Origin of the sequence: Allobosea sp. 2RAB26, from assembly GCF_052115465.1 — a bacterium.
Lineage (GTDB): Bacteria > Pseudomonadota > Alphaproteobacteria > Rhizobiales > Beijerinckiaceae > Allobosea.
Window position 1 is genome coordinate 226,956 of sequence record NZ_JBFRGS010000006.1, and the last position, 225,671, is coordinate 452,626.

Annotated in this window: 216 protein-coding genes, 1 tRNA gene, 1 pseudogene and 1 riboswitch (2 of these 219 cut by a window edge); of the genes and pseudogenes, 102 read left to right on the top strand and 116 right to left on the bottom strand. The window is 65.5% G+C overall.

The window, feature by feature from the left end; all coding sequences use genetic code 11:
- The 3 genes from AB4118_RS13575 to AB4118_RS13585 form a co-directional block, all read left to right on the top strand.
- Positions 1-743 carry the end of a [protein-PII] uridylyltransferase gene (locus AB4118_RS13575; protein WP_441490221.1) on the top strand. Its footprint begins 2,077 nt before the window's first position, so the window shows 743 of its 2,820 coding nt (coding positions 2,078-2,820); its start codon lies off the left edge, out of view; its stop codon occupies positions 741-743.
- Between the two features lie 88 nt (positions 744-831).
- A complete protein-coding gene (gene grpE, locus AB4118_RS13580) occupies positions 832-1,452 on the top strand; it encodes a nucleotide exchange factor GrpE (RefSeq protein ID WP_441490222.1) in 621 nt (206 codons plus the stop codon).
- Between the two features lie 3 nt (positions 1,453-1,455).
- A complete protein-coding gene (locus AB4118_RS13585) occupies positions 1,456-2,076 on the top strand; it encodes a trimeric intracellular cation channel family protein (RefSeq protein WP_441490223.1) in 621 nt (206 codons plus the stop codon).
- A gap of 60 nt (positions 2,077-2,136) precedes the next feature.
- Here the strand turns inward: AB4118_RS13585 and AB4118_RS13590 are convergent, their stop codons facing one another.
- From AB4118_RS13590 to AB4118_RS13600, 3 genes are all read right to left on the bottom strand, one after another.
- Positions 2,137-2,760, bottom strand: a complete 624-nt coding sequence (locus AB4118_RS13590; protein WP_441490224.1) for an alpha-ketoglutarate-dependent dioxygenase AlkB family protein — start codon at positions 2,758-2,760, stop codon at positions 2,137-2,139.
- Between the two features lie 10 nt (positions 2,761-2,770).
- A complete protein-coding gene (dapB, locus tag AB4118_RS13595; protein ID WP_441490496.1) occupies positions 2,771-3,577 on the bottom strand; it encodes a 4-hydroxy-tetrahydrodipicolinate reductase in 807 nt (268 codons plus the stop codon).
- A gap of 218 nt (positions 3,578-3,795) precedes the next feature.
- Positions 3,796-4,788, bottom strand: coding sequence for a Tim44 domain-containing protein (locus AB4118_RS13600; RefSeq protein WP_441490225.1), 993 nt, complete (start codon positions 4,786-4,788; stop codon positions 3,796-3,798).
- A gap of 188 nt (positions 4,789-4,976) precedes the next feature.
- Between AB4118_RS13600 and AB4118_RS13605 the strand changes: the two genes are divergently transcribed.
- A complete protein-coding gene (locus tag AB4118_RS13605; protein ID WP_441490226.1) occupies positions 4,977-5,285 on the top strand; it encodes a hypothetical protein in 309 nt (102 codons plus the stop codon).
- 332 nt (positions 5,286-5,617) lie between these two features.
- On the opposite strand, the gene AB4118_RS13610 is transcribed toward AB4118_RS13605, so the two are convergent.
- Complete coding sequence (locus tag AB4118_RS13610; protein WP_441490227.1) at positions 5,618-6,862, bottom strand: amidase; 1,245 nt, start codon at positions 6,860-6,862, stop codon at positions 5,618-5,620.
- Positions 6,863-7,238: 376 nt separating this feature from the next.
- On the opposite strand from AB4118_RS13610, the gene AB4118_RS13615 reads away from it, so the two are divergent.
- A complete protein-coding gene (locus AB4118_RS13615) occupies positions 7,239-8,369 on the top strand; it encodes an extensin-like domain-containing protein (RefSeq protein WP_441490228.1) in 1,131 nt (376 codons plus the stop codon).
- A gap of 8 nt (positions 8,370-8,377) precedes the next feature.
- On the opposite strand, the gene mepA is transcribed toward AB4118_RS13615, so the two are convergent.
- Positions 8,378-9,325 (bottom strand): penicillin-insensitive murein endopeptidase, encoded by a 948-nt coding sequence (gene mepA, locus AB4118_RS13620; protein ID WP_441490229.1) that lies wholly within the window; start codon positions 9,323-9,325, stop codon positions 8,378-8,380.
- Positions 9,326-9,485: 160 nt separating this feature from the next.
- Here mepA and AB4118_RS13625 point away from each other — a divergent pair, with 160 nt between their 5' ends.
- Together AB4118_RS13625 and AB4118_RS13630 are read left to right on the top strand one after the other, a co-directional pair.
- The gene (locus AB4118_RS13625) at positions 9,486-10,472 is read left to right on the top strand and encodes a Bug family tripartite tricarboxylate transporter substrate binding protein (protein ID WP_441490230.1); all 987 of its coding nucleotides are present in this window, start codon (positions 9,486-9,488) and stop codon (positions 10,470-10,472) included.
- A 114-nt stretch (positions 10,473-10,586) separates the two neighbouring features.
- A complete protein-coding gene (locus tag AB4118_RS13630; RefSeq protein WP_441490231.1) occupies positions 10,587-10,760 on the top strand; it encodes a DUF3309 family protein in 174 nt (57 codons plus the stop codon).
- A 6-nt stretch (positions 10,761-10,766) separates the two neighbouring features.
- Here the strand turns inward: AB4118_RS13630 and lhpI are convergent, their stop codons facing one another.
- The 7 genes and pseudogenes from lhpI to AB4118_RS13665 form a co-directional block, all read right to left on the bottom strand.
- On the bottom strand, positions 10,767-11,717 hold the full coding sequence (gene lhpI / locus AB4118_RS13635) for a bifunctional Delta(1)-pyrroline-2-carboxylate/Delta(1)-piperideine-2-carboxylate reductase (RefSeq protein ID WP_441490232.1): 951 nt from the start codon (positions 11,715-11,717) through the stop codon (positions 10,767-10,769).
- Positions 11,718-11,731: 14 nt separating this feature from the next.
- Positions 11,732-12,070: a LapA family protein gene (locus AB4118_RS13640; protein ID WP_441490233.1), complete on the bottom strand. Its 339-nt coding sequence runs from the start codon at positions 12,068-12,070 to the stop codon at positions 11,732-11,734.
- A gap of 49 nt (positions 12,071-12,119) precedes the next feature.
- Positions 12,120-12,404 (bottom strand): integration host factor subunit beta, encoded by a 285-nt coding sequence (gene ihfB / locus AB4118_RS13645; protein ID WP_043231503.1) that lies wholly within the window; start codon positions 12,402-12,404, stop codon positions 12,120-12,122.
- 28 nt (positions 12,405-12,432) lie between these two features.
- Complete coding sequence (sppA, locus tag AB4118_RS13650; protein WP_441490234.1) at positions 12,433-13,401, bottom strand: signal peptide peptidase SppA; 969 nt, start codon at positions 13,399-13,401, stop codon at positions 12,433-12,435.
- 85 nt (positions 13,402-13,486) lie between these two features.
- Positions 13,487-14,776, bottom strand: coding sequence for an Hsp70 family protein (locus tag AB4118_RS13655; protein ID WP_441490235.1), 1,290 nt, complete (start codon positions 14,774-14,776; stop codon positions 13,487-13,489).
- Positions 14,777-14,864: 88 nt separating this feature from the next.
- Positions 14,865-16,577 (bottom strand): annotated as a pseudogene (gene rpsA / locus AB4118_RS13660) (30S ribosomal protein S1); the annotation flags it as partial.
- 271 nt (positions 16,578-16,848) lie between these two features.
- Positions 16,849-17,379 (bottom strand): GNAT family N-acetyltransferase, encoded by a 531-nt coding sequence (locus AB4118_RS13665; RefSeq protein ID WP_441490236.1) that lies wholly within the window; start codon positions 17,377-17,379, stop codon positions 16,849-16,851.
- A 143-nt stretch (positions 17,380-17,522) separates the two neighbouring features.
- Here AB4118_RS13665 and AB4118_RS13670 point away from each other — a divergent pair, with 143 nt between their 5' ends.
- From AB4118_RS13670 to AB4118_RS13680, 3 genes are all read left to right on the top strand, one after another.
- A complete protein-coding gene (locus tag AB4118_RS13670) occupies positions 17,523-17,945 on the top strand; it encodes a GFA family protein (protein ID WP_441490237.1) in 423 nt (140 codons plus the stop codon).
- Positions 17,946-18,036: 91 nt separating this feature from the next.
- Complete coding sequence (locus AB4118_RS13675) at positions 18,037-18,594, top strand: LemA family protein (protein WP_069882216.1); 558 nt, start codon at positions 18,037-18,039, stop codon at positions 18,592-18,594.
- Between the two features lie 30 nt (positions 18,595-18,624).
- On the top strand, positions 18,625-19,677 hold the full coding sequence (locus tag AB4118_RS13680; protein ID WP_441490238.1) for a M48 family metallopeptidase: 1,053 nt from the start codon (positions 18,625-18,627) through the stop codon (positions 19,675-19,677).
- 120 nt (positions 19,678-19,797) lie between these two features.
- On the opposite strand, the gene AB4118_RS13685 is transcribed toward AB4118_RS13680, so the two are convergent.
- Positions 19,798-20,406 (bottom strand): 2-hydroxychromene-2-carboxylate isomerase, encoded by a 609-nt coding sequence (locus tag AB4118_RS13685; RefSeq protein ID WP_441490239.1) that lies wholly within the window; start codon positions 20,404-20,406, stop codon positions 19,798-19,800.
- Between the two features lie 263 nt (positions 20,407-20,669).
- Between AB4118_RS13685 and AB4118_RS13690 the strand changes: the two genes are divergently transcribed.
- Positions 20,670-21,902 carry an argininosuccinate synthase gene (locus tag AB4118_RS13690; protein WP_069877759.1) on the top strand — a complete coding sequence of 411 codons (1,233 nt, stop codon included), beginning with the start codon at positions 20,670-20,672 and terminating at the stop codon, positions 21,900-21,902.
- A 195-nt stretch (positions 21,903-22,097) separates the two neighbouring features.
- Here the strand turns inward: AB4118_RS13690 and AB4118_RS13695 are convergent, their stop codons facing one another.
- The 7 genes from AB4118_RS13695 to AB4118_RS13725 form a co-directional block, all read right to left on the bottom strand.
- The gene (locus AB4118_RS13695; protein WP_441490240.1) at positions 22,098-23,183 is read right to left on the bottom strand and encodes a Rieske 2Fe-2S domain-containing protein; all 1,086 of its coding nucleotides are present in this window, start codon (positions 23,181-23,183) and stop codon (positions 22,098-22,100) included.
- 290 nt (positions 23,184-23,473) lie between these two features.
- On the bottom strand, positions 23,474-23,719 hold the full coding sequence (locus tag AB4118_RS13700; protein WP_069877761.1) for a DUF2188 domain-containing protein: 246 nt from the start codon (positions 23,717-23,719) through the stop codon (positions 23,474-23,476).
- Between the two features lie 107 nt (positions 23,720-23,826).
- Entirely contained in the window at positions 23,827-24,660 is an 834-nt protein-coding gene (gene fabI, locus AB4118_RS13705; RefSeq protein ID WP_069877762.1) for an enoyl-ACP reductase FabI, read from the bottom strand.
- An 81-nt stretch (positions 24,661-24,741) separates the two neighbouring features.
- Positions 24,742-25,014 carry a DUF3303 domain-containing protein gene (locus AB4118_RS13710; protein ID WP_069877763.1) on the bottom strand — a complete coding sequence of 91 codons (273 nt, stop codon included), beginning with the start codon at positions 25,012-25,014 and terminating at the stop codon, positions 24,742-24,744.
- A gap of 6 nt (positions 25,015-25,020) precedes the next feature.
- Positions 25,021-26,247, bottom strand: coding sequence for a beta-ketoacyl-ACP synthase I (gene fabB / locus AB4118_RS13715; RefSeq protein ID WP_441490241.1), 1,227 nt, complete (start codon positions 26,245-26,247; stop codon positions 25,021-25,023).
- 118 nt (positions 26,248-26,365) lie between these two features.
- On the bottom strand, positions 26,366-26,878 hold the full coding sequence (fabA, locus tag AB4118_RS13720) for a 3-hydroxyacyl-[acyl-carrier-protein] dehydratase FabA (protein ID WP_043231524.1): 513 nt from the start codon (positions 26,876-26,878) through the stop codon (positions 26,366-26,368).
- A 141-nt stretch (positions 26,879-27,019) separates the two neighbouring features.
- Complete coding sequence (locus AB4118_RS13725) at positions 27,020-27,655, bottom strand: LysE family translocator (RefSeq protein ID WP_441490242.1); 636 nt, start codon at positions 27,653-27,655, stop codon at positions 27,020-27,022.
- 171 nt (positions 27,656-27,826) lie between these two features.
- On the opposite strand from AB4118_RS13725, the gene irrA reads away from it, so the two are divergent.
- Together irrA and AB4118_RS13735 are read left to right on the top strand one after the other, a co-directional pair.
- Entirely contained in the window at positions 27,827-28,291 is a 465-nt protein-coding gene (gene irrA / locus AB4118_RS13730) for an iron response transcriptional regulator IrrA (RefSeq protein WP_069877765.1), read from the top strand.
- An 84-nt stretch (positions 28,292-28,375) separates the two neighbouring features.
- On the top strand, positions 28,376-29,155 hold the full coding sequence (locus AB4118_RS13735) for a YbaY family lipoprotein (RefSeq protein ID WP_441490243.1): 780 nt from the start codon (positions 28,376-28,378) through the stop codon (positions 29,153-29,155).
- Between the two features lie 13 nt (positions 29,156-29,168).
- On the opposite strand, the gene AB4118_RS13740 is transcribed toward AB4118_RS13735, so the two are convergent.
- Complete coding sequence (locus AB4118_RS13740) at positions 29,169-29,714, bottom strand: SH3 domain-containing protein (RefSeq protein ID WP_441479940.1); 546 nt, start codon at positions 29,712-29,714, stop codon at positions 29,169-29,171.
- A gap of 191 nt (positions 29,715-29,905) precedes the next feature.
- Here AB4118_RS13740 and AB4118_RS13745 point away from each other — a divergent pair, with 191 nt between their 5' ends.
- The gene (locus AB4118_RS13745; protein ID WP_113517994.1) at positions 29,906-30,901 is read left to right on the top strand and encodes a 2-hydroxyacid dehydrogenase; all 996 of its coding nucleotides are present in this window, start codon (positions 29,906-29,908) and stop codon (positions 30,899-30,901) included.
- Positions 30,902-30,967: 66 nt separating this feature from the next.
- On the opposite strand, the gene AB4118_RS13750 is transcribed toward AB4118_RS13745, so the two are convergent.
- Entirely contained in the window at positions 30,968-31,354 is a 387-nt protein-coding gene (locus AB4118_RS13750; protein WP_441490244.1) for a winged helix-turn-helix transcriptional regulator, read from the bottom strand.
- A 100-nt stretch (positions 31,355-31,454) separates the two neighbouring features.
- Between AB4118_RS13750 and AB4118_RS13755 the strand changes: the two genes are divergently transcribed.
- Positions 31,455-32,444 (top strand): quinone oxidoreductase family protein, encoded by a 990-nt coding sequence (locus AB4118_RS13755; protein ID WP_441490245.1) that lies wholly within the window; start codon positions 31,455-31,457, stop codon positions 32,442-32,444.
- 123 nt (positions 32,445-32,567) lie between these two features.
- Here AB4118_RS13755 and AB4118_RS13760 read toward each other — a convergent pair whose 3' ends face one another.
- Positions 32,568-33,572, bottom strand: coding sequence for a complex I NDUFA9 subunit family protein (locus AB4118_RS13760; RefSeq protein ID WP_441490246.1), 1,005 nt, complete (start codon positions 33,570-33,572; stop codon positions 32,568-32,570).
- A gap of 143 nt (positions 33,573-33,715) precedes the next feature.
- On the opposite strand from AB4118_RS13760, the gene AB4118_RS13765 reads away from it, so the two are divergent.
- Positions 33,716-33,802, top strand: a tRNA-Leu gene (locus tag AB4118_RS13765).
- A 466-nt stretch (positions 33,803-34,268) separates the two neighbouring features.
- Positions 34,269-35,273, top strand: coding sequence for a SphA family protein (locus AB4118_RS13770; protein WP_441490247.1), 1,005 nt, complete (start codon positions 34,269-34,271; stop codon positions 35,271-35,273).
- 135 nt (positions 35,274-35,408) lie between these two features.
- Here AB4118_RS13770 and AB4118_RS13775 read toward each other — a convergent pair whose 3' ends face one another.
- From AB4118_RS13775 to AB4118_RS13820, 10 genes are all read right to left on the bottom strand, one after another.
- Complete coding sequence (locus tag AB4118_RS13775) at positions 35,409-36,506, bottom strand: linear amide C-N hydrolase (RefSeq protein WP_441490248.1); 1,098 nt, start codon at positions 36,504-36,506, stop codon at positions 35,409-35,411.
- Between the two features lie 175 nt (positions 36,507-36,681).
- The gene (locus AB4118_RS13780; protein ID WP_441490249.1) at positions 36,682-38,406 is read right to left on the bottom strand and encodes a coiled-coil domain-containing protein; all 1,725 of its coding nucleotides are present in this window, start codon (positions 38,404-38,406) and stop codon (positions 36,682-36,684) included.
- Between the two features lie 29 nt (positions 38,407-38,435).
- Complete coding sequence (locus tag AB4118_RS13785; RefSeq protein ID WP_441490250.1) at positions 38,436-39,542, bottom strand: protein-glutamate methylesterase/protein-glutamine glutaminase; 1,107 nt, start codon at positions 39,540-39,542, stop codon at positions 38,436-38,438.
- Entirely contained in the window at positions 39,539-40,411 is an 873-nt protein-coding gene (locus tag AB4118_RS13790; RefSeq protein WP_441490251.1) for a CheR family methyltransferase, read from the bottom strand. The genes AB4118_RS13785 and AB4118_RS13790 overlap by 4 nt, the downstream gene beginning before the upstream one ends.
- A gap of 17 nt (positions 40,412-40,428) precedes the next feature.
- Positions 40,429-40,908, bottom strand: coding sequence for a chemotaxis protein CheW (locus AB4118_RS13795; protein WP_441490252.1), 480 nt, complete (start codon positions 40,906-40,908; stop codon positions 40,429-40,431).
- A gap of 85 nt (positions 40,909-40,993) precedes the next feature.
- Positions 40,994-43,198 (bottom strand): HAMP domain-containing methyl-accepting chemotaxis protein, encoded by a 2,205-nt coding sequence (locus AB4118_RS13800; protein WP_441490253.1) that lies wholly within the window; start codon positions 43,196-43,198, stop codon positions 40,994-40,996.
- Positions 43,199-43,252: 54 nt separating this feature from the next.
- Positions 43,253-43,735, bottom strand: a complete 483-nt coding sequence (locus AB4118_RS13805; protein WP_441490254.1) for a chemotaxis protein CheW — start codon at positions 43,733-43,735, stop codon at positions 43,253-43,255.
- Entirely contained in the window at positions 43,735-45,789 is a 2,055-nt protein-coding gene (locus tag AB4118_RS13810; RefSeq protein WP_441490255.1) for a chemotaxis protein CheA, read from the bottom strand. The genes AB4118_RS13805 and AB4118_RS13810 overlap by 1 nt, the downstream gene beginning before the upstream one ends.
- A complete protein-coding gene (locus tag AB4118_RS13815; protein WP_069877780.1) occupies positions 45,786-46,151 on the bottom strand; it encodes a response regulator in 366 nt (121 codons plus the stop codon). Before AB4118_RS13815 ends, AB4118_RS13810 begins: the two co-directional genes overlap by 4 nt.
- Positions 46,152-46,156: 5 nt before the next feature.
- A complete protein-coding gene (locus tag AB4118_RS13820) occupies positions 46,157-46,447 on the bottom strand; it encodes an STAS domain-containing protein (protein WP_441490256.1) in 291 nt (96 codons plus the stop codon).
- Between the two features lie 420 nt (positions 46,448-46,867).
- On the opposite strand from AB4118_RS13820, the gene AB4118_RS13825 reads away from it, so the two are divergent.
- A complete protein-coding gene (locus AB4118_RS13825) occupies positions 46,868-47,893 on the top strand; it encodes a helix-turn-helix transcriptional regulator (protein WP_441490257.1) in 1,026 nt (341 codons plus the stop codon).
- An 83-nt stretch (positions 47,894-47,976) separates the two neighbouring features.
- Here the strand turns inward: AB4118_RS13825 and AB4118_RS13830 are convergent, their stop codons facing one another.
- The 10 genes from AB4118_RS13830 to AB4118_RS13875 form a co-directional block, all read right to left on the bottom strand.
- Positions 47,977-49,110 carry an AGE family epimerase/isomerase gene (locus tag AB4118_RS13830; RefSeq protein ID WP_441490258.1) on the bottom strand — a complete coding sequence of 378 codons (1,134 nt, stop codon included), beginning with the start codon at positions 49,108-49,110 and terminating at the stop codon, positions 47,977-47,979.
- Positions 49,111-49,141: 31 nt separating this feature from the next.
- A complete protein-coding gene (locus AB4118_RS13835; protein ID WP_441490259.1) occupies positions 49,142-50,302 on the bottom strand; it encodes a dihydrodipicolinate synthase family protein in 1,161 nt (386 codons plus the stop codon).
- 17 nt (positions 50,303-50,319) lie between these two features.
- On the bottom strand, positions 50,320-51,075 hold the full coding sequence (locus AB4118_RS13840; RefSeq protein WP_441490260.1) for a 3-ketoacyl-ACP reductase: 756 nt from the start codon (positions 51,073-51,075) through the stop codon (positions 50,320-50,322).
- Positions 51,076-51,078: 3 nt separating this feature from the next.
- The gene (locus tag AB4118_RS13845) at positions 51,079-51,852 is read right to left on the bottom strand and encodes an enoyl-CoA hydratase/isomerase family protein (RefSeq protein ID WP_441490261.1); all 774 of its coding nucleotides are present in this window, start codon (positions 51,850-51,852) and stop codon (positions 51,079-51,081) included.
- A complete protein-coding gene (locus AB4118_RS13850; protein ID WP_441490262.1) occupies positions 51,849-53,441 on the bottom strand; it encodes an acyl CoA:acetate/3-ketoacid CoA transferase in 1,593 nt (530 codons plus the stop codon). Before AB4118_RS13850 ends, AB4118_RS13845 begins: the two co-directional genes overlap by 4 nt.
- A complete protein-coding gene (locus tag AB4118_RS13855; RefSeq protein WP_441490263.1) occupies positions 53,434-54,456 on the bottom strand; it encodes a LacI family DNA-binding transcriptional regulator in 1,023 nt (340 codons plus the stop codon). The genes AB4118_RS13850 and AB4118_RS13855 overlap by 8 nt, the downstream gene beginning before the upstream one ends.
- A 2-nt stretch (positions 54,457-54,458) precedes the next feature.
- The gene (locus AB4118_RS13860; protein WP_441490264.1) at positions 54,459-55,187 is read right to left on the bottom strand and encodes an amino acid ABC transporter ATP-binding protein; all 729 of its coding nucleotides are present in this window, start codon (positions 55,185-55,187) and stop codon (positions 54,459-54,461) included.
- Positions 55,168-55,824: an amino acid ABC transporter permease gene (locus AB4118_RS13865; RefSeq protein ID WP_441490265.1), complete on the bottom strand. Its 657-nt coding sequence runs from the start codon at positions 55,822-55,824 to the stop codon at positions 55,168-55,170. Before AB4118_RS13865 ends, AB4118_RS13860 begins: the two co-directional genes overlap by 20 nt.
- Positions 55,821-56,501: an amino acid ABC transporter permease gene (locus AB4118_RS13870; RefSeq protein ID WP_441490266.1), complete on the bottom strand. Its 681-nt coding sequence runs from the start codon at positions 56,499-56,501 to the stop codon at positions 55,821-55,823. The genes AB4118_RS13865 and AB4118_RS13870 overlap by 4 nt, the downstream gene beginning before the upstream one ends.
- A gap of 68 nt (positions 56,502-56,569) precedes the next feature.
- On the bottom strand, positions 56,570-57,388 hold the full coding sequence (locus tag AB4118_RS13875; protein WP_441490497.1) for a transporter substrate-binding domain-containing protein: 819 nt from the start codon (positions 57,386-57,388) through the stop codon (positions 56,570-56,572).
- A gap of 445 nt (positions 57,389-57,833) precedes the next feature.
- Between AB4118_RS13875 and AB4118_RS13880 the strand changes: the two genes are divergently transcribed.
- Positions 57,834-58,151: a hypothetical protein gene (locus AB4118_RS13880; RefSeq protein ID WP_441490267.1), complete on the top strand. Its 318-nt coding sequence runs from the start codon at positions 57,834-57,836 to the stop codon at positions 58,149-58,151.
- Between the two features lie 278 nt (positions 58,152-58,429).
- Here the strand turns inward: AB4118_RS13880 and AB4118_RS13885 are convergent, their stop codons facing one another.
- The 4 genes from AB4118_RS13885 to AB4118_RS13900 form a co-directional block, all read right to left on the bottom strand.
- Positions 58,430-59,119, bottom strand: a complete 690-nt coding sequence (locus tag AB4118_RS13885; RefSeq protein WP_441490268.1) for an ankyrin repeat domain-containing protein — start codon at positions 59,117-59,119, stop codon at positions 58,430-58,432.
- 69 nt (positions 59,120-59,188) lie between these two features.
- The gene (locus AB4118_RS13890) at positions 59,189-59,677 is read right to left on the bottom strand and encodes a GlcG/HbpS family heme-binding protein (protein WP_441490269.1); all 489 of its coding nucleotides are present in this window, start codon (positions 59,675-59,677) and stop codon (positions 59,189-59,191) included.
- A gap of 134 nt (positions 59,678-59,811) precedes the next feature.
- Positions 59,812-60,411 (bottom strand): response regulator transcription factor, encoded by a 600-nt coding sequence (locus AB4118_RS13895; protein WP_441490270.1) that lies wholly within the window; start codon positions 60,409-60,411, stop codon positions 59,812-59,814.
- Positions 60,408-61,961: a sensor histidine kinase gene (locus AB4118_RS13900; RefSeq protein WP_441490271.1), complete on the bottom strand. Its 1,554-nt coding sequence runs from the start codon at positions 61,959-61,961 to the stop codon at positions 60,408-60,410. Before AB4118_RS13900 ends, AB4118_RS13895 begins: the two co-directional genes overlap by 4 nt.
- A gap of 124 nt (positions 61,962-62,085) precedes the next feature.
- Between AB4118_RS13900 and AB4118_RS13905 the strand changes: the two genes are divergently transcribed.
- The 4 genes from AB4118_RS13905 (at position 62,086) to AB4118_RS13920 (ending at position 66,054) form a co-directional block, all read left to right on the top strand.
- Positions 62,086-62,730: a hypothetical protein gene (locus AB4118_RS13905; protein WP_441490272.1), complete on the top strand. Its 645-nt coding sequence runs from the start codon at positions 62,086-62,088 to the stop codon at positions 62,728-62,730.
- Between the two features lie 531 nt (positions 62,731-63,261).
- Positions 63,262-63,954: a PepSY domain-containing protein gene (locus AB4118_RS13910; RefSeq protein WP_441490273.1), complete on the top strand. Its 693-nt coding sequence runs from the start codon at positions 63,262-63,264 to the stop codon at positions 63,952-63,954.
- Complete coding sequence (locus tag AB4118_RS13915) at positions 63,954-64,610, top strand: response regulator transcription factor (protein ID WP_441490274.1); 657 nt, start codon at positions 63,954-63,956, stop codon at positions 64,608-64,610. The genes AB4118_RS13910 and AB4118_RS13915 overlap by 1 nt, the downstream gene beginning before the upstream one ends.
- A 4-nt stretch (positions 64,611-64,614) precedes the next feature.
- Positions 64,615-66,054: an ATP-binding protein gene (locus AB4118_RS13920; protein ID WP_441490275.1), complete on the top strand. Its 1,440-nt coding sequence runs from the start codon at positions 64,615-64,617 to the stop codon at positions 66,052-66,054.
- A 36-nt stretch (positions 66,055-66,090) separates the two neighbouring features.
- Here AB4118_RS13920 and lpdA read toward each other — a convergent pair whose 3' ends face one another.
- The 5 genes from lpdA to AB4118_RS13945 are packed head-to-tail and all read right to left on the bottom strand — an operon-like array spanning position 66,091 to position 71,382.
- Positions 66,091-67,488, bottom strand: coding sequence for a dihydrolipoyl dehydrogenase (lpdA, locus tag AB4118_RS13925; protein ID WP_441490276.1), 1,398 nt, complete (start codon positions 67,486-67,488; stop codon positions 66,091-66,093).
- A 4-nt stretch (positions 67,489-67,492) separates the two neighbouring features.
- Positions 67,493-68,806, bottom strand: a complete 1,314-nt coding sequence (locus AB4118_RS13930) for a dihydrolipoamide acetyltransferase family protein (protein WP_441490277.1) — start codon at positions 68,804-68,806, stop codon at positions 67,493-67,495.
- Positions 68,806-69,822, bottom strand: coding sequence for an alpha-ketoacid dehydrogenase subunit beta (locus AB4118_RS13935; protein ID WP_441490278.1), 1,017 nt, complete (start codon positions 69,820-69,822; stop codon positions 68,806-68,808). Before AB4118_RS13935 ends, AB4118_RS13930 begins: the two co-directional genes overlap by 1 nt.
- Positions 69,823-69,826: 4 nt before the next feature.
- Positions 69,827-71,056, bottom strand: a complete 1,230-nt coding sequence (locus AB4118_RS13940) for a 3-methyl-2-oxobutanoate dehydrogenase (2-methylpropanoyl-transferring) subunit alpha (protein WP_441490279.1) — start codon at positions 71,054-71,056, stop codon at positions 69,827-69,829.
- Entirely contained in the window at positions 71,053-71,382 is a 330-nt protein-coding gene (locus tag AB4118_RS13945) for a hypothetical protein (RefSeq protein WP_441490280.1), read from the bottom strand. Before AB4118_RS13945 ends, AB4118_RS13940 begins: the two co-directional genes overlap by 4 nt.
- A 129-nt stretch (positions 71,383-71,511) precedes the next feature.
- Between AB4118_RS13945 and AB4118_RS13950 the strand changes: the two genes are divergently transcribed.
- The gene (locus tag AB4118_RS13950; RefSeq protein WP_441490281.1) at positions 71,512-72,006 is read left to right on the top strand and encodes an Lrp/AsnC family transcriptional regulator; all 495 of its coding nucleotides are present in this window, start codon (positions 71,512-71,514) and stop codon (positions 72,004-72,006) included.
- A gap of 20 nt (positions 72,007-72,026) precedes the next feature.
- Here AB4118_RS13950 and AB4118_RS13955 read toward each other — a convergent pair whose 3' ends face one another.
- The gene (locus AB4118_RS13955; RefSeq protein ID WP_441490282.1) at positions 72,027-75,206 is read right to left on the bottom strand and encodes a cyclic nucleotide-binding domain-containing protein; all 3,180 of its coding nucleotides are present in this window, start codon (positions 75,204-75,206) and stop codon (positions 72,027-72,029) included.
- 90 nt (positions 75,207-75,296) lie between these two features.
- Positions 75,297-75,602 (bottom strand): hypothetical protein, encoded by a 306-nt coding sequence (locus tag AB4118_RS13960; RefSeq protein ID WP_441490283.1) that lies wholly within the window; start codon positions 75,600-75,602, stop codon positions 75,297-75,299.
- 160 nt (positions 75,603-75,762) lie between these two features.
- Between AB4118_RS13960 and AB4118_RS13965 the strand changes: the two genes are divergently transcribed.
- The 4 genes from AB4118_RS13965 to AB4118_RS13980 all read left to right on the top strand — a co-directional run bounded on the left by AB4118_RS13965 (position 75,763) and on the right by AB4118_RS13980 (position 79,833).
- The gene (locus tag AB4118_RS13965) at positions 75,763-76,446 is read left to right on the top strand and encodes a Crp/Fnr family transcriptional regulator (RefSeq protein WP_441490284.1); all 684 of its coding nucleotides are present in this window, start codon (positions 75,763-75,765) and stop codon (positions 76,444-76,446) included.
- A gap of 23 nt (positions 76,447-76,469) precedes the next feature.
- The gene (locus tag AB4118_RS13970) at positions 76,470-76,979 is read left to right on the top strand and encodes a FecR domain-containing protein (RefSeq protein WP_441490285.1); all 510 of its coding nucleotides are present in this window, start codon (positions 76,470-76,472) and stop codon (positions 76,977-76,979) included.
- A complete protein-coding gene (locus AB4118_RS13975; RefSeq protein ID WP_441490286.1) occupies positions 76,976-78,814 on the top strand; it encodes a CHASE2 domain-containing protein in 1,839 nt (612 codons plus the stop codon). Before AB4118_RS13970 ends, AB4118_RS13975 begins: the two co-directional genes overlap by 4 nt.
- An 80-nt stretch (positions 78,815-78,894) precedes the next feature.
- A complete protein-coding gene (locus tag AB4118_RS13980) occupies positions 78,895-79,833 on the top strand; it encodes a homocysteine S-methyltransferase family protein (RefSeq protein ID WP_441490287.1) in 939 nt (312 codons plus the stop codon).
- A gap of 46 nt (positions 79,834-79,879) precedes the next feature.
- Here the strand turns inward: AB4118_RS13980 and AB4118_RS13985 are convergent, their stop codons facing one another.
- The gene (locus AB4118_RS13985; RefSeq protein ID WP_441490288.1) at positions 79,880-83,050 is read right to left on the bottom strand and encodes an ATP-binding protein; all 3,171 of its coding nucleotides are present in this window, start codon (positions 83,048-83,050) and stop codon (positions 79,880-79,882) included.
- Between the two features lie 177 nt (positions 83,051-83,227).
- A complete protein-coding gene (locus tag AB4118_RS13990) occupies positions 83,228-83,746 on the bottom strand; it encodes a hypothetical protein (protein WP_441490289.1) in 519 nt (172 codons plus the stop codon).
- A 135-nt stretch (positions 83,747-83,881) separates the two neighbouring features.
- On the opposite strand from AB4118_RS13990, the gene AB4118_RS13995 reads away from it, so the two are divergent.
- Positions 83,882-84,871: a radical SAM protein gene (locus AB4118_RS13995; RefSeq protein WP_441490290.1), complete on the top strand. Its 990-nt coding sequence runs from the start codon at positions 83,882-83,884 to the stop codon at positions 84,869-84,871.
- A gap of 15 nt (positions 84,872-84,886) precedes the next feature.
- Here AB4118_RS13995 and AB4118_RS14000 read toward each other — a convergent pair whose 3' ends face one another.
- From AB4118_RS14000 to AB4118_RS14020, 5 genes are all read right to left on the bottom strand, one after another.
- Complete coding sequence (locus AB4118_RS14000) at positions 84,887-85,234, bottom strand: hypothetical protein (protein WP_441490291.1); 348 nt, start codon at positions 85,232-85,234, stop codon at positions 84,887-84,889.
- 16 nt (positions 85,235-85,250) lie between these two features.
- On the bottom strand, positions 85,251-86,522 hold the full coding sequence (locus AB4118_RS14005) for an esterase/lipase family protein (protein WP_441490292.1): 1,272 nt from the start codon (positions 86,520-86,522) through the stop codon (positions 85,251-85,253).
- Between the two features lie 348 nt (positions 86,523-86,870).
- Positions 86,871-89,288 carry a heavy metal translocating P-type ATPase gene (locus tag AB4118_RS14010; RefSeq protein WP_441490293.1) on the bottom strand — a complete coding sequence of 806 codons (2,418 nt, stop codon included), beginning with the start codon at positions 89,286-89,288 and terminating at the stop codon, positions 86,871-86,873.
- A gap of 78 nt (positions 89,289-89,366) precedes the next feature.
- On the bottom strand, positions 89,367-90,074 hold the full coding sequence (locus tag AB4118_RS14015) for an HAD-IA family hydrolase (RefSeq protein WP_441490294.1): 708 nt from the start codon (positions 90,072-90,074) through the stop codon (positions 89,367-89,369).
- 82 nt (positions 90,075-90,156) lie between these two features.
- On the bottom strand, positions 90,157-90,900 hold the full coding sequence (locus tag AB4118_RS14020) for a helix-turn-helix transcriptional regulator (protein ID WP_441490295.1): 744 nt from the start codon (positions 90,898-90,900) through the stop codon (positions 90,157-90,159).
- Positions 90,901-91,145: 245 nt separating this feature from the next.
- On the opposite strand from AB4118_RS14020, the gene AB4118_RS14025 reads away from it, so the two are divergent.
- Positions 91,146-92,033, top strand: a complete 888-nt coding sequence (locus tag AB4118_RS14025) for a LysR substrate-binding domain-containing protein (protein WP_441490296.1) — start codon at positions 91,146-91,148, stop codon at positions 92,031-92,033.
- Between the two features lie 206 nt (positions 92,034-92,239).
- Entirely contained in the window at positions 92,240-93,475 is a 1,236-nt protein-coding gene (locus AB4118_RS14030; RefSeq protein WP_441490297.1) for an MFS transporter, read from the top strand.
- 85 nt (positions 93,476-93,560) lie between these two features.
- Here the strand turns inward: AB4118_RS14030 and ggt are convergent, their stop codons facing one another.
- Genes ggt through AB4118_RS14045 form a run of 3 tightly spaced genes read right to left on the bottom strand, consistent with a single transcriptional unit; the run spans position 93,561 to position 97,162 of the window.
- Complete coding sequence (gene ggt, locus AB4118_RS14035) at positions 93,561-95,153, bottom strand: gamma-glutamyltransferase (RefSeq protein WP_441490298.1); 1,593 nt, start codon at positions 95,151-95,153, stop codon at positions 93,561-93,563.
- 21 nt (positions 95,154-95,174) lie between these two features.
- The gene (locus tag AB4118_RS14040; protein ID WP_441490299.1) at positions 95,175-95,924 is read right to left on the bottom strand and encodes a glucosamine-6-phosphate deaminase; all 750 of its coding nucleotides are present in this window, start codon (positions 95,922-95,924) and stop codon (positions 95,175-95,177) included.
- Complete coding sequence (locus tag AB4118_RS14045; RefSeq protein ID WP_441490498.1) at positions 95,921-97,162, bottom strand: ROK family transcriptional regulator; 1,242 nt, start codon at positions 97,160-97,162, stop codon at positions 95,921-95,923. The genes AB4118_RS14040 and AB4118_RS14045 overlap by 4 nt, the downstream gene beginning before the upstream one ends.
- A gap of 199 nt (positions 97,163-97,361) precedes the next feature.
- Between AB4118_RS14045 and AB4118_RS14050 the strand changes: the two genes are divergently transcribed.
- The 4 genes from AB4118_RS14050 to AB4118_RS14065 are packed head-to-tail and all read left to right on the top strand — an operon-like array spanning position 97,362 to position 101,979.
- Positions 97,362-98,882, top strand: coding sequence for an ABC transporter substrate-binding protein (locus tag AB4118_RS14050; protein WP_441490300.1), 1,521 nt, complete (start codon positions 97,362-97,364; stop codon positions 98,880-98,882).
- Between the two features lie 31 nt (positions 98,883-98,913).
- Complete coding sequence (locus AB4118_RS14055) at positions 98,914-99,855, top strand: ABC transporter permease (protein WP_441490301.1); 942 nt, start codon at positions 98,914-98,916, stop codon at positions 99,853-99,855.
- A complete protein-coding gene (locus tag AB4118_RS14060) occupies positions 99,852-100,718 on the top strand; it encodes an ABC transporter permease (protein WP_441490302.1) in 867 nt (288 codons plus the stop codon). The genes AB4118_RS14055 and AB4118_RS14060 overlap by 4 nt, the downstream gene beginning before the upstream one ends.
- Positions 100,719-100,731: 13 nt before the next feature.
- Positions 100,732-101,979, top strand: a complete 1,248-nt coding sequence (locus tag AB4118_RS14065) for a Gfo/Idh/MocA family protein (RefSeq protein ID WP_441490303.1) — start codon at positions 100,732-100,734, stop codon at positions 101,977-101,979.
- Between the two features lie 58 nt (positions 101,980-102,037).
- On the opposite strand, the gene AB4118_RS14070 is transcribed toward AB4118_RS14065, so the two are convergent.
- Positions 102,038-103,327, bottom strand: coding sequence for an extracellular solute-binding protein (locus AB4118_RS14070; RefSeq protein WP_441490304.1), 1,290 nt, complete (start codon positions 103,325-103,327; stop codon positions 102,038-102,040).
- 86 nt (positions 103,328-103,413) lie between these two features.
- Here AB4118_RS14070 and AB4118_RS14075 point away from each other — a divergent pair, with 86 nt between their 5' ends.
- Positions 103,414-104,280 (top strand): MBL fold metallo-hydrolase, encoded by an 867-nt coding sequence (locus AB4118_RS14075; RefSeq protein WP_441490305.1) that lies wholly within the window; start codon positions 103,414-103,416, stop codon positions 104,278-104,280.
- Between the two features lie 46 nt (positions 104,281-104,326).
- Here the strand turns inward: AB4118_RS14075 and AB4118_RS14080 are convergent, their stop codons facing one another.
- Positions 104,327-105,586 (bottom strand): ROK family transcriptional regulator, encoded by a 1,260-nt coding sequence (locus tag AB4118_RS14080; RefSeq protein WP_441490306.1) that lies wholly within the window; start codon positions 105,584-105,586, stop codon positions 104,327-104,329.
- Positions 105,587-105,735: 149 nt separating this feature from the next.
- Here AB4118_RS14080 and AB4118_RS14085 point away from each other — a divergent pair, with 149 nt between their 5' ends.
- The 4 genes from AB4118_RS14085 to AB4118_RS14100 are packed head-to-tail and all read left to right on the top strand — an operon-like array spanning position 105,736 to position 110,146.
- Complete coding sequence (locus tag AB4118_RS14085; RefSeq protein ID WP_441490307.1) at positions 105,736-106,632, top strand: carbohydrate ABC transporter permease; 897 nt, start codon at positions 105,736-105,738, stop codon at positions 106,630-106,632.
- A complete protein-coding gene (locus AB4118_RS14090) occupies positions 106,629-107,495 on the top strand; it encodes a carbohydrate ABC transporter permease (RefSeq protein WP_441490308.1) in 867 nt (288 codons plus the stop codon). The genes AB4118_RS14085 and AB4118_RS14090 overlap by 4 nt, the downstream gene beginning before the upstream one ends.
- Before the next feature lie 7 nt (positions 107,496-107,502).
- The gene (gene argH / locus AB4118_RS14095; RefSeq protein ID WP_441490309.1) at positions 107,503-109,032 is read left to right on the top strand and encodes an argininosuccinate lyase; all 1,530 of its coding nucleotides are present in this window, start codon (positions 107,503-107,505) and stop codon (positions 109,030-109,032) included.
- 4 nt (positions 109,033-109,036) lie between these two features.
- On the top strand, positions 109,037-110,146 hold the full coding sequence (locus tag AB4118_RS14100; RefSeq protein ID WP_441490310.1) for an ABC transporter ATP-binding protein: 1,110 nt from the start codon (positions 109,037-109,039) through the stop codon (positions 110,144-110,146).
- A 105-nt stretch (positions 110,147-110,251) separates the two neighbouring features.
- Here the strand turns inward: AB4118_RS14100 and AB4118_RS14105 are convergent, their stop codons facing one another.
- A complete protein-coding gene (locus tag AB4118_RS14105) occupies positions 110,252-110,827 on the bottom strand; it encodes a hypothetical protein (RefSeq protein WP_441490311.1) in 576 nt (191 codons plus the stop codon).
- A gap of 42 nt (positions 110,828-110,869) precedes the next feature.
- On the opposite strand from AB4118_RS14105, the gene AB4118_RS14110 reads away from it, so the two are divergent.
- Entirely contained in the window at positions 110,870-111,367 is a 498-nt protein-coding gene (locus AB4118_RS14110; protein WP_441490312.1) for a hypothetical protein, read from the top strand.
- On the opposite strand, the gene AB4118_RS14115 is transcribed toward AB4118_RS14110, so the two are convergent.
- Entirely contained in the window at positions 111,352-112,065 is a 714-nt protein-coding gene (locus AB4118_RS14115; RefSeq protein ID WP_441490313.1) for a transposase, read from the bottom strand. The genes AB4118_RS14110 and AB4118_RS14115 overlap by 16 nt on opposite strands.
- A gap of 600 nt (positions 112,066-112,665) precedes the next feature.
- On the opposite strand from AB4118_RS14115, the gene AB4118_RS14120 reads away from it, so the two are divergent.
- The 4 genes from AB4118_RS14120 to AB4118_RS14135 all read left to right on the top strand — a co-directional run bounded on the left by AB4118_RS14120 (position 112,666) and on the right by AB4118_RS14135 (position 119,081).
- The gene (locus AB4118_RS14120) at positions 112,666-113,442 is read left to right on the top strand and encodes a hypothetical protein (protein WP_441490314.1); all 777 of its coding nucleotides are present in this window, start codon (positions 112,666-112,668) and stop codon (positions 113,440-113,442) included.
- A gap of 149 nt (positions 113,443-113,591) precedes the next feature.
- Positions 113,592-115,577: a hypothetical protein gene (locus AB4118_RS14125; protein WP_441490315.1), complete on the top strand. Its 1,986-nt coding sequence runs from the start codon at positions 113,592-113,594 to the stop codon at positions 115,575-115,577.
- Between the two features lie 25 nt (positions 115,578-115,602).
- Positions 115,603-117,672, top strand: a complete 2,070-nt coding sequence (locus AB4118_RS14130; protein WP_441490316.1) for a type I secretion system permease/ATPase — start codon at positions 115,603-115,605, stop codon at positions 117,670-117,672.
- A gap of 68 nt (positions 117,673-117,740) precedes the next feature.
- Positions 117,741-119,081, top strand: a complete 1,341-nt coding sequence (locus tag AB4118_RS14135; RefSeq protein WP_441490317.1) for an HlyD family type I secretion periplasmic adaptor subunit — start codon at positions 117,741-117,743, stop codon at positions 119,079-119,081.
- Between the two features lie 48 nt (positions 119,082-119,129).
- Here AB4118_RS14135 and cueR read toward each other — a convergent pair whose 3' ends face one another.
- Entirely contained in the window at positions 119,130-119,576 is a 447-nt protein-coding gene (gene cueR, locus AB4118_RS14140) for a Cu(I)-responsive transcriptional regulator (RefSeq protein ID WP_069877841.1), read from the bottom strand.
- 22 nt (positions 119,577-119,598) lie between these two features.
- Complete coding sequence (locus tag AB4118_RS14145) at positions 119,599-122,124, bottom strand: heavy metal translocating P-type ATPase (RefSeq protein ID WP_441490499.1); 2,526 nt, start codon at positions 122,122-122,124, stop codon at positions 119,599-119,601.
- A gap of 200 nt (positions 122,125-122,324) precedes the next feature.
- On the opposite strand from AB4118_RS14145, the gene AB4118_RS14150 reads away from it, so the two are divergent.
- Positions 122,325-122,597 (top strand): heavy-metal-associated domain-containing protein, encoded by a 273-nt coding sequence (locus AB4118_RS14150; protein WP_441490318.1) that lies wholly within the window; start codon positions 122,325-122,327, stop codon positions 122,595-122,597.
- Between the two features lie 19 nt (positions 122,598-122,616).
- Here the strand turns inward: AB4118_RS14150 and AB4118_RS14155 are convergent, their stop codons facing one another.
- On the bottom strand, positions 122,617-123,402 hold the full coding sequence (locus AB4118_RS14155) for an IclR family transcriptional regulator (RefSeq protein ID WP_441490319.1): 786 nt from the start codon (positions 123,400-123,402) through the stop codon (positions 122,617-122,619).
- A 153-nt stretch (positions 123,403-123,555) separates the two neighbouring features.
- Here AB4118_RS14155 and AB4118_RS14160 point away from each other — a divergent pair, with 153 nt between their 5' ends.
- The 5 genes from AB4118_RS14160 to AB4118_RS14180 all read left to right on the top strand — a co-directional run bounded on the left by AB4118_RS14160 (position 123,556) and on the right by AB4118_RS14180 (position 127,560).
- Positions 123,556-124,218 carry an amino acid ABC transporter permease gene (locus AB4118_RS14160; RefSeq protein ID WP_441490320.1) on the top strand — a complete coding sequence of 221 codons (663 nt, stop codon included), beginning with the start codon at positions 123,556-123,558 and terminating at the stop codon, positions 124,216-124,218.
- Positions 124,215-124,865: an amino acid ABC transporter permease gene (locus AB4118_RS14165; RefSeq protein WP_069877846.1), complete on the top strand. Its 651-nt coding sequence runs from the start codon at positions 124,215-124,217 to the stop codon at positions 124,863-124,865. The genes AB4118_RS14160 and AB4118_RS14165 overlap by 4 nt, the downstream gene beginning before the upstream one ends.
- A complete protein-coding gene (locus AB4118_RS14170; RefSeq protein ID WP_113519325.1) occupies positions 124,852-125,583 on the top strand; it encodes an amino acid ABC transporter ATP-binding protein in 732 nt (243 codons plus the stop codon). The genes AB4118_RS14165 and AB4118_RS14170 overlap by 14 nt, the downstream gene beginning before the upstream one ends.
- A 43-nt stretch (positions 125,584-125,626) precedes the next feature.
- Positions 125,627-126,409, top strand: a complete 783-nt coding sequence (locus AB4118_RS14175; protein ID WP_441490321.1) for a transporter substrate-binding domain-containing protein — start codon at positions 125,627-125,629, stop codon at positions 126,407-126,409.
- Between the two features lie 110 nt (positions 126,410-126,519).
- Entirely contained in the window at positions 126,520-127,560 is a 1,041-nt protein-coding gene (locus AB4118_RS14180) for a succinylglutamate desuccinylase/aspartoacylase family protein (RefSeq protein WP_441490322.1), read from the top strand.
- 9 nt (positions 127,561-127,569) lie between these two features.
- Here the strand turns inward: AB4118_RS14180 and AB4118_RS14185 are convergent, their stop codons facing one another.
- The 10 genes from AB4118_RS14185 to AB4118_RS14230 all read right to left on the bottom strand — a co-directional run bounded on the left by AB4118_RS14185 (position 127,570) and on the right by AB4118_RS14230 (position 137,532).
- A complete protein-coding gene (locus AB4118_RS14185; protein ID WP_441490323.1) occupies positions 127,570-128,034 on the bottom strand; it encodes an NUDIX hydrolase in 465 nt (154 codons plus the stop codon).
- Positions 128,035-128,418, bottom strand: coding sequence for a nuclear transport factor 2 family protein (locus AB4118_RS14190; protein WP_441490324.1), 384 nt, complete (start codon positions 128,416-128,418; stop codon positions 128,035-128,037).
- 81 nt (positions 128,419-128,499) lie between these two features.
- A complete protein-coding gene (gene argE / locus AB4118_RS14195) occupies positions 128,500-129,648 on the bottom strand; it encodes an acetylornithine deacetylase (protein ID WP_441490325.1) in 1,149 nt (382 codons plus the stop codon).
- A 225-nt stretch (positions 129,649-129,873) separates the two neighbouring features.
- Positions 129,874-131,457, bottom strand: coding sequence for an ABC transporter substrate-binding protein (locus tag AB4118_RS14200; protein ID WP_441490326.1), 1,584 nt, complete (start codon positions 131,455-131,457; stop codon positions 129,874-129,876).
- Positions 131,454-132,986 carry a serine hydrolase domain-containing protein gene (locus AB4118_RS14205; RefSeq protein WP_441490327.1) on the bottom strand — a complete coding sequence of 511 codons (1,533 nt, stop codon included), beginning with the start codon at positions 132,984-132,986 and terminating at the stop codon, positions 131,454-131,456. Before AB4118_RS14205 ends, AB4118_RS14200 begins: the two co-directional genes overlap by 4 nt.
- 130 nt (positions 132,987-133,116) lie before the next feature.
- Complete coding sequence (locus tag AB4118_RS14210; RefSeq protein ID WP_441490328.1) at positions 133,117-133,869, bottom strand: amino acid ABC transporter ATP-binding protein; 753 nt, start codon at positions 133,867-133,869, stop codon at positions 133,117-133,119.
- 3 nt (positions 133,870-133,872) lie between these two features.
- Positions 133,873-134,727, bottom strand: a complete 855-nt coding sequence (locus AB4118_RS14215; RefSeq protein ID WP_441490329.1) for an amino acid ABC transporter permease — start codon at positions 134,725-134,727, stop codon at positions 133,873-133,875.
- A complete protein-coding gene (locus AB4118_RS14220) occupies positions 134,724-135,464 on the bottom strand; it encodes an amino acid ABC transporter permease (protein WP_441490330.1) in 741 nt (246 codons plus the stop codon). The genes AB4118_RS14215 and AB4118_RS14220 overlap by 4 nt, the downstream gene beginning before the upstream one ends.
- Positions 135,465-135,633: 169 nt before the next feature.
- On the bottom strand, positions 135,634-136,455 hold the full coding sequence (locus tag AB4118_RS14225) for a transporter substrate-binding domain-containing protein (RefSeq protein ID WP_441490331.1): 822 nt from the start codon (positions 136,453-136,455) through the stop codon (positions 135,634-135,636).
- A gap of 93 nt (positions 136,456-136,548) precedes the next feature.
- Positions 136,549-137,532 carry a GlxA family transcriptional regulator gene (locus AB4118_RS14230; RefSeq protein WP_441490332.1) on the bottom strand — a complete coding sequence of 328 codons (984 nt, stop codon included), beginning with the start codon at positions 137,530-137,532 and terminating at the stop codon, positions 136,549-136,551.
- Positions 137,533-137,635: 103 nt separating this feature from the next.
- Here AB4118_RS14230 and AB4118_RS14235 point away from each other — a divergent pair, with 103 nt between their 5' ends.
- The 6 genes from AB4118_RS14235 (at position 137,636) to AB4118_RS14260 (ending at position 144,428) form a co-directional block, all read left to right on the top strand.
- On the top strand, positions 137,636-138,886 hold the full coding sequence (locus tag AB4118_RS14235; protein ID WP_441490333.1) for a sarcosine oxidase subunit beta family protein: 1,251 nt from the start codon (positions 137,636-137,638) through the stop codon (positions 138,884-138,886).
- Positions 138,887-138,908: 22 nt separating this feature from the next.
- Positions 138,909-139,184 (top strand): sarcosine oxidase subunit delta, encoded by a 276-nt coding sequence (locus AB4118_RS14240; protein WP_441490334.1) that lies wholly within the window; start codon positions 138,909-138,911, stop codon positions 139,182-139,184.
- On the top strand, positions 139,181-142,168 hold the full coding sequence (locus AB4118_RS14245; RefSeq protein WP_441490335.1) for a sarcosine oxidase subunit alpha family protein: 2,988 nt from the start codon (positions 139,181-139,183) through the stop codon (positions 142,166-142,168). The genes AB4118_RS14240 and AB4118_RS14245 overlap by 4 nt, the downstream gene beginning before the upstream one ends.
- Positions 142,161-142,793 (top strand): sarcosine oxidase subunit gamma, encoded by a 633-nt coding sequence (locus AB4118_RS14250; RefSeq protein ID WP_441490336.1) that lies wholly within the window; start codon positions 142,161-142,163, stop codon positions 142,791-142,793. The genes AB4118_RS14245 and AB4118_RS14250 overlap by 8 nt, the downstream gene beginning before the upstream one ends.
- An 83-nt stretch (positions 142,794-142,876) precedes the next feature.
- Positions 142,877-143,740 (top strand): formyltetrahydrofolate deformylase, encoded by an 864-nt coding sequence (gene purU / locus AB4118_RS14255; RefSeq protein WP_441490337.1) that lies wholly within the window; start codon positions 142,877-142,879, stop codon positions 143,738-143,740.
- A gap of 169 nt (positions 143,741-143,909) precedes the next feature.
- Positions 143,910-144,428 carry a hypothetical protein gene (locus AB4118_RS14260; protein ID WP_441490338.1) on the top strand — a complete coding sequence of 173 codons (519 nt, stop codon included), beginning with the start codon at positions 143,910-143,912 and terminating at the stop codon, positions 144,426-144,428.
- A gap of 10 nt (positions 144,429-144,438) precedes the next feature.
- Here the strand turns inward: AB4118_RS14260 and AB4118_RS14265 are convergent, their stop codons facing one another.
- Positions 144,439-145,662, bottom strand: a complete 1,224-nt coding sequence (locus AB4118_RS14265) for an MFS transporter (RefSeq protein ID WP_441490339.1) — start codon at positions 145,660-145,662, stop codon at positions 144,439-144,441.
- Positions 145,663-146,038: 376 nt separating this feature from the next.
- Between AB4118_RS14265 and exbB the strand changes: the two genes are divergently transcribed.
- The 4 genes from exbB (at position 146,039) to AB4118_RS14285 (ending at position 150,343) form a co-directional block, all read left to right on the top strand.
- Positions 146,039-147,082, top strand: coding sequence for a tonB-system energizer ExbB (gene exbB / locus AB4118_RS14270; RefSeq protein WP_441490340.1), 1,044 nt, complete (start codon positions 146,039-146,041; stop codon positions 147,080-147,082).
- Between the two features lie 3 nt (positions 147,083-147,085).
- On the top strand, positions 147,086-147,541 hold the full coding sequence (gene exbD / locus AB4118_RS14275) for a TonB system transport protein ExbD (RefSeq protein WP_441490341.1): 456 nt from the start codon (positions 147,086-147,088) through the stop codon (positions 147,539-147,541).
- Positions 147,538-148,422 carry an energy transducer TonB gene (locus AB4118_RS14280; protein ID WP_441490342.1) on the top strand — a complete coding sequence of 295 codons (885 nt, stop codon included), beginning with the start codon at positions 147,538-147,540 and terminating at the stop codon, positions 148,420-148,422. Before exbD ends, AB4118_RS14280 begins: the two co-directional genes overlap by 4 nt.
- A 217-nt stretch (positions 148,423-148,639) precedes the next feature.
- Complete coding sequence (locus tag AB4118_RS14285) at positions 148,640-150,343, top strand: ABC transporter ATP-binding protein (protein WP_441490343.1); 1,704 nt, start codon at positions 148,640-148,642, stop codon at positions 150,341-150,343.
- Positions 150,344-150,435: 92 nt separating this feature from the next.
- On the opposite strand, the gene AB4118_RS14290 is transcribed toward AB4118_RS14285, so the two are convergent.
- Positions 150,436-151,407 (bottom strand): D-2-hydroxyacid dehydrogenase, encoded by a 972-nt coding sequence (locus AB4118_RS14290; protein WP_441490344.1) that lies wholly within the window; start codon positions 151,405-151,407, stop codon positions 150,436-150,438.
- A 75-nt stretch (positions 151,408-151,482) separates the two neighbouring features.
- The gene (cobD, locus tag AB4118_RS14295) at positions 151,483-152,499 is read right to left on the bottom strand and encodes a threonine-phosphate decarboxylase CobD (RefSeq protein WP_441490345.1); all 1,017 of its coding nucleotides are present in this window, start codon (positions 152,497-152,499) and stop codon (positions 151,483-151,485) included.
- Positions 152,500-152,510: 11 nt separating this feature from the next.
- On the opposite strand from cobD, the gene cbiB reads away from it, so the two are divergent.
- Positions 152,511-153,491 carry an adenosylcobinamide-phosphate synthase CbiB gene (gene cbiB, locus AB4118_RS14300; RefSeq protein WP_441490346.1) on the top strand — a complete coding sequence of 327 codons (981 nt, stop codon included), beginning with the start codon at positions 152,511-152,513 and terminating at the stop codon, positions 153,489-153,491.
- A 103-nt stretch (positions 153,492-153,594) separates the two neighbouring features.
- Here cbiB and cobO read toward each other — a convergent pair whose 3' ends face one another.
- On the bottom strand, positions 153,595-154,206 hold the full coding sequence (gene cobO / locus AB4118_RS14305) for a cob(I)yrinic acid a,c-diamide adenosyltransferase (protein ID WP_441490347.1): 612 nt from the start codon (positions 154,204-154,206) through the stop codon (positions 153,595-153,597).
- 13 nt (positions 154,207-154,219) lie between these two features.
- On the bottom strand, positions 154,220-154,744 hold the full coding sequence (gene cobU, locus AB4118_RS14310) for a bifunctional adenosylcobinamide kinase/adenosylcobinamide-phosphate guanylyltransferase (protein ID WP_441490348.1): 525 nt from the start codon (positions 154,742-154,744) through the stop codon (positions 154,220-154,222).
- Positions 154,745-154,884: 140 nt separating this feature from the next.
- A riboswitch (cobalamin riboswitch) is annotated at positions 154,885-155,067 on the top strand.
- 38 nt (positions 155,068-155,105) lie between these two features.
- On the opposite strand from cobU, the gene AB4118_RS14315 reads away from it, so the two are divergent.
- From AB4118_RS14315 to cobJ, 9 genes are read left to right on the top strand one after another with little or no spacing between them, the layout of a single operon-like run.
- Positions 155,106-155,285: a CbtB domain-containing protein gene (locus AB4118_RS14315; RefSeq protein ID WP_069882234.1), complete on the top strand. Its 180-nt coding sequence runs from the start codon at positions 155,106-155,108 to the stop codon at positions 155,283-155,285.
- A 12-nt stretch (positions 155,286-155,297) separates the two neighbouring features.
- Complete coding sequence (locus AB4118_RS14320; protein ID WP_441490349.1) at positions 155,298-156,038, top strand: CbtA family protein; 741 nt, start codon at positions 155,298-155,300, stop codon at positions 156,036-156,038.
- Between the two features lie 49 nt (positions 156,039-156,087).
- Entirely contained in the window at positions 156,088-156,477 is a 390-nt protein-coding gene (locus AB4118_RS14325) for a DUF1636 family protein (RefSeq protein WP_441490350.1), read from the top strand.
- A gap of 4 nt (positions 156,478-156,481) precedes the next feature.
- The gene (cobW, locus tag AB4118_RS14330; protein ID WP_441490351.1) at positions 156,482-157,531 is read left to right on the top strand and encodes a cobalamin biosynthesis protein CobW; all 1,050 of its coding nucleotides are present in this window, start codon (positions 156,482-156,484) and stop codon (positions 157,529-157,531) included.
- Between the two features lie 3 nt (positions 157,532-157,534).
- Entirely contained in the window at positions 157,535-160,897 is a 3,363-nt protein-coding gene (gene cobN / locus AB4118_RS14335) for a cobaltochelatase subunit CobN (protein WP_441490352.1), read from the top strand.
- On the top strand, positions 160,894-162,192 hold the full coding sequence (gene cobG / locus AB4118_RS14340; RefSeq protein ID WP_441490353.1) for a precorrin-3B synthase: 1,299 nt from the start codon (positions 160,894-160,896) through the stop codon (positions 162,190-162,192). The genes cobN and cobG overlap by 4 nt, the downstream gene beginning before the upstream one ends.
- Positions 162,189-162,821, top strand: coding sequence for a precorrin-8X methylmutase (locus tag AB4118_RS14345; RefSeq protein ID WP_441490354.1), 633 nt, complete (start codon positions 162,189-162,191; stop codon positions 162,819-162,821). Before cobG ends, AB4118_RS14345 begins: the two co-directional genes overlap by 4 nt.
- Before the next feature lie 10 nt (positions 162,822-162,831).
- Entirely contained in the window at positions 162,832-163,584 is a 753-nt protein-coding gene (locus AB4118_RS14350) for a precorrin-2 C(20)-methyltransferase (RefSeq protein WP_441490500.1), read from the top strand.
- Complete coding sequence (cobJ, locus tag AB4118_RS14355) at positions 163,581-164,372, top strand: precorrin-3B C(17)-methyltransferase (RefSeq protein WP_441490355.1); 792 nt, start codon at positions 163,581-163,583, stop codon at positions 164,370-164,372. Before AB4118_RS14350 ends, cobJ begins: the two co-directional genes overlap by 4 nt.
- On the opposite strand, the gene AB4118_RS14360 is transcribed toward cobJ, so the two are convergent.
- A complete protein-coding gene (locus tag AB4118_RS14360) occupies positions 164,315-165,079 on the bottom strand; it encodes a cobalt-precorrin-6A reductase (RefSeq protein WP_441490356.1) in 765 nt (254 codons plus the stop codon). The genes cobJ and AB4118_RS14360 overlap by 58 nt on opposite strands.
- On the opposite strand from AB4118_RS14360, the gene cbiE reads away from it, so the two are divergent.
- From cbiE to cobM, 3 genes are read left to right on the top strand one after another with little or no spacing between them, the layout of a single operon-like run.
- Positions 165,078-166,337, top strand: coding sequence for a precorrin-6y C5,15-methyltransferase (decarboxylating) subunit CbiE (cbiE, locus tag AB4118_RS14365; protein WP_441490357.1), 1,260 nt, complete (start codon positions 165,078-165,080; stop codon positions 166,335-166,337). The genes AB4118_RS14360 and cbiE overlap by 2 nt on opposite strands.
- Complete coding sequence (locus AB4118_RS14370; protein ID WP_441490358.1) at positions 166,316-166,714, top strand: cobalamin biosynthesis protein; 399 nt, start codon at positions 166,316-166,318, stop codon at positions 166,712-166,714. Before cbiE ends, AB4118_RS14370 begins: the two co-directional genes overlap by 22 nt.
- Positions 166,711-167,478: a precorrin-4 C(11)-methyltransferase gene (gene cobM, locus AB4118_RS14375; RefSeq protein ID WP_441490359.1), complete on the top strand. Its 768-nt coding sequence runs from the start codon at positions 166,711-166,713 to the stop codon at positions 167,476-167,478. Before AB4118_RS14370 ends, cobM begins: the two co-directional genes overlap by 4 nt.
- Positions 167,479-167,489: 11 nt before the next feature.
- Here cobM and AB4118_RS14380 read toward each other — a convergent pair whose 3' ends face one another.
- Positions 167,490-168,593 (bottom strand): cobalt-precorrin-5B (C(1))-methyltransferase, encoded by a 1,104-nt coding sequence (locus AB4118_RS14380; RefSeq protein WP_441490360.1) that lies wholly within the window; start codon positions 168,591-168,593, stop codon positions 167,490-167,492.
- 56 nt (positions 168,594-168,649) lie between these two features.
- On the opposite strand from AB4118_RS14380, the gene AB4118_RS14385 reads away from it, so the two are divergent.
- Positions 168,650-169,978, top strand: a complete 1,329-nt coding sequence (locus AB4118_RS14385; RefSeq protein WP_441490361.1) for a cobyrinate a,c-diamide synthase — start codon at positions 168,650-168,652, stop codon at positions 169,976-169,978.
- Positions 169,975-170,598, top strand: a complete 624-nt coding sequence (bluB, locus tag AB4118_RS14390) for a 5,6-dimethylbenzimidazole synthase (RefSeq protein ID WP_441490362.1) — start codon at positions 169,975-169,977, stop codon at positions 170,596-170,598. Before AB4118_RS14385 ends, bluB begins: the two co-directional genes overlap by 4 nt.
- A 123-nt stretch (positions 170,599-170,721) precedes the next feature.
- Here bluB and AB4118_RS14395 read toward each other — a convergent pair whose 3' ends face one another.
- From AB4118_RS14395 to AB4118_RS14415, 5 genes are all read right to left on the bottom strand, one after another.
- Positions 170,722-171,378, bottom strand: coding sequence for a 3-oxoacid CoA-transferase subunit B (locus AB4118_RS14395; protein WP_441490363.1), 657 nt, complete (start codon positions 171,376-171,378; stop codon positions 170,722-170,724).
- A gap of 13 nt (positions 171,379-171,391) precedes the next feature.
- Entirely contained in the window at positions 171,392-172,099 is a 708-nt protein-coding gene (locus tag AB4118_RS14400) for a CoA transferase subunit A (protein WP_441490364.1), read from the bottom strand.
- A 147-nt stretch (positions 172,100-172,246) separates the two neighbouring features.
- Positions 172,247-172,870: an Isoquinoline 1-oxidoreductase subunit gene (locus AB4118_RS14405; protein ID WP_441490365.1), complete on the bottom strand. Its 624-nt coding sequence runs from the start codon at positions 172,868-172,870 to the stop codon at positions 172,247-172,249.
- On the bottom strand, positions 172,870-175,047 hold the full coding sequence (locus tag AB4118_RS14410) for a xanthine dehydrogenase family protein molybdopterin-binding subunit (RefSeq protein ID WP_441490366.1): 2,178 nt from the start codon (positions 175,045-175,047) through the stop codon (positions 172,870-172,872). The genes AB4118_RS14405 and AB4118_RS14410 overlap by 1 nt, the downstream gene beginning before the upstream one ends.
- 3 nt (positions 175,048-175,050) lie before the next feature.
- Positions 175,051-175,509 carry a (2Fe-2S)-binding protein gene (locus AB4118_RS14415; RefSeq protein WP_441490367.1) on the bottom strand — a complete coding sequence of 153 codons (459 nt, stop codon included), beginning with the start codon at positions 175,507-175,509 and terminating at the stop codon, positions 175,051-175,053.
- A 195-nt stretch (positions 175,510-175,704) separates the two neighbouring features.
- On the opposite strand from AB4118_RS14415, the gene AB4118_RS14420 reads away from it, so the two are divergent.
- The 6 genes from AB4118_RS14420 to AB4118_RS14445 all read left to right on the top strand — a co-directional run bounded on the left by AB4118_RS14420 (position 175,705) and on the right by AB4118_RS14445 (position 181,353).
- Positions 175,705-176,328, top strand: coding sequence for a TetR/AcrR family transcriptional regulator (locus tag AB4118_RS14420; protein WP_441490368.1), 624 nt, complete (start codon positions 175,705-175,707; stop codon positions 176,326-176,328).
- Between the two features lie 179 nt (positions 176,329-176,507).
- Positions 176,508-177,272, top strand: coding sequence for an ABC transporter ATP-binding protein (locus AB4118_RS14425; RefSeq protein WP_441490369.1), 765 nt, complete (start codon positions 176,508-176,510; stop codon positions 177,270-177,272).
- Positions 177,262-178,005, top strand: a complete 744-nt coding sequence (locus AB4118_RS14430; protein WP_441490370.1) for an ABC transporter ATP-binding protein — start codon at positions 177,262-177,264, stop codon at positions 178,003-178,005. Before AB4118_RS14425 ends, AB4118_RS14430 begins: the two co-directional genes overlap by 11 nt.
- 41 nt (positions 178,006-178,046) lie before the next feature.
- Entirely contained in the window at positions 178,047-179,252 is a 1,206-nt protein-coding gene (locus tag AB4118_RS14435; protein ID WP_441490371.1) for an ABC transporter substrate-binding protein, read from the top strand.
- A 186-nt stretch (positions 179,253-179,438) separates the two neighbouring features.
- Complete coding sequence (locus tag AB4118_RS14440; RefSeq protein ID WP_113518014.1) at positions 179,439-180,326, top strand: branched-chain amino acid ABC transporter permease; 888 nt, start codon at positions 179,439-179,441, stop codon at positions 180,324-180,326.
- 34 nt (positions 180,327-180,360) lie between these two features.
- The gene (locus AB4118_RS14445) at positions 180,361-181,353 is read left to right on the top strand and encodes a branched-chain amino acid ABC transporter permease (protein ID WP_441490372.1); all 993 of its coding nucleotides are present in this window, start codon (positions 180,361-180,363) and stop codon (positions 181,351-181,353) included.
- Between the two features lie 2 nt (positions 181,354-181,355).
- On the opposite strand, the gene AB4118_RS14450 is transcribed toward AB4118_RS14445, so the two are convergent.
- From AB4118_RS14450 to AB4118_RS14470, 5 genes are all read right to left on the bottom strand, one after another.
- Positions 181,356-181,736: a c-type cytochrome gene (locus AB4118_RS14450; RefSeq protein ID WP_441490373.1), complete on the bottom strand. Its 381-nt coding sequence runs from the start codon at positions 181,734-181,736 to the stop codon at positions 181,356-181,358.
- Positions 181,733-182,737, bottom strand: a complete 1,005-nt coding sequence (locus AB4118_RS14455; protein ID WP_441490374.1) for a Vgb family protein — start codon at positions 182,735-182,737, stop codon at positions 181,733-181,735. Before AB4118_RS14455 ends, AB4118_RS14450 begins: the two co-directional genes overlap by 4 nt.
- Before the next feature lie 97 nt (positions 182,738-182,834).
- Positions 182,835-183,470, bottom strand: coding sequence for a 2-hydroxychromene-2-carboxylate isomerase (locus tag AB4118_RS14460; RefSeq protein WP_441490375.1), 636 nt, complete (start codon positions 183,468-183,470; stop codon positions 182,835-182,837).
- 8 nt (positions 183,471-183,478) lie between these two features.
- Positions 183,479-184,009, bottom strand: a complete 531-nt coding sequence (locus AB4118_RS14465) for an isochorismatase family protein (protein ID WP_441490376.1) — start codon at positions 184,007-184,009, stop codon at positions 183,479-183,481.
- Positions 184,006-184,644 carry a TetR/AcrR family transcriptional regulator gene (locus AB4118_RS14470; protein ID WP_441490377.1) on the bottom strand — a complete coding sequence of 213 codons (639 nt, stop codon included), beginning with the start codon at positions 184,642-184,644 and terminating at the stop codon, positions 184,006-184,008. The genes AB4118_RS14465 and AB4118_RS14470 overlap by 4 nt, the downstream gene beginning before the upstream one ends.
- 93 nt (positions 184,645-184,737) lie before the next feature.
- Between AB4118_RS14470 and AB4118_RS14475 the strand changes: the two genes are divergently transcribed.
- Positions 184,738-186,276 carry a 4-hydroxyphenylacetate 3-hydroxylase family protein gene (locus tag AB4118_RS14475; protein ID WP_441490378.1) on the top strand — a complete coding sequence of 513 codons (1,539 nt, stop codon included), beginning with the start codon at positions 184,738-184,740 and terminating at the stop codon, positions 186,274-186,276.
- Between the two features lie 83 nt (positions 186,277-186,359).
- Positions 186,360-188,012, top strand: a complete 1,653-nt coding sequence (locus AB4118_RS14480; RefSeq protein WP_441490379.1) for an acyl-CoA dehydrogenase family protein — start codon at positions 186,360-186,362, stop codon at positions 188,010-188,012.
- A 149-nt stretch (positions 188,013-188,161) separates the two neighbouring features.
- Here AB4118_RS14480 and AB4118_RS14485 read toward each other — a convergent pair whose 3' ends face one another.
- Entirely contained in the window at positions 188,162-188,893 is a 732-nt protein-coding gene (locus AB4118_RS14485; RefSeq protein WP_441490380.1) for a DUF899 domain-containing protein, read from the bottom strand.
- A gap of 62 nt (positions 188,894-188,955) precedes the next feature.
- On the opposite strand from AB4118_RS14485, the gene AB4118_RS14490 reads away from it, so the two are divergent.
- Both AB4118_RS14490 and AB4118_RS14495 read left to right on the top strand, forming a co-directional pair.
- Complete coding sequence (locus tag AB4118_RS14490) at positions 188,956-189,426, top strand: MarR family winged helix-turn-helix transcriptional regulator (protein WP_441490381.1); 471 nt, start codon at positions 188,956-188,958, stop codon at positions 189,424-189,426.
- A 65-nt stretch (positions 189,427-189,491) separates the two neighbouring features.
- The gene (locus tag AB4118_RS14495; protein WP_441490382.1) at positions 189,492-189,899 is read left to right on the top strand and encodes a VOC family protein; all 408 of its coding nucleotides are present in this window, start codon (positions 189,492-189,494) and stop codon (positions 189,897-189,899) included.
- Between the two features lie 556 nt (positions 189,900-190,455).
- Here the strand turns inward: AB4118_RS14495 and AB4118_RS14500 are convergent.
- The 3 genes from AB4118_RS14500 to AB4118_RS14510 form a co-directional block, all read right to left on the bottom strand.
- Entirely contained in the window at positions 190,456-190,929 is a 474-nt protein-coding gene (locus AB4118_RS14500) for a cysteine hydrolase family protein (protein ID WP_441490383.1), read from the bottom strand.
- A gap of 188 nt (positions 190,930-191,117) precedes the next feature.
- Positions 191,118-193,883, bottom strand: a complete 2,766-nt coding sequence (locus tag AB4118_RS14505) for an autotransporter outer membrane beta-barrel domain-containing protein (protein ID WP_441490384.1) — start codon at positions 193,881-193,883, stop codon at positions 191,118-191,120.
- A 1,008-nt stretch (positions 193,884-194,891) separates the two neighbouring features.
- The gene (locus AB4118_RS14510) at positions 194,892-196,322 is read right to left on the bottom strand and encodes an aldehyde dehydrogenase family protein (RefSeq protein WP_441490385.1); all 1,431 of its coding nucleotides are present in this window, start codon (positions 196,320-196,322) and stop codon (positions 194,892-194,894) included.
- Positions 196,323-196,896: 574 nt separating this feature from the next.
- On the opposite strand from AB4118_RS14510, the gene AB4118_RS14515 reads away from it, so the two are divergent.
- Together AB4118_RS14515 and AB4118_RS14520 are read left to right on the top strand one after the other, a co-directional pair.
- Complete coding sequence (locus AB4118_RS14515; RefSeq protein WP_441490386.1) at positions 196,897-198,387, top strand: MDR family MFS transporter; 1,491 nt, start codon at positions 196,897-196,899, stop codon at positions 198,385-198,387.
- A gap of 144 nt (positions 198,388-198,531) precedes the next feature.
- Entirely contained in the window at positions 198,532-199,095 is a 564-nt protein-coding gene (locus AB4118_RS14520) for a DUF1269 domain-containing protein (protein ID WP_441490387.1), read from the top strand.
- A gap of 114 nt (positions 199,096-199,209) precedes the next feature.
- On the opposite strand, the gene dapD is transcribed toward AB4118_RS14520, so the two are convergent.
- The gene (gene dapD, locus AB4118_RS14525; RefSeq protein WP_043242272.1) at positions 199,210-200,052 is read right to left on the bottom strand and encodes a 2,3,4,5-tetrahydropyridine-2,6-dicarboxylate N-succinyltransferase; all 843 of its coding nucleotides are present in this window, start codon (positions 200,050-200,052) and stop codon (positions 199,210-199,212) included.
- Positions 200,053-200,270: 218 nt separating this feature from the next.
- Between dapD and AB4118_RS14530 the strand changes: the two genes are divergently transcribed.
- Positions 200,271-200,627, top strand: coding sequence for a hypothetical protein (locus tag AB4118_RS14530; protein WP_441490388.1), 357 nt, complete (start codon positions 200,271-200,273; stop codon positions 200,625-200,627).
- A gap of 112 nt (positions 200,628-200,739) precedes the next feature.
- A complete protein-coding gene (locus AB4118_RS14535; protein ID WP_441490389.1) occupies positions 200,740-202,074 on the top strand; it encodes an 8-oxoguanine deaminase in 1,335 nt (444 codons plus the stop codon).
- A gap of 116 nt (positions 202,075-202,190) precedes the next feature.
- On the opposite strand, the gene tam is transcribed toward AB4118_RS14535, so the two are convergent.
- From tam to AB4118_RS14565, 6 genes are all read right to left on the bottom strand, one after another.
- On the bottom strand, positions 202,191-202,961 hold the full coding sequence (gene tam / locus AB4118_RS14540; RefSeq protein ID WP_441490390.1) for a trans-aconitate 2-methyltransferase: 771 nt from the start codon (positions 202,959-202,961) through the stop codon (positions 202,191-202,193).
- A gap of 111 nt (positions 202,962-203,072) precedes the next feature.
- The gene (gene rfbD, locus AB4118_RS14545) at positions 203,073-203,966 is read right to left on the bottom strand and encodes a dTDP-4-dehydrorhamnose reductase (protein WP_441490391.1); all 894 of its coding nucleotides are present in this window, start codon (positions 203,964-203,966) and stop codon (positions 203,073-203,075) included.
- The gene (gene rfbB / locus AB4118_RS14550; protein WP_441490392.1) at positions 203,963-205,018 is read right to left on the bottom strand and encodes a dTDP-glucose 4,6-dehydratase; all 1,056 of its coding nucleotides are present in this window, start codon (positions 205,016-205,018) and stop codon (positions 203,963-203,965) included. The genes rfbD and rfbB overlap by 4 nt, the downstream gene beginning before the upstream one ends.
- Positions 205,019-205,594: a dTDP-4-dehydrorhamnose 3,5-epimerase gene (rfbC, locus tag AB4118_RS14555; RefSeq protein ID WP_441490393.1), complete on the bottom strand. Its 576-nt coding sequence runs from the start codon at positions 205,592-205,594 to the stop codon at positions 205,019-205,021. It lies immediately after the preceding gene.
- 45 nt (positions 205,595-205,639) lie between these two features.
- Complete coding sequence (locus tag AB4118_RS14560; RefSeq protein ID WP_441490394.1) at positions 205,640-206,170, bottom strand: MarR family winged helix-turn-helix transcriptional regulator; 531 nt, start codon at positions 206,168-206,170, stop codon at positions 205,640-205,642.
- Positions 206,171-206,247: 77 nt separating this feature from the next.
- The gene (locus AB4118_RS14565; protein ID WP_441490395.1) at positions 206,248-206,736 is read right to left on the bottom strand and encodes an Lrp/AsnC family transcriptional regulator; all 489 of its coding nucleotides are present in this window, start codon (positions 206,734-206,736) and stop codon (positions 206,248-206,250) included.
- Between the two features lie 105 nt (positions 206,737-206,841).
- On the opposite strand from AB4118_RS14565, the gene AB4118_RS14570 reads away from it, so the two are divergent.
- The 11 genes from AB4118_RS14570 (at position 206,842) to AB4118_RS14620 (ending at position 216,847) form a co-directional block, all read left to right on the top strand.
- A complete protein-coding gene (locus tag AB4118_RS14570) occupies positions 206,842-208,026 on the top strand; it encodes a diaminopropionate ammonia-lyase (protein WP_441490396.1) in 1,185 nt (394 codons plus the stop codon).
- Between the two features lie 7 nt (positions 208,027-208,033).
- A complete protein-coding gene (locus tag AB4118_RS14575) occupies positions 208,034-209,188 on the top strand; it encodes an MFS transporter (protein WP_441490397.1) in 1,155 nt (384 codons plus the stop codon).
- Between the two features lie 133 nt (positions 209,189-209,321).
- The gene (locus AB4118_RS14580; RefSeq protein ID WP_441490501.1) at positions 209,322-209,939 is read left to right on the top strand and encodes a glutathione S-transferase family protein; all 618 of its coding nucleotides are present in this window, start codon (positions 209,322-209,324) and stop codon (positions 209,937-209,939) included.
- A 57-nt stretch (positions 209,940-209,996) separates the two neighbouring features.
- Positions 209,997-211,157: a M20 aminoacylase family protein gene (locus tag AB4118_RS14585; protein ID WP_441490398.1), complete on the top strand. Its 1,161-nt coding sequence runs from the start codon at positions 209,997-209,999 to the stop codon at positions 211,155-211,157.
- Between the two features lie 44 nt (positions 211,158-211,201).
- Positions 211,202-212,002 carry an aldolase gene (locus AB4118_RS14590; RefSeq protein ID WP_441490399.1) on the top strand — a complete coding sequence of 267 codons (801 nt, stop codon included), beginning with the start codon at positions 211,202-211,204 and terminating at the stop codon, positions 212,000-212,002.
- 174 nt (positions 212,003-212,176) lie between these two features.
- Entirely contained in the window at positions 212,177-212,365 is a 189-nt protein-coding gene (napE, locus tag AB4118_RS14595) for a periplasmic nitrate reductase, NapE protein (protein WP_113519161.1), read from the top strand.
- A gap of 10 nt (positions 212,366-212,375) precedes the next feature.
- Positions 212,376-212,885 (top strand): ferredoxin-type protein NapF, encoded by a 510-nt coding sequence (gene napF / locus AB4118_RS14600; protein ID WP_441490400.1) that lies wholly within the window; start codon positions 212,376-212,378, stop codon positions 212,883-212,885.
- Complete coding sequence (locus tag AB4118_RS14605; protein WP_441490401.1) at positions 212,878-213,156, top strand: chaperone NapD; 279 nt, start codon at positions 212,878-212,880, stop codon at positions 213,154-213,156. Before napF ends, AB4118_RS14605 begins: the two co-directional genes overlap by 8 nt.
- Positions 213,153-215,648, top strand: coding sequence for a periplasmic nitrate reductase subunit alpha (gene napA / locus AB4118_RS14610; protein ID WP_441490402.1), 2,496 nt, complete (start codon positions 213,153-213,155; stop codon positions 215,646-215,648). Before AB4118_RS14605 ends, napA begins: the two co-directional genes overlap by 4 nt.
- Positions 215,621-216,121: a nitrate reductase cytochrome c-type subunit gene (locus AB4118_RS14615; protein WP_441490403.1), complete on the top strand. Its 501-nt coding sequence runs from the start codon at positions 215,621-215,623 to the stop codon at positions 216,119-216,121. The genes napA and AB4118_RS14615 overlap by 28 nt, the downstream gene beginning before the upstream one ends.
- Before the next feature lie 12 nt (positions 216,122-216,133).
- Positions 216,134-216,847 (top strand): cytochrome c3 family protein, encoded by a 714-nt coding sequence (locus AB4118_RS14620; RefSeq protein WP_441490404.1) that lies wholly within the window; start codon positions 216,134-216,136, stop codon positions 216,845-216,847.
- Positions 216,848-216,943: 96 nt separating this feature from the next.
- Here AB4118_RS14620 and AB4118_RS14625 read toward each other — a convergent pair whose 3' ends face one another.
- The 4 genes from AB4118_RS14625 to AB4118_RS14640 all read right to left on the bottom strand — a co-directional run bounded on the left by AB4118_RS14625 (position 216,944) and on the right by AB4118_RS14640 (position 221,437).
- Positions 216,944-218,023 carry a M48 family metallopeptidase gene (locus AB4118_RS14625; RefSeq protein ID WP_441490405.1) on the bottom strand — a complete coding sequence of 360 codons (1,080 nt, stop codon included), beginning with the start codon at positions 218,021-218,023 and terminating at the stop codon, positions 216,944-216,946.
- A 23-nt stretch (positions 218,024-218,046) separates the two neighbouring features.
- Positions 218,047-219,198, bottom strand: coding sequence for a YjgN family protein (locus tag AB4118_RS14630; protein ID WP_441490406.1), 1,152 nt, complete (start codon positions 219,196-219,198; stop codon positions 218,047-218,049).
- A 248-nt stretch (positions 219,199-219,446) separates the two neighbouring features.
- On the bottom strand, positions 219,447-220,388 hold the full coding sequence (gene ctlX, locus AB4118_RS14635; protein ID WP_441490407.1) for a citrulline utilization hydrolase CtlX: 942 nt from the start codon (positions 220,386-220,388) through the stop codon (positions 219,447-219,449).
- Positions 220,388-221,437 (bottom strand): ornithine cyclodeaminase, encoded by a 1,050-nt coding sequence (locus tag AB4118_RS14640; RefSeq protein ID WP_441490408.1) that lies wholly within the window; start codon positions 221,435-221,437, stop codon positions 220,388-220,390. The genes ctlX and AB4118_RS14640 overlap by 1 nt, the downstream gene beginning before the upstream one ends.
- Before the next feature lie 133 nt (positions 221,438-221,570).
- Here AB4118_RS14640 and AB4118_RS14645 point away from each other — a divergent pair, with 133 nt between their 5' ends.
- The gene (locus AB4118_RS14645) at positions 221,571-221,996 is read left to right on the top strand and encodes an Lrp/AsnC family transcriptional regulator (protein WP_043242225.1); all 426 of its coding nucleotides are present in this window, start codon (positions 221,571-221,573) and stop codon (positions 221,994-221,996) included.
- A gap of 194 nt (positions 221,997-222,190) precedes the next feature.
- Here the strand turns inward: AB4118_RS14645 and AB4118_RS14650 are convergent, their stop codons facing one another.
- The 3 genes from AB4118_RS14650 to AB4118_RS14660 all read right to left on the bottom strand — a co-directional run.
- Positions 222,191-223,540: a patatin-like phospholipase family protein gene (locus AB4118_RS14650; RefSeq protein ID WP_441490409.1), complete on the bottom strand. Its 1,350-nt coding sequence runs from the start codon at positions 223,538-223,540 to the stop codon at positions 222,191-222,193.
- Positions 223,541-223,691: 151 nt separating this feature from the next.
- The gene (locus AB4118_RS14655; protein WP_441490410.1) at positions 223,692-225,086 is read right to left on the bottom strand and encodes a sensor histidine kinase; all 1,395 of its coding nucleotides are present in this window, start codon (positions 225,084-225,086) and stop codon (positions 223,692-223,694) included.
- Positions 225,083-225,671: the 3' portion of a response regulator gene (locus tag AB4118_RS14660; RefSeq protein WP_441490411.1), read on the bottom strand. Its footprint extends 86 nt past the window's final position; 589 of the gene's 675 nt are visible here — the last part of the coding sequence; the start codon falls outside the window, past its right edge; it ends in the stop codon at positions 225,083-225,085. The genes AB4118_RS14655 and AB4118_RS14660 overlap by 4 nt, the downstream gene beginning before the upstream one ends.

Below are 225,671 nucleotides of genomic sequence, written 5' to 3' on the forward strand. Positions count from 1 at the left end.
ATCTCGCGCGCCATTACCCGCCCTACTGGATCAAGGTCGACCTGCCGCGTCAGGAGAAGCAGGCGCGCTTCCTGCGCGGGGCCGAGGCGGAAGGGCGCACCACGGCAACTCTGGTCGAGACAGACCAGTTCCGCGGCATCACGGAGCTGACCATTCTGGCGCCCGACCATCCGCGCCTGCTCGCCATCGTCACCGGCGCCTGCGCCGCGGCCGGCGGCAACATCGTCGATGCCCAGATCTTCACGACCACCGACGGCCTCGTGCTCGATACCATCTTCATCTCGCGTGCGTTCGAGCGCGATGACGACGAGCTACGCCGGGCCGGCCGCATCGCCGCCGCGATCGAGCGGGCGCTGAAGGGCGAGATCAAGATCGCCGATCTGGTGGCGCAGCGCCGCGCGCCGCCGCCGCGTGGCGCCACTTTCCAGGTCGCGCCGGAGGTGATCATCGACAACGTGCTCTCGACCCGGCACACTGTCCTCGAGGTTTCCGGCCTTGACCGCCCGGGCCTGCTCTACGATCTCACCACCGCGATCGGAAAGCTCAACCTCAATATTGCCTCGGCCCACATCGCCACGTTCGGCGAGAAGGCCGTCGACGTTTTCTACGTGACCGACCTGACCAACGCCAAGATCACCGGCACGGCGCGGCAGCTCAGCATCCGCAAGGCACTGCTGGAGGTTTTCGCTTTTGACCACGAGAAGGCGCAGGGCGGAAAGACGCGCGTGCCCGCCCGTGCTTGATTTCGCGGACCACAAGGCCGATATCGGCCTCGAACGCTGTCGCGCTCCCGAGTGACGACCAGCCCCATGATTTGAATTGGATGAGGCGATGACGCGGAACCCTGCGACCGACGAACCGAAGCCGGACATGGCCGCCCAGATGGCCGCCCAAGAGGCAAACGAGCCGGCCCCGCTCGAGTCCGGGCTCGAAGCCCAGCTCGGGCAGGTCGAAGCCGAGCGCAACGACCTCAAGGACAAGCTGCTGCGCACCCTGGCCGACATGGAGAACCTGCGTCGGCGCACCGAGCGAGAGATTGCCGACGCCAAGGCCTATGCTGTGACGAGCTTTGCGCGAGACCTGCTCGGTTCGGCCGACAATCTGCGCCGCGCGCTTGAGAGCCTGCCGGAGACCGCTCGCACCGAGGGAGAAGCGGCCCTGAAGGCGTTGGTCGAAGGTGTCGAGCTCACCGAACGCGAACTGCTGAAGACCCTGGAACGCCATGGCGTGCGCCGCATCGACCCCCATGGCGAGAAGTTCGACCCACATCTGCACCAGGCAATGTTCGAGGCGCCCGACGCCGGCATCGCCAAGGGCCTTGTCTCGAAGGTCGTGCAGACCGGCTACAAGATCGGCGAGCGCGTGTTGCGGCCGGCCTTGGTCGGCGTCTCCGCCGGCGCTCCGAAGGCGCCTTCGGCCGAGGCCGGCGGCGACACCAATACAGGCCACTGAACCGTGCTGGAGGTTGCCGGCGTTGCCGTCTTCGCATTGACGGGAGCGCTGGTCGCGGTCCGCAAGGGGATGGATCCGTTCGGGTTCATCCTGCTTGCGACCGTCACTGGCGTCGGCGGCGGCACCTTGCGCGATCTCGTGCTCGACCGCGGCGTCGGCTGGGTGCAGGCGCCGTCGGACGTGATCGTCTGCACGATCGTCGCGCTTGCGGCCTGGGCAACGGCCTATTTTCGCCCCGGCACGCTTGATGGCTGGATGGGCAAGCGCATGCTCGTCTGGGCCGATGCCGCGGGGCTTGCGCTTTTCGCGGTCGTCGGCACGCAGAAGGCGCTGATGGCCGGCGTCCCGGTCCTCTCGGCGGTGGCGCTGGGAGCGGTGACCGCCTCCTTCGGCGGCATCCTGCGCGACATCCTCGCCGGCGACAGGCCAATGGTGCTGTGGAGCCGGGATTTCTACGTTACGGCGGCGGCGACCGGTGCAACCATGACGGCGTTCCTGTCCGGTCTCGGCGTCAGCCCGCTCCTGGTAATGCTCGGCGGCATAGCAGCCGGATTTGGCTTGCGCGCCGGCTCGATCCTGCTCGGCTGGTCGTTTCCGAATCTGCCTGGCTCAGGTTCTGCCTGATCAGCCTCACCCTGATCAGCCTCACCCCGATCAGCCTCACCCCGATCAGCCTCACCCCGATCAGCCTCCTGGCTTCGTCACGCGCCGCAAGGTCAGATTGATCCGCCCCCCCTGCGGCAGCAGGGCTGACGAGCCCGCCAGTATCCTGTCGATCCCGTGATAGGCGAGGCGCGCCTCGCCACCGAAAAGCAATGCATCGCCCGAGGCAAGTTTCAGCGAGAGGGTCTTGCCGCCGCGTTCCGTGCCGCCGATCCTGAAGACCGCCGCGTCGCCGAGCGACAGCGACAGGACCGGCGCGTCGAACTCCAGCTCGTCACGATCCTGGTGCAGGCCCATCTTCGCGCTCGCCTCGTAGAAATTGACCAGGCAGGCCTCGGGAGGATGCGGGTAGCCGGCAAGCGCACGCCAGGCATCGAGCAGCACGGCCGGCATCGGCGGCCAGGGCGCGCCGGTCTCGGGATGCTGGGCCTGGTAACGATAGCCGGCCAGATCCGACACCCATCCCAGCGAGCCGCAATTGGTCATTCGCACGGAGAACGGCTTGCCGGTCTTCGGCATCCGCGGTGAGAAGAATGGCGCCTGCCGGGCAACCTCGCGCAGTTCGGCCAGCAGCGCCGACTGCATCTGGGGTGAAAGATAGCCCGGCCAATGAAATACGCCGGGAGCGACGGCAAGCCTGGTCACGGGCGCGCCGTCACAGGGTATCGAGGCCGAGGACGTCAGCCATCGAGTAGAGGCCGGGCTTGCGCCCCCTGCCCCAGAGCGCCGCCTTGACCGCGCCTTGCGCAAACAGGCCACGGTCCTCGGCCACATGCGCCAGTTCCAGCCGCTCGCCCGCACCAGCGAAGATGACCTTGTGATCGCCAACGACGGTGCCGCCGCGCAGCGCCGCAAACCCGATCGCGCCGGGCGGGCGGACGCCGGTATGGCCATCGCGCGAGGCGACGCGGGTCTCAGCGAGCGAGACATCCCGCCCCTGTGCCGCGGCCTCGCCGAGCAGCACCGCCGTGCCCGATGGCGCATCGACCTTCATCCGGTGATGCATCTCGACGATCTCGATATCCCAGTCCGTACCCAGCGTGGCAGAAACCTTGCGGACCAGGGCGGCCAGCAGGTTCACGCCCAGGCTCATATTGCCGGAGCGGATGATCGCAGCATGGCGCGCAGCCGCCTCGAGCTTGGCGAGATGGACCGACTCCATACCCGTGGTCCCGACGACGTGGACGATGCGGGCCTGCGCGGCGAGGGCCGCAAAGGCGACCGTGGCCTCAGGCGCCGTGAAATCCAGCACGCCCTCAGCTTCAACGAAGGCCGGCAGCGCATCGTCGGTCACCGGCACGCCCAATGCAGGCAAGCCCGCCAGAATGCCGGCATCCTGCCCCAGCGCAGCGGAGCCCGAACGCTCGATCGCGGCCGAAACGGTGCAGCCCTCGGCCTCCGTAATCGCCTTGATCAGCATTCGCCCCATGCGCCCGGCGGCGCCGACAACGACGAGACGCATGTCGCTCATGAGGGGAAGCTCCTGACCAGTCGGGGATGGTGACGCAGCGGCTATAGAGCATCACCGCATTACGCGAAACCACTCTGCCTTCGTCCCCGGGCAGAGGCGCTCCCCAGGCAGATGCTCGAACAAGGCAACAGACCGGCCCGCACAGCGCCGAAACGAAAACGGCCGAGGAAGCTCCCCGGCCGTCGATCCTTGCTATGATGCCTGTCGCGTCAGGCAGCCTGCTGGATGCCCGAGAGCTTCCAGTCACCGCCGCGCGAGCGCACGAAGGTCCAGTGTTCCGTGACCTCCTGCGGGACGGTCGCGTTGCCCTCGACGATGCGACCGGTGGCGCGCTCGGTCAGCGCGTTGATCAGGCTGAAGCGCATCGCAACGGTTGCGAACTCGAAATCGTCCTCGCGCCAGGCTTCCGAGAGATCGCCCTGCAGCAGCTTGACGTCGGAGACCCGGTCAACCAGCCCCTTGGCGGCGTTCTCGGCAATGTCATCAGCGAAATAGCCGGCCATTTCGGGCGTCAGCTTCTCGCGGAGAACCTGCTGGTTCTCGTTCGAATAGGCCGTGTTCACTTCGCCGAGCAGCCGCTCGAAGCTGCTGAAATCCTCGCCCGCGAGCGTGATCTCGACCGGCTTGGACGCCGCGCGCGGCGCGCCGCCACCGAGGCCGCCCATCGCAGACATGCGCGGATTCGGCTGAGGCTGGGCGGCCTCACGCGACATCGGTCCGCCAGCGGTGGCGAGCTGCGGCTCGGACCGGCGCCGGAAGAAGCGCATCGCGAGGAAGATCAGGCCGCCGATCAGCGCGATCTGCAACAGGAAGCCGAAGATGCCGGCCAGCGAAGCCAGGCCGCTGAAGAAACCCGAGCCCGAAAGCATGCCGAACAGGCCAGCGCCGAGCAGGCCGGCGCCGACGCCCATCATCAGGTTACGTGCCATGGACGGACGCGCCGCCTGTGCGGCAGCACCCGCCGCGCCAGCGGCCGGACCCGCCATCGACGGAGACGGCGTCGGAGCAGCGCTACGCTGGAAAGGCTGTGCGCCCGTCGGCGCTGTATTCGTCGGGGCCGGAGCCGAATTGGTACGCGTGCCGCGGCTGCCGAAACCCTTGCCGCCACCAGGACGAGCCTCGGCCAGCACGGGAACGAGCAAAAGCGCACCAGCGACCACGGCGACGACCCGGCCACGCCGAGCAAGTGAAATCAGTGACATGGTTCCTCCCGGAGCCCCCGTTGGGCCCGCTGCCGCGAAATATGGCGCGCGCCCTGCCCTTGCGCAAGGTCGGGGCGGCGAAGCGCGTGAGCCAAAATAATAATCAATGTTTCATGCGGGGCCCGGAGCCGTGCTAAACTGGCTCATTCGCCCAATCGCCCGTGCGCGGGCCGGCGAAGGAGTGTGCCATGATCCGGATGTCACGGAGGCCGCGCCAGAAAGCATCGCACGCGCTGCGCTGCCTCGCCCTTGCCACGCTGCTCACACTTGCCCCGTTCACTGCACCGAGAGCGGGTGAACCGGCTGTCGCCCTCGATCCACCGCGGCTCGCGCAGGCGCCCGAGCCGCTCTGCTTCTGCTGGAGCGACGGACGGAAGATTGCGGAAGGACTGACCGCCTGCATCAAGACGACGCAGGGGCGGCGGCTCGCCGAATGCGGCCGGGTCATCAACATGATGTCCTGGCAGATCACGGAGAATCCCTGCCCGGAAAGCTGATCGACCCATTCCGGCATAAGAAAAACGCCGCCGAACCCGTGTTCGGCGGCGTCTTTTTTCAAACGCTCTTGCGGTCCATTCGACTTAAGACTGACGGCAGTCAGAACGCCCCCAACACGATGGCGATCATGAACACAAAGGCCGCGCCCATCGCCAACCGGTCGAGACTCAGCGTGAGGCTCATCGCATCCTCCTTTGTCATTGACCTGTCACCGAAGCTAGCAGAACTGACGATGGCCGCAAGGGGGCTGCCTCATGACGGCGGCGTGGCAGAGCCTATTGTATCCCTAACACTTCATTAAATCATTGATTTGATTTGTGGACAAAGAAGATCATCTCCTTGAGACGACAAGTCTTTCCAAAGCCTTCGCCACAGCGATGACGCGCTCATCCGCTCCGAAACGACCGATGATCTGAACCCCAACCGGCAATCCGCGAGGCCCCGTCGTCACTGGAATCGTCAGGCATGGCGTGCCGAGCAAAGTCCACAATCGGTTGAAGCGGGAATCGCCGGTCGAGCCCAGCGTATCCGGCGCTTCGCCTGGCGCGGCATAGCTGACGACGACGTCGACCCCGGCGAAGAGGTCACGGCAGGCATCGCGCCCGCGGCGCGATAGCGCACGCGCGTCGTCATACTGCGTCGGCGAAACGGCTCCCGCCGCATCGAGATAGGCCGAGAGCTTGGGCGGGATCACGCTGCGATGGTTGCGATACTCCCAGGAGAGCGCCTGTGCGGCCTCGAAATCCTGCAACGGGCCATGGGCGTGGAAGGCTTCAACCAGGGCCTTCGGCGTCGCGAGCTCGACCACGGTCGCTCCCGCCTTCGCGACAAGAGCGAGAGCCGCGGCCAGCGCGGCTTCGGAACCCGCCTCCGGCTCCCCGGCAAAGGGCTGGCGCGTCACGCCGATCCGCAAGCCTTCCAACCTCGCCGCGTCAGCGTCCAATTCAGGCCGTCCCGTCAGGGCCGCCAGTGCAAAGCCCAGATCGTCGGCGCTCGCTGCCATCAGCCCGGCGGTGTCGAGCGACCAGGAGAAGGGCTTGATGCCGACGGTCGGCAGCAACGCATAGGAGGGCTTGATGCCCGCGACACCGCAATAGGACGAGGGGCGAATGACCGAGCCACCGGTCTGCGTGCCGATCGCCAAGGGGATCATACCGGCTGCGACCGCCGCCGCCGAACCTGCCGACGACCCTCCCGGGCTCGCGGTAAGATCATGCGGATTGCGCGTCGGCGCCGGATCGAGGAAGGCAAAGGCGGTGGTGTGGGTCTTGCCCGCGATTGTCGCCCCAGCGGCCTTGAGCGCCATCACGATCGGCGCGTCGGCGCGCGGTTGCCAGCCATCATAGATCGGGGAGCCCATGCCGGTCGGCAGGTCGGCGGTGTCGATGATGTCCTTGACGCCGCATGCGACCCCCGCGAGCGGGCCGGAGCCGGGCTCCAGCCGTTCGGGCCGACTGGCGAAGGCGCGAATGTCCGGCTCCCTCGCAGCGATGCGGGTGGCGCAATCGGCCAGCGCGGACGACGCGCTCACGGCGCCGCTGGAAACCTGATGGGCAATGGCGCGAACGGACAGCATGCGAGATCCTCGAAGGGCTGGATTTGGTTGGATCGTCGGATCGATGATCCAGCCACCTGTGTCTGCATCGGCTTTCCCGAAAACCGCATTCCACTTTTAGGGGCCGATGCTTTCTGCGTTTGCATCGGCTTTCCCAAAAACCGCGTTCCACTTTTAGGGGCCGATGCTGAGCAGATGCTGGCATGATTTCAGCGCGCTGCGATACCGCCGGACATCCCCCTTGGCGCATGGCGTCGATGCGCCGGATCGCCTTAGGTCAGGCAGGACTGGCCCGCTAACCACTCGTTAACCGCCGCTCCAAAGTTAATCCGCCTGTGGCGTACGGGGCTCACTGGGTTGAGAAACCGTTCACCAAACGGGTCGCATTTGATCGGTCATGCGACGCGTTCATCTCGCCCTCTTCGCGCTCGGCGTCATCGGCGCCACTGGTCTTGCCGGCTGCGGCAAGTTCCAGAAAGCACAGCGTGCCGCCTGGCGCGACCAGGCGGAAGCCGCCTGCATGGCCTCCCGTCAGGTCCCGCTCTCGTCCTATGTCAGCCTGCGCGAGAAGCCGATCGACGGGCCGGGCACCTGCGGCATGACCAGGCCGCTCCGTGTCTCCGCCTTCTCGGGTGGCTCGGTTCACCTCACCAGCAATGCCACGCTCGGTTGCCCCATCGTCGCCACTACCGACAAGTGGCTGGCCGAAGTGGTGCAACCAGCGGCGCAAAACGTACTCGGCGCCCAAGTGATCGAGCTCAGGGCAGGCTCCTATTCCTGCCGGGCCATGAACAACGGCACCGGCACCAGCCGCACATCCGAGCATGCCTTCGGCAATGCCGTCGACGTGTTCTCCTTCCGGCTGAATGACGGGCGCAACATCACCGTCAAGGACGGCTGGCACGGCTCGCCTGAAGAGCAGGCCTTCCTGCGCGAGGTTTTCGTTGGAGCCTGCCAGCAGTTTTCGACCGTGCTCGGGCCGGGTGCGGACATGTTCCACTACGATCACTTCCACATCGATCTGGCGCGCCACGCCAAGGGCCGGCAGATCTGCAAGCCGGTGATCAAATACACCCCGAACTACAACTTGCCGCCGCCGGACCCGGCACGCACCTATTCGACCGCGCAGAAGTCCATGCGCGACAACCTCCCACCCATGGTGGCAGGCGCCTCAGGCAGCATGCTGCGGCAGCCCAGCGACGGCTTGCGCCCCCCCGGCGCGGTCAATGGCGGCTATCCCGTCGCAAACCATCAGGGCGGCCAGAGCCTCGATGCACAGCGGCGCTATCTCGACGAGCAGCCGCTCAACCCGCCGCGCTACCGACCGGAGACGCCACCGAGCGCTGCCCAAGGCCCGCTGAGGCTGCCGGGCTCCGTCCCGCCGACCGAAGAGCTGATCGTCGGCGATGATGAGGGCAATGGCGTCATGGACATGCAGGGCGAGGAGCAGGCACAGCCGCAGATCTCGCCAGGCAACGACCCCTTCGCTTACGGCCGGGCGCAAACCGGCGGCGGCCGGCGCTATTGAGGGCAGCGTCAGCGCGAGACCAGCACCTGCCGACATTCCGCCGGCAATGCATCGACGGATATCGGCGGCTGCGGTTTGGGCTTCGGTCCCGGGCGCGGCTTGGGCGGATTGAAGATCGCCTTGTATTGCCGCTCGACCCAGCCGGTCAGTTCCGCGCCGCAGCCGTCGCCAAAGTTCGGCGGCTCCTGGCCGGAGCACCCCTCCATTCCCGCCGGACAGCTCAGCCGGATATGGAAATGGTAGTTATGGCCCCACATCGGCCTGACCTTCTCGAGCCATGAGCGATCCGCACCAGCCTCGCGGCACAATGCAACCTTGAGCGCGGGATTGACGAAGATGCGCTCGACACGCGCTTCGGCAGCCACGGACTTGATCAGCCTGGTATGGGCGGGCGTCCAGTTCTTCGGGTCGACATCGCGCCAGTCGGCTCGCGCCATGTTCACCGCCGACATATTCTCGCGCGCGTCACTGTCGAGGCGCTGCTTCGGCATCGGCGTGAGCCAGACATCGGCATCGAGGCCGATCTGGTGCGAAGCATGGCCGGTCAGCATCGGGCCGCCGCGCGGCTGGGAGATGTCGCCAACCAGCAGGCCGGGCCAGCCGTTGATCCTGGGGACGTTGCGGGCGAGCGTCTCCAGATAGGAGATCAGCGCGGGATGGCCCCAATTGCGGTTCCGGGCCAGCCGCATCACCTGCCAGCTTTCGCCGTCGACCGGCATCGCCGTCGCACCGGCGAGACACCCCCTCGCATAGGAGCCGATGGCACGTGCCTGCATGCTGGCCGGCGTCGTCTTCTGCCCGAACAGGGCGCGCGCCGCCTCCGGAAAGGCCGCGATATTGGCCGTCCGGCGCTTCGCTTCCTCCTCCGCAGTCGACTGCGCATGCACGACCGGCGCCGTCAGCGCGGCCAGGAGCAAGGCGGACAGGGCCAGGAGCGGGCGATTCGTGCTCTGCATCGCCCGAGAACGCCGGGTTTTGGAGATCAGGTCAAGCACGAGAAACGTCACACGTATCAGGCATGGACAACGCCTACGCAGGGTTGCAGCCTTGGCTACGCAGCGATCGGGCGCCTTCGCCCAGAAGAAGATCGCGCGCCCATGGGAGGAGATAACGCTGATGACGGACACCAGGATCGACCGCCGCGCGCTGCTTGGAGGGCTTGGTGCAAGCCTGGCCTTGCCCGGCACGGCGAGCTTTGCGCAGGGCTCCTGGCCGCAGGGCCGGACGCTGAAACTCGTCGTGCCCTTCCCGCCAGCGGGAGCGACGGACGTGCTTGGGCGCCTCGTCGCCGACAAGCTCGGCCAGGCATGGGGCACAAACATCGTCGTCGAGAACCGGCCCGGTGCCGGTGGCAATATCGGCACCGATGTCGTCGCCAAGGCGGAGCCCAATGGCGACACCTTCCTGATCGTCTCCGTCGGCATGGCGACGAACCAGTATCTCTACGCCAAGCTGAACTACGACCCGGCCAAGGATCTTGCCCCCATCACCATGGTTGCGCTGGTGCCGAACCTGCTGGTCGTCAACAAGGATCTCCCGGTCAAGGACACGGCTGAGCTCGTCGCCTATGCCAAGGCCAATCCCGGCAAGTTGACCTATGCCTCATCCGGCGTCGGGACCTCGGTCCATCTCTCCGGCGAATTGTTCCAGAAGCTGACCGGCACCAAGATGGTCCACGTGCCCTATCGCGGAACCGCGCAGGCAACGCAGGACCTGATCGGCGGGCGGGTCGACCTGATCTTCGACAACATCACCCAGGCGCTGCCCCATGTCCGCTCGGGTTCGATCCGCGGCCTCGGCATCACCACGGCGAGGCGCTCGGCGACCGCTCCGGATTTCGCGCCGATTGCCGACGTCGTTCCGGGCTTCGATGTCTCCTCCTGGTTCGCGCTCTTCGCTCCGGCAAAGACCCCGCAGGCCGTCATCGACAGGATCCATGCCGACACCAAGGCCGGGCTCGCCGATCCAGCGCTTCGGGCCAAGATGGACCTTCTGGCGGCCGAACCCGTCGGCAACACACCGGCAGAGCTCGGTGCTTTCCTTCAGGTCGAGATGAGGAAATGGGGCGACCTGATCCGAGAAGTCGGCGTCAAGGTCGAGTAAATCCTGAGCGGACCAAGCATCACCGCTTCGGAACCCTGAGCCAGGCAACGACGTTCTCCCTTCACGTTCGGCGCGCCCCTGGCGGCGCGCTTCACATGAGAAAGGGAGCGCGTCATGTCCACACTCATCATCATATTGCTGGTGATCCTGCTGCTCGGCGGCGGCGGGTATTATGGCCATCGCAGCTACGGCAATGCCGGCCTCGGCGGTGTCGTCGGCGTCGTTCTGATGGTCGTTCTGGTGCTTTGGCTGCTAGGTGCAATCGGGGGCGTGCCCGTCCGTGTCTGACGGGCTTCAGCTAGGATTGGCGAGGTGCCAGACCAGCATGGCCGCGGCGAGATCCTCGATCGCGGTACCGACCGACTTGAACAGCGTGATCTCGCCGTCCTCATTGGCCCCGGCGACTTCGCCGCGGCACAGTTGAGCCAGCGTGCCGGCGACCTTGTCCGCCTCATAAGCACCAGCCTTGATCGCGACCGCCACATCCCCGCCCTCCACCAGGGCGGCTTCAGTGTCGATGAAGACGCGCGCACGGTGCAGAGCCTCGTCATCGGCCTCGCGCATCGACAGATTGAAGGCGCCCACGAGGTCGAGATGGGCGTCGCGCTTCAGCCAGCGGCCCATGACAATGGGCTCTCGCGACAAAGTCGCGCAGGAAATCAGGTCGGCCTGCCGTGCGTCGCCCTCGAGGTCGTCGCTGACGCGCACGGTAATACCCTCCGCGGCCAGGGCTTCCACCACCGCCTCGCTTCCCTCGCGCCGGCGGCCCCAGATGGCGATATCCTCGAAATCGCGCACGGCACCGTGCGCCTTGATCAGGAAAGGCGCCAGCGCGCCCGAGCCGACCATCAGCATGCGCTTGCCATGGGGATGCCCGAGCTTGCGTGCGGCGAGCGCGGAGGCTGCGGCCGTCCGCCAGGCCGTGAGGCGCGCGCCATCAAGCGCGGCGAGCGGCGCGCCCGTCGAACCGTTCATGAGTAAGTATGTGCCCATCACGCTCGGCAGGCTCAGCGAGCCGTTCGACGGATAGACCGTGACGACCTTGGTGCCGAGGAAAGCCTCCGGCGCGGTCGGCCCGGTCCAGGCCGGCATCAGCAGAAGCGTGGCATGATCGGCCGGCCGTTCGATCTCGTGGTGATGGCGCACAGGCGTGACGATGTCGCCGCGAAAGGCTCCATCCAGCGCATCGATCAAGGCGGGGAAAGTGAGAAGGCGGTCGATCTCCGCCGCGGGGATAACGCGCATCTGTCTTTCGTCAATCAGTTGTTGCGGCTGGTCAGAGCCGGCAGGGCGGAATCGGGCACAGCGGCCCGCAATGACTGCGCCTCGCTGCGCAGAGCCTCGGCCTCGCGACGATTGCGTCGCGCCGCCTTGCGATGCTTGCCCTGCGCGATCCATGAGGCGAGGCCGCCGATCAGGACCCCCGCAGCAATCGCGGCCAGAACCACGGCGAAGAGCGGAAGATCGAAGGCCAGCGTCGGCGCGTCGCGGCTGAACGGATCGAGCGAGACCCGCACCGGGCCCCGGTTCGCGATCGAGAAGAGGACGATCGCCAAGGCGACCGGCACGAGGATCAGCGCCTTGAAGAAAGCTTTCATGGATTTTTCCTCGCGTGCCGCACGAGCGAGCCTGACATCCGGCCGGATGTCAGTGCTTGCCGTTCAGCCTCTGGCGAAGCTCCTTGCCGGTCTTGAAGACCGGCACGAACTTCTCTTCGACCTCGACCGCATCGCCGGTGCGAGGGTTGCGGCCGACCCTTGCGGCGCGGGCCTTGCGGGAGAATGCACCAAAGCCGCGCAGTTCGACACGGTCACCACGCCCCAGCGCCTTGACGACCTCGTCGAGGATAGCCGTGACGATGTTCTCGATATCGCGCTGGTAGAGGTGAGTGTTGCGCTCGGCGATGCGTTGAACGAGTTCAGATTTTATCATGTGTCCAATATAACCGATTGTATCAACATCACTTTTCGGCGACAGGCTGCCAGAGCGCCAAGGGCGCGTCAAGCCGCAGGCCAACCGGCTGATCGGCAGCCCGCGCAAGGATCACGGCCAGCGATTCCAGACCGGCTGCGCGGGCCATCGCCTCGCCAGCGCTCCACAGACCAAAGGCGGAGGCCTCGTTGCGACGGCGCCAGTCACGCACCGGCAAATCCTTCGCGACATTCTTCTCGCGCTCGAGCCAGGCGATCGCCTCCGGCTCGCCGCCGATCTCGTCGACCAGCTTAAGGCCGACGGCCTGCCGGCCGGAATAGACGCGGCCGTCCGATACGACGGCAATCTCGGTCTCTCCGAGCTTGCGGCGATCCCCGACGAGGCGCTTGAACCAATCGTAATTATCCTCGACCACGCGTTGCAGCGCGGCGCGCGCCTCATGCGAGGTCGGCTCAAAGCCGTTCGGCGCCGCCTTCAGCGGGCTCGATTTGATCTCCTCGACCTTGACCCCGACGGTGTCGAGCAGGCGGCCGACATTGGGAATCTGGAAGAGCACGCCGATCGAGCCGACGAGCGAGGTCTGGCGCGCCACGATGCGGTCCGCGCCCATGGCCGCGATATAGCCGCCCGAGGCGGCGAGCCCGTCAACGACCGCCACCATCGGCTTCTTGGCCGCCAGACTGCGCAGCGCGATGTGCAAGGCCTCGGAACCGCTGGTGGTGCCGCCGGGACTGTCGATCCGAACCACGACGGCGGACGCCCGACTGTCCTCGAGCGACTTGATGAGATCGAGCGTGCGCCTGTCCCCTGAGATGAAACCCGAAATGGTGACCCGGGCAATATGCGCGCGGGAGGTCGAACCGGGCGCGTTGCCGCTCCAGGCCAGCCCCGCGACGACAGCCGCCGCGATGACGCCAAGAACGGCGAGCAGGCGCCAGAGCGTCAGCTTGCGCCGCAGGTTGCGGCGGTCGGCGAGCAGGTCTGCATCGGACGACATGGGGTAAACGCTCCTGTGGTCACGGACGCTGGCTGGGCCCGTGATGTAGCCTCGCCGCAGCGACGGGGCAAGGCGACGCTCGGCCTCAGGCGTCGAGCGTCGCTCTTTGCCGATCGAGCGCCAACAGCGCAAGGCCACTTGCGACAGACCGGAAGGCGTCACCGATGTGAACACGTTCCGAGCCGAAGCGACGATCGAACAGGGCGCGCACGGCCGGGACATGCGATGTTCCGCCGGTCATGAAGACGGCCTCGATCGCACCGGATTCGACCTTGGCTTCGACGAGGGCGCGATCGAGCGCCGCCTCGATCGACGCGACGTCCTCGGCGATCCAGCTTTCGAAATCCGTCCGGCGGATCGTCCCCTCGATGCTGACATCCATCTGGCGGAAGTCCAGCACGGTCTCGTCCTGCGACGACAGCGCAACCTTGGCCGCCGAGACGGCGCGATAGAGTTCATAGCCAAGATCGTATTCGATCACGGTCAGCAGATCCTCGAGCTTGCCAGGCTCGACCGCGTCGCGGATCAGCGCCTTGAGCTCGGCCATGGTCTCGCGGCTCTTCATCAGCGAGAGCCTGTGCCACTGCGCGAAGGCCGCGTGGTAATGGGCGGGAATCGGCAGCAGCTTCTCGAAGGAACGATACTGCGAGCCCTTGCCGAGCCGCGGCGAAACGGCGTGTTCGATGATGCGATAGTCAAAGGTGTCACCGGCGACGCCGACACCGGCATGCGAGAGCGGGATCGCTTCCAGCCGCCCTGCCCCGCCAGGCTCGAAGCGCATCACGGAGAAGTCGCTCGTGCCGCCGCCGAAATCGGCGACCAGCATGGTCTGGGGCGTCTTCAGGTCGCGCGCATACCAGTAGGCCGCGCCGAGCGGTTCATAGGCGAAATCGACCTTGGGCATGCCAGCCTTCGCATAGGAGGCCGAGAGGCGCTTCACCGCCAGTTCCTCGTCCGGGCGCTCGCCGGCGAAGACGACCGGGCGGCCCGAGATCAGTGGCGTCTCCGAGAGATCGTCGAGCCCGGCACTGAGATCGGCGAGGAAGACGCCGATCAGGTCCTCGAGCCGATACAGCTTTCCAAACAGGCGCGTCTCCTGGAAGGCGCGGCTGGACAGATGCGTCTTCAGCGATTGCAGAAAGCGATGCTCGGTCGTCATGCCCAGCGCCATGTCGAGCGCATCAGGTCCGCTGACATGCACGACACGGGCCTGCGGCGGCCGGCCCTCGCGCCAGAACATCAGCGCCGAGCGGTAGGCGTCGACGGCGCCCTGCTTCGTCGCAAAGCTGCGGGTCGAGACCGAACCATCCGGCCGTGCCAGGGCGACCACGCTGTTGGTGGTGCCGAAATCGATGCCGATCGCGATGTCGTTCATGCCGCTTCCTTTCGCCGAAACAAAAGCCCGCGCGGATTTCTCCGCGCGGGCTGATGGATGTGTCAGGCCGCGAGACGCGGCCCGAAGATCACTTCTTCTCGGTGCTGGCCTTCTTGAGGGCCGCGCCGAGGATGTCGCCAAGCGAGGCGCCGGAGTCGGACGAGCCGAACTGAGCGATCGCTTCCTTCTCTTCGGCCATTTCCAGCGCCTTGATCGACACCTGGATCTTGCGAGCCTTCTTGTCGAACAGGATGACGCGGGCATCGACCTTCTCGCCAGCCGCGAAGCGCTCGGGGCGCTGCTCGGAGCGCTCGCGTGCGATTTCGGCGCGCTTGATGAAGGTGGTCATGTCGGTGCCGGTGATCTTGACGTCGAGACCGGCTTCCTTGACCTCGATCACCTCACAGGTGACGACCTGGCCCTTCTTGAACTCGCCGGCATCCACGAAGGGATCGCCGCCAAGCTGCTTCAGGCCGAGCGAGATACGCTCCTTCTCGACGTCCACATCGAGAACGACAGCCTGAAGCATGTCGCCCTTCTTGTATTCCTCGATGACCTGCTCGCCCGGACGGTTCCAGTCGAGATCGGAGAGATGGATCATGCCGTCGATGTCGCCTTCGAGACCCAGGAAGAGACCGAACTCGGTCTTGTTCTTGACCTCGCCCTCGACCACCGAACCCGACGGGTGGGTCTCGGCGAAGACCTCCCACGGATTGCGCAGGGTCTGCTTGAGACCGAGCGAGATGCGGCGCTTGACCTGATCGACCTCGAGGATCGCGACGTCGACTTCCTGCGAGGTCGAGACGATCTTGCCGGGGTGGACGTTCTTCTTGGTCCAGGACATCTCGGAGACGTGGATGAGGCCTTCGATGCCCGGCTCCACTTCGACGAACGCGCCGTAGTCCGTGATGTTGGTGACGCGGCCCTTGAGGCGCGCACCGACCGGATAACGGGCGGCGATGCCATCCCACGGATCGGCCAGCAGCTGCTTGATGCCAAGCGAGATGCGGTGCGTCTCCTGGTTGATCTTGATGATCTTGACCTTGACCGTCTGACCGATGGTTACGACCTCGGACGGATGGTTGACGCGGCGCCAGGCCATGTCGGTCACGTGCAGCAGGCCGTCGATGCCGCCGAGGTCAACGAACGCACCGTATTCGGTGATGTTCTTGACGACGCCGTCGATGACCTGCCCCTCTTCGAGGCTGGCGACCAGCTCGGAACGGGCCTCGGCGCGGGTCTCTTCGAGAACCGTGCGGCGCGAAACGACGATGTTGCCGCGACGACGATCCATCTTGAGGATCTCGAACGGCTGCGGCTGGCCCATCAGCGGGCCGACGTCGCGGATCGGACGGATGTCGACCTGCGAACGCGGCAGGAAGGCGACGGCGCCGTCGAGGTCAACGGTGTAGCCACCCTTGACCGTGTTGAAGATCATGCCGGTGACCTTCTCGCGAGCCTCATAGGCCTTCTCGAGCTTGACCCAGCTTTCTTCGCGGCGAGCCTTGTCGCGCGAGATCACGGCTTCGCCGAGGGCGTTCTCGACGCGGTCGAGATAGACCTCGACCTCGTCGCCAACCTTGATGTCCTGGTCACGGCCGGGGCCGGTGAATTCCTTGAGGGCGACGCGGCCTTCAGTCTTCAGGCCGACATCGATGATCGCCATATCTTTCTCGATGGCGACGACGATGCCCTTGATAACGGAACCTTCAAGCGCGTCGTTACGGGCGAAGGATTCCTCGAGCAGGGCGGCGAAGTCCTCGCGACCCGCGTGATAGCTTTCTACGGCTGACATGCATTCTCCTGACGCCGGTCGCGTATCCCGCGATAGCCGGCAAGCGCCGTTTGGGTTGGTGCTGCGGTCCGGACCGTCTCCGACGGCGCCTCATGGAGGCTGCCTCGCAGGGAGGCTGGCGGCGCTGAGCCGTCGAACATGATCCGTATCCGACGAGCTCGCTTCCAACACCAAACGGGAGCCAGCCTCAAAGGCCGCCCCCGGCTGTGATCGATCACGGCCCTTCGGACGAGGCGGATGTAGTCGATCAAGCGACGCACGGCAAGAGTTTTGCCCGTCAGCTGCTCGCAATCAGGTCGAAGCGCATGGCGCAGCGGCGCGCGATGGGAAGCCCGTGTATCCCTTCGCGCTCCAGAATGGCGCGGAGCCTTCCCTCGATCGCGCCGTCCTCGAGCGTCACGAAGCCGAGCCGGACATAGAAGCGTTCATTCCAGGCAAGAGCTCGGAAGGTGGTGAGTGTGAGGGCCCGCAGCCCACTTGCCCTGGCATGGCCGATGGCTGCGCCAACCAGGTGAGTGCCGATGCCCCTGCCCTGGCGGTCTGCACGGACCGCCAGCTCCCAGACATGCAATTCGGTGTCGATCCGCTCGGCACTGAGGAAGCCGACGACCTCGCCTGTCGCGTCAAGAGCAACCCAACTCGTGCCGGCGACGATGCTGGCGAGATGGGCCTCGGCCGACATCACGGCATCGTCCGCGATCCAGGCCAGGTCTGCTACCGTTCGGAAGATCTGGCCGGCGGAACGCTCGACCTCCGGAAGGCGGCCGGCATCCTGCGGCACGGCGAGGCGGATCGTGATTTCGGCCATGTCACATCCAGTCATTCATCGCTCCGCGGCACTCGGCAACCGCGTTGGACATACTCCGATGACCGATGGGGGTTCCAGTCCACGCGGCGACGGGATAGGGCGAACCGGCGGTGAGAACACCGAGAGAGTTGGGGCAGTGAATCATGACGACCGGGCGAACGGCCAGGCCGACGCACTATACCGGCGGATGCCTTTGCGGCTCGATCCGCTTCGTGGCCAAGGGCCCGGCCGAGAAGCCGCACACCTGCTCCTGCACCCTATGCCAGCGCCATACCGGAGCACTGACTGTCGCCTGGGTCGAGTTCGCCAGGGACGCAATCGCCTGGACCGGCCCCGGCGGGGCACCGTCGCTCTTCCGTTCGTCGGACTATTCGAGCCGGGCCTTCTGCCCGACCTGCGGCAGCAGCGTCGGCGCAGTCGATGACGATCCCGTCATGGCGCTGCTCCTCGGCAGTTTCGACAAGCCGCTCTCGGCGGAGCTGATGCCGACCTCTCACAGCTATCGCGACGGGCGGCCCGGATGGTGGCATGTGGAGGAAACAAAACGGGACGTCGGCGCTCCCTAGGTCCTTACAACTCGGCGCCCGGCCCCGCTTCCCCAGAGTTGCTCTTCATGCCACCTTGCGCGCCGCGCTGTCCGGCGCTGAGGAGAAATTCATGGGCTGGATCGTTCTCGGGCTCCTTGCGGCCGCTGCCATCTATCTTGTCATGACCTATAACGGGCTCGTTGCGATGCGGCAGCGGGTCAACCAGGCCTTCGCCGATATCGACGTCCAGCTGAAGCAGCGCCACGATCTGATCCCGAACCTTGTCGAGACCGTGAAGGGTTACGCCTCGCATGAGCGCGAGACCTTCGACGCGGTCGTCAAGGCACGCAACGCGGCCCTGTCGGCCCAAGGCCCGCAAGCCCAGGCAGCCGCGGAACAGCAGCTCTCCGGCGCGCTGGGCCGCCTGCTCGCTCTTTCCGAGGCCTATCCCGACCTCAAGGCAAGCGCCAATTTCCAGCAGCTCCAGAGCGAACTCAGCAATGTCGAGGACAAGCTCGCGGCGGCGCGGCGCTTCTTCAATAACGCCGTCGGCGAGTTCAACGCTGCGATCCAGGCTTTTCCGGCCGTGTTCTTCGCGCCGCAGATGGGTTTCACCCCGCGGGAGTTCTTCGATGTCGGCGAGCAGGCACGCGCGCAGCTCGATGTCGCCCCCACTGTGAAGTTCTGACCGGCTCAAGAACGGCAACGGAGCGGCGCCATGCCGGGTCAGGCCTTCGGGCTCTATACCCATATGCGCAACAACCGGATCCGGTCGGGTTTCCTGATCGCCGGGCTGTTCCTGCTGGTCTATCTGACAAGCTACGGCCTGATCCTGATTGCCTATGGCTATGGTGGGGTCGCGCGCGGACAGAGCGTCTATTCAGCGACGATCCACCTGTTCTGGTCCTGGTTTCCGTTCATCACGCTCGCGGCCACCGCCTGGGTCTTCATCGGCTTCAAGATCAATGTCGGACTGATCGGCGCGGTCACCGGCGCCAAAGACGTGACGCGGGAACAGAACCCCAAGCTCTACCGGATGCTGGAAAACCTCTGCATCTCGCGGGGGCTCACCGTGCCCAAGCTCTCGATCGTTGAAAGCGAAGCCCTCAATGCCTTCGCCAGCGGCGTCAACGACAAGCAGTTCACCGTCACGGTCACGACCGGCCTGATCCGGACCCTCACGGATGATGAGATCGAGGCCGTTCTTGCGCATGAGCTGACCCATATCCGCAATGGCGACGTCCGAATGATGATCATCGCGGTGGTGATCGCAGGCGTGATCTCGCTCATCGGCGAGATCATCTTCCGCAGCGTCGGGCGCGTGCGGGTTTCCTCCAACGATGACAAGAAGGGCAGCGGCGTCGCCATCCTGCTCGGCGTCGCCATCATCGCGATCTCCTGGCTGCTCGCCGTGGTGATCCGCCTGTCTCTGTCGCGTTCGCGCGAGTATCTGGCCGATGCCGGGGCGGTCGAACTGACCAAGAATCCGGACGCGATGATCTCCGCGCTGCTCAAGATCGCCGGGCGCGCCGATATCGACGGAGTGCCGTCGGGCGTCATGGACATGTGCTTCGAGAACGACCCCGACGATTTCGCCGACCTGTTCTCGACACATCCCTCGATCACCAAACGCGTGCAGGCACTCGTCGAGACGGCAGGCGGCCGGATGCCGGCGATGCCGCCGCATCCGCCCAGGATGTCAGAGCGTCAGGATCTGCCGACCATGGTCGGGACGGCGCGCGGTCCGTGGGGCGCCAGGCCGCAGGACTGACCCGCGGCAGCCTCGTGCTCAAGGCATCGGTCCGAAGAGTGGATTGCAGTCCTTTGGGAAAGCCGGTGCACACACAGAAGGTTGGTTCACCGGACCGGATACAGGATCCGGCCCCATGATCTAACACCCATCCCGGGCCCAGCGGAGGGCCTCCCCCAGCCGATCATCTCCCCAGAACAATTCGCCATCGCCAGTGACGAAGGCCGGAGCGCCGAAGATCCCGAGCGATTTCGCGAGTTCGGTCTCGGCCTTCAGCCTGCCCTTGACCTCCTCACTGCGCGAGGCCGAGAACGCGGAGCCGGGATCCGCGCCAGCCTCCTTCAGGGCCGCGACCAGTACGGCTTCCTCGGCAATGTTTCGTCCCTCGCAGAACGCAGCCCTGAACAGCGCCTTCGAGAAGGCGGGCATCCAGCCTGCCTCGCGCCCTGCGAGCGCGACGCGCGCCGCGACGAGGGAATTCTGTGGAAACGGGTTGGGCCGGACAAGCTTGATGCCGGCACGGGCGGTCTGGCGCTCGAGATCGCGCCACATATAGCGGCCCTTGTTCGGGAACAGATTGAAAGGCGACGTCGTCCAGCCCTGGCCGGCAAAGATCGGCCCAAGCAGGAAGGGCCGCCAACGCAGCGCCACTCCCGCTTCGTCTGCCACGGCTTCAGCCCGCAAGGCACTCAGAAAGGAATAGGGTGACGCGAACTCGTACCAGAAGTCGAGGACGGGACGATTCGGCATTCAGCCTCCAGGTCGGTCATCGGTTTGAGTCGCGCTCGGGAAGCTTCGACCTGTCGCGGCGCGACTGCAAGCACGCAGGACGCGTGTTGCACAATCGGCATCGTTGATACCGACCCATCACGGGATGACGTTTGATCGATCAGAAGGTTCCGATTGCGTCGTCCCGAGGGCTGCGATAGTGCGCCATTGAGCCGAAAACAGGGCCATCCACAGTCGAAGCGTCCCCGGCATGGAAACATGCCGTCAGAGCAGGAAGATCATCGATGTCCGACAAGCGCGTGAAGAAGGTCGTGCTCGCCTATTCCGGCGGCCTTGACACCTCGATCATCCTGAAATGGCTGCAAACCACCTATGAATGCGAGGTGGTGACCTTCACCGCCGATCTCGGCCAGGGCGAGGAGCTGGAGCCCGCTCGCCAGAAGGCGCTGCTGCTCGGCATCAAGCCCGAGAACATCCATATCGAGGACCTGCGCGAGGAATTCGTCCGCGACTACGTCTTCCCGATGTTCCGGGCCAATGCCGCCTATGAAGGCGTCTACCTGCTCGGCACCTCGATCGCTCGTCCGCTGATCGGCAAGAAGCTGATCGAGATCGCCGAGAGGGTCGGCGCCGATGCCATCTCCCATGGCGCGACCGGCAAGGGCAACGACCAGGTCCGCTTCGAACTCACCGCCTATGCGCTGAAGCCCGATGTCGTGGTGATCGCGCCCTGGCGCGAATGGGATCTGCGTTCGCGCGAGCAGCTCATCGCCTTCGCCGAACAGCACCAGATCCCGATCGCCAAGGACAAGCGCGGCGAAGCGCCCTTCTCGGTCGACGCCAACCTGTTGCACGCCTCCTCGGAAGGAAAGGTGCTGGAGGACCCGGCGCAGGAAGTGCCGGATTACGTCTACTCGCGCACGATCTCGCCCGAGGATGCGCCGGACAAGCCGACCTATATCACCATCGACTTCGCCAAGGGTGATGCGGTCGCCATCGACGGCGTCTCGCTTTCGCCCGCCACGCTCCTGGCGAAATTGAACGATCTCGGCCGCGACAACGGCATCGGCCGCCTCGATCTCGTCGAGAACCGCTTCGTCGGCATGAAGTCGCGCGGCATGTATGAGACGCCCGGCGGCACGATCCTGCACGCGGCGCACCGGGCGATCGAGTCGATCACGCTCGACCGTGGCGCGGCCCATCTCAAGGACGAGATCATGCCGAAATATGCGGAGCTGATCTATAATGGCTTCTGGTTCTCGCCCGAGCGCGAGATGCTGCAGGCGCTGATCGACAAGAGCCAGGAATTCGTCGCCGGCCAGGTTCGCCTGAAGCTGTACAAGGGCGGCGTCCACGTTGTCGGCCGCTCCAGCCCCTATTCGCTCTACGACCAGGATCTGGTGACCTTCGAGGAAGGCGCAGTCGCCTATGATCACCGCGACGCGGCGGGCTTCATCCGCCTGAACGCGCTGCGCCTGCGGACACTCGGCCAGCGCAAGAAGAAGCTCGGTCTCTGATCGGGCTTGTCCCTCACGCGCTGCGGCGTTCACCGCTGCAGCGCGGACCGGACCGCGCGATGAAAGAGAACGGCTCGGTCGCGCGCGAAACCGATCAGGCTGGCTGAGCCCGATCAGAGCGAGGTGCCGATAGTCTTGATCAGTCAGCGGCCGGGCCGAGCGTCCCGGCCCTGATCAACCAGGCTTGCAACAGCGTCAGGTGCGCCAGCGCAAACGCTCGGGTGCCAGCGTGTTCTGAAATGCCACGCCCGTGCGCCGGGCCGCGGCATAGTCACGCTTCAGCCGGAAATACCATTGCGCCAGCCGGTCGGCCTGACCCATCAGCAGCATTGTCGGCTTGCGCTCGAGACCCTGCTGGGCAAGTTCCAGGATATCCTGGTCCTGACGCAGAAAGGCCCGGGCGGCCCAGCGGATCGGCAGGCCCAGTGGCACCAGTTGCGGCAGGTCGGAGAGCAGCACATTCGTCAGCAGCGTCCGCTTCGCATCGATCGGCGTCGCGAAGGTCGCGTTCACGATGGTACGGTTGCCCACGGTGATCCGCTCGATCCGTTGTCCCGGCAACAGGAAATCCACTTCGGTCTGCGGCCGGCCGAGCAACCGATAGCCCCTGGAGTTCGCCGCCGCCGTATGGGCCGTCATCCGGAAGCCAAATGGCAGAGGGGCGAAGTCCTTGGTCTTCTCCCGCGCCGTCGCGGTTGGCCGCCACCACCAGGAATTATGGACGTAGCCGACATGGCCAGGATCGATCAGGCTGAGCACGCATAGATCGTAGGAGGCCTCGACCAGCACGGATACGGCGACGCGGCACCGCGGTACGCGCTGCAGCATCAGCTCGGGAACCGGCGGGGCCTCGGCCGGCTGCGAGCCCAGATAGACCCAGATGATGCCGTCCGCCTCTCGCACCGGAAAGCCCTGGACCCTGACCTGTCCGCGATCCGTCGCATCATCATGAACCAGGGTCGGCATTGCCAGGCACTGTCCGTCCGTGCCGAAGCGCCAGCCATGGAAGGGACATGTGAGAGCCACCCCGTCGAATTGTCCTTGCGATAGCGGCGCGCCCCGATGCGGGCAACGATCACGCAAAGCGAAGACTTCACCGCTGCGCCTGCGACCGATCACAATCTGTTCGCCAAGGATCGTCACGCTCTCGCGGGCGCCGGGAGCAAGTCGTCCCTTGCTCTTGGCGCAGTACCAGGCTTCGCGTGGCGGCTCGCGAAACTCGCTGGCCGCCGGCACCGCCTGCGCCACAGCATCGATCGGCGGGATCACTGAAACAGTCATTCGGGACCTTGGGTATCCTATGCCGCGCCGAAGGCTGGCGGCTCAGGCTCAAGGTCGACCTGGGGATTGCCGGTGCATTGCAGGCTGGTGTCGAAACGCACTGTCGCGCTCGGGGTGCCGGTTCGGATGCTCCCAAGGGCACTCGCGCCGGCGCAGCTAGAGCATCGGCCCAAAAAGTGGATTGCGGTTTTCGGGAAAAGCCGATGCAAGCACAAGAGGCTAGGTCACCGGACCGGATACAATATCCGGTCCGGTGACCTAGGCCGCGCAGATGAAGTGGCCGAGCTTCGTCACGGCTTGTCGACGATCCAGGTATGGGGCCGATCGCTGCCCTGCGCGAGCTCCTCGTGCCAATCACCCCGGGCATCCTGATAGACGATGCCGTCGGTGACGCCTGGTCGCTTCTGGCGGGCAGCGGCCTTGTTGGCCGCCTTGAGCGCGGCGTCATGCGACCGGAAGGTCTCGGATAGCGCACCGCCGACCTTGTAGGCCCAGCCGCCATCGTGCTCGACGATCTCGTACTTCACCATGACCATGGCCGTCCTCCGAGGATCACAAGCGGAACCGCCGGACGCCCCTCGGGTTCCACCGCCTCGAAGATAGTCCGAGCCGGCCCGATGATGAAGACCCAAATCGGCTTCGGCTACTCGCCGTTACCGCTATCAGCCGCGCGCAAACCTTCGAGCACCGGCATCGAGGTGACGTGATAGCCGGCATCGACATGATGAACGTCGCCGGTCACGCCGCCCGACAGATCCGAGAGGTAGTACAACGCCGAGCCACCGATCTCCTCGAGCGTCACCGACTTGCGCAAGGGCGAATTGGCCCGCTGCCATGAATACATGGCGCGCGCATCCGAAATGCCGGCGCCGGCAAGCGTGCGCACCGGCCCGGGCGAGAGTGCGTTGACGCGGATGCCGCGCGGACCGAAATCGGCGGCGAGATAGCGCATGCTCGCCTCGAGCGCCGCTTTGGCCACACCCATCACATTGTAGTTCGGCATCACCCGCGTCGATCCGCCATAGGTCAGCGTGATCATGCTGCCGCCTCTGGGCATGCGCTCGGCGGCGCGCTTGGCGGCTTCCGTGAAGGAGAAGCAGGAGATCACCATGGTGCGCGAGAAATTCTCGCGGCTGGTGTCGGCATAGAGGCCCTTGAGCTCGTTCTTGTCGGAGAAGCCGATGGCGTGAACGATGAAATCGAGCGTGTTGCGCTCGGGATCCCCACCCCAGGCCTCGTCGATCGCAGCGAAGGCGCCATCGACGCTTGCGATATCCTCGACATCGCAAGGCAGGACCAGCTTCGATCCGATGCTCTCCGCCAGCGGCTTCACGCGCTTGCCGAGCGCTTCGCCCTGATAGGTGAAGGCCATCTCGGCGCCATGGGCGTGGAGGGTCCGCGCAATGCCCCAGGCGATGGAATTCTGGTTGGCGACGCCCATGACGAGGCCGCGCTTGTTATGCATCAAGGGGAGCATGGGATGACTCTATTCGGGTCTTGGAAGGGTACTTAAGCAACAGGAAGTAAGACTGGATCAGGCGGGTAGGCTCGGCTCTTGCTACAGATGCTTGGCGATGGCTGCGGCCGTCGCCTTGGATGATGCCAGCGGCACGATCTCGAAGCGCGCGAGATCGCTCCATTCCAGCACCCATTCCTGCAGCACCGCGACATCGTCGCATTCCATCACCTGGAAGCAACGCGCCAGGTCTGCCTGGATCCAGCTGTCCACATAGCGCAGGCCATCGGGCATCATGCGGCCACGCTCGTGGAAGCGACGATAGATGTCCTTCACCCGCGCCTGGTCGAAATGCTCGATGACCATGAACAGCATGGAGGCTCAGACCTCCAGCCGCTTCATCACGATGGTCGCATTCGTTCCGCCGAAGCCGAAGGAATTCGAGAGCACGCAACCAAGGCCGGCATTGTCGATGCGCTTGCGCACGATCGGCATGTCGGCAAAGGCGGGATCGAGCTCCTCGATATGGGCGCTTTCGCAAATGAAATCGTTGTTGAGCATCAGGAGCGAATAGATCGCCTCCTGAACGCCGGTCGCACCCAGCGAATGGCCGGTCAGCGACTTTGTCGCCGAGATCGGCGGGCTCTTCTCGCCGGCGCCGAAGACCTCGCGGATCGCCTCGATCTCCTTGGCATCGCCGACCGGGGTCGAGGTGCCGTGAGGGTTGATGTAGTCGACCTTGGCCTTCACGCCCTGCAGAGCCATCCTCATGCAGCGCACCGCGCCCTCACCGGAGGGGGCCACCATGTCGTAACCGTCCGACGTCGCGCCATAGCCGACGATCTCGCCATAGATGCGTGCGCCGCGCGCCTTGGCGTGTTCCAGTTCCTCAAGCACCACCACGCCGGCCCCGCCGGCGATGACGAAGCCGTCGCGCCTGACGTCATAGGCGCGCGACGCCCGTGACGGCGTCTCGTTGAAATTGGTCGACATGGCGCCCATGGCGTCGAACAGGACGGAGAGCGTCCAGTCCAGTTCCTCGCAGCCACCAGCGAAGATCACATCCTGCTTGCCCCACTGGATCAGCTCATAGGCGTTGCCGATGCAGTGGTTCGACGTCGCGCAGGCCGAGGAGATCGAGTAGTTCACGCCCTTGATCTTGAACCAGGTCGCAAGCGTAGCCGACGCGGTCGAGGACATGCCCTTGGGCACCGCAAACGGGCCGACCTTCTTGGACGATCCGCTTTCGCGGGCCTTGTCATAGGCGTCGATCAGGGCGCGGGTCGAGGGACCGCCCGAGCCCATGACGATGCCGGTCCGCTCATGGCTGATCTCGCCGGCCTCGAGGCCGGCATCCGCAATCGCCTGCTCCATGGCAACATGGTTCCAGGCGGAACCGCCGCCATGGAAGCGCATGGCGCGACGGTCGACCACGCTGGCGGCGTCGAGTGTCGGAGCACCGCCGACGCGGCTGCGGAAACCATGCTCCGCAAATTCTGGCATGAAGGCGATGCCGGATTTGGCCTCGTGCAGCGAGGACAGCACTTCCTGCGTATTGTTGCCGATGGACGAGACAATGCCCATCCCTGTGACCACAACGCGTCTCATGCTCGTTTCTCCGGCTTTCTCGTCACGGACCGGACCTCGCGGAGGTCCGGTCTATCTTCTCAATCACGCGCAGATGGACCGCTCAGACGGCGAGCGCAAGGCCGGTGCGCGGTTTTACTCAGGCGCCTTCAGGCTTGAACAAGCCAACGCGCATATCTGAGACCGTATAGATTCGCTTGCCATCGGCCTCCAGCCAGCCGTCGGCGATGCCGAGCACAAGCTTGGACTTGAAGACCCGCTTGAATTCGACGCCGTAGACGACCTGCTTGACGCTGGGCAGGACCTGGTCCGCGAATTTCACCTCGCCGACGCCAAGTGCCCTGCCCCGGCCCGGCAGCCCGAGCCAGCCGAGGAAGAAGCCGGTGAGCTGCCAGAGCGCATCGAGCCCGAGGCAGCCCGGCATCACCGGGTCGCCCTTGAAATGGCAATCGAAGAACCAAAGATCCGGCCGGACATCGAATTCGGCGCGCACGAAGCCCTTGCCATGAGGACCACCATTCTCGGCGATCTCGGTGATGCGGTCGAACATCAGCATCGGCGGCAGCGGCAACTGCGCATTACCGGGTCCGAAAAGTTCCCCGCGACCGCAGCTGAGGATCTCCTCGTAGCTGAATGACGACTGACGCTCCATACTGCCCCGCTCCGTATCGACCGTTTGGCCAAGCCCTATCCGGCATTGGCGATGGTCATGTGCTCTCGGAGCCGTGCGTAACACGGGCCTGCGCCGAAACGAAAGGGCGCAACCCGGGTCTTCCGCCCGAAAGATCGGCGATCACAGGCTGCGCAAGCCTTGCGAGGCCGTCATGGCGGCCACCAGAACAAGCAACGCACCGACCGCACGACCAACCAGCATGGTTGCCTGGCGGTTGCCCGCAAGCACGGTGCGGCTGCCTGCCGCAGCGAGTGCGAGCGAGCCGTAGACCGCAAACTGCGTCCCGGCGATGATCAGGCTCAGGATCGCGGCCTGCAACCAGATCGCGCCCGCCTCCGGTCTCAGGAACTGCGGGAAGACGGCCAGCATGAAGAGATAGGCCTTCGGATTCAGCAGATTGGTCAAGGCCCCCTGCCGGAACGCTGTCCAGCCATTGCGACGCCGCGTCTCCAGGACCGGCGCGAAGGATGCGCCTCCGCGCAGCAATGCAAGGCCGATCCAGGCGATATAGGCCGAGCCCAGCAGCAGCATGACGTCGAAGGCCATCGGCACGAGCCGAAGCACCGCACTCACGCCCAGGACACCCACCACGACATGGCAGATGCCAGCCGCGATCACTCCCGCCGTCGCATAGAGGCCAGAGCGGCGCCCGCCGGCGAGCGCGTTCGCCAGCACGAAAGCCATATCCATGCCCGGCACGATGACGATACCGAAAACCAGACTGAAGAAGAGCCAGAGATGTGCGGTCTCGGACATGGCAGCCTCCGAACCATCAGCCGCGATCATGCGTGGAGAGGCACCCGAATCCTGTCAGGAGGCTGGCGGAAGCTTGCGAGCGCGAAAGCAAGGCCTTACATCTCATCTAAACTAGGCGCCGCATCATCGCGGCACGCCGATCACTGCAAACCAGAAGGACCAAGCCTGCGCATGAGCGATCTGATCTCCCAGAACCAGGGCTACGGATCGAGCGATCGGCAGGGCTGTCCGTTCCATGACGTACGCCAGCGGCTGCGCCGCGTCGGGCTTCGTCCGACACGGCAGCGCGTTTCGCTTGGTTGGCTGCTGTTCGCCAAGGGCGACCGGCACGTCAACGCCGAGATGCTCTATGAGGAAGCGATGAAGGCGCGCGTGCCGGTGTCGCTTGCGACCGTCTACAATACGCTGCACCAGTTTACCCAGGCCGGCCTGCTGCGCGAGCTCGCGATCGACGGCGCCAAGACCTTTTTCGACACAGACAATAGCGACCACCATCATTTCGTGGTCGATGGCGAGAATACGGTGATCGATATTCCAGCCTCGGCGGTCGACGTCGCGGCACTGCCGGAGCCTCCAACAGGTTACGAAATCGCTCGCGTCGATGTCGTCGTGCGTCTGCGCAAGATCGCCGGCTGACGCAACGCGTCCAGCCTTCACTCACAGGATGCCTATGCTGCGCGCCCTCGGCGCGGGCATTGTCGCGTCGCGAGGAGACCATGCGTGACCAATGAGCCGAGCAAGGCCCTGATCTCCCGCCGCAGTCTGACCGGCCTCGTGGCCCTGGCGCTGGTCACTCCCGCCGGAAGCGCGATCGCCGCGCCGATGGCATTACGCGGGACGGTCATCTTCCGCGAGCGCATCGCACTGCCACGGACGGCAATCGTCGAGGTCCGCCTGCTCGATGTCTCGCTGGCCGACGCGCCCGCCAAGACGATTGCCGAGACACGCCTTCGGGCGCGCCGCAATCCGATCCGTTACACGCTGCGTTTCGACCGCGCGCTGATCGAGCCGCGCCGGACCTATGCCCTGCAGGCGCGCATCACCGACGGCGAGCGCCTGCTGTTCATCAACACGACCCGCCACACCGTCTTCGACGGCGGCCGCAACGACACGACGATCCGGGTCGAACATGTCGCCCGCGACCAGGCGGAAGCGCCGCGACCCGCCACGCCGGTCGGGCGCTGGCTCGCCGAGGATATTCGCAGCGACGGCGTGATGGACCGGCTGCAATCGGTGCTTGAGCTCGCGGCGGACGGCAAGGTGAGTGGCACGGGCGGCTGCAACCGCATGAGCGGCAGCGCGACGATCAGCGGGTCCCAGATCGCCTTCGGCCCGCTCGCCTCCACGCGCATGGCCTGCACGCCGGCTGCGATGAATCAGGAAAGCAAGTTCTTCGCAGCGCTGGAAGCCGCTCGCGGCTGGCGCATCGACCAGCGCCAGGACAAGCTCGTCCTGCTGGATGCGGGCGGCTCGCCGATCATGCGTCTCGCCAGGATGTAGCGCGAAACGGGGATCAGTCGACCTTCTCGTTCGGGTAGACCCCCCAGAGACGCTCCTGCTTGATATAGCCGTTCATCTTGGCGACGCCGACGCGGCACCAGGAATTGGCGCAGTTCACCACATTGACGATCACGCCCGGCTGCAGACGGGCGGTCACGGCCGATCCGGCGTCGGCGTTCGCATGGAGCGTGAAGACCTCGTCCTTGACCTTCGACCAAGGGGCGACAAGGGCCGTGCGCCGCCCCGAGAGCAGGCTGTGCAGCACCCAGCCCTCCGAGCCGTCGGCATCGCGCACGCGGCGCCAGGTCTCGAATTCGGCGGTGATCTCGACGGGCAGACCGGCACGCTGGAACACCCAGCTCGTGCGATGCTCCTTGGAGGGACCTTCGCGCAGATTGACCCGGTCCGACTTCAGACTGACATAGCGCGGGATCGGCAGCCCGGTCACCGAACCGGCCGTCATGTCCTGGGCGAGAACAGCCGAGCCTGAGCCGAGATTTGCGAGCATTGCCGCCGCCAAAACCAGGCTCCGCATCATCAGACCGCTCATCCGCACCATCTCCGCATCACGTTCGCGCTCCGCCATGGTCCGGGTACCCGGCGAAGGGTCATGTTGTCATCCGACGCGCCGCCTTCTAGACACGAACCAGCGCGTGAACACGTCGTTCTCATTCCTGATACGCCTTGGTTAATGGCGGGTTGAGGCGGAACGGCGGCGTTGTCGCAGGGCTGCGGGGAGAGGAGCCGTCAATGACGAAGAAGAAGCCGCTGGTCGTGGTCACACGCAAGCTGCCGGCCGTCGTCGAGACGCGCATGCGCGAGCTGTTCGACGCCCGTCTGAATATCGACGACGCCCCGATGAGCCAGGCTGCGCTGGTCGAGGCGGTCAAGACCGCTGATGTGCTGGTTCCGACCGTGACCGACCGGATCGATGCAGGGATCATCGCCCAGGCTGGCGATCAGTTGCGCCTGATCGCCAATTTCGGCAATGGCGTCGACAATATCGATGTCGCCAGCGCCGTGCAGCGCGGCATCACCGTGACCAACACGCCAGGCGTATTGACCGACGACACGGCCGACATGACGATCGCCCTCATCCTGGCCGTGGCGCGACGGATTTCGGAGGGCGCCCGCATCATCTCGGACGACGAGTGGGGCGGCTGGTCGCCGACCTGGATGCTGGGCCGGCGCATCACCGGCAAGCGTCTCGGCATTGTCGGCATGGGCCGGATCGGCCAGGCGGTGGCGAAGCGGGCCGCGGCCTTCGGCCTCTCGATCCATTATCACAACCGCCGGCGCGTCGATGCGCGCATCGAGGAGGCACTCGACGCGACCTACTGGGATTCGCTCGACCAGATGCTGGCGCGGATGGATATCGTCTCGATCAACTGCCCGCACACACCGGCGACCTATCACCTGCTCTCGGCCCGCCGTCTGAAGCTGATGAAGCCCGACGCCATCCTTGTGAACACGGCGCGCGGCGAAATCGTCGACGAGACGGCGCTTGCGCGCATGCTGGAAGCGGGAGAACTTTCCGGCGCCGGTCTCGACGTGTTCGAGCACGAGCCCGCCGTGAACCCGCGCCTGCTCAAGCTGGCCCGCAGCCACAAGATCGTCGTGCTGCCCCATATGGGTTCGGCAACGCATGAAGGCCGGGCCGATATGGGTGAGAAGGTCATCGTCAACATCAAGACCTTCATGGATGGTCACAAGCCGCCAGACCGCGTGCTGCCGAGCATGCTGTAGGCGACGGCCCGATCGGGCCAGAACAGCTCCCCAGGATCCGCTTGGTCCACCCAATTGAAGGCAAGGTCAGGCTGCAGCAGCTCGCTCAGCCGGAGGAAGCGGGCATTCCGACAGGCTGGCGAGATCATCGAGATCGGCCGCGTGCTTGCGTCCCCAGTCGCACAGGGACCGGATGATCGGCTCCAGGCTGTGCCCGAGTGCGGTCACGGAATAATCGACGCGCGGCGGCACTTGCTGAAGGATCTCGCGATGGACGAGCCCATGCTCTTCCATCTCGCGCAATTGCTGGATCAGGACCTTCTGGCTGATCCGCGGCATCTGCTTCTTCAACTCCGTGAGACGCCTCGGCTGATCGAAGAGCTGGTAGAGGATGATCGCCTTCCAGCGTCCCGCAATCACCTTCAGCGCGCGCTCGACCGGCTGTACCGGCAGCCGCTTCATCGGATCGGCCATGGTTACCTTCCGGTCTGTAAGAGACAAATCGGTGTGTAGTCGTTGGACCGCATCATAGCCCAGAACGCCCGGCAGGATCATTCACTGTCGCGAGGCGCCCATGAAGGCCATCCAGATCAGCCGCTTCGGCGGCCCCGATATGCTCATACCCACCGACGTCGCGAAGCCGCTCCCCCGCCCCGGCGAGGTGCTGATCCGCGTCCGCGCAGCCGGGGTCAACTTCTTCGAGACGCTACAGAGGCAGGATCGCTATGGCGCGACGCCCGTTCTGCCCATGATCCCCGGCGTCGAGATCGCCGGCACGATCGAGACTCTCGGCGAAGGGGCCTCCGGCTTTCAGCGCGGCGATCGGGTCGCCGTCCCGCTCTTCGCGGCCGGCATCTTCTCAGGCGGCTACGCTGAATATGTCGCAGCCGATGCGGCTCACGTCGTTGCGCTCCCCCAGGGCCTTCCGTTTGAGACAGCCGCGGCCCTGATGGTGCAGGGCCTGACAGCCCACCATCTCGTTCGACAGGCACAGCCTGCGGGCAAGACAGTCCTGATCAATGCCGCGGCAGGGGGCGTCGGCAGCCTGCTCGTGCAGATGGCCAAACGTGCGGGAGCGACGCGTGTCATTGCGGCAGCAAGCTCGCAGGACAAGCTCGCCCTCGCCCGGGAGCTCGGGGCCGATGCGGGCGTCGATTACACGCAACCCAATTGGGGTGTTCAGGTCCAGGCCGCGACCGGCGGCGCGGGGCCCGACATCATCTACGAATCAGCGGGCGGAAAGATTGCAGTGACAAGTCTGGAGCTGCTCGCTCCCTCCGGCTGGATCGTCCTCTTCGGAGCGCTGAACACCCGGGATGCTGGACTGGACATGTCCCAGTTGCAGAAGCTCATCTCCAGCAATCAATTGCTTGCCGGTTTCAGTCTGCTGCCGCTACTGACCGCTGAGAACGTCAAAACCGACCTCGCCATGCTATTCGGCCTGGCCGAGCGTGGCGAGCTCACCGTGCTTTCCGGCGGCAGCTTCCCTCTGGAGCAAGCGGCCGCCGCGCATGAAGCATTGGAAAGCCGGCGTTCGGCCGGCAAGATCGTGCTGGTGCCCTGAGCGAGGCTGGCCCAAGAGCATGCTGCGAAAAAGTGGCAACGGTTTTCGCACCAAGCATGCTCTAACTATGAGAGTCGATCACGTTTTCTGCGTTTGGACGATTTCGTCCAAACGCAGCGTGATCTAGCCGACGCGGGCTGTGTCGAACTGGCCCGTCTTGCGGAAACGCCAGAGATAGGACGGCACGATGGCCTCGACCGAGGTCGGGGTGATTCCGATTCCCTCGAAGCAACGCCCCTCCGCCTTCGCCTGCTTCGAGACGACATTATCGATCTCGAGCAGCGTGACCTGATCACGCGTCAGCATCAGCTCGTCCGGCAGCAAGCCGAGCGTCAGGGTGTTGACGATTTCCAGAATGCGCGCCTGAAGCCGCGCCAGCGGGAACGGCAGCGACGCCAACACACGCTTGCGGCCGGTCACCTCGCAAACATAGGTCAGCAGCTCCTTGAAGCTCTTCACCTCAGGCCCGCCAAGTTCGTAGATTCGGCCGCCAGTGATCGTCCCGTCGATGGCGCGCGCCGCAGCCTCGGCGACATCGCCAACGAAGACAGGCTGGAACTTGGTCTCACCGCCGCCGATCAAGGGCAGGACAGGCAGCATCCGGGCGAGCGAAGCGAAGCGGTTGAAGAAGGAATCCTCCGGCCCAAAGACGATCGAAGGGCGCAGGACGATGGCCGAGGGAACCAACGACAGAACGGCAGCCTCGCCTTCTGCCTTGCTGCGGTCGTAGGCGGACCGTGATTCACGCGCGGCGCCAATTGCGGAAACCTGGACCAGACGGGTGATGCCGTGGGCAGCGCAGGCCTGCGCGACGGCACGAGCACCATTGGCCTGAACGGCCGAGAAGCTCTGCCGGCCGCCTTCCTGGAGAATGCCGACGAGGTTGATCACCGCATCCGCGCCACGCACCGCAGCAGCAACCGAATCGGGATAGCGCAGATTCGCCTGCACCGACATGATCTGCCCGACGGTGCCGAGCGGCTGCAGGAAACCGGCGAGATCGGGCCGGCGCACCGCGACGCGCACGCGGTATCCGCGCTTGACCAATGCACGCACAACATGGCGGCCGATGAAGCCGGAGCCGCCGAAAACCGTGATCAGCTGCGAGGACGGGGTCTGGGTGGCCATATTTCTCAAGCTCCGCCGAGGACTTGCCGCTGTCCTAGTGGATCGAACCTGCGCTGTGAAGGCGAACATTCCACAGATAGGCGCATGCCGGCTCGATATCCCCGTTGACAGCCTCCATCCGCCCCCGTAAACGAACCGCCGTTGCCCAGGTGGCGGAATTGGTAGACGCACCAGCTTCAGGTGCTGGCGCTCGCAAGGGCGTGGAGGTTCGAGTCCTCTCCTGGGCACCACTCTTTATCGCTTCGGCGCCGAAGAGTTAGGTTTTGTAAAGACTTGTGGCCGACTGCCTTCAGCAGGCCGCTCTACAAAGGTCGATTGCAAGACCACCTCCCCTCGCTACCAAGAGGGGGTATGACGACATGATGATCCGGGCGCCCGCCGACCTCTTCAAGGTCGCGCGCGGCTGCACCGTGACGCTGCCATCAGCATCCATTTCGAGACCATCGCCAACGCCGCCAACGTCCCGGTGCAACCGCGGATCAGGGGCACAGCGCCGTCCGGCGGCGAGACTGTCATAGCCAGAGCACGCTTCGTCTACGCTCTGCAGCCCCTTCATCTCCTCACGGCGCCGTAAGCGGAGCAAAACCCGTCGAGAGATCGTGCCCCGCATATCCATCACGACGGGAAACGCCCTAACGTCGCGTCATTGATTCGGCTGACGAGCGGCATTGCCGCATGTTGAGGGGCGACGGGACTATGCTTCGAGGGGAAGCCAAGCGCACAGCGCTTGGGTTGAGGACGGCGTGCGCGCTTGTCGCGGCCGGTGTGGCAGCCTGCTGGAGCCTGGCGCCCCATGCGGCACAGGCGGCAGAGAATGGCACCGGTTTCTATCTCCTCGGCGGTCGCGGGCCGATGGCGGGATATCTGCCTCCGCCCGGATTCTATTTCGAAAGCGACACCTATTCCTACGACGCCAAGCTCGATGCGCGGAAATCGCTTCCGACGGGCGGCAGGGTCATCGCGAATGTGCGCAGTCAGGCGCGTGCCGACTTCCTGAATGGCACCTGGGTGACGCCGTGGCAGGCCTTTGGCGGCAATCTGGCGGTGGGCGCCGTCCTGCCCGTCGGGCGTGTCACGGTCTCGGCAGGCGTCGAACTCGATTCGCCGCGCACGAACACGGTCGTCGGACGCTCGCTCCGCGACAAGGCGACCATCGTCGGCGACCCCGTCCTGTCCGCCACATTGGGATGGCATTCCGGCAAGTTCCACTGGAGCACGACGGCGCTCGTCAATGTGCCAGTCGGCGACTATCGCAATGGGCAGCTCGCCAACCTCGCCTTTCATCGCTGGGCGAGCGATCTCTCCGGCGCCCTGACCTGGTTCGATCCGGAAACGGGCATTGACCTCTCCACAGCGGTCGGCGTGACCTTCAACGGCACCAATCACGCGACGGACTACCGGACAGGTACCGAGTTTCACGTCGAATGGGCCGCGTCGAAGGCTATCACCAGCGCGATTTCGGCCGGCATCATCGGCTACCACTATCAGCAGGTCACGGGTGACAGCGGCGCCGGCGCCCAGCTCGGCGCCTACAAGGGACGGACCACGGCCCTGGGTGGAACGATCGCGTATAATTTCGAGATCGGCAAAACGCCGATCTCGGCGCGCATCAAGGTGCTGCGCGAGTTCAGCGTGGAGAACAGGGCGCGCGGGACGGTGGGTCTGCTCACGGTGTCACTCCCCCTCACCGCGTCTCGATAGCCAATAGACGAACGGCCGCGCCGGTCTTGCCAGCGCGGCCGTTCAGAGTTTCAGCTTGCAGGCCTCCCCCTTCGGGCCGCCGGCTTATGCAGCGGGCCGAAGGTCCGAACTTTCCTGCCTGCTCGTTTCCGCCTGCTACTTGGCGAATTCGAGCGCCGGCGGCGTCAGGTTGATCTTGAACGGCGCAACCCGCAGGGCCTTCGCATCCAGATCGAAGCTGTTCAGATCGACCGCGCGCAGGACCTGATCCTTGTAGCCCTTGATGTAGTATTTCTTGGCCCGCAGGTCGGCGACCGAGGTCCACTGGGTGTATTCGAGCTCACCGCCCTTCGCAGCCGAATCGATGAAGCCGATCGGGATGTCGAAATTGTTCATGATGTGCTCGACCAGGCGCACGGTCTGCGGACCATCGGGAAGCTGCTTCGCCGACGCGGCATAGCCGAGCGCACGAATGAAGCGCGAGGGCGGCGTCGGGTCGCCCGGGATGCCGAGCAAGCCGGAGCCCTGACCGAACGGCGCAAACGTCTTCCCACCGATTTTCAATGGGTCGGCCGATACCGGCGACATCTTCACGTAGTTTCGGATGTTGTTGAGGTGCCAGTCGAAGGGCGGCGAATTGGTCAGGACGCCCATCGGGTTGTCATAGACCTTCAGCTTCCCGTCGATCGGCTCGATGACGATCGAGGCGCCGGTCGCATCATGGATCGGGAAATGGAAGGGCAAGGTGAAGTTCACGATCGGCGCAGGCAGATCGATGATCGCAGTCTTGTCGAGCGCCGCCTTCACCTCGGCAACGGTCGAGAAATTCGACAACACCCAGCTCAGGAACTCCCACGGTGCCAGAGCGGTGCGCCCATCGGCCTTCTCAGGCGGCGTATAGCTGGCGAAATCGGGGAAATAGAGCGCGCCGCCGGCGAGCCCCTTCTCGTTCATGCCGTCCGAGACGAAGGGCTGGCCGAAGCTCATGACGCCGACAAAGGCGTAACGCGCAGTCCATTTGATGCCGGGCACATTGCTCGGGCGCGTCCCGACGAACTCGTAGTTGCGCGGCACGACGACGACATCGGACTGGGTCTCGATCGCGTATTCCAGCGTGCGGCCATAGACCGGCGTTCCATCCGCCGCCATCAGAAGTATATTCGTGCAGGCCTGAACCGGCATCACCCCGGCCATCAGGCCAGCCAGCGCGGCCGCGATGCCCCGCTTAACAAATCCCCAACCGCCCAGACGCATGCCACGTTTCTCCAAGGTAATGCGGCTGTCTTGTTAGGCGGGCGGGAGCCCAATAATCGTGAACGGCTCCGGTCAGCGCTCAACTTTTGAGCGAAAAGAACAAAGTCAGTAAACCTGCACTTAATGCCGACGCCCCCCGCCTGAATGGCGCTCAGGGCGGCCGGATCGCACAGGCTCAGAACAGGAATTCATCGACATCCGCTTCTGCAGGCACGGCGACCGGCGCACGCGCCCCGGTCACGAATCCGCAAGCCTCGAGCACGGCGGTATGGATCTGGCGTTCCGCCGCCATGGTGTAGTTCGGCCAGATTTCCTGCTCGATGAAATCCCCGACCCGCGCGAGCAGATGCGCCTCCGGCAGTTGTGCGCCGGCCGCGCGCAGCAGTTCATGCGCCGCCCCCGTGATGAGATCACGCATGGCTCCGGTGCTCGAGAAGGACAATCCGGCCTGCTCGATCACGGCGCCGAACCGTTCTCCCTCCCGCAGCAGCTCGTCCAGGCTCGCACCGAGCCGGTCGCCGCTATGGCGCATGGTTGCGAGCGAGCTGCGCATCGTCAGGTCGCGCGAGGCGAAATAGGCAGCGTCGAGCCTCCCCTCGCATTTGAGCCCCGATGAGGCGGCCTGCATCTGCGTGAAGGCTGGAGTCAGCTTGCGCGAATCGGTCGACACTTGATCGGCCGCGAACTTCAACTCCTGCGCAATCACCACGAGGCTGCGCCCACCGGTGCCGATACGAGCCGCGCGCAGCCCTGCATTCATGCCGATCAGGACGATATTCGCAGCGGTCGCAGCAAGCGCCTCGACCGTGCCCTGGCAGGTGTCGAGAACGCTCGCCACCGCTTCGGTGACGCGATCGACGCCCGCACGGGCGATGTCGCATCGGCCCAGCAGCACTGAGGCCTCGGCGAGGTCAGCCTCCAGCTCCACCAGGAAGGATGCGGCCCCGCCATTGCCGCCGCGATAGAGCGACCTGACGAGATCGATCAGCTGCGTGGTCTCGCGGTCGAGCAGGATCAGCGCGCTGTTGATCTCTTCGACATCGGGACCGAGCGCTCCTGACGCTGCTTCAAGCTGCGCCGACTGAAGCCGGAGCAGCACGTTGACACAGGCGGCGCGTGTCTCGCCGTCCTCGTCGCCGACCGCTCCAGGCGCCTCACCCAGGCGCAGCCCGGAAATGGCATGCTCCAGCCTCTGGCGCATGCTATCACCGGACTGGAGAGCGATGATGGCGCCTCCGGTCGCCAATGTGATGCGGCCCGAGATCGCGGCAGCCTCTTCCGTCAGCGCGACGCTGCGGCGCTGGCGCTCGATGACCTCCGCCAGCGTCTGGCCGAGCTTGCCCGCCAGGGCTGCCAGGGATCTGCCATAGCGTCCTTCGAATTCGCGCTGCGCCGTCAGTGCGGAATCCAGAAGGCTGCAGAGCTGCGCCTGGTCGCGCGCGCAGCGCTCGATCGTGCGTTGGGCCTGCGTGGTCAGCGTGCCGATCTCGCCGGCGAAGTCGCCGAAATCGCTCCCGACCATCGGAATGGAGATCGCCTCGATCCGCGCGCTGCGTGCGAGGATGGTGATGAGCCGCATATGCTCGAGCAGCCGTTCCAGGGCCTGAGAGGCGTTGTGGCTGTGAATCGACAGATCCTGAAGCGCGCTGGTTTCGGCGGAAAGGTCGTCATTCAGCGTGCGTAGCTCGCCGGCGAGACGATGCAGCGCCGTACGGGCCTGTTCGATCTCGCTGCCTGCGAGTTCGCTCGACAAGGCGGCGAGCTGCTCGTTCAGCGCCTGGAACAGTGTCAGGCCCTCGCCAAGCTGCTGCCCGGCCGTGGCGAAGGTCACATCGATCGCGCGCGCATTCGCATCGAGCGACTGGATCAACCTCGGTAGTCCTTCGTTATTCCGGAACATTCTGCCCCCAACGCATTGCGATTCAGCCCTCAGGCGGTTTGGGCGATCTCGCCTGCCCCGCCGCGCCCGAGATGCGGCCAGGCCATGATTTCCTGCGGGACCCGCGCAAGGCCGACCACGCGCTGAGCTGCTCCAAGCTCGATGGCTTCCTTCGGCATGCCGAAGACGACGCAACTCTCCTCGTCCTGCGCGAGCGTGTGGGCGCCGGCCTTGCGCATTTCGAGCAGCCCGCGGGCACCGTCGTCGCCCATGCCGGTCATGATCAGGCCGAGTGCGTTGGCACCGGCATACTGGGCGGCCGAGCGGAACAGCACATCGACGGACGGGCGGTGACGCGAGACATGCGGGCCATCCTTGATGGCGACGCGATACTGCGTGCCGGAGCGCTGCAGGAGCATGTGACGATTTCCCGGCGCAATCAGGACGCGGCCGGCGCGAAGCTCGTCGCCATCCTCGGCCTCCTTGACCTCGACCGCGCAAATGCCGTTCAGCCGCCGGGCAAACGCGGCGGTGAACTTTTCGGGCATGTGCTGCACCACCGCAATGCCGGGACATGTGACCGGCAGGGCGGTGAGAACCTCCCGCAGGGTCTCGGTCCCCCCGGTCGAAATCCCGATGCAGACGATGCGATCCGTCTCGCTACGGACACGTCCCGGGACCGGTGGCGGCATGATGACATCCGCAGTCAGCTTCTTCTCGACGGGCAGGCGGGCCTGCCTGGGGCGCAGCCGCGCCTGCGCGGCGGCCCTGACGGAGTGCCTGAGCCGGTCAGCCGTCTCGATCAGGGCGTTGCGCGTGTCGATACGCGGCTTTGGCAGCACGTCGACCGCACCGGCTTCGAGCGCATCGAACAGCGCCCGCGATCCCGCCTCGGTCAAGGTCGAGCAGATGATCACCGGGATCGGCCGCTGCGCCATGATCTTGCGCAGGAAGGTGAGCCCGTCCATGCCCGGCATCTCGATGTCGAGGATCATGACATCGGGCAATTCGTTCTGCAGGCGGCGCACGGCAGCAAAGGCATCGGCCGCCGTTCCCATCACCTCGATGCCCGGATCGTCGTTCAGGATCGAACTGAGGACCTGGCGCACCGAGGCGGAATCGTCGACGATGAGCACGCGGATCGGTGGGCGGGTCATGCTGCTGACATCCTGGGCGCGGCGGGATCGGCCTGATAGACGGTCGGGACGACCTGCTGCAGTCCGGCGATGCCACTGCCCGCCATCGATTCGGAATGGCCAAGCATCAGGTAGCCGCCGGGGCGCAGATGCGACACGAGGCGTTCGATGACGGCCCTCTGAGTCGGCCCGTCGAAATAGATCAGCACGTTGCGGCAGAAAATGACGTCGACGTCCCGGTCGAATGGATAGCTCACGTCCATCAGGTTCAGGCGCTCGAAATGGACCTTTCGGCGCAGCTCCGGCGTGACCCTGACGACGTCCTGCCGCGGATCCTTCGATCTCATGAGATAGCGCTGCTGCATGGCCAGCGGCACCGGAGCGACGAAGGGGCGCGGATAGATGGCCGCTCTCGCCTCGCGCAGGACCTCCGTCGAGATGTCGGTGCCCAGGATCGAGAAGCGGATCGGTTTGGCGGCGTTCACCAGGTCCTGCAGCACCATCGCAACCGTGTAGGCTTCCGCCCCTGTCGAGCAGGCAGCGCTCCAGACCTTCAGGCCCGCCGGAATCGAGCTGTGCCGCCGCAGCAGCTGCGGAACAGCGACATTGCCCAAAAACTCGAAATGGCTCGGCTCGCGAAAGAAATCGGTCTTGTTGGTGGTCACGCAATCGATCAGGTGAACAAGCTCGTCGTCGAGCCCGCCGCGCTCGAACAGATGGGCGCCGTAGCCGGACACCCCCGCCAGGCCAAGCGCGCGAGCGCGCTTGCGCAGCCTCCCCTCGACCATGGTGCGCTTCGTCGGCGGCAACTTGATGCCAACGCGGCTCTCGATGATCGCGGCGATGGCCGAGAAATGCTTGTCAGCCAGATAGTCCGAGGAGTGCGACATCGTTGGCCTCATCGGTCTCAGGCTGCCTTGCCGGCAGCGAGATCAGCCAGGGGAAGGCCATCGGCTTCCATCAGGCGCTCGAGATCGAAGACGACGATGAAAGCTTCACCCTTGCGCCCGATCCCGCCTATGTAGTTCGACTGCCAGCGGCCGCCGACATCAGGGGCAGCTTCGGTCTGGTTGTCGTCGAGACCCGTGACCTCGAAGACCCGATCGGCGACGAAGCCTACGCCCAGCGTCCGGCCCTTGACCGGCACATCCAGAATGATGATGCGCGTCGCGTCGGTCGGCTCAGTGCGCGGCAGCCCGAGCTTGGTCCGCAGATCGACGATCGGGTAGCCGGCGCCGCGGACATCGATCATGCCGAGCAGGAAGGCCGGCGCATGTGGCAGCTTCGATATCGGGCGCATGTCGAGAATCTCGCGGACATTGCGGATATCGATGCCGAAGAGCTCCTGATCGATGCCAAGGGTCAGGTATTGGGCGGTGTCGGCCATGGAAGACTCGCGATGCGGCTAGGGAACCAGGCGGATTGGAGGGCAGCAGGACCGGCCCCGCCTCCTGGGCGGGGCCGGTATCCGCTCAGGCGCGGTGGAACGCGGCGTCGTGCTGATCCTCGCCGCCATCCATGTCAAAGGCGAAGCCGCCATTGACGACCTTCTTGGCCGGGCGCAACCCGGAGACAGGCGCCTTCTTCGGCTGGATCGCCGTCGCCATGGCCGTGGCCTTGCCGCGCAGCTGGGTGACCGCCCTGTCGACACCAACCGGGCGCTGACTGTTCTTGCGCGTGCTGCCTTCATCGAGCCGGAAGAAGGCGATCGTGGCCTGCAGCGTCTCGGCCTGAGCCGAGAGCTCCTCGGAGGTCGCGGAGACCTGTTCGGAGGCGGCTGCGTTCTGCTGCGTCACCTTGTCGAGCTGCTGGATCGCCTGATTGATCTGGGCAGCGCCGACATCCTGCTCGCGGCTGGCGGAGGTGATCTCCTCGACCAGCTCGGCGGTCTTCTTGATATCAGGCACCAGCCTGGCCAGCATGGAGCCGGCTTCCTGCGCGACCTTGACCGTATCGGCCGACAGCGTCCCGATTTCCGCCGCAGCCGCCTGGCTGCGCTCGGCGAGCTTGCGCACTTCCGAGGCGACCACCGCGAAGCCCTTGCCATGCTCGCCGGCACGGGCCGCCTCGACCGCCGCGTTCAGCGCCAGCAGATCGGTCTGACGGGCGATCTCCTGGACGATGTTGATCTTGGCGGCAATGGTCTGCATCGCGTCGACCGCCTTGCCGACGGCAACGCCGCTCGCTTCGGCATCCTTCGCCGACTGCGAGGCCATCTTCTCCGTCTGGCTGGCATTCTCGGCGTTCTGCTTCACATTGGCCGCCATCTCCTCCATCGATGAGGAGGCTTCCTCGGTCGAAGAGGCCTGCTCGGTCGAGCCTTGCGAGAGCTGTTCGGCGCTGGCCGACAGTTCCTGGCTGCCCGAAGACATGTTCTCGGCAGCACTCGTCACCTGCCCGACGACATCACGCAGCTTCTCGACCATGTTCTCGAGAGCGATGCCGAGCGTGTCCTTCTCCGACAGCCTCTTGGCCTCGACCGTGAGGTCACCATTGGAGATCGCGTTGGCGACAGCGGCCGTGTCGTTGAGATTTGCCGTCATCGTGTTCAGCGCGGTGACGAGATCGCCGATCTCATCCTTGCTCTTCACCGAGATCGACTGTCCGAGGTCGCCGATCGCAACCGCATTGGCGAGACCGACCGCGCTCGACAGGCCGCGGCTGATCGCAAGGGCGATCCAGGTGGCGGCGATGATGGCGATCAGCAGCGAGCCCAGAATGATGCCGATGAGCAGCGTCTTGGCGAAGGCCGCCTGTTCGCTTGCTTCCTTGGCTGCCGCCGCGGCGGACTGCTTGATGAAGTCGGTATACTCATCCAGCCCCGCCATCATCTCGGTGACGGCTTCGCTGCCTTCGCCCATCGAGAGCGTGCTGGCCTTGATGTTGCCCGCCTCGCCCGCGACGGCTGCGATCCGAAGCGCCGAATCGATACCCTTGTCGAAGGCGGCAAGCATGTTTGCCGGCGACACGCCCTGCTCCGCGATGGGGGCCGCAGTCTTGGCGAGCGCAGCGCGGACGTCGCGAGCCTGTTCCTCGGCAGATTTTTGCAGCTTCTCGACATCGGCAACGGTCGTCGCGCCGAACAGCTGCCCGATCGACCGCGTCAAGCGCAGCCATTCCAGCCGCACCGACTGGAAATCGAGAGCCAGCCGCAGCGCCTCCGGCGAAGCGGACGGTTTGGCGAGCTCGCTCAGGAGCGCCGTCGAGGCGACCGTCACGCCCTGGATGAGCGGCGTCATCTCGCTGACCCAGAGTTCCGCAGCACGATTGTTCGAGTTCAGCTTGGCGTTGCGGATGACCTCGTCCTGCGCCGCGAAGAAGCGATTGATCTTCGGCGTCAGAGCCTCCCAGCGGCGCTTGCCGGCGTCACTGGCCTGAGCCTGGATCCGCTCCTTGAGCTTCACGGCGTCGAGGCGGTTCTGGACGGCACTCGCCGCATGAGCGAGCGTTTCCTTGTCGGTTGCCGCCATGACGGCATTCTTTTCCGAGCGCACCGACCTGTTCATCATGCTGCGAACGTCGCTGATCTGGTCCAGCCGGTTGGTCCAATTGATCAGCACGTCCTGCGTCTCGGACATGTCGGACAGCCTCTGATAGGAAAGTCCGCCTGCCACCATGGACAGGGCAATGACCATGCCGAAGGCACCGGCCAGTTTAGTCTTGATCGTCAATCTCATAGTCAGTCCCCGATAAGCAACGTGAAGGGTGTCTTGCGCTGGATGGGTAGCGCTTCAGCTCAGAATTTTCTCGAGATCGGGAACGATGACGAATTCGTCGTTCCATTTGGTGATGAAACGGATGAATTCCGGCCGCCAGTGCATTCCCAGACGCGGTGTCTGCTGGATCTGGGCGGTTGAAATCTCTGTGACCTCGTAGACCTTGTCGGCCATGATCCCGAGCGCAACGGGATCACCGTCGATCTCGATCTCCACGACAACGATGCGGGTGTCGGCGGTGTCGGTTCGTCGCGCCATGCCGAAGCGCAGGCGCAGATCCGCCAAGGGGATGACATTGCCGCGCACATTGATGAGAGCCGGCAGAAAGGCGCGCGCGCCCGCAACCCGGGTGACGGGAACCGGGTCGATGATCTCGCGTACCATGTCGGCCTCGATCGCGAAGATCTCGCTGCCGAGCCCGATCATCAGGACCTGAAGCCGCGTCTCCGCTGCCGTGTGAGGGCCGTGGCCGGCGCCGCCTTGCGTCTGAATCTGCATCACGCCGCCTCCGGTGTCTTTTCGGTCTCGGCGCGGCTCTGGCCGAGCGAAACAAGTTGGGCGACGTCGAGAATGAGGGCAGCGGAACCATCGCCAAGGATGGTGGCGCCCGAGAACATCGTGACATCGGAGTGAAGCTTGGACAGCGACTTGATCACCGTCTGGTGGCTGCCGATGATCTGGTCGACGACCAGGCCGACGCGCGTATCCCCCATCGTGGTGATGATGACCTTCTGATGCGGGTCGGCCTCGCCGTCGGCCTCGAAGAGATCGCGCAGCCGCAGGAAGGGCACCAGGTCGCCGCGCACGTTCAGGAAGTTGCGTCCGCGCGCCCGAGCGTCCTCGGCCGCGGTCAGTTCGACGCATTCCTCAACCGCCGAGAGCGGAATGATGTAGCGCCCCTCGCCGACGCGGATCAGCAGGCCCTCAATGATGGCGAGCGTCAGCGGCAGCCGCAGCGTCACCGTGCTGCCATAGCCAGGCACGGTGGCGAGATCGATCGTGCCCCGCATGGCCTCGATCGTGCGTTTGACCACATCCATGCCGACGCCGCGCCCCGACAGCGCGGAGATCGTCCGGGCAGTGGAGAAGCCGGGATGGAACAGGAACTGATGGATCTCGTGTTCGCTCAGGGGCGTCCCGGCCGCGATCAATCCCTGTTCTTCGGCCTTGGCGCGGATGCGGGTCGCGTCGAGCCCGGCGCCGTCATCCTGCACCGTGACGAGCACCTGCGCCCCGACATAGCGCGCGGCGAGTTCGATCCGCCCCGTCGGCGACTTGGTGGTGCCGGCGCGAGCCGCAGGCGCTTCGATGCCGTGGTCGATCGCGTTGCGGATGAGGTGGACCAAGGGATCGGCAAGACGCTCGATCATGGTCTTGTCGAGCTCGGTATCCTCGCCGACCGTCACGAAATCGACGGGCTTGCCGAGATCGCGCGAGAGGTCGTGGACAAGGCGACGGAAGCGGCCGAAGAGCGAGCCCATCGGCACCATACGCACCCCCATGGTCGAATCGCGCAAGCCGGACGCCAGGCGCTCGATTTCCTCGGCTATCGATTTGATCGCGAGATCCGTTCCGGAATGCGCGAGCTGGCTGAGCCGCGCCTGCGCAATGACGAGTTCGCCCACGCGATCCATCAACTCGTCCAGGCGCTCGGCCTGGACGCGGACGGTCGAGGTCTTGTCCTCACCCCGACGGGCGCCCTCGCTCCGCTCGCCAGTGGCACGCTCCGTCAGGGCGGGCTGCAACTCTTTCGCAACGGCAGGGACGGCCGCTGCCGCCGCAGCCGCTGCGTCGATCTCCGCGGTCGCGGGACGCTTCGCATCCGCCGATCCCGCCAAGCCGAGCGGCGTGATCGCAAGCTTCATCTCATCGCGGACGAACATGAAGACATCCTCGATGTCCTCGCGCGTACAGCCCCCTTCAAGCTCGACCGTCCATGCGATCATGCATGTCTCCGGATCGAGCGCTCCGAGTTCCGGCACGCCGTCGAGATGCGCACTCATCCTGCATGAGCCAAGCGCGCGGAGGTCGTCGAGCAGGACCAGCGGATTGGTCCCGTTGCGCAGGATATCCGGCTCGAAGGCGAGTTCGATCAGCCAGCCTGCGCCGTCTGCGGCGGCCACGGCGGGCGGCTCGTCGAGGGCAGCACCGATGGGTGGCGCCGTGCCTCCCGTCGCGCCCGTGGCGATCAGGGCCTGGAGCTCTTCGACGATCGCCTCGCCAATGATCGGATCGGTCGAGTCGGGATCGTCGATCAGCGCGCGAATATAGTCCTTGGCGGCCAGGGAGACGGTGATGATGTCACGATCCGCCGAGATCTTGCCCTTGCGGATCAGGTCGAAGGCGGTCTCGAAATCATGGGTAAAGGCGGCGACCCGGTCGAAGCCGAACATCGCCCCAGAGCCCTTGATGGTGTGCAGCGCCCGGAAAGCCGCGTCGATCAGATCGCTATCCTGGGGCGTCTGACCGAGATCGAGCAGCGCCGCCTCCAGACTGTCCAGCAGGTCGCTGGCCTCCTGCCGGAATGTTTCGGGCGGATCGAGCTCCATCATGCTCGCACCAGCTTGGCGACCACCGCAAGCAGTTGCTCCGGCTTAAAGGGCTTGGTGATCCAGCCGGTCGCGCCCGCGGCCTTCGCCTGCTGCTTGACCCCGTCATCGGACTCGGTCGTGAGAAAGACGATCGGCACCCCCGTAAAGGACGGGAGCGCACGCAGGCCCCGGATCATCTCCAGGCCGTTCATCACCGGCATGTTCAGGTCGGTGATGACGAGATCGAAACGCTCTGCCTTCGCCTTGGCCAAGCCCTCGGAACCATCACCCGCCTCCACGACCTTATGGCCGGAAGGAGCGAGCACAAGCTTGATCATCTGCCGCACGCTCGGAGAATCGTCGACAGTCAGAATTGACGCCATGCCACTCAAGCCCTGTTGATGTGAATGCAGTCACCGAACTGCGCGGGCGAGATGCCTGCCCGCGCCAGCGCAGCGTTCAAGATGTCCGAGGGAGCCTGCAGCCAGATGCGCTTGCCCGCAGCTTGTGCGGTCCGGCCAGCCGAAATCAGAAGCTGCAATCCGGCGAGATCGATCACGGCAAGGGCCGAACAATCGATTTCGACCTCAGCCTCGGCCTGAACAGCAGAGATCATCTGATCAAACAGGTGACCTACCATTCGTAGCGAGCAATCTGCTGGAAGCATTAACGTCAGCACGAATTGAACCTTCTATATCTTGACCTTCGTTCCTTATGACCAACAAGATTCAATCTCCGATTCCGCACGACATCCTGCCGAGTTACAACAGGATTACATACAAACAATCGAGATAGTTTAGGTCTGAAACGTTTGATAAGGCCAATCTTTACCTTCAATTCTGATCGATATATTAACCGCGAATCAGATATTGCGCTGTTTGTCAGGCAGTTGCGCCCGGCGAATCCAGTTTGCGCAATCTGTCTTCTAGCTTCGCCTACTGTAAAAAATCGGCGGCGGATTCAGGCAATCCGATCGGCCTAGGGGCTTTCAGATGGGTCGACACCTGCGATGTCGGAAGCTGCCATGCAGCCAAGGGCTCGCCAGTACGCTTGCTTCCGCCGGCGATCTGTGCCGCGAGCCGAGGTCGAGAACGGTGTGATGACGCGCGCCCATCACCGCTCGACAGCGCGGCGCCAGACGCTGCTTCATTTCGTCACCCATGACCCTCACGAAGCCATGGAGCACCTTGCGGCATACGGCGTGAACATCACGATCTCGCCGCTGAATGAGTCCTCTGGACGGATTGAGATCAATGCACTGAATCAAGCGTCGGAAGGGATCGTCTTTACCCGTACGAGTTTCGAGAATCCGGTCGAAATCCAGCCACGGCAAAGTCCATGGGGATATCAGCTGCTGGTGGCGCTCAAGGGTTCGACGAACATCGAGCTCGGAGATCGCGTCATTCGCTGCGAAAGGCAGCAGGCCGCGATCTTCGATGTGGGCGAGACCAAGGCGCTGCATCGTTCAGCCCATTCGGAAAACTATTCCGTTCTCATCGACAGAAACCTGCTGACCAACCGTCTGTTCGAACTGACCGGGGCGCCGGTCATGCGCAAGCTCAGTTTCGAGCCTGAGCTCGATCTGGAGCAGCCCTCGGTCGACGCCCTGCGTCGCTTCCTCGTGGGGCTCGACCTTTCGATGCTGGTCCGGTTGCTGCAGGATGCTCCACATGGGGCGAGGCGCCTGAGCGCCTTGCTGGCAGACCTCATCCTGGAGGTGCTGCCCCATAATCACGCCAAGGCGCTGGAACGGGGCTCGCATGTCATCGCCCCAAAGCACGTCAAGCGGACCATCGAATTCATCCGGGAGAATGCCCGCAGGCCGATCACCCCCGAGGAACTTGCGGCGGTCGCCGGCGTCAGCCTGCGGGCCCTGCAATACGGCTTTCAGAAGTTCCTGGGGATGTCGATCTCCGAGTACGAGCGCTCGGTGCGGCTGGAGGGCGTCAGACGCGAGATCGAGGGCCATTCCGGCGAACGCGTCGGCGAGATTGCGCGGCGTTGGCGCTTCTCCAATTTCACGCGCTTCAATACGCAGTTCGAAGCAGCCTTTGGCCTAAGCGCGGTGGCACTGCGCACCCAGCTCAGCCAGCTGCCGCAACCGAAGGGAGCCGTGAAGCCCTAGGTGCCGAAGCGACGAAGGGGGCTCGCCGGGGATCTCCGGGACAGGAATTCGAGCTTAGCGACTTCAACCGTCAAACAGGCGGCTCAGGCGCCACGCTCCAGCTCCGCCGCCGCAAAGGCGACATGGTAGAGGACGCGCGTCGGGACGATATCCTCGCGCGAACCACCGTCAGGACCGAAGCGGTTCGCCCAGAGCAGTGCGCCGTTGCCGAAGAAGAGCTCCCGGATCTCCGTGAAGTGACGTTCCGCGCGCTTCGCCGCGTCGCCGTCGCCGAAATGCCGCGCCCGCGCGATCTCGGCTTTCACATACTCGGTCTGCGGCCACAGCAGACGATCGAGAGACAGAGGATCGCCTGCTGCGCTCATCGCCTCGATGACCCCCACCCGGCCATCCGCGAAGCCCCGAACGCCATGCTGCATTGCCGAGGTGTAGAGCCGCTCGATGGGGGCAAGCACCCGATCATCGGCAGAGAGAGCATGGTATTCGAGCAGGAGCCAGACCCATTCGAAATGGTGACCCGGCTCGCGCCAGTCGCCCTTTTCCCCCGGGCAGGGCGCCAGGTCCTCGGTCATGAACTCGATCAGCGAACCGGTACGCGCGTCGAAGAAATGCGCCAGGAAGAGATCGACGATGCCCCGCGCCCGCAGAAGCCACTCGGCTTCACCGGTGACCCGGCATGCGGCAAGCAGCGCCTCGAGCAGGTGCATATGCGGGTTCTGGCGACGAGGGCCAGCGGAGGGCTCGAGGCTCTCGCGATAGCCGCCGGCCGGATGAGCCATCCGATCGTCGAGAAAGGCGATGGTCTCGCGCAGAACGGAACGATAGCCGGCATCGCCGGTCACGTGCTCCATCCAGGCAGAGGCGAAGGCCACGAAGGCATGATCGTAGAAGTCGCGGGTCGCCCCTTCGGGCCCGGTGCTCTGCCTGAAGCCGCCATCGGCCGAGCGCAACGCGTCGACGATCACGGCGAAGGCATCCTTCGCGGCCTTCAGCGCCCAGTCGCCCGACGCACCGAGCTTGTGTGCCACTGCAAAGCTGTAGGCAAGGCGAGCCTGGACGAGCAGCATCCGCGGCTGCCCGATCAAAGGCTCGCCGGATCTAGACAGCCCGCTCACGAAACCGCCGACGGGATGACGGGCAACCCGCGCCCAGCCTGGAAGCAGTTCCTCGGTCAGCCAGCGTCCGGCGCGGCCTCTGCGAGAAGCGAAATCAGGCATTCCGGCTGCCGCAGGATTCATCGTCACGTCTTCAAGCCACGCCATGTGTCGCCAGCAGATGCCGCATCCGTGCGACAGCCTTCTCGGGATCTATCAGGATGCCGGCCTGATCGGCCAGCCTGAAGACCCGCGAGAGATGCAGGATCGAGCGCGTGCTCTCCTGCCCGCCCAGCATTGTGAAATGGTCCTGATGACCGTTGAGCCAGGCGATGAAGACCACACCCGTCTTGTAGAAGCGTGTCGGGGCCGTGAAGATTTCGCGGCTGAGCGGAACGGTCGCTGCGAGCGTCTTGCGGAAGCGCTCCTGCTCGCCGCGCGCAAGATCCCCCAGCGCCGCGTTCACAGCCGGCGCGATCGGGTTGAAGATGCCAAGCAACGCATCGGAGTGCCCGTGCTCGTCTCCCTCGATCAGCTCGGCGTAGTTGAAGTCGTCCCCGGTGAACATGCGCACACCGGCCGGCAGGCGGCGGCGCATCAGGATTTCCTTGTCCTTGTCGAGCAGGGAGATCTTGATGCCGGCAACCTTGTCGGAATGAGCAGCGATGATGTCGAGCACCGTGACCATGGTGGTCTCGAATTCGGCGCCGCCCCAGTAGCCTGCCAGGGCGGGATCGAACATGTCGCCGAGCCAGTGCAGGACGACCGGCTCGCGCACCTGCGACAGGATGCGCCCATAGACGCGGGCATAATCGGCCGGCCCGCGTGCCGCGGCGGCCAGCGCGCGCGACGCCATCAGGATGATGCGCCCACCGAGCGCCTCGACGGCCTCGCACTGGGTCTCATAGGCCCGCAATACGTCATCGACCGAGACATCCGAGCCCGGCTCAAGATGGTCGGCTCCGACGCCCGAAGCGATCAGCGCCCCCGGGAAATCCCGGCTCGCTTCGACGCTGCGGCGGACGAGCTCCAGCGCTGAGGGCCAGCCAAGTCCCATACCGCGCTGCGCGGTATCCATCGCTTCGGCGACACCAAGACCCAGCGACCAGAGATGCCGGCGGAAGGCGATGGTGCGCTCCCAATCGATCGCTGCATCGAGCCAGGGATCGTGCTCGGCCAATGCATCCACCACGACATGGGGCGCAGCAAAGGCCACGCGCGTGAACGGGCCCTCGTGCCGCTCGAAGGCGCGCGCCGGCGACAGGGTGAAGGTTTCGCTGCGCCCAGGCGCGACGGGTAGGACAAGGTTCGGCATTGAAGACCTCGGCGCTGTCACAAGCGGTGGAGATGGAGCCCGCCATCGACATGGAAGGCGTCGCCCGTGCTGAAGGGGAGTGCGCCGGTCGCAAGGGAGGCGACGGTACGAGCGACATCCTCACCCTCGCCCCAACGGGCAACCGGCGTCAGGCCGTCGGCGATCATCGCGTCATAGCGGGCGGAGACGGGCGCGGTCATTGGCGTATGAATCACGCCGGGCCGGATCTCGTGGCACATGATGCCATGTTCGGCGAGCCGCAAGGCAAAGAGCTTGACCATCATCGAGGCGCCCGCCTTGGAGATGCAGTATGCGCCGCGCTCGGGTGACGCCAGAATCGCGCTCGCGGAGGTGACAGTGACGATGCTGCGCGCGGTGCCAGGCGATGCGGCCTCGCCTGCCATGCGCCGGGCGATCGCCTGCGTCAGCAGGAACGTGCCGCGCAGGTTGATCCCCATCACATGATCGAACTCGTCAGCGCCACCTTCGAGAAGGTCTCCGCGCTGGCGCATCGGCACGCCGGCATTGTTGACATGGCAATGCAGAGGGCCAAGCGCGCCGGCCATGCTGTCGCCGATCCGCGCAGCGTCTGCTCCGATATCACCGGCGACCAGCGCATGGCGACGACCGCACGCGGACACAGCCGCCGCGGTCTCGGCCAATGCCTCTTCGCTGAGATCGTTCAGGACGAGATCGAAGCCGGCCCTGGCCAGCGCGATAGCGATGGCCTGACCGATGCCGCGGCCTGCTCCCGTGACGCTGGCGATGGCCATGTCTCAGAGCCCCTGCCAGTTCGGAGCCCGCTTCTCGCGGAATGATGCCAGCCCCTCGCGCGCATCCTGCGTCGCCGACGCAATCGCTCCGCCCAGCGCCTCGAGCGCGCGTGACGGCGCATCGTTCTCATGCACCGAGAGCGCCAGCTTCGCAGCCGCGACCGCGACCGGTGCGCGTCCCGCGATCAGGTCCGCCAGGCGCGAAGCCTCGGCGCGTGCCCCTTCGCCTTCGAAGACACCGTTGACGAGCCCCCAGCTTTCCGCCCGCGCCGCATCGATCCGCTCACCGGAGAAGATCATCTGCTTGGCGCGAGGCAGCCCGACCGCGCGCGGCAGGCGCCCGGTTCCGCCCCAGCCCGGCAGTGTCCCGATCGAAACCTCAGGCATCGCGAACATCGCCTGATGCGACGCAATCCTGATATCGCAGCACAGCGCGAGTTCGAGGCCGCCACCAAAGCAGGCGCCCTCAACGACCGCGAGCGTCGGAACGCGCAACGCAGCAAGACGGCCAAACGCGGAATGACCGGGCACGATCCAGCGCTGCCACATCTCGATCGGCGTCAGGCCCGACCCGGCGTTGATATCGGCCCCCGCGCAGAAGGCCTTGCCCTCTGCCAGCAGCACGGCACAGCGAATGGCCGGGTCGGCCTCGATGGCGTCGCAGGCACGGATCAGTCCGTCGAGCATCGCCGGCGTCAAGGCATTGAGCTTGGCCGCGCGCCGCAAGGTGATGCTGGCGACAGGTCCCCCGACGTCGAATGAAAGCTCTTCGCTCATGGCCTGGCTCCAAGGACGAGACCCATCGGGGCCGGATCGAACAGGCGAGAATCCATCGGCCTGAGATCGGCGGCGACCTTAAGCGGAATATCCGCCTGCTCCAGAACGTCGCGCTTCAGGTCGATGCCGTTGGCGATCTCGATCACCTCCGGCCCCTCATCGGTGAGGCGCAATACGCAGCGCTCGGTGACGTAGAGCACGTCCGTGCCAACGCTTCGGCTGCGGCGGCCGCTGAAGGTGACATGCTCGGCCTCCGGCACGAACTTCCTGAGCTTGCCTTCGCGCTTGATGGTCAACCCGCCATCGGCAATCGCAACATCGAGCCCACCCGTGGTGAAGGTTCCGCTGAAGACAACGCGCTTGGCGTGAGCCGTGATGTCGACGAACCCGCCGGCGCCAGCCGTCAGATAGGGCCTCGAGCCCAGCCGCGAGACATTGACGTCGCCCGCGGCGGAAACCTGGAGGAAGGAGAGCAGTGCGCAGTCGAAGCCGCCCCCCTGGAAATAGGTGAACTGCTGGGGCGAAGGCAGGATGGCGTCGGCATTGGCCGCGCATCCGAAGGCAAAGCCTGTCAACGGCATGCCGCCGACCGCACCCTGCTCGATAGCCCAGGTGACGCTGCCGGCCTGCCCTTCGGCGAGCAGCACGCGTGGAACCACGGCCGAGACGCCGAAGCCGAGATTCACCGCCCAGCCCGAACGCAGCACCATCGCCGCGCGCCGGGCGATCACGGTCTCGATGCCGAACTCCGGCAGTTCGAAAGCCGAAGCCGGCACGCGGATCTCGCCGCTGATCGCGGGATCATAGTCGATTCCGGTGGTCTGACGCTGGGCGGGGTCGACGACGACGTGGTCGACAAGATGTCCCGGCACCACAACCTGGCGCGTCGGCAGCGAACCGGTCGCGACGACACGCTTCACCTGGGCGATGACGATGCCGCCATGGTTGCGGACAGCCATGGCCTGGTCGAGCGCGCCGAGCGGTGCGCCCTCATGTTCCATGCTGATATTGCCGCGCTCATCGGCCGTCGTGCCGCGAATGATCGCGACCTTCGGTACGATATTGGGGAAGTGCAGCCACTCCTCGCCGCCGAACGCGACGACGCTCACCACCGGGGGACGCGCGCGTGCCGCGTCGTTCATGGCGCAGCCATGGCGGCGCGGGTCGACGAAGGTGTCGAGCCCGACCTTGGTGAGGACGCCGGCTCGTCGTGCCGCGACATCGCGGTGCATGTCGAAGAGAATCCCGGATGGAACGTTCCAGGCCGCAATCTCATTGCTGCCGATCATCGACCAGATCCGCGGGGACGGAAGCGAGGACGGGCCGGACGGATAGGAGCCGGCCAGGATCGCGCTGAGCAGGCCGGGCTGGGCGAGATGATCGATGCCGTCGATGCCGTACATGTCGCCGGCGGCGATCGGGTGCAGCGTCGTCAGATTGCGCGGATGCCCCTCCGCCTTGAAGCGTTCGCCGATCGCCTTGAGCACGGCGTCGGGACAGTTCAACCCGGACGAGGACGAGACGGTGACGACGGCGTCGTCGGGGATCAGGCGGGCCGCGGCCTGCGCGGTGATGACAGATTTAGACATGGCGATGTCCAGGGAGGAAGGGGGCGCCCGTCGTGTTCCGGACGATGAGGTGAGCGGGTTGAAGGCAGGTCTTCGGCGGCGCGTTCGGATCGTCGAGGCGCTCGAGCACGAGTTCGGCCGCCTTGCGTCCAAGGTTGCGGGGCTCGATCGCGACCGTGGTCAGGGCTGGCGTCCGCAAGGCCGCCTCCATGATGTCGTCGAAGCCGGTGATCGAGAGCTCGCGGCCCGGTGTCATGCCGCGCTGCGCCAGCGCCAGCGTCGCACCGATCGCCACGAGATCGTTGAAGCAGACGAGCGCCGTGGGCTGCGGACCAAGCGCCAGGGCGGTCTCCGCAGCAGCCACGCCGCCTGCGAGCGTCGGGGGACAGGCGATGGAGATCGGCGGCGGCAGACCCGCCTCGTCGGTCGCCTGCTTCAGGCCGGCGAAACGTTCGCGCTGGACCGAGGTTTCGTCATTATGCCCGGCGAAGGCGATGTGCCTGTGACCGAGCCCCAGCAGATGGCGACCAATGGCCTGCGTACCTGCCGCGTTCTGAGCCCCGGAATAATCCGAGACCAATCCCTCGACATGGCGCAACGCCTGGACCAGCGGCAGGTCGGACGGAATCTGGGCTCTCAGTTCCGACGCATCGCTGCCGGTCGACGGGCAGAGGATCAGCCCGTCGAGCCGATGTTCGCGCATCCGGGTCAGGATTCGTGACTGCCGTCCGCAATCCTCGCGCGTGTCGGCGATCAGAACGAGCGCGCCCTCCGCCTCCAGGCTCTCGGACACGCCGGCGGCGAGCTCCGAATAGAAGGGGTTGGCGAGATCGAAGACGATCAACCCGATCGTGCCCGAACGAGCGCCCCGCATCGCGGCAGCGGCACGATCATAGATGTAGCCCAGCTGGGACGCGGCGCGCTGAACCCGCTCGCGCGCCTCGGCCGAAACCGGGGCGCCGCGCAGCGCCAGCGAAGCGGTCGACTTCGACACGCCCGCCTGTTCCGCGACTTCGATCAGCGTGGGCCGGGACATCGCTAGAGAACGGCTCCGAGGAATTGCTGCAGTTCAGGAGTCTTTGGCGCACCGAAGAACTCCTCGGGTGGCCCCTGCTCGTGAATGCGTCCCTGGTGGAAATAGACCACCCGGCTCGCCGCCTTCCTCGCAAAGGCCATTTCGTGAGTGACAAGCAGCATGGTCATGCCGGACCGCGACAGGCCCTCCATGACCTTGAGCACCTCGCCCGTCAGTTCCGGATCGAGCGCCGACGTGACCTCGTCGAAGAGCATCACCTTCGGACGCATGGCCAGGCTGCGCGCGATTGCGACACGCTGCTGCTGCCCGCCTGAGAGCTGCTCCGGGAATGCGTCGTATTTCTCGGCCAGGCCGACCTCGGCGAGCACGGAACGGGCAATATCCGAAGCCTCGCCCTTGCCGATCTTCTTCACCAACCTCGGCGCCAGCTCGATGTTCTTACCGACCGTCAGGTGCGGAAAGAGATTGTAGGACTGGAACACCATGCCGACATCCTGGCGCAGCGCACGCAGGGCCTCCTCACCCGGAGCAAGCGCGTGACCGGCAACGATGATCTGCCCGGAATCGGGCGTCTCCAAGCCGTTCAGGCAACGCAGGAAGGTGCTCTTGCCCGAGCCGCTGCGGCCGATCACCGCGATCAGCTCCCCTTCGGAAACACTCAGCGAGACACCGTCGAGGACGGTGAGCGATCCGAACGACTTGCGAACGTCCTCAGCTACGACGACCGGCATGGAGCCTCCTCTCGAGCCGCTGGCTCATCACGCTCAGCGGCCAGCACCTGGCGAAGTAAAGAAGTGCGACAGAGCCGAAGACCCAGAAGGGCTGGAATGTCACGTTGTTCATGAGGGTGCCGGCCCGCGTCAGCTCGACAAAGCCGATGATCGACGCCACCGAGGTATTCTTGACTATCTGCACCATGAAGCCGACCGTCGGCGGCACCGCCAGCCTGACGGCCTGCGGCAGCACGACATAGATCATGCGCTGCGCCGGTTTCAGCGCGAGCGAGGACGCCGCCTCCCATTGCTGGCGCGGCACGGCCTCGATACAGCCTCGCCAGATGTCGCCCAGGAAGGCGCTGGCATAGACCGTCATCCCGAGCGCCGCCGCCACGAGGGGTGGAAAGCGCAAGCCGAGGAACGGTAGGCCGTAGAAGACGAGGAAGAGCACGATCAGCACCGGCGTGCCCTGCACCACGCTGATCCAGCCGGCTGCGACGTTCCTGAGCATGGCGTTGCGCGACACCCGCATCAGGGCGACGACCATGCCGATCGCGCCGCCGCCAATGAACGCCAGCAGCGAAAGCAGCACGGTCCAGCGCGCCGCCTCGACAAGAAAGGTGAATTCGGCAGGACCGAAGGAACGGATCATCGGCGCACCGCCACCGCGCGACGGCGCGGAAACAGGAACCGGCCGGCGAGATCGAAACTCAGGCGGAACAGCATCGTGAGGCCGAGATAGAAGCCGGCGAGGATGATGTAGACCTCCATCGAGCGATAGGTGCGGCTGTCGATCAGCGCCCCCGCAGAGGACAGCTCCTCGACGGAAATCTGGGAGAGGATCGATGAGGCGAGCATGGTGAGGACGAACTGGCTCGACAGCGCCGGCCAGACTCGCTCCAGGGCCGGCAGAAGCACGACGTGGAGCAGAATATCGCGGCGCCTCAGTCCGAGTGCCGCACCCGCCTCGATCTGCGAGCGATGGGTCGCCTCGATTCCCGCGCGGATGATCTCTGCAGAATAGGCGCCGAGATTGAGGGTGAGCGCGATCAGCCCGGCCTGGATCGCCGTGATCTGAATGCCCAGGCCGGGAAGCCCGAAGAAGACGAGGAAGAGCTGGACGATGAAGGGCGTGTTGCGCATGCCCTCGACATATCCGGCTGCAAGAACGCGCAGGAGCCGGCTGCGTGCACTGCGCGCGACCGCGCACAGGACGCCGATGACCACGCCAAGCACGATAGCGACAGCGGAGATCCAGACGGTCTGCAGAAGGCCGCTCAGGAGCGTGTCTAATTGCGCCCAAACGTCGGAAAAGACGAGGCTTGGCATAGTGCTGACATTTCGATCGTGGGAGAAGACGAAGCCGGTGCGCCGCCAGGGCGCACCGGTGCGCTAGCTCAGAAGACCGGAAGCTCCGGCAGAGGCGCGTTGAGCAACTTTTTGGAGATTTCGTCGAGCTCTCCAGAGTTCTTCATGAACCAGATCGTGTTGTTGAGCCACTGATGCAGCTCCATCTGGTCCTTGCGGACAGCCATCGAGTTGGGCTGCAGCGCGAAGGCAAACTTGAGCTCGGCGTTGGCGCCCTTGTTCTGACCCAGAATCTGATTGACCGTGGTGTCCGGAAGGGCCGCGGCATCGACCTGGCGGCTGAAGACCGCCTGGGCGCAGATCGCATCGTCATCGAAGCGCACGATGTTCGTACCCGGCATCGCCATGCGCGTCAGGGTGGTGTCCTGCGGGCTGCCGCGCGGAACCGCGACGCGCTTGCCGGCGAGATCAGCCAGAGACTTCGCGGCCAGATCGTTCGCGCCCATGATCGACATGCGGAAGGCGCTGTAAGGCATCGGGAAGACGATGGTTTTGGCCCGCTCCGGCGTCGGTCCGAGCGTCGCGACCAGCAGGTCCACGCGCTTGGCCTGCAAGGCGGGAATGCGTGCCGGCGGCGCCAGCGCGGTGATCTCCGCCTTCACGCCCATGTATTTGGCGATGAGATTGGCGACATCGACATCGTAGCCCGATGCTTCGCCGCGCTCATTGACGATGCCGAAAGGCGGCACGCCCGACACGACACCGATGGCAATGCTGCCGCGCTTTGTGAATTCCTCAGGCGTCGAGGCGCTGGCTGTCGTCGTGCTTGCAGTGACCGCAGCAGCGGCGGCCGTCCCCAAGGCTAGCGCGCCCAAAGCGGCGCGGCGTGACGGATTATGCTCGTCCATGCACTTTCTCCATGTCGCGTTTCCATGAGCCGGGCTTCTAGAACGTTCCAGCTTCGACCTGGAACGTTCCATATGACCAAATCGGTGTCAAGCCCATGAACGCTTCCATGGCTCTCGTCCCGCCAGCAAGAGCCGCCGAAAGCCTCTTTGAATTCTGGAGATCCAGAGCACAGCCGAGGGAAGCCAGCGATGCAGATGGCTGGCTCTCGCGCCTGGCGTCATGGCCCCTGCAGCGCGCCTGTGATGCTGCATCCGAGCCGCCCCTGGTCGGCCGAGCCAGGACTGAACGAACATTCCGACACCCCACCGCGCACGTGCCGCGCGATTTTCCCGCGGGCCCCCTCAATACTGTGAACAAGCAGGAATTCGCCCTATACAACCTAAGCGAGAAACCCCAGATTTAGGAGCAGCGCGGTGAGAAAATCTGCGAGTGGGGGAAATTGGCATGGCATGCCTTGATGTCGTTGATGCCCCCCACTGGATTCATCACGTCCTGGTCACGACGGAGGATGTGAATCTGCGCCTCAAGCTCGACGCCATGGACGCGTGGCTCAGTCTGCGGGAAATCCCCTATCGCGTTGTCGCCCTGCCCAGGGACAAGATGGCGATACGGCTCTGCTTTTTGGAAGAAGAGTTTGCCCGTGCGTTCAAGGCGTTTGCCGGAGGGCTGAGTGTCCCCTCCGACGAGACCACCCTCGCGCTGGCTGCGAACCCCGCCAATGATGATTTCTATCAGGTACTTGAGCACCAGTTGGCTGATTGAAGCCGGATAGCGCTCCCAACCAAGAAGGTCGGGAGCGTTGCGCTCGCCGCCCAAGGCCAGATCATCGGACCGGATATCGTATCCGGTCCGATGATCTGGCCTTCTGTGTTTGCATCGGCTTTTCCGAAGACCGCAATCCACTTTTCGGGCCAATGCTTTAGCCTGACGTCGGCAATCCGCGCGTTTCGCGCTGTCCAGGATTCCGAGATCACGGACGGCCGCCTGACGTGAGCCCGACGGGAACCAGCGCCCGAGAGATTTGCCGGGCCCGGCTTGGCTCAGCGAACGCGCCTGCCTTCAAGCGCCTCGACGATGGCCTGATAGCCCCGTGCGCGGGCATGTTGCAGCGGCGTAAGGCCGTCCCGATCAGCAATCCCGGGATTGGCGCCGGCGGCGACCAGCGCCTGCACTGTCGCGACATGCCGTGGGCCGCCATTGCCGAGCACCACTGCTTCCATCAGCGCTGTCCAGCCGAGATTGTTGACGTGATCGAGGGGCGCCTTCGCCTTGATCAGCTCCTCCACGATGCCCTCATGGCCGAGATGGGCGGCGGCGATCAGCGCGGTGCCGTCATAGCGGCTGGTGACGAGGGTCGCGGCCGCGCCCGCAGCAAGCAGAGCCTTCAACGTCGGCACATCGTCACTGACTGCGACGATGGTGACGGCATCATAACGCTGGTGGTCGAGAAGCGCCGGGTTCGCTCCCGCGACGATCAGGGCGCGCGCCACGCTCCCTTGCCCGCGAAAGGCCGCGACATGGAGCGGCGTGCGGCCGTTCCCGTCCCGGGCGTTCAGGTCAGCCCCCGTCGCGGCAAGGTGGTTGACGCGGGCGACGTCGCCGGACGCGGCAGCGGCGTGGAGGCCCTGATAGGCGGACAATTCCGCGGCACTCGGCGGCGTCTGCGCCCGCACCTGGCCCGACAGGGTCGCGACCGCGAGGATTACGGCGGCGAACAGCGTTCTCGACATTGCCCCACTCCGACGATCCCGAAGACGGCCGAGCGCCGGCCGCCTTCATCGACATGCCTAAGAATAGTCTCAGCGCAGCTTCGCCTTCACCTTCTCGATGCCGGCATTGGCGCATTCTTCATCAAGATGCCCCCCGGGAGCGCCCCCGACCCCGACCGCACCGATGACCTCGTCACCGACCTTGACCGGCACGCCGCCGCCGAGCAGCAGGAAGCCTTCGATCGACGCAAGATGACGAGCGGCCGGATTCTTCTCGGCGCCCTCCGCGATCGCCGAGGTAGCGTTGCGGGCAGAGGCAGAGGTGAAAGCCTTGGCGCGGCTGGCCTCGACAGTGTGCGGCCCGGCCCGATCGGCGCGAAGCACGGCGCGCACGAGCCCGGCACGATCGACGACGGTTGCCGTCACATTGAAATTCTTGGCCGCGCAAGCCTCGACGGTGGCCTGGGCGAGTTCCTGGGCGATGGCCAGCGGCATGTTCCGTTCCTGAAGAACCTGAGCCCCGGCGACGACGGGGACAAGCGCAAGGGCTGCGGCGGCAGCAAGGCGGATCATGGACATGATTTCTCCGGTACTGAGCGTGATCGAACCCTGTGCTCGACGGAGAAAGGTTAGCCCGAGGCGGCGGCGAAGATTATCGGTGTGGTGCCGGAGCCATCTCCGTAATCATACGGAGACCTGCCGGAGGCCGAGCCCTAAAGCGCGGCCCGCACCATGGCGGCAACCGAGGTCGCGCCAAGCTTTTCCCCGATATTGGCACGATGGGTCTCGACCGTGCGGGGCGAGAGGTCGAGCGCGCGTGCGATCTCCTTGGTCGACCGGCCCTGCGCGACCAGATCGAGAATTTCGCGCTCGCGTGGGGTCAGGCGGGCGAGCAGTGCGGCTCGCTCGCTCCGCTCTGCCTGATCCCGGCTCAGGTCGTCGCGCTGCGCGAAACCGGCCTCGATCGCCTCGAGCAGAACCTGCTCATCGACCGGCTTGGTCAGAAAATCGACGGCCCCTGCCTTGAATGCGCGCCGGCAGGCGGTGACATCGCCGTGGCCGGTGATCACAACCGTCGGCATGCGCACTGCCTCGGTGGCCATCCGTTCGAGCAGCTGCAGACCCGAGACCCCCGGCATGCGGATATCGACGACCACGCAGCCATCCTGCCGCGGATCCGGGCGATCAAGGAAAGCCTGCGCGCTCGAAAACGGCTTCGCGGCGAATCCCATGGTCTTCAACAGCAGGGTCAACGCTTCCCTGACATCGCTGTCGTCATCGACCAGATAGACCGTGCGTGCAGCCGGTTTCATTCCGCAGCAACCTTCCGCTCCGCGATCAAGGCGGGGATACGGATCGTGAAGACGGCCCCACTCGCCGCTCCGTTCCGGACTTCCATGCGTCCGGCCGCGCTTTCGACCAAGCGCTCGCATAATGGCAGGCCAAGGCCCATTCCGCCGCTCTTGGTCGTGAAGAACGGCTCGAAGAGGCGCGCCATATCGGCATCCGCGATGCCGCTCCCCTGATCCGCGACCGAAATCACCGCCTCCCCCGCGACCTCCCGGACCGTGATCGTGATCACGCGCCGCTCCTCCGGCATCGCGTCGAGCGCCTCGGCAGCGTTTCGAACCAGATTATGCACGACCTGTTCGATGGAAACGCGATCCACCACCACCCATGGCGGAATGGGGCTCAGCTCCAGCCGCAACGTGATCGCGCGCTCCTGCAGGTCGCGTTCGACCAATTCGACCACATTGCGGGTAATCTGGTTGAGATCGGCAGGCTGCCGGACCGGATCACGTCGTGAGACATAGGCCCTCAGCCGCTCCAATATCTCGCCCGCCCTCCGCGCGTGACGGACATTGGCTTCAAGCACGCTCACGAGTTCGTCGGGGGTTTTCCCTCCCGACCGAGCCAGGCGAAGGCCCGCCTGGCTCTGGCTGAGGATCGCCGTTAGGGGTTGGGTTATCTCATGGGCAATGCCGGACGCCATTTCACCGACTGTATTGACCCGCATCGCATGGGCCAGCCGGGCCTCATGCTGGTGCAGGCGCATGGCCTCCCGTGCGCCCGCCGTTCGCCGTCTCTCGCGCCGGATCACCAGCAACAGGAAGACCGCGAGCCCCGTCGCGGTCAGTACGACGAATGCGGTGCGCGGCGGGAGGAGATCCGCCAGAACCGGCTGCCCGGCGAGGTGCAGCACTAGCGGCTGTGACCGACTGCCCAGCGCCCTTTCATAGGTGAGACGGGGGATCACTCCCTGTTCGGGAAGGGTTACCCCGGTCTGAACGAGGATCGCTCCGGCAGCATCCCGAAGCACGAGAGCGATCTCGTGCGGCAGGCCGCCCTCCGGTTCGACCAGGAGCTTGCCGTCGATCACCAGGATGAGCGCGCGGACTTCGGACGCAGTGTCGGGAAGGCGCTTGACCAGCGCGTAGAACGGCGTCCCCCCTCGGCTGGCGACCGTCCCAGCCTGCCCTGGCCCGAGCTCGCGGAGCTTTCCCGCAAGCGCCGCCATATCGAAATCCCGGAGAGCAGATGGTGGGCTGCCGACATCCATTTCGGATGACTTGGGGAAATCGATCAGGGCGACAGCAGCGATGCGGGGATAGAAGCGCTGCATCGCCTCGACCACAGCCTGGAAGGTTGCGGATGATGCATCCGAGCTTGCGAGGACTGCTGCGAGACTGGTCAGATGGGCGTCATGCTGATCGACGCGCTGCGACAGTACGCGGTGCAGAGTGCCGCCATCCCGCTCCAGCCCGTCCCGCACCCGAACGAATTCGGTAGCAGCCGCCAGGGCAAGGGCGATGAGCGCCAGCGGTATCCATAATCCGAGAAACGCGAGGAACCGTTGCTTCACGAGGGTGCGCCTAGTTTAGGCCAACCTATCGCGCAAGCCGTTCGCAGTCACCGTCGCGCTCGCCGAGCCGAGACAGCCAGCCTGTCCAGCCTCTCGCTTCCCACATCAGGCAGGATGCCAGAGGATGCGCGAGGCGGCCTTGAGCCTCGCGCATCGGTCTGTTTCAGAGATGACCGGCCTGGTCATCCGCCCTGCGGCCACCCCGGATATGGCCGGCCGGGTCGTCGGCGCCGCGGGCGCGACGTACGTCGCCGACCGGATTGTCTGCCCCACGCCCACGCCGGGCCTGGCCGACTGCATCGTCCGCACCCCGGCCCTGCCGCACATGGCCAGCCGGATCGTCCGCTCCACGCCCACGCCGGGCCTGACCGACCGCATCGTCCGCACCCCGTCCCTGCCGCACATGGCCGGCCGGATCATCCGCTCCACGCCCACGCCGGGCCTGACCGACCGCATCGTCCGCACCCCGTCCCTGCCGCACATGGCCGGCCGGATCGTCCGCTCCACGCCCACGCCGGGCCTGACCGACCGCATCGTCCGCACCCCGTCCTTGCCGCACATGGCCGGCCGGATCATCCGCTCCACGCCCATGCCGAGCCTGACCTACAGCGTTATCAGCACCGCGACCGCCTCGGGCATGACCGGCTCCATCATCGGCGCCGCGGCCACGCGCATCGGCTGCGCTGCCACCGCCGCTCGACGAACCGCCGAGACCACCACCGCTGTCGCCACCGCGGCCGCTGCCGCCGCTACTGCCGCTGGAGCCTGAGCCGGAACCGGAGCCACTTCCGCCGCCACTGCCTCCGCTGCCTCCGCTGCCTCCGCCAGAGCCGCCGCTGCCACCACCGGAGCCTCCACCGCTCCCTCCGCCTCCAGAACCACCTCCGCCGCCGCCTCCGCCGCCACCTCCGCCGCCACCTCCTCCGCCGCCGCCGTCGCGCGCCAGGATGACGCGGGCCGGGTCCTCATGCGACGATACATTCCTGTGCGCTGGGGAATCGCTCTCGCCCTCACCGCTCCGGGACAGGGCTGACGCGCCCAGGCGGATGATGCCTTCCAGGTGAGGCGAGCTGTCGTCACGGATGGCGGCGCTCGCGCCCTGCGAGCCGGTGGTCGCCACCAGGATGGTGGTCGCCAGCATAAGTGATCGCAATGTCATGGTCGTATCTCCTTGCCATAGCCACCGCCGATCATTCTCTCCTCGGTGACGAAGCAGAGCCTGCGCGCCCTCGAACCTCGCCAGCCTGACGCGGCCTGTCAGGGAAATGTCAGCTTGGGTGTCGTAGCTTCGAAAGTTACCATGCGACATTCACGCAACATCGCCCTGTGGCGCGCGGTTTCGGCCCTCGCGGTCGTATTTGCGCTCGTCGCGACAAGCCCGGCCTGGATCGCCCCCGCCTTTGCCAAGGATGGCGGAGGCGATGGCGGCGGTTCTGGCGGCGGTGGGGGTGGCGGCGGTTCCGGAGGCAGTGGGGGTGGCGGCGGTTCCGGGAGTGGAGGTGGCTCTGGAGGCGGAAGCGGAGGTAGCGGTTCCGGTGGTGGCGGCTCCGGCGGTGGCAGCGGCGGCTCCAGTGGCGGCTCCGGATCCAGCGGCGGCGGCGGCTCCGGCAACAGCGGAAGCAATTCCGGCAGCGGCAGATCGGGCCATGACGGCGGATCCGCCGCGAGCCAGAATTCGGGAGACAATCAGCGTGGTCGCTCGGGTCGCGGCGGCAGGAACGGCGAGGATGCCGTCAGCACCGGCCAGCACTGGGGCAATACGAGTGCCGATTTCGCACGTCAGGCGACCCAGGGGGGACAGGTCGTGTCGCTCGGCGCCGTCCTGTCGGTGGTGCGCGCGGCTGTTCCCGGCGACGTGCTCGAGGTCGACCTGCGCCTCGCGCCCACGGGCGAATGGCGCTATGAACTACTGGTTCTCGACGGCACAGGCCGCTACCGCGAAGTCGTAGTCGACGCCCGGCGCAACCGGATCCTCCAAATGCGGAGGCGATGATGAGAATTCTCGTCGTGGAGGACGAACGGCGCATCGCCAGCGATGTCGCCTCCGCGCTCACGGAAGCCGGCTATGTTCCGGAGGTCGTCCATGATGGAGAGGCCGCCTGGTTTCGCGCCGAGACGGACGATTTCGATGCGCTCGTGCTCGACCTTGGCCTGCCGAAGCTCGACGGGCTCTCGGTTGTCCGCAAGCTGCGGGCAGCCTCGGTCAGGACACCTATTCTGATCCTCACCGCGCGCGGCGCTTGGATGGAGCGCGTCGAAGGCATAGACGCCGGCGCCGACGACTATCTGCCCAAGCCGTTTCAGGCCGAGGAACTGGTCGCCCGGGTCGGCGCACTCATTCGCAGGGCGGGCGGTCACCTGACGCCTCAACTGGTGTATCGTGACCTCAATATCGACACGCGCCGCAGAACGGTTGCGGTTGGCGGGCGCAATGTCGAACTGTCTCCGCTGGAATACCGGCTGCTGCGCTATCTCGTGCATAATCAGGGGCGGGTCGTGTCACAGGGCGAACTGATCGACCATGTCTATGGCGGCGATCACGAACCCGACAGCAACGCTGTCGAAGTGCTGGTCGGGCGCTTGCGCCGCAAGGTCGGGGCGGAGACGATCGGCACCCGGCGTGGCCACGGCTACATCATCGGGAGCTGAGGCGATGAGCTCGGGCTCGATCCGCAAGCGCATCCTGACGATCGCAGCCCTGACGATTGCCGTGACGCTCGCGGCCGCAGGCGCAGCGCTCATCCTGGTGTTCGAGCAGCATGTCCTGAAGCGCATCGCGATCGAGCTGGAGATCCGCTCCAGCGAACTCGCCAAGGCGTTCGAGCTCGATGCAGACGGCAACCCGCTAATCAACCACGATCTCGCCGATGCGCGCTATCAGCTGCCCTATGGCGGCGCCTACTGGCAGATCAGCGAAGGGGCGGTGCAGCATCTGCGCTCGCGCTCGCTCTGGGACCAGATCCTCGATACGAGCACGGTCAAGGGGGAGGACAAGAGCAAGGGCGCGTTCGAGATCGACGGGCCGAACAAATCCGAGCTCTACGTCCTCGAACGCGCGGTGAAGCTCGATGGCGCAGATGGCCCACGGACGTTCCAGCTGGCCGTCGCGCTTGATCATGCCGATATCGGCGAACTGCGCCACGCCTTCTCCCTCGATGTCGCCAAGATCCTGTTCCTGCTCGCATTGTTGCTGATCGGTGGGGCCTGGCTGCAGATGCGGTTCGGCCTGCGCCCCCTTCATCAGCTACGCGCGAGTCTCACCGCCGTGCGCGAAGGCCGCACATCGCGCCTGACAGGTACCCTTCCCGAGGAGATCAAGCCGCTGGTCGATGATCTGAACAGGCTGCTCGATCGCCAGGATGAGCTGGTGCGCAAAGCGCGCGACAGGGCGGGCCTGTTGGCCCACGGGCTGAAGACGCCGCTCACGATCCTGTCGAGCGAAGTGGCGCGCCTTGAAAAGTCCGGACAGCACGCGCATGCAGCCATTCTGCGTGAACAATGCGAAGCAATCGGCGCACATGTCGAGCGAGAGCTTGCGCGGGCGCGGACGCACGGTGCGATCCAGGCGGTGAGCATGAGAACGCTCGTGCTGCCGATCGTCAACCGGCTGGTCGATCTGATGAGCCGCATCGACAGCGCCGACAGCATCAGCTGGAGCGTCACGATTCCCGAACACGTCAGCGCCGCGATGGAAACCGACGACTTCGCCGAGGTCGTCGGCAATCTGCTCGACAATGCGCGCAAATGGGCACGCAGCGCCGTTACGGTGCAGGTCCACACCGCTGACGGCGGCAGCACCGTTCTCTCGGTCAGCGATGATGGGCCCGGCGTGCCGGGAGACCGACGCCAACTGATCCTGCAACGTGGCGTCCACTTCGCTCCGGACAGTCATCATTCATCCGGACTGGGCCTTGCAATCGTCTCGGATACGTTGGCCGAGTACGGCCGGGAACTGATCATCGCCGACACCGAAACGGGCTGCACCATCTCGTTCGAAATCGAGCCGCCCCGGCGCAGCGAACGAAGGCAGGGCGATGGCACAGCGAAGCCGAGACCGGCAGTCATCCCCTCGGTTGCGCGGGCTGCCGAATGAAGCCCGGGCCGTAGCGCAGTCACAGCCGCAATCGCGTCAGATATGAATGGCGTGGCCGAGCGCTTTCAGCGCCGCCTCCTGCACGGCCTCGCCAAGCGTCGGATGGGCGTGGATCGTTCCGGCGATATCCTCGAGCGTTGCGCCCATCTCGATGGCGAGCCCGAACGCCGCGCTGAGTTCGGAGACGGATTGCCCGACTGCCTGGATACCCAGGATCACATGGGTCTTGGCCTGCGCGACGATGCGCACAAAGCCCTGCTCGCTGTGGAGCGTCATCGCACGGCCGCTGGCAGCCAGCGGAAACTGCCCGGTCTTGATTTCGAAGCCGGCGCGACGCGCCTCGTCCGGTGAAAGACCGGCCGAGACGATCTCCGGATCGGTGAAGCAGATCGCCGGAATGCAACGCTTGTCCCAGGCGCGCGGCAGGCCGGCGACGATCTCCGCCACCAACTCGCCCTGCGCCATGGCGCGGTGCGCCAGCATCGGCTCGCCGGTGACATCCCCGATCGCATGGATACCGCGCATCGAGGTCTCGCAGCGCTCGCCGATGCGGATGAAGCTGCCATCCATGTCGAGCACCAGTTCCCCGAGCCCGAGATCGGACAGCACCGGCTTGCGGCCAACGGTGACGAGTATCGCGTCCGCCGCGATCCGCCGTTCCTCGCCTTCCGCCGTCTCGACCAGCAGGGACTTGCCGTCCGGAGTCGCGCCGCGCGCCTTCGCCCCGAGCAGAAGCTCGACGCCGAGCCTCGACAGCGATCTCTCGACCGGCGCGGTCAGCTCGGCATCGTAAAGCGGAAGAATCCGTGGCAACGCCTCGACGAGGGTGACCTGCGAGCCGAGCTTCGCAAAGGCGATCCCCAGTTCCAGGCCGATATAGCCGGCACCGACGACCGCCAGCCGCCCCGGAACCGCGGGCAGCGACAATGCCTGCGTCGACGAGATCACAGTGCCGCCAAAGGGCAGGAAGGGCAGCTCGACCGGCGCAGAGCCGGTGGCGATGACGATTGTTTCGGCCCGGATCAGCTTCGGGCCCGTCTCGGTCTCGACGGCAACGGTCTTGCCGTCGCGAAAGCGAGCCCGGCCATGCACGATCTTGACCTTGGACTTGCGCAAGAGCGCGGCGACGCCGTTGTTCAGGCGCTGGACGATCCCGTCCTTCCAGCCGATGGCCTGCTTGAAATCGAGCGCCGGCGCCGAGGCCGTGAGCCCGAACGGCGTCTTGCCCTGCGCGGCCGTGGCCAGCTTCTCATATTCATCGGCGACATGGATCAGCGCCTTGGACGGAATGCAGCCGACATTGAGGCAGCTGCCGCCAAGCTTCGTGCTCTCGACGATCACGGTGTCGATGCCGAGCTGGCCAGCCCTGATGGCGCAGACATAACCGCCCGGGCCCGCGCCGATGACAAGCAGTTTGCAGGTGATCTCGGTCATGGCGTCAGGCATCCACGAAGAGCATTGCCGGGTTTTCCAGAAGCTCCTTGAGCCGCTGCACGAAGACGGCCGCATCCCAGCCGTCGATGACGCGATGGTCGAAGCTCGACGACAGGTTCATCATCTTGCGCGGGACGAAGCTCGTGCCGTTCCACATCGGCCGGATCGTCATCTTGTTGACGCCGACGATGGCGACCTCGGGGTGGTTGATCACCGGCGTGGTGGCGATGCCGCCGAGCGCGCCGAGCGATGTGACCGTGATCGTTGAACCCGTCAATTCGTCCCGGGTCGCGATGCCTTCGCGTCCCCGTTCGGCGAGCCGGCCGAGTTCCCGGGCGCAGTCCCAGAGATCACGAGCCTCGGCATGTTTCACGACCGGCACGATCAGTCCTGTCGGCGTCTGGGTCGCGATACCGATATGGATGCCGGCATGTTGGTGGACGATCCCGGCCTCGTCATCGAACAGCGCGTTCAGGTTCGGCTGCTCGGCCAGCGCCTTGACCAGCGCCCGCATCACGAAGGGCAGAAGCGTCAGCTTCGGTCGCTCGAGCGTCGGCTTCTTGTTCAGGACTGCGCGGAGGTCCTCCAGCGCGCTGACGTCGACCTCCTCGACGATGGTGATGTGGGGGATGCGTGCCTTGGACAGCGCCATCTTCTCGGCGATCTTGCGGCGCAGGCCGACGATCCTGACGTCGGTGACGGCGGTCAGGCGCGCCAGCCCTGGCGCACGTTCGGCCTCGGGCCCGCGCAACGCGAAGCTGTCGAGGTCCTCGTGAGTGATGCGCCCGCCCGGGCCGGAGCCCACGACCTGGCGCAGGTCGATCCCGGCCTCGCGCGCCTTCAGCCGGACGGCCGGCGAAGCGAGCGGCTTCTCGCCAGCCTGCCGCCTCGGTACGGCGCTCAGCGTGGGAGCTGAGACCGCGCGCGGCTTGGGCGATGCAGCGGGCCTGGCCTCGGTCAGCTTTGCCGGAGCGGGGGCGGGAGCTTCTTTCTTCGGCGCGGCGACAGGCTGCTCGACAACGACCAGCTCCGGCGCCTCGCTCCCTTCCGGTTCGCCGTGATCGGTCGCGCCCTCGCCTGCAACCTTCAGCCGGACCAGCGCCGAGCCGATCGCAACGGTGTCGCCGATATCGGCGCCGACCCAGACTACCTCCCCGTCGACCGGCGATGGGATCTCGACCGTCGCCTTGTCGGTCATCACAGCAGCAAGGAGATCGTCCTCACGCACGATGTCGCCGACTTTGACGTGCCACTCGACGAGCTCGGCCTCGGCAATGCCCTCGCCGACATCCGGAAGCTTGATGACCCGTTCCGCCATCATCGGCTCTCCATGATCTCACGCAGGGCGGCGCCGACGCGCGCCGGGCCGGGGAAATAGGCCCATTCCTGGGCATGCGGATAGGGCGTGTCCCAGCCGGCGACGCGCATGACGGGCGCCTCGAGATGGTAGAAGCAATGCTCCTGCACCAGGGCCGTGAGTTCTGCGCCGAACCCCGAGGTCAGCGTCGCCTCGTGCAGGACAATGCAGCGGCCGGTCTTGCGCACGGAGGCCACGATCGTATCGAGGTCGAGCGGCAGCAGGCTGCGCAGATCGATGACCTCGGCGTCGGTGCCGGTCTCTTCGGCTGCCGCTTCGGCGACATGAACCATGGTGCCATAGGCGATGATGGTGACGCTCGCGCCCTCGCGCCGGATCGCGGCCTTGCCGAGCGGCAGCACGAAATGGCCGTCCGGCACCTCGCTGAGCGCATGTTTGGACCAGGGTGTCACGGGGCGATCGTGATGACCGTCGAACGGGCCGTTATAGAGCCGCTTCGGTTCGAGGAAGATGACGGGATCGGGATCCTCGATTGCGGCGATCAAGAGGCCCTTGGCGTCATGCGGGTTGGAGGGCACCACGGTCTTCAGCCCGGAAACATGGGTGAAGAGCGCCTCCGGGCTCTGGCTATGCGTCTGGCCGCCGAAGATGCCGCCGCCCGTCGGCATGCGGATCACCAGCGGACAGGTGAAATCGCCGGCCGAACGGTAGCGCAGCCTGGCCGCCTCCGAGACGATCTGATCGTAAGCCGGATACATGTAGTCGGCGAACTGGATCTCGACGCAGGGGCGCAGGCCATAGGCCGCCATGCCGACTGCCGTGCCGACGATGCCGAGTTCGTTGATCGGGGCGTCGAAGCAGCGGTTCACCCCGTATTTCTGCTGCAGGCCATGGGTGCATCGGAACACGCCGCCGAAGAAGCCGACATCCTCGCCATAGACCACGACATTCTCGTCGCGCCCCATCGAGACATCGAGCGCCGAACGGATCGCCTCGATCATCGTCATTCGAGCCATCGCGTCAGACTCCGATCTGCTGACGCTGCCGGCGCAGGTGCGGAGGCAGTTCGGCATAGACATCCTCGAAGATGTCGCGTGCCGAGGGTTTGCCGCCGGCATGCAGGGTGCCGTGGCCCTCGGCCTCCTTCTGCGCGGCGATCACGGTTGCGAGAATCTCGGCCTCGGCCTGCTTGTGCCGCTCTTCAGTCCAGGCGCCCAATGCGATCAGATGCTGCTTCAGCCGGATCAGCGGGTCGCCGAGCGGCCAACCTTCCGATTCATGCTTGGGCCGATAGGCGGAGGGGTCGTCCGAGGTCGAGTGGGCGCCGGCGCGATAGGTGACGTATTCGACCAGCGTGGGCCCGAGATTGCGCCTCGCGCGCTCGATCGCCCATTGCGCCACTGCGTAGGTCGCAAGGTAGTCGTTGCCGTCGACGCGCAGGGCCGGAATGCCGAAGCCGAGTCCGCGCGCTGCGAAAGTGCCGGAGCCGCCGCGGGCAATGCCCTGGAAGGTCGAGATCGCCCACTGATTGTTGACGACGTTGAGGACGACCGGGGCCTTGTAGGTCGAGGCGAAGACCAGGGCGGCGTGGAAATCGGACTCCGCTGTCGAGCCGTCGCCGACCCAGGCGGCGGCGATCCTGCGATCGCCCTTGATCGCCGAGGCCATGGCCCAGCCTACCGCCTGAACGAACTGGGTGGCGAGATTGCCGGAGATCGAAAAGAAGCCGTGCGCCTTCGACGAGTACATGACCGGAAGCTGGCGGCCTTTGATCGGGTCTCGCTCATTCGAGTAGATCTGGCACATCATGTCGACGAGCGGATAATCATGCGCGATGAGGAGCCCAGCCTGGCGATAGGTCGGGAAATTCATGTCCTCCGGGCCGAGCGCGATGCGAAAGGCGCAGCTCACCGCCTCTTCCCCGGTGTGCTGCATGTAGAACGAGGTCTTGCCCTGGCGCTGCGCCATCTGCATGCGGGCATCGAAGGCGCGCAGCGTCATCATGTGGCGCATGCCCCGGATCAGAGCATCCCTGTCGAGATCGGGCACCCACGGGCCGACAGCTTGCCCCTCCCGGTCGAGCACGCGGATGATCGAATACGCGAGATCGCGAATTTCCTTGGGATCGATATCGACCGGAGGCCGGCGGACCGAGCCCGCTTCCGGGATGACGACATTGGAGAAATCCGGCCTGCCGCCAGGGCGGCTGGCGGGTTCGGGGACATGAAAGCGCAACGGCTGATCGGTCATGCCCGCACTCCGGCAAGGGCGCCCTGCCGACCCGCATGCAGCGAGCCGACATAGAATGAACCCGGCTCGTCGCCGAACTCGAAAGCCTCAACGGCTGCGAGCGCCGGATGGCGGGCAAGGCGGAAGCCGATCTCCGCGCAGTCCGAGACGCCTTCGGTCTCGATGACCATGCGGATCGCGGTTCGTCCGTCATCTTGGCGGGAGCTCGACAGTTCGACAAGGGCGAAGCCTAGGCGCTGGGCATCGACCAGAAGCCTGACCAGCCCGTCATAGGCGTCGCTGGTCGACGCCTTCACCAGCACTCGCCGTTGCGTTCGCCCTGTCATCACGCCTTCCCCCACGCCGCAACGACGTTAATCCGGCAAACGGAAAGAGATTTCCCGAATGTACTCGACCTTCGACGAAATCTCGGTCAATTATTCCGCCACTCCGTCGATCTACAGAAGATTCTCCCGATGACCGGCAAGTCCAGGCGCAGCGACGCTCTCGATCCTATCGACCGGCGGATTCTGTCCGCTCTGCGGGCCGATGGCCGGCTGACGACGAGCGCACTGGCCGAGAAGGTCGGGCTCTCGCCATCGCCCTGCTGGACACGGGTCAGGCGGCTGGAGGAAAGCGGCGCAATCGAGCGCTATGTGGCAGTCCTGGATCACGCGGCGCTGGGTCTCAACAACACCGTCTTCGTCGAAATCACCCTGGACAAACACGACGACAAGGTGCTCGACACGTTCGGGGACGCGCTGGCGCGCATTCCCGAAGTGGTCGAGGCGCATCTCGTCACCGGCGAATACGACTATCTCGTCAAGGTCGTGGTCAGCGGCACCGACCACTACGAGCGCTTCCTCCGTGAAACGCTGTACCGGATCCCCGGAATTCGCCAGTCACGAACAACCTTCGGTCTCAGGACGCTGAAGCGGGCGATCTCGGTCGACCCACTGCAACTGCCCTGACGCGCCTGCCAGAGGCCGGTTCAGTGCCGCTGGCTCAGCGTAACCACATTGTCCTGCAGGCGCCGGACGATCAACCGCGTCACCGAGAGGGCCATGTTAGGGAACTCCGTCAGCAGAGCGACGAAAACCTCCTTGCGCAAGCGGAGCGCCGTCAGCGGCGTGGTCGCGATGACCGTTGCCGAGCGAGGATCATCCGTCACGATCCCCATTTCACCGAACAGGCTGTTGGCGTTCATGGTCGAGATCCGGACAGGCGGCCCCGACGCCTCGGACACGACGTCGGCCGAGCCCGTGATCAGCAGATAGGCGGCGTCCGACTCGTCTCCCTGGCGAAAGATGACCTCCCCCGCCGCGAACTCGACCCGCTCGCCAGTGAAGGCCAGCAACCTCAGGCGCACCGTATCGACATCGGCAAAGATCGGCACGGAACGCAGGGCGCGCAGCTCGATACTGCCCGCGTCAAACTGATCGCTCACGAACGCCTCGTCGGACTGAGCTTGCGTCTGAACCGCCGCGTCTGCGGAACTGACGGAGTTGGTTCCGTGGAATTCAAGGCTGGCGTCGAAACGACCCAGTTCCGCAATCTGCCGGCCGGCAACGAGAATGGTCCGCCCCTTCATGAAGGTCGTGATCCGTGCGAATAGCCTGACAGCCTCGGCCTGCCCGAACGACGCCAACGCGTCGTTCAGGATCATGATCTGCGGGCGCTTGATCAGGCAACGTGCCAGAGCAACGGCCGCTTTCGCAGCCGGAAACAGGAACTGTCCGCCATAGCCGGCCTGTTGTTCAAGTCCCCAACGATAGACGTCACGCTCCAGGCCCAGTTCGATCAGGCTCTCACGGATGGCCTCGAGCGCGCGCTCCGCGTCGGCAGCACTGCTGCTGGCAACGCAGCCGAACAAGAGATTGTCGCGCAGAGGCGCTGCCGGACAGTAACAGGCCGGATCGTAGAAGGCGATGGCATCCGCCATCTCCGGGGTGGCCTGCGCGCGGAAAGACTGCCGCGCGGCGAGGATGCGGACCTCGTCCGCCTCGCTCAGCAGCCCCAGCCGATGCCGCGGCTCCGCATAGAGAAATGCCAGCGCGATCAACCGGGAGCGATCGGCCTCCCGGAGGGTGCGGCCCTCGGCCCGCCCGAGAATGACCTGATAGTCAGGGAACTGGGCCGCGGAAAGGAAGGAGAACTGCTCGAACAGGACGTGATCGGCTGGAAGATCGCGAAAGATCTCGAGCATGGTCGCCGCGATACGCCGCCCGATCTGGGTCAGAAGCGTGGTCAGGCCCTGCGCGTCCAGAATGGCGCGCACCAGCTTGTGACTGGCCAGGCGTTCCCCGGCGAAGCCGGGATCAGTGACGACGCCGAACAGGATGTTCTCGCCGATGGTCGCGTTTCGTGTGTATTGCTCGGGATCGTAGGGCTCCACCGCATCGCCCGCCCCGCGCCCAATCAGCCTGGAGCGAATTCTCGTACGGATCTCGGCAACCCTGTTGACGATCTCGGTCGGGTCGTCCGCACTCAATTGGCGCTGCAGGCCGAAGCGGAACACCGTTTCAGCGAGCCCGACCACGCCTAGCACCTCGACCAGGAGATGTTCGAGGTCGTGCCTGCTCGCGACGCCGGCGCCGCTGAAGTCGAGCGACCAGGGCTGGGCCCCGGCCTGGGCGACAACAGGGCGGCGCAGGCCATAGAGAATGTTGTCGCGCAGGGACGCATCGAGAATGACGGGCTCCGCTCCGAGATAGGCCAGTGTCCGCCCTCGCCGTTCGGAGGACAACGAAGCCAAGGGAATACCGGCCAGCGTCACCGCGCCGTCGAACGGCGCCATACTGCCCCCGAGCACAGACGCGAACGCAGCCGCCCCTTCCCCCGCCTTGTCGATCAAGGCGATGTTCCCCCCCAAGGGCAGAGCGAATGAAACGCGCTCGAGCAGCCGGTCGCCGGCCGGACCAAGAACCGTCAGCCCCTTGGCCGCGATCATGCCTTCGCCAGGCACGATCCCATCTCCGGAGAGCGGGGCCTGCGGCCGTTCCGGCGCCGGGGCATCGTCCAGCGAGAATTGCTGGGTGACCTGCTGAAACCGCGCCTCGACGTCGAGACGCTGCTGATCCCAGTCGATCAGTTCCTTTACCGGCGTCGGCAGGTCACGATAGGCGGCGATGACCGCGACGAGCTGGCCGATGTCGAGACGGCCGGTCAGGGCAAAATACCCCCCGATCGTGTAGAACAGGAATGGCGTCAGCTGGGCCAACAGGTTGTTCAGGAACTTGACCGCGAATTTGCGCCCATAGAGCTGGTAGCGGATGCCGAACAGCCTCTCGAGGCGCACTGCGACGAGTGCTTTTTCGACCGCAGAGGTGCCGTGGCCAGCAACCTCGTCCAGCGACTCGACGACCTCGCCGATCTTGCCGGCAAGGGCCCGCGACTCGATCTGGCGCTGTCGCCCAAGCCGGATCTGCTCACGCCGCATCCGGGGAATGATCACGGCCTGCACGAGAACGATGCCTGCCGCGATCGACCCCAGCGCCAGATTCTGCAGCAGAATGAAGATCAGCGCCGTCAGCGCCTGGCCACCGAGCAGAACCGGCTGGATGAAGGCATCACCGACGAAACCGCCGACTGGCTCGACCTCGTCCTTGATGACAGTCGCGGCCTCGGACGGTTTGAGCCGGCGCCGTGCCTCGGGCGTGAAACTCAGCAGCGTCGCGAAGAGGTCGGCGCGCAGGCGCTGCAGCAGCCGTTCGCCCAAGGCCCCCTTGCGCATGTTGATGACGTATTTGAAGGCGCCATTGATGAGCACCAGCAGCAGAAACAGGCCGGACAGCGCAAACAGATAGCTGATGCGATCGAGCATGACGCCGCTGAGAAGTTCACGGCTGCCCCCGAGCCGGGCCGGTAGGGCGAGCGAGAACCGGAAGAGCCGTGCAGTCTCCTGCCCACCGGAAAAGGCGCGGCCCTGGATGGCGTCCGTGATGATGTATTTCGGCAGCTCAAGCGAAAGATAGTAGAAGGGAAAGGACAGCAGCACGATCGCGATGATCTGGAGCTGCTGCCGGCGGCTGTTGCGCCAGATATAGGCAAACAAGCCTGTTGCTGCGGGCGCGCTCGCCTCAACCGGCGCCTGAGGCGTGGTTTGCGCTGCCGCCTGTCCTGGCCGCGAGCGCAAGCGCTGGGCCGCCTGCAGAGAGGAACCATCCGCCATGGAGCGCATCCGGCCTGTGATGTGAGCGCTGCGCTCCAGCGTACCGCAATTTTCGCGTGTTGCGGACAATAGCTTCCCTGCGCCTGCGCATCAGTTCAGCGTATCCGTCTCGCCCCAGGGGCGTGGCATGTAACGGCTCAGCGGCCCCCATTGGGCAGCCTCGGCGTGGCTCAGCCCAATGTCATTCAATGTATGCGCATCCATGGCAACGCTCTGCGACTGCCCGCGCTGCGGGCCAAAGGCGAGCGCCAGCGATGTGACCAGCGCGCGGCTCGCGCGCGTCATCCTGCCAAGAAAGGGGCACTCGCCCGCCTGCGTCACTGTCTCGGGCTCGCGCAGCGGTTCGAGCGAGGTTGTCCTGAACGGCGTGGAATGAGTGTTGGCGGTGTGGTGCACGGCGAAACTCCCGTTCGGAGCGGCACACACAGCGACTGCGGGCTGCGGTCGCTGCGGCCTTCGGGCGGGGGTTTTCGGCCGTTCCCGTGCTATCTTCTGTGAAACAGGTCACATAGGCGTCAGCTTTTCCTAGCAACGGAGAGAACAGGGGGACTTGGGAATGCGCAGCGCGCCGCATCTGGTGGTTCGGCTTCTATCGGTAAATCCGTTCTTCGCTGGGCTTGCTCACGACGCCCTGGTCAAGATCGCCGCAATTTGCCTGCCGAGGCACCTGGCACCGCACGAGGTCCTGTTCCTGAAGGGCGATCCCGGCGATGGCCTCTATGCCATCCGGCATGGCCGGATCCGAATTGGCACCACGGACGATGCCGGCCAGCAGCTGACGATGAACCTGCTGGGAGGCGGCGACGTCTTCGGGGAGATCGCCCTTCTCGACGGTCGCGCCCGCAGCGCCGACGCCATTGCGCTGGAAGACACCGAGATGTTCTTCGTGCCGCGGCGTGACTTCCTGAATCTGCTCGACAACGAGCCACTGATTGCAATCCGGCTGATCGAATTGCTCTGCGAGCGGCTGCGCGGCATGAGCGAGCGCATGGAGGACACGGCCTTCCTTCCAGCCGCATCACGGCTGGCGCGACGCATCGAAGTGCTCGTCACCGACTATGGCAGCGAGCTGCACATTTCCCAGGAGGAACTGGCGGCGCTGACCGGCGTCACCCGCGAAACCGTGAACCGCCAGCTGCAGCGCTGGAAACAGATCGGCATTCTCTCCCTTGGACGGGGCCGCCTCGTGATTCATAATGTCGACAGCTTTCGGCAGCTGGCGAAGTCCGGCGCGATCTGAATACCGAGCATGAGAGGCTTGCCATGCGCTTCCTCCGATTCTCGATTGCCGCTTGCGCCATTTGCGCATCGATCCCGCCCGCCGCCGCGCAACAACCTACGGGCTGCACCCCGTCAGCGCGGACCGATCCGCCGAGAACCGTGTTCCGGTGCAGCGGTGGCCTGATCATTGAAGCGGAGGCCGCCACCCGCTTCCAGGTCCAATCGCCACAGCCCGGCCGCGCGATTCAATCAATCGCATTGGATGGCAAAGGCCTTCTGGTCGAGCTACCCCGTCGCCGCGGGCCCCTCCAGATCCTGACGCCCCACGCCATCGCCTCGGTCCGCGGCACGATCTATGCCGTCGACGTAACGACCTCGAAGACATCGGTGTTCGTCGCCGAAGGGCGCGTGCGTGTCACGCGCCGCGATGGCACGGACCCCGTCGAACTCAATCCCGGCGATGGCGTTGACGTCTCCCAGGAAAAGCGACTTGACGTGCACCGCTGGTCCCGCGAGCGCGCCGCAGGGCTGCTTGCTCGGTTCGGGCGGTGACCTCGACGCGCAGTGTCCGCCTGCCCGCGTCGATCACCATCCTCTGCCTCGTGATCGCCGCGCTCTGGTCCGGATTTCTGGGGCGAATGCATCTCGCGGGCGAGCGCAATCCTCTCGACCGAGTCGAGGCGGCGCTCGCCGACATGCGCCTGCTTATTGCCGGTCGACGCTCACCCCCAGGCGAAATCGTCATCATCGCCATCGATGATGAAACCGTGGCTCAGCAACGCGGCTACCCGCTCCAGCGCTCCACTTTGGCTCGGATGATCCTCGCCATTGGAACCGCGGCCCCACGCACCCTTGCACTCGACCTGCTGCTCGTCGACCCGACCTCGCCCGAGACAGATGAGGCGCTTGCCCAGGCTCTCGAACGAACGCCTTCACTCGTCGCCGCGGCCGGCAGCTTCGGCCGGGACGAGGAAGGAAGCTCGCAATTACCGGCACCGAAACAGATGCTCTGGCCGCTGTCGCCGTTCGACCGGTTGGCAGCCGTCGGTCTCGTCAATATTTCATCCGACGCAAGCGGCACGCCGCGGCATGTGCCGCTGCTTTTCCGGACCGACCGCGGGGTCATGCCATCATTCGTCCTAAGTGTGGCGGCAGGCTTCAAGGGCGAGGCTCCTGTGTTCGGCGTCGATACCGTGCGCCTGGCAGGCAGCCCGGTGAAGCTCGACCTCGGATTCCATCTTCCGCTCCGGTTCTACGGCCCGCGAGGCAGCTTCGAAACGATCAGTGCAACCGGCCTGCTTGCGGGCACCGTGCCCGTAGAGCGCCTGCGGGGCCGTATCGTCATTGTCGGCGTCACCGCCACGGCTATCGGCGACACCTTCAGCACCGCCTTCGATCCCGTGACGCCGGGCGTGGAGGTCCTGGCGACCGGCATCGCTCATTTGATCGCCGGCACCGGACTGGTCCGGGATCACGAGGTGCGGTTGCTCGACGCAGGCGTGGCACTCGTGCTGGCCACCGGCTCCGTCTTCTTCATCGCCTCTGCTCCGCTCGGCATCGGCGTCGGCGCAGCGGTCTTCGGTCTCGCTGCCTGGCTGCTGGCCACCACGGCGCTCTTCGCCGCAGGCTATTGGCTCAGTTCGGCGCTCCCGCTGGCGTCAGTCATTCCACCTGTCGTCCTCGCAGTGGTTTTACGGCAGACATGGGACCGCCGCCAGGCCACGGATATCGCCCGTTCCGAAGCCGCTTTACGGCAGTTTCAGCCGCCATTGCTCGCAGATCGCATTGCACGGGACCCGGGGTTCCTGCGCGAGCCGGTGCAACAGACGGTTGCGATCCTGTTCGCGGACCTCTCGGGCTTCACGCGGCTGAGCGAGCAGGCCGGCCTCACGCGAACACGCGAATTTCTCAAGGCGTTTCACACGCTCATCGAAAACGAGGTGACCGCGCATGACGGGCTCGTCATCTCCTTCATGGGCGACGGTGCAATGATCGCGTTCGGCATTCCAGATCCGCACGCCGATGATGCCGGCCACGCCCTCTCCACGGCCTGGGCACTGCTCAAGGATATGCGCGAGTGGGCCACCGGCGAAGAGGTATCGATTGGCCATCCGGATCTTCGTGTCGGTGTCCATTTCGGCCCGGTCATCGTCTCTCGTCTCGGGCACGAAGCGCATCAGCACATCACTGCGACCGGGGACAGCGTCAATGTCGCGAGCCGCTTGATGGAAGTCGCAAAGGAGCAAGGCGCCGCGCTTGCCGTTTCAGCAGAGCTCCTCGTCGCATCCGGCGACATCCGGAAGCGCCACCGCGAACCCGACAGCATTCGCACAGTCGAGATTCGCGGCAGGCGCCAACGCATCTCCGTCGCGCTCTGGGGCGCCTGACAGCATCTGTGATCCAGATCACAGAACGCATCCGCCTTTCCGGGAAGGGTTCGGCGACAATCCCACACAGGGGAAAGGCCATGGCCAAGTACAGGGCGATTCTTCCGCAGGTCCTGGCGCGAGAATTCCTCACGGACGGCGGACTGGAAACGACACTCGCCTTTCGTGACGGGCTTGAATTGCCATTCTTCGCCGCTTTCCCGCTGGTGCGCAGCGAAGAAGGCCGAGCCCGCCTCAAGGCCTATTTCCTGCCCTATCTCACGCTCGCCGCCGAGTACGGCAAGGGCTTCATTCTGGATACGCCGACCTGGCGCGCCAATCCCGATTGGGCCCGCAAGCTGGACTACTCGCGCACCATGATCGAGGAGGTTCAGAGAGCCTCGGTTCAGCTGGCGATGGAGCTGCGTCCTCACTACGAAACCAGCGATTCAAGGATCGTGATCAACGGCGTGATCGGGCCGCGTGGGGATGGCTACCGGATCGATACGCGCATGAGCGCGCGGCAAGCGCAGCTCTACCATCAGGATCAGGTCAAGGCCTTTGCCCGCACCGACGCGGACATGGTGAGCGCCATCACGATGACCTACAGCAACGAGGCGATCGGCATCGCCGCCGCTGCGCAGGCTCACCGAATGCCCGCCGTCATCTCCTTCACCCTGGAGACCGACGGCAGGCTCCCGAGCGGAGAGCCCCTGGGCCATGCGATCGAGCGCGTCGATGAGGCAACCGAGGCCTATCCCCTCCATTACATGATCAACTGCGCGCATCCCCTGCATTTCGAGCGGGTCATCTCCGGCAGCGCACCCTGGCTCGACAGGATCGGGGGCTTGAGGGCGAACGCCTCGACCTTGAGCCACACCGAACTCGACATGGCGACCGAACTCGATGCTGGGGATCCCCTCGACCTCGCTCATCGCTATCGCAGCCTGCGCAAGCAGCTCAAGAACGCGCGTGTCCTCGGAGGCTGCTGCGGCACCGACCTGCGCCATGTCAGGGCGATCTGCTATGCCTGCCTGTAGCGCGACGGGAGATTGCGCCGCTGCCGCGGCTGCTCGCATCAGCGGCCTATGACACCATCTGGCCAGCGGCACGGGACATGTCTGCCGCGGCGCCCGTGTCCCGCAAGGCGCGCGACACAGTCCCGGACAGATCGTCAAAGCGTGCGAGAGCCTCCAGACGCGCCTCGACCGCGGGATCGGGGCCCTGCGGCCTGAGGTGCTCCCGGAGGGAAGCCAGGCAGCGGTGTTCCAGCACGGGAGAGTTCAGCCGCCTTGCCTTCTCCACCGCCGAGCGCAGTGCCGCCTCCGCATCCTGCTGCTGCGCCCGTGCGCCCCTGGCCATGATGCCGGCCTGGATCCGATCCAGCTCCGGCTCCAGCCACAGCGAACCGCTTCGCGACATCAACGCGATCGCCCGGTCGCAGGAGGCTTGGGCCTCCGCCAGCTGCCCGAGTTGAAGCTGAGCTTCGGCGAGATTGGCGAGATAGCCGGAGAGGGACAGCACATAGCCAACGCGTTCGAATGCCGCGATCGCCCTCTGCATGGTTGCTGCGCCGCGCGCGAGATCACCCTTCTGACAGAGCCCCCAGCCCAGGAATGCCGCGCCATGGGCCCGGAAGCCTGCGAGCCCGTGCTGTTCCGACAGTGCCACCAACCGCCCCGCCTCTTGCATCAGCTCATTGGTCGCGTTCGACAGCCCGAAGACCCAGCCACCGACATAGGACATCGGAATCGCCGCGGAATGAGGATGCCGCAAGGCGTCTGCGGAACGAAGCGCATCGATGCCTATGCGCAGGGACTCGCCGACATTGCCAAGGCAGAAATGAGCGAGGCTCAGCAGTGATCTGGTGTGAATCTCGGTGTTCTGGCCGAACATGAATGTACTTGCCTCATCGCGATCACGCTCTCCGATGAGCAGGGAGTGCTCGAGATGCTCGATCGCCTCGTCGGCCTTGCCCTGGCCGAGCCGCACCATGCCGATCAGACGGTGCCCGATGGCTCGGCCAGAGCCATAGTCCGCGCGCTCGGATCGATCGAGGAAGTTCTGGGCCAGCGACGCGGCTTCAGGCACATCGCCGCTGCAATTGGCGAATGTGAACTTTCCGAACAGGAACGGAAACATCAATGCGGAGGGCTCGTCTTCGCTGCAAAGCTCCAGCCCGCGCTTGCAGCATTGCAGCAAACCTGCCGATGTCGGCCCTTGCGCGGCGGTGATGGAGCCGACCAGCGCCGCCTGAAGACCGCGCTCGAGCGTCGTCCGCGCCATGTCGTCCGGCAATTTGTCGAGCAGGGACAATCCGTGGCGAATATGCCCGATAGCCTCGATATGGGCAGAACGCTGTCCGGCGCTCGCTCCGGCCCTCAGCCAGGCCTTGACTGCCTCCTGGTAGCGGCCCGCCTCGGTGAGATGGTGCGCTGTGACCTCGGGCAAGGGGATATCGACGCCGTCCCCCTGATCGAGCAGGCCCAGAATGCGGTCATGGATCGCGCGCCGTTCGGTGGCGAGCATCGATTCATGAGCCATGCGCTGAAGCAATGAATGCCGAAACTCATAGCGGATTTCCCCACCTATGCGCTTGGGCAGGAGAATCTCGGCGTCGACCAGCGCCTCGACAGGCGCGATCACCTCCCTGATGCCCTTCTCCAGGACGTGGGCGAGGAATACCGGGGTGAAGGAACGACCAATACAGGCCGCGGCCTGTACGACGGGTCGCGCACCCGGGCGCCGGTCGAGCCGCTCGGACATGAGTTCCGCAAGGAGAAGCGGGACATTCGACGGCTTGCGGATGGGATGAGGCGTCTGGATGTGTTCGTCGATCAAAGAGAGCACGAACTGCTCGACAAAGAGCGGAACGCCCTCCGCGGCAGCGACCGCCTGCGCGATCTTCTCGGGAGGCAGCTCCTCCGAACCCGGAATCGCGTGCGCCAGCGCGAGACTCTGCTCCCCCGACAGCGGCTCCAGCGTCACGACTTCGTCCGGCTCCGGTAACCCCTCGGCGCGCGGGAACGGCCGTGCGGTTGCCACCACCATCAGCGCCTCATCGCTCCCGGCGGTCAGGAGTTCCCGCAAGAGTTCCGCAGAGGACGGGTCGAGCCAATGCGCATCCTCGATCACCACAAGGGTCGGCTGCCGGCGGGCCGTGCGCACGATGACCGAGATGACGAACTCATACTGCTTGCGCTTGAACATTGTCGGGGCCGGGGCAAACTGCTCGCGGATGCCGGTTGCAGCCAAACCGATCAGGCTTGCCAGTATTTCGTTGTTCTCCGGCGTGTTGAGGCCGATTTCGTCCAGGACGGCGCCGATCTTCGCGCCGCGCACCTTGTTGTCGTCCTCGAACTTGAGACCAGCCCGTGCCCAGAGAAAGCTCGCGACCGGGTAGAGCGGCGTACTCGCGAACAGCTCATGGCAATAGGTCATGTAGATCGCTGCATCGGAGAGCGCGGGATGACCGCAGATCTCCGTGATGACCTTTGTCTTTCCAACTCCGGCATCCGCGGCCACGAGAACGAACTGCGCCCGCCTGTCGCTCGTTGCGCTGGTCCAGCGCGCAAGGATGCTCTGGAGATGGCTTTCCCGGCCGACAGCGATCGGAACACTGCTCGCGACCCTGCCTCGGCGCCGCGCCGTTCCCAATCGCTCACGAGCAATCTCGAAGACTTCGATCTCACGCGAAAGGCCCCGGATGGCTCTTGGGCCGAGGGCCCTGACTTCAAACAGCCCGGCGGTGAGGTCGGTGACCTCCCGGGTCGCCACGACCGTCCCAGGCGCGGCCTCAGCCTGCAGTCGCGCCGCGAGATTGATGGCCTCGCCCACCGCACCGAGTTCGCTGGAGCCGCTGCTGACGCGGGCCGGTGCCATCACGACGAGGCCCGTGTGAACGCCGATACGCGCTGCGATATCCGGAACGGTGCCATCCTCGATGCTCGTGTTCAGCGTCTTGATCCGCTCCATCAGCTCGAGGGAGGCACGGACGGCCCGTTCCGCGTCGTTCTCGCGGGCCGTGGGATAGCCGAAGAAGATGAGGACACCGTCGCCCGTGTAACTCGCAACGAAGCCGCCATAGCGCTCCATGGTCGTCAGGGTCAGTTGCTGGTAGCGGCGCTGAACGAGACGGAGCTCTTCCGGATCAAGCTGCTCCGACAACTGGGTGTAACCGACGAGGTCGACGAAGACGATCGTGACGTAGCGCCTCTCCGACACAAGTTTTCGAGGCTCGGCTTCGCTCATCGTCATCGCACAGGCTCCTGTGTCGCGAAAGTCGGCGCTCGGCTACTGTCTCGTCAGTTTGAATATGGCCGCATATGCGCATAGAGTGAAGTCATTACCTAGCTGTCTCTAGTTTTTCAGCCAGTATACGGGGGGCGACCGTTCATGCCTGCCTCAAGAATATCGCGTCTTTTCTCCCGAACATCAGCCGAAGCCAGTCCCGGCGCACCACAGACGATCAAAACGGTCGTCATTTGCGCCCATCTTCGGCCTGGTCGCGACAAACGGCGCTCGACGCATTTCATGCAACCTATCGCAGGTCTGCATATTGCTGCACTGATCGATGCAAAGCGATTTGATGTCGTGCTTTATCATGAAGACTGGCACGGCCCATTCGACCCTGCACATTGCAACAAGTACGACCTCGTATTCCTCACGGGGCTTCAGCCCGACTTCGATCGACTGCGGCAACTCTCCTATCATTTCAGACGCAGTGGAGCGACGGTCGTTGCCGGCGGGAGCGTATGCACGCTTTTCCCGGAATTCGCTCAGCAGTTCTTCGATGTCGTCTGCGCCGGCGGCGTCGATTGCGTCAGAGATGTCGTTGACGATTATTTGGCCGGCTCGCTCCGACCAATCTACCGCTCTCCGATTGCACAAATCTCCGACTACACGGTCGATTATAGCCTTTTGCGCAAAAGCGGCATCAATCCGAGCACGCATCTTGCGGAGACCTCACGCGGATGCAGCTTCAAATGCAGCTTTTGCGTCATCCCCTCGGAAGTCGGGGCGCATGTTCGCCATGGGCTGGCCAGCTTCAAGGCGTCGCTGGAAAGCGCGCTGGAATCGAGCCCCCGCTTGAGCATGCGCAGCTGGTATCCGATGGTCATGCTGCTGGACAATAATTTCTCGGATGACCGGGCCCATATGCTGGCCATCTGCGAGTTCCTGCGCGACCATCCCAAGGTGCGGGGCTGGGGCGCGCTGGTCACCCAGAACGTCGTCCAGGACCGCGCGCTCATCGAGACCTTCGCCGCCTCCAAATGCGTCGGGCTGTTCGTCGGGATTGAATCGCTCGATGCGAGCTTTCTGCGCCGCTACAACAAGACCCAGAACCTCAGCCGGCGCCAGAATGTCATCGATGACGTCGCCTTCGCCGAGGGGCACGGCATTGCCGTCGGTTACGGCTATCTCTTCGACCCTCGCTACCAGACGGCTGCGGAGATGCAGCAGGCCATGGAAGCCATCGCCGACAACCCGCTGATGCCGATGCCGACCTATCTCAGCGTCGTTGCTCCTCTCGCCGGAACCCAGCTCTTCTGGGAGGATCTGGAGAGCGGGCGCCTGGCTCCCAATCTTCGCTTCCGGGACCTGGACGGCGAGACGATCTGCTACGCGCAGCTTGCCGAACCGGCTCAGCCGATCGTCGCCTTTCTCGAACGGATCTTCCGGCGTCCCTGGACCGTGGTCGGGCGCATGCGCATCCTGCTCAAGACCTTGCGGAGGCTCCGCCACAGCCGTTCGTTCAACCCGATGCGATGGTACATCATCGCCTCGGCGAGCTTTCATTGCTTTACTTGGTCAAAGTCCTCGCCGGCGCGACCGCGCACCTATCTGGCTGGGAGCGATACGCTCGACCCGCAATATGGCGAACATCCGGACGATCTGTCGCCGGAGGATCGCGTCCGCTATTTCGAGCCGATCGCGCTAACCGATGGCGACGGCAAGCCGAGCCTCTGGCTCATTCCCTATGCCGAAGCCCGCCGGAAACCCAAGGCGACGGCACGACCTCTGCCGGTTTCGCCTCCCCTGGACACCGGCATCGTCGCCATGCGGCCGGAGAAATAGCGCAGCATTCCAGGCTCACTTGCCTTTCGGCTTTGGGCTGGCCCTGCCCCTCGGGGCTGGAGAGCGCGGTCGTGGAACCTTGGGCGAACCTTCCTCTTCTGTAGGCCCGCCATCCTTCGGCATCGTACCGAGCTTCTGGCTGGCGCTCTTGGGCGCATCGACATAGGCCCTGCCGATGAGTCCCTGCAATTCAGGCAGACTGTATTTGGCGATGTGCGCGAGCGTCGCCGTCCGGAGCTTGGTGCTGTCTCCGCCAGCCTCCGCCTGGGCAGCCTGGAGACCGTCCAGAAACCTGTTGAGCTCGTCCCGCGAGGCGCGCAAAGGAGGCGGCGGAGACTTTGGCTTGCGTATTTTCACGGCCATGACGCACCTCGCCAAGCTACTGCATGATGTTGAGGATCTGCGCGCGGATCTGCGGGCTCAGCATCAGATCCATATGCTCGAGACTGTCCCGGTCAATGTCTCCGGTCACGGTGCGCACATTGGCCGCCGGGGTCGAGACCAGACGCGCGGACCAGGCCGGGATCACGCCGTCGCCGGGGCAATAGGAGTGATCCACGATCGGTGACGGCTCGGCGCTCGGATCAAAGGCGGGGTCGATCCAGCCCCATGTCTGCTCATCCGTCGTCTCGTTAATGGTCCCGCCATTGCGCTGCTGGACGCCGCGGATATTGTAGAACTTGCTCTTCGTGGCCGCCCCGAGCGGCAGCGCCACCTTCCGATAGATCGCTTCGCCCCGGCCCAGGGCGGCATGGCTGAAGCCCCAGTTCACGGGGTAGCGCACCTGGGTTCCGTTCTTCCCGGGGTTATAAGGATCGGCGATCGCGCCGGTATCGCGGTCCCTGACCGGATATCGCGACAGCGGATAGTTCGGATCGGCAGCCAACGCCGCCTGGTCACCCTGGAAGGTCGCCTGGTCCAGGTAGAGAAGCGTGTATGGCCCCGGCAACGACGAGATCAACTGGGTCAGATTGCGCGGGTCGTAGGACCATGAGAGCCTGTCCAGGTCGGGGTCGCCCTTGAAATAGCGGTTCAGTTGCCCGGCATAGCCGTAGAAGGGCGACCCGACGCTGATCGCCCGCCTGACCGCTGCGACATGCGAGCCCCCCTGGTTCAGGACCAGCTTGACGACCATGCCGCCGAAGCTGTGCCCGATCAGCGTCACATCGGCGAAGGGATCGGTGCCGCATTCCACACGGACCCGCTGACGGAACTTCGGCACGAAGCTCTTCAGGAAGAAGCGCGCCACGAGCTCGGGATCGCGCCGCCAGTCCCAGCCAAAGACGAACCAATCGAATTTCCTGGCTGTGCACCAGCTCAGGAAATCATCGTAGGGGGTAAGCACCGGAGGAAACCGGACGCAGCCATCGGCGATCACGAAATGCCGGCCCGCATCGTCATCGCCTTTCATCTTGAGCAGCAGCGCGCCCCCGGTCAGGATGGGGCAATCCAGCCAGATCAGATTGTAGAAATAGGGCGTATTGCCCTGGGTCGTGGTCGCCCATTTGATGCTGGATCCCATGCCTCCCGGGAACAGGATGACCGTCTTGCGCCGCGCCGGTCTGTGCTGCCTGTAGCGCGCGATGAACTGCGAAATCTGCTCGTCGAGTTGCGCGAGCTGCTGCTTGTCACGATCAGCGACGTAGCTCATTTCGCCTCCGGTCGAGAACGCTTTCACATTCCGCGTGTAAGGCAGGCTTGCTCGTCCAAGCGACAGGCCGGCAGGGATGGGGCAACAACGACGCGACCATCCCAAACCGCAATGACAGCATCTCTCAAACGACTGACGCAGGCAATGCTGTAGTGACGCTACGAGATGCTTCCCTCAGATCTGCGTCAGGAACTCAAATTCGAACCAAGACGAAGAATGGGCGCACCGTCCGGGCGCATTCCGGCCCGAGGACATGTCTGACCGTGTTCCTGCGCCCTCTCGGCGCTCGCCACCGGCAAGCCGCCAGCGAGCCGGAGCGGGGATACGGCCGCGGCCGGCTCGCATCGGTCACAACTTCACCGCCCGCAGCCGCGCGGCATTGGCGATCACGCTGACCGAGGACAAAGCCATCGCGGCCGCTGCGATGATCGGCGACAACAGCAAGCCGAAGATCGGATAGAGCACGCCTGCCGCCACCGGCACCCCGAACGCGTTGTAGACGAAGGCGAAGAACAGGTTCTGTCGGATATTGCGCATCGTGGCCTCAGACAGACGCCGGGCACGCACGATCCCGGTCATGTCGCCCTGGAGCAATGTGACGCCGGCACTCTCGATGGCGACATCGGTCCCGGAGCCCATCGCGATGCCGACATCGGCTGCAGCCAGAGCCGGCGCGTCATTGACGCCGTCGCCCGCCATCGCGACCACGCGCCCCTCCCGCTTGAGCTTCGCCACGACCGCGCTCTTGTCCTCTGGGAGAACCTCGGCCTCGACCTCGGTGATGCCGAGCCTGCGGGCCACGGCTTGCGCCGTGGTGCGGTTGTCGCCGGTGAGCATGACGACGCGTATCCCCTCGGACCGCAGCGCCGACAGAGCCTCCGGCGTCGAAGCCTTGACCGGGTCGGCAATGGCGATCACGCCAGCGGGCTTGCCGTCCACGCCCATAAAAATCGCCGTCGCACCGTCCCTGCGCAGGCCGTCCGCGATCTGGACGAGGCCCGACACATCGACGCCGTGCTCGGCCAGGAAGCGATCATTGCCGAGCACGATCCGCTGGCCCTCGACCGTTCCCAACGCTCCCTTGCCGGTCGGGGAATCGAAGTCCGTCACGGCCGCCGTCGTAACGCCCTTGGCTTCGGCAGATGCAACGATCGCAACCGCCAGGGGATGCTCGCTCGGCCGCTCCACGCTGGCGGCAAGGCGCAGAATGTCGGCCTCGGAAAATCCCGAAGCCGGCCGGATCGCGGTGACCGCCGGCCGCCCCTCGGTGAGCGTGCCGGTCTTGTCGACGACAAGCGTGTCGATCTTCTCCATCTGCTCAAGCGCCTCGGCATTCTTGATCAGCACGCCGGCCCGGGCCCCTCGCCCGACACCGACCATGATCGACATCGGCGTCGCAAGGCCGAGCGCACAGGGGCAGGCGATGATCAGGACCGAGACCGCAGCCACCAGCCCGAAGGCAAGGCGCGGCTCCGGCCCCCAGATGGCCCAGGCGGCAAAGGCGAGCAGGGCAATGGCGATGACGGCCGGCACGAAATAGCCAGAGACCTGGTCGGCCAGGCGCTGGATCGGCGCGCGGCTGCGCTGGGCTTCCGAGACCAGCAACACGATCCGCGACAGCATGGTGTCGCGCCCGATCTTCTGCGCTTCGATGACGAGGCCGCCGGACTGGTTCATCGTGCCGCCGATCACGGCGTCGCCGACAGTCTTGGTCACGGGCATGGATTCGCCAGTGACCATGGATTCGTCGACAGCGCTGCGGCCATCGACCACTGCGCCGTCCACGGGCACTTTCTCGCCAGGGCGAACCCGCAGACGATCCCCCACTTGCACCGTATCGAGCTGGATCTCCTCCTCGGAGCCGTCGGCATTCAGACGCCGGGCCGTCTTGGGAGCAAGATCGAGAAGGGCGCGAATGGCGCCGCCCGTGCTTTCCCGCGCGCGCAGCTCGAGCACCTGCCCGAGCAAGACCAGCACCGTGATGACAGCCGCGGCCTCGAAATAAACTGCGACCGAGCCGTCATGCCCGCGGAAGGCCGGCGGGAAGATCCCGGGCATCAGCGTCGCCACGACGCTGTAGACCCAGGCAACGCCCGTTCCCATCGCAATCAGCGTGAACATGTTGAGGTTGCGGCTGACCAGCGAATGCCAGCCGCGCTCGAAGAACGGCCAGCCAGCCCACAGCACCACCGGCGTCGCCAGGGCGAGCTGGATCCAGTTGGAGAGGTGACGCGGAATCAGGTGGTCAAGGTCGAGCAGATGCCCACCCATTTCCAGGATTGCGACCGGGAGGGCGAGAACGAGGCCGATCCAGAAGCGCCGGCTCATGTCGACCAGCTCGGCATTGGGCTGTGCTTCAGCCGTCATCAGAACCGGTTCGAGCGCCATGCCGCAGATCGGGCAGGAACCCGGCCCGATCTGCCTGATCTCGGGATGCATCGGGCAGGTGTAGGTCGCCCCCTCCGGCGCGGTATCGGTTGCCGCGGCTAGCTCTGGATCGACGTAACGAGCCGGGTCAGCCTCGAATTTCGACTGGCAGCCAGAGGAGCAGAAATAATAGGGCCGCCCTCCGTGCTGCGCGCGGTGTGTCGTCTCGTGGGGATCGACCGCCATCCCGCAGACCGGATCCTTGACCTGCCCCTCATTCGTCTTCCCGGCATCCTGGTGCCCGACATGGGCACCATGTCCGTGGTTACCATGGTGGGCGGCATGGCCCACATGGGCCTCGTGACCACCGTGAGACGTCTCCTTCGGGGCATTCGCCATGATATTCCTTTGCACAATCCGGCCGCGATAGCGGCGGCATCGTGCAACCTTCCATTGTGGGAAGGTCAAGCCTGCCCCTCACCGCTCCGCAGCATGCGCCTCGCAGAATTCTGCCAAGCTCCGGAAGGTCCAGGCCGGGCGCGGCATATCCTTCGGTGGCAGCGTTGCGCCTCCGCCCCCCTTGTCGTGACGGCGGTCGATCCAGGCACTGCTGATCCCCATTGCGCTGGCCGGCACGTGGTCGTGGAACAGGCTTTGCGCCACGTGGAGGATCTTGCCCTTGTCCTCGCCGACATGGGCCAGCATGTACTCGAAATTGGCGAGCGATGGCTTGTAGGAGCCGATATCCTGCGCGGTGAACCGGAGGTCGAACTCCGTGCCGAGCAAGGCCGCACTGCGGCCAAGGCTCGCGCGGTCGACATTGGAGAGCACGACAAGGCGATAGTGCCTGGCCAGATATTGCAGAGCCTCGCGACTATCGGGGAAGGCCGGCCAGTTCCCGACCGAAGCGCCGAATTCCCGGGCCGCCAGTTGATCAGGCGACGTGCCGAAATGCCTGGCGAGGTCGCCATGCACGCGCTCCAGAATCTCGGGATAAAGCAGCCGCGGCTGTTCAGCCTCCCACTGGCTTTCGAGCCGGGCAAACTCGGCGAGCAGGTCTTCGTCACGGACGAAAATCCCCCTGGCGTTCAGCCAAGGCTGCAATTGCGCCAGCAGACCGGACTCCCAGTCGATCAGGGTGCCGTAAACATCGAAGGTCAGGGTGGTGAAATCACGCAGCTTCATGGGCCGTCTCCATCATCTCTCTGGTGACGGTCATAGACCAGCGGCGATTCCCGCTCTTGTCCCGATCTCCAAACCTTTGGGCTCAATCTCCACGTCGCAATGCCGCGGGAGTGGTCGAGCGCCGACGACGCAGGCTTCGCGTCAGCGCACTTTGATCGCTGAACCCGACTGCAAGCGCGATCTCGGCAAGCGGACGCCGGGTTTCACGGATCAGTTGTTCGGCTTCCCGCAGGCGCAGATCGGCGAGATAGCGCCCCGGCGACATGCCGATCCAACGCTGGAACAGCGCATGCAAGCCACTGACCGACACGCCGGCGGCGACTGCCAGCTGCTGGACGGTTAGCGTCGCATCATAGCCATGACCGAGCAGCGAGACCGCACGCTCCAGCGCTGGCGGCCAATGCAGCCGATCGCCGGACCGTTCCGCCACCGCCTCGAGCAACATGCCGCCGAGCCGATCAAGCAGGTCCGATCGGCGCGCAGGCGCCGCCGCATCATGGGCGATGTAATGCGCGAGATGCCGCAATCCGGCGTCGAGGGGGTGAAATGGCTGCCCCTCCGCCTGTTGGACGAGGCGATCCGGCAGGCCAAAGAAGCCCGCTCCGGTCGGAACATCGAGCACGACGAAATGGCCATGATGCGGGGTCGTGAAACGGTGGCGCGCCTGCGAGGCGACGATCACGAAGCTGCTGTCATCGACGATGCCATCCTGCCCCGCGATGCGCATCTGCATGGTGCCATCGACGGGCACGACAATCTGATGCCAGTCGTGCGCGTGCTCCGTCTCATGCGGCGGATAGGATCGTAGCGACAGGATCGGGCGCATCCGCAGCCTCCCCATTCGAAGTTCCGTGCCCGAAGTTCGACACCCCGGGGAAGCGCCGGCATGAGCACGGCAAAATGGGCAGAGAAGGGCCGCTTCGCAAGCATCATTCGACGGAAAACCGAAGCAAATGAGCCAGTCCTGGGGCGCTATTCCCTGGCTCGCCTGCGATGAATTCATGGACCTTGCGGCGGCAATCGCTCATACCAGAGCCGAAAGTCCACATCGGTGGATGATGAAATCGCCCCATGCTCAACCTCAACGACCTTCATCTCTTCGTCCAGGCCGTCGACAGCGGCGGCTTCGCGTCGGCGTCACGCCGCCTCGGCATGCCCAAATCGACGATCAGCAAGCGCGTCGCCGTGCTTGAAGCCAGTCTCGCCACACGGTTGATTCACCGGACATCGCGCAGCTTCACGCTGACTGAACTCGGGCGGGACTTCTACGAGCACGCGCGCGCCTCGCTGATCGAGGCGGAAGCCGCCGAGAGCATCGTCCGTCGGCGCCAGGCCGAGCCCAGCGGCACCGTGCGGGTCACGACATCGGTCCCGACAGCGCAGCTCTACCTGGCGGAACGCCTACCGGCGCTTGTGGCAGCCTATCCGAAGCTGACGGTGCAGCTTCATGCCACCGATCGCTTCGTCGACCTGGCCCAGGAGGGATTTGACATCGCGGTGCGCAGCCATTTCGCGCCACTGCCGGATTCAGGGCTCGTGCAGTTGCAGGTCGCCACGGAGACCATCATCCTGGTGGCGTCTCCGGGCTATCTCAGCCAGCGGAGCGCTCCTGCCGTGCCGGGCGATCTCAGTGTGCATGACGGGCTCCTGGTCTCCCCCTCCGCCAAGATCTGGCGACTGCACGACAGCGCAGGCCAGGAGGTGCTCGCCGCGCCCTTCGGGCGCTTCATCGCCGACGAAACGCAGATATTGCTCGGAGCTGCCAAGGCCGGGCTTGGGATCGCATGCCTGCCGGAGGTCGCCTGCCGAAGGGCCATCGATGCCGGCGAAATCATGCGCGTCCTGCCGGACTGGACAGCCGGCACGGTCACGACCTCGATCCTGACGACACATCGGCGCGGGCAGCTCCCCGGCGTCCGCGCGGTCGTCTCGTTTCTGGCAAAGGGGCTGCGCGCTTAGCGTCGGGCGAGCCGACAAGGGAATAATCCCGCCCTCGGAAACAGTTTTCCTAAGCGAAGCATCGGTCTCGATGCTATTCATCTCCGGCGCTCACCCCGAATCAGCCCGCCTGACGAAAATAGTTCGATGAGGATCCTCGCCCCGGCCGCCAGGTCTTCGCTGCCCCAGCTCCGCGACGAGCGGCTCGCCGACGGGTGGACAGGCCGGTGACGGAGAAAAGCCAGACCGGCTCTGTCGCAGCCCTCGGTGCGATCGTCACCGGTGCCCTGATCCTGCAGATCGCAAGCACGATCATTCACACGGTCGTACCCCTGCGCCTGGCGGTCGAAAAGCAGCCTCCTCTCCTCATCGGCATCGTCGGTTCCGCCTATTCGCTCGGCTTCCTGCTCGGCTGTTTCGCTATCCCCTCGCTGATCCGGCGGATCGGCCATATCCGTGGCTTTGCGGTCTTTGCCGCGGTGCAATCGGTGCTTGCGCTGAGCTTTCCGGCCATGCCGGTGGAATGGTGGGGCGTCTCGCGCTTCATCATGGGCGTGGCCGCAGCCGGGCACGGCATCTGCATCGAAAGCTGGATCAGCGGACAGGCGCCTTCGAGCCATCGCGGCCGGATTTTCGGCGCCTACCAGATCCTCAATCGCCTCGCACTGATCGGCTCGCAGATCGGGATCGGCTATGTCGCCATCGAATCCCACGACATCTTCCTGATCGCGAGCGCCGCTTTTTCGCTGGCGCTCATCCCGGTCGGGCTGACGCGCACGAGAGCCCCGGAATCGCACGAGCTCGTCTCGGTCAAGCTGAAGACGCTCTGGCTCCAGGCCCCGGCTGCCGTCGTCGGTTGTCTTTACGTCGGATTGATGGGCGGGGTGCTGACCAATGTCGCCCCGGCCTATGGCATCCTCATCGGTCTCGACCAGCAATCGGCCATCCTGCTGACCGCCTCGATCCAGATCGGCGCGCTGATCCTGCAATGGCCGATCGGCCTGATGGCCGACCGGATCGACAGCCGCATCATCATGCTGGGCGCGGCAACGATCGTGACGCTCGCTGCTGCAGCGCTCGGCGCCGTGCTCTTCGCCAATGCTCCGCACGCCAAGCTCTGGTCCTACACGCTCTTCGCACTGATCGGTGGCTGCAGCGTTGCGCTCTACACCGTCGCGGTCACGCACGCCTATCTCCGGCTGGGACAGGATCAGGCGGTCGGCCTTTCGGCCGGGCTGCTCTTCCTCTGGGGAACGGGCGCAGCCATCGGCCCGATCGTCGCCACCGGGTTCATGCAAGTGTTCGGGCCGCAGGCGTTGCTGGCCTATATCGGCCTGCTATCGGCCGGCCTCGTCGGCTATCTCGCAGTGCGGCTGCTGAAAAAGCCGCCGGCGGCAAGCCTCGGTTCCGAGCGCAGCACACGGCCACCGTCCATGCCGGATATCGGGCCGAGACCGCGATAGACAGCTCTCGCAAAGCGGCCCGCCTGTGCCAGGCGGGCCCTGTTCATATCAGACGCCGAGCGGGCTCGGTGCGCCGGCGCCAGGCTCAGTAGCCGAGCGCCATGCCGTCCTTGCGCTGATCGGAGCCGCCGAGCAGGACGCCCCGCGCCTCATCGATCCAGATGGCCTGGCAGCCGCCGGTCGGCTCGGGCAGCACCGAGACATCATGGCCGCGCGCGGCGAGATCGGCGCGGATCTCGGGGCCGATCGTCGACTCGACCGTGAGCTTGCCCTCGGCGACGAAGCTGCGCGGGCGGTCGGCCGCCTGCTGCGGGTCGTCGCCACGATCGAGCATCGAAGACAGGACATGCGCGTGGCCGGTCGCCTGATACTGGCCGCCCATCACGCCATAGGTCATCTGCGTGCGGCCATCCTTGGTCAGCAGCGCCGGGATGATGGTGTGGAGCGGGCGCTTGCGCGGCGCGATCGCGTTGGGATGGCCCTCGATCAGCCGGAAGCCGGCGCCACGGTTCTGCAGCATCACACCGGATTCAGGCGCATAGATGCCGCTCCCGAAGGCCCAGAACAACGAATTGATGAAGGAGACGGCGTTGCGATCGCGATCGACCACGGTGAGATAGACCGTGTCGCGATGCACCGGCATGTCGTCGTCGACGGCGGGCTGCGCCCGCTTCATGTCGATCCGGTCGCGCAGGCGGCCGATGAAGGCATCCGACAGAACCTGCTGCACATCGACAGGCGCAAAGGCCGGATCGGCAACGAGCAGGTCGCGCTGGTGATAGGCAGCCTTCGTCGCCTCCGCCAGCAGATGGATACGATCGGCCTCGCTGACGCGCCCCTCGGCGAGATCGAAACCCTCGAGGATGCGGGCGATGATCAGTGCCGTCAGCCCCTGGCCGTTCGGCGGGCACTCGTGCAGGCGATAGCCACGATATTCGGCTGAAATCGGCTCGACATAGTCGGAGGTCTGGCCGGCGAAGTCATCCGCGACATGCAGAGCGCCGTTGCGATTGAGGACGGAAACGATCTCGTCCGCCACTGGCCCGCGATAGAAGGCGTCGCGTCCTTGATGGCCGAGCCGGCGCAGCGTCCGCCCGAGCGCGGGATGGGTCATGCGATCGCCGACGCGGGGGGCTTCGCCGCCCGGCAAATAGACAGCCGCCGCACCTTCATATTTGCGCAGGCGATTGGCGTAGATCGCCCAGTCATGGGCGACGCGCGGGGTCACCAGGAAGCCGTCCTCCGCCGCCTTGATGGCGGGCTGCAGCACTTCCTCCAGGCTGAGGCGGCCATGGTCGGCCGAGAGTCGGCACCAGGCATCGGCCGCGCCAGGAACCGTCACGGCATGGGGTGAGTTATCGGCAATCGAGGTCATGTCCTGCTCGCGGAACCAAGCCAGCGTGGCCGCCGCTGGTGCACGCCCGGAGCCATTGAGCGCAATCGGCGCCTTGCCGGGCTGAGCGTAGATCGCGAAACAATCGCCGCCGATGCCGGTCATGTGGGGGTCGATGACGCCCTGCATCGCCACGGCGGCGATCGCCGCATCAATCGCATTGCCGCCGGCCTTCAGGATGCCGAGCGCCGCCAAAGTGGCCGCTGGGTGGGAGGTCGCCGCCATCCCGTTCTCTGCCACTGCCAGCGAACGCCCTGGCCTGGTGAAATCCCGCGTCCCGAACATGATCGTCTCTTCCCTTTGTCGTCAGCTCAAACCGGCTGCTGCTGCGCGGTCGCATATCATGATCGCGGCGCGATGTGTCCTGAGGATCGACGCAGGGCAGGCAGGATCGAGCGGCCCCTTGACCGCGCGGGCCACCGCCGCCGCCTTCCCCGCTCCGGTAGCGATCAGGATGATCCGGCGCGCCTCCAGAATCGTCCCGATCCCCATGGTGATGCCGAATTCCGGCACCGTTTCGCTTTCGGCGAAGGGCCCCTGGTTCGCTTCCTGAGTCGAGGCCGCGAGCGCGACCTGGCGCGTACGCGAGGTAAAATCCGAACCGGGTTCGTTGAAGGCGATATGGCCGTTGGAGCCGATGCCCAGCAGCTGCAGGTCGATGCCGCCGGCCGCCGCGATAGCGGCTTCATAGGCTGCCGCCTCACGAGCGAGATCGAACGCGTTGCCGTCTGGCATGAAGGTGCGGGCGCGATCGGCATCGACCTCTTCGAACAGCGTCTCATTCATGAAACGCGGGAACGAGGCCGGGTGCTGCGGCGGCACGCCGACATAATCGTCGAGATTGAAGCTTGTGCTCCCGGCAAAGGAGACCCGCCCGGCGCGATAGGCCGCAACCAACTCGCCGTAGACCGGGCGCATCGTCTCGCCTGTCGCCAGGCCAAGCACGGTCGAAGGCCGCGACAAGAGTTCCGCCACGATCCTGTTCGCGACATCCGCGGCAACGGTAGCGGCATCGTCGAGCACGACGAGGCCGGGGGCAGTGACATGGGCGTTCATGCTGTCTCGGTCGCCTTCCCGACGGGGAGAGCGAAGTCGCTCTGGAGGCTGGTCAGGCCGAACAGGCTGTCATGGATTCGTGACAGCGCCGTGCCGACGGCTCCGACAAGCGTCGCGCGGCTGCCAAGCGCGCTCGGCTCGATCCGCAGGGCTCCCCCGAGATGCCGGGCGACGAGCGTACGCAGTCGCGAGATCAGTTCTTCGCGCACGCCAATGCTGCCGCCGAGCACAATCAGTTCAGGGTCGACCACGGCGCGGATCGCCATCATGCCCTGGACCATGACGCGCGCCGTCTCGTCGAGTGTCGCGATGGCGGCCTCTTCGCCCTGAGCGAGCTGCGCGAAGACACCGCGCACATCCTGCGCCATGCGACCGCCAAAGCCGCGGTAACGCTGAAGGATGGCTACGCTGCCGATCGCGGTCTCAAAGGGGCCATGGAACTGGCCGCGCGAGTCGAAAGGATCGCCGCCAACCGGCAGAAAGGCGATTTCGCCAGCAGCCCCGCTGGCGCCGCGGGCAAGTCGCCCATCCAGAACAAGGCCCATGCCGATGCCGGTGCCCATCGCGATGAAGGCGAAGTTGCGGACGTCCTTGCAGCAGCCCTGCCATTGCTCGCCCATCGCTGCGAGATTGACGTCATTCTCGATCACCACGGCACAGCCGAGACGGCGCTCGAGCTCGTCCGCCACCCGGATGCGGTCGAAGCCGGGGATGTTGGGCGCGATCTCGATCTTGCCCGAGCGTGGATCGACGACGCCCGGACTGCCCATGGCGGCGCAGCGCAGGCCGCCCGGAGCGAGGCCGGCCTTGCGTGCCAGCCGCTCAGCCAGCGCGCCGATCTGTTCGACCACCGCAAGGCCGCCGCGCGAATCCGTCGGCTCCATCTCTTCCGCGACGATCGTACCGACCACATTGGCAAGCGCGGCGTGGATCTTGGTGCCCCCGAGATCCACGCCGAGCACGAAAGCGGCGTCCTGCTGGATCTCGTAGGTCACGGCACTTCGTCCCACCGCGCCCTGCGTCTGCCCACGCACACGCAACCAGCCGCTATCCTCCAGCGCGCGCACGACCTCGGAGGTCGTCTGCTTCGACAGGCCGGTGATGCGGGCCAGCTCGGCACGTGAAATCGGGCCGCGATGCAGCACGGCCTCAATCACCGAGCGCACCGACATCTGGCGCGCAACCGGCGTGGAGTAAGCCTCTGCGCGAGGCGGTTCATCCGTCAATTCGTCAACCATGCGAACTAATAACGGATCGTTCTTGCCAATTGTCAATCTCGCACATGCAAGATGCGACTAAATCCTCTTGCCGAGCGGCATTGTTCGTCAGGTGTCTTTACAAACTCGAGAGCACGTGCATGCATTCCCGTCAGCATCACGCTCAAGACGGCGCCGCCTCGGTGGCAGCTGGTGACGAGACGGCTCGGGAGGCTGGATCATGCGAAATTCTAGACCACTGGTTTTTGCCGCTGCGCTCGCAGCAAGTCTGGCAGGCGCTGCGGTTGCCGCTTCGGCCCAGGGCACCAATCTGCGGGTCGGCATCCAGGACGACCCCGATGCGCTCGACCCGGCGACGAGCGGGACCTATGCCGGCCGCTTCGTCTTCGCGGCCATGTGCGACAAGCTGGTCGATATTGCGCCTGACCTGACGATCGCACCGCAACTCGCCCAGAGCTGGGAATGGGCGCCGGATCAGAAGGCGATCACCTTCAAGCTCCGCCCAGGCGTGAAGTTCCACGACGGCACCAGCTTCGATGCGGAGGCCGTGAAGTTCAACATCGAGCGCATGCTGACGATGAAGGACTCTCGCCGGAAGGCCGAGCTTTCAGCGGTGGCTGGCGTCGAGGTCGTGGCCCCCGATCAGGTGCGCCTGACGCTCAAGGAGCCTTTCGCCCCCCTGCTCTCCGTGCTCAGTGACCGCGCCGGCATGATGGTCTCGCCCGCGGCCGGTGCGAAGGACGACTTCGCCAACGCGCCCGTCTGTGCGGGACCCTACAAGTTCGTCGAGCGCAAGGCGCGCGACCTGATCAAGCTGACGAAGTTCGCGGATTACTGGGACGCCGCCAATTACGGCTATGACAGCGTGGCCTATTATTACGTGCCGGATTCAACCGTTCGCCTGTCGCGCGTTCGGGCCGGCGATCTCGATCTCGTCGAGCGCGTCGCACCGACCGATCTCAAGACCGTGCGTGACGACAAGAGCCTCAAGCTGCACGGCGCGCCCGGTCTCGCCGTCTCGCATCTGATGGTCAATCTCGGCAATGGCGAGAAGGCCAACGGCCCCCTGGCGAAGGATGCCCGGCTGCGCAAGGCCTTCGAGCTCTCGCTCGATCGCGCCATCATCAACCGCGTTGCCTTCAACGGTGAATACACCGCCGACAACCAGATGATCCCGCCCTCGGACCCGTTCCATTCGAAGGCGCATCCGGTTCCGGCCCGTGACGTCGCCGCGGCCAAGGCCCTGATGGCGAAGGCCGGGGTGACCAGCGTGCCGGTCGAGATCACCTTCGAGAACGCCCTCACGGATGCGCGCGTCGCACAGATCGTGCAATCCATGGCCAAGGAGGCGGGCTTCGACGTCAAGCTTCTGCCGCTCGAAACGGCGAGTGCGATCCAGCGCTATCTCGCAGGAAATTTCGAGGTCTATATCGGCAACTGGAGCGGGCGCGGCGATCCGGATCCGACCCTCTACGCCTTCTTCTCCTGCGCCGGCGGCCAGAACTTCAACAAATACTGCAACCGCGATCTCGAAACCGTCCTGAACAATGCCCGTGCCGAGGGTGACGCCGGCAAGCGCAAGGCGCTCTATGAGAAGGCCACCGGCCTCTATCTCGCCGACCTGCCCAGCATCCCGCTCTATCATCCGAACTGGTTCTTCGCGGCGCGCGCCAATGTCGGCGGCCTCAGCGTGTATCCCGACGGATTGCTGCGGCTGAAGGGCGTCAAGCCGGCGCCGTGAGGCACGTGCCGGCGGCCGAGAGGGGCGCGGAATGATCAACTTCCTGGCGGGGCGTCTGGCCGTCGCGGTGCCGACGCTGCTGCTGGTCTCGATCCTGGTATTCGGGCTGCAGAAGCTGTTGCCCGGCGACCCCGCGCTCGCACTCGCCGGCGAGGATCGCAGCCCCGAGATCATCGCGTACCTCCGCGCCAAGTACCAGTTCGACCAGCCCCTGCCAGTGCAATACTGGAGCTGGCTGAGCGCCTTCGTGCAGGGCGATTTCGGTCTCTCGATCCGAACCCGACTGCCGATCGGCACGATGATCGCCGAGAAACTGCCGGTCACGATCGAACTCGCGACGCTTTCGATGCTGATCGCAGTCGCGATCGGAATCCCCGCCGGAATCATCGCCGCCCTGTGGCGCGGTTCGGTGCTCGACCACGCCGTCAGCCTGTTCGGCCTCGCCGGCCTCTCGATCCCGAGCTTCTGGCTCGGGATCATGCTGATCCTGCTGTTCTCGGTCTCGCTCGGCTGGTTGCCGTCGGGCGGCTACGTCCCCTTCTTCGAAAGTCCGCTCGGCAACCTGAGGACCATGGCCATGCCGAGCCTCGTGCTCGGCGCCGCCTCCGGCGCCATCATCATGCGCCATACCCGCAGCTCGATGTTGACCGTGCTGAAGCAGGATTTCGTCCGCACGGCGCGCGCCAAGGGCCTCAGCGAACATGTCGTCGTGGTCCGCCATGCGCTGCGCAACGGACTGATCCCGGTCGTCACCCTTGGCACGCTGCAATTCGGGCAGCTCCTCTCCGGCGCCGTGCTGACGGAACAGGTCTTCGGTATTCCCGGCTTCGGCAAGATGATCGTCGACGGCGTCTTCAGCCGCGACTACGCCGTGGTCCAGGCCGTGGTGATGTGTGCGGCCGGTTTCTTCCTGCTGATGAGCCTTCTCGCCGACATCGCCTATGCCGCGCTCAATCCGAAGCTGCGCGGATGAGCCAGGTCGAGATCATTGCGCCCTCTGTCCCGGTGCGGACCCGTACGGGGTGGGAGCGCCTGCTGCGCGAGCCTTCGGCGCTGATCGGCGGTGGCATCGTGCTCGTCTTCGCGCTGATGGCCGTCTTCGCCCCCTGGGTCGCCCCCTACGATCCCAATGCCTCGGACTGGTCGGCGATCCGGCTCGGCCCGACACTCGCCCACCCCTTCGGCACCGACGATCTGGGTCGGGACGTCCTGTCGCGCATCATCTTCGGCGCGAGGGCCTCGCTCGCGGCCGGCTTCCTCTCGGTGGCGATCGCACTGGTCTTCGGCGTGCCCTTCGGCTTGATCGCCGGATATTTCGGCGGTGTCGTCGACATCGTGATCTCGCGCCTGACCGACGCGCTGCTCGCCTGTCCGTTCCTGGTTCTGGCGATCGCGCTTGCCGCCTTCCTCGGCCCGAGCCTGCAGAACGCGATGATGGCCATCGGCATCTCGGCGATGCCGATCTTCGTGCGGCTCGCGCGCGGGCAGACCCTGATCGTGCGGGAAGAAGACTATGTCAGCGCGGTGGTCTCGCTCGGCGCGTCGCATCGCAAGGTCATCATCTCGCATATCCTGCCCAACATCATGCCGCCGCTCGTCGTGCAGGCCACGCTGACCACGGCGATCGCTGTGCTGGCGGAGGCGAGCCTCGCCTTTCTCGGCCTTGGCCAGGCGCCCCCCGATCCGTCCTGGGGCAGCATGCTCGACGCCGCTCGGCAGTTCCTGGTGGACGCCCCCTGGATGGCGATCTGGCCCGGGCTCGCGATCGTCGTCGTCGTGATCGGCTTCAACCTGCTGGGCGATGCGCTCAATGACGTTCTCAACCCGCGCGACTGATCACGAGGTGGCCATGCCCGATCACTCCCTGCTTCCCACCCTGCGGATCGGCTTCGTCGGCTCCGGCTTCATCGCGCATTTCCATCTGACGGCGCTGATGGGAGTCCGCAATGTCGCGGTCACCGGGGTCTACTCGCCGCGCGCGGAACGCCGCGCGGCCCTCGCGGCGCGGGCGAACGAACTCGATCTTGGCCCCTGCAAGGCGTTCGCCAGCCTCGAGGCCATGCTGACCTCCGGCGAGATCGACGCGATCTGGCTGCTGAGCCCGAACCACACGCGCGTCGAGACGATGCGCGAGATCCACGCGGCGGTAACGTCCGGCCGGTCCCGCCTGCGCGCCATCGCCTGCGAGAAGCCTCTGGGCCGGACACTGCGCGAGGCGCGCGAGATGCTGAGGCTGGCCGAGGATGCCAGGCTGCTGCACGGCTATCTCGAGAACCAGCTGTTCTCGACGGCGGTGCAGCGCGGGCGCGAGATCATCTGGCGTCGCGCCGTGCCCGGCGCCGGTCGGCCCTATATCGCGCGCGCCGCCGAAGAACATAGCGGCCCGCACGAACCCTGGTTCTGGCAGGGCGAGAAGCAGGGCGGCGGCGTGCTCTCGGACATGATGTGCCACAGCGTCGAGGTCGCCCGCCATCTGCTGACCGCGCCGGGCGAGCCCCGCGATGCGCTGACCCTGGTCTCCGCCAATGCCACCGTCGCGACGCTGAAATGGAACCGGCCGGCCTATGTCAAGCAGCTCAAGGCTGGGATGGGCCCTGAGGTCGACTATGCCAAGCGGCCGTCGGAGGATTTTGCACGCGGGCTGATCACGCTGCGGGACCCCGACGGCAACGAGCTGATGATCGAGGCGACGACGTCATGGGCCTATGTCGGCCCCGGCCTCAGGATCACGCTCGAACTGCTCGGGCCGGAATATGCGATGGAGTTCAGCTCGCTGAACACGGGACTGAAGATCTTCATCTCGCGCGCGGTCAGCGGCGCAAGCGGCGAGGACCTGGTCGAGAAGCAGAATGCCGAGCACGGCCTGATGCCCGTGCTGGAGGACGAAGCCGGCGTCTATGGCTACACGCTGGAGAACCGGCATTTCGTCGAGGCGTTCCGGCGCGGCACCATGCCGGAGGAGACCTTTGCCGACGGCGTCGCCGTCGTGCACATGCTGATGGCGCTCTATCGCTCGGCGGAACTCGGCCGGACCGTGAACTTCGCCGATGAGGATCTGGACGAGTACGTCCCCGTCGTCGCGCGGCCGGCGACCTGAGATCAGCGCTGCCGCCCGGGAGAACCGGGCGGCAGCACATTTGGACCAAAGCCTTGGATCAGGCCTTGTAGTAGTCGTCGATCAGCTTCTGCTCGGCGGCGGCAGCCTCCTTCAGGGCCGCGAGCGGATCCTGGTTCTGCAGCAGCACCCGGTCGAGCATGTCCTGGAAGATCTGGCCCTGAGCCTCTTCCGCCACGAAATCGGTGGCATGGGCGTATTTGAGGCCAGCCAGCATCGGGCCGGAAAGCGGATCGGCCAGGTTCTTGGCGCTCAGTGCGACCTCGGGCTTGGCCGGCAGCTCGCCGGTCTTCTCGAACCAGAGCTGCATCGCGTCATTGGTGGTGATGAAGGCGAGGAACTTGAGCGCTGCATCGCGCTTGGCTCCGGTCGCGCTCGACGCCAGGCCATTGACCCAATAGGAGGCGTAGTTGCTGGCAATGCCGTTATGGGTCGGCATTTCCGAGACGCCCCAATCGAAGCCACGCGCGCTCTTGAAGGTGCCGAGGCGGAACGAACCGTCGACATGCTGCGCCGCCTTGCCGGCCTTGAAGGCCGCCTGGCTCTCGGAGAGGAAGCCCGCCGCAGCGACCTTATGCTTGCGCTGCAGATCGGTATACCAGCCGAAGGAGGCGGCCCCCGCGTCGTTGGCATAGGTCACGGTGCGGCCATCGTCCGAGTAGGGCTTGCCGCCGAACTGGCGCAGCAGGATCTCGCGCCACCAATGGTAGTCCTGCGACGGGATGCCGATGGTCGCGCCGGCCGTGGTGATGTTGCCACGCGAGTCGCGCTCGGTGACGGCCAGCGCGTTCTTCAGCATGTCGTCAAGCGTCACCGGCGGCTTGCCACCAGATGCGCCCGGCTTGCTCAGCAGCGTCTTGTTGTAGAACAGGCCGAGGCTGCGGACGGCGGTCGGAAGCGCCCAGTATCCCTCGTTCGTCCGCATCATCCGGACGAACTCGAAATAGTTCTTGTCGATATCGGCGACGTTGAAATGCTCGGCCGGCAGCGGCTGGATCAGCTTCGACTTGGCGTATTCGCGCATCCAGCCGAAGAAGAGCTGCAGGACATCGGGTCCCTCGCCCGCCGGCACGGCAGCCGCCGTCTTGGTCCGGTACTGGGCGTAGGGGAAGTGCGTGTGCTTGACCTTGATGCCCGGATTGGCAGCCTCGAACTGCTGGATGAGCGCATCCATCGCCTCGACGCGTTCCTTGAAGAAGTACTGCCAGTACTCGATCTGCACGGTCTGGGCACGCAGCACACTCGGCGCCGCCACGGTCAGGCCGGCGGCCGCGGCCCCGGTCGCGAAGCTGCGCCGGCTGAGGCGGAAGCCCTGGTTGTCTGTCGTCATGGTCTACTCTCCCTTGTTGTCCCTGGTGAAGGATGGCAGGCGTGGAACAGGCGGGCGCCGGCCCGCATCTGTGGCTGGAGACTGAAATGCGGCGACTGGACCTCGATGGCGCAACGCTGTTTGCGCTGACCGATGCCGCGCCAGCGCCGGCTGCTTCGCGCTATGCGTTTCCCGAAGCCGATTTCGCGGCGCATCCTGAATTGACGGCGCGCTGGTTCCCCGTCGGGATGTTCCACACGCGCTTCGGCGTCTTCGCGCTGCTCTGCCGCGATGGCCGCATCCTCATGGTCGATGCCGGCCTCGGCCCCGGTCCCAGTCCCTATTTCGACGGGCTCGGCGGCCGGCTGCCAGAGGAGTTCAAGGCCGCTGGGCTCGATCCGAACGCAGTCTCGCTCGTGGTCTTCAGCCATTTCCATCTCGACCATGTCGGCTGGGCACTCGACGAGACCGGCGCTCTCCGCTTCAGCCAGGCGCGCTATCTCGCGCCGGCAGCCGAGATCGCGCACTGGCAGGCTCAGGGCGAGGAAGCCGCCCTGCCGCACCATGTCGCGGCCTTCCGGCGCAGCATCGCGCCCATCGTCGAGAGCCGTCGGCTCGAGGCCGCAGAGGCTGGACTGCCGATCTTCGACAGCGGCAAAATAACCGCCTCGCTCCTGCCGGCTCCCGGACATACCGCCGGCCATCATGCGATCCTGATAGAAGGTGCGGGCCGCCCCGTCCTGATCGCCGGAGACAGCTGGCACAACCCGGCCCAGATCGCGGTTCCCGAGTGGTGCCATCGTGCCGATCGCGACCAGGATCAGGCGCGGCAGAGCCGCCGCGCCGTGGCGGAACATGCAGCCAGAACCGGGGCGATCGTTGCCGCCGGGCATTTCATCGAGTCCGAGGCCTTCGGCCAGATCGTACAGGACGCCGCGACGGGCGCCCTCGCCTACCAACCGCTCCACCAATAGGCTGGCCGGTTCGATCTCGATTGCGGGACAAGCCGGCACCATGGCCTCAGCTCCCCGCCGCCAGATCCCGCCTGCCATTGGCCGGACGGGTTTTTCCTAGCTCCGTTGCTCTCGCCGCACGCGCCGGTTTCGGCAGTTTTGCTGCTCGCGGATGCGGCGTCAGGCCACTGAACAAGGGCAAGGTCGCGCCGCCGAGAGCCGGCGAATTGCGGCCAGCGCGCCCGGTCAGCAAGCGTGGCTGCTGCCGGCCCTTGCGCTGGCTGACGGAGGCCGGCAGCGGCGCGATGGCCTGCATCAGGGCAGCCAGGACCCGTTCCGGCACCTGTCCACCGATCACGATGGTCTCGGGATCGAGCAGGTTCTCGATGTTGGCGATGGCGATGCGCAAATGGCGCGCCGCCTCGGCGATCCAGCAAGCGACGATCGCCTCGTGACCCTCGAAGAGACGCTCAACCGCACAGCTGTCCGCATCCCCGACGCCGGCATCACCCAGCATCCGACGCAACGCATGCAGCGAAGCCCGCGCCTCCAGCGCCACAAGCCCACCCCGATCAGGGTCGTGGCCGACGATCATGCGGCCAATCTCGCCGGCATTGCCGAAGGCGCCGGTCACCGGTTGTCCCTCGACGAAGAGGCCGCCACCGATGCCTTCGGCAAGATAGAGATAGACGAAGCTGCGCAGATCGCGCGCAACCCCATGCAGATGCTCGCCGATTGCCGCAGCCGTCGCGTCGTTGCCGACGATGACGGGCAGGTTCAGCCCCGCAGAGAAGGCCTCGCGAAACGGAAGCCGAGACCAGGCCGCCATGGCTAGCGGATCCTGCTCGCTCTCCGCGACATCTCCGAACGGGCCCGGCAATGCGATGCCGACGCCCCAGAGCCGGGCCCGCGCAATGCGGCCTTGCTCGACCAACCCGGCAACCAGCGCAATCAGGCTCGGGAGGGCGAGATCGGGGCGCCCCGTATCGCAATCGATGCTGCGTTCGGCCCGGACATGGGCGCCGAGATCGACCAAGATACCGGTCATGCGGCCAGGCTCGACCTGCACACCGACGGCAAAGCCGCCATCGAGCGCCAGCGCGAGATCGATTGGCGGCTGGCCGCGCGCCGAAGCGCGGCGGCCGACGATGCTCACCAGTCCTTCGCGACACAGCTCGTCAGTCACGGTCGAGACGGTCTGGGCCGAGAGCCCGGTCGCCTCGGCGATCTCCGCGCGCGAGGCTGCACCGGAACGCCTCAACGCCTCGATCACCACGCGGCGATGATGGCCGCGGCGATCGAACGGGGCGAGACCGGATACGCTCATGAGCGGCGCGAACCTTCCGATTGAAATGCAGAGCCTGTGGGCCTGGCGCGAAGCAGGGCTTGCATCATGTCGCCGGCTTCGTATTAAATCAACGGACTTGATTTAATCGGACGACACAAAGCGGGGACGCCGGAACGGGGATGCGACGCATGCGGGGCTACGCGGGATTGACGATCGAGACGAAGCAGGCACTCACGGCCTGGGCGTTCCTTGCCGTGCCGATCGCATTCTTCGCGGTGATCCGATTCTATCCGGCACTGGAATCGTTCGGCATCGCCTTCATGCAGTGGAACCTGCTCTCGAAACCGGTCTTCATCGGGCTCGACAATTTCCGGAAGATGATGGGCGATCCGGTGTTCTGGCTCGCCTTCAAGAACACGTTCATCTACCTCATGGTCGGCACGCCGCTCAGCCTGCTCCTGTCCTTCGTCATCGCCTATTATCTCGATCAGGTCCGCTTCGCGCATGGCCTGATCCGGGCCTGCTATTTCATCCCGCACCTGACGACGACAGTCGCGATGGCCTGGGTCTGGCGCTGGTTCTACCAGCCGCCACCGATCGGGCTGCTCAACAACATGCTGAACGCGGTCGGGCTCGATGCGCAGCCCTTCCTGCGCTCGACGACGCAGGCGCTCTATGCAGTGCTGACGCCGGCGATCTGGGCCGGGCTCGGCTTCCAGATCGTGCTGTTCATGGCGGGCTTGCGTGCCATTCCGTCGAGCTATTACGAGGCGGCGCGGATCGACGGCGCGGGCAAATGGATGATCCTGCGCCAGATCACCCTGCCCCTGCTCAAGCCCACCATCGTCTTCCTGGTGGTGATCTCGTCGATCGGCTTCCTGCGCATCTTCGACACGGTCTACAACATGACCGACAACGGCGCCGGCGGACCTCTGAACAGCACCAAGCCTCTGGTGCTCTACATCTATGAGACCGCCTTCCGTTCATATCAGATGGGCTATGCGGCGGCGCAGACATTGGTGCTGTTCGTGATCCTTCTGACGGTCAGCCTCCTCCAACTCTGGCTGATGCGGGAGAAATCATGAGCACGGCAACCTCCGCCGCGTCCCCGATGCCGAACTGGCGGCTGCAACTCGCCGCTCGTCCCGGCCAGGTGCTCGCCTGGACGCTCCTCGCCATGGGCGCCATCGCGATGATGATGCCGCTGCTCTACATGGTCGCAACCTCGCTGAAGCTCTCCAACGAGGTCTATGAACTCAACATCATCCCGCGCGAACCGACCTTCGAGAACTACGTTTATATCTTCAAGAACACGCGCTTCGGCCTGTGGTTCGTCAACTCGCTGGTGACGAGCCTCCTCGTCACCCTGTCCGTACTCTTCTTCGATTCGCTGATCGGCTACACGCTCGCCAAGTTCAAGTTCCGCGGCCGCGAGGTGGTGTTCATCGCCATCCTGACGACGCTGATGATCCCGACCGAGATGCTGGTCGTGCCCTGGTATCTGATGGCCAAGAATTTCGGCTGGCTGAACAGCTATTGGGGCATCATGTTTCCCGGACTGATGACCGGCTTCGGCGTCTTCCTGATGCGGCAGTTCTTCGCCGGCGTGCCCGACGACTACATCCATGCCGCGCGTATCGATGGGCTCGGCGAATTCGCGATCTGGTGGAAGGTGGCTTTGCCGCTGGTGACGCCGGCGCTGTCGGCCCTGGCGATCTTCACCTTCCTCGGCAATTGGACCGCCTTCCTCTGGCCGCTGATCGCCACCAATGACCGTGCGCTCTACACACTGCCGGTCGGCCTTGCCTCGTTCTCCGGCGAGTTCCTGACCGATTGGGAGCTGATCATGGCCGGCGCCACCATCGCGACGCTGCCGACGCTCGTCGTCTTCGTCATCTTCCAGCGCTACATCATCCGCGGCGTCGTGCTCGCGGGCCTGAAAGGCTGATTCTCGCATGAACGCGCTTACGCCCGACGCCCCTTCCGGCAGCGACGACCGTTTTCCGGCGCCGGTCTATGCCCGCACCGTGCTGGCGCCGGGCTTTGCCCATAGCCAGATGCATCATCTCGCGCATCTCCTGCGCCTGCACCGCGCCCATGGCGTCATGCTGGCCGAGCAAAGCCTGCTGACCCGCCCCGAGGCGGCGGCGATCTTTGGCGCTCTCGACATCGTGGAACGTGAACTCACCGGAGCCGAACCCGCCGCTTATACCGGCGAGCATGAGGACCTGTTCTTCTTCATCGAGACCAAGCTCGCGGCGCTGATCGACAAGGACATCGCCGGGCGCCTGCATACCGGGCGCTCGCGCAACGATATCGACCACACCCTGTTCAAGCTCGCGCTGCGCGAGCGGCTCGACACGCTCGGCCTGCAGCTGCTCGACCTGATCACAACGCTGATCCGGCGCTCGCGCGAGGAGGCCGGCACGCTGATCCTCGCCTATACGCACGGCCAGCCGGCCCAGCCTTCGACCTATGGCCACTATCTCGGCGCAGTGATCGAGGTGTTGCTGCGCGACGTGACCCGGCTGATGCAGGCGCGCGAGGTCGTCGACCTCAGCACGATGGGCGCAGCTGCCATCACCACGACAGGCTTCCCGCTCGACCGCGCCCGCGTCGCAGACCTGCTCGGCTTCCCCGATTTCCTGCGCAACTCCTATGGCTGCATCGCCTCGAGCGACTATACCGCCGGCGTCTATTCGGCCCTGCGGGTGCTGGCGCTGAATCTCGGCCGTTTCGCGCAGGACCTCGCCTTCTGGACCTCGTTCGAGGTCGGGCAACTACGCTTCTCCGACGGCTTCGTGCAGATCTCCTCGATCATGCCGCAGAAGCGCAATCCGGTTCCCGTCGAGCATCTGCGCCTGATGGCTTCGCTCACCGCGGGCAAATGCGACGCGGTGCTGCTCGCCTTGCACAATACGCCCTTCACCGACATGAACGACAATGAGCACGAGGTGCACGGTCAGGGCTACGAAGCCTTCGTCATGGCCGAACGCGCGCTCAGCCTTCTCGGCGGGGTCTTCGCATCCGCCAAGGTCGACGAGACGCGGGCGCGGGCGAATATCGAGGCGTCCTACGCCACGATCACCGAGCTCGCCGACACGCTGGTGCGCCGCGAAAAACTGCCCTTCGCCATCACGCATCATGTCGCCGCCGCGATGGCAAAGCACCTGCAGGCGACCCGGCAGACCCTCGGCACGGTGCCCTATGCCGAGTTCGTCGCCTTGTTCCGTGAGGTTACCGACCGCGACCCGGTGTTGACCGAGGCCGAATTCCGCGAGGCCGTGACGCCCGAGTATTTCGTCTCGGTGCGGACGCTCCCAGGCGGACCGGCCCCTGCCGCGATCGCCGAAAGCCTCTCCCTCTACGAGGCACAGGCTGCAGAGGCGCGGGAGTTGATTGCCCGTCACGCTGCGCGGGACGCCGCAGCGGGCAAGACGCTGTCCGGCGCCATTGCCTCATTCTCCGCGCCGAAGGGACTTTGAGCCGATGGCCAGCGTTTCGCTCAGCAAGGTCGTCAAGCGCTATGGCGATGTCGGCATTGTCCACGGCATCGACCTCGAGATCGCCGATGGCGAGTTCATCGTCGTGGTCGGCCCTTCAGGCTGCGGCAAGTCGACAACACTCAGGATGATCGCCGGGCTCGAGAGCCTCAGCGACGGCACGATCTCGATCGGCGGCCGCATCGTGAACACGCTGGAGCCCAAGGACCGGAACATCGCGATGGTGTTCCAGAACTATGCGCTCTACCCGCATATGACGGTGCACCGGAACATCGCCTTCGGCCTCTACGCTGCAAAACTGCCGAAGGCCGAGATCGACCGCAAGGTACGCGAAGCGGCCGCGCTGCTTGGGCTGACCGACCTGCTCGAACGCCGGCCGAATGCGCTCTCCGGCGGCCAACGCCAGCGCGTCGCCATGGGCCGCGCCATCGTGCGCGATCCCACCGTCTTCCTGTTCGACGAACCGCTCTCCAATCTCGACGCCCAGTTGCGCGGCCAGATGCGCACCGAGATCAAGCGGCTGCACCAGTCGATCGGCACCACGATCGTCTATGTGACGCATGACCAGATCGAGGCGATGACTCTCGCTGACAGAATCGTGATCATGCGCGACGGACGGATCGAGCAGGTCGGCACGCCGCTCGACGTGTTTCACACCCCTGCGAGCGCCTTTGTTGCCGGTTTCATCGGCACGCCGACGATGAACCTGCTGGAGGTCTCCGTGGTCCAGCAGAACGGGATGCCCGCGCTGGCGTTGGAGCCCGGTGGCGCGGCGCTCACTCTCGCCCCTGACGCGGCCGCGCGCCTCGGCGACCGCAGCACGGTTTTGATGGGCCTGCGGCCCGACAATCTCACGGTCGAGCCGCTCGATGCACCCGACCTCACCTCCGCGGGGCGGCAGAAGCTCAATGCCACGGTGGTCGTAGCCGAACCCCTCGGCGTCACGACGCAGGTCATCGTCAAGCTCGCCGGCCGCGAAGTGGTCGGCATGGCTGATGGCCGCTTCGTACCTGCCGCCGGAGCGGCAGTGAAACTCGCATGCGATCTCGACCGGCTACACCTGTTCGATGCGGAGACGCGGCTGCGCCTTTCCTAGATCATCGGACCGGATATCATATCCAGTCCGACGGTCTAACCGCCTGTGTTTGCATCGGCTTTCCCGAAAACCGCACTCCACTTTTCGGAGCGATGCCAAGCAAGGTCAGGACGTGGCCACGCCGCGTTCGAGCTGCGGGAGGAGATCCCAGATCCGCCGGTTCAGAGCATAGAGTTCCTGCGTCGCCGCCGCGATCTCGTCGAGCCGAGCATGGTCGACGGGGCGGCGGGTGCCGAAACGCAGCCTGCCCCGGGCCTCCTCCAGTTTCATGCTCTGTGTGTGTGTGATCGCCCCGCTCGCGTCGACGACGAAGGTGGCGTGGTTGAGATCGTTGCGCAGCCGCGTTGCCGCAGAAAAGGCCTCGACAACCGCGTCAAGCTCGGCGCGCAACCCCTTGTCCGTGATCCGGACCTTGGCGAGGCGCTGCGCCAGGTCGAGGCGCGCCCGCGTCGTGTTGAGCGTGGAAAAGACGATCGCTGCAGCCGCCTCGTCCGTGTCCAGCAGCAGCATCAGCACATAGATGAACATGCTCTCATTGTTGGACCAGGCGAAATTGAGATCGCCTATCAACGACAGAAAGGCTACCCTTTGCTCGGCCGAGCGTTGCGCGGCCAGCTCCAGCGCGATGAAATCAGGACGGGGCGGCAGCGTAGATGGCCCGTTCCGGTTGTGCCTAAGCATGTCGTCCACCGTTCCTGAAGGCTCCGATACGGCAGAGCCAGCATGTTCGATCTTCTGAGAGCCCGACCAGCGCGCAAGGCCGCCTTCTCCGTCCTCGAGCCGTTCGTTCTGAAGACTTCCGCGAATGGCGCCGGCCTGCAAGCGGGCGACTGGCTCCAGCCGCAGATTCTAGGTTTCCTTGCGACCCTGGTCACGCTGATCGTCGAACGCAAATGCGGCGAGCTGCGAACGCACGCGCTCGCCTCGGCCCAGTCATCGGTGCTGAATGCTCTCACCGGGATCGGCCCGGAACTTGTGGGCGAGGAAATCTGTCTTCTGAGCAGCCGCCGAGACCCGGCCTTCACCGCAGGGTCGATGGGAGCGCTCGCCTTTCTGGAAGCCTTGGACGCCACCCGGCCATCGGCGGGCGAACTGGCGGGCGAACTGGTAGGAATGGAGCCGCTCGGCACAGCTTCCAGCGAAGCCGGAAGCAGAACGCTGGACGAGCTCTGGCACGACCATGTCGAACGTCATATGCGCAGAGGTCAGTTCTTGGCCTGAGAGACCGGCATGCCGAAACCGCCGAAGCTCGCAGCTCGGACCCGCGGCTGCGCCGGCTCGTCGTCAAGCAAGCCGAGTTCAAGTTGAACTTCCGTCAACGCCTCGCCGGCCTCTTCCAGCCGCTCCGGCCGGGTTGCAAGGAGCCGCCGCAACGCCTGAATGAACAAGGTGTCCGTTTCCGCGGTTGCGATGCCTTCCAGCGCTGCCATGAAGCGTTCAAAACGCGCGACGCAACTCGCGCTGCCTGGGCCGCCATCGACCTGGCAGTCCAGGAACTCGCAGCGCATGACCATGTCGCCATGCTGCCATGGTGCGTAGCAGGCCACCTCCAGCGGAGAAACCGCGAGGCCGCCGGCAATCTTCTGCTTCAGATGCCAGGCCGTTCGGACGGAAACTCCCAGCGTCTGCGCCAGCCTTTGCGACCCCATCTTCTGCCGGGTCGCCGTCAGCAGGTAGAGGGCCTGGAGCCAGACATGCAGAGGCACATGGCTGTTGTGAAAGATCGTGCCGTTCCTGATCGTGAACGGCTTCCGGCAGGAATAGCATTTCCACGCGCCAATCGGGGTGCTCAGGCCGTTGAGCCGCCCCAGCCGGGCAGCCTCGCCGCAATGCGGGCAAACCGGTCCGGAAGGCCAGACCATTCGTTCGAGCGACAAATGGACGACGCGCTCGTTCTGCAAGCGGATGGCGTTCGGCATGGCGCAACCTCCAACCCGAAAACATGGTCCCAGATGGGTAATTGAAAGTCAATAAAGTCTGAAAATGGGTAATAATTCGATACATTGACGCCGCAAGGGCATAGTTGGATGTTTGCCGCTCGGAAATAATGCACACAACCCCCAAATTGTCACATTATTTCTGAGATATTTATCAATTAGGCAACAAAAAGAAATTGTTTGCCAATAGTGAATATTACATTCAATAATTTTGAATAATATTCAGAATTTATACCTATCTACTAGTATATGACTGATAAAATTATATGTCTCAAATTTCATTTCGCACACTCCGGCCTAATATCGAACCAGACCAATAATTCAGAAAAATTATTACTTATATCAACCAATTAAGATCGGGAGATGCAAACAATGACTTAGTCAATTAAGGGATTTCTGCTGTCGCCAGTACGAAATCTTGAAGAACGTTCCTTGCGTAGATAGGCGGGACATTCATTCGACCTAAATTATCAATATTCCGCACTAATGGCATCCAACGCAAGTGGATCGGCGCAGCGCAGAAGGGACGCGGCGATCAACGAGCGGAAGGGTGCCTTTCCTTTTTTTTGACGGGAAAGCACCATGCCGAACAACAACGATTATCACCCGCAGGATCCAAGCCAGGATCAGGCGCAGGCTGAGCTTCAAGCCCAATTGCAGGGACAAGGTCAGGGGCAAGGACAAGGCCAGGGGCAGGGACAAGGCCAGGCGCAGTACTCCGCGCAGGCCGTCGACACCTCCGTCTGGAATGACAACGGCAACCTGAATCTCAACGGCAACGGCAATCTGAACGCCAATGGCAACCTGAACGGCAACCTCAACTACAACGAGAACATCAACCACGTTCAGACCGCCGTCGACACTACTGTCAATGTAAAGGTCGACCTCGACCTCAGTGGCGCCCTCGTGCCCCCCGTCGATAACCGGGTGATGGATATCGACTCGATTCACGACATCCACGACTCGATCGTGATGCCGTCCGTCGTCACCCAGACGACGGATGACGGCAACAACTTCAATATCGCGCAGGTCAACAACCTCACCGACAATGACAGCCTGTCCAATCCGTCGGTGAACTTCAACTCTGGTGGGCTCGACCCGTCCTGCTATGGTCCAGGCCATATCCCGGAAGCGGTTGGCGATTTCTCCATGACCGCCACGGCCACGGGTGGCTCAGCATCGTCGAGCTTCGGCGACATCCATGGCGGAAGTGACGGCTACTCGGGCATCGGCGCGGCTGCTGCCAACGTGGCCCTGACCCAGGAGGCCTTCACACAGCACATCGCCATGGGCGCAAATGTCCAGTTCAACTCCGTCGATCACCTGACCGTCGCAGGTCACGACATCGGCACACTTTGAGCGTCCCAACGCTCGGAAGGCAAGCTATGCTCGGACGCGCGGGGTCGCCTCCCCGCGCGCTCCCTGCTCGGGGCCGGTGAGCCCCTGAGCCCACGCAATGCCTGGTGCCCTCGCGACCGGCCTTGCCAGGCAATAGTGCAGAGTGTGCCATGAACACTGGCGGCTTTACCGAAACGATATGGCATTTTGCCGGCTATCTTCGCGTCTTCATTGATGAAATGCGGGCGCGCGAAACCTATGACGGCGAAGCGTCCCGGGTCGTGTCGGACGAGGGGGGCGATCGCTTCTACGATCGCGTTGCGCCCATCACACCGGATGAAACGGCTTCGCAACCCGTGTTCTTTCGGGCGCCGAACGTCTCCGACGACAGTCCCGCCCTCCACAGCCTGACGCCCACACCCTTCACTCCGCCGGCCAGAATCCTCCCATCGAGTCATCCGCTTCCACATCGCCTCGATGCGCCCGACAGCGTCGATTACGACTATGGCTGTACGGTCACCAGCCACAAGATCGTCACTGTGGGGTATCAGAACGGCGGTACCGAGACATTGCTCTCGATCCACCAGGTCAATCAGGCGGACGACCGGGATCTGCTGACATCCGACGCGATCCGTTATCCTGACGGCACTCTCGTCGTGCCCCCCGAACTTCATCTCGACGGCGTCCTGAGCGGCATGCTGCACCAAGCGCAGAGCGCTGTGCCCGGCGAGGTCGCGGCGCTTCAGGGCGGCACGACCCAGAGCGTGATAGCGGCTATCGAAAGTCGCGATATGCGCTGGGCGGAAACGGGGAGCCCCTATTCCGACGGCAGCCCTGTCTCACATGCCACGGAAGGCAGAATTGTCGACGGCGCGCTCAACGCGAGCGATCCACCGGTGCCGAGCCTTGCCGAGGTCGCGCCTTGGCGCCTGGCCGACGCGCCCGCCGACAGCATCACCAAATCCATTACAGCCGCCGAACCCACAGGCGGGGTCGCCGTCGTCTCGGAGACCGGGCTGAACATGCTGGCAAATGCTGCGGTCATCGTCGACGCCAACGAAGCAACAGGCTCGATGATCGTGGGCGGCAATTATTTCTTCAGCCGCGGCATCGCGCAGGTAAATGTCCTCGTGGACAACGACCATGTCGACGTCGCCGTCGATGGCACGCTGGCCCCCTTGGTTCAGAGCCATGGCAACGAAGTCCACAACATCGCGGAATTCGCGACGCATACGATGACGATCGCGCCAAACGGCGCCGCAGCGACCCCCTTCTGGTCGGTCGATGTCATGCCGGGAAGCTTCTATGATGTGAAATCCGTCATTCAGTTCAATGGACTGAACGATAGCGACAGGATCGTTCAGGCGGAGAACGGAACCTATTTCGACGTGAAGAGCGGCGAGAACGCCCAGCTCAATCTCGCTCAGATCACCGGCCTGGACAGCTACGACATCATCATCATTGGCGGCAACTATCACCGTGCCGACTGGATCTACCAGTACAACATCGTTCTGGACTCAGACAGCGCCAAGCTGTTTGCAACAGGCCACGGCAGCGATATTACCGTTGTCACCACAGGCTTCAACAACCTTACCAATCTCGCAGATATCACGACCTATGACAGCGTCGCATTCAAGCCGATGCAGCAGGCGCATTACGATCTTCTCGGCGCGCTTGATCAGCACTCTACGATTCTGGCGCCCGACGCCAACTGGCAACTCAACGGCAACAGGTTCGGAACGCTGCACGTCCTCTACGTGCCCGGCGACTATTACGACGTGAACGTCATCACCCAGATCAATGTTCTGAACGACGCCGACCAGGTCATCCAGGCCAATGCTCAGCCCGGGACGACCCAGGGCGTCGCCGCCGGCGGGAACACGGCGCTCAATGAGGCGCATATCATTGATCCGGGCACGCTTTCGACCTCGAAATACCTGGGCGGCGACGCCTACGAGGAGAGCGTGCTGATCCAGACCAACATGATCACCGACACCGACAAGGTCACCATCCACGACACCCAGACATTGGTGCCCGAACTCGTCGCCTTCGCGCATGACGTGGATTCGTACTCCGTATCGGACTCCTCCGTATCGCGCCCAGTCATACCCGACCCGTCCCAGCACGATCACCTCACCTCCAACATCATGTCTTGAGGCCAGTACGCATCGAGGGCTCTCCATGACCGACGAAGCCGTTCCCGCCGCGCCACCGAACCGTCCAGATGCCACCAGGTTGCCCGGAGCCACGCCGCTCGGGACAACCATTGGCAGGCCCCCGCCCCCGCTCACGCTGGTCGCCAATTCAAACGACCGCATGGCCGGCGAGGCCCGTCAGGCCTCACCAGGGCAAGCCCCGCTGCGCGCCGAGGCGAAGCATGGCGCTCCTCCCGCCGACAGCGTCCCCAATCTGCGACCGGTCGGAGGCGCCGGCAGCCCGCAAGGCACGACGACATCGAACGGTCCTGGGGGCGGCAAGGGCGGAACAGGTGGTGGCGGAGGGGGCGGTGGCAGCGGCGGCCGATCACCGCTCGAACAACGCCTCGGGGATCGCGATTTCCAGCAGGTCCTCGGCAAAGGGCTCGCGGAGGCGCGCCACAACCTGGTGATCGTCGCGATCTTTTCGATCGTCGTGAACACGCTGGTGCTGGCTGTCCCGATCTATCTGTTCCAGATGTCGGACAGGGTGCTGACCAGCCGCAGCCTCGACACGCTGATGATGCTCTCGATCATCGTGATGGTCGCGATCCTGGCCCATGTCCTGCTCGACATGATGCGCCGCTTCATCCTGATGCGGGTTGCCGTGGATGTCGAAAGCCGGCTCGGCGGCCCCGTTCTCAGCGCGGCAGCCAAGGCGGCCCAGAGCGGTTCGAATCGGGAGTTCCAGATACTCGCCGATCTTCAGCAGATCCGGAGCTTCCTGACCGGGCCGGTCATCCTGACGATGCTCGATGCACCGACCGCACCGATCTACCTGCTGGCAGTCTATCTGATCCACCCGCATCTCGGCTACATCGTCACGGTCGCCGCCATCGTCCTGTTCGTGGTCGCCTATTTCAACCAGAAGCTGACGGCCGTCCCCTTCGCAAGGTCGAGCGCGTTTGCGACGCGCGCCAATCTTCAATCGGAAGCGATGTCGCGCAACTCGCAGGTCATCAACGCCATGGGCATGATCCCGGAGGGCGTGCTGATCTGGGGCCGCGAGACCGCGGAATCCCTGAAGGCGCAGGTCAGCGCCCAGGACCGCAACATCATGATGACCGGGTTGTCGAAGTTCTTCCGGCTCGGCACGCAGATCGCCATGCTGGGCTGGGGTGCCTGGCTGTCCCTGGAAGGATCCCTCACCGGCGGCATGGTCATCGCGTCATCAGTGGTCGCGGGCCGCGCGCTGGCCCCGCTTGAAGGCACGATCGAAGGCTGGCGCAGCTTTATCCACGCGCGTGCCGCCTATTCCCGGGTTCAGGCCCTGTTGCAGGCCTCGCCGCTCAATCTCGATCGGCTGAAGCTGCCGAACCCCAAGGGCCGCCTCGATGTCGAGCGCATCCTCTATGTGCCGCCACCGAACAAGAAGGTCATCCTGAACGGCATCAGCTTCAGCCTCGAACCCGGCGACTCGCTTGCCATCGTCGGCGCCTCGGGCAGCGGCAAGTCGACGCTCGCGCGCATGCTGGTCGGCTCGATCACGCCAACGGCCGGCACGGTGCGGCTCGACCGAATGGAGCAGCGCAACTGGGACCCGCGGCAGTTCGGCGAGAATGTCGGCTATCTCCCCCAGGACACGCAACTCTTCCCAGCCTCGATCAAGGCCAATATCGCCAGGATGCGGGACGACGCGAGCGACGAGGATGTGTACGAGGCTGCCGAGATCGCCGACATCCACGAAATGGTCGCGCAGTTCGTCCATGGCTACGAGACGCAGATCGGCATCGATGGCAGCCCGCTCTCCGGCGGCCAGAAGCAGCGACTCGGGCTCGCCCGTGCTTTCTTCGGCAATCCGAGACTGGTCGTTCTCGACGAGCCCAACTCCAATCTCGACACGATCGGCGAGGCCGCGCTGGCGCGAGCCTTCGAGCGTGCCAAGGCGCGAGGCATGACGGTCGTGGCAGTGACACAGCGGCCGGCCCTGCTGCGCAGCGTCGACAAGATCATGATGATCAAGGATGGCGCGGTCCAGGCGATCGGCGCACGCGACGAGATCCTGCCCCTGATCGTCGGGCAGCGGAGCATCGACAGCACGCCAAGGCCGAACTGAGATTCTGTGCCGCCACGCCCCTGCCGGGGCGGGCAGTCAGGCGTTTTGCAAGGGTGGAGAGACGCACGATGACCGCAATGATCGCAGCTCAGCCCTGGTATGGCGACGTCCCGCGCAACACCCGATGGGCGAAACTCAGCGGCATCGGCATCATGCTGATGACGGTCATGGGCTTCGGCGTCTGGGGCAATACCGCACCGATCTCAGGCGCCGTGATCGCGCCGGGGGTCTTCGTGACCACGGGACAGAACAAGACGATCCAGCATCTCGAAGGCGGCGTGATCCGCGAGATCATGGTGCGAGAGGGCGACGTCGTCCTGCCCGGCCAGTTGCTCGTGCAGCTCGACGACACCTCTTCCCGGGCTGAACTCCGCCGGCACCTGCTCAAGCAGATGCGGCTCGAGGCGGTCGAAGCGCGGCTGAACACCGAGGCGGCCGGTCGGTCCCAACTGGTATTCCCCCCCCACCTGATTGCGAGCAGCACCGATCCCGATGTCGCCGCGATGCTCCAGGCGCAGACGGCGACTTTCATTGCCCGCCAGAACAACATCTCCAATGACATTTCGGCTCAGCAAAAGGGCATCGACGGGCTGGAGGAAAGAATCGCAGGCAGCAAGGCCCAGCTTGCCGCCGTCGCCCAGCAGAGCGAACTCCTCAAGGAAGAGCTCGCTGGCAAACAGGCCCTGCTCGACCGTGGCTATATCCGCAAGCCCGACGTCCTCGCGCTTCAGCGCAACGCCGCCAATCTACGCGGCGAGGCCGGCCGGATCACCGGGGACATCGGCGACGCGCGGGAGCGCATCGCTCGCGCAGTCGAGCAGATCGATGGTGTCAGAAAGAACGCGATCAAGGCCGCATCGGAGCAGTTGCAGGACGTCAGTGCCGATCTGAACGATGTCCGGGAACGCATACACACGGTGAAGGGGGTTCTCGACCGCGCCAGGATCGTCACTCCGGTCAAGGGAACCGTGGTCAAGCTGCGCTACCACTCAGCCGGCGGTGTCATCGAGGCGGGCAAGAGCATCATGGAGATCGTCTCGCTGCAGGAAGAGCTCGTCATCGAGACGCATGTCCGTCCTCAGGATATCGACAAGATCAAGCACAGTCAGGTCGCGACCATCCGCCTCAGCGCCCTCAATCAGCGCACGACGCCGATGATCAAGGGCAAGGTGATCTATATTTCGGCCGACGCCCTGCCGGATGAAAGGCAGCGCGGCTACCCCAATACGTCCGATCTCTATGTCGTACGGGTCCGCCTCGACAGCAACAGCGCCGCCGCGATCCACGATTTCCAACCGACGGCCGGCATGCCGGCAGAGGTCTATATCCAGACGAAGGAACGCACGTTCTTCGAATATCTGATGCAGCCGCTGAAGGACAGCATGGCGCGCGCTTTCCGGGAAACCTAAGCCGCCGTGTGGCGCAGGCGCCTTGCGGGGCGCCCGCCCTGTCCGGCTTCAGGCGTGATGCCGTACCCTGCCGCGAGAGCCTGCCGGAACCGCGGCTTGCCGGACGGGAGCATCGGCGAGGTCCTCGAGAATCGGGCAATCGGGGCGACCATCGCCGTGGCAATGATGCGCCAAATGGCCGAGCGTCTTCACCATCGCCTGAAGCTCGCCGATCCGCGCCTCGAGCTCGCCGATGTGGCGCAGGGCAAACGCCTTCACATCGGCACTGGCCCGGCTCTTGTCGCGCCAGAGCGCCAGGAGTTCACGCGTTTCCTCAATCGAGAAACCGAGATTCCGGGCGCGCTTGACGAAGCGCAACGTGTGGACGTCGTCACCGGCATAGACACGATAACCCGCCTCGGTGCGCACCGGAGCCTCGATCAGCCCGATGCTCTCGTAGTAGCGGATCATCTTTGCGCTGACGCCAGAGGCTGTTGCCGCTTGTCCGATGTTCATCTCTCATGCTCCTCCTACAGTCTCACCCCGCCAACGCGAGCCTGGCGGCGCGCTGGTCCTGCAACGGGGCCGGCGTGCGAGCGCGGAAGCGCTTCAGGCGCAGCGCATTGGTCAGGACGCTGACGCTCGACAGCGCCATGGCCAGTCCGGCGAACATCGGTGACATCAGGATGCCGAAGCTCGGATAGAGCGCGCCAGCAGCCACCGGGATCAGCAGGGCGTTGTAACCGAAGGCCCAGATCAGGTTCTGGCGGATATTGGCGATCGTCGCCTGTGACAGCGCGATGGCATTGGCGACACCATTCAGATCGCCCGACATCAGCACGACATCGGCACTCTCGATGGCGATGTCGGTGCCGGTGCCGATGGCAATGCCGACATCAGCCTTGGCCAGGGCGGGCGCGTCGTTGATGCCATCCCCGACGAAGGCGACCTTGGCGCCACCAGCCTGGAGCCCGGCCACCACCTCGGCCTTGCCGGTCGGCAGAACCTCGGCCACGACCTCGTCGATGCCAAGCCTCGCGGCAATCGCCTCGGCCGTACGCCGGTTGTCGCCGGTAATCATCACGACGCGCAGGCCGAGCCGATGCAGCGATGCGATAGCCTCGGGGGTCGTGGCCTTGACCGGATCGGCAACCGCGATGATGGCAGCGAGCCTGCCGTCGATCGCTGCATAGAGCGGCGTCTTGCCGGCATCGCCCAGGCGGCCTGCCGCCTCTGTGAAGGGCGAGAGGTCGAGCCCGAGACGCCGCATCAGCCGGTCGGCACCGATCTCGATCGTCCGGCCTTCGACGACGGCCTTGACGCCGAAGCCGGGTTCACCCGCGAACTCCGACACCTCTGCGAGGGCGAGGCCGCGCTGGCGAGCAGCGACAACGATCGCTTCCGCAATCGGATGCTCCGAGCGAGCCTCGACCGAGGCGACCAGCCGCAGCACCAGGGCCTCCTCGAAGCCCTCGGCGGTGACGAGATCGGTCAGCTCCGGCTTGCCCTTGGTCAGGGTTCCGGTCTTGTCGAGCGCCACGATCTTCGCATCCTTCAGACCCTGGAGCGCATCACCCTGGCGGAACAGGATGCCGAGCTCGGCGCCCTTGCCGGTGCCGACCATGATCGAGGTCGGAGTCGCCAATCCCATCGCGCAGGGGCAGGCGATGATCAGCACGGCGACCGCGTTGACGAGAGCATAGGAGAAGGCGGGGCTGGGGCCGAAGGCGAACCAGGCCGCGAAGGTCACAAGCGCGAGCGCCATCACGGCCGGGACGAACCACATCGTCACCTTGTCGACCATGGCCTGGATCGGCAGCTTCGAGCCCTGCGCCGCCTCGACGGTGCGGACGATCTGCGAAAGCAGCGTATCGGCACCGACCTTGGTGGCGGTGAAACGGAAGGCGCCCGTGCCGTTGATCGTGCCACCGGTCACAGCCGCCCCCGCTTCCTTGCGGGCGGGCACCGGCTCACCGGTGATCATCGCCTCGTCGACATAGGACACGCCGTCGAGAACCTCACCATCGACCGGGATGCGCTCCCCCGGACGCACAATGACGACATCGCCCGGAACAACGCTCTCGATCCCGACATCGGCCTCGACGCCGTCGCGCAGGACACGCGCCGACTTCGCCTGCAGCGACATCAGTCGCCGGATCGCTTCGCTGGTCCGGCCCTTGGCTCTGGCCTCGAACCAGCGTCCGGTCAGGACGAGCGTGACGATCACCGCACCGGCCTCGAAATAGGTGTAGTCCGTGCCGTCAGGCAGGAACTCCGGCGCGAAGGTCGCCACCGTCGAGTACAGATAGGCCGCGCTGGTGCCGAGCATGACCAGCGAATTCATGTCCGGCGCGCCACGCAGCAAGGCCGGCCACCCCTTCTTCAGGAAGCGCAGGCCCGGCCCGAACTGGACGAATGTCGCGAGCAGGAAGGACAGGAGCTTGATGTTGAACTCGCCGACACGCCCGGCGAGAAAATGGTGCAGCGGCTCGTACATATGCGAGCCCATCTCGAAGACGAGCAGCGGGATTGTCGCGACTGCGGCGATGATGACCGCGCGCTTCAAACCCGCCTGCTCCGCCTCGCGCGCCTGCTGCTCGCGATCCGAGGCTCCGGCATCGATGCTCGGCGCTTCGGCGGAATAGCCCGCCCCTGCAACGGCCGCGACGAGCTGCTGCATCTGGTCCGCACCGCCGAGAGCCCGCACGGTGGCACGCTCGGTCGTGAGATTCACGGTCGCGTCGAGCACGCCCGGCACCGCCTTGAGCGCCCGCTCGACCCGGCCGACGCAGGACGCGCAGGTCATGCCGGAGATCTTCAGCTCGACGATGCGCTCGGTGGGCTCGTAGCCGGCGCCGCGGATCGCGGCCGCAATCGCGCCGGCATCGCTACCGCCGGAAGACAGGGTCACGCGGGCTCGTTCGGTCGCGAGGTTGACTGCGACTGAGCCGACGCCGTCGACGGCCTTCACGGCGCGTTCGACGCGCCCGACACAGGAAGCACAAGTCATCCCGCCGATCTCGATCTCAAATTCTCTAACGGGGCTTCCCGCTGTCCGTGCCATCGCCATGGCTTGATCTCCGCATGTTGATGGCGAGGGGTATGATCCTTCCCATGATGGGAAGGTCAAGGCCAATTTTCAACACTCCGCGAGAGGGCCGGATCCTCCCACGATGTGCGCCGGCATCCCGCAGAGGGCGCTTGACCTTCCCATCATGGGAAGCTTTAGGCTCCCTTCATACCCCTCAGAAAGGACGCAGAACGATGTGCGGATGCCAGAGCCATAGCGAGAAGACGACACCTGGGACTCAGGCACAGCCTCAGGGCGCGGGAACACTCAGCTTCCGCGTCGAGGACATGACCTGCGGGCATTGCGCCGGTACGATCATCAAGGCGATCGAAATTGGCCTTCCCGGAACCCGCGTCCAGGCCGACCCGGCCTCGAAACTGGTCAGCGTCCTGGGCACCAGCGACCGCGCCGCCACCGCGGCGATCGTCACGGCGGCCGGCTACACGCCGCAGCCCGTCACCGCCTGATCCAACATCCTGCACCTAGTCAGCTATAGGCCAGGCGCAGCCCCGCCTCGTGGCAGCAGGCCTTCAGGCTGGTGAGGATCGCCTTCTCATTGGTCTGCACGCCATGGCGCTGCAGGCATGGCACCAGGATCGCCGCCTGCGCATAGCCTGCCGGTCCGATGACCGGGCAGGCGATATCGGTAACCGCCAGAATGTCGCGGCTTGGTGCGATCTGGTGTCCCTGCTCCCTGATCATCTCGAAGATGGCCGCAACGCCGGTGCTCTCGAGCCGCGCCCGCGCCTCATTATCGGCATCCTTCATCAGGGTCAGACGCCGTGCCCGTGTCTGGAACGCCAGGATGAGCAATCCGGAATTGGCTTCCAGCGCCGGCCTGCCATAGCCCGGCCGCACGGTAACCGTCGCGTCGAGATGTCCGGAGGTCGTCGCGAGAACCACGGTCTGCGCACGGCTCAGCACGACGAGATGAGCCGCCTGCCCGCTCTCCTCGCTGAAGCGCTCCATCAGAGGCAGTACGACCGAGGTCAGCTGCCGCCCGCTGGGCGTCCTGATGCCGAGATCGAACAATCGTCGCGACAGTGCGAGCCTGTCCGTTCCCGCCTCCCGCACCAAGTATCCGCGCTGCTGCAGCACGAAGACCATGCGGAAGATCTCGCTCTTCGAGCGCTCCAGTCGCTCGGCAATGGTGCGGGTCGAAAGCGGCTCGCCGACATCCGCCAGCAGCTCGAGAATATCCAACCCCTTCTCCAGAGCCGGAGCGGAATAGGAGGCCTTCTCGCCGTCATCTGTTTCCGGAAGGTCAGGCATGCTGCCTCGTTTCATATGTGAAGCTTGACATCAAATAAGAAGCCAACCTAGCCTCTTGTAAAGGGGAGGCTCAATGACACCATCGCTGATCACTCTGTCGGTTTGTTGTGGGCGTGCCGTCACGCTGCCTGCGGCCGTGGCGGTCTGAGCGCGATGAAATACGGCCTGCAGTTTCGGGATGTGTTTGCGGCGTGGGAGTCGATCCTCGACGGCGTCTGGATCACGCTGCTGCTCTCGGCCTGCGCGATGCTCGGCGGCCTCGTCATCGGCGTCGCCTGTGCTGCGGCGCGGGTCTATGGACCGGGCTGGCTGAAGCGGATCGTCGGTGGCTATGTCGAGGTGATCCGCAACACGCCACTGCTGGTCCAGCTCTTCCTGATCTTCTTCGGCCTGCCGAGCTTCGGCCTCCGGCTCGACGGCCTGACGGCGGCGATCATCGCGCTCGTCATCAATCTGGGCGCCTATACCACCGAGATCGTCCGGGCCGGGCTGGAAGCGGTGCCGAAGGCGCAGACCGAGGCCGGCCACTCGCTCGGCCTCTCCGGCCTGCAGGTCTTCCGCTACATCGTGATGTTCCCGGCGCTGAAATCGATGTTTCCCGCGCTCGCCAGCCAATTCGTACTGCTGATGCTGGCGACAAGCGTGGTCTCGCAGATTTCGGTCGAGGACCTGTTCCACGCAGCCTCGATCGTGCAGTCGCGCACCTTCCGCGACTTCGAAGTCTATACCGTGATCGGCGTGCTCTATCTCGGCCTTGCGCTGGCTTTCCGCGGCCTCTTTGCCGGCATCTATTACTGGGCGTTCGTCAGGCGATGATCCGTTCCTTCGGCCTGATCGATGTGATGTACCTGGTCGCGGCGGCGCGCTGGACCGTGGCCTTGACCGTCACCGCCTTCACCGGAGCCGCCCTGCTCGGCCTGGTCATCGCCGTCGTCCGCATCCTGCCCTTCGCGCCGCTGCGCTGGCTGGCGGCCGGCTACACCCATATCGTCCAGGGCACGCCGCTGCTGGTCTGGCTGTTCCTGATCTTCTTCGGCCTGCCGCTGATCGGCATCTCGGTCAATCCGTGGTTCGCAGCCGCCGTCGCCTTCTCGGTCTATGGCAGCGCCTTCCTCGGCGAAATCTGGCGCGGCGCGCTGATCTCGATCGCCAAGACGCAATGGGAGGCCGGCGCCTCGCTCGGCCTGTCGCTCTGGGAACAGTTGCGCCACATCATCGTGCCGCAGTCGATCCGCGTCGCAATCCCGCCCACCGTCGGCTTCCTCGTCCAGCTCATCAAGAACACCTCGCTCGCCGCGACGATCGGGCTTGTCGAACTGACCCGCGAGGGCCAGCTCACTGCCGCCGGCACCTACAAGCCTTTCGCCGTCTACATCACCGTCGCCTGCATCTACTTCCTGATGTGCTTCCCCCTCACGCAATGGAGCCGCTCGCTCGAGCGGAAGCTCGATGTCGCTCGTTGAAATCAAGGGGATCAGCAAGAGCTATGGCGCGGTCCAGGTTCTGAAGAACGTCTCGCTGGACGTCGCGAAGGGGGAGATCATCGCCGTGATCGGGCGCTCGGGCTCCGGCAAGAGCACCATGCTGCGCTGCATCAACGGCCTCGAGCCGATCCAGGGCGGTTCGATCCTCGTCGACGGCGTGCAGGTGAACGATCCCAGGACCAACCTGCGCAAGCTCCGGCAGGAGGTCGGCATCGTCTTCCAGAGCTTCAACCTGTTCCCGCATCTCTCGGTCTGCGACAACATCACACTCGCGCCGCGGGTGGTGAAGAAGCAGGCGCCGGACGCAGCCCGCGAGATCGCCCGCGACGTGCTGCGCCGCGTCGGGCTGGAGGACAAGCTCGACGCCTTCCCGTCCCAGCTTTCCGGCGGCCAGCAGCAGCGCGTCGCCATCGCCCGTTCGCTCGCGATGCAGCCCAAGCTGATGCTGTTCGACGAGGTCACCTCGGCGCTCGATCCCGAACTCACCGGCGAGGTGCTGAAGGTGCTCGAATCGGTGGCGCAGGACGGCATGACGATGATCCTCGTCACGCATGAGATGGGCTTTGCCCGCCGCTTCGGCTCGCGCGTGGTCTTCATGCACGAGGGCCGCATTCACGAAGAAGGCCAGGCCGCGGCGGTGCTCGCCGAGCCGAAGACGCCCGAACTACAGACCTTCCTCAGCGCGGTCCTGCACTGAGGAGGCCGATCGACACCAGTTGCACAACGAGGGGAGACGAAACATGCGTTCGCTATTTGCAGGTTTGGCTGCACTGACTGTTGCCGTCTTTGGCGGAGCCGAAGCCCGGGCCGACAAGCTCCAGGACATCCTGTCCAAGGGCGTGGTACGCATCGGCGTGCCGCTCGACGCCCCGCCCTTCGGCGCCCAGGACGAGAACCGCAAGCCGATCGGCTTCGACATCGAGATGGCCGAAATGGTCGCCAAGGGCCTCGGCGTAAAGCTCGAGATGCAGCAGATCACCGGCGCCAACCGGATTCCGTTCCTGCTCACCGACAAGGTCGATATCGTGATCTCGGTGATGGGGCTGACGCCGGAGCGCGCCAAGCAGATCCAGTTCACCGCGCCCTATGCCAATACCTTCCTGGCCGTCTATGGCGCCAAGGCCTCGCCGGTCAGCAGCCCCGAGACCATCGGCTCCGCCCGCGTCGCCGCCGCCAAGGGCACGACACAGGAACTGGCGATCTCGGCGACCGCACCCAAGGCGAGCCTGATGCGCACCGAGGACGATGCCACGGCCGCGGCAGCCTATATCACCGGCCAGGCCGATCTGCTCGCCACCAACAGCATCGTCGCGCAGGCGCTCGCCAAGCAGAATCCGGCGAAGGAGTTCGAGCGCAAGTTCGTCATCCGCCGCAGCCCGGCCCATATGGGTGTGCAGATGGACCAGCATAATCTCGTGCGCTGGCTCGATGGCTTCATCTTCTTCAATGCGATGAACGGCGAGCTCGACCGGCTGCATCGCAAGTATTTGGACATGCCGATGGACCCGCTGCCGACGCTCTGAGCGACGCCAGACATCAGCCGGGCGCAGGCCGCGCCCGGCATTTTCCCTTCAGACTGCGCCACCGGGCCGGATTGCCGCCCCAAGAGCCTGGGCGCGCCCGCGAGCCAGCCATGACCAGCGTCAAGCAGAACCCCACGCCCCGTCCCTCCAGCGCCTTCCTGACAGTCGATCCCGAGCGCGACGGCAAGCAAGTCGGCTTCGTCATGATTCCGCATTCGCCGCATGACGACGCCTGGGGCGCGACGCGGATCCCGATCGCGATCATCAAGAACGGCTCCGGCCCGACGGCGATCCTCGAAGGCGGCAACCATGGCGATGAATACGAGGGGCCGATCACGATCTGCGATCTGATCCGCGATCTCGATCCCGGCCGCGTGCAAGGCCGGCTGATCCTGATGCCGGCGAACAATTCGCACGCCGTCATCGCCGGCCAGCGGACGTCGCCGGTCGATGGCCTGAATTTCAACCGGACCTTCCCGGGCGACCCGCGCGGCACCATCACCCAGCAGATCGCAGCCTTTGTCAGCGACCATATCCTGCCGCTCGGCGACGCCTTCCTCGACCTGCATTCAGGCGGCTCCTCGCTCGACATCATCCCGAGCGCGATCGTCGAGCCGACCGACGATCCGGCGCTGCACGCGCGCAATGTCGCCGCAGTGCAGGCGTTCGACGCGCCGATGACGGTGGTGATCAGCAATCTCGGCGAGCCGCGCACCGCAACAGCAACGGCCTGCCGCAACGGGCTCGTCACCGTCGGCACCGAGATGGCGGGCGGCGGCACGGTTTCGCTGGAGGCGCTCAAGGTCTGCCGGCGCGGCGTTGCCAATGTGCTTGACCATCTCGGCATCGTCGCGCGCGACACCCCGGAGCCGAAGCGCGGCGAAGGCCAGATCCTCGAGCTGCCCGGCACCTCGGCTTATGTCTATGCCACCGTCGACGGCGTCTTCGAACCCTTCCACGCCAATGGCGCCAAGGTCAGTGCCGGCCAGCCGGCCGGCCGCATCCATTGCACCTGGGACCCGACCCGCCCGCCCGAGACGCTGCACTATGCCGCCGACGGCATCCTCTACGGCCGCCGCCAGCCCGGCCGCGTCCGGCCCGGCAATTGCTGCCTGATCGTGGCTGCGCCCTATCGCGGCGTGCTGTCGTAGCGGGGCGCGTCAGCGCTCCCGCCAAAACTCGCAATAGCGAGTGCCGGACTGCCAATGGGCGATGGCCTCGCGAACATAGGCAATCGTGTTCTCCGGCAAGTCATCGATTGGGAACCAGGCCAGTTCGACGCATTTTTCAGGCTCGGCATTGCGAAGCTGGCCCTGCCAGATCGGCGCCTCGAAGAAGAAATCCAGCCGCTCCTCGTCCTGCGATCGGTGGAGCACAGTTGCGAAGGTCAGGCTGGCCGGATCGATCTCGACGCCCGCCTCTTCCTTCGCTTCGCGCGCGGCCGCTGCTCGCAGCGGCTCGCTGCCGTCATGATGCCCGGAGACGAGACCGTAATTGCCGTCCTCGTAACCCGTGTTCGCGCGCCGCAGCAGCAGGAGTTCGCTCCCCCGCCGAAAGATCACATAGACTGACACGACCAGCTTGAACCGCTCCGGCTTGCCGGTGCTCTCTGTCCTGATCGCCATCTAACGCGCAGGCTCGACGACCTGCCACGACGATCCGGTATCGTAGAAGAAGCGCTCCTCGACGATGCGGTCGCCGCGCCAGCGCTGGATCGCGAGTTCTTCCAGCCGCCGCGTCACTCCCTGCTTGTCGGTGGCATCGAAGATCCAGTGAATCACGACCCGGTCACCATCGACCAGCACGGCCCGGGCGGGATGTGTGTGCATCCGGTTGAGCCGGACGAGTGCCCTGGCCTCATGCGCCATCAATTCGTCGCGTCCGCGGCGCGGCTCGGCGCCGTTCTCCTGCATCGAAGCATCCTCGCAGTAGAAGTCGCGGATGGCGCCGACATGATCGCCACTCACGACGGCTGCGACAAAAGCCTCGACACGCTGGCGATCAGGCATGGTCAGTCTCCTCCGGATGATCCGTGCCGGCATTCATGCACGGCCTCAGGCGATCAACCAGAACTGCGCTGACAGCCTGCGTCAGGAGGACAAACGATCGCGAATCCGCGCAATCATGGCCATCGCGCCGGCCAGTTCCGCATCGGTGATGTACTCCTCGGGCTTATGCGCCCTGTTCACGTCACCCGGCCCGCAGACGATTGCAGGGATGCCCGCCGCCTGAAAGAGCCCGGCCTCGGTACCGAAGCTGACGGCCTGCTGGCGCGGGTTCCCGCTGACGTCCTCGGTCAACCCGACCAACGGATCCTCATCGGGCAGATCGAGCGGCGGATAGTCGCTCATCGTTTCGAAGCCGAAGACGACATTGTGCCCATCCGCGACAGCAGCAGCATGGATGCGCTCCGCCTCGCGCGGCAGGAAGGCAAGCAGTCCGGCCGGCTCCTGCCCAGCGATGGCGCGAGCCTCGACCTCGAAGACGCATTGCGCCGGAACGATGTTGATGCCGGTTCCCCCCTGCACCGTGCCGACCTGGATCGTGGAATAGGGCGGGGCAAAGCTGTCGGCGAAGGGGCCCTCCACCGCATGCCGGCGCGCCTCGGCATGCACGGCAGCCATCAACTCCGCAGCGTAGTGAATGGCATTGTCGCCGAGATCGGTCCGCGACGAGTGCCCGGCCTTGCCCTCGACCGTCACGCGTTGAGCGATCTTGCCCTTGTGACGCAAAACGGGATGGAGATCGGTCGGCTCGCCGACGATGCAGCCGGCCGGCCGGGGGCAAAGCTCCCGCAGCCGCGCGATCAGGTGACGAACGCCGACGCAGCCGACCTCCTCGTCATAGGAAAGCGCGATGTGGACCGGCCGCGTCAGCCGGCGCGAGGCGAGATCCGGCACGCTCGCCAGCACGCTGGCCACAAACCCCTTCATGTCGACAGCGCCGCGCCCGATCAGGCGGTCGCCATTGCGGCGCAAGGCGAAGGGCTGTCCGACCCAGCCCTCGGGGGCAGCGGGCACGACGTCGAGATGGGCCGAGAGAATGATCCCACCCGGCTCACGCGGCCCGATGGTGGCGAAGAGATTGGAGCGATCCCCTTCCGGCCCCGGGACGATGACGCTCTCGACGCCATGGCTCGCGAGATATCCGCGCACATGCTCGATGATCGCCGCATTCGGCGTCCGGCAAATAGAGGGAAAGGCCACAAGATCGGCCAGAACCGTTTCGACAGTCGTCATGACAAGCCACGTGATTGAAGCGGCCCATCGATCGGACCGCACAGGAGGGATAAGCGCAATTCTAGCAGAGGGGCAGCTCGCAATCCGTGCCCGTCTGGCTGCCGGATGCGCCCCATCCTGCCGGGATTGGCCCTGCCGCCGGCAGAATGTTCCGATCTTGTGGTCCAGGGCGAGAGAAGCCTCGCCCCGGACCGCGCATCGACCGCAGCCGTCACTGCTCGCTGCTTACTTCTTCTCGATGTTCCAGAACAGCATCACCGGTGCGGCGAGCACGCCTGAAATGTTGCTGCGGCGGGCATAGGGCTGGTCGAACTGACCGAGCACGCGATAGGGTTGTACTTCCGCGAGCCGCCGATGCAGCGCTTCGATCGCGAGCTTGCCGCTTGCCTCGTCCGGAGCATCGACGACAGCGCCACGCAGCCGTTCGGCCTCGGCATCGCAGGGCCAGCCCGCCCACGCCTTCTCGCAGCCCATATTGGTGCCGATATTGGTCATCGGCGACTGCATCGTCGCGCCCGACGCGTAGGTGACGAACAGGTTCCAGCCGCCCTGATCCACGGTGCCGCGATTCTGCTGGCGGGTGGTGACGGTGCCCCAATCGGCAAACTGCACATCGACATTGAAGCCGACCTCCTTGAGCGACTGCGCCGCGACCTCGGCCATGCGGCCGATCGGGGCGATGTCGTTCGAAGTGCTCAGCACCAGCTTCTCGCCCTTGTAGCCGCTCTCGGCGAGCAGCTTCTTCGCGGTTGCAAGATCGGGCTTGGCATAGGCTTCGGAGCCGATTTCGGTTCCGTTTGGCCCGCCACAGACGAAATAGGCATTGCAGCGCTTCCACCACTCCTCGTCCCCGAACCCGGCGGCGAGGAAATCGGCCTGGTCCGTGGCATAGGCCAGGGCGAGCCTGGCCTTGGGATTGTTGAACGGCGGATAGAGGTGGTTCGGCCGCAGCATCACCTGGTTGGCGAGGTTCGAGTAGCGTTCGACCTTGACGTCGCGGGTCTTGGCGATGGTCGAGATCAGGTCCTGGCTCGGCTGCTCCCAGATATCGATCTCGCCGGTCTGGATCGCAGCGGCCGCCGTCGCGGTGTCCGGCATGATGATCCATTCGACGCGGTCGAGCTTGACGACGCGGCCTCCCGCCAGGCCGTCGGCCGGTTCCGAGCGCGGCACATAATCGGGGTTGCGATCGTAGACGACGCGCGCGCCGCTGCGCCATTCCGCCCGGTTGAAGCGGAAAGGGCCGCTGCCGATCGCTTCTGTGACCGGCTTCATCGGATCGCTCTTGGCATCGCTCTCGCGCATGATCACAGGGATCTGGCCGACCGCCGAGCCGAGTGCGAAAGGCACGAGTGCCATCGGCCGCTTCAGCTTCAGCGTGAAGGTCCGGTCGTCGACCGTCTCCAACCCTTCCGTATACTCGCCGAGCTTGCCGCCGATCGTGTCGCGCGCCATCCAGCGCTTGAGCGAAGCGATGACGTCGCGGGTCGTGACCGGCTGGCCGTCATGGAACTTGAGGCCGGGCCGCAGCGTGAAACTCCAGGACAGCTTGTCGGGAGCAGTCGAGAAGCTCTCGACCATTTGCGGGTGCGGCTGCAGCTTTGAATCCCAGGCGAACAGCGTCTCGTAGATCATCAGCCCATGCATGCGGGTGATGACGATCGAAGCGGCAACGGGATCGAGCGTCTTGAGATCCGCATGCGGCGCGACACGCAAGGTGCGGCTCGGAGCCGGCTGGGCCTGTGCCTCGAGACCGAGCGTCAGCGACGCGGCGCAAAGCAACAATCCGGCAAGGCTGGAACGGATCATCGGGTACCTCCAACGTCGTCGACACGATCGAATTGCAGGACACGCGCCCGATGGCTGTCGACGCGCAGGGAGCCGTCCGGCTGCAGCCACAAGCAAGGCCGGTGCCGCCAGGGACCATGAACAAGATCGGCGAGCGCGCGGCCTCCCGGCAAGGGAGTCAGCCGGGTGGTCATGCCGACCGGCTCGGCCCAGGGCCATTGTGCCGTGCCGTCCGCTTCAACCGTGATCTCGACGCCGAAGCTGCGCTCGCGCCAGCGGCCGACAAGGCGCGGGTCGAGCGGCGTGGCGGCCGGAACGCGCAGAAGACGACGCTCGACACCGCCGATCCGCGCCCGAATCTCGTCTTCGCCGAGCGTGCGGAGCTCGATGTCGAGATAGGAAGGCAGGCTTCTCAACCTGCCGTTCTCGCCGACGACGAGACGCTCATGCCCGCCCATGACGCCGATCGAGTCTCCAGCGAGCTCGGCCCAGAAGGACCCTTCCTCTCCGACATAGAGGCCGGTCGGCCCAGCCTTCGGTGCCTCGGGCAGCGCTTCGCCCAGAAGTGCCGCAAGCACACGCAACGCCGGCCAGAGCGCCTCCTCCTCACGATTGCTCAGCACGACGACGCCGACACCATGCTCGGGCGCCATCAGGAAGTGGTTGCGGTAGCCCGTGAGTGATCCGCCATGGCCGATCACCGTGGTACCGAGAAGCGGAGTGCTGACCAGGCCGAGGCGGTAGCCGCTCTCGCGACCATCCGCGAACTGGCGCGGCGCGGTGAGTTTCTCGAACAGGCCGGCGAGCGGCCCGCGCCCGGCCATCAGATCGGACGCCCAGATCGCCAGCGCCGATGCGCTGCCGACAAGCCCGCCTGAGGCAGAGAACTGGAAGCCGTAGCGTCCACGCCGCCAGTTGACGCCATCATGCCAGTAGCCAGTTGCGAGATCCGGCACGATCTCGCTCTCATCCTCCGGGAAGACGAAGGGCAGGGCGAGAGGCCCGAACAGGCGCAGCCGCAGGGCTTCGCGATAGGTGATGCTGCGCTGGGCCGGCAGCACCGACTGCGCCAGGCGCCAGCCGGTATTGGAATAGGCCATCTCCTGGCCGGGCACGGCATTGATGCCCGGCAGGCGCTGAGCGAAACCGTGAATCTCAGGCGCGCTGAGGCTCGTGGTGTAGGGCACGCCGAGCTGCCACAGGGTCTCCATCATGTCCGGCAGGGCGCCGGTCATGTCAAGTGCGCGGCCGAGAGGCACGGCGGCTATGGCGGCAGGCAAACCATCCAGCAGGCTGCCGAGTGGTGCGTCGAGCGATATGCCTTCCAGCAGCAGCGTCGCCGCCATGAAATGCTTGCTGATCGAGGCCAGACGATTGGGCGTATCCGCCGTGAAGGGCGTCTGTTGTTCCAGATTGGCGAAACCGCCGGCACAGGCCTCAAGCCGTCGCTCCGCATCGAAGATGACGACCGCACCACCTGGCCCTGCCTGATCGGCCCAGCTCTTCGTGATAGCGGCTGCTTCCGCCTCGGCCCGTGTCCAGTCCAGCATGATTTCTCCCTCGCTTCCTCGCTAGTGTTAGAGAGGCATCCGCAGGCGACATAGGCCCTGCCACTGCATGGCAGGCACGCGGAAACCGTCGGATCGAGACGCGGGGAAGAGCCGGACTGACGACGGCTTGCTACAATACCTTGTCCAGAAACCCCTTCGTGCGCTCTTCGCGTGGATTGCCGAACACATCCGCCGGCGAACCATGTTCCACGATCAGGCCGCCATCGGTGAAATAGACATGATCGGCCACCTCACGCGCGAAGCCCATTTCATGGGTGACGAGGATGCATGTCATCCCTTCTGCGGCGAGGTCCTGGATCGTCACCAGCACCTCCTTCTTGGTTTCGGGATCGAGCGCGGCGGTGACCTCGTCGAACAGCATCACCTTCGGGTTCATCGCCAGCGACCGCGCAATCGCGACCCGCTGCTGCTGACCGCCCGAAAGCTCGCCGGGATAGGTCGCGAGCTTCTGCGAAAGGCCGACCTTGGCGAGAAGCTTGCGCGCCCGCTCCTCGACTTCGACCTTGTCCTGCTTCAGCACATGGATCGGCGCCATCATCACGTTCTGAAGCGCGGTCTTGTGAGGAAAGAGGTTGTATTGCTGGAAGACAATGCCGACGTCGCGACGCAGCGCCAGCTTGTCGAGCTTCGCATCGTTCACCTCGCGACCGGCGAGCCTGATCGAGCCCTTGCTGATCGGCACCAGCCCATTGATACAGCGCAGCAGCGTCGACTTGCCTGAACCGGACGGGCCGATGATGCAGACGGTCTCGCCACGCCGGACAGTCAGGCTGACATCCCTGAGGACGGAAAAGCTGCCGAAGGATTTCTCGACCCCCTCGACTACGACGACGGGCTCGCCCAGTTGATGACGGCTCGCCATGGCTCAAGCTTTCACGTTGAAGCGCCGCTCCAGCGCCAGCGTCGCCCGCGCGATCGGGTAGCAATAGGCGAAGAACATCAGGAGCAGCAGCAGATACATCGGGATCATCAATTCCGGCCGGCTCTCGGCGATCAGCGCCGCGCGGGTGACGGAGAGCGCGTCCTGGATGCCGACCACCGAAATCAATGTCGTCGCCATGGTCAGGATCGCATAGAGGTTCATCCAGGGTGGGAGCATCCGCTTGAAGGCCTGCGGCAGGATGATCATCCACATCGTCTGCGCCCGCGTGAAGGCGAGCGCATCGGCGGATTCCCACTGGCCGGCGGGAATCGACTTGATACCGCCGCGCACGATCTCGGAGACATTGGCCGCGACCGGCAGCGCAAGTCCGATGACCGCCTTCACCCAGGCTGGGAAGGCGATCGTGATGCCGAACAGCTGAAATTCGAAGGGCAACAGGAACATCGCGTAGAACAGCAGCACCAGCCAGGGCGCGTTGCGGAAGAACTGCGTTACGCCCCGGGCGGTCTTGCGGACCGGCGCGACCAGCGAGACCTGCGCGATGCCGACGAGCACACCGACGACGGTGCCGAGCGCCATCGAGAGGAAGCTGATCAGGATATTGAACAGGAAACCCTGGAAGATCAGCGGCGCCCAGCGCAGCAGCACGGTGGCCGCACCTTCGCCAGCCGGACGCGCCGTGACCTGCGCAAGAGCCAGCGAAGCGCCGAACAGGATGACGAAGACAGTTAGCGTGCCGCCGCCCAACATCATCGGCGCGGCGAAACCCGAGGGGGCGATCGGCGCAGGGGCGCGGTACGGCTTGAGCACCGGCAGATCGGTTGAGCCGGACCTCATGTCGAATATCCCGGAATGCGCATCGACCGCTCCCAGCGGCCCATGATCCAGACCAGCACCGCCACCAGCACGACATAGGTGACGAGCAGAACGTTCATCATCTCCCGGACGTTGAACACCTCGGACCAGATCTGCGAGGCCGCATAGAGCAGCTCCGGCACGCCGATGGCATAGGCCAGCGTCGTGGTCTTCACGAGATTGATCAGGTTGTTGTTCAGCGCCGGCAGGCAAATGCGGAAGGCGAGCGGCAGCACGACATGGAGATAGAGCTGCAGACGGGTATAGCCGAGCGACTCGGCCGCTTCGACCGTCGTCGATGGCACGGCCTCGATGCCGGCGCGAAAGATCTCGACGTTGAAGGCGCCGGCGAAGAGCGAGAATGCGATGATCGCCCAGCCGGTCCCGGAGACCAGCGGCGACTGGCCGCCAAAACCATCGCTCACCGTCGGCAACAGGCTCGCCACGGCGAAGTAGAAAAAGGAGAGCTGCACCAGCGGCGGCGTATTGCGGAAGAACTGCACATAGACGCGCACCACGAGTCGACCGAAGCGCGAATTGCCGCCGGCGAGCCAGACACCGATCAGGCCGAGCGCCATCGACGCGATGATCGAGACCACGCAGATATAGGTCGTGGTCCACAACCCGGTCAGGAAGCGTGAACGGTCGAACGCATCGTAGAAGACCGAGAAATTCAGCCCCTGCGTATCGTTCAGCCACTGGAAGAAGGACGCGATCAAGAAAACCTGCTCATGCCGCAGCACCGTTTCAGCCGAAGGCCCATCGTCATCCGAGGTGCCAGGACGCGGAATGCCGGGATCCCTCGCACCGCGCGGCGATGGATCCCGGGTCAAACCCGGGATGACGTGTCTGAGGCTGCATCAACGCAGCCGATCGAGCGCGACCGCGTTACGAAGCTGACTTCAGCTTCTTGTTGGTCTCGATCAGATAGGGGCTCTGCTTGATGCCCCATTTGGTCTCGAGTTCGAGCAGCTTGCCGCTCTTGTGCCAGTCGACCGACATGTCCTTGACCAGCTTGCCGAAGGGACCGTCCATGTCCTCGAGGCGAATGCCGATCGCCCAGAGCTGCGGATCTTCCGAAGCCAGCGGCATTTCGTAATTCGCCCATTTCGGATCGCCCGCGGCCAACGTCGAGACGATCAGCGTGTCGTCGAACAGGAAGGCGACGCAGTTATTGCCCTGCAGAGCATTCAGCGCATCCGGCACCGAGGGGAAAACCACGAGTTCAGGCGCATAGAGCTGCGAGACGCGGCGGTTATAATAAGCTCCCTGGACGCCGCAGACCTTGCGCCCCTTCAGATCTTCCCATTTCTTCAGATTGGCGCTCTTGGGAGCCAGCACATTGGTGGCGCTGGCATAGTAATTCGGCTCGACCATGCCGACGACCTTGCGGCGCTCAGGCGTGTCGCCCATCGTCGCCAGGACCATGTCGATACGGCCCTGCTTGAGGAATTCCATGCGGTTGGCGGCGATGACCGGGAGCATTTCCAGCTTGACACCGATCTTGTCGGCGACCGCCTGTGCGAGATCGATCTCGAGCCCGACGATCTTGCCGGACGGCTCAAGGAAGCCCCATGGCTTGTAGTCGTTCTTCACGCCGACGGTGAGGACACCCTTTTCCTTGATCTTGGCGAGCGAGTCCTGCGCGAATGCCGGCATCGCGGCGAGCATCGCGGCGCAGGCGAGCGCGAGCGTGAAGGTACGTTTCATGGCAACCGGTCCCCGTTGTTCTGTTGGGGCCTAGAGTTTCGACCTATCCCCATTTCGAATTGTCGTCATGCGACTGTTTCTTGATGCTCAGCGTCAAACCGCCGCTCGGTAAGGGACACGTTCGCCGCGCGGCGGGTGATTGAAGCGGGCGCGATAGGCGCGAGAAAAATGGCTCGCGCTCGAAAAGCCGCAAGCGAGTGCGACCTCCAGCACCGACAGGCTGGTCTGGCGCAGGAGATGGCGGGCCCGCTCCAGCCTGAGGCCGAGATAGTGCTCTCCGAGCGAACGCCCGAGATGCAAGCGGAACAGCCGTTCCAACTGGCGCAGCGAGACGCCGGCCGTACGCGCGAGTTCGCCGCGCGAAAGCGGCGTTTCGAGATTCTGCTCCATGCGCCCGACAACCCGTAGAAGCGGCGCATGGCTGACGCCGAGCCGCTCGCGCAGCGGCATGCGCTGCGGCCCCTCGCCTTCGCGTACATGGGTCTGAAGGAACCACTCGCTGACGGCGAGAGCCAGTTCGCTGCCATGCTCGCGTGCGATGACCGCATGCATCATATCGAGCGGGGCCGTGCCGCCGCTCGATGTCAGGCGGTCACGGTCGATCTCGTAGAGCGAACGCCGCAGATCGAGCTCCGGATAGTCCTCGATGAAGGCTGGCGCATGTTCCCAGTGAATGGTGAAGCGGTAGCCCGTCAGCACATTGGCGCGCGCCAGGATATAGGGCCCGCCCGAGATACCTCCGAGCTTCACCCCGCGGCGCGCCAGCTGCCTGAGCCAGGCGAAGGTTGGCTGGTGCTGGAAGGCGGCAGGGTTTCCGCCAGCGCAGACGAAGACGTAGTCGAGACGGGCGTCATCGCCGACAGCGAAATCAGGCTGGATGCGGACGCCATTGGAGGCAGGCGCCGGTGATCCGTCGATCGAGACGTGGCTCCAGCGATACAGGTCCCGCCCCGAGAGGCGGTTGGCGGCGCGCAGCGGCTCGATCGCCGTTGCATAGGCCAGCAGCGCAAAATCCGGAATCAGCAGGAAGCCGACATGGGTCGGCGCCTCTTCTTCACGCCTGTCGTTACTGGTCAAGATCGCGTCGCTGATAGTCATGTCCGTCAGACTATGTTCGTCAATCTCAGGATGACAAGCCCGGCGCGAATTCCTGTCCGGCATAGACGTCCCGGGTGCCCCGATGCGCTATTCGATTTTCTCCCTCGCCGCACAGACACTCAAGGGTCACCGTGGCTGGACCCTGGCCTGGCGCGATGCGGCGCCGAAGGCGGAATACGACGTCCTGGTCATCGGCGGCGGCGGCCATGGGCTGGCAACGGCCTATTACCTCGCGAGCCAGCACGGCATCACCAATGTCGCGGTCATCGAGAAGGGCTATATCGGATCCGGCAATGTCGGGCGGAATACCACCATCATCCGCTCCAACTATCTGCTGCCCGGCAATACCCCGTTCTACGAATGGTCGCTGAAGCTCTGGGAGGGGCTGGAGCAGGACATCAACTACAACGCGATGGTCAGCCAGCGCGGCGTGCTGAACCTCTACCATTCCGACCCCCAGCGCGACGCCTATGCCAGGCGCGGCAATGCCATGCGACTTGCCGGTGTCGATGCCGAGTTGCTCGACCGCGAGCAGGTCCGTGCCATGGCGCCCTTCCTGAACTACCGGGATGGCCGCTTCCCGATCCAGGGCGGTCTTCTGCAGCGCCGTGGCGGCTCCGTCCGGCATGATGCCGTCGCCTGGGGCTACGCCCGTGCCGCCGACCAGCGCGGTGTCGATATCGTGCAGAATTGCGAAGTCACCGGACTGACGATCGAAGGCGGCCGCATCACCGGCGTCGAGACGACGCGTGGCGCGATCAGGGCCAGGAAGGTCGCACTTGCGGTCGCCGGCAACTCCTCGCGGCTCGCCGGGATGGCCGGGATGCGGTTGCCAATCGAAAGCCACGTGCTGCAGGCCTTCGTCTCCGAGGGCGTGAAACCGCTGATCGACAACGTCGTCACCTATGGCGCCGGGCATTTCTACATCAGCCAATCAGACAAGGGCGGGCTCGTCTTCGGCGGCGATATCGATGGCTACAATTCCTACGCCCAGCGCGGCAACCTGCCGGTGATCGAGGACGTGATGGAATCGGCCATGGCCTTATGGCCGGGCCTTGGCCGCATCCGGATGCTCCGTCACTGGGGCGGCATCATGGACATGTCGATGGACGGCTCGCCGATCATCGACCACACCCCGGTCCAGGGCCTCTATCTCAATGCCGGCTGGTGCTATGGCGGGTTCAAGGCGACGCCGGCCTCCGGCTGGTGTTTCGCCCACCTGATCGCCCGCGACGAGCCCCATGAGGTCGCGACCGCCTATCGGCTCGACCGCTTCGCGACGGGCCGCCTCATCGACGAAAAGGGCGCTGGCGCCCAGCCGAACCTGCACTGAGCCGGCTCAGGAACCTTTCTCCATGCGCATTACCTGTCCCCATTGCGGCACCCGCGACGTCCAGGAATTCACCTATCTCGGCGATGCCAACCCGCAACGGCCCGAAGGAATGGCAACGACGGAAGCGGCGATGCACGATTATGTCTATCAGCGCGACAACCCGGCCGGGCGGCATCGCGAGCTCTGGTATCACGGCGCCGGCTGCCATGCCTGGCTGGTCGTGACGCGCGACACGAGGACCCACGCCATCGAGACCGTCGAGACGGCCAGGGCGCGCGCCACGGGAGATAGGGCATGAGCGCGAAGCAGCCCTTCCGCCGCGGCGATGGCGGCCTGATCGACAGGGCGAACGTCGTCAGCTTCCGCTTCGACGGCCGTTCCTATCAGGGCTATGCCGGCGACACCCTTGCTGCCGCCCTTCTGGCCAATGGCGTGCGCCTCGTCGGCCGATCCTTCAAGTACCACCGGGCCCGCGGCATCCTTTCGGCAGGTCCAGAGGAGCCGAATGCACTCGTCGAACTGCGCGCCGGCGCGCGCCGCGAGCCCAATACGCGAGCGACCGTGGCCGAGCTCTATGACGGGCTCGAGGCGCAGAGCCAGAACCGCTGGCCGTCGCTCGATTTCGACATCCTGTCGATCAACTCGCTACTCGCGCCGGCGCTGACCGCGGGCTTCTACTACAAGACCTTCATGTGGCCGGCTGCCTTCTGGGAAAAACTCTACGAGCCGCTGATCCGCCGCGCCGCCGGCCTTGGCCGCGCCGCCATGGAGGACGATCCCGACCATTACGAGAAAGCGTTCGCCTTTTGCGACGTCCTCGTCATTGGCGGTGGGCCGGCCGGGATCTCTGCCGCGCTGGCGGCCGGCCGCAGCGGCGCCCGCGTCATCCTGTGCGATGAGGATTTTCGACCGGGCGGCCGGCTGATCGCCGACAAGCGCGAGATCGACGCCCGCGCCGGCTCCGAATGGGTCGCCGACGCGCTGGCGGAACTCGCCAGCCTTCCCGATGTCAGGATCATGACACGCACGACAGTGTTTGGCGTCTATGATCACGGCATCTACGGCGCTGTCGAACGCGTCTGCGACCATCTGCCGGTGCCAGCCGCGTATCAGCCACGTCAGCGCTCCTGGCGCATCAGCGCCAAACGCGCGGTGCTGGCGGCCGGCGCGATCGAACGGCCTGTCGTCTTTGCCGGCAACGACACACCCGGCGTCATGCTGGCAGGTGCGGTGCGGACCTATCTCAATCGCTACGCCGTACTGCCCGGGCGCGAGGCGGTGGTCTTCACGGCCGGCGACGATGGCTGGGCCACGGCCCGTGATCTGGCCGCTGCCGGCGCGAAGGTCGTAGCGATCGTCGATCCGCGTCCGCAGGTGGATTCGGCATTGGTCGCACTCGGAAACGCGATCGGCGCGCGCGTCTTCGCCGGCAGCGCGGTCAGCCGCGCCTCCGGCGGCAAGGCCCTCAAGCAGGTCACGATCCGCGACGCGTCCGGCCGCGAGACAAGCCTTGCCTGCGATCTGCTTGCCGTCTCGAATGGCTGGAACCCGACGCTGCACCTGACCTCGCATCAGAACACGCGGCCGATCTGGGACGAGGCGATCCAGGCCTTCGTGCCGGGCACGCTGCCGGCCGGGCTCAGCGCCGCCGGCAGCGCTGCCGGGCATTTCAGCCTGGCGCAGGCACTGGCGGACGGCGCCCGCCTCGGCAGCGAAGCTGCGGCCGATTGCGGTTTCGCGGCGAAGCCGCTGGCGTCCGCAGCGAAGACCGATCCTGAAGCGGTCTCGGTTTCTCCGCTCTGGCGGGTCAAGGGCGGCAAGGGCAAGGCTTTCGTCGATTTCCAGAACGACGTGACCGATACCGATGTCGAGCTGGCGGCGCGCGAGGGGTTCCGACCGGTCGAACACCTGAAGCGTTACACCACGCTCGGGATGGCGACCGACCAGGGCAAGACCTCGAATATCTCCGGCCTCGCGATCATGGCCGAGCAAACGGGCAAGACCATTCCCGAGACGGGGACGACGATCTTCCGGCCGCCCTATACGCCGGTCGCCATCGGTGCGCTTGCCGGACACCATCGCGGCCCGGATTTCCGGCCGATGCGGCTGGCGCCCACCCATCAATGGTCGAAGGACCAGGGCGCCGTCTTCGTCGAGACCGGGCTGTGGCTGCGCGGGCAGTATTATCCGAAAGCAGGTGAGGACCACTGGCTGACCACCGTCAATCGCGAGGTGCTCGCCGTGCGCAATGGCGTCGGCATCTGCGACGTCTCGACCCTCGGCAAGATCGACATCCAGGGCGATGATGCCGCCGAGTTCCTGGAGCGGGTCTATATCAATGGCTGGAAGGCCTTGCCCGTAGGCAAGGCGCGCTATGGACTGATGCTGCGCGAAGACGGTTTCGTCATGGATGACGGCACGACCTCGCGCTTGGCCGAGACGCATTTCCTGATGACGACCACCACGGCGAACGCCGCCAAGGTGATGCAGCATCTCGAATTCTGCCATCAGGTGCTCTGGCCGACGCTCGATGTCCGCATGGTCTCAGTCTCGGAGCAGTGGGCGCAGGCCGCGGTTGCGGGACCGAAGGCCCGCGATGTTCTGCGGGGCGTCGTCGATGCGCAACACGATCTCTCGAACGAAGCTTGTCCCTATCTCGCGGCGCGCAGCGTCACGGTCGGCGGCGGCATCCCGGCGCGGCTGTTCCGGATCTCCTTCTCGGGCGAGCTCGCCTATGAGCTCGCCGTTCCGGCCGATCATGGCCATCCGATGATGAGCGCCCTGATGGCGGCCGGTGCACGGTACGGTATCACGCCCTATGGCACCGAGGCGCTCGGCGTGATGCGCATCGAGAAGGGCCATGTCGCGGGCAACGAACTCAACGGCCAGACCACAGCCCGCGATCTTGGCCTGGGCCGGATGATGTCCGCCAAGAAGGATTTTGTCGGTCGCGTCATGGCCGGGCGCGAAGCCCTGATCGAACCGGATCGTCCCGCCCTGGTCGGCTTCAGGCCGGTGGAAATCGGGCAACGACTGCGAGCCGGCGCGCATTTCATCGGCCTCGGCAAGCCTGCGTCGATGGAGCATGACGAGGGCTACATGACCTCGGTCGCCTATTCCCCGGTTCTGAAGCACTGGATCGGCCTCGGTCTCTTGAAGAATGGCCCGAAACGCATCGGCGAACGCATCCGCGCCGTCGATCCGGTGCGCAACGGCGATATCGTCCTCGAAATCTGCAATCCGGTCTTCGTCGATCCCGAAGGAGCGCGCCTCCATGGCTGACGCCGTGACAACTGCCTGGACGCCACGCGGCTCCTGGGCCGGCATTCTGGCCTCGGGCGCCTTTGGTGCCGCCGGGCAGCCCGGCATCACGATCGAGGCGCGCGACGGCCTCGGCATCGCCAGCCTGATTGTTGGGGAGGGGGGGGATGAGATGCTCGCGCAGGCGCTCCAGCGCCACATCGGACTCGGCCTGCCGGTGACGCCGCGCATCATCTCCAGCGCGAGCCACAGTCTGGTCTGGGCCGGCCCGGATCAGTGGCATCTGATCGCGACGGATCGGAACGGTTTCGATGAGCTGCTGCGCGATCTCGCGCCGCTCGCCGCCGTCTCCGACCAGTCCGACGGGCGGGCTGCGCTGCGGCTTTCCGGACCGAAGCTGCGCGAGACGCTGGCGAAGGGCTGCATGCTCGATCTGCACCCTTCCGTCTTCCCCGCCGGTGCCGCCGCCTTGACAAGCATCGCTTATATGGGTGTGCATCTCTGGCGGATCACTGACGATCCGGAATCCGGTGACGCCGTTTTCGAGATCATGGTCGCACGCAGCATGGCAGGCAGTTTCTGGTCCTGGCTTTCCGCCTCCGCGGCGGAGTACGGCTGCAGGGTGACGGCAACGGGACGAGGTTGAGCGCAGCGCGTCGCGCGCCCTCCAACCCGAAACCCGTCCCACTGTCCCAGCGAAGGGCCGCCCCTTGAAGGGCGGCATCAGCCATGTCCGACCGCATTTCGATCCTCACCCTTTCCTGCCCCGACCGTCCCGGCATCGTCGCCGCCGTCTCGACGCTGCTGTTCGAGGCCGGCTGCAACATCCGAGACGCACAGCAGTTCGACGACACCGAAACGGGCCGCTTCTTCATGCGCGTCGTCTTCGAGCGCCTCGCCGAGAGCAGGTCGCACGCCGAGATCACGGAAGCCTTCGGGGAACTGTCCCGGCGCTTCGCCATGGATTTCACGCTGCGCGAGCAGCATGTGCGGAAGCGCGTGATGCTGCTGGTCTCAAAATTCGACCACTGCCTCGCCGACCTGCTCTATCGCTGGCGCATCGGCGAGCTGCCGATGGAGATCGCCGGCATCATCTCTAACCACGGTCGCGACAGCATCGCCTCGACCGATATCGGTGACCTGCCCTTCCATCATTTGCCGATCACCCGACAGACCAAGATGGAGCAGGAGGCCCAGATCTGGCAGCTCGTACAGGAGGCCCGGACCGATCTCGTCGTGCTTGCGCGCTATATGCAGGTCCTGTCGGACGGGCTCTCGGCCAAGCTGCTTGGTCGCTGCATCAATATCCATCATTCCTTCCTGCCCGGTTTCAAGGGCGCCAAGCCCTACCATCAGGCGCATGAGCGCGGCGTGAAGCTGATCGGCGCGACCGCCCATTACGTGACGCCCGATCTCGATGAGGGCCCGATCATCGAGCAGGATGTCGAGCGCATCTCGCATCGCGACACGCCCGACGCGCTGGTGCGCAAGGGCCGCGATATCGAGCGGCGGGTGCTGGCGCGCGCCGTCCTGCATCATCTCGAGGACCGCGTCGTTCTGAACGGCAAGAAGACCGTCGTCTTCACCGACTGAGGTCGCCGCGATCGGGGCGATCAACGCCCGGGTCGTCTCAATCGCTGTCATCATCCCTGGCGACGGAACCGACGCCAGGGATGATGACAGCGGGTTTCCAGCCATCCGCGGCTGGGAGGCGTGGCATTTCTGCTTGCTGTTGCGCCACGCGGGCGGCAAGGAAGGATCGATGGCATCGTCACCTCTCCATCGTCTGGCAGCCGCCATCGGCCGCGTTGCTGCGCTGCCGCTACGAGGCCTGATCTCGTTCCTGATCCTGTTCGACGAGCTCGCGCGCCCGCTCTACCGCCCGGCCATTCGCTGGCTGTCGGAACGGCGGTTCGTGGCACGCGCCGAGGCGGCGATCGCCCGCATGCCGCGCTTTGCGATCCTGGCGCTGCTGGCAGCGCCGTTCGCGGTCGTCGAGCCTCTCAAGCTCGTCAGCCTCATCGTGATCGCGCGCGGCCATGTGATCAGCGGCCTGATCATGCTCGGGCTGGCGTATCTGGCGAGCTTCGTGATCGTCGAGCGCATCTACAATGCCGGCCGAAAGAAGCTCCTCACCATCGGCTGGTTCGCGCGCGGAATGGCTGTCATCACCGATTTGCGTGCGCGCACGCTGGACTGGGTGAGGCGCAGTCCGATCCATGCCTTCATGCTGCGCACGCGCGACGCCGTCCGTTCATGGTGGCGCGCACGACGGATCTGATCCCTTCAGGTCAGGAGACCTTACGCGCGAGCACGAACAAGGCCCCGGTGGCAAGCAAGGACAGCAACACCATGAGCCCCGCCGTTGGCATCAGGCCAGCCCGCTCGATCAAGACCGCACAGACAAGCGGCGCCGCCGCCTTGACCACCAGCCCCGGCGCCGAGAGCTTGCCGAGCATCGCGCCGTATCCCGCCGGGCCGAAAAGCTGGAGCGGCACGGTTCCACGTACGATCGAACTCAGTCCGACGCTGATCCCGTAGGCGATCGCAAAGAGACCGGCGAGCACTGCGGTCGTCTGGCCCGTCATCAACAGGACGAAACCGAGCGGCATCATCGCCGCCGAAACCCATGCCGTGGTCATCGGCGAGAGAGAAGCGCCGAACAGCATCTCCGCCAGCCGCCCGGCGACCTGGGCAGGGCCGACCATGGCACCGATGCCGACCGCGACTGCGGCGCTCAGGCCTAGCCCCTGCAATATGCTCAGCAGATGCACCGACATGGCCGAAACGACGAAGCCCTGCAGCGAGAAGGCGAGAGCGAGCAGAACAAAGGCGAGCCGGCGCGCCTCGCCTTCGAGATAATCGGCATGGAGCAACGCCGGCACGCTCGCGGCATGCCCGCGCTCTGCGGCTCGTTTGACACGCCCTGGCAGCCCAAGGAGATGCAAGGGCACGCAGAGCCCTAGCTGCAGCAGGCCGTAGAACCGGTAGATCTCGCGCCAGTCGAACTGCGCGAGCAGCGCCGTCGTCAGGGGCCAGAAGATCGTCAAGGCAAAGCCACCGATCAGAGTGAGCTGGCTGATCGAGCGCCGCGCACCGGCACCGCGCGACTGCGTCAGTGCCGCAAAGGCGGCGTCGTAGAAGACCATGGTCGAGACCATGCCAAGGGCAATCATCGCCGCGAAATAGCTCGGGCCGCCGCTTGCCTCGGCGAGCGCCAGCAGTGCCAACCCGGCAAGGGCCGAACCGATCGTCATCACCAGGCGTGCTCCTCGACGGTCCACCTGCCGGCCGACGGCGGGAGCAACGACACCGCCGGCAAGAAGGCTCGCGGCGAACCCGGCATAGGTCCATTCAGGAGCCCATCCGAAGCTTGCGGTCATATTCCGGGCCAGCACCGCGAAGGCATAGTAGAGGCAGCCATAGCCGGCGACCTGTGTCACGCCGAGGGTGAGGATGAGGCCGAGCCCGCGCCCCGTCGAGGGCACCGGCAAGGGCGAAGGCAGGCTCGGCATCGAGATCAGGTCATCCGGCAGACGGCATCACGGGGTGCGACCGGATGACCATTCTTCGACTCGCGGCCGGAGACAACGCCATCCTGCGAATACCTGAGCAGACATCATCGGCATGGGCGAACGAACGACCGGTCGGCAGCGGCGACGCGATAAAGTGTTACGCCGGGCTGCGGCGCCCCTGACCGCGAACCGCCCAAACAATCGTTACAACTCGGCACAACCACAATCTTTATCTTTGACATTCGCGTTGTTAGTGGCCAGTAACGCGCCCATAGAAGTATTCATAGATTAGATTTTTTCTAAATTAATAGTACAACTATTGCCTACCCTCTTGAAATGAACCGCCCACCATTCTGACAGCAGAGAGCCAACCGGTATGAGTGCCCAGGACGAGCCCCGCCGCAGTACAGCCACGACCACCCTCGCTGGTCGGGCAAAACGCAGCGCAGCGGGCAGCCTGCTGTTGGCACTGTCCCTCACAATTGGCCCCGCAATCGGAACAAGCTTCGCGCAGGCGCCAGCAAGCGCGCCGACCACCCAGCAGCCGGCGCCCCCCCCAGCCGCGACGACCGCGCCTGCGACGCCGGCGCCGAACATGGCCGCAAGCCCGAGCGGCGCCCATGAACAGACGGCTGTTTCCCAGCAGCTGCCGGCACCGCAAGCTCCCGCCCCAGTCGCCGCTGCTGCGCTTCCTCATGACCTTTCGCCCTGGGGCATGTTCATGGCGGCGGACATCGTCGTTAAGGCGGTGATGCTCGGGCTTGCCTTCGCATCGCTGGCGACCTGGACGATCTGGCTCGCCAAGAGCCTGGAGCTGATGGCTGCCAAGACCAGGGCGCGGCTGGCCGCACGCCGGCTGGACGAGGCGGACAGCCTCGAGATCGCCGCCGAGAGGATCTCTGCCGGCCATGCACGACGCAGCGTCGTCGCCGAGCTGGTTCAGGCCGCTCGCGATGAAGTCCGCCGTTCGGCTGATCTCTCGGATGACGGCATCAAGGAGCGCGTTGCGATCGCGTTGTCACGGCGCGAGGCGCGTGCCGGCCGGGATATGGCGAAGGGCACCGGCCTGCTCGCGACGATTGGTTCGACCGCCCCCTTTGTCGGCCTGTTCGGCACCGTCTGGGGCATCATGAACTCCTTCATCGGCATCTCTCAGTCGAAGACCACCAATCTCGCCGTGGTCGCGCCCGGCATCGCCGAAGCCCTGCTGGCGACTGCGATCGGCCTCGTCGCGGCGATCCCCGCCGTCATCATCTACAATGTCTTCTCGCGCTCGATCGCAGGCTACCGCGCCGTGCTGTCGGACGCCTCGGGCGACGTCCTGCGCCACCTCTCGCGCGACCTTGAGCGCGCGCGGCGTGCGGCGCAGCGTCCCGGCCGCTCGCTGCATGCGGTGCCGCCGCTGATGTCGGCGGAGTGAACGATGGCCGTTTCGCTCAAGGATCCGCAGGACGGCGATCTGGCGGAAGTCTCCGAGATCAACGTCACGCCCTTCATCGACGTGATTCTCGTGCTGCTGATCATCTTCATGGTCGCGGCCCCGCTCTCCACCGTCGACGTCGCCGTCGATCTGCCCGTCTCCAACGCGCAGCCGCAGCCGCGGCCCGAGAAGCCCGTCTTCCTTACCGTGAAGGGCGATCTCTCGCTCGCGCTCGGCAACGACCCCGTCCCGCGCGAAGCGCTGCAGAGTGTCCTCGACCGGCAAACCAGCAGCGACCGTGAGCAGAGAGTCTTCCTGCGCGCCGACGGGACCGTCGCCTATCGCGAGCTGATGGATGTGATGAACCTCCTGCGCAATGCCGGCTATCTGAAGATCGCGCTGGTCGGGCTAGAGGATACGGGCCAGGCGGCCGCGCCGGTCGCGGGTGTGAAGCCATGAAGACCGGGTCTCTCGATGGCAGCGCATCACGACGCCTCTGGCCGGCGCTATTGCGCTGGAGTTCGGCTGGGCTCGTCGTGGTGGCGGCGCATGGCGGCATTGCCTGGCTGGCCTTGAGCTGGCGGCCGGGAGAGGCTGCGGCCGGCGCGCCCGAGCCTGCCGTGATGATCGAGCTTGCGGCGGTTTCCGTTGCGCCCGAGGCCCCCGCTGCCGACCTGCCCCCTGCCCCCCAGGCGACCGAGGCCGAGCCGCCCCCACCAACCCCGGAGCCTGTTCCCGAGCCGGTCAAGGAGCCAGAGCCGCCTCCGGAACCCGAGGTGATACCCGAGCCGGTCCATCTGCCCGAGCCTGAGATCAAGCTGCCCGAACTGCCGCAGCTGCCCGATGCTGCAGCCGTGCTCGCTCCCCCGCCTCCGCCTGCCCCCGCGAAGCCGAAGGTCGTCGAACGCAAGCCGACGCCGCCCAAGCCACGCGTCGTGGAGCGCCGCAAGCCGGCCGAGCGCGAGAAGCCACGGGCCAAGGAAGCCGCCGCGCCCCCCGCCTCGGCCGCGCCCGCCGCTGCTCCTTCCTCCGCGCCAACCGGCTCCGCTGCATCGCCCTCCGCCTCGACGGCGTCATGGCGCGGCATGCTGATCGCCCATCTCAATCGCTACAAGCGCTTCCCGGGCGGCGCGCGTCCCGGCACGGTGCAGATTGCCTTCTCGATCGATCGGGGCGGGCGTGTCCTGTCCGCGCGACTCGCCGGCAGCTCCGGCGATGCCACGCTCGATGAGGAGGCCGTCAGCATGATCCGCAGGGCAAGCCCCGTCCCGGCGCCTCCTGCCGGCGTCGGTGGGGGCGGCACGATCTCGCTCGCGGTGCCGGTGCGTTACAATCGCTGACGTGGCCCATCTGGAGTGCGGCGGAGCTCCGGGCCCCGGCTTGGCGATGAGTGATCAGTGCCCGGCCATGCATCGCCGGCATTCCGCCCCGGCACGCCAGAGCCTATAGAAGGGGCCGGCCCCGTTCCGGCCTCTGGACCCGCGGATAATCGTGCGCGATCCGGAGCGAGGACGCCCGATCCGAACCGCGATCCGGATTTGAAAAGACATCGTCATCATGCTTCGCCGTTTCTTCGCCTATTACGCACCGCATCGCGGCCTCTTCCTGCTGGATTTTTCCTGCGCAGTGCTGTCGGGCCTGCTCGAGCTCGCCTTCCCGATCGCGGTGAAGTTCTTCATCGACTGGCTGCTGCCCGGCCAGAACTGGGGATTGATCCTCGCCTGCGCCGCCGCACTGCTGGTGATCTACCTGCTCAATAGCGGGCTGATGGCGATCGTGACCTATTGGGGCCACATGCTCGGCATCAATATCGAGACCGAGATGCGGCGGAAGGCGTTCGACCATCTGCAGAAGCTCTCCTTCAGCTTCTTCGACAACCAGAAGACCGGCCATCTCGTGGCCCGCCTCACCAAGGACCTCGAGGAGATCGGAGAGGTCGCGCATCACGGGCCCGAAGACCTGTTCATCGCGATCATGACCCTGTTCGGCGCCTTCGTGCTGATGTTCATGGTCAGCCCCGAGCTTGCGCTCGTCACTGCCGCGATCGTGCCGCTGACCGGCTGGCTGACCGGCCGCTATGGCGGGCGCATGACGCATAACTGGCAGCAGCTCTTCGGGCGGGTCGGCAGCTTCAACGCGCGCATCGAGGAGAATGTCGGCGGCATCCGCGTCGTCCAGGCCTTCGCCAACGAGGAGCACGAGCGGCGGCTCTTCGCCCGTGACAACCAGAACTACCGCCAGACCAAGCTCGATGCCTACCGCATCATGGCGGCTACCATCGCGCTGAGCTATCTCAGCATGCGGCTGACCCAGATGGTGGTGATGGTCGCCGGCAGCTATCTCGTCATCACCGGCAGCCTGAGCCAGGGCGGTTTCGTCGGATTCCTGCTGCTCATCGCCGTGTTCTTCCGACCGATCGAGAAGATCAATTCGGTGATCGAGACCTATCCGAAGGGCATTGCCGGCTTCCGGCGCTATACCGAGTTCCTCGACACCGAGCCTGATATCGCCGACCGACCGAATGCGGTGACTGCGCCGAGACTCTCGGGCGAAATCCGCTATGCGGGCGTTTCGTTCGCGTATCAGACCGGCCGCCCCGTGCTCAGCGGCATCGACCTGCATATCAAGCCGGGCGAAACGATCGCGTTCGTCGGCCCGTCAGGGGCCGGCAAGACGACGATCTGCTCCCTGCTGCCGCGCTTCTACGAAGTCAGCGGCGGAAGCATCACCATCGACGGCATCGATATCCGCGACATGACGCTGGCCTCGCTGCGCGGGCAGATCGGCATCGTGCAGCAGGATGTCTTCCTCTTCGCCGGCACGATCCGCGAGAACATCGCCTATGGCCGGCTCGAGGCGAGCGAGGCCGAGATCGTCGAGGCCGCGCGGCGCGCGCGGCTCGACGAGGTCATCGCGGCGATGCCCGACGGGCTCGACACCATCATCGGCGAACGCGGGGTCAAGCTTTCGGGCGGGCAGAAGCAGCGCCTCGCCATCGCTCGCATCTTCCTGAGGAATCCGCCGATCCTGATCCTGGACGAGGCGACCTCGGCGCTGGACACGCAAACCGAGCGCGCCATTCAGCAATCGCTTGCGGATCTGTCGCAGGGCCGCACCACGCTGATGATCGCGCATCGTCTCGCGACCATCCGCGATGCCGACCGGATCGTGGTGGTGGATTCGACGGGGATCGCCGAGCAGGGCAGCCATGCCGACCTGGTCAAGGCCGACGGCATCTACCGCCGGCTGCACGAGGCGTAAGCGACCGCCCGGTCAGGTATCGGCCCGAAACCGGGAAGACCGATGCGATCACAGTCAGATCATGGGACCGGACTTCGTTCCGGTTCCATGATCTAAACGATCTGGTTGTGCAACCCCGCGTCGCCACGCGCCAGCCGGTCGAGATTGTCGAGGAGGATGTCGACGACGTTCGTCTCATAGGCGCGCGTCTCGCCGGCGCTGTGCGGGGTGACGATGACGTTCGGCTGGCCCCAGAAGGGCGAGGCCGATGGGAGCGGCTCGTCATGGAAGCAGTCGAGCCCGGCGCCAGCCAGGTGCCCCGAACCCAGCGCCGCCAGCAGCGCCGCCTCGTCGACGACACGGCCACGCGCAACGTTGATCAGGAGAGAGCCCGGGCGCATGGCGGCCAGCGCCTCGCTGCCGATCAGTCCTTCGGTCTCGGGCGTCAGCGGGCAGGTCAACGCCACGATATCGGCCTCAGCCAGAACCGTGCCCAGCTTGTCCGTCGCCACAATCGCATCGATGCCTGGTTCGGGCCGCTCGCTGCGGCGCACACCGATGATGCGCAGACCGAAGGCCGCAGCCAACCTCGCCAAACGCAGGCCGATCCGTCCAAGGCCGACGATGACAAGCGTCTTGCCGCCGAGCTCGTCCTCGCGTCGCGCGCGATCACCGATCATCGGCCGCCAATGCTTTGCCATCTGGTTGTCGCGAGCGAGATGGATCTGACGGGTAAGGCCCAGGATGAGCGCCAACGCGTGTTCGGCAACGGCGCGCTCATTGCCCCCCTGCGCACTGGTGAGGCGAATGCCGGCCGCGGCGAAGGCGGCTTTGTCGAACTGATCCGTGCCGGCGCTGATCGACTGGACGAAGCGCAGGCGCGGGCAGGCGGCGATCAGCTCGTTGCGCCAGAGTCCGGAGACGACGAGGACATCGGCTTCGGGCGCGCGCGCCTTGAGTTCATCGAGGTTGCGAACCTCAAAGCTCCTCGCGGCGCGCCCCCGCGCGGAGAACTCCGCTCCCAACTGGTAGGCGGCATGCGCGAAGCCGATCGTGAGTTCTCTTTCCTGCGGCCAAGGCTTCATTGCATTCCCCCGTGATGACAAAACCCAGCTTAATCATGCGAAACGGCTCCGTCCCGCCGTTCCATGCATGCGCCCCTAGGCGGCACCAGGAGGCAGAAAGGATGCCAGAGCAGCGGCGAGCCTCTGCCAGGACGGCTCGTCGCCGGGCAAGCCAAGCCGTAGCCAGCTCGCATTGTTCTGAAAGCGGCGGACATAGATGCCGTCGCGGCCGAGATGGGCGAAGAGTGCCGGTGCGTCCGGCGTCGCCAACAGCCTGAACAGGGAGGTGCCGCCGACGATCACGCCTCGCGACGCCAGCAAGGCATCGAGGCGGGCGGCATCGCTGGCCCGGGCACCGGCGGCCGCCGCGAGCCAGTCCGTGTCACTGAGCGCCTGCGCCCCGATATGAAGCGCCGGCCCCGCGACGGCCCAGGGACCGAGCGCGGCACGCAAGGCCTCCGTCAGGCGCGCCTCGCCGATCGCGAAACCCAGACGCAAGCCGGCGAGCCCGTAGGTCTTGCCAAAGGAGCGCAGGATCAGCGTCGCCGGGGGCAGCTCGGGGATCAGGCTCGCCTCGGGCATGAAATCGATGAAGGCCTCGTCGATGACGAGCAACCCGCCTCGTCCGGCCAGGTCACGCGCAACCGCCGTGAGTTGCGCGCGCTCAATCACCCGCCCATCGGGATTGTTCGGGTTGACCAGCACGACCACGCCCGCATCGCCCGCCTCCGCGGGCATTGCGCTCTCCCGCACGTCCATCCCTGCCTTGCGCCAGGCCACCGCATGTTCGGCATAGGTCGGGCCGATCACGGCGACTGGCCCGGTGTTCGCAAGACACGGCAGCAGTTCGATCAGGATCTGAGTGCCGGGCGCCGCGACGATGCCGGCCGTCTCGGGCACCCGGTACGTCTCGCGTGCCGCAGCGAGCAATGCCGCCTCGTCCCGCACTCCCGGCAGGCGCTGCCAGAGGCTTAACGGCAGCTCAGGAACCGGATAGGGGATGGGATTGATCCCGGTCGAAAGATCGATCCATGGCTCGGGCGCCTCCGGGAACAGCGCCTTCGCCTGTGCCAGATCGCCGCCATGCCAGACCTTGCCTGCCGCCTCAGCCATTCCCGCCCCGCATGAGCCTGTCCGATTCCCTGCCGCTCCTCGCCGCCGCCCTGATCAACGAGGCGGGATTCGGCTACCCCCAGGGCTTGTATGCGCTGATCGGCCATCCCGTCACCTGGATCGGTGCGCTGATCTCCCGGCTCGACCGGATGCTCAATCGCGAGAGCGCCCCCTTCATCGTGCGCAAGGCGGCCGGCGGCCTCGCCCTCGCGCTGCTGCTTGCCGCCACATTTGCCATCTCATGGGGGCTCACCCTGCTCTGCCGCGGCCTCGGCCCGCTTGGCTGGCTGCCCCTCGCGCTCGTCGCCTCCAGCCTCATCGCACAGCGCAGCCTGCACGAGCATGTCGCACGGGTCGCCGAAGGACTGGAGCGGGACGGGCTCAAAGGCGGACGCATGGCCGTTTCGATGATTGTCGGCCGCAACCCCGAAACCCTCGACGAAGCCGGAGTTTCCCGCGCCGCAATCGAAAGCCTTGCCGAGAATTTCTCGGACGGGATCGTCGCTCCGGCTTTCTGGCTCGGCGTCGGCGGCCTGCCGGGCGGCGCGCTCTACAAGGCGATCAATACCGCCGATTCGATGATCGGCCACAAGACACCGCGCCACCTCGCCTTCGGCTGGGCGGCGGCGCGTCTCGACGACCTCGTCAACCTTCCCGCCTCTCGCCTCACCGCGCTGCTGCTGACCGCAGCCGCCGCACTCGACAAAACGTCAGACCCCGCCAATGCGTGGCGAGCTGTCCGACGCGATGCCCGCCATCATCGTTCGCCCAATGCCGGTTGGCCGGAAGCCGCGATGGCAGGTGCGCTAGGCCTCCGTCTGGCGGGCCCGCGCGTCTATGGCGAGGTCAGGGTCGACGACGGCTGGATGGGGGACGGCCGGGCCGAAGCGGAAGCGGCGGATATCCGGCGGGCGCTCGCTCTCTATCGGAGGGCATGTCTGCTGCTGTGGGGGCTCGCCGTTGCGGGGGCCGCTACCGCGCTCGCCCTCTAGTTCATCGGACCGGGCATCGCATCTGGAACGACGATCTCACCTTCTGTGTTTGCTTCGACTTTCCCGAAAGCCGCAACTCACGTTTCGGGTCGATGGCTCAGCCTCAGAACTCGATCCCGGCCTGTGCCTTCACGCCCGCCGCGAAGTGATGCTTGACCAGCGTCATCTCGGTGACGAGGTCTGCGACGGCGATCAACTCGGGCTTGGCATTGCGGCCGGTGACGACGATGTGCAGATCAGGGCGCCGGCTCGCCAATGTCTCGACCACCTCCGCCAGCGGCAGATAGTCGTAGCGCAGCGCGATATTGAGTTCGTCGAGCACGAGCAGGCGTATCTCCGGATCGTCCATCAACGCCTTGGCCTTGGCGAAGGCGCGCCCGGCGGCAGCGATGTCGCGGGCCTTGTCCTGCGTTTCCCAGGTGAAGCCTTCGCCCATCGTGTGCCAGACGATGCGATCACCGAAGGCGTCGAGCGCCTTGCGTTCCCCTGTCGCCCAGGCGCCCTTGATGAACTGCACCACCCCGACGCGCCAGTCATGGCCGAGAGCCCGCAGGATCAATCCGAAGGCGGCGGTCGACTTGCCCTTGCCTGGCCCCGTATTGACGATCAGGAGTCCCTTTTCGATCGTCTTGGCGGCAACCTCGGCATCCTGCACTGCCTTGCGCTTTTCCATCTTGGCCTTGTGGCGGGCGGCCTCGTCAGCATCGATCGTCATCGGAACCTCCTGCTCATTTCACCTGCATCGGCAGACCGGCGACCATGAAGATCACCCGGTCGGCCCGCGCCGCAAGCATCTGGTGCAGCCGCCCCGCCTCGTCGCGGAACCGCCGGGCGAGCGCATTCTCAGGCACGATACCGAGCCCAACCTCGTTGGAAACCAGGACCACCGGGCCTCGTGCCGCGACGCAGGCCTCGACCAGTTCCCGGCTTGCAGCCGCCACATCCTGCTCTGCCAGTATCACGTTGGTCAGCCAGAGCGTCAGGCAGTCCACCAGGACAGGTTGCCCCGCGGGAACCGCGCGGATCGCCTGCGCCAGGTCCAGCGGAGCATCGATGGTCATCCACTCCTTCGACCGGCGGGCGCGGTGCTCGGCAATCCGGGCGCGCATCTCATCGTCATAGGCCTGGGCCGTGGCGAGATAGGTCCAGGGCGCTGGCACCATCTCGATCAGGGCCTCGGCATGGCGGCTCTTGCCGGAGCGGGCGCCGCCCAGAACGAGGGTGAGAGGGGAAAGGATCGCTGCCACTGCCAAACTCTCAGCCCAGGGAAGATCAGCCTAAGGAACGGACCTGGCGAGCGAAGCGAAGCAAGCCGGGACAGGCGACAAGAGATCACATCGCTTCACTGCGCTCGCAATCACGATCGCTGCATTGCACAGCACCGTGCAGATGGCTAATGATCATCGCCGACGGTGCCTCTGCAAGGAGGTGAAAAGGGAACGCGGTGCGATACCGCGGCTGCCCCCGCAACTGTAAGCGGCGAGTTTCGCGCCATCGGCCACTGGGATTGTCCCGGGAAGGCGGCGAGAGATCCGGACCCGCGAGCCAGGAGACCTGCCGTCAGCGAGTGATGCAATCCAGCGGGCTGCCGGCGGGGTGGCCAAGGAGACCGAGATGACGACGAATACGGCTTCGATCACCACCCAGGCCAGCGCTTCCGAGCGCGTCAAGGCTGTCGCAGCTGCCCTGGCACTCGGCGCAGCCCTGATCTTCACCGTCGGCTTCGCCCATTCGACCAGCGTTCACAACGCAGCCCACGACACGCGCCACACCCTCGCCTTTCCCTGCCACTGAGGGAAAGGCAACATGGTCAATCGTGTTCTCACGGTCAGTCTTCTGGCCGGGCTTCTTGCTGGGCTCCTGGTAGCAGCACTCCAGCATGTCACCACCACGCCGCTGATCCTCAAGGCGGAAACCTTTGAGACGGCACTGCGCGCAGTCGAGCTTCAGCACGCCAGCTTCACCGGCGATGCCAGGATCGTCCTTGCCCATGGCGGCGCCGACGCAGCCGACCACGCCGAGTGGAAGCCACAGGACGGCTTGCAGCGTACGGCCTTCACCACCATCGTCACCATTGCGACCGCGATCGGCTTTGCCGCCCTGCTGCTCGGCGGCATGATCGCAGCGGGCGATGCCATCACTGAGCGGACCGCACTGATCTGGGCGGCTTGCGGCTTCCTGGCCTTCGGCCTCGTGCCGGCGACCGGGCTCGCACCGGAATTGCCCGGCAGCGCGTCAGCCGAACTGCTCCACCGCCAGACCTGGTGGATCGCCACCGCGCTCGTCACCGCCGGCGGCCTCTGGGTCTTCCTGCGGGCGGAGGCGAGCTGGCTGCGGGCACTTGCCGTGCTTGCCATGCTCGTCCCGCATCTGATCGGCGCACCACATCCCGCCGCCCCGGAGAGCAAGGTCCCTGCCGAAATCGCAGCGCATTTCGCCGCGCTCTCGCTCGCGCTCCAGGCTGCCCTCTGGCTCGCCACCGGCTTTGCCGTCGGCGTGCTCTGGCCCTGGGCGACGCGCCGTGCCGCAGCCCCGGCCAAGGCCTGACGCTGAGCGCGATCCCCCGGGATCGCGCCGGAAGCCAAGGAACCGGCCTATGCCCGAAGGCGATGTCACCATTTTCGTCTGCGTCGCCTGCCGGCGCGCGCGGGCGGACCTGCCGGAGGGTTACGACCAGCCCGGACTGGGTTTTGCCGAGGCGCTGCGCGAACGCATCGCGCGCGACGGCGGGACGCTTCCGGTCGAACCCGTCGACTGCCTCGCGGTCTGCAATCGCCCCTGCACCGTCGCCTTGGCGGCCGACGGCAAATGGACCTATCTGATCGGCGATCTCGACGCAGACACCCATATCGCCGAAATCGTTGACGCAGCTGCAAGCTTTGCAGCCAGCGCAAACGGTATCGTTCCCTGGAAAGAAAGACCCGCTTCGTTCCGCAAGGGCGTGGTCGCGCGCGTACCGCCTCTCCCGGCGCGCCAACAAGGATGAGATCATGAACGCTCCCCAAGCCCGCTCGCTGGGCAAGATCCCCTGCACGATCATCACCGGCTTCCTCGGGGCCGGAAAGACCACACTGGTGCGGCACCTGCTGGAGAATGCAGGGGGCAAGCGCATCGCCGTGCTGGTCAATGAGTTCGGCGATCTCGGCTTCGACGGTTCCTTCATCGCCGGCTGCGGCATTTCCGGCTGCACCGCGGAGGACATCGTCGAGCTGCCGAATGGCTGCATCTGCTGCACCGTCGCCGACGACTTCGTGCCGGCGCTGGAAAAGCTGCTCGACCGGCCGAACCCGCCGGAACACATCCTGATCGAGACCTCGGGGCTTGCCCTGCCGAAGCCGCTGGTCAACGCGTTCAATTGGCCGGCCATTCGGTCACGTGTCACGGTCGATGGTGTCATCGCCGTGGTCGATGGTCCGGCCGTGGCGGATGGCCAGTTCGCGGATGATCCCGACGCTCTCGCTGCGCAGGCGGCGCAGGATGCCGCGGTCGGGCACGACAACCCGCTCGAAGAAGTGTTCGAGGACCAGATCCTCTGCGCCGACCTGATCCTGCTCAACAAGAGCGACCTCGTCGATGCGGCCGGCCGCGAACGCGTCAAGGCCGAGATCGCCGCGCATCTGCCGAAGGCGATCAAGATCGTCGAGACGGCCCATGGCAAGGTCGAGCCCGCCCTGATTATCGGCCTCAACGCGGCTGCCGAGGCCGATCTAGCTGGACGCCCCTCGCACCATGAGAGCGCAGAGGACCACGACCACGACGATTTCGAAAGCCTCGATTTCGCTCTCGCCGCGGCGACCTCGCCCGAGGAGCTGGCGGCCCGCGTTGCCAGGGCCGCGGAGGCCGAGGGCGTGCTGCGCCTGAAGGGTTTTTCGGCGATTCCCGGTAAGCCGATGCGGCTCGTCGTCCAGGGTGTCGGGCGTCGGGTCAGCCATCATTACGACCGCGCCTGGGCGGCCGGCGAAGCCAAGGATGGTCGCCTCGTGGTGATTGGCCTGAAGGGCTTTGATCGCAAGTCCGTGGAGGCCGCCCTCGCGGGCTGAACCATGCACCTCCTCCCCTCAAGCGAGATCAGGCTTGACGACGGCGAAGACGCCGTCGATCTCGCCCTGCCGCCGGGGGATGTGCTGGTGCTCTCCTTCGCCGACAGCGACCTTTCGGCGCTGACGGCCGCGGCCGGCGCAAGCGAGCTCGCTGTCAGGCTCGCCTCGCTACGCCGGCTGAAACACCCGCTCTCCGTCGATTTTCTCGTCGAGAAGACGGTGGCGCATTCGCGCTTCGTGCTGATCCGCTGTCTCGGCGGGCTGGACTACTGGCGTTACGGCATTGAGCAGCTGGCGGAAATCTGCCGACGGGGCGGGATACCGCTCGTCGTGCTGCCCGGCGACGACCGGCCTGATGAGCGGCTGGCCGAGTACGGCACCGTCGAACTGCGTTTCGCCGCGGAGCTTCTCGCCTATTTCCGCGCCGGCGGCGGTGCGGAGAATATGCGCCGGCTGCTTGGACGGGTGGATGCGTTCCTTCGCCGCGAAGGCGATGCTTCGGACCTCGCGCCCACCCCCTTGCCCGCGCTCTTCGCCCTTGGTGCGGGCGGTGCTCCGCTCGCATGGCGTGAGGCGCTCTCACAGCGCCCCGTCGCGAACGCGCTGGTCCCGATCCTGGTCTATCGCTCCAGCGTCGCCGCCGGAGACACCGCCATGGCGGAGGCGATCGCAGAGGCGCTGGGTGCGCGCGGCCATGCCCCGTTGATCCTGGCCCTTACGAGCTTGAAGGACCCGGCGGTCACCGGCGAGCTTGCGGCCCTGATCGCCGCGCGCAAGCCCGCCGCCATCATCACCACCACCGCGTTCTCGGCCCGCAACAGCGCCGATTTCGTGCTGGACACCGCCGATTGCCCGATCCTGCAGGCCGTGCCGGTCGGCAGCCCGCGCGACGCCTGGGAGGCCTCACCGCGCGGGCTTTCCGGGGCCGACCTCGCCATGCAGGTGGCGCTGCCGGAATTCGACGGACGGTTGGGGGCGCTGCCCGTCGCCTTCAAGGCCGAGATGACGGACGGCCGGACCGGCCTGACGAGCCGCCGGTTGGTTCCTGATCGCGATGGTGTCGCCGCCCTTGCCGATCTCGCCTCAGGCTGGATCGCGCTGGCCGGCAAGCCGGCTGCCGAGCGCAACCTCGCCCTGGTCATGTCCGACTACCCGGCGCGCGGAGGACGGGCCGGCTTCGCAGTCGGGCTCGATACCCCAGCCAGCGTCGGGGCCATTTGCGAACTGCTGGCGCAGACCGGATACGATGTCGGCCCCTCCGCGCAGAGTATCTTCCCGGACGAGCCAAGGGAGAGCCGGGACGGTCAGCTGGCTCATAGTGACGACACGCGTATGATGCAGGCGCTGACTGAAGGGCCAGCAGAGTTTGCAGTCCCGCTCGCCGATTATCGCGCCTGGCTCGGCGCCATTCCCGGCGCGGCAGGCGCGGCACTCATCTCGGCCCATGGCGAACCCGAGGCGGATCGTGCCTGCGATGGCTCGGCCTTCCGTTTCCGTGTGATCCGCAATGGCCGTCTCACCATCGCCCTGCAGCCCGCTCGCGACACAACGCCCGACCGAAAGCTGCGCTATCACGATCCCGATGCGCCGCCGGGCCATGCCTATCTCGCCTTCTATCTCGGCCTCCGGCGGATTGCCGATGCCGACGCACTGATCCATCTCGGTACGCATGGCACAACCGAGTGGCTGCCCGGCAAGGCGGTGGCTCTTTCAGCGAGCTGCTGGCCGCGGCTTGCGGTTGGCGGCCTGCCGGTGATCTACCCCTATGTCGTCGATGACCCCGGTGAGGCGGCCCCTGCCAAGCGCCGGCTTTCGGCCGTGACGCTCGGCCATCTCCCACCCGAACTGGTGCAGGCGGATGCAGCCGGCGAAGTGGCGCTGCTGCGTGATCTCGTCGAGGAGTTTTCGCAAGCGCAGGTCCTCGATCCGCGCCGCGCCGAGATCGTCGCCCGTGAAATCCGCGGGCGAGCCGAAGCAAGCGGGCTGGCGGAAGCCTGCGGTGTCACGCCCGATCTCGACATGGCGAGCGCACTGAGCCAGCTCGACGCGCATCTCTGCGACATCGCCGAACTGCCCTTCCGGGATGGGCTGCATGTCTTCGGGCGGGCTGCGCATGATCCCGCGTCATCCCGCAACGAGCGCGACAACCTGCTGCGCGCTCTGGCTGGGCGGTTCGTTCCGCCCGGCCCTGCCGGCTCGCCGCATCGCGGGCAAAGCGATGTGCTGCCGACCGGCCGCAACCTCTCGACGCTCGATCCGCGCGCGATCCCGACCCGGGCCGCCGCGCGCCTCGGCATGCGCGCCGCCGCGTCGCTGATCGCACGCCATCTCCAGGACCACGGCGATTATCCACGCCGGATCGTAATGGATCTCTGGGCCTCGCCCACACTGCGCTCCGGCGGCGAGGACATCGCACATGCGCTTGCCCTGATGGGCGTCGCGCCGCTCTGGGATCACGCCTCGACGCGAGTGACCGGATTTTCCGTCATTCCGCAGGCCAAGCTCGATCAGCCGCGCATCGACGTCACCATCCGTATCTCCGGCGCCTTTCGCGACACATTCCCGGGTCAGATCGCGCTGCTCGACGCCGCTGCGCGCGCCGTAACAGTGCTGGACGAAGCCGATGAATGGAACGAGCCTGCTGCAGCACGCCGGCGCGGCGAAGACGCCGCACGCATCTTCGGCCCGGCACCCGGCCGCTTCGGTGCCGCCATGGCCGACCGTGCGCTCGACGGGCAATGGGAGAGCCGCGGCGAGCTTGGCGCCGCCTATCTCGCAGCCAGCGATCATGCCTTCGGTGGTACGGAGGGTCTCGCCAGCGCCGATCCCGGCTTCGCGCGTCGCGTCGCCTCGGCAAGCGCCTTCGTTCACGTCAGCGACACGGCGGGGCGCGACATTCTCGAAGCGACCAGCGCGGCCGATGTGATCGGCGGTTTTGCCGCGGCAGCGCAGGCGCTCGGCAGCGAGGCCGCACTCTACAGTCTCGACAGCTCCAACCCGGAAGCGCCGAAAACGCGGACCCTGGCCGAGGACATTGCGCGCATCGTCCATGGCCGGCTCTGCCACCCGCGCTGGATTGCGGGCCAGCTTGCCCATGGCTGGCGCGGTGCGGCCGAACTTGCCGAGACCGTCGACACACTCTTCGTCTATGCGGCCAGCACCGACGCGGTCTCGGACGGACTATTCGACGCCGTATTCCAGGCCTATTGCGCGGATCCGGCCATCTGGAGCGCGCTGGAACAGGCCAATGCGCCCGCGGCCGCCTCGATCCGCGCGCGGCTGACGGAAGCCGAGCGGCGCGGCCTCTGGCAGAGCCGGCGCAATTCCGTGGCCGCCTTCCTCGCCAGCAAGGACGCTGCGGAATGACCGCACCGACGCAAGAAGCGCTCCGGCGCGGCTGGTGCCCGAGCACGCTCCGGCCGATGGAAACCGGGGACGGCTGGCTCGTGCGGCTGCACCCGCCGGGCGGGCAGATGCAGCCCGCACAATTGCGACGCGTGGCGGATCTAGCCGAAGAGACGGGCAATGGCCTCGTCGAGATTTCCAGCCGCGGCAATCTCCAGATCAGGGGTGTGCGGCAGGAGGCCCATCCCGCCCTTGTCGAGGCCTTGCTCGCGGAGCGGCTCGTCGACGAAGCCGGCGGGCCCGGGCCGCAGCGCCTGGTGCTCACCTCACCGCTCGCCGGGCAGGATCCGAGCGACCTGATCGATGCCGCCATTCTGGCCGCATCCCTGGAACGTCAGGGGCGCGCCATCTCAGGGTTGCCGCCCAAGACCAGCGTCATCGTCGATGGCGGCGGCGAGCTCGCACTCGATGGCTTTGCCGGCGATCTGCGCGTGGTTGCGATTGACCAGGGTTCCGTCGTGATCGGCCTGCCGCAAGGCGGCTGGTTTGGCCCGGTCGCATCCGGTGATGCAGGCGCCGTGACGGCAGGGCTGTTGCAGGGCTTTGCGGCATACCGGCGGGCCGAGCCTGACAGGATCCATCGCCTGCGTGATCTCGACCACGACCAGATTAGCGCGCTGACCGAGGCCTGCTCGATAGCGCCGACCGGTGCGCCGGTGGCTCGCTCCGCGCCGAGGCGGGTCGGGCTCTTCGCGTTGCGCGCCTCCCATCTTGCCCTGATCGCGGGGCTGCCGTTCGGCCGCTCGGACTCTCGGACATTATCGCGGCTATGCGAGGCCGCCGGCGCGCATGGCGTCAGCGAAATCCGCTTTTCGCCCTGGCGGGGGCTGGCTTTCCTGGGCCTCGAGCACGATGCCGCCGCGAGCCTCACCGCACGATGCGAGGCACTGGGGCTGGTCACCCGCGACGCCGATCCACGGCTTTCAGTGCAGGCATGCTCCGGCAAGCCGGCCTGTCTGCGCGGCGAGACGCAGACGATGGGCGATGCCGCAGTCCTGGCCGAAGCGGCAGCCTCGCTCCTTGCTGCTGGCCTCAGCCTGCATCTATCGGCCTGCGTCAAATCCTGCGCGCAATCAGGTCCCGCCGATCTCACGCTGGTCGGGCATGACGGCCGCTATGACGTCGTCATCGGCGGAACGACGCGGGACAAGCCGATGGCGAGGCTTGACCTTTCGCAGATTGTGCAGCGTCTGCAGCCGGGACAGGACATTCACACCCGCCTGACCGCAGGCCGGTTTTCAGGACCACAGGTTTGAACACGCGCTACGACTATATCCGCGAGGGTGATGCGATCTATGAGCGCTCCTTCGCCATCATCCGGGCCGAGGCCGACCTCTCCCGCTTCTCAGGCGCGGCCGCCCGCGTGGTGGTACGCATGATCCATGCCTGCGGCATGACCGACCTGCCGCGCGATGTCGAGATGTCAGCCGATTTCACGGATGCGGCGGAGGCTGCGCTGCGCGCCGGCGCTCCGATCCTGTGCGACGCCAAGATGGTCGCGAACGGCGTGACCCGCGCCCGTTTGCAGGCCAGCAACGCAGTGATTTGCACGCTGGACGAGGCTGAGGTGCCGGCACTGGCCAAACAGGCCGGCACAACGCGCTCGGCCGCGGCCATGGAGCTGTGGCGGCCGCATCTCGCGGGAGCCTTGGTCGTCGTCGGCAATGCCCCGACCTCGCTTTTCCGGCTGCTCGAAATGTTCGATGCCGGTGCGCCAAAACCGGCAGCCGTGATCGGCATCCCGGTCGGTTTCGTCGGTGCAGCCGAATCGAAGCAGGCGCTGGCACAGGACGGCCGCGTGCCCTTCCTTGTCGTGCATGGGCGCCGCGGCGGCTCTGCGATGGCGGCCGCTGCCGTCAACGCCCTGGCGCAAGAGAAGGAGTGAGCCGGTGAGCATGGACCGGTCCTTCCCCCAGAACGCAGGCACCCTGCTCTTCGGCGTCGGCCTGGGGCCCGGCGACCCCGACTACATGACGGTCCGGGCCCGCGACATCATCACGACCGCCGACCGGCTGGTGCATTTCTGCAAGAAGGGCAGCCGTGGCAATGCCCGCGTCACAGCCGACGCGGTGATCCCGCCGGATCCAGCGCGCGAGATCGTGCTCACCTTTCCGGTGACGACCGAGGTTCCTGTCTGCGAGGACGGCTATACCGGGCCGATCGCCACCTTCTACGATGAATCCGCCGAATTGCTCGCAGCCGAGATGGCGGCGGGCCGGACCGTCGCGGTGCTCTGCGACGGCGATCCGTTCTTCTACGGTTCCTTCATGCATCTATGGCGGCGCCTCGCCCACCGTTTCCCGACCGAGGTTGTACCGGGCGTCACCGGCATGGCCGGCGCCTGGGTTCGTGCAGGTGCCCCGATCACCTGGGGTGACGACGTCATGACCGTGCTGCCCGGCACCTTGCCCGAGGCGGAACTGCGTCGTCGCCTGGTCGACACCGATGCGGCCGTGATCATGAAGCTTGGTCGCAACCTGCCGAAAGTACGCCGCGCGCTGAAGGCAGCCGGGCTGATCCATCGCGCGATCTATGTCGAGCGGGCAACGATGGCAGGGCAGGTCGTGACCCGGCTCGATGAGAAGACCGATGACGTTGCCCCCTATTTCTCGATGATCCTCGTTCCAGGCGAGGGCCGGCGGCTATGAGCGGCTCGCTCACCATCGTCGGCCTCGGCCCTGGAGAGCCGCACTGGCTGACGCCGGCTGCACAAGCCGCGCTCGAAGCGGCTACCGACCTCGTCGGGTATGGTCCCTATCTGGACCGACTGGCGGTGCGCGGGGGGCAGACGAAGCACGCATCCGACAACCGGGTCGAGATCGCACGCGCTCGCTATGCGTTGCAGCTTGCAGCCGAGGGTCGCGCAGTCGCGGTGGTATCAGGCGGCGATCCCGGCGTCTTCGCGATGGCAGCGGCGGTGTTCGAGGCACTCGAGGCCGGCGAACCCGGCTGGCTTGCGCTGCCGATCAGCGTCGAACCCGGGATTACTGCGATGCTCGCCGCAGCGGCGCGGGCCGGCGCGCCGCTTGGCGGCGATTTCTGCGCAATCTCGCTCTCTGACAACCTCAAGCCCTGGGACGTGATCACCGCGCGGCTGGAAGCGGCGCTGAGCGCCGATTTCGTGATCTCGCTCTATAACCCGATCTCGAAGGCTCGGCCCTGGCAGCTCGGCGAGGCCCTAACGCTGGCTGCCCGGCATCGCGCGCCTGAAACACCCGTGATCTTCGCGCGCGCCGTCGGACGGCCGGACGAAGTCCTGCGCGTATTGCCGATGAGCGAGGCTGTGGGGGCGGCAGGCTCGGCCGACATGGCAACGCTCGTGATGATCGGTGCCTCGAGCACGCGATCGATCGCCCGCCCGGGCCAGGCGCCGATCGTCTATACGCCGCGTTCGGTGACGAAGATCCCCTGCGCCACCAGCCAGGGCAGGACCTGATCGATATGGTCGACGGTTGCGACATCGGGTTTGGGCGGCCGCTCGACCATGATCACGGGAAGGCCGAGCCGGCGCGCCGCCGTCAGCTTGCCGACTGTCGCCGGACCGCCGGAATTCTTCGAGACGAGAATCTCGATGCCCTCCCGGCGCATCAGATCCTCCTCTTCATCGGCCTCGAACGGGCCGCGCTGCTGGATGACCTTGATGCCGTTGAGCGGCAGCCGGTCGCCGATCGGCTCGATCACCCTGACGAGATAATGGTGCTGCGGCGCGTCGGCGAAGGCCGGCAGCTCGAGCCGTCCGACCGTCAGGAAGACGCGACGCGGCTGCGTGCCCAGCGTCTCGACTGCAGCTTGAATGTCCGGCACCGAGCGCCAGCGATCACCCGGCCGCGGCTTCCAGGATTCACGGCGGATCGCGATGATCGGCACGTTCTCGGCCTTGCAGGCCGCCTCCGCATGGAACGGCATGATAGCTGCGAAGGGATGCGTGGCATCGACCACGGCAACGACCCGGTTTTCTATGAGATAATGCCGCAGGCCTTCGATGCCGCCGAAACCACCGACACGCACCGGCAGATTGAGGGGTTTGGGATCGGAGGTATGTCCGGCCAGCGAGACAACCGCGCGGATTTCCGGCGCCTGGTCAGCAAGAAGCTGATCAAGCGCGACAGCTTCGCTGGTGCCGCCGAGGATCAGGACCGTCATGACATTGTTTTCGCCTGAATCCGACGAACTGTCGAGGGCATCCGCCTCGGCCACCGAGCCTTGGCTCTCCCTCGTCGGGCTTGGAGAAGACGGCCGCGCCGGGCTTTCGCCGGACGCGCTTGCCGCGCTTGAAGGCGCCGAGCTCGTCTATGGCGGCGCCCGGCATATCGCCCTGATCGGGCCGGTTGCGGGCGAGGCTGCGCCCTGGCCGCAGCCCTTCCGCAATGCGCTGCCGCTGATCCTCTCGCAGAGAGGCCGCAAGGTCTGCGTGCTCGCCACGGGCGACCCGTTCCATTACGGAATCGGTGCCGGCCTGGCGAAGGCACTCGGCCCGGACGAGATGCGGATCTATCCGCAGCTCTCTTCCTTTGCGCTCGCCTGCAACCGGCTGCGCTGGCCGCAAGAGGAATGCGGCCGCGTCTCGCTGCATGGTCGTGCGCTGGAACGCATCATCCCCTTTCTGCAGCCGGGCCGGCGCGTGCTCGCTCTGTCCTGGGATGGTTCGACCCCGGGAAAGCTGGCTGAATTGATGAGCGCACGCGGCTTTGGTGCCTCGCGCCTCGTGGTGATGGAGGCGCTCGGCGGTCCACGCGAACGTATCCGCGAGTGCAAGGCGCAGGCCTTCGATCTCGGCACAGTCGACCCGCTCAACCTGATCGCGCTGGATCTGGTCGCAGAGCGTGAAGCGCGTATCCTCCCACTCGCCTCCGGACTGGATGACGACTGGTTCGAGCATGACGGCCAGATCACCAAGGCCGATATCCGTGCGATCACGTTGTCCGCCCTGCGACCCCGTGCTGGAGAACTGCTCTGGGATGTCGGCGCCGGTTCGGGCTCGATCGGGCTCGAATGGTGCCTGCGCAATCCCGGCAACCAGACCATCGCCTTCGAGGCCAGGCCCGAGCGGGCTGCGCGGATCACCCGCAACGGCTCAGCCCTCGGTGCGCTCCGAATCGAGGTCGCCATCGGCGCGGCACCTGCGAGCTTTCCCGGCCGCCCGGTCCCGGATGCGGTCTTCATCGGCGGCGGCATGACCGAGCCCGGAGTTTTCGAGGCTGCATGGGGTGCGCTGAAGTCGGGCGGTCGCCTCGTCGCCAATGTGGTGACGCTGGAGGGCGAGGCACGGCTTGCGGCGCTTTACGCCGCGCATGGCGGCACCTTGCGCCGGATCGGCGTCAGCCATCTCGACGCGGTCGGCAGCATGCATGGCTGGCGCGCCGCGATGCCGGTGACACAATGGCGGGTGGTGAAGCCGTGATCGTGGCGGGGATCGGATTACGCCCGGGCACCAGCGAGGTGGATATCCTCGCCTGCCTCGACCAGGCGCTCAGGCAAGCCGGCGTGGCGCCGACCGCGTTGCGCCTCGCCACCATCTCCAGCCGTTCGCGCGAGGCGGGTCTCCTTGCCACGGCGCGGAGCCGCAACGCCGAACTCGTCGCGATTCCAGACGAAGCGCTCAAGGGCTACGAGGCCGCCTGCGCAACCCGCTCGACCCGCATCGCCTCTCTCTATGGCGTCGGCTCCGTCGCGGAGGCGGCTGCGCTTGCGGCCGCCGGCCCGGGATCGGTGCTGATCCAGCCACGGATCGCCACTGCCCGCGTCACCTGCGCGCTGGCGCGGAGCGCCACGTCATGACCATCCATTTCATTGGCGCCGGCCCAGGTGCCGCCGATCTCATCACCCTTCGCGGGCGCGACCTGATCGCCGCCTGCCCGGTCTGCCTTTATGCCGGCTCGCTGATCCCGCGCACGATGCTCGACTGGTGTCCACCGGGCGCGCGCATCGTCGACACCGCCCCGCTCGATCTCGATGCGCTCATTGGCGAGATGCAGACCGCCCATGAAGCGGGGCAGGACGTGGCTCGACTGCATTCGGGCGATCTCTCGATCTGGAGCGCCTGCGGCGAACAGATGCGTCGGCTCGATGCGCTCGGCATCCCCTTTACGGTCACGCCCGGCGTGCCGGCCTTCGCCGCGGCGGCAGCGACGCTGAAGCGCGAATTGACGCTGCCCGGCGTCGCGCAATCGCTGGTCCTGACACGCACCTCGGGCCGCGCCTCGGCTATGCCCGAGCGCGAAAAGCTCGCGACCTTCGCGGCCTCGGGCACGACGCTCGCCATCCATCTCTCGATCCACGTGATCGGACAGGTCGCCGCCGAGCTGACACCGTTCTACGGAGCAGATTGCCCCGTCGCCGTCGTCTTCCGGGCGTCCTGGCCAGATGAGCGCGTGCTGTGCGGAACGCTGAGCACGATCGTGGCCGAGGTCCAGGCCTCGGGGTTGGAACGGACCGCGCTGATCCTCGTCGGCCCCGCGCTCGGCTCGCAGGATTTTGGCGAGAGCGCCTTGTATTCCACAGGCTACGACCGGCGTTTCCGGCCGAGCGGTGGTGGCGTGTGACACGCTCGGGCTCACCCCACCTTGCGGAATGGCGTACGCGCCAGAAGGCCACCGGTGCGATCGAAAATCGCGATCTCCAGCTCACTGTCCGGCACGCCGAGGGAATGCGCGGCGTTCACCCAGGCATGCCGGCCGACGGTTTCGGCCAATGGCAACCCCTCGGCCTGGGCACGTTGCAACACCTCGAGCGCCGTATTGGCCCCGGGCACCCAGGCAGCCAGGTGCTCACTGCCGCCCGCCTCCAGAATCCGCGCCGCCAGCCAGGCGAAATCGACCGGACCCGCGCGCGAGTGCAGGTCGAGCATGCCCTGCCCGAGCTTGACCATCTTTGCGAAGCCGCCGGCGACCGTGACGCGGTGGACCGGGTGGCGCCGCAGATATTTCAGCATGCCACCGGCGAAATCCCCCATGTCGATCAGAGCCTGCTCCGACAGGCCATGGAGACGCCGGATAGCGGCTTCGGAGGTCGAGCCGGTGGCGCCTGCGACATGGGTGAGACCAGTCGCGCGCGCGACATCGATGCCGCGATGGATCGAGTGAATCCAGGCCGCGCACGAAAAGGGTATGACGATTCCGGTCGTACCGAGAATCGAGAGCCCACCGACGATGCCGAGGCGCGGATTCATGGTCTTTCCGGCGAGGGCCTCCCCACCGGGGATCGCGATGGTGACGGAGACGTCGCGCGGACCGCCCGTCGCCGCAATGACCTCCGTCAAAGCCTGCCGGATCATCTCGCGCGGCATCGGGTTGATGGCGGGTTCGCCGACCGGCAATGGCAAGCCGGGCAAGGTGACTGTGCCGACACCCTCGCCGGCGCGAAAAACAATGCCTGCGCCAGGCGCGGCCGGGCCGACCCGCGCAACCACCAGCGCGCCATGCGTAACGTCGGGATCGTCGCCCGCATCCTTGATGATGCCGGCCTCGGCGCCCTCCGCAAGCGCGGACTGCCGGGCCAGGGCAAAGGCCGGCCGCTGGCCGCCCGGCAGCGTGATCTCGACGGGATCGAGAAACGAGCCGGCCGCCCAGCCGCAATAGGCGGACTTGGCGGCGGCGGCAGCGCAAGCGCCCGTCGTCCAGCCGCGTCGCAATTCGCCTTGGGGCGGCAAGTCTTCCATGAGCGCCTGCATAGCGCAGCAAGAGGGCTCCGTCAGGAGCCCGCGGAGATCATCGCATGAGCGGAAAAGGCCTCCTCATCGCCGCGCCGCGCTCCGGCTCGGGCAAGACGACGATCACGCTCGGTTTGCAACGGGCGCTGGTGAAGCGAGGGCTGACCGTACGCGGGCTGAAATGCGGGCCGGACTATATCGACCCGGCATTCCACGCGGCCGCAACCGGCGCACCGAGCGCCAATCTCGACAGTTTTGCGATGCCGGACACCTTGCTCGGCCAGATCGCAGGCGAGGCTGCAGAGGCGGCCGATATCGTCGTCGCAGAGGGCTCGATGGGCCTGTTCGACGGCGTGCCGGGCGAGATGGGGCATACGGGCGCGAGCGCCGATATCGCGGCCTTCTGCGGCTGGCCGGTCGTGCTGGTCGTCGATGTCTCCGGTCAGGCGCAGTCGGCCGGCGCGGTGGCTCTCGGCTGCGTGCGTTATGACGAGCGCATCCGTGTCGTGGGCGTGATCCTCAACAAGGTGGCAAGCGAACGCCATCGCCGGCTTGCCTGCGCCGGCATGGAGCGGATCGGCTTGCCCGTGCTCGGAGCCCTGTCGCGCGAGGCAAGCCTGATCCTGCCCGAGCGCCATCTCGGCCTTGTGCAAGCCGGCGAGACAGAGGATCTGCATGGCCGGCTCGATGCGCTCGCAGACGCGATCTCTGCCGCGGTCGACCTCGATGCGATCCTTGCCGTGGCCGAACCGACGGACCTCCCGGTAACCCGGCATGGCGCTCCCGCCCTGCCCGCCCCGGGACGCTGCATCGCCATTGCCCGCGATGCCGCCTTCAGCTTCGTCTATCCGCATGTCGAAACCGGCTGGCGTGCGACCGGCGCAACGCTCGTTCCCTTTTCGCCGCTCGCCGACGAATCGCCGCCGGAGACTTGCGACAGCTGCTGGCTGCCGGGCGGCTACCCGGAGCTTCATGCCGGCCGGATCGCCGGCGCCAGCCGCTTCCTGGCCGGCTTGCGCCGCTTCGCGGAGACCCGGCCAGTCCATGGCGAGTGCGGCGGCTACATGGTGCTTGGCCGAACGCTGATCGATGCCGACGGCACCGCCCATGCCATGGCGAACCTGCTCTCGGTCGAGACCAGCTTCGCGAAGCGCAAGATGAATCTGGGTTACCGCCGCGCCGTGCTCCAGGCGAATGGTCCGCTGGGTTCGGCCGGGCAGGCACTGACCGGGCATGAATTCCACTACGCGACGATCATTTCGGTTGGCGATGACGCGCCCTTCGCGATGGTGACCGATCCGCATGGCTCGGCTCCGGTTCCCGCCGGCGGCCGGCGGGCGCTGGTAACCGGCTCCTTCTTCCACGCTATCGCCCGCTTCACCGGGCAGCCATGAGCGGGCCTCCGGTCTTCGACGAGGCCTTTGCGGCGCAATTCGAGACGCTGCTCGCCTGGCGGCGCGATGTGCGCCGCTTCCGGTCGGAGCCGGTGCCCGAAGCGTTATTGGCGCATCTCTTGAAGCTGACCGAACTCTCTCCCTCGGTCGGCCATTCGCAGCCCTGGCGCTGGTTGCGCGTCACGGACGCAGACCAGCGTGCGGCGGCGCAGACCAGTTTTACGCATTGCAACGCCGAGGCGCTCGGTGACTACGCCGGCGAGCGAGCCCGGCTCTATGCCAACCTGAAGCTCGAAGGCCTGCGCGAAGCCCCCGAGCAGTTTGCGGTGTTCTGCGACCACGGCACGGAGCAAGGTCATGGGCTCGGCCGGCGCACCATGCCGGAGATGCTCGATTATTCCGTGGTCGCCGCGATCACTCAGTTCTGGCTGGCAGCGCGCATGCACGGCATCGGCGTCGGCTGGGTCTCCATCCTCGAACCCGAGGCGATCGCGGCTGCGCTTGGCGTGCCGCCGCAATGGAAGCTGATCGCCTGGCTCTGCGTCGGCTATCCGCAGGAGGAGCATGCCGATCCGGAGCTGATCCGGCATGGCTGGGAGATCGGGACAGGCCGCGACTGAGATCTCATCGCGCGTGTTCAGCGCGGCGATCCCGGGGCCGCATGCGCCGCCCCGGGATGATCTAGCCCTTTGTGTTTGCATCGGCTTTCCCGAAAACCGCAATCCACTCTTCGGGCCGATACTTTAGACCGCGACCTTGAACTTGGCCTGGGTCTTGGCCTTGATCTCATCCAGCGAAACGCCGTCCGCCAGCTCGATCAGGGTCATGCCGCCGCCATTCGCCTTGTCCACGGCGATGACACCGAGATCGGTGATCACCATGTCGACGACGCCGGCGCCTGTTAGCGGCAGGTCGCAGGCCTCGAGCAGCTTTGCCGATTCGGAGCCGTCCTTGTTCTTGGCGACATGCTCCATCACCACGACGACCTTCTTGACACCGGCAACGAGATCCATCGCGCCGCCCATGCCCTTCACCATCTTGCCGGGGATCATCCAATTGGCGAGATCGCCGTTCTCGGCCACCTGCATCGCGCCGAGGATCGACAGATCGATATGACCGCCACGGATCATGCCGAAGGAATCCGCCGAGGAGAAATAGCTCGTCGTCGGCAGTTCGGTGATGGTCTGCTTTCCCGCATTGATCAGGTCGGGATCTTCTTCGCCCTCAAAGGGGAACGGCCCCATGCCGAGCATGCCGTTCTCCGACTGGAGCTGCACGCTCATGCCGGCGGGAATGTAGTTCGAGACCAGCGTCGGGATGCCGATACCGAGATTGACGTAGAAACCGTCCTGCAGCTCCCTGGCGGCGCGGGCGGCCATCTGCTCACGTGTCCAAGCCATGGTCCTTGTCTCCTCAAGCCGTCGGACGGGGACGGGTGGTGCGCTGTTCGATGCGCTTGACCGGGTTCGGCACATGCACGATGCGCTTCACGAAAATGCCGGGCGTGTGCATGTGATCGGGATCGATCTCGCCGGCCGGCACGAGGTGCTCGACCTCTGCGACCGTGAAGCGCGAGGCGCTCGCCATCATCGGATTGAAGTTCCGCGCCGTCTTCCGATAGACGAGGTTGCCCTCGGTATCGCCCTTCCAGGCATGAACGATCGAGATATCGGCGAAGAGGCCGCGCTCCATGATGTAGCGCTCGCCATTGAACTCGCGTTCCTCCTTGCCCTCGGCGATCAGCGTACCGACACCGGTCTTGGTGAAGAAGGCGGGAATGCCAGCCCCGCCGGCACGAATCCGCTCGGCAAGAGTGCCCTGCGGCGTGAATTCAAGCTCGAGTTCACCAGCCAGGTATTGCTGGGCGAAAAGCTTGTTCTCGCCGACATAGGAACTGATCATCTTCTTGATCTGGCGGGTTTCCAGCAGCAGACCAAGCCCCGCGCCGTCGACGCCGGCGTTATTGGAGATAAAGGTCAGGTTCTTGGCGCCGGAATCACGGATCGCCTCGATCAGGGTGTCGGGAATGCCGCAGAGGCCGAAGCCGCCGGCCATGATCGTCATGCCGTCCTTGACGATACCGGCGAGCGACGCCTTTGCGTCGGGGTAGACCTTCTTCATCGCGATGCCTTTGCCGCTGGGATCAGGGGGAGAGGAGCGTTCCTCCCAAGGACTAGCCGAGCCCATGGTGCGGTTGCAACATGGACGAGGGCGCGGGTGGGCATGCGTGCCTCCCCTCGTACCCCGAGGGGAGAAGAAGGAGCCGCGTCAGGACGCCGGACAGACGGCTCCCGTATCGACCCAGGCCTGCATAAGCGCACCGAATTGCGCATTGCTGCCTGGTGCCGGAACACGACCGAGTCCCGGGTTCCAGGCCCAGAGCACCAGGGTGTCGCTGGTGACATGCTTGACGATTGCCGCGAGGTCGCGGCTGCCATTGCGGTTCTGGTCCTTGAGCTGCTCGCAGATCTGACCGAGCGACTTACCCTCCCAGGCCATCGAGGCCGGCGCCAGCGCCCAGTGACCATCGCCCGGAATCCGCGCCGGGTCGAAATTCTGCTTTCCGTGGCAGGTCGCGCATTCCAGCCCCGGTGCGCCGTGCCCGTCCTTGCCGCGCACGACGAGCGGCTGATGCAGGCGCCTCGCATCGGCCTGCCGCGGGCGTTCGGTCGCCGGGTGGCAGTTCATGCAGCGCGGATGCTGCAGCACCGTGCCGATCTCGCCGAACAGGGCGACCGAGCGATCGCGCTGGTTGGCGATGGCGCTGAAGCTCTCGGCTGGACGCAGCGAGGCGGGCGGGGCCTGTCGCGTCGTTTGCGCCGAGGTGAGCGCGGTCCCGGCCAGACAGAGTCCCGCACCTGCCAGGACGGCGTGAAGGAGGGGCGCCCGCATCAGACCGTGCCTCCGACCATGGGCAATTGCCGCGGACGCGGTTGCCCGAGCTTTGCCAGTGCATTGGCGACCGCCGGGCCGATCGGCGGCACGCCCGGCTCGCCGACGCCGGTGGGCGCTTCGGTCGAACGGATGATCAGGACCTCGACCTCCGGCATCTCGTGAATGCGCAGCGAGCGATAGGTATCGAAATTGGCCTGGACCGGCCTGCCCTGGTCGAGCGTGATCTCGCCGTAGAGCGCATGGCCAAGACCAAAGCCGATGCCGCCTTCCATCTGCGCCCGGATGATGTCGGGGTTGACCGCGACCCCGCAATCCACCGCGCACCAGACCTTGTGAACCTTCGGCTCACCATCAGTGCCGAGCGAGACCTCCGCGATCTGGGCAACGAAGGAACCGAAGCTCTCGACCACCGCGACGCCGCGGGCGCGGCCGTCGACCGGGCCGGAGCCATTCCACTTCGCCAGTTCGGCGACAGCCTTGAGCACGCCGACGGCACGCGGATGCCGGTTCATCAGGTTAAGCCTGCCGGCAACCGGATCCTGCCCCGCCGCCTGCAGCAGCTCGTCGATGAAGCACTCGACCGCATAGGCCGTGTGCGTATGGCCGACGGAGCGCCACCACAGGGTCGGCACGCCAACCTTGGGGTTGTTCACCTCGCAGTGGAAATCGGCAATCTCGTAGAAGAGTTCGTTGGCGCCTTCGACCGAGGTTGCGTCGATGCCGTTCTTCACCACCATCGCCTCGAAGGGCGTGCCGAGGAAGAAGGACTGGCCGACGATGCTGTCGGCCCAGGCCGTGATCTTGCCGTCGTTCACGGCACCGCGCAGGCGATGCACGAAGAGCGGGCGGTAATAGCCGCCGGAGAGGTCATCCTCGCGGGTCCAGACCAGCTTGACCGGACGGTTGGGGCCGATCGCCTTGGCGACCATGGCGAGTTCCGCTGCCAGATGCTGGCTGACCTGCGCACGCCGGCCAAAGCTGCCGCCTGCCAGCATGGTCTCGAGCCTGACCTTCTCTGGCGGCAGGCCAAGGATGGTTGCGATGGTCATATGCTCGGTGGTCTGGAACTGGCTGCCGAAGCGGGCGAGCGCCTCGCTGCCATCCCATTGCAGATAACCGTCGAGCGGCTCCATCGGCGCGTGCGCCAGATAGGGGAAGACGAACTCGGCTTCGATCACCGTCCCAGCCTTGGCGAGCGCGGCCTCGGCATCGCCATGCGAACCGGCGACCACACCCTTCTGGCGGGCAAGCGCGCGATATTCGGCGATGAGTTCGCGGCTGCCGCGCTTTTCGGCCGCGCTCTCGTCCCAGGTCACTTTCAGGGCTTCGCGGCCCTTCAACGCGGGCCACATGCCATTGGCATAGACGGCGACGCCGGAGCCGATCTGCTTGACGTCGACGACGCCCTTGACCTTGAGCGCCTCGGCCGCGTCGAAGTTTCCGACCGTGCCGCCGAAGCGCGGTGGCCGGGCAACGACGACGGTCAGCATATTGGGAGCGTGGATGTCGATGGTGAACTCGGCCTTGCCGCGCGACTTGTCGGCACTGTCGAGCCGCCTGACCGCGCCCTCCTTGCCGATCAGGCGGTAGGCCGAAGCCGGCTTCAGCGGCACGTTTTCCGGTACGGCAAGCTCCGAGGCCGCCTCGGCGAATTCGCCAAAGCGTCCCTGTTTGCCGGAGGCATGGCTCAGGACGCCGGCCTCGACCTTGATCTCGGAGGCTGGGACCTTCCAGGATTGCGCTGCGGCCTGGACCAGCATGGCACGGGCCGTGGCTCCAGCCTTGCGCATCTGTTCCCAGCTATTGGCGATCGCGGTCGAGCCGCCGGTTCCCTGCACGCCGAATGCGAGATTGGCATAGAGCTTGACGTCGGCCGGCGCATGCTCGCTGCGCATCTGGCCCCAGTCTGCGTCCATCTCCTCGGCGACGAGCGTCGCAAGCCCGGTGAATGGCCCCTGGCCGAACTCGATATGCTTGATCAGCACCGTGACGGTGCTGTCAGGCGCGACGCGGACGAAGGCATTGGGTGCGAAGGTGGCGTTTCCGCCCGGGCGAAACGCAGCGCCTGCCCCGGACTGGGCACGGGCCACTTGCGGGAGATGCAGCCCGATGACGAGGGCGCCAGCTCCCTTCAGCAGCGAGCGGCGGGAGAGGTTCTGATCGTGAACGGTCATGGCTCAGCCCTCCAGCGTGCGGGCAACATCATGGATCGCGGCGCGGATGCGGACATAGGTTGCGCAACGGCAAAGATTGCCGTTCATCGCGAGATCGATGTCGCGATCGCTCGGCTTCTTGTTTTCCGTGAGCAGCGCAACCGCGCTCATCACCTGGCCCGACTGGCAGTAGCCGCATTGCGGTACGTCGCGTGCCGTCCAGGCGGCCTGAACGGCATCGGCTTCCTTGCCCGAAATCGCCTCGATCGTGGTGATCTCGGCATCGCCCACCGCCGAGACCGGCGTGACGCAGGAGCGCAGCGGCTTGCCGTCCATGAAGACCGTGCAGGCGCCGCATTGCGCGACACCACAGCCGAACTTGGTGCCGGTCAGGCCGAGATTGTCGCGAATCGCCCAAAGCAGGGGCGTATCGTCGTCGACATCGACGCTGTGCGTCCTGCCGTTGACTTTGAGTGAGACCATGGTTGCCTCCGGATCGCTGGACATGACACAGCGCGGCACCATGGTGCGGATCGAGAGGCTCGCTCTCGACGGCCCGATCTGACATATCAGAAGCGGGCGGGTGATCCGTCGTCTTGGGTCGCGCGACTAGACGAGTTAGACCGTTTGAGTCTAATTGGAATAGTCGCGCTCAGTTTGGATCTTGTCAAGACTGCAATGTCCGACAGAAGCGAGAGTTCCGGCGTAGCCGCCGATGATGCCACCGGTCGCATCGATCAGATCGCCGATGCGGCCCTGCGCCTGTTTGCCCGCTACGGCTACAAACGCACCTCGATGGACGACATCGCCAAGGAAGCCGGGCTGGCCAAGGCGACGCTCTACCTCCATTTCAAGGGCAAGGATGATGTGTTCCGGTCCATGCTCGCGCTGCTCGGCAGGCGTGTCGAAGCACGTTGCCGTGAAGTCCTGATCAGCCAGGCCCCCTTCCCGGAACGCCTCACGGCACTGTTGAGAGCTCATTTCGCCACGGCCTTCGAGAGCCTCGGCACGGGTGAACACCTGGTCGAGTTGAAGGCCGTCATCGCCAGCATTGCCGGGCAGGAGCTGCTTGTCTTCGAAGACATCTTCGCCAGGCATGCGCGCAACCTCATCGAGGAGGCGCAAGCGAAGGGCGAGATCTCGCTGAAACGCACGGGCCTTAGCCCCACGATGCTGATCAACACGCTGATGCAGGCGGCCGCCGGTGCCAAGCTCGGCCCCCTGCCCTCCTGCGCGGACTACCAGCAGCGGCTCGACGCGATCGCATCGGTCACGGCTGCTGCCGTCCTGCCGACCGGCTAGTATGACAGGGCCGGCATCGGCTCTAAGCCTTTCGTCTAAACCGCCATTCCTGGGCAGATGCACATGGATTCATGCGCACGGGCGCGGCGTTGACAGGCGCGCTGCGCGCGGTGCAGCATGACTGCAAGGGGAAACGAACAATCCAAGAATCATTGAGGTGGCGACCATGTGTGCGTGGTATGTCTGAGGATATTATTCTCTCCACCTCGGGGCTAACCAAAGAATTCGCGGGATTCACCGCGGTCAATGGCGTCGACCTCAAGGTCAGGCGCGGCAGCATTCATGCGCTCATCGGCCCAAATGGTGCCGGCAAAACGACATGTTTCAATCTGCTGACCAAGTTTCTTGCGCCAACCAAGGGTTCGATCGTCTATAACGGCCAGGACATCACGCGCCAGAAGCCGGCCGAGATCGCCCGGCTCGGGCTGGTCCGGTCCTTTCAGATTTCGGCGGTTTTCCCGCAACTGAGCGTGATGAAGAACGTCCGGATCGCGCTGCAGCGCAAGCGTGGCGACTCCTTCGATTTCTGGCGGTCCGAGAACGTGCTGAAATCGCTCGATGCCGAGGCGCTGCGCCTCGTCGAGGCCGTCGGCCTCTCGACCTTTGCGGACCTGCCGGCGGGAGAACTCTCCTACGGTCGCAAGCGCGCCCTCGAGATCGCGACCACGCTGGCGCTCGATCCGGAGATGCTGCTGCTCGACGAACCGATGGCCGGAATGGGCCGTGAGGATGTCGAACGCATCGCGGCGCTGATCCGGAAAATCTCGGCCAACCGCACCATCCTGATGGTCGAGCACAACCTCTCGGTCGTCGCCTCACTCTCCGACCGCATCACCGTGCTGGCGCGTGGGCAGGTGCTGGCCGAAGGCGACTACGCCACGGTCTCGAAGGATCCGCGCGTGGTCGAAGCCTATATCGGATCGGGAGTCGGCCATGCTCACTGAGGCGACCGGGCCCGCGGCGCCTGCGAGCGCTGTCAAACCGCTGCTCGCGGTCCGCGGGCTCGAGGCCTGGTATGGCGAGTCGCATGTGCTGCACGGCATCGATTTCGACGTCGCGCCGGGCGAAGTGGTGACCTTGCTCGGCCGTAACGGCGCCGGCAAGACCACGACGTTGAAGTCGATCATCGGCATCATGGGCAAGCGCAAGGGCTCGATTTCGTTCGACGGTACCGAGACGATCAACCTGCCCTCGCGCACCATCGCCCGGCTCGGCATCGGCTTCGTTCCGGAAGAACGCGGCATCTATTCGAGCCTGAATGTCGAGGAGAACCTTCTGCTGCCGCCGCAGGTGAAGCCGGGCGGATTCAGCCTCGACCAGATCTTCGAGCTCTTTCCCAATCTGAAGGAGCGGCTGAAGAGCCAGGGCACCAAGCTGTCGGGCGGAGAGCAGCAGATGCTGGCGATCGGGCGCATCCTGCGCACGGGCGCGAATCTCCTGCTGCTCGACGAGCCGACCGAGGGGCTGGCCCCCGTGATTATCGACCAGATCGGCCGCACCATCGCGAAACTGAAACACGATGGCTTCACCATCATCCTGGTCGAGCAGAATTTCCGCTTCGCCGCGACGGTGGCCGACAGGCACTATGTCGTCGAGCAGGGCAAGGTGGTCGACATGATTCCGAACGAGGCGCTTGAGCGAAACATCGACAAGCTCCACGGTTATCTCGGGGTTTGAACAATCGCGTCGAGAACGACGTCATTTCAGGGAGGGACGGCATGAAACTCAAGACATTGCTGCTGGGCAGCGTATTTGGCGCGCTGCTGGTGAGCCCGGCGCTGGCGCAGCAGATTTCCGTCAAGGCCGGTGTGCTCAACGACCGTTCCGGCCTCTATGCAGACCTCTCCGGCGAAGGCTCGGTGGTTGCGGCCCGCATGGCCGTCGAGGATTTCAAGGCCGCCGAGAAGGGCATCAAGGTCGAGATCATCTCCGCCGACCACCAGAACAAGCCCGATGTCGGCTCGACCATCGCCCGGCAATGGTACGATCAGGACGGCGTCGACATCATCCTTGACGTGCCAACCTCATCGGTGGCGCTGGCCGTCAACCAGATCACCAAGGAAAAGAACAAGATCCATATCAACTCGGGCGCAGCGACCTCGGACCTCACCGGCAAGGCCTGTTCTCCGAACACGATCCACTGGACCTATGACACCTATGCCCTCGCCCAGGGCACGGGCGGCGCCATGGTGAAGGCCGGCGGCGACAGCTGGTTCTTCCTGACCGCCGACTATGCCTTCGGTCACGCTCTGGAGCGCGACACTGCCGCGATCGTCACCAAGAACGGCGGCAAGGTGCTGGGGGCCGTACGCACGCCCTTCCCGGGCACCGATTTCTCGTCGTTCCTGCTCCAGGCTCAGGCTTCCAAAGCCAAGGTCATCGGCCTCGCCAATGCCGGCGGCGACACGATCAACTCGATCAAGCAGGCGGGCGAGTTCGGCATCGTTGCAGGCGGACAGAAGCTCGCGGGGCTGCTCGTCTTCCTCACCGACGTGCACGCGCTCGGCCTGCAGACGGCGCAAGGCCTGGTCCTGACGGAAGCCTTCTACTGGGACACGAACGACCAGACCCGTGCCTGGTCTGAGCGCTTCGCGAAGGCCCATGGCGGCAAGAAGCCAACCATGGTCCAGGCCGGCGTCTATTCCGGCATGCTCCACTATCTCAAGGCCGTGGAGGCCGCGAAGAGCAAGGATACCGCGGCCGTGATGGCCAAGATGAAGGAATTGCCGACCGACGATCCGCTCTTCGGCAAGGGGTCGGTCCGCGTCGACGGCCGCAAGATGCACGACATGTACCTTTTCGAGGTCAAGAAGCCGTCCGAGTCCAAGGCACCATGGGATTACTACAAGCAGATCGCGGTTCTGCCGGCAGAACAGGCCTTCAAGCCGCTCAGCGAGAGCGAGTGCCCGCTCGTCAAGAAGTGAACGAGGCTTCGTCCGCGCTTGCTTGGTTCCTGCGTCATCCCGGGCGATCCTAGGGAGACCCGGGATCCAGATGCTCCGGCACATCTCCCGGGTCGGGTCTTCGGCCGGCCCGGGATGATGGCAGCAGGAGATGGCGTATCCGTACGTCGGTCCTTGGCAGCATTTTCAGGATGAGTTGAGCAAGGCATGTTCGAACTTCTCGGAATTCCACCACAAGCGCTGTTCGGCCAGGTCCTGCTTGGCCTGATCAACGGCTCGTTCTATGCCATCCTCAGCCTCGGGCTGGCGGTGATCTTCGGGCTACTCAACATCATCAACTTCACCCATGGCGCGCAGTATATGATGGGCGCCTTCGTGGCCTGGATGTGCCTGAACTATCTCGGCATCAACTACTGGGCCGCATTGCTGCTGGCACCGCTGATCGTCGGGATCGTGGGCGTCCTGATCGAGCGGTTCCTGATCTCGCGGCTGGCCCATCTCGACCACCTCTACGGGCTGCTGCTGACCTTCGGCCTCGCACTGATCATCCAGGGCCTGTTCCGCAACAATTACGGCTCGTCGGGCCTGCCCTATCAGATCCCGCCGCAGCTGGCGGGCGGGCATAATCTCGGCTTCATGTTCCTGCCGAACTACCGCGCCTGGGTCGTCATCGCGTCGCTCGTCATCTGCCTGGCGACCTGGTTCGTGATCGAGAAGACGAGGCTCGGCGCCTATCTTCGCGCCGCCACCGAGAACCCGACGCTGACACAGGCCTTCGGTATCAATGTGCCGCTGCTGGTGACCCTGACCTACGGCTTCGGCGTCGCTCTGGCGGCGTTCGCCGGCGTGCTCGCGGCGCCGATCTACTCGGTCAATCCAAACATGGGGGCCGACCTGATCATCGTCGTCTTCGCCGTCGTCGTGATCGGCGGCATGGGCTCGATCATGGGCGCGATCGTCACTGGGTTCGGCCTCGGCCTGATCGAAGGCGTGACCAAGGTTTTCTATCCCGAAGCGTCCGCGACCGTGATCTTCATCATCATGGTCCTGGTGCTGCTGGTGAAACCAGCCGGGTTGTTCGGGCGGCCCGCATGATGGCGCCGTCCCGCATGATTGGAAGGAGCTGACCATGGCCGACGCGCTTTCCGCCGACGTTCCCGCGGGCGGCCTCGCAGTCACCGAGACCACGAAGGGAACCGAGCGCCTGCATCGGGCGATCTTCATCGGGCTCGCGGTCCTGGTCGCCGTCGCGCCTTTCCTCGCCTATCCCGTCTTCGTGATGAAGGTGATGTGCTTTGCGTTGTTCGCGCTCGCCTTCAACCTTCTGCTTGGCTATGGCGGCCTGCTCTCCTTCGGCCATGCGGCCTATTTCGGCATGGCAAGCTATGTCAGCGCCTATACGGCCAAGAACTGGGGCTTGACGCCCGAGCTCGCGATCCTGTCCGGGACGCTGATCGCCGGTATGCTTGGCGCCGTCTTCGGCTCGCTCGCGATCCGCCGGCAAGGCATCTACTTCGCCATGATCACGCTGGCGCTGGCGCAGATGGTGTTCTTCTTCTCGCTGCAGACACCGCGCTTCACGGGCGGCGAGGATGGCATCCAGTCAGTGCCCCGTGGCAAGCTCTTCGGCCTGATCAGCCTCGCCGACGACCGGGCGCTGTATTACGTGGTCGCAGTCATCTTCATGGCCGGGCTGCTGCTGATCTACCGCATCATCCATTCGCCCTTCGGCCAGGTCTGCAAGGCGATCCGGGACAACGAGCCGCGCGCGATCTCGCTCGGCTACCGCGCCAATCGCTACAAGCTCGCGGTCTTCGTCCTCTCGGCTGCGCTGGCGGGGCTGGCGGGCGCGACCAAGGCCATCGTCTTCCAGCTCGCCTCACTCACCGACGTGCACTGGTCAATGTCCGGCGAAGTCGTGCTGATGACGCTGGTCGGCGGTCTCGGAACCGTGTTCGGGCCGATCGTCGGCGCGCTCGTCATCGTCTCGATGCAGAATTATCTCGCCAGCCTTGGCGCCTGGGTCACGGTCGTGCAGGGCGTGATCTTCGTGATCTGCGTGATGCTGTTCCGCGAGGGCATCGTCGGCGTGATCTCGAGGGCCATCAAGCGACCGCTCTGACCTCAGCGCGGCCGCATCAGGAAATCAGCGACGGCTGCCCGGTCGGCCTCGCGGCCGAGCCCGGGCGCGCTCATCCAGCTGCCTTTGAACATGGCCTCGGGATCGGCGAGATAGGCTTTCAGCCTATCCGCGTCCCAGCTGAGGCCCTGCGCGCCGGCCGCTTTCAGCGCCGGCGAGTAATCGAACCCCGTAGCCGTGCCGATGCGGCGGCCGGACAGACCGGCGAGATGCGGACCCGCCATGCCCGGCTTAGTCGGGTCGAGGCTGTGGCAGGCCTGGCAGGTCGCGAACAGACGCTCGCCCGCCCCGCTCTCCTGGGCTGCGCCAGGCTGCGCGGCAAACAGAACCGCCGTGATCGCAGATGCGACAGGCGCGCTCCTCACGCCTGCTTCACCGTCTGGATCCGAACAAGTCGGTCATTGCCGCTCTCGCCGCCCCAGGCCTCGCCGGAACGCCCATCCATCTGGCGGACATTGGCGCCGGGCTTGTCGCTCGGGAGACTGCTGAAGGCTTCGGTGACGGGATCGAAATGGACGATGGCATTGGCCGAAAAGTCCGTCAGCCAGACCTTGTCCGCATCATCGACATAGACCGAATAGGTGCGCGGTTTGTCACCCGGCAATTTCCATGTCTTCCAGCTGTTGCTGAGCGTGTCATAGGCCGAGACGTTGCCGGAATTCCATTCGCTGACCCAGATGCGATTCTTCGAATCCGACCAGACCCGCCGCGCGCCCTGACCAGGCGTCGGTGGTTCGACCACCGTGATCTCGAAGGTGCCGGGATTGATCTGGGCAATATGGTTGCCCGCCAGCGAGGCGTACCAGATCTCGCCGGAGGGCGTTCTGGTGATGCCATAGGCGCCCGGCCCGCGTGGCGCATCCTTGATCTCCATCCTGGCGGTCTTCGGATCGAAGCGACCGACGATCCCATTCTGGCCCGTGAACCAGAGAATGCCTTCCTTATCGAAGACCCCGGTATTGAGATTGGCGCTCTCGCGCCCCGCTGGCAGCTTGAAGAGATCGACCTTGTGGGTCTTGTCGTCGACGCGGGCAATGGCGTTCTGGCCACCTTCCGTCACCCAGGCGGCTCCATCCGGCCCCCTGATCACGCCATGGGGTGCGGCCCGCTGGCCGAGTTCGACCACCTTGAGCTGGCTCGAACGCGGATCGAAGCGGCCGAGCGTGCCGTTGCGCTGACCGCAGACCCAGATCGTGCCGTCGCCGGCATCGGTGACATCGCGCGAGCCCTTGATCGCGGGGATATCGAAATAGGTGATGTTGAATCTGGACCCCGGCGCCGTCGGTCCGGCCGCCGCCGCCCGGCCGACCAGGGCCGGCGCCGCAAGCCCGACGAGGCCAAGCTGAAGAAAGGACCGGCGCAGCATGAAGCGTCTCCTCCTGTACCGGCCGGGCGCAACGCCTCGGCCGGTTTCCAGCTTGGGACGACAAGATGGTGAAACTGCGCCGACTCTCCCCTGCCGCTCAGAGCTGCCGTCGAACTCCGACGGGCAGGCTCGAAACCCGCGCCATTTCGCCGCTCAGGAAACGTTCCGGCGCCACCAGATAGTCACGCGCCATCGTCATGGCGTCGACGCCCCAGAAGACTTCGCCGTCGATCAGCAGGCTCGGCACGCCGAAGACCCCCGCCGCGACGGCCTTTTCCGTGGCCAGGCGCAGCGCATCCTTGACCGGCTGTTCGCCGATCCGGCCGAGCGCAGCAGGATCTCCGGCCGCGGCCGCCACCTCGGCCAGCACGGCTGGATCGTTACCGTCGCGCCCCCGCCCCCAGATCAGCCGAAAGGCTTCGCGGACCGCGCCCTTCTGCCCATCGAGCGCGGTCAACAGGCGCAGCATGGCGAGCGGGTTGAACGGGTGGCTCGGCGGGAAGCGGAAGGGCACGCCCAGCGATCGGGCCAGGTGCGTCGCGAGACGATAGGTGTGGACACGCTTCGGCGCGATCTCGGCCGGGCCGAGCTGGCCCCAATGCTTGAGCACGGCACCAAAGACGATCGGCTTCATCACGACAGGCCGCAGCTCTTCAATCGCGTCGAGCTTCGTCAATGCCAGATAGGCAAAGGGTGAGATGAGGTCGAAATACCAGATGGCAGGCTTGGTCATTCGCATCCTCATTTGATCAGCTTGGACACGGCGCGAAATTGCGGGTGGTCCGCCGTCCGCAGCCATTCGAACAGGACCATCTCGGTCGTGACCATCTCGGCGCCATGAGCGGACATGCGCCGGATCGCAGCCTCCTTGTTCTCCGCAGCGCGTGAGCCGATCGCGTCCTGCACCACGAGGACGCGGCGCCATTGCGTCAGCAGCCCAAGAACCGTCTGGCCGACACAAACATGCGCCTCGCAACCGCAGACAATCAGCTCTTCGTCCTCTTCCAGCGCGCCGAGAAAGGCCGGTTCGGCACAGGCATCGAAGCTCATCTTGGTCACCACCGGACCGGCGCCCGACAGTTCCGGCACCGTGCTGCCGAGCCCGGCCGGGTTCTGCTCGGTCATCACCACGGGAACATCGAGCAGGGCCGCCGCCTCGACGAGCCGTCGTGCATTCGCGACCATGCGCGGCCCGTCATGGATCACGGGCATCAGGCGCGCCTGAAAATCGATGATGACGAGGCGGGCGCGCTCGACCTTCAGCAGTGTCATGGACGCTCTCCCTTCATCAGCAATTGTCCGACCTGGACATCGACATAGCGTTCCATCAGGGCGCGCGCCTGCGCCCCGAACATCCTCAGCCGCTGCGTATGGGCGAGCAACAGCACGCCCGAAGCATGGGCGAAGGCATCGGCCATGGCCAGCCGTGCCGTCTCCTGATCGCGGCCCATCTGTTCGACCGCGTGCCTGATTGGCGAGAGCCCCGCCTCCAGGGCCTCGTTCAGGGCCTTGTCCCGCTCGCGGCCGAGCCCATGGGGGCGCATGCCGCCACGGAACAGGTAGAAGCCGAGATCGAGATCCCTGGGATGGGCCGCATAGAAATCGAAGAAGGCGAGCGCTGCCAGGCGGAAGCGGGCTTCTGGCGCAGCAGCCCCTTCGACCGCCTTGTCGACATGGTCGCGCAGTGCCGACAGCGACTGGCCAAGGACCTCGGCATAGAGCGCCTCCTTGGAATCGAAATGGAAGTAGAGCGCCGCCGGCGTATAACCGGCCTCAGCCGCGATGCCGCGCAGCGAGGCGCCATCCAGCCCATCGCGCTCGAAGACCGTGCGTGCGGCGTCGAGGATCAGCCCACGCCTGAGTTCCGTGACCGCCCGCTTGCGGCGACCTCGCATCGTCTCGGCCACTGCCACCTCGGCATCGCTCCAGATTTGAGTTGACGGAAATTCTAACGGCGTTCAATTTTACGGGCAACACTCAAATATCAAGAGGACACGCCCATGCTGATGGATGCTGCGGGCTACCGCGAGTCGCTGCGCGCCTATCATCCGCGTGTTTTCGTCAATGGCCAGCGTGTCGAGAGCGTGGCTGACGAGCCCTTGCTGGCACCCGGCATCAACGCGGTCGGGCTTGCCTACGGCCTCGCCCATCAGGAGGCCCATCTCCCGGTGATGACGGCGCGGCAGACAAGCTCCGGCAAGACCGTCAACCGCATGCTGCACATCAACGAAGGCTCCGGCGACCTGCTCGCCAAGCTCGAGGCGGTTCGGCTGGTCTGCAAGATCTCGGGCTGCGCCCAGCGCTATCTCAGCCATGATGCGCTGAATGCGCTCTGGCAGGCGACAGCGCTCACCGACGCCCGTCACGGAACCGATTATGCGCAACGCTTCCGCGCCTATCTGCACGAGGTTCAGGACAAGGACCTGACGCTCGGCGTCGCCATGACCGACGCCAAGGGTGACCGTTCGAAGCGACCGGGCGCACAGGCGAACCCGGATTCCTATGTTCACATCAAGGAGCGGCGGAAGGACGGCATCGTCATTCGCGGCACCAAGGCCATCGTCACCGGCGCGCCCTATATGCACGAATTCCTGGTGATGCCCTGCCGAACCCACGTGCCGGGCGACGAGGATTTCGCGGTCTGCTGCGCCGTGCCCTGCGATGCCGCGGGCGTCACCATCGTAGCGCGACCTGCCGGACGCCCCGGAGATCGAGCCGCGAAATTCTCGTCGCAATACGGCCAGTCGACCGGCGTCGTGATGTTCGACGATGTCTTCGTGCCATGGGACCGCGTCTTCCTTGCCGGCGAGACCGAGGAAGGCGGCTTCCTGACCACGAGCTACGCGACGCATCACCGCCATTCCTGCATCGGCGCCAGAGCCGGGTTCGGCGATCTCCTGATCGGCGCCGGCGCACTGATGATCGAGGCCAACGGGCTCGATACCGAGCGCCACGGCCATGTCCGCGAACAGATGGTCGAGTTGATCAAGATCACCGAAGGATTTTTCGCCTGCGGTGTCGCGGCCTCCGTCTACTGCCAGAAAGATCCAGCAGGCTCGGTGATGCCTGACAGCGTCTTCTCCAATATCGGCAAGCTGCTGTTGGCCACGCAGATCTACGACATGCACCGCATCGCCCATTACGTATCGGGCGGGTTGATCGTGGCGCTGCCAGGCCCGGATGAGGACCATAATCCCGAGACCGCTGCCTCGTTGTCTGCCGTGCTCGCGGGCCGCCCCGATATCCCGCACGCGCAGCGCGCCGAGGTCGCGCGCTTCATCGAGGATCTCACCGTCTCGAAGGAGGCCGGCTGGTATTCGGTGATCTCGCTGCATGGCGGCGGCTCGCCGGAAGCGATGAAGCGCGAGATCTGGCGCAACTACCCGGTGGCGGAGAAGGTCGAACTGGTCGAGAGCCTGCTCGGACGGGGCGTCCTCGCCGATGGCGGCAGGGTCTCGAAGCAGCCTGGGCGCTGTTGTGTCGCCGGTTGCGAGGTGCCGGAAATGCCGGGCGGGGCCCCGCGCGAAGCGGCTGAATAGCGCAACCCGTCAGCCTCTGATCCCCTTCATTCCCCGTCCCGGGACGGGATAGCCGGCGCGCCGGACCTGACCAGAGGACCAACATGACCGTGCACGCCCTTGCCTCGACCCATCAGGTGCTGAACCAGGCGCGCCCAGCCACGGGCTGGAACGCCTTCTCCGACGACGCGGTGCTGCAGGGCGTCGTCACGCGCCAGGCTCCCTGGGTTGCAGGCAGAGCGATGGCGCTCGGCGCCCATGCCGGCGATGAGACGGTGCAGGATCTGGCGCGTCTCGCCAACAGGTTTACGCCGGAACTCAGGACGCATGATCGCTTCGGCAACCGCATCGACTGGGTCGAATTTCATCCAGCCTGGCACGAATTGATGGCGCTCGCCTTCCGGCACGAGGTGCCCTCGCTGGCCTGGACGACGACGGAGCCGAACGGCCATGTCGCGCGTGGCGTCCTCTCCTATGTCTGGAACCAGATCGAACATGGGGTCGGCTGCCCGACCGGCATGACCTATGCCGCCTGGCCGGGCCTGGCCCAGCCTGAGTTCTCGCTCTGGCGCGAGAAGATCACCTCTGGCCAGTATGACAAGCGCCCACTCCCGGTCTCACAGAAGACAGGGGCGAGCATCGGCTATGCGATGACCGAGAAGCAGGGCGGATCGGACCTCCGGCAGACCCAGACGACCGCGCGCTATCTGGAGGATACGCCGGAGGGGCGCGTCTATCTGATCACCGGACACAAATGGTTCTTCTCGGTCCCGCAATCGGACGGGTTCTTCACACTCGCGCGCAGCGAGAGCGGCGTCTCCTGCTTCTTCGCCCCCGGCTTCCTGCCGGATGGCAGCCGCAACCGGCTGCAGATCCAGCGGCTGAAGGACAAGGCGGGGAACCGCTCGAACGCCTCGTCGGAGGTCGAATTCCGCGAGTGCCTGGGCTGGCTGGTCGGCGAAGAGGGGCACGGCATCCGCGAGATCCTCGGCCACGCCCATCTGACCCGGCTGGATTTCGCCATCGGCTCGGCGGGGCTGATGCGGCAGGCGCTGACCCTGGCGCTCAACCACACACAATCGCGCAGGGGCTTTGGCTCCTCGCTGGCCGAACAGCCGATGATGACCAATATTCTTGCCGATCTCGCAATCGACTCCGAAGCCTCGACCCTGATGGCCTTCCGCGTCGCCGCCGCAACGGACGCGATGGAGAGCAGCGAGCAGGAGCGGCATGTCGCACGGGTTTCGACACCGCTGGCGAAATTCTGGAACTGCAAGCGCGCGGCCGCCTTCGTCGTCGAGGCGCTGGAATGCCATGGCGGCAACGGCTTCATCGAGGAGAACCCGATGGCACGGCTCTATCGCGAGGCGCCGCTGAACGCGATCTGGGAAGGCACCTCGAACATGATGTGCATGGACGTCCTGCGCTCGTTCAACCGCGATCCACATACGAAGGAGGCCTTCATGGCCGAGCTCGGCTCCGCTCGGGGCGTCAACCGTGCGCTCGACCGCTGGCTCGACAGGCTCGGCGACGAGGTGGCCAAACCGCGCAATGACGACGGCCATGGCCGCCGGCTCGCCAACCTGATGGCCTATGCGCTGCAGGCCTCGGAGCTGAAGAAGCACGCGGACGAGGCGGTGTTCGAGACCTTCTGCCGCTCCAGGCTCGATGCCGACTGGGGTTATGTCTTCGGCACGCTCGATCCATCGCCGGAACTGGCCGGCATCGTGAAGCGCGCGAGCGTGGCGCGGGGGTGAGCCATTCTGGCCTCGCCGCCGGACGGGGCGGTGAAGAGAGCCCCGGGGGCCGTGCCCGAACCTGGATGGTTCAAGGCTGGCATGGACCCCGGTCCTGCGCTTCTCATCGGCCGGGTGACGCCCGGGTTCCGGGCGCACCAGGCCTTCAATCACGCGCAGCAGGCTGCGGCCATCGGCACCGTCTCGTACTCGTCGTGGCGCTTGACGAAACTCATGGTCGAGTCCTCATTGCGGCCCTTGGGGGCGCGGTCGAGGATCATCAGTGTGCCGATCAGCTCCTCCGGGCCCCGCGCATAGCTCGAATAGGTATGAAACACCTCGCCGGCTTCGTTGCGGATGAACGAGCTCAGTCCGGGCAGTTCGTCATGCGCATTGCCCACCGGCGTATCGGTGAAATTGTAGCGGACGCTCTCCCCCTTGAGCTGCTCGGGCGTGAACGAGACGTGGTAGTCGAAATTGAAGTCGCTGCCATGGGACGAGACCCAGGGGAAGCGCCAGCCCATGCGACGCTTATAGGCCTCGATCTTCTGCAGCGGCGCGCGCGAAACTGCGACCAATGTCACGTCGTGATTGTTCAGATGCGCCAGCGTGCCGTCGAGATGATCAGCCAGGAAGGAACAACCGGGGCAACCTGCCTCCCATTCCGGCCCGAACATGAAATGATAGATCATCAGCTGGCTGCGCCCGTCGAACAGCTCCGCCAGCCGCCGCCTCCCTGTCAGGGTGTCGAAGACATAGTTCTTCTCGACCCGGACCCAGGGCAAGGCGCTTCGCTCGGCATTCACCGCGTCGCGCAGACGCGTCTCTTCCTTCTCGCGGGCGAGCAGAACCTTGCGCGCGGCAAGCCAGTCCTCGCGTGAAACAACCGGGTGTTGCTGCATGGCCTTCCTCCTTCAGAAACGCCCCTCTTGACAAGATAAGTTGATATCAACATAAAAACTTCATGTCAAAGCCCATCCCCCTTTCCGCCGAGAACCGACTGCCCTTCGAGACCACATTGCATGTGCGGGACCATTGCCTGTGCCTGCATGTGCAGCGGGCAGCCAGGGCACTTGCGCGGCGCTTTGACGAGGCTTTGCGACCGTTTGAGCTGACGAACCAGCAATTCTCGCTGCTGATGTCGCTCAATCGCCCGCAACCACCGAGCCTCGGCCCGGTGGCAAACCTCCTTGCCATGGACCGCACCACCCTGACGGCGGCGCTCAAGCCGCTCGAGCGGCGCGGTCTCGTTTCGGTCGACAGCGATCCGGATGATCGGCGCAGCCGGCTGCTGACATTGCAGCCAGCCGGGCATGCATTGCTCCTCCTCGCCGTCCCGACCTGGGAGCGCATCCACCGCGAGGTCGACGCGCTCTTGCCCGGGACGGATCCTGACCGTTTCCGGCACGATCTCAGGGCACTGTCCCAGCCCTGACTGCTACCGCCTATGGCGGCGGCCGTTTCCCAACCCACACCACCAAAAACAAGCAAGGAACGACCATGCCCCAGATGATCTTCGTCAACCTGCCGGTGAAGGACCTGCAGAAGTCCATGGCCTTCTTCAAGGCGCTCGGTTTCAACTTCAACCCGCAATTCACCGATGACACCGCCGCCTGCATGGTGATCAGTGACACCATCTTCGCAATGCTGCTGACGCACGAGAAATTCGCAGGCTTTGCACCGCAGCCGATTGCCGACGCGACCAAGGTCACCGAGGTCCTGACCTGCCTGTCGCGCGAAAGCCGCGCCGATGTCGACACGATGGTCAATGCTGCGGTCGCCGCCGGCGGCAAGACCTATGCGAAACCGCAGGACCACGGCTTCATGTATGGCCACGGCTTCCAGGATCTCGACGGCCATGTCTGGGAGGTGATGTGGATGGATCCCGCGGCCGTGCAGCAAGGCTGAGCAGGCCGCCTGAAAAAAGGGCAGCGATACTGCCCTTTTCCTCTTGCAGTCGCGAGAGTGCCGCCCTATCTCCTGTGCACCGCAGCAGAGATGCTGTGGCGCCCTCCTTGGGCGTTTCCTCCCTAGACTTCGGGCTGCGCCTTTGGCGTGGCCCTTTTTTCTTGGGTGATGGCCGCCCAGCGCCCCCAGTCGGGACGACGCTGAGCCCAGCGCGACACACGTCATGCCGCCAGGCTCGCCGGCCTCGAGATGCCGACCGCTCCATGCGCGATCGAAGAGGAGGCGCCGCTATCTCCCCATCACGGCGCCTCCTCCCGCGGGCCGAGGCCTCGCCCGGGTATTCCCGGTACGAGTAACGACGCGCGCAGGGAGCATTCACTGCTTCGACCTGCACTCGAGGCCAGGCGATCGGTATCGCGTCAGATCACTCACGCGACGCGTCCTGAAAGCGAAACACCGAGCACACTCCGCATAGGGAGGCGGGCCGATCTGTTCGATGACGCGGGCATTAATGCTTCGTCATGCTACATCGAGCCGGATCGGAGCCAAGGCCGCGCTAACCCGCCAGAAGCTCATCAGGGCTCAGGATCACCGCACCGAAATGGTGGCGCCAGAGCCGGACACCCAATTCGCCGGAACGATCCAAGGAGGAGCCGACGGTCAACCAACTCAGGAGCGCCGGACTGAGCCCGGCATCAAAGAGGGCAAAGCCGGCGGCGAGGACGCAGGTGTCGGCCTGCAGGCCGCAGACCAGCACACGCTCCAGCTGCATGCCTTGGAGATGGTCGATCATCGCGGCCGGCGGCAGATAGCCGTGCTTGACGAAGACGCGATCGGCGGGAACCAGGCTCTCGTCCGACAGGCCGGGTTTCCAGCCCAACTGACGCTCGAAAGGCGTCACCGCCTCGTCATGCCTCTCGACCGTCGCGACTGAGGGCATACCGGCTACGACAGCCGCAATACCCTGGATCAGCCATTCCGGCGGCGAAAAGCTGGCTTGCACGTCCACGATCAGCAGGGCCTGGCGCATGCTGCGTTTAAGCGCGGGCAGCCTTCGGCTGCAACTCCGATGGCTGTCATTCGACCGAGCTCATGCACGCGGCCGGAATGCCCGCGCCTTAGCATCGGCCCGAAAAGTGGATTGGGGTTTTTCGGGGAAGCCGATGCAAAGACAAAGGGTTAGATCATCGGACTGGATACGATATCCGGTCCGATGATCTAGAAGCTGACCCTGACCTGGGCCTGGCCGCCGAGGCGGTTGGTGGAGCCGGAGAGTTCGCCGTCGAGCCGGGCGCCGAGCGTGACGGAGGGGCTGAGCCTGAGGTCGAGCCCGGCGGCGAGCAGCGCGCTGTTGCGGGCGGGCCTGGCCCCCTCGACCGCGAAGCCTGAGCCGGTCAGGCCGGCAATCGAGGCGGAGAGACCGGCGTCACGCTGGTAGTAATGCGCCCAGCTCGCCCGGAGATAGCCGGCGACTGGCAACCCGTTCAGGCTATTGGCATAATCGAGCTGCAGGCCAAGCTCGCTGCGCGAGGTGATGTCGTTGCGCCGGGCGAGCGCCAGCGCGCCGGCATTGGCCCCGGCCCAGTTCGCCTCGATCAGGCCCGGGCTGCGGGCCTGGATCGCCTGCAGCGCCGCCAGCGGCGAGAGCGTCAGGCCGTTCCATGACAGCACCGCGGCGCTCGCCTGCAGCCGGCCGCTCCAGGCGGTGGTGGCATAGGACGAGGACAATGCGCTGCCGAGCACCGGGATACTGCGCTTGATCTCGTTCTCGAGCCGGCCATAGCCGAAGGCAGCGGCAAGATTGACCGGCCCGAGCCGGGTCGTGCCGTAGAGGCCGGCCTGGAAGACATCGGCCTCGGCCTTGCCGAGACCGCCGGCGAGCGAGGACCGGGCGCTGCCGCCGGAGACCGCAAAGCCCGCAACCGTGCCGGGCATGATCCGAAAATCGGCGCCGACGGCGAGATGGGCATCGTCGAGATCGCGCTTGGCCGAGCCGACCCTGGTCGATCCGTCGGTGCGGCCGACCGAGCCGAAGGCTGCGCCCCAGACGGTGTATGGCGGCGGATCGAGGAAAGCCGGCGCGGTCGGTGCGTCGGCGCCCTTGCGGACGAGGCCGGAGAAGGAGGCTTCGCCGGGAGCAGCCCCCGCGCTGCCGCGGCCCGCCGCGAAGGGATCGAGCATCGCACGCAGGAACTGGTCGGCGGCCGAGACCGCCATTGCCGGCGCTGCGGTATGCGCCTCGCCCGAAAGCTGGTTCACCGCCCCGGGGATTGCTGCGGCCGGCAGGTTGTAGATGCCGAACAGCGCCGACGGATCGGCTCCGCCCGCCACCGCCCGATCGAGGCCTGCGGCAACCGAAAAGGCGTTCAAGAGCGATGCGACGAAGCCGGCCAGCGGCTTTGGCGCAAGGGTCAGCATCACGTCGTTTGCGGTATAGGCCAGGCTGGTGGCGATGCCGGCTCCGAAGGGGCCGGTCGAATCGAGCGTGCCGAAGCGCGTCCCGCCGAGCCCGCCTTGCGTCGAGAGCAGCGTATAGCGCGTCGTGAAGGAATAGGGGCCGCCAAGTGCCACCAACCTGAGCGTCCCTGCGAGGCTCGCGGTGCCCGTGACATTGACCCGGTCTGCGACCGCGCCCTGGATCTCGGCCTCATAGACCGAGCCCGCGCCCATTGTCAGGGTGCCGTTGACCGTCAGCGTTCCCGGCGAATTGCCCGGCGCCAGCGTGCCGTTCACCACCGTCGAGGGCAACTGACCGGACCCGCCGAGCCGCGCACCCGCCGCAACGGTCAGCCCCGAAGAGGCCGCTAGCGATCCGTTCACGATCAACGAACCGCCGTTCACCGTCGTCGTCCCACGGAAGGTGTTTATGCCGCTCAGGGTCGTGGTCCCGCTTTCATGCAGGATCGCTCCAGTGCCGGTAATCGTTGCGCCAACCGTATAATTCGAAGCGGTATGGTTGAACACGAGCCGCCCGGAGCCGCGTCCGAGGCGGATTTCCGCCACCTCGATGAAGCCGGGAGCGCGGGCGACTGCTCCTGCCGCTGCACCGATATTGACGGTCCCGGTCGAGCCGGCACTGTTGGCGATGACAAGCATGCCGCGGCCGTCATCGATACGCACGGTGCCGCCATTGTCGATCGTTGCTTCGGCGACGCCGAGATTCCCGACCATCAGGTAGGTGGTGCCGAGCCACTGGGAATTCGCGCCCGTCACTCTCAAATCGCCGCGAGAGCCAGCTTGCCAGGCGAGGATGCCCTGGTTCGTCTGGACAACAGCTCCGTTCGAGACGAGGCCACTGCCCTGGCCGCTCATGCCAAAGACCGAATAGCCCCCGACCTTCAGCTTTGTGCCGGCGCCATCGATGGTGAGCGAACCCCGGCCGGACGCAAACTCGCCGAAATTCGTATTGACCGTTACCGCAGCCGAACTGCCATTGGAGATAACGATATCGCCGCGTCCCGCGTAGCCACCCATCAACGTGCCGCGGATATTCCAGGTAGCGCCGCTGACGGTGACCGCGCCCACACCCGTCGCGTTGTAGCCGGCGGTGATCGCACGGTCATCGGCCTTGGCGCCGGCGAGAACCTGATAGGTGCCTTGCCCGGATTCGCCGACGATATGGCCGTTGCCATTATACCAGGTGGTCCCTGCTCCCGAGAGCGTGATCGTTCCGGCAGAGCCGGCGAAGGAGCCGGTCGTCACGAAAGCCGCAAAATTTGCCGCCGCACCGCCCGAAGCGGCGAAGCTGCCCTGGCCCCTGTAGCCGGCATAGAGGTAGTCGCCGGACCAGGCCCCGCCGATCAGGTTGGCCGATCCCACCTCTCCGGCGAGGTTTGCGACGGTCGTTGCGGCCGCGGTGAGCGAGCCGCCGGGCGACACCGTCAGCGATGATGTCATGCCGATCGCGCCAATGTGCAGCAGGTTTGCGGACGCCCCGGCAGCAGTAATGGACGGCGCAATCAGCGAGCCAGAGCCGATGGTCACTGTCGTAGCGCCAGTTGGAACGGCCCCCAGCGACCAGTTCGACGCTGTATGCCAGTCGGGAGAAGCGCCTTGCCATGCTGTTTGAGCCAGTGACGGCGTCACGCCAAGCGCAAACCAACTCACCGTCGACAAGGCCGCCAGCCCCGTGATGGCACGAGGATAACTTCGTAGCGGCCGCATGCGCCCCCCTGGGTCTTCAACGCCCAATAGCAAATGCATTCCGCAAGGGAATTCATAAAATTGTCAAGAAATTAGTAACCTATTTCATTCGGGAATTTGAACAGCCATTCACATCACATGGCCGCATCGAGTCGAAAGCGTCCGGCGCCCGGAATATTTCGAATCCTGATAAATAATCGACACGCACAATTACGGCACGTTCTCCGACGAAAATATATCAACCGCGAATTGTGATGTTATTTCGCACTCTCGGTGATCTTATAGCGTAGATAAACCTGCATACGGCGCATAAATTTACCACTGAAGCGTCGCCATGATCGCCATGCTCGGGAGTGGCGGGGTCTGACCGACTTCCTGGAAAGCGCTCAGCGGCGGCACCTTTACTAACCAGCCCACCCTAAGCAGATCTTCGAGAACCTCTCCCAAAGCGCAGCACGCCGCTCCCGACTGGTTGGCCCTGGGTCAAGACCGCAGAGCATTTGCCAACGAGCGCTTCACTGCCCGGCTGCTTGCGGAGGCGCGTCGATTGCGCGCCATCTCAGGATCATTGGTGCACGGCCTCAACAGCGGGAGCGGAATGCGCCTTCCATGCCGCGCAGAGACGAGAAAGGGCGTGCGCAGTGATGCACACGCCCCTTTTGGCAAACAGGGGCTCGCCGGGGCAACTCTCACAGAGGCTTGGACGCCGAAGCCGCCCCTGTACGACCAGATGCAAGCCGAGACCCGCGTCGTCCGACTGCCGGGATCGAGACACGATCTCGATCCGCATCCACCATCTTGGCTTCACCGCATCCCCTCAACCGGAAGGGATGCGGCAAGCCGCCCGGATCAGGCCGTGGCGTAGCCGACCGTGCCCTTGATCTCGAGGAATTCCTCGAGGCCGAAATCGGCATATTCACGGCCATTGCCCGATTGCTTGTAGCCACCGAAGGGGGCGCCAGCATCCCAGGCCGGGTAGTTGATGTAGACATTGCCGCTGCGCATCTGCGCCGCGACCTTGCGGGCACGTTCCAGCGAACCGGACTGGACATAGGACGCAAGCCCGTAAGGCGTGTCATTGGCGCGGGTGACGACCTCCTCTTCCGTCCGATAGGGCAGAATCGAGAGCACCGGCCCAAAGATCTCTTCGCGCGCGATCGTCATGTCGTCCGTGACATTGGCGAACACGGTCGGGCGGACGAAATAGCCGCGATTGAGCCCCTCGGGGCGACCCGGACCGCCGGTGACGAGATCGGCGCCATCCTTGATGCCGGCCTCGATCAGTGCCTGGATCTTGTTGTACTGCGTCTCGCTGACGACCGGCCCGAGCCAGGTGCCTTCCGCCGAAGCAGCGCCGACCTTGAGCGGCTCGGCCGTTGCCTTGGCGATTGCGACCGCCTTGTCATGCAGCTCCGCCGGCACGAACATCCGGGTCGGCGCGTTGCAAGACTGGCCGCTGTTGCGCATCACGCTCTCGACGCCGAGCTTCACCGCATAGCTCAGATCGGCATCGTCGAGGATGATGTTCGCCGACTTGCCGCCGAGTTCCTGATGCACGCGCTTGACGGTGTCGGCTGCCGCCTTGGCGACCAGAATGCCGGCGCGGGTCGAGCCGGTGAACGAGACCATATCGACCTGCGGATGGCGCGAAATCGCCTCGCCGACCGTCGGGCCATCGCCATTGACGAGATTGAACACGCCCTTCGGCACGCCCGCCTCGTGCATGACCTCCGCGAAGATGATCGCGTTCATCGGGGCGATCTCGCTTGGCTTCAGCACCATGGTGCAGCCCGCCGCGAGAGCCGGCGCGACCTTGCACATGATCTGGTTCAGCGGCCAGTTCCAGGGCGTGATCATGCCGACGACGCCGATCGGCTCCTTGGCGATCAGCGTCGTGCCGCGCAGCTCCTCGAACTCGAAGCTCTCGAGCGTCTCGATCATCTTGGCGAGATGCGCGGTGCCCATTCCGGCCTGTGCACGATGCGCCAGATCCTTCGGCGCACCCATCTCCTGCGACAGCGCGTCCGCGATATCGGCATAGCGCGCCTTGTAGGCCTCGAGCAGGCGGCGCATCAGGGCGAGGCGTTCCGCCTTCGACGTCGCGGCAAAGGCCGGGAAGGCGGCGCGTGCAGCAGCGACCGCCTTGTCGACGTCGGCCTCGGTGCCGAGCGCGATGGTGGCAAAGGCCTCCTCGGTCGAGGGGTCGATGACCTCGAGGGTCTTGTTGCCCATCGGCTGGACCCATTGGCCATCGATGTAGAATTGCAGGGCATGCGACATGGTGCGGTCTCCGGCGGCTGGGCTTTGGGGGGAGTAATGCTCGTCCCTGAACAGGCGATGTCCGGGGAACGGCAGCGAGGCGGCCGCAGCCCCTGAAGCTGGCGACCGTGATTGGCGGCGAACCCGGCCAGCGCGCATCGCCCTCGCGAGCGGCTCGTCCAGCTCCACCTGACGGAATGTTTGGCGCTATGGCAGCATGGATATTACGATAGGCGGGCGTCACGCGCTTGTCACCGTCACCGGCCGGGCCTGGCTGGAATGACCGTCATGCACGCCAGGCGGCCGGAGCTTGCGGCCGATTGGCAGGGGCAATCCGCTTCTGCTGCGCGACCGCTCAGCGTCGCCTCCCGGCTTGACCTTCATCACCGTGTGAACAGCGCCGTTGCGGTCAACGTCCCAGGCCAGCCGCAGGTCATGCCCACCTCATTGCCTATTCTCTATGCGCAATCGGCACGACACAAATCCGTGACCGCCCTGGTTCACAGCCCTGCCTTGCGCGCGCGCCGCTGGCGCATGGACCAATGGAATCCTACAGTTCGCCATTCCCCAAACACAGGGCAGGCGTTGCAGATCGATGGACAAGCGTGTCGAGACCGATGAGCAGAAGCCGGCTCTGTCGGAAGCGGATATCCGCTCCATCATCATTGGCATCATGCTCGCCATGTTCCTGGCCGCGCTGGACCAGACTATTGTCGCCACCGCCATGCCGACGATCGGGCGCGAGCTCGGCGACGTTACGCATCTGCCCTGGGTCGTGACCTCCTATCTGCTGGCTTCGACCGCGGTGACGCCGCTCTACGGCAAGGTCGCCGACATCCATGGGCGGCGGGTAACGCTGCTCGCCGGCATCGTGATCTTCATCGTCGGCTCGGTTGCCTGCGCACTGGCATCGTCCCTCTGGCTGTTGGTGGTGGCGCGCTTCGTCCAGGGGCTCGGTGGCGGCGGGCTGATCTCGATGGCGCAGACCATCATCGGCGACATGGTGCCGCCGAAGGAGCGCGGCAAATATCAGGTCTATATCGCCAGCGTCTTCTTCTCCTCCTCGCTGCTCGGACCGGTGCTCGGCGGGGTGATCTCCGAGGCGCTGCATTGGTCGGTGATCTTCTGGATCAACCTGCCGCTCGGGCTCTTCGCCTACCTGATGACCGACAAGGCGCTGAAGCGCCTGCCGCGGCATGAGCGACCGCACAAACTCGATTTCCTCGGCGCCGGGCTGATGACGAGCGCAACGGTGACGCTGCTGCTCGCGCTCTCCTGGGGTGGCGTGCATTATCCATGGGCCTCGGCGCCGATCCTCGGGCTGGTCGGCCTGTCGGCACTGCTCTGGATCGCATTCGCCATGCGTCTCAAGACCGCAGAGGAGCCGCTGATCCCGCTCGCGATCCTGGCCAATCCGGTGGTGCGGATGGGCACGATCGCCGCCGGCTTCGGCATGGGCACCTTCATCGGGCTCACCATCTATCTGCCGCTCTATTTCGAGACGGTCGCCGGGCTCTCGGCCGCCAATTCCGGCATGGGATTGATCCCGCTGACCTGCGGCACCGTCATCGGCGCGACCGCATCGGGACGGGCAATGACCCTCCTCAAGCACTACAAGCGCGTACCGGTTGCAGGACTTTGCATCGCCCTGATCGGTACCGCATTGCTGATCGCCTTCGCCGGCCGGATGTCGCTCATCCCCTTCGGTATCGTGCTGGCGGTAATCAGCCTCGGCTTCGGCACCTTGCTGCCGGTCGCCACCGTCTCGATCCAGAATGCCGTCCAGCCGCACCAGCTCGGCACGACGACGGCGACGGCGAACTTCTTTCGCCAGATCGGCGGGGCGCTGATCGTCGCCGTATTCGGAGCGATCGTCCTCGGCGGCATCGGGGCAGGCTCGGGTGTTACGGCCGAGACCCTACGGAGCGGAACGGCGGACCGCGCCACCATGATCATGCTGTTCCAATATGTCTTCGCAGCGACGTTCGCGGGCTTTGCACTGGCCCTGTTCTTCCTGTTCAGGATGAAGGAAATGCCGCTGCGCGGCCGCGCCATCGAGGCTGCGAAGGAAATCGCAGGCGAATAGGGCGGGACAAGCATCCTCGTCCGCGTTTGACGAGCATCAAACCGGCGGGGTTGCCGGCAGGCTAAACCGGAGCGCAATCTCGCATTGCCGCAACTCTGTCACAGCCGCGCGGCAGGTTGAGTTTGCCCGCCAAAGGAGAGCCCCATGTCCGATCTCGTCGTCATCGTATACCCGACCGAGGCCAAGGCCGAGGAGATGCGCCAGAAAGTCATCTCCCTGCAGAAGGAATACCTGATCGAGCTCGGCGACGCGGCGATCGCGGTCATGCATGAGGGCGGCAAGATCAAGCTGAACCAGCTCATGAACACCACCGCGCTCGGGGCGGTCTCGGGCAGCTTCTGGGGCCTGCTGATCGGCGCGATCTTCCTGATGCCGGTGTTCGGCGCTGCGATCGGCGCTGCGTCCGGCGCACTCGGTGGTGCGTTGACCGATTACGGCGTCAATGACGGTTTCATGAAAGAACTCTCGACCAGTCTGCAGCCGGGCAACGCCGCGCTCTTCCTGCTGATCCGCAAGATGACCGGCGACAAGGTGCTGGAAGCGATCAAGGGCACGGGTGGCGTGGTGCTGAAGACATCGCTCGACCACACCCGCGAACAAGCCCTGCGCGACGCGATCTCGGCTTCGCCTGGGGCGGTCGAACATCCTTCGACGCCCGGCGCGACAGCAACCCCGACGGCCGGCGAAGCACCCTCGCCCGTGGGCTGAAACACACCCTTGAGACCACGTCATCCCGGGCAGCCAGAGCGAGGCCCGGGATCCATTCGTTACCGCTGACGAGACCCCGGCTGCGCTATGCCTCTGCCGGGGTCTCAGCGCGTATCAGTCCCGCAGCAGCTCGTTGATTCCGGTCTTGGCGCGGGTCTGGGCATCGACCGTCTTGACGATCACGGCGCAGTAGAGCGAGGGGCCCGGTGTGCCGTCATTCAGCGGTTTGCCGGGAAGCGACCCGGACACCACCACCGAATAGGGCGGCACCTTGCCGATATGGACCTGACCGGTGGCGCGATCGATGATCTTGGTCGAGGCCGAGATGAAGACGCCCATCGAGATCACCGAACCCTCGCCCACGATCACGCCCTCGACCACCTCGGAGCGGGCGCCGACGAAGCAGTTGTCCTCGATGATGGTCGGGTTGGCCTGAAGCGGCTCGAGCACACCACCGATGCCGACGCCGCCGGACAGGTGCACGTTCTTGCCGATCTGCGCGCAGGAGCCGACGGTCGCCCAGGTGTCGACCATGGTGCCTGAATCGACATAGGCGCCGATATTCACATATGACGGCATCAGCACGACGTTCGGCGCGATGAAGGCGCCGCGGCGCACGGCGGCCGGCGGCACGACGCGGAAACCGGCGGCGCGGAAGCGATTCTCGCCCCAGCCCTCGAATTTCGAGGGAACCTTGTCCCAGAACACCCCCTCGCCCGGGCCCCCTGCGATGATCTTGTTGTCGTTGAGACGGAAGGAGAGCAGCACGGCCTTCTTGAGCCACTGATGCGTCACCCATTCGCCGCCCAGTTTTTCGGCAACGCGGGCCTGGCCGGAATCGATCATCTCGATGGCCTGCTCGACGGCATCGCGCACCGCCCCTTTGGTGCTGACGCCGATCTCTGCCCGGTTTTCCCAGGCGGCATCGATGGTGGCGGCGAGATCGGTCAGGCTCATCGTCGGTCTCCGTTCAGAATGCGCCGGAGCGATGGCGGATCAAGACAGCGGCGTCAAGGAGAAGCGCGGCGCGCCGCCGACTTCTCGTCCGCACGTGCCGACGCCGGCCGCCTGGCATTGACTGTACCAAGGCATCATGAATCCGACGCCGCAGGAACGCCCCAATTGCCCCCCCAAGGTCATCGACCTGGGCAGGGAATCTCGGAATCATGAATGCGATGAAGCCTTCTCTTTCAAGACGAGCTGCGACCGCGATCGCCTTGTCGGCCACGATCATGGGCGCAGCTCCCAAGGCCGTGGCGCAGGCCCAACGCGACGTCGATTGGACCACGCAGAAATGCGTTCGGTACAAGGAGGCCTATGGTGCGGCCATCGCCAAGCGGGGAAAGACAGGACTGAGCGACGAGTTCCTCGCGCGGCACGATGCCTTCCTCGCGACCAACTGCACGGCGCAGGCAGACGTCTGCCCACGCAGCGGAAAGGAGCTTGAGCTGGCTAATATCCTTGTTCTGATGTCCCTCAACGGAGGACTCTCGAGCACATTCCTGCCCTTCGCCTGTCGAAAGCCGACATAGGCCGTCTGCGCCCGCCCCCTTGATGTGCCGGAAGACGTTCGGTCTATTCCTCGCCTCTGCCGCCTTCCACTACTGAAGAGCGACGTCCACGCCTCGTTCGCAAGGAGCGGCCATGCGCCTCTGGATCAGGAACCCGCTCGGCATCGTCGCCGAGGACGCCGGCGGCGGCGTGGTGGTCGAGCATGGCGCCATCGTCGAACTGCTGGCCGCCGGCAGCGCTCCGGCACAGCCGGTCGACGAGACATTCGATGCCTCCGATCATGTCGTGCTGCCCGGGCTGATCAACACGCATCACCATTTCTACCAGACGCTGACACGCGCCCATCCGGCCGCGATCGACCGTGAGCTCTTTCCCTGGTTGAAGGCGCTCTACCCACTCTGGGCCCGGCTGACGCCCGACGATCTCAGGCTCGCAGTGCGGGTCGCACTCACTGAATTGCTGCTCTCCGGCTGTACCACAGCGGCAGATCACCATTATCTCTTCCCCAAAGGGCTGGAGAGCGCGGTCGATATCGCGGTCGACGAGGCGCGCGCGCTCAGCATCCGCATGACTGTCTCACGCGGCTCGATGAATCTGTCGCAGAAGGATGGTGGGCTGCCGCCGGATGCTGTGGTGCAGGACGAGGAGACGATCCTGGCCGACAGTGAGCGCGTGCTCTCGCTGTTCCATGATCCAAAGCCAGGCAGCATGATCCAGATCGCGCTGGCGCCCTGCTCTCCCTTCTCGGTCACGCCTGCGCTGATGGCGAAATCGGCTGAACTCGCCGCGCGTTTCGATGCTCCGCTGCACACCCATCTCGCCGAGACGCAGGATGAGGAGGCCTATTGCCTCCAGGTCTACGGCAAGCGCCCGCTCGACCTTCTGGAGGATGCCGGCTGGATGCGGCCGAAGACCTGGCTGGCGCATGGCATCCATTTCTCCTGCGAGGAATGCGAGCGGCTGGGCCGGGCCGGCGTCGGCATCTGCCATTGCCCGACCTCGAACGGCGTGCTCGCCTCCGGTTTCTGCCAGACACGCGAACTCGAGGCCGGCGGCTCGCCGCTCGGCCTCGGCGTCGACGGCTCAGCCTCCAATGACGGCTCGAACCTGATGGAAGAGCTGCGCCACGCCCTGCTGATCAACCGGTTGCACTACAAGAGTGCCAGCGCCGTGACTGCGCGCGACGTGATCCGCTGGGCGACGGAAGGCTCGGCACGATGCCTCGGGCGCTCCGATATCGGGCGGATCGCGCCCGGCATGCAGGCGGATCTGGCACTGTACCGGCTCGACGAGCTGCGCTTCTCCGGCGCGCATGATCCCGTCGCAGCGCTGGTGCTGTGCGGCGCGAACCGGGCCGATCGTGTCATGGTCGCGGGGCGTTGGCGGGTTGTCGACGGTGCCGTGCCCGGACTGGACATCGCCGCGCTGCGGCGGATGCACAGCGCAGCTGCGATGCGCTACGCGTAAAACATCGACCCGAAAAGTGGATTGCGGTTTTCGGGAAAGCCGATGCAAACACAAAGGGTTAGATCGTCGGACCGGATCCGACTTCCGGTCAGACGATCTAAGCCCCCGTTCGCGCCTCAGCGTGTCGCGACGATGAACAGCCGCGGGAAGGGCAGCAGCACGGTGCCATCCGGCATCGCGGGGTAAGCCTGCGCAATGAGACCCTGATAGCGTGCGAGGAAGGCTTCGCGCTCGGCCTCGTCGAGCAGATCGAGCAGCGGACGCAAGGCGGCGCCCTTGAACCACTCGACCACCGCCGAAGCCCCGCCGGCGAGCGGATGATGATAGGTCGTGCGCCAGATATCGAGCCTTGTCGTGCCGCCGCGCAGCGCCCGATAATACCAGTCAGCGCCATGGCGCGCCGCGCGCGTCTGCAGCGCTGGGGCGAGCTTGCCGGCCCAGGTCCCGTCAGCGGCAACCTCACGCATCAGCACATGGGCCGGTTCGTCGAGATTATCCGGCATCTGCACGGCGAGCGTGCCGCCCGGCGCAAGCTTGGCCATGAGTGATGGCATCAGGACTTCGTGATCGGGCAGCCATTGCAGCACGGCGTTCGACAGGATCACGTCATAGGGGGCGGCCGGCTGCCATGAGGCGATATCGGCAACCTCGAACTGGATCGCGGGCAGGCGCTTGCGGGCGGCCGCGATCATGTCGGAAGAGCTATCCATCCCGCTGATCGCGGCGTCCGGGAAACGCGCCAGCAGAAGTTCGGTCGAGTTGCCGGGACCGCAACCGATATCGACCGCGCTTGCCACGGCGTCCGTCGGGACCTGGGCAAGCAGATCGCGAACCGGGCGGGTCCGCTCATCCTCGAATTTCGTGTACTGCCGTGCCGACCAGGTCATACCGATCTCCATATCCTCATGAGCCGGAAGGCCCGCAATCAGAGCAGTTTTGCCAGATACTGCCCGTAGCTCGATTTGCCCGTCAGCTTCGCCAGTTCAGCCAGCTGCCCTTCATGGGACCCTCTGCGCCATCAACGCGGCCACGACCTCTCGCATGCGTTCCTGCCACGGCTTTGCGCGATAGCCAAAGATCGCGGCGAACCGGGCGGAATCAAGCACCGAATTGGCGGGACGGCGCGCCGGTGTCGGGAATTCCGCAGTCGTGATCGCGTCCACGATCGGGCTCCGCCCGGTGAAACGGGCCTGCTCGGCAATGATGGCGCTGGCGAAGCCATGCCAGGTCGTCTCGCCCTGCCCGGCAACATGGTAGGTGCCCCAGGGCTCGGCGCCGCCCATCAGTGCAGCGCGGACGGCGAGGATCGCCTCGGCAAGGTCGCGTGTCGCGGTTGGAGAACCGCGTTGGTCGGCGACAACGCGCAGGACATCGCGTTCTGCGGCAAGCCGCAGCATGGTCTTCAGGAAGTTTGCGCCATGGACGCCGTAGACCCAGGCGGTGCGCAGGATGACATGGTGCGGCTGCAGGGCCCGGATGCAGACCTCTCCTTCGCTCTTGCTCGCACCATAGGCACCGAGCGGCGCGACAGGGTCGCTCTCGACATAAGGCCCGGGTTTGCTGCCGTCGAAGACGTAGTCCGTCGAAACATGGAGGAGCGGAATGCGGGCTTCGGCCGTCGCCTCGGCAAGAATGGCGGGCCCTTCCGCATTGGCGGAGAAGGCAGCGACCGTCTCGCTCTCGGCCCGGTCCACCGCCGTAAAGGCCGCAGCATTGACCACGAGGCCGGGGCGATGGGCCTTCAAGGCCCTTGCCACAGCCGCACGGTCCGTGATGTCGCCGTCAGCCCGCGCCAGCCCGACGAGCGGAACGCCACGCTCATGCGCCAGCGCCGTCAACTCGCGGCCAAGCTGACCGCCGGCGCCAAAAAGCAGGATCGGCGCTTCGTTCACGAGAGGCCGAGCCTCTCGCCGCGATAAAGCCCGTTGCGGATGCGGCCCCACCAATCCGGATTGGCGAGATACCAGCGAACGGTCTTCTCCAGCCCGCTCTCAAAGCTCTCCTGCGGGCTCCAGCCGAGCTCGCGGGCGATCTTTGAAGCGTCGATCGCATAGCGACGGTCATGGCCGGGCCGGTCGGCGACAAACCGGATCAGGGTGTCGCGCGGGCCGATAGCGGTGTCGGGGGCGAGGCTGTCGACCATGCCGCAGATCGCGCGCACTACATCGAGATTGGTGCGCTCAGCATTGCCACCGACATTATAGCTCTCGCCGGGGCGTCCGGTTACCGCGATCAGGCAAAGCGCGCGTGCATGATCCTCGACATGGAGCCAGTCGCGTACCTGACCGCCATCGCCGTAAACCGGCAATTCCTTGCCCTCAAGCGCGTTCAGGATGACGAGCGGGATCAGCTTCTCGGGGAAGTGATAGGGGCCGTAATTGTTCGAGCAGTTGGAGAGCACGACAGGCAGCCCATAGGTGTGGTGCCAGGCACGCACGAGATGGTCGGAAGCGGCCTTCGACGCAGAATAGGGCGAGGTCGGCTGATAGGGTGTCGTCTCGCTGAACAGACCTTCCGCGCCAAGCGAGCCGAAGACCTCGTCGGTCGAGACATGGTGGAAACGAAAGCTGGCCTTCGCGTCCTGCGGCAGGGCTCGCCAATGGTCGAGCGCCGCCTGGAGCAACACGAAGGTTCCGACGACATTGGTCTGGATGAAGGCGCCCGGCCCATCGATCGAACGGTCGACATGGCTTTCCGCCGCAAGGTGCATCACGATATCGGGCCGGAATGACGCAAAGGCCTCGCGCATCGCGGCGAGATCTCCGATATCCGCCTGCAGAAAGGCGTAGCGCGGATTGGTCTCGACCGGCTTCAGATTGTCGAGATTGCCCGCATAGGTCAGCTTGTCGACAACCAGCACGTGATGCGGCGTCTCGGCGACCAGATGCCGGACCACGGCCGAGCCGATGAAGCCAGCGCCGCCGGTGACGAGAAACCGCGTCATTCAGGCGCCCTCATAGACGAAGGGGCTGGCAAAACCGGCAAAACCGGGCAGTTTCGTGTCCTTCTCGGACAGTGTCGCGGCCCCGGCGACCACTGGCCAGTCGATGGCTAGCGCCGGATCGGCCCAGAACAATCCGCCCTCGCTCTGCGGCGCATAGGGCGCGTCGACCTTGTAAGCGACCTCGGTGCCGGGCTCGAGCGTGCAGAAACCGTGGGCAAAGCCGCAGGGCACGAAAAGCTGCTCGGCACCGTCCGCATCGAGCAGCGCACCGCACCAGCGCCCGTAATGCGGCGAGCCGCGCCGGAGGTCGACTGCGACGTCGAAGATCGCGCCCTTGAGCACGCGCACGAGCTTGGCCTGGGCAGCGGGCGCAGTCTGATAATGCAGGCCTCGTACGGTGCCGACCTGCGCCGAAAGCGACTGGTTGTCCTGCACGAAATCCGGCGCGATCCCAGCTGCCGCGAAAAGCTCGCGGCTATAGGTTTCCATGAAGTAGCCGCGGTCATCGCCGAAACGTCGCGGCCGGACCAGCACGGGACCAGGAATGGCGAGAGGCGCGAAGGTAAAATTGGACATGGGGTCTCCTGCCTGGCCGCAGGTAGTCTTGCCGCCGGCCTCCTGTCAACGACGCGCAGCCGCCGCCTCGGTGACATCATCAGGCGAAAATTCGCGCAGCTCGGGCAGCCGCGCATGGATCCGCCGCAACAGGGCGGTCAGCCCGGCAATCTCCTCGGCGGAGAAATCGGCCAGGATCAGGTTCTCGCGCTGGAGGGCAACCGCGATCAGGCGGTCATGCAGCTCGTAGCCACTCTGCGTCAGCTGCAGAACCTGCCGGCGCGCATCGCGGCTATCCGCATGTTCGCGGACATGACCGGCCGAAACCAGCGCCGCCACGGCGCGGCTGACCGCCCCCTTGTCGAGGCTGATGACCTCGCAGATGCGCTGCGCCACGATACAAGGCTCGATCGCGAGCTGCGAGATGATGCGCCATTCCGTGACGCCGACGCCGAACAGATCGAGATAGAGGCGGGACGAACTGCGCGACCAGGTGTTCGAGATCGTCGTCAGGAAATAGGGCAGGTAACCCGCAAGGTTGAGCACCTCCCGGTCCCTGTCCCCACCCTCGGCCTTGCGGCGCCTCGTCGAAACCATGCTGCGCCCGCGATCGATCCCTGGAGGGCCCACCAAATCCGGGATGGCGGCGTTCGGCAAGTGGAGTCTGCCGCAGACTATTCCGGCAACGGAACCGCGAGCCCGACCTTGACGCGGTCCATCGCAACGAAGGTGCGGAACTTCCTGACATTGTTGTTGCCGAAGAAGAGCCGGCGCGTCAGCGCCTCATAGGCCGCCATGCTCGGCACCAGGATGACGAGCACAAAATCCGCTTCGCCAGTGACGTAGTAACATTGCTGCACCTCGGGTGCCGCGGTGAACTCCTGCTTGGCGGCGTCGATCAGGTCGGCACGCTCGCTTTCCAGCTCCACCTCGACGAAGATGGTGATCGCCTGTCCGAGCCGGGCAGGATCGACGAGCGCGACATTGGCCTGGATGACACCCGTCTCCTCCATGCGCTTGATCCGGCGCTGGACGGCGGGCGCGGACAGGTTGACCGCTTCGCCGATCACACGCTGCGGCGTCGTGTTGTCGCGCTGCAGGATGCGCAGGATCGCGAGGTCGAAACTGTCCAGCGTGACTGCTGGCGAAGGGGATCGGGTCAAGAGGAGCGCCCAACGAAACAAACTTGCATTTCAGGGGACCAAACACAGCGGTCTTTTCGCCATGATTGCAATATCCATTCGTTGTACCAGCGCGCAGGAGCGGCGATGTTTCTTCCCAACCACCACCCCGACCGTCGCAAGCCGCTCGATCCGATCGATGCCGAGACCCTGAGCATCGCCGCGGCCGCCGATGTCGAGCGCTATCTGAGCTATCGCGAGAACCACGTCGAGACACCGCTGCATGCCCTGCCAGCCATGGCCGCCGAGCTCGGGGTCCGTGCGATCCACGTCAAGGACGAAGGCCATCGCCTCGGCCTTGGCAGCTTCAAGGCACTTGGCGGCGCCTATGCCGTCTTCCGGCTGGTGCTGGAGGAGGCGAGCAGGAAGCTCGGGCGGCCAGTCGATATCGCCGAGCTGAACAGCCCCGAGGTCCGGGCCGTAGCGGCGGGGATGACGGTCGCCTGCGCCACTGACGGCAATCACGGCCGTTCGGTCGCACAGGGCGCCCAGCTCACCGGGGCGAGGGCCGCGATCTTCGTGCATGTCCGAGTCAGCGACGAACGTGTCGCGGCGATCGCCCGCTTCGGCGCGACGATGATCCGGGTCGAGGGCACCTATGACGACTCGGTCACGGAAGCCGCCCGCGTCGCGGAGAAGGAGGGCTGGACAGTCGTCTCCGATACCTCCTGGCCAGGCTATGAACGCATCCCCGGGCTGGTGATGCAGGGCTATACCGTGATCATCCGCGAAGCACTGCGTGAACTCGCCGAGCCGCCCACGCATGTCTTCGTGCAGGCAGGCGTCGGCGGCATTGCCGCTGCGGCTGCGGGCTATCTCGCCAATGCCCTCGGCGACCAGCGTCCCGTCTTTGTGGTGGTCGACCCTGCGCGCGCGGCCTGCATCTTCGAGACGGCGAAGGCCGGCCATCCGGTCAAAGTCGTCCATGGCGAACCGACCGTGATGGCGATGCTCGAATGCTACGAGCCCTCGCCTATCGCCTGGCGTGTCCTGTCTCGCGTCGCCGACGGCTTCATGACCGTCGAGGACGAGGATGCCATCGCGGTGATGAACCGGCTGGCGCGCCCCGCCGGCAAGGACCCCGCCATCGTCTCCGGCGAAAGCGGTGGTGTCGGCCTGGCCGGCGTCATCCGGGTTGCGGCTGATCCCACCGTCAGGAAGCAGCTTGGCCTCGACGCGACCTCCCGCGTTCTCGTCATCAATACCGAGGGCGCGACCGATCCCGAACGCTATGCCGAACTGACCGGCCTGCCGGCACGAGCCGCCCAGTAATGCGACGATGAACGCGCGCATCGCCATCGAGGCCGGAAAGGCGCCGGGACGGGCGGAGCAGGCCGCGACCCGCATCGCCTTCTTCGTTGCCGGGCTCGGCATCGCCGCATGGGCACCCCTGGTGCCCTATGCCAAGCTGCGCATGGCTCTCGACGATGGCGCGCTCGGATTGCTGCTGCTCTACCTCGGCGCCGGCTCGATCCTGGCCATGCCGCTATCGGGTGCGCTGGCTTCGCGGTTCGGTTGCCGCCGCGTGCTGATTAGCGCGGTGCTGCTCGTCGCTTTCATGCTCCCGGCTCTCGCGACCGCCGCGCACCTGCCGCTGCTCGGCCTGGCACTGTTCGTCTTCGGAGCCGGAATCGGTTCGCTGGATTGCGTCATCAACATCCAGGCCGTGATCGTCGAGCGAGCCAGCGGGCGCAGCATGATGTCCGGCTTTCACGGTCTCTTCAGTCTCGGCGGCATCGCCGGAGCGGCCGGGGCCAGCGGGCTCCTGATGCTGGGTGCGACGCCGCTCCTCGCCACGCTCGTCGTCGTCGCGATCCTCCTTGCCGCGATGGCCTGGGCGGCCTCGGGGCTCCTGCCCTATGCCGGCAAGGGCGAAGGCCCGGCCTTCGCCATTCCGCACGGCATCGTGCTCTTCATCGGCGTGCTCTGCTTCGTCGTCTTCCTGGCCGAGGGCGCCATGCTCGACTGGAGTGCCGTCTTCCTGACCGATCTGCGCCGGGTCGATGCCGCTTATGCGGGACTTGGCTATGCGGCCTTCGCCAGCACCATGACGATCGGCCGGCTGACCGGCGACCGCTTCGTACAGCGCCTCGGCCCCCAGCGCATCATCATCTGGGGCGGCCTCTGCGCAGCGGCAGGTCTCGTGCTCGCAACGCTTGCACCATCCTGGCTGGCAGGCCTCGCCGGCTTTGCGCTCGTCGGGGCGGGCTGCTCGAATATCGTGCCGGTTCTCTACACGGCGATCGGCCGACAGAACGCGATGCCCGAGCATATCGCCGTGCCCGCGATCTCGACACTGGGCTATGCCGGCATCCTTGTCGGCCCCGCGGCAATCGGTGCCATCGCCCAAGTCGCGAGCCTGCCCATTGCCTTCCTGGTCGTCGCGACGCTGCTCATCGGCGTCGCAGCCAGCGCTCCGCGGTTGCGCACATGAGTTTCGCATCCCTCGCAGCGCCGCAAAGCGCGCCCGTTGGAGGCAGACCATGACTGCGCTCTCGACGAGTCCGGTTCATCATCCCGTTTGGCAAGGCACGCAAATGAGTACGGCATCAGAGCTGACGCGAACCATGGACCTGATCTACCAGACTCATTCGCCCTATGCGCGCAAGGTCCTGGTCTTGGCCCATGAAGCGGGTCTCGCCGGACAGCTGCGCGTCGTCCACCAGGAGACGAGCCCGACCAACCGGAACGACGATGTCTTCGCGGTCAACCCGCTCGGCAAGGTTCCCGTCCTCGTCCTCCCCGATGGCGAGGCGATCTTCGATTCGATCGTGATCTGCGACTATCTCGCGAGCCTCGACGGCGGCAGCCGGCTCATTCCGCAGGGTGGGCGGGCAAGATGGTCCGCGCTTCGCCTGCAGGCGCTCGCCCAGGGACTGTGCGACGCTGGCATTGCGCTGCGCTGGGAAACCGTACGCCGTCCCGAGGCCCTGCGGTATGCGCCCCTGGCGGAGGGAATGACGGCGAAACTCGTCGAATCCTACGATTATCTCGAACGCGAGGCGGATTTCGACGCGCCACTCCATGTCGGCCATATCGCGCTTGCGACCGCCCTTTCATGGCTGGAATTCCGCGCGCTGCCCGCCTTCGAGCCTGGCCGGCCACGGCTGGCCCACTGGTATCGCTCCTTCTCGGAACGCCCCTCGATGCGCGCCACGCTCTATGACGGCGAGACGCATGACTGATCGCCAGGCCAGTTCGCCCGGCGGCCGCCCCCCGGCTTCACGATGGTGGAGAGAGACATGACCACGCTCGACCCGAACGCCCTCGAACGCGAGATGACGGGGTGGCGGCGTGACCTACACGCCCATCCCGAATTCGGCTTCGAGGAGAAGCGAACCTCCGCCTTCGTCGCGGCCAAGCTCAGGGAGTTCGGCCTCGACGATGTGGCCGAGGGCATCGGGGGCACCGGTGTCGTCGGCACGCTGAAGCGCGGCAGCGGCAACCGCGCCATCGCGCTTCGGGCGGATATGGACGCGCTGCGCATCAGCGAGCAGGCCGAGCACGCCCATCGCTCGCAAACGCCCGGCACCATGCATGCGTGCGGCCATGACGGGCATACCGCCATGCTGCTTGGTGCGGCAAAGCTGCTGGCGAGCGAGGGCGGCTTCGACGGTACCGTGCGCTTCCTCTTCCAGCCTGCCGAGGAATGGGGCAGAGGCGCGCTCGCCATGCTCTCCGACGGGCTGATGGAGCGCTTTCCCTTCGAGGAGATCTATGGGCTGCACAATGCGCCGGGGTTGCCGGTCGGTCAGTTCCAGACACGCGCCGGCTCGATCATGTCGGCGGAGGACAATTTCGAGATCGTGCTCAAGGGCATCGGTGGCCATGCGGCGCGTCCGCATGTCGGCAATGAGGTCCTGATCGCCGCCTGCGCGCTCGTCACCAGCTTCCAGACCATCGTGTCGCGGCGGCTCAGCCCGACCGATATCGGCGTCGTCTCGGTGACCGAACTCATCACCGACGGCACGCGCAACGCCCTGCCTGGCCTCGCCCGCATCCTCGGCGATGCCCGCAGCTTCCGGCCGGAGGTCAGCGCCGAGATCGAGAAGCAGATGCGCATCATCACGGACGGAACGGCGCTCGCCTATAACGTCTCGGCCGAGGTGACCTATACGCGCGAATTCGTGCCGCTGGTGAATGACGAGGCGCTGGCGGCAGAAGCCCTGACGGCCGCGAGAGGCGTGTTCGGCGCGGAGAATGTCGCCACCGCCCGCGAGCCGATGACCGGCTCGGAGGATTTCGCCCGTTTCCTCGACCATGTGCCGGGCTGCTTCGCCTTCGTCGGCAATGGCCCCTCGGCGCCCTTGCACAATCCTTGCTACGACTTCGACGACGCCGGCCTCATCCATGGCGCACGCTTCCATGCCGCAATCACGCGGCAGCGCCTGCGCCCTGCCTGACCACCGCCCGTCGCACCTGCCGCTTGCCGATCCGGAGCTCCCCCATGGCCCACTCCCTCACACCCGGCTCTACCGCCCCCTTCAGGGAGCCCGGCCCGAACCAGCCCGCCCTCGACGCCGACGCCGTCTGGGAGGCGCGCGCCGATCTCGCCGCCTGCTTCCGCATGGCGGCGCGCCATGGGCTGGAGGAAGGCATCTGCAACCATTTCTCGGCGCTGGTGCCGGGCTATGACGACCTCTTCATCGTCAACCCCTATGGCTGGGCCTTCCGCGAGTTGACGGCCTCGAAGCTGCTGATCTGCGATTTCCACGGCAACGTCGTCGCTGGCGAGGGACAGCCCGAGGCGACGGCCTTCTACATCCATGCCCGCATCCACAAGGCGCTCCCCCGCGCCAGGGTCGCCTTCCATACCCATATGCCCTACGCGACCGCGCTCTCGATGACGGAGGGCGAGCCGCTGATCTTCGCCGGCCAGACCTCGCTGAAATTCTACGGCCGGACCGCCGTAGACCACGATTACAATGGGCTTGCGCTCGACGAGAGCGAGGGCGACCGCATTGCCGGCGCCATCGGCGACGCCGACATCGTCTTCATGAAGCACCACGGCGTGATGGTGCTTGCTCCGACGATCGCCGAGGCCTGGGACGATCTCTACTATCTCGAGCGCGCCTGCGAGGTGCAGGCGCTGGCGCTCTCGACCGGGCGCAAGGTCCTGCCCGTTGCGCCCGCGATCGCCGAAGCCGCCTATCGCCAGATGCGCGAAGGCGACGCGGAATCGGCAAGGCTTCACCTCGCCTCGATCAGGCGCACCCTCGATCTCGAAGAGCCGGCCTATCGCAGCTGAGCGAAGAACGCCGGTTTCGTCCATCCATGCGTGCGGCGCGGTCCATCGACCGCATGAAACAACTCGACAAGAGCCGACAGGCGGCGCTAGCTTCCCTAGAAGGAATGTAAGGTATCCGGTGGGCCGGTACGTTGGTACTAGAGCCCAATCATAGTCGCGGGAGCTGTCACCGTGATGTCCGATGGTGCCAAGGCTGAAACTGGGGCCGCATTCAGGCCTGCAACGCGACGGCAGGAGTTCCTTGCCTTCATCGTCCTGGCGATCCTGATCTGGCCGGTCATCGCGGTCGGCGTCGTCGGCGGCTATGGTTTCCTGGTCTGGATGCTGCAATTGGTCTTCGGACCGCCCGGCCCACCACGGTGAGGGCCCGGCCATGGCAGAGCACGGGATCGATCTCGGCAGACGTGGGTTCCTGAAGGGGCTTCTTCCCTCGGAACCGGACGTCATTCGTCCACCCTGGTCCCTCGAAGAGACAATCGCGAGCGCCTGCACGGGATGCGGCGCCTGCGTCAGCGCCTGCCCGCAAGCGATCCTCAGGCTCGATGCCCGGCAGAGGCCCGAGATCGATTTCAGCTCCAGCGAATGCAGCTTATGCGGAGCCTGCGCCGCAGCCTGCCCGGAGCCGGTCTTCGATCGCGGGCGATCTGGATTCCAGCACGTTGCCGTGATCGGGGACACATGCTTTGCCGCACGCGGCATCGTTTGCCAGAGCTGCGGCGATGCCTGTCCGGAAGCGGCGATCCGTTTCCGATCGCGCCTTGGTGGCCCTGCCCTGCCTGTTCTCACCGCCACTCAGTGCACCGGCTGCGGCGCCTGCATCGCGGCCTGCCCAGCCGCCGCCATCGGAACCTGCCCCACGGCAGCGGAGGCAGCCCATGCCTGAAGCCCAAGCGGCCGGCGCCGTCCATATTTCCAGCGCCGTCGTCACGGCCTTCCCGGAGCATTGCGACGCGGTCGTGCGCCAGATCAATGCCCTGCCGGGCACCGAGGTCCATCGTGTCGAGAACGGCAAGATCGTCATCGTGATGGAAGCCGAGAGCACCGGCGAGATGGGTAGCAGGCTCACCGGCATCGCACTGATGGACGGCGTGCTTTCGGCAAACTTCGTCTTCGAACAGATCATCGCCCTCGACGACACTGGAGCTGGATCATGACCCTATCCCGTCGCGAGATGCTGAAGGCGCAGGCGGCGGGCATCGCCGCTGCCGCCGCCAATATGAGCCTTCCCGCCGAAGCACAGCCTGTCGCCGGCGGCGTCGACACGCTGGAGATCACCTGGTCGAAGGCGCCCTGCCGCTTCTGCGGCACGGGGTGCGGCGTGATGGTCGGCGTCAAGGAAGGCAAGGTCATCGCCACCCATGGCGACATGAAGGCCGAGGTCAATCGCGGCCTGAACTGCGTGAAGGGCTATTTCCTCTCGAAGATCATGTACGGCGCGGACCGGCTGACGCAGCCTCTGCTGCGCAAGAAGGGCGGCGTCTACGCCAAGGACGGCGAGTTCACGCCGGTTTCCTGGGACGAGGCCTTCGACGTCATGGCCGCCAAGGCCAAGCAGGTCCTGAAGGACAAAGGGCCGACCGCGCTCGGCATGTTCGGCTCCGGCCAGTGGACGATCTGGGAGGGCTATGCCGCGACCAAGCTGATGCGCGCCGGCTTCCGCTCGAACAATCTCGACCCGAATGCGCGCCACTGCATGGCGTCTGCCGCCTACGCCTTCATGCGCACCTTCGGCATGGACGAGCCGATGGGCTGCTATGACGATTTCGAAGCCACGGACGCCTTCGTACTCTGGGGCTCGAACATGGCGGAGATGCACCCGATCCTGTGGACCCGGGTCGCCGACCGCAGGCTCGGCCACCCCCATGTCAAGGTTGCGGTGCTCTCGACCTTTACCAACCGAAGCGCCGACCTCGCCGATATCCCGATCGTCTTCAAGCCCGGCACCGATCTGGCGATCCTCAATTACATCGCCAACCACATCATCACGACCGGCCGCGTGAACAAGGACTTCGTCCAGAAGCACACGAACTTCGTCAAGGGCGCGACTGATATTGGCTATGGCCTGCGGCCCGACGATCCGCGCGAGGTCAAGGCGAAGAAGGCGGAAGATGTCGGCGCGACCTCGCCGATCGACTTCGAAGCCTATGCCGCCTTCGTCAAGGACTACACCCTCGAGAAAGTCTCGGCGCTGACAGGGGTGGAGCCCGGCTTCCTGCAAGAGCTGGCAGAGCTCTATGCCGACCCGAAGCGCAAGGTCGTCTCGTTCTGGACGATGGGCTTCAACCAGCATGTCCGCGGCGTCTGGGCGAACCAGCTCGTTTACAACCTGCATCTGCTGACCGGAAAGATCTCCGAGCCCGGCAACAGCCCCTTCTCACTGACCGGGCAGCCTTCCGCCTGCGGCACGGCACGCGAGGTCGGCACCTTCGCCCATCGTCTGCCCGCCGACATGACTGTGGTGAATCCCGAGCACCGCAAGCACGCCGAGGAGATCTGGCGGATTCCGGCCGGCACGATCCCGGAAAAGCCGGGCTATCACGCGGTCGAGCAGGATCGCATGCTCAAGGACGGCAAGCTCAATTTCTACTGGATCCAGGTCAACAACAACCTGCAGGCGGCGCCGAACAGTGCCGGGGAAACCTACCCGGGCTATCGCAATCCAGAGAATTTCATCGTCGTTTCCGACGCCTACCCGACCGTGACGGCCATGGCCGCCGACCTGATCCTGCCCGCCGCCATGTGGGTCGAGAAGGAGGGTGCATATGGCAATGCCGAGCGGCGCACCCATTTCTGGCACCAACTCGTCAAGGCGCCCGGGGAGGCCCGTTCCGACCTCTGGCAAATGGTCGAATTCTCGAAGCGCTTCACCACCGACGAGGTCTGGCCGGCCGCCCTTCTCGATGCCAATCCCAACTATCGCGGCAAGACGCTGTTCGATGTGCTGTTCAGGAATGGGCATGTCGACAGCTTCGCTGCAAGCGAGGTCGACCCCGCCTATGACAATCTGGAGGCCAAGCATTTCGGCTTCTACGTCCAGAAGGGACTGTTCGAGGAATATGCCAGCTTCGGCCGCGGCCACGGCCATGACCTGGCGCCGTTCGACACCTATCACGAGGTCCGCGGGCTGCGCTGGCCGGTGGTCAACGGCAAGGAAACGCTCTGGCGCTATCGCGAAGGCCTCGACCCCTATGTGAAGCCGGGCAAGGGTTTCGAGTTCTATGGCAACCCCGATGGCAAGGCGCGGATCATCGCCGTGCCCTACGAGCCGCCGGCGGAATCGCCGGACAACGAATATGATCTCTGGCTGGTGACCGGACGGGTGCTCGAGCACTGGCATTCCGGCTCGATGACGATGCGCGTGCCGGAGCTCTTCAAGGCTTTCCCCGGCGCTCGCTGCTTCATGCACCCGGACGATGCCCGCAAGCGCGGGCTCAACCAGGGGGCGGAGATCCGGCTGATCTCCCGCCGCGGCGAGATGCAGACCCGGGTCGAGACGCGCGGGCGCAACCGCATGCCCCAGGGCGTCGTCTTCGTGCCCTGGTTCGACGCCAGCCAGCTCATCAACAAGACCACTCTCGACGCGACGGATCCCATCTCCAAACAGACGGATTTCAAGAAATGCGCGGTCAAGATCGTAGCGGTCTGAGCCTGGTGCGCTCCTGGACCGTCCTTGGAACTACCCTGGCAGCTCTCGTCGTCCTCTGCTTCGGCGCGCTCTCGCAGGAGAGCGGCCGGATCAACATCGTGCCGCGCCTGACCGGCGCGGCGCCGCCGATGGGCGCCGTCAACGTGCCGCCGCTCGACCGTCCGATCGTCGACGACGTCAGGCGCATGCGGAACTACCCGGAACAGCCGCCGATCATTCCGCATTCGATCGACGGCTATCAGCTGACGCTGAACACCAACCGCTGCATGGATTGCCACAAGCGGGAGTTCACCGAGGGCTCCGGCGCCCCGATGATCAGCATCACCCATTTCCAGGACCGGGACGGACAGGTGCTCTCGGACGTGACCCCGCGGCGCTATTTCTGCACCGCCTGCCATGTTCAGCAAACCGACGCCCGCACGCTGGTGCCGAATACGTTCCAGGACGCAAACACGATTGGCCGCAAGCGGTAACGGGGCGCCGACATGGGCAAGCTGAAGGCTCTCTTCCTGCGCGCGTGGAACCTCGCGGTCTGGTTCTGGCGGGTCATCAGCCGGCCCAGCGCCTATCTGTCCCTGGGGTTCCTGACGCTCGGCGGCTTCATCTGCGGCGTCATGTTCTGGGGAGCGTTCAATACGGCGCTCGAGGTCACCAACACCGAGAAATTCTGCACCTCCTGTCACGAGATGCGCGACAACGTCTATCAGGAGCTGACCCAGACGGTTCATTTCTCGAACCGCTCAGGCGTGCGGGCCAGCTGCCCCGATTGCCATGTCCCCCATGAATGGACCCACAAGATCGCCCGCAAGATGCAGGCCTCGAAGGAGGTCTGGGGCAAGATCTTCGGCACCATCTCGACACGCCAGAAATTCCTCGACCACCGGCTGGAGCTCGCCAAGCATGAATGGGCGCGGCTGAAGGCAAACGACTCGCTGGAATGCCGTAACTGCCATTCCACCGTCGCGATGGACTTCACCAAGCAGACGCGCCGGGCAGCCGAGATCCACAGCCGCTTCCTGATTCCGAAGGAGAAGACCTGCATCGACTGCCACAAGGGCATCGCCCATCTCCTGCCCGACATGACCGGTATCGAGCCCGGCTGGAAGGAAGCCCCGGAGCTCCAGGGCAAGGGCAGTGCCTCCTGGCATGGGCCAGAGCGGGAATTGCGCGCCTATCTCGCCAGCATCGAGACGCGCTGAACAGACAGAGAGACCATCGAAGGGCCTGATCGCGGCGCGATCCTGGAGCGTTCCCGCGACAGTGCGAATGGCAGAACAGCCCGCCCGCCGTGCTGTTCAGGGCTTGGACCCGACGCAGATATCCTTCAACGCCCGCCATTCCACATCGGTGAGGATCGCCGGTCCGGTCGTCGGGCGGTCGAGGCGCTTCATGCGGTCCAGCCGCTCGGCGCTGAGCGGATGGCTGTCCAGGATCGTGCCGCGGCTGTCGCTGCCGGTGATCCGCACGAGGAACTCACCCAGGGCAGCCGGCGATCGCCCGAGCCCGGTCATCGCCGCAACCGCAAAATCATCCGCGCCGCTTTCCGCATCACGCGAATGCGACGCGTCGAGGATCGAGCGGGCGCCAAAGATCACTGCGCCGCTGCCGGTGATATCGCCGAACAGCAAGCCAATCAGAAAGGACGTGCCCCCGGTTTGAATCAATTGGCGAAGGCCGTCGCGACGATGGGCATGGCCCAGCTCATGCGCAATCACGCCAGCAATCTCGTCAGGATTCTGCGCCTTCTGCAGCAGCCCTTCGAACAGATAGATCTTGCCGCCCGGCAGTGCGACGGCATTGGGAATGGCCGATGACAGAACCTGCGCTTCCATCGGAATGGAAACGCCTCCTGCCTCCCTCAGCCTGTCCACCATCTTCGCGAAGGCGCGCTGTCCCGCCGGCTGGGCGCAGACATGGCTACCCATGAGTGCACGCACCTGCTTGTCCACGGCATCGCCGAGGCGCTTCTCCGCCGCTATGGGGACAAGCGGCGCAAGCCGGTCGGCGACGAGCGGAATGCCGTAAAGCGTGATCATCACGATCGAACATGCAGCGGCCAGCGACCATCCGACGATGCGCCAGGTCTGGCTGCCGCCGCTTGCGAGATCGAGCGCTCCGCAACGGGCAAGCAGTGTCTGCGCCGTCGCCTCGTCCGCGACCTCCAGCCGGGCGAGAGGCAGGGCCGACACGGCACTCAAGCGCAGGGTAGCTTGTCCGTCCGCCCGGCGAATGTCGTCATAGGGCCAGGACGCGATGACGAGGTCATCCTCGGCGATCTCAAGCTTGCGCGAAAACCGCAGCGCGACCCGGCGCTTGCGATTCGAGCTGCCGTCGAAGAAGACAGCTGGATGTTCGGACTGCCCGTTCGAAGTCATGATGCGGGACCGGTCGCATCCCGTCATAGGCCGCCAATGTCGAGGCTGTCGGCAAAGCCTTCGCCCAGCGCACCAACGGCGGCACCCTGACCGATGACGTCGTCGGCTGCAGCCAGGTTGAGCACGCTCGTCCGTCCCGCGATCTTCGCCCAGATGTCGCGGGTGAGGTAGATTCGGACCACCGCGCCGAAAGCGATCGCGGCCACCAAATAGCCCGCCCCCAGAGCGAGCAAGACCAGCGGATGCTGCATGGCCACCTGAATGCGCTCCGCGCTCCCTCCTGCGAGGTAGGTTGCCCCGACGGTTACGCCCACCAACCACAGCCCCAGCACGAGCACCAGCAAGAGCGACCAGCCGACGACTTTCCAATAGCTGCTGATCAAGTCGCTCCGCTCGAGATCGGAGCGGAACGCCACGTCACCGAAACGAATACCCGAGACCCACCAGCGCCATTCGATCGCTTTGTACGCGCCATAGAGAAACGGCAGCGGGATCACGAGCACCGCCGCCGGCAAGGCCAGAAGCCAGAGGAACCAGGCCTGCTTGAAGAAGTCGCTGCCGGTTCCCTCGAACCGGCCCTGCAATGTACCATAGGAGGTATGGCGCATCTTGAAGCGTTCGAGTGCCGCCTGCCGCCACGGCAAGGCCAGTCCGGCGGTCAACAGGACCAGCAGAGACCATGATCCGGCGCGCCAGCTATAGCCCCAGCCCGATCCGCCCATCCCAAATCGCAATCCGCGCCAGACCGTGCGCGTGACCCGGTACCGTCGCGCGCGGTAGAGCGCGAATTGTGAAAACAGATAGAGGAACAAGAACAGCGGAATGCCGGCCAGCGTGTCGATTCCTCCGGCTTCGGGGCCACCGAGAAAAGAGATCAGAAGGAGCGGCACCAGGAAGCCGACCAGATAGCCCGGCACCAGAATGGCCATCGCGATCAGGAAGCCGATCAACAACTCCTTGGCTCGGCCGGTATATTCCACGGGGTCGCCGCCGACCGAGGTATTCGACCACAAATGCCGTCGGATATCGGTTGCAAGCCAGAACCGGTAGAAGCCGAGCGTGACCAGCTCCAGCAATGCGCCGCGCGTCACCAGCCGCCGGAACACTGGTCGCTCACCGGAAAACATCACCCGGTCGACCCGCGGCGTGGCAAGGTGCGAGGTTGTCTGGTGCATGGCGAAGCTCGCTATCGCGTCAGATTCGACGGAAACTTGTCCCGCACATCCATAGCAGCTGCGTCAGCCGCCGAAATAGCCACAACCGTGAGTTTAGTCAGGAATTTATATGACAGGTTAATCTACCGCTGACGTAGCGTCTGAGCGGGTTCAAGCGACTCTCCGGGGCTCCACAGCAGGCAGCCGCCTGGCAGCGATCCGATCGAGAATGGCGCGGTCTCGTCGGAAGACAGACGCGCTGAACAGGCTCAGGCCGCTTGAAGCGCTCCGCGCGCTGCGAGATGGATGCCCGCCAGCATGCAGCGCACCGAGCCACCGGCGAGTTCGATGGTCGGCACGTCGAGCGGCAGCAGGGTCGCAAGACCCTCCAACGTCGCACGCTGCTCCGGGCGCAGAGCCTGCAAGGCGCGTGACGACAGCGCCACGACGCGACCGTTGCTGCCCTGCAGCTCGATTGCATTGCCGGCGAACGCGTTGATCTGCCCGTGGTCGAGATCGATGATGATGCGCCCCTGGGCCAGTCGCTCCGCAATCTCGTTCCGGCGCGCCGCATCGCGAATGGTGGCCAGCCCGATCAGGCAGAAATCCGTGCCGACGCACATCAGGACATTGGTGTGATAGATCGCCCGGCCCGCCGCATCGACCGCATCGAAGACCACCGGCTCGAAATTGAAATGCGTGCAGAAGCGCTCCAGCGCCACCTCGTTGGTGCGGTTCGAACGCGCGGCATAGGCGACACGCTCGATATGATCGAGCACCATCGCGCCGGTGCCTTCGAGGTAGACCCCGTCCTGCTCCAGGCCGGAATAGTCGATCACGTCCTGGACCCGATAGCGATGCTTCAGCATCTCGATGACGTCGTGCCGCCGCTCCTTGCGCCGGCTCGGCGAGAACATTGGATAGAGCGCGACATGGCCGCCGGAATGGGTCGAGAACCAGTTGTTCGGGAAGACGGAATCGGGCGTCGCGTTGCCCTCGTCCTCGAAGAGATGCACGGCGATGCCGGCTTCCTCCAGCCGCGCCGCAGCACGCGTCACTTCACGATGCGCTTCGGCGGCGATGGCGGCGGCGCTGCGTGCAGCATCGGTGCCCTGAAAGAGATTATCGGCGGCCGTCGCCGGGTTCGGGCTGAAGTGATGCGGACGGATCATCACGACGCTGCGCGCCGCCTGGACGGAGAGCTTTTGCATCATCGCGCCCCGAGAACGGCACGAGGAGCAGCGACCGGCGCGTTCAGCAGGCCGAACAGGTTGCGCGGATCTTCCGGCTCGGTGAGGAGGTCGATCTCGTCATAATAGTCGGTGCCCTCGACCTGATCGCGCAGATAGCGCAGGGCCGAAAAATCCTCCGTGGCGAAGCCGACGGAATCGAAGATGGTGATCTGGTCCTCGGTGCGGCGCCCCTTGGTCTCGCCGATGATCACGCGCCAGAGCTCCGTGACCGGGAAATCCGGCTCCATCTGCTGGATCTCGCCTTCGATGCGGGTCTGCTCTGGGAATTCGACGAAGACATCGGCGCGCAACAGGATGTCGCGCTGCAGCTCGGTCTTGCCCGGGCAATCGCCGCCGACGGCGTTGATGTGCACGCCGGCACCGACCATGTTGTCGGAGAGTATCGTCGCCTTGAGCTTGTCGGCCGTAACGGTGGTGATGATATCGGCGCCAATCACGGCCGCTTCGGCGCTGCTCGCCACCTCGATCTCGAGCCCGTGCCCCGCGAGATTGGCCCTGAATTTCGCGGTCGCAGCCGGATCGATATCATAGACCTGCAGTCGCCGGATGCCGTTCAGCGCCTTGAAGGCCAGCGCCTGGAACTCCGACTGCGAGCCGAGGCCGATGATCGCCATCACCGCGGCATCCTCACGTGCGAGATAGCGCGCGGCAACGGCCGAGGTTGCGGCGGTCCGCAACGCGGTGGTGATCGTCATTTCGGAGAGCAGGCGCGGATATCCGGTCTCGACATCGGAGAGGACGCCGAAGGCCGTCACCGTCTGCAGGCCGGTGCGTGTGTTCTTGGGGTGGCCGTTGACATATTTGAAGCCGTAGAGCTCGCCGTCGCTGGTCGGCATCAGCTCGATCACGCCGTCGGCAGAATGGCTGGCGACGCGCGGCGCCTTCTCGAACAGGGACCAGCGCCGAAAATCCTCCTCGATATAGCCCGCAAGGCCAATCAGATAAGGCTCGATGCCGATGGCAGCGATCAGCCGAACCATGTTCTCGACGCCTACATACTGAACCATTGGTCGGCCCTCCTGCGCGCTTTTCTGGAATGGAGGGCATTCTAGCCAATGCAATTTGCACGCTGAATTGCGAACAAGTTCAGATTTATGCGATTTGTTGATCAAACTGCTCACATCGAATAGACAGATTGCCATGCATATCTTCGACGAGCTCGATCACCGCCTGATCGCAGCGCTACGAGAGGACGGGCGCGCCCCGATCTCGAAGCTCGCGACCATTCTCGGCGTCTCGCGCGCAACGGTGCAGACCCGCCTCGACCGGCTGATCGAGTCGGGCGCGGTGCTCGGTTTCACCGTGCGCTCCCGGCAGGATTATGACGACAAGGCCATTCGGGCGATCATGATGATCGAGGTCACAGGCCGCTCGACGACCGCGGTGATCCGGCAGATGCGCGGCCTTCCGGAACTGCATTCGCTGCACACGACCAATGGAACCTGGGACCTGATCGCAGAGATCCGCGCCTCCAGCCTCAGCGATTTCGATCGCGTGCTGCGCGAAGTCCGCACCATCGACGGCATCCTCAACAGCGAAACCAGCATTCTGCTCAGCTCGGTATAGCCGGCGGGGAGAGCTCTCTGCGCATCAGGGGGGTAGGCGTCTTCGCACCCAACCGACATCCCTCCATCAAGGCCCTCCCGGCGCGACAGCAGCGCAGCCAATAGCGGCCCCGGTCCACCACGACGCAGCGCGCGAGCCGGCAGAGAAGAACACGGCGGGTTGGGATTGCCGGGCTCAGCTGTTGCCGAAGGCATTCAGCCGTGGGGCGGGCTGTCGCGCCACGCCGGTTTGATGAAGCTGCGATAGCCTTCGTTGCCGAGCAGCAGGCTTCGCCCCAGGCCCGCGAGAAAATCGACATCGCCGGATTTCAGGCTGAGCGTGTTGTGCAGCTGGAGAATGCGCGCCTTCTCTGCTTGCCCGCTCACATCCGCGAGGGACAACCGCACCACGCTGACATCGAGCCTTCCGCACCCGGCCTGTGCTCCTGCCCTGCCGCAGCGCCAGCGAACCAGCCGGTCACGCCAGTGCGCAGCCTCCCCTTCCAGCGCGTCAAGGCTCATCCGGCTGGCGCTATCGATCATCGCATCGGCAGCCGCAACGATCGCCGACGGCGCTGTCGGGCCCTCGACCGCGCTGGACATCTCGCCACCGACACGCGTGGAGGCATCGGCCACGATGATGATCAGGCGCTCCAGATGCCGCGCGGCAGCGATGCCCAGAGGTTCCGGCGCAGGCTGCTTGAGCGACCTGATGAGATTTCGCACCGCAAGATTGTCGACGAGGCCGCCGTCAAGCAGCTTGAGATAGCGGAGATCCGGCGCACTGGCGTATCGCGCCTGGGACTCCGCAACATGCCTGTCGAACTGGGAGCTCCCGGCAGGCAGCCGGACCGCGGCCGGCGCATTTCGGGCAACGGGACAGTCCCCGGTGAAATTCTGCAGGACGACCGGAGCGAAAGCGACCGGCACCGCGGACGAGGCCGCGACCGCGTGCGCCAGGGGGAAGCTGTCATAGTCGCTGCAGATCGAGCGGAAGCTCGCCCGATCGAACGGGAACGGCGCCCGATTGTAGAGATCCGTCGCGTGCAGCAGGAGCCTTGGTCGTCCGCGTTGACCGAGATCGCCCATCGTTGCGCCACCATACAGGCTGGCATCCAGCCAGGCCGCAAGACCGGAGAGATCATTGACGCCACCATGATAGGCGCGCAGCAGGTTCTCGGGCGTATAGGCCATGCGCAGCGACGCTTCTGCGTCCTGGTCGAGAAAGGCGCGGCGGAACTCCGGCAAGGCTCGCGGCCCGTGCAGGGCCAGATGGGCGGCAAGAATGGCCCCACCGGAGACACCGGCGACCACGCCAATATCGTCGGCGAGCCTGCGCGTCTCATCGCCCGGAGACGGCTGTTCGGCCAATGCCGACAGCACGCCATATCCGAAGGCCGCGGACCGCGCTCCTCCGCCTGAGAATGCGAGGATCACGCCGGTGCGTGCCGGAACTCCCGCGGACAGCCGCACTGCAGGAGCGGGGTCATGCATCAGCGGCGCGTTCGAGGGGAGGTTGGCGGGCGCGGCACACGCTGCAGTCCAGAGCGCAAGCATCGCCGTCATCAAGAGGGGGCGCCGCGCTCTGGCGACACGCCCGCAGCGAGCAGCAACAGTCAGGAAACAGGCTTTCAACGATGCCGGCCTTCTCAGCCGCGACAACGTCTCCGCACGATGCGTGACCATTCGCTGGCCAGCGACATCTCGCCCGCGTGGGTTATGTCAGCATTATGCCCTGGCAGGAGGGATCAACCGCGGGCGGCGGCAATGTAATCCGGAAGCGCGCGCCGGACGCGGCCGGGTCGAGGGCGGTGATCTGGCCGGAATGGCGCCGAACGATCTCCTGGACGAGGTGCAGCCCCAATCCCGCTCCCCGCTCGCGCGGCGCCAGCCGGCAGAACGGCTCGAAAATGCGGTCGCGCTGATCGACGGGCACGCCAGGCCCCTCGTCGGCGACCTCGATCGTCCGCTCGCGCCCGACAGCGATCGTGATCGTGCCGTGGCGTCCGCCGTGCTGGATTGCGTTCTGCACGAGGTTGGCCAGCGCCCGTTCAAGCGCGGACTGGTCGCCCCATGCTGCAACCTGGTCGGCCTCAGCCTCGAAGGCCACCTGATAGCCTGAGGCGATCGCCAGCGGCGCGAGATCGGCGGCGACACGCCGGCCGATCGTCACGACGTCGATCCTGGCAAAATCCTTGGTGCTGTGATCGATCCGTTGCAGGTCGAGCAACTGCTCCGCCATGACGGCAAGCCGCGCTACGTCTTCGTAAAGCCGCGCCCGCTGAGCCGTATCCGGCAGGATATCGAGCCGCGTCTGCAAAATCGCGATCGGCGTCCGCAGCTCATGTGCAGCATCACCGAGAAAACGCTTGTGCCGCACATGGCCTTCGTCGAGCCGCTGCAGGGCGCGGTTGACCGCAGCGACGACCGGGGTCAATTCGCTCGGGGTGGCGTCGGTCGGCAGGCGTTCGCCGTGCCGTTCGATATCGATCCGCTCGGCCTGCTCCGCTACCTTTCCAAGGCCGGCAAGCGCCCTGCGCACGACGATAGGCGTTGCAATGATCGTCGCCAGCCCCATGACCACAAGGGCCGGAAGAACGAAGCTCATGAAGACGATCAGGAGCCCCTGAACGAGCCAGCTCAGCGGCGCCTCTGCCCCCGGTCCGGTTGCAATCTGGATCTGCCCCGCGGCGCCATCGACCCAGCGGATCAGTGCATTCGTGCGCGGGGGATCGCCAAGATTCCAGCCGAGCCTCGCAACCCCGACATCGTCGAGCGCGTCGCCGATGCGTGCGAAATGGGGCGGCGGAGCTCCCTCGGTCAGCGTATGGCCAAGCCGGTCGCGCACGATGAACCAGAGATCGGGAACATCCGACCGCAGCTTCGCCAGCGCCGGCGTCGTTTGCAGGACAAGCCTGCCGGCAGGATCGCGCGTGACCGCGCTCTTCAGCACATCGACCGTCACATCCTCGGATTCGAAATTGAACAGATGGCCGCCGAGGTAGAGCGCACCGATGACCAGGACGACGAGCAGCGAGAGCGTCGCGGCCTGCAACGCGAGGAGGCGCCGGACGAGGCGCCATTTCAGCGAATGCGCGCGGGGCCAGGTCATGCCGCGTGTTTGAGGAGATAACCGACGCCGCGAATTCCGTGAATCTCGAGGCCGGCCCCCGCCTTCGTCAGCTTCCGACGCAGGTTCGACACATGCATGTCGAGCGCATTCGATTGGATTTCGTCATCGAAGCCGTAGACCGCCTCCTCCAGCGCGGCACGCTGCACCGTGCGCCCACGTCGGCGCAGAAGAGCCTCGAGCACCAGCAGCTCCCGGCGCGGCAAATCGAGCCCAACCCCATCAATGGTCGCGCAGCGATCATGCCAATCATAGTCGAGGCGCCCTGCCCGTATCCGATCGGGAGCCATCACCGGCGCACGGCGGAGCACGGCTCGCAGCCGAGCCAGCAACTCGTCGATCGCAAACGGCTTGGCGAGATAGTCATCGGCTCCGATGTCCAGGCCCTTGACCCGGTCCCCGAGGTCGCCCCGCGCGGTCAGCACGATCACCGGCGCGATCTGCTTGCGGGCACGAAGCCTCGGGATCAGCGTCAGGCCGTCGCCGTCCGGCAATTGCCGGTCGAGCAGAATTGCGCTGTGCGCCGCAGTCGCGATCGCCTCCTCCCCTTCCGCCAGCGTGGTGACA

Bases quoted from the DNA above. Each gene is read 5' to 3' on its own strand.
- grpE (WP_441490222.1), top strand. From the start codon at position 832: ATGACGCGGAACCCTGCGACCGACGAACCGAAGCCGGACATGGCCGCC.
- dapB (WP_441490496.1), bottom strand. From the start codon at position 3,577: ATGCGTCTCGTCGTTGTCGGCGCCGCCGGGCGCATGGGGCGAATGCTG.
- AB4118_RS13600 (WP_441490225.1), bottom strand. From the start codon at position 4,788: ATGTCACTGATTTCACTTGCTCGGCGTGGCCGGGTCGTCGCCGTGGTC.
- AB4118_RS13605 (WP_441490226.1), top strand. From the start codon at position 4,977: ATGATCCGGATGTCACGGAGGCCGCGCCAGAAAGCATCGCACGCGCTG.
- AB4118_RS13610 (WP_441490227.1), bottom strand. From the start codon at position 6,862: ATGCTGTCCGTTCGCGCCATTGCCCATCAGGTTTCCAGCGGCGCCGTG.
- AB4118_RS13615 (WP_441490228.1), top strand. From the start codon at position 7,239: ATGCGACGCGTTCATCTCGCCCTCTTCGCGCTCGGCGTCATCGGCGCC.
- mepA (WP_441490229.1), bottom strand. From the start codon at position 9,325: ATGCAGAGCACGAATCGCCCGCTCCTGGCCCTGTCCGCCTTGCTCCTG.
- AB4118_RS13625 (WP_441490230.1), top strand. From the start codon at position 9,486: ATGACGGACACCAGGATCGACCGCCGCGCGCTGCTTGGAGGGCTTGGT.
- AB4118_RS13630 (WP_441490231.1), top strand. From the start codon at position 10,587: ATGTCCACACTCATCATCATATTGCTGGTGATCCTGCTGCTCGGCGGC.
- lhpI (WP_441490232.1), bottom strand. From the start codon at position 11,717: ATGCGCGTTATCCCCGCGGCGGAGATCGACCGCCTTCTCACTTTCCCC.
- AB4118_RS13640 (WP_441490233.1), bottom strand. From the start codon at position 12,070: ATGAAAGCTTTCTTCAAGGCGCTGATCCTCGTGCCGGTCGCCTTGGCG.
- ihfB (WP_043231503.1), bottom strand. From the start codon at position 12,404: ATGATAAAATCTGAACTCGTTCAACGCATCGCCGAGCGCAACACTCAC.
- sppA (WP_441490234.1), bottom strand. From the start codon at position 13,401: ATGTCGTCCGATGCAGACCTGCTCGCCGACCGCCGCAACCTGCGGCGC.
- AB4118_RS13655 (WP_441490235.1), bottom strand. From the start codon at position 14,776: ATGAACGACATCGCGATCGGCATCGATTTCGGCACCACCAACAGCGTG.
- AB4118_RS13665 (WP_441490236.1), bottom strand. From the start codon at position 17,379: ATGGCCGAAATCACGATCCGCCTCGCCGTGCCGCAGGATGCCGGCCGC.
- AB4118_RS13670 (WP_441490237.1), top strand. From the start codon at position 17,523: ATGACGACCGGGCGAACGGCCAGGCCGACGCACTATACCGGCGGATGC.
- AB4118_RS13675 (WP_069882216.1), top strand. From the start codon at position 18,037: ATGGGCTGGATCGTTCTCGGGCTCCTTGCGGCCGCTGCCATCTATCTT.
- AB4118_RS13680 (WP_441490238.1), top strand. From the start codon at position 18,625: ATGCCGGGTCAGGCCTTCGGGCTCTATACCCATATGCGCAACAACCGG.
- AB4118_RS13685 (WP_441490239.1), bottom strand. From the start codon at position 20,406: ATGCCGAATCGTCCCGTCCTCGACTTCTGGTACGAGTTCGCGTCACCC.
- AB4118_RS13690 (WP_069877759.1), top strand. From the start codon at position 20,670: ATGTCCGACAAGCGCGTGAAGAAGGTCGTGCTCGCCTATTCCGGCGGC.
- AB4118_RS13695 (WP_441490240.1), bottom strand. From the start codon at position 23,183: ATGACTGTTTCAGTGATCCCGCCGATCGATGCTGTGGCGCAGGCGGTG.
- AB4118_RS13700 (WP_069877761.1), bottom strand. From the start codon at position 23,719: ATGGTCATGGTGAAGTACGAGATCGTCGAGCACGATGGCGGCTGGGCC.
- fabI (WP_069877762.1), bottom strand. From the start codon at position 24,660: ATGCTCCCCTTGATGCATAACAAGCGCGGCCTCGTCATGGGCGTCGCC.
- AB4118_RS13710 (WP_069877763.1), bottom strand. From the start codon at position 25,014: ATGCTGTTCATGGTCATCGAGCATTTCGACCAGGCGCGGGTGAAGGAC.
- fabB (WP_441490241.1), bottom strand. From the start codon at position 26,247: ATGAGACGCGTTGTGGTCACAGGGATGGGCATTGTCTCGTCCATCGGC.
- fabA (WP_043231524.1), bottom strand. From the start codon at position 26,878: ATGGAGCGTCAGTCGTCATTCAGCTACGAGGAGATCCTCAGCTGCGGT.
- AB4118_RS13725 (WP_441490242.1), bottom strand. From the start codon at position 27,655: ATGTCCGAGACCGCACATCTCTGGCTCTTCTTCAGTCTGGTTTTCGGT.
- irrA (WP_069877765.1), top strand. From the start codon at position 27,827: ATGAGCGATCTGATCTCCCAGAACCAGGGCTACGGATCGAGCGATCGG.
- AB4118_RS13740 (WP_441479940.1), bottom strand. From the start codon at position 29,714: ATGGTGCGGATGAGCGGTCTGATGATGCGGAGCCTGGTTTTGGCGGCG.
- AB4118_RS13745 (WP_113517994.1), top strand. From the start codon at position 29,906: ATGACGAAGAAGAAGCCGCTGGTCGTGGTCACACGCAAGCTGCCGGCC.
- AB4118_RS13750 (WP_441490244.1), bottom strand. From the start codon at position 31,354: ATGGCCGATCCGATGAAGCGGCTGCCGGTACAGCCGGTCGAGCGCGCG.
- AB4118_RS13755 (WP_441490245.1), top strand. From the start codon at position 31,455: ATGAAGGCCATCCAGATCAGCCGCTTCGGCGGCCCCGATATGCTCATA.
- AB4118_RS13760 (WP_441490246.1), bottom strand. From the start codon at position 33,572: ATGGCCACCCAGACCCCGTCCTCGCAGCTGATCACGGTTTTCGGCGGC.
- AB4118_RS13770 (WP_441490247.1), top strand. From the start codon at position 34,269: ATGCTTCGAGGGGAAGCCAAGCGCACAGCGCTTGGGTTGAGGACGGCG.
- AB4118_RS13775 (WP_441490248.1), bottom strand. From the start codon at position 36,506: ATGCGTCTGGGCGGTTGGGGATTTGTTAAGCGGGGCATCGCGGCCGCG.
- AB4118_RS13780 (WP_441490249.1), bottom strand. From the start codon at position 38,406: ATGTTCCGGAATAACGAAGGACTACCGAGGTTGATCCAGTCGCTCGAT.
- AB4118_RS13785 (WP_441490250.1), bottom strand. From the start codon at position 39,542: ATGACCCGCCCACCGATCCGCGTGCTCATCGTCGACGATTCCGCCTCG.
- AB4118_RS13790 (WP_441490251.1), bottom strand. From the start codon at position 40,411: ATGTCGCACTCCTCGGACTATCTGGCTGACAAGCATTTCTCGGCCATC.
- AB4118_RS13795 (WP_441490252.1), bottom strand. From the start codon at position 40,908: ATGGCCGACACCGCCCAATACCTGACCCTTGGCATCGATCAGGAGCTC.
- AB4118_RS13800 (WP_441490253.1), bottom strand. From the start codon at position 43,198: ATGAGATTGACGATCAAGACTAAACTGGCCGGTGCCTTCGGCATGGTC.
- AB4118_RS13805 (WP_441490254.1), bottom strand. From the start codon at position 43,735: ATGCAGATTCAGACGCAAGGCGGCGCCGGCCACGGCCCTCACACGGCA.
- AB4118_RS13810 (WP_441490255.1), bottom strand. From the start codon at position 45,789: ATGATGGAGCTCGATCCGCCCGAAACATTCCGGCAGGAGGCCAGCGAC.
- AB4118_RS13815 (WP_069877780.1), bottom strand. From the start codon at position 46,151: ATGGCGTCAATTCTGACTGTCGACGATTCTCCGAGCGTGCGGCAGATG.
- AB4118_RS13825 (WP_441490257.1), top strand. From the start codon at position 46,868: ATGACGCGCGCCCATCACCGCTCGACAGCGCGGCGCCAGACGCTGCTT.
- AB4118_RS13830 (WP_441490258.1), bottom strand. From the start codon at position 49,110: ATGCCTGATTTCGCTTCTCGCAGAGGCCGCGCCGGACGCTGGCTGACC.
- AB4118_RS13835 (WP_441490259.1), bottom strand. From the start codon at position 50,302: ATGCCGAACCTTGTCCTACCCGTCGCGCCTGGGCGCAGCGAAACCTTC.
- AB4118_RS13840 (WP_441490260.1), bottom strand. From the start codon at position 51,075: ATGGCCATCGCCAGCGTCACGGGAGCAGGCCGCGGCATCGGTCAGGCC.
- AB4118_RS13845 (WP_441490261.1), bottom strand. From the start codon at position 51,852: ATGAGCGAAGAGCTTTCATTCGACGTCGGGGGACCTGTCGCCAGCATC.
- AB4118_RS13850 (WP_441490262.1), bottom strand. From the start codon at position 53,441: ATGTCTAAATCTGTCATCACCGCGCAGGCCGCGGCCCGCCTGATCCCC.
- AB4118_RS13855 (WP_441490263.1), bottom strand. From the start codon at position 54,456: ATGTCCCGGCCCACGCTGATCGAAGTCGCGGAACAGGCGGGCGTGTCG.
- AB4118_RS13860 (WP_441490264.1), bottom strand. From the start codon at position 55,187: ATGCCGGTCGTCGTAGCTGAGGACGTTCGCAAGTCGTTCGGATCGCTC.
- AB4118_RS13865 (WP_441490265.1), bottom strand. From the start codon at position 55,824: ATGATCCGTTCCTTCGGTCCTGCCGAATTCACCTTTCTTGTCGAGGCG.
- AB4118_RS13870 (WP_441490266.1), bottom strand. From the start codon at position 56,501: ATGCCAAGCCTCGTCTTTTCCGACGTTTGGGCGCAATTAGACACGCTC.
- AB4118_RS13875 (WP_441490497.1), bottom strand. From the start codon at position 57,388: ATGGACGAGCATAATCCGTCACGCCGCGCCGCTTTGGGCGCGCTAGCC.
- AB4118_RS13880 (WP_441490267.1), top strand. From the start codon at position 57,834: ATGGCATGCCTTGATGTCGTTGATGCCCCCCACTGGATTCATCACGTC.
- AB4118_RS13885 (WP_441490268.1), bottom strand. From the start codon at position 59,119: ATGTCGAGAACGCTGTTCGCCGCCGTAATCCTCGCGGTCGCGACCCTG.
- AB4118_RS13890 (WP_441490269.1), bottom strand. From the start codon at position 59,677: ATGTCCATGATCCGCCTTGCTGCCGCCGCAGCCCTTGCGCTTGTCCCC.
- AB4118_RS13895 (WP_441490270.1), bottom strand. From the start codon at position 60,411: ATGAAACCGGCTGCACGCACGGTCTATCTGGTCGATGACGACAGCGAT.
- AB4118_RS13905 (WP_441490272.1), top strand. From the start codon at position 62,086: ATGCGCGAGGCGGCCTTGAGCCTCGCGCATCGGTCTGTTTCAGAGATG.
- AB4118_RS13910 (WP_441490273.1), top strand. From the start codon at position 63,262: ATGCGACATTCACGCAACATCGCCCTGTGGCGCGCGGTTTCGGCCCTC.
- AB4118_RS13915 (WP_441490274.1), top strand. From the start codon at position 63,954: ATGAGAATTCTCGTCGTGGAGGACGAACGGCGCATCGCCAGCGATGTC.
- AB4118_RS13920 (WP_441490275.1), top strand. From the start codon at position 64,615: ATGAGCTCGGGCTCGATCCGCAAGCGCATCCTGACGATCGCAGCCCTG.
- lpdA (WP_441490276.1), bottom strand. From the start codon at position 67,488: ATGACCGAGATCACCTGCAAACTGCTTGTCATCGGCGCGGGCCCGGGC.
- AB4118_RS13930 (WP_441490277.1), bottom strand. From the start codon at position 68,806: ATGGCGGAACGGGTCATCAAGCTTCCGGATGTCGGCGAGGGCATTGCC.
- AB4118_RS13935 (WP_441490278.1), bottom strand. From the start codon at position 69,822: ATGGCTCGAATGACGATGATCGAGGCGATCCGTTCGGCGCTCGATGTC.
- AB4118_RS13940 (WP_441490279.1), bottom strand. From the start codon at position 71,056: ATGACCGATCAGCCGTTGCGCTTTCATGTCCCCGAACCCGCCAGCCGC.
- AB4118_RS13945 (WP_441490280.1), bottom strand. From the start codon at position 71,382: ATGACAGGGCGAACGCAACGGCGAGTGCTGGTGAAGGCGTCGACCAGC.
- AB4118_RS13950 (WP_441490281.1), top strand. From the start codon at position 71,512: ATGACCGGCAAGTCCAGGCGCAGCGACGCTCTCGATCCTATCGACCGG.
- AB4118_RS13955 (WP_441490282.1), bottom strand. From the start codon at position 75,206: ATGGCGGATGGTTCCTCTCTGCAGGCGGCCCAGCGCTTGCGCTCGCGG.
- AB4118_RS13965 (WP_441490284.1), top strand. From the start codon at position 75,763: ATGCGCAGCGCGCCGCATCTGGTGGTTCGGCTTCTATCGGTAAATCCG.
- AB4118_RS13970 (WP_441490285.1), top strand. From the start codon at position 76,470: ATGCGCTTCCTCCGATTCTCGATTGCCGCTTGCGCCATTTGCGCATCG.
- AB4118_RS13980 (WP_441490287.1), top strand. From the start codon at position 78,895: ATGGCCAAGTACAGGGCGATTCTTCCGCAGGTCCTGGCGCGAGAATTC.
- AB4118_RS13985 (WP_441490288.1), bottom strand. From the start codon at position 83,050: ATGACGATGAGCGAAGCCGAGCCTCGAAAACTTGTGTCGGAGAGGCGC.
- AB4118_RS13990 (WP_441490289.1), bottom strand. From the start codon at position 83,746: ATGCGTGCTCGGATTGATGCCGCTTTTGCGCAAAAGGCTATAATCGAC.
- AB4118_RS14000 (WP_441490291.1), bottom strand. From the start codon at position 85,234: ATGGCCGTGAAAATACGCAAGCCAAAGTCTCCGCCGCCTCCTTTGCGC.
- AB4118_RS14005 (WP_441490292.1), bottom strand. From the start codon at position 86,522: ATGAGCTACGTCGCTGATCGTGACAAGCAGCAGCTCGCGCAACTCGAC.
- AB4118_RS14010 (WP_441490293.1), bottom strand. From the start codon at position 89,288: ATGGCGAATGCCCCGAAGGAGACGTCTCACGGTGGTCACGAGGCCCAT.
- AB4118_RS14015 (WP_441490294.1), bottom strand. From the start codon at position 90,074: ATGAAGCTGCGTGATTTCACCACCCTGACCTTCGATGTTTACGGCACC.
- AB4118_RS14020 (WP_441490295.1), bottom strand. From the start codon at position 90,900: ATGCGCCCGATCCTGTCGCTACGATCCTATCCGCCGCATGAGACGGAG.
- AB4118_RS14025 (WP_441490296.1), top strand. From the start codon at position 91,146: ATGCTCAACCTCAACGACCTTCATCTCTTCGTCCAGGCCGTCGACAGC.
- ggt (WP_441490298.1), bottom strand. From the start codon at position 95,153: ATGTTCGGGACGCGGGATTTCACCAGGCCAGGGCGTTCGCTGGCAGTG.
- AB4118_RS14040 (WP_441490299.1), bottom strand. From the start codon at position 95,924: ATGAACGCCCATGTCACTGCCCCCGGCCTCGTCGTGCTCGACGATGCC.
- AB4118_RS14045 (WP_441490498.1), bottom strand. From the start codon at position 97,162: ATGGTTGACGAATTGACGGATGAACCGCCTCGCGCAGAGGCTTACTCC.
- AB4118_RS14050 (WP_441490300.1), top strand. From the start codon at position 97,362: ATGCGAAATTCTAGACCACTGGTTTTTGCCGCTGCGCTCGCAGCAAGT.
- AB4118_RS14055 (WP_441490301.1), top strand. From the start codon at position 98,914: ATGATCAACTTCCTGGCGGGGCGTCTGGCCGTCGCGGTGCCGACGCTG.
- AB4118_RS14060 (WP_441490302.1), top strand. From the start codon at position 99,852: ATGAGCCAGGTCGAGATCATTGCGCCCTCTGTCCCGGTGCGGACCCGT.
- AB4118_RS14065 (WP_441490303.1), top strand. From the start codon at position 100,732: ATGCCCGATCACTCCCTGCTTCCCACCCTGCGGATCGGCTTCGTCGGC.
- AB4118_RS14070 (WP_441490304.1), bottom strand. From the start codon at position 103,327: ATGACGACAGACAACCAGGGCTTCCGCCTCAGCCGGCGCAGCTTCGCG.
- AB4118_RS14075 (WP_441490305.1), top strand. From the start codon at position 103,414: ATGCGGCGACTGGACCTCGATGGCGCAACGCTGTTTGCGCTGACCGAT.
- AB4118_RS14080 (WP_441490306.1), bottom strand. From the start codon at position 105,586: ATGAGCGTATCCGGTCTCGCCCCGTTCGATCGCCGCGGCCATCATCGC.
- AB4118_RS14085 (WP_441490307.1), top strand. From the start codon at position 105,736: ATGCGGGGCTACGCGGGATTGACGATCGAGACGAAGCAGGCACTCACG.
- AB4118_RS14090 (WP_441490308.1), top strand. From the start codon at position 106,629: ATGAGCACGGCAACCTCCGCCGCGTCCCCGATGCCGAACTGGCGGCTG.
- argH (WP_441490309.1), top strand. From the start codon at position 107,503: ATGAACGCGCTTACGCCCGACGCCCCTTCCGGCAGCGACGACCGTTTT.
- AB4118_RS14100 (WP_441490310.1), top strand. From the start codon at position 109,037: ATGGCCAGCGTTTCGCTCAGCAAGGTCGTCAAGCGCTATGGCGATGTC.
- AB4118_RS14105 (WP_441490311.1), bottom strand. From the start codon at position 110,827: ATGCTTAGGCACAACCGGAACGGGCCATCTACGCTGCCGCCCCGTCCT.
- AB4118_RS14110 (WP_441490312.1), top strand. From the start codon at position 110,870: ATGTTCGATCTTCTGAGAGCCCGACCAGCGCGCAAGGCCGCCTTCTCC.
- AB4118_RS14115 (WP_441490313.1), bottom strand. From the start codon at position 112,065: ATGCCGAACGCCATCCGCTTGCAGAACGAGCGCGTCGTCCATTTGTCG.
- AB4118_RS14120 (WP_441490314.1), top strand. From the start codon at position 112,666: ATGCCGAACAACAACGATTATCACCCGCAGGATCCAAGCCAGGATCAG.
- AB4118_RS14125 (WP_441490315.1), top strand. From the start codon at position 113,592: ATGAACACTGGCGGCTTTACCGAAACGATATGGCATTTTGCCGGCTAT.
- AB4118_RS14130 (WP_441490316.1), top strand. From the start codon at position 115,603: ATGACCGACGAAGCCGTTCCCGCCGCGCCACCGAACCGTCCAGATGCC.
- AB4118_RS14135 (WP_441490317.1), top strand. From the start codon at position 117,741: ATGACCGCAATGATCGCAGCTCAGCCCTGGTATGGCGACGTCCCGCGC.
- cueR (WP_069877841.1), bottom strand. From the start codon at position 119,576: ATGAACATCGGACAAGCGGCAACAGCCTCTGGCGTCAGCGCAAAGATG.
- AB4118_RS14145 (WP_441490499.1), bottom strand. From the start codon at position 122,124: ATGGCACGGACAGCGGGAAGCCCCGTTAGAGAATTTGAGATCGAGATC.
- AB4118_RS14150 (WP_441490318.1), top strand. From the start codon at position 122,325: ATGTGCGGATGCCAGAGCCATAGCGAGAAGACGACACCTGGGACTCAG.
- AB4118_RS14155 (WP_441490319.1), bottom strand. From the start codon at position 123,402: ATGCCTGACCTTCCGGAAACAGATGACGGCGAGAAGGCCTCCTATTCC.
- AB4118_RS14160 (WP_441490320.1), top strand. From the start codon at position 123,556: ATGAAATACGGCCTGCAGTTTCGGGATGTGTTTGCGGCGTGGGAGTCG.
- AB4118_RS14165 (WP_069877846.1), top strand. From the start codon at position 124,215: ATGATCCGTTCCTTCGGCCTGATCGATGTGATGTACCTGGTCGCGGCG.
- AB4118_RS14170 (WP_113519325.1), top strand. From the start codon at position 124,852: ATGTCGCTCGTTGAAATCAAGGGGATCAGCAAGAGCTATGGCGCGGTC.
- AB4118_RS14175 (WP_441490321.1), top strand. From the start codon at position 125,627: ATGCGTTCGCTATTTGCAGGTTTGGCTGCACTGACTGTTGCCGTCTTT.
- AB4118_RS14180 (WP_441490322.1), top strand. From the start codon at position 126,520: ATGACCAGCGTCAAGCAGAACCCCACGCCCCGTCCCTCCAGCGCCTTC.
- AB4118_RS14185 (WP_441490323.1), bottom strand. From the start codon at position 128,034: ATGGCGATCAGGACAGAGAGCACCGGCAAGCCGGAGCGGTTCAAGCTG.
- AB4118_RS14190 (WP_441490324.1), bottom strand. From the start codon at position 128,418: ATGCCTGATCGCCAGCGTGTCGAGGCTTTTGTCGCAGCCGTCGTGAGT.
- argE (WP_441490325.1), bottom strand. From the start codon at position 129,648: ATGACGACTGTCGAAACGGTTCTGGCCGATCTTGTGGCCTTTCCCTCT.
- AB4118_RS14200 (WP_441490326.1), bottom strand. From the start codon at position 131,457: ATGATCCGTTCCAGCCTTGCCGGATTGTTGCTTTGCGCCGCGTCGCTG.
- AB4118_RS14205 (WP_441490327.1), bottom strand. From the start codon at position 132,986: ATGCTGGACTGGACACGGGCCGAGGCGGAAGCAGCCGCTATCACGAAG.
- AB4118_RS14210 (WP_441490328.1), bottom strand. From the start codon at position 133,869: ATGGCGAGCCGTCATCAACTGGGCGAGCCCGTCGTCGTAGTCGAGGGG.
- AB4118_RS14215 (WP_441490329.1), bottom strand. From the start codon at position 134,727: ATGAGGTCCGGCTCAACCGATCTGCCGGTGCTCAAGCCGTACCGCGCC.
- AB4118_RS14225 (WP_441490331.1), bottom strand. From the start codon at position 136,455: ATGAAACGTACCTTCACGCTCGCGCTCGCCTGCGCCGCGATGCTCGCC.
- AB4118_RS14235 (WP_441490333.1), top strand. From the start codon at position 137,636: ATGCGCTATTCGATTTTCTCCCTCGCCGCACAGACACTCAAGGGTCAC.
- AB4118_RS14240 (WP_441490334.1), top strand. From the start codon at position 138,909: ATGCGCATTACCTGTCCCCATTGCGGCACCCGCGACGTCCAGGAATTC.
- AB4118_RS14245 (WP_441490335.1), top strand. From the start codon at position 139,181: ATGAGCGCGAAGCAGCCCTTCCGCCGCGGCGATGGCGGCCTGATCGAC.
- AB4118_RS14250 (WP_441490336.1), top strand. From the start codon at position 142,161: ATGGCTGACGCCGTGACAACTGCCTGGACGCCACGCGGCTCCTGGGCC.
- purU (WP_441490337.1), top strand. From the start codon at position 142,877: ATGTCCGACCGCATTTCGATCCTCACCCTTTCCTGCCCCGACCGTCCC.
- AB4118_RS14260 (WP_441490338.1), top strand. From the start codon at position 143,910: ATGGCATCGTCACCTCTCCATCGTCTGGCAGCCGCCATCGGCCGCGTT.
- AB4118_RS14265 (WP_441490339.1), bottom strand. From the start codon at position 145,662: ATGCCGAGCCTGCCTTCGCCCTTGCCGGTGCCCTCGACGGGGCGCGGG.
- exbB (WP_441490340.1), top strand. From the start codon at position 146,039: ATGAGTGCCCAGGACGAGCCCCGCCGCAGTACAGCCACGACCACCCTC.
- exbD (WP_441490341.1), top strand. From the start codon at position 147,086: ATGGCCGTTTCGCTCAAGGATCCGCAGGACGGCGATCTGGCGGAAGTC.
- AB4118_RS14280 (WP_441490342.1), top strand. From the start codon at position 147,538: ATGAAGACCGGGTCTCTCGATGGCAGCGCATCACGACGCCTCTGGCCG.
- AB4118_RS14285 (WP_441490343.1), top strand. From the start codon at position 148,640: ATGCTTCGCCGTTTCTTCGCCTATTACGCACCGCATCGCGGCCTCTTC.
- AB4118_RS14290 (WP_441490344.1), bottom strand. From the start codon at position 151,407: ATGAAGCCTTGGCCGCAGGAAAGAGAACTCACGATCGGCTTCGCGCAT.
- cobD (WP_441490345.1), bottom strand. From the start codon at position 152,499: ATGGCTGAGGCGGCAGGCAAGGTCTGGCATGGCGGCGATCTGGCACAG.
- cbiB (WP_441490346.1), top strand. From the start codon at position 152,511: ATGAGCCTGTCCGATTCCCTGCCGCTCCTCGCCGCCGCCCTGATCAAC.
- cobO (WP_441490347.1), bottom strand. From the start codon at position 154,206: ATGACGATCGATGCTGACGAGGCCGCCCGCCACAAGGCCAAGATGGAA.
- AB4118_RS14315 (WP_069882234.1), top strand. From the start codon at position 155,106: ATGACGACGAATACGGCTTCGATCACCACCCAGGCCAGCGCTTCCGAG.
- AB4118_RS14320 (WP_441490349.1), top strand. From the start codon at position 155,298: ATGGTCAATCGTGTTCTCACGGTCAGTCTTCTGGCCGGGCTTCTTGCT.
- AB4118_RS14325 (WP_441490350.1), top strand. From the start codon at position 156,088: ATGCCCGAAGGCGATGTCACCATTTTCGTCTGCGTCGCCTGCCGGCGC.
- cobW (WP_441490351.1), top strand. From the start codon at position 156,482: ATGAACGCTCCCCAAGCCCGCTCGCTGGGCAAGATCCCCTGCACGATC.
- cobN (WP_441490352.1), top strand. From the start codon at position 157,535: ATGCACCTCCTCCCCTCAAGCGAGATCAGGCTTGACGACGGCGAAGAC.
- cobG (WP_441490353.1), top strand. From the start codon at position 160,894: ATGACCGCACCGACGCAAGAAGCGCTCCGGCGCGGCTGGTGCCCGAGC.
- AB4118_RS14350 (WP_441490500.1), top strand. From the start codon at position 162,832: ATGGACCGGTCCTTCCCCCAGAACGCAGGCACCCTGCTCTTCGGCGTC.
- cobJ (WP_441490355.1), top strand. From the start codon at position 163,581: ATGAGCGGCTCGCTCACCATCGTCGGCCTCGGCCCTGGAGAGCCGCAC.
- cbiE (WP_441490357.1), top strand. From the start codon at position 165,078: ATGACATTGTTTTCGCCTGAATCCGACGAACTGTCGAGGGCATCCGCC.
- AB4118_RS14360 (WP_441490356.1), bottom strand. From the start codon at position 165,079: ATGACGGTCCTGATCCTCGGCGGCACCAGCGAAGCTGTCGCGCTTGAT.
- AB4118_RS14370 (WP_441490358.1), top strand. From the start codon at position 166,316: ATGGCGGGTGGTGAAGCCGTGATCGTGGCGGGGATCGGATTACGCCCG.
- cobM (WP_441490359.1), top strand. From the start codon at position 166,711: ATGACCATCCATTTCATTGGCGCCGGCCCAGGTGCCGCCGATCTCATC.
- AB4118_RS14380 (WP_441490360.1), bottom strand. From the start codon at position 168,593: ATGGAAGACTTGCCGCCCCAAGGCGAATTGCGACGCGGCTGGACGACG.
- AB4118_RS14385 (WP_441490361.1), top strand. From the start codon at position 168,650: ATGAGCGGAAAAGGCCTCCTCATCGCCGCGCCGCGCTCCGGCTCGGGC.
- bluB (WP_441490362.1), top strand. From the start codon at position 169,975: ATGAGCGGGCCTCCGGTCTTCGACGAGGCCTTTGCGGCGCAATTCGAG.
- AB4118_RS14395 (WP_441490363.1), bottom strand. From the start codon at position 171,378: ATGGCTTGGACACGTGAGCAGATGGCCGCCCGCGCCGCCAGGGAGCTG.
- AB4118_RS14400 (WP_441490364.1), bottom strand. From the start codon at position 172,099: ATGAAGAAGGTCTACCCCGACGCAAAGGCGTCGCTCGCCGGTATCGTC.
- AB4118_RS14405 (WP_441490365.1), bottom strand. From the start codon at position 172,870: ATGCGGGCGCCCCTCCTTCACGCCGTCCTGGCAGGTGCGGGACTCTGT.
- AB4118_RS14410 (WP_441490366.1), bottom strand. From the start codon at position 175,047: ATGACCGTTCACGATCAGAACCTCTCCCGCCGCTCGCTGCTGAAGGGA.
- AB4118_RS14415 (WP_441490367.1), bottom strand. From the start codon at position 175,509: ATGGTCTCACTCAAAGTCAACGGCAGGACGCACAGCGTCGATGTCGAC.
- AB4118_RS14420 (WP_441490368.1), top strand. From the start codon at position 175,705: ATGTCCGACAGAAGCGAGAGTTCCGGCGTAGCCGCCGATGATGCCACC.
- AB4118_RS14425 (WP_441490369.1), top strand. From the start codon at position 176,508: ATGTCTGAGGATATTATTCTCTCCACCTCGGGGCTAACCAAAGAATTC.
- AB4118_RS14430 (WP_441490370.1), top strand. From the start codon at position 177,262: ATGCTCACTGAGGCGACCGGGCCCGCGGCGCCTGCGAGCGCTGTCAAA.
- AB4118_RS14435 (WP_441490371.1), top strand. From the start codon at position 178,047: ATGAAACTCAAGACATTGCTGCTGGGCAGCGTATTTGGCGCGCTGCTG.
- AB4118_RS14440 (WP_113518014.1), top strand. From the start codon at position 179,439: ATGTTCGAACTTCTCGGAATTCCACCACAAGCGCTGTTCGGCCAGGTC.
- AB4118_RS14445 (WP_441490372.1), top strand. From the start codon at position 180,361: ATGGCCGACGCGCTTTCCGCCGACGTTCCCGCGGGCGGCCTCGCAGTC.
- AB4118_RS14455 (WP_441490374.1), bottom strand. From the start codon at position 182,737: ATGCTGCGCCGGTCCTTTCTTCAGCTTGGCCTCGTCGGGCTTGCGGCG.
- AB4118_RS14460 (WP_441490375.1), bottom strand. From the start codon at position 183,470: ATGACCAAGCCTGCCATCTGGTATTTCGACCTCATCTCACCCTTTGCC.
- AB4118_RS14465 (WP_441490376.1), bottom strand. From the start codon at position 184,009: ATGACACTGCTGAAGGTCGAGCGCGCCCGCCTCGTCATCATCGATTTT.
- AB4118_RS14475 (WP_441490378.1), top strand. From the start codon at position 184,738: ATGCTGATGGATGCTGCGGGCTACCGCGAGTCGCTGCGCGCCTATCAT.
- AB4118_RS14480 (WP_441490379.1), top strand. From the start codon at position 186,360: ATGACCGTGCACGCCCTTGCCTCGACCCATCAGGTGCTGAACCAGGCG.
- AB4118_RS14485 (WP_441490380.1), bottom strand. From the start codon at position 188,893: ATGCAGCAACACCCGGTTGTTTCACGCGAGGACTGGCTTGCCGCGCGC.
- AB4118_RS14490 (WP_441490381.1), top strand. From the start codon at position 188,956: ATGTCAAAGCCCATCCCCCTTTCCGCCGAGAACCGACTGCCCTTCGAG.
- AB4118_RS14495 (WP_441490382.1), top strand. From the start codon at position 189,492: ATGCCCCAGATGATCTTCGTCAACCTGCCGGTGAAGGACCTGCAGAAG.
- AB4118_RS14500 (WP_441490383.1), bottom strand. From the start codon at position 190,929: ATGCGCCAGGCCCTGCTGATCGTGGACGTGCAAGCCAGCTTTTCGCCG.
- AB4118_RS14510 (WP_441490385.1), bottom strand. From the start codon at position 196,322: ATGTCGCATGCCCTGCAATTCTACATCGATGGCCAATGGGTCCAGCCG.
- AB4118_RS14515 (WP_441490386.1), top strand. From the start codon at position 196,897: ATGGACAAGCGTGTCGAGACCGATGAGCAGAAGCCGGCTCTGTCGGAA.
- AB4118_RS14520 (WP_441490387.1), top strand. From the start codon at position 198,532: ATGTCCGATCTCGTCGTCATCGTATACCCGACCGAGGCCAAGGCCGAG.
- dapD (WP_043242272.1), bottom strand. From the start codon at position 200,052: ATGAGCCTGACCGATCTCGCCGCCACCATCGATGCCGCCTGGGAAAAC.
- AB4118_RS14530 (WP_441490388.1), top strand. From the start codon at position 200,271: ATGAAGCCTTCTCTTTCAAGACGAGCTGCGACCGCGATCGCCTTGTCG.
- AB4118_RS14535 (WP_441490389.1), top strand. From the start codon at position 200,740: ATGCGCCTCTGGATCAGGAACCCGCTCGGCATCGTCGCCGAGGACGCC.
- tam (WP_441490390.1), bottom strand. From the start codon at position 202,961: ATGACCTGGTCGGCACGGCAGTACACGAAATTCGAGGATGAGCGGACC.
- rfbB (WP_441490392.1), bottom strand. From the start codon at position 205,018: ATGACGCGGTTTCTCGTCACCGGCGGCGCTGGCTTCATCGGCTCGGCC.
- rfbC (WP_441490393.1), bottom strand. From the start codon at position 205,594: ATGTCCAATTTTACCTTCGCGCCTCTCGCCATTCCTGGTCCCGTGCTG.
- AB4118_RS14560 (WP_441490394.1), bottom strand. From the start codon at position 206,170: ATGGTTTCGACGAGGCGCCGCAAGGCCGAGGGTGGGGACAGGGACCGG.
- AB4118_RS14570 (WP_441490396.1), top strand. From the start codon at position 206,842: ATGTTTCTTCCCAACCACCACCCCGACCGTCGCAAGCCGCTCGATCCG.
- AB4118_RS14575 (WP_441490397.1), top strand. From the start codon at position 208,034: ATGAACGCGCGCATCGCCATCGAGGCCGGAAAGGCGCCGGGACGGGCG.
- AB4118_RS14580 (WP_441490501.1), top strand. From the start codon at position 209,322: ATGGACCTGATCTACCAGACTCATTCGCCCTATGCGCGCAAGGTCCTG.
- AB4118_RS14585 (WP_441490398.1), top strand. From the start codon at position 209,997: ATGACCACGCTCGACCCGAACGCCCTCGAACGCGAGATGACGGGGTGG.
- AB4118_RS14590 (WP_441490399.1), top strand. From the start codon at position 211,202: ATGGCCCACTCCCTCACACCCGGCTCTACCGCCCCCTTCAGGGAGCCC.
- napE (WP_113519161.1), top strand. From the start codon at position 212,177: ATGTCCGATGGTGCCAAGGCTGAAACTGGGGCCGCATTCAGGCCTGCA.
- napF (WP_441490400.1), top strand. From the start codon at position 212,376: ATGGCAGAGCACGGGATCGATCTCGGCAGACGTGGGTTCCTGAAGGGG.
- AB4118_RS14605 (WP_441490401.1), top strand. From the start codon at position 212,878: ATGCCTGAAGCCCAAGCGGCCGGCGCCGTCCATATTTCCAGCGCCGTC.
- napA (WP_441490402.1), top strand. From the start codon at position 213,153: ATGACCCTATCCCGTCGCGAGATGCTGAAGGCGCAGGCGGCGGGCATC.
- AB4118_RS14615 (WP_441490403.1), top strand. From the start codon at position 215,621: ATGCGCGGTCAAGATCGTAGCGGTCTGAGCCTGGTGCGCTCCTGGACC.
- AB4118_RS14620 (WP_441490404.1), top strand. From the start codon at position 216,134: ATGGGCAAGCTGAAGGCTCTCTTCCTGCGCGCGTGGAACCTCGCGGTC.
- AB4118_RS14625 (WP_441490405.1), bottom strand. From the start codon at position 218,023: ATGACTTCGAACGGGCAGTCCGAACATCCAGCTGTCTTCTTCGACGGC.
- AB4118_RS14630 (WP_441490406.1), bottom strand. From the start codon at position 219,198: ATGCACCAGACAACCTCGCACCTTGCCACGCCGCGGGTCGACCGGGTG.
- ctlX (WP_441490407.1), bottom strand. From the start codon at position 220,388: ATGCAAAAGCTCTCCGTCCAGGCGGCGCGCAGCGTCGTGATGATCCGT.
- AB4118_RS14640 (WP_441490408.1), bottom strand. From the start codon at position 221,437: ATGGTTCAGTATGTAGGCGTCGAGAACATGGTTCGGCTGATCGCTGCC.
- AB4118_RS14645 (WP_043242225.1), top strand. From the start codon at position 221,571: ATGCATATCTTCGACGAGCTCGATCACCGCCTGATCGCAGCGCTACGA.
- AB4118_RS14650 (WP_441490409.1), bottom strand. From the start codon at position 223,540: ATGACGGCGATGCTTGCGCTCTGGACTGCAGCGTGTGCCGCGCCCGCC.
- AB4118_RS14655 (WP_441490410.1), bottom strand. From the start codon at position 225,086: ATGACCTGGCCCCGCGCGCATTCGCTGAAATGGCGCCTCGTCCGGCGC.